184 protein-coding genes, 1 other RNA gene and 1 pseudogene (1 of these 186 cut by a window edge) are annotated in these 181,648 nt (G+C 71.3%); 99 read left to right on the forward strand and 87 right to left on the reverse strand.

Going from position 1 to position 181,648, the window contains the following annotated elements:
• Positions 1 to 157, forward strand: partial view of a VOC family protein gene (locus tag EXE50_RS07580; RefSeq protein WP_053771711.1) — the end only. It extends 269 nt beyond the left edge of the window; 157 of the gene's 426 nt are visible here — the last part of the coding sequence; its start codon lies off the left edge, out of view; it ends in the stop codon at positions 155 to 157.
• 30 nt (positions 158 to 187) lie between these two features.
• Here EXE50_RS07580 and EXE50_RS07585 read toward each other — a convergent pair whose 3' ends face one another.
• From EXE50_RS07585 to pyk, 9 genes are all read right to left on the reverse strand, one after another.
• Positions 188 to 394, reverse strand: a complete 207-nt coding sequence (locus EXE50_RS07585; RefSeq protein ID WP_121599233.1) for a hypothetical protein — start codon at positions 392 to 394, stop codon at positions 188 to 190.
• 67 nt (positions 395 to 461) lie between these two features.
• Positions 462 to 2,585, reverse strand: coding sequence for a methionine--tRNA ligase (gene metG, locus EXE50_RS07590; protein WP_053771709.1), 2,124 nt, complete (start codon positions 2,583 to 2,585; stop codon positions 462 to 464).
• A 328-nt stretch (positions 2,586 to 2,913) separates the two neighbouring features.
• Entirely contained in the window at positions 2,914 to 3,366 is a 453-nt protein-coding gene (locus tag EXE50_RS07595) for a pyridoxamine 5'-phosphate oxidase family protein (RefSeq protein ID WP_053771708.1), read from the reverse strand.
• Positions 3,367 to 3,452: 86 nt separating this feature from the next.
• Positions 3,453 to 4,367: a thiamine-phosphate synthase family protein gene (locus tag EXE50_RS07600; protein ID WP_137704761.1), complete on the reverse strand. Its 915-nt coding sequence runs from the start codon at positions 4,365 to 4,367 to the stop codon at positions 3,453 to 3,455.
• The gene (dcd, locus tag EXE50_RS07605; protein WP_121599229.1) at positions 4,364 to 5,005 is read right to left on the reverse strand and encodes a dCTP deaminase; all 642 of its coding nucleotides are present in this window, start codon (positions 5,003 to 5,005) and stop codon (positions 4,364 to 4,366) included. The genes EXE50_RS07600 and dcd overlap by 4 nt, the downstream gene beginning before the upstream one ends.
• A gap of 93 nt (positions 5,006 to 5,098) precedes the next feature.
• Entirely contained in the window at positions 5,099 to 5,842 is a 744-nt protein-coding gene (locus EXE50_RS07610) for a YIP1 family protein (protein WP_053771705.1), read from the reverse strand.
• Between the two features lie 72 nt (positions 5,843 to 5,914).
• Complete coding sequence (locus tag EXE50_RS07615; RefSeq protein WP_137704762.1) at positions 5,915 to 6,541, reverse strand: NfeD family protein; 627 nt, start codon at positions 6,539 to 6,541, stop codon at positions 5,915 to 5,917.
• 101 nt (positions 6,542 to 6,642) lie between these two features.
• Positions 6,643 to 6,930: a hypothetical protein gene (locus EXE50_RS07620; RefSeq protein ID WP_053771703.1), complete on the reverse strand. Its 288-nt coding sequence runs from the start codon at positions 6,928 to 6,930 to the stop codon at positions 6,643 to 6,645.
• 117 nt (positions 6,931 to 7,047) lie between these two features.
• Entirely contained in the window at positions 7,048 to 8,805 is a 1,758-nt protein-coding gene (pyk, locus tag EXE50_RS07625) for a pyruvate kinase (RefSeq protein ID WP_137704763.1), read from the reverse strand.
• 322 nt (positions 8,806 to 9,127) lie between these two features.
• Here pyk and EXE50_RS07630 point away from each other — a divergent pair, with 322 nt between their 5' ends.
• The 7 genes from EXE50_RS07630 (at position 9,128) to EXE50_RS07660 (ending at position 12,506) form a co-directional block, all read left to right on the forward strand.
• On the forward strand, positions 9,128 to 10,063 hold the full coding sequence (locus EXE50_RS07630; protein ID WP_137704764.1) for a sulfide-dependent adenosine diphosphate thiazole synthase: 936 nt from the start codon (positions 9,128 to 9,130) through the stop codon (positions 10,061 to 10,063).
• A 456-nt stretch (positions 10,064 to 10,519) separates the two neighbouring features.
• Complete coding sequence (locus EXE50_RS07635) at positions 10,520 to 10,786, forward strand: 50S ribosomal protein L37ae (protein WP_006114269.1); 267 nt, start codon at positions 10,520 to 10,522, stop codon at positions 10,784 to 10,786.
• A gap of 4 nt (positions 10,787 to 10,790) precedes the next feature.
• The gene (locus EXE50_RS07640; RefSeq protein ID WP_006114270.1) at positions 10,791 to 10,925 is read left to right on the forward strand and encodes a DNA-directed RNA polymerase subunit P; all 135 of its coding nucleotides are present in this window, start codon (positions 10,791 to 10,793) and stop codon (positions 10,923 to 10,925) included.
• Positions 10,926 to 10,948: 23 nt separating this feature from the next.
• The gene (locus tag EXE50_RS07645; protein ID WP_053771699.1) at positions 10,949 to 11,200 is read left to right on the forward strand and encodes a KEOPS complex subunit Pcc1; all 252 of its coding nucleotides are present in this window, start codon (positions 10,949 to 10,951) and stop codon (positions 11,198 to 11,200) included.
• 108 nt (positions 11,201 to 11,308) lie between these two features.
• Positions 11,309 to 11,695, forward strand: a complete 387-nt coding sequence (locus EXE50_RS07650; RefSeq protein WP_053771965.1) for a prefoldin subunit beta — start codon at positions 11,309 to 11,311, stop codon at positions 11,693 to 11,695.
• A gap of 4 nt (positions 11,696 to 11,699) precedes the next feature.
• On the forward strand, positions 11,700 to 11,966 hold the full coding sequence (locus tag EXE50_RS07655; RefSeq protein WP_137704765.1) for a DUF3194 domain-containing protein: 267 nt from the start codon (positions 11,700 to 11,702) through the stop codon (positions 11,964 to 11,966).
• 114 nt (positions 11,967 to 12,080) lie between these two features.
• Positions 12,081 to 12,506: a universal stress protein gene (locus tag EXE50_RS07660; RefSeq protein ID WP_053771697.1), complete on the forward strand. Its 426-nt coding sequence runs from the start codon at positions 12,081 to 12,083 to the stop codon at positions 12,504 to 12,506.
• 32 nt (positions 12,507 to 12,538) lie between these two features.
• On the opposite strand, the gene EXE50_RS07665 is transcribed toward EXE50_RS07660, so the two are convergent.
• The 5 genes from EXE50_RS07665 to EXE50_RS07685 form a co-directional block, all read right to left on the reverse strand.
• A complete protein-coding gene (locus tag EXE50_RS07665) occupies positions 12,539 to 13,093 on the reverse strand; it encodes a GMP synthase subunit A (protein ID WP_053771696.1) in 555 nt (184 codons plus the stop codon).
• A 104-nt stretch (positions 13,094 to 13,197) separates the two neighbouring features.
• Positions 13,198 to 14,682 (reverse strand): tRNA pseudouridine(13) synthase TruD, encoded by a 1,485-nt coding sequence (gene truD / locus EXE50_RS07670; RefSeq protein ID WP_137704766.1) that lies wholly within the window; start codon positions 14,680 to 14,682, stop codon positions 13,198 to 13,200.
• Positions 14,683 to 15,021, reverse strand: a complete 339-nt coding sequence (pth2, locus tag EXE50_RS07675; RefSeq protein WP_053771694.1) for a peptidyl-tRNA hydrolase Pth2 — start codon at positions 15,019 to 15,021, stop codon at positions 14,683 to 14,685.
• 99 nt (positions 15,022 to 15,120) lie between these two features.
• Positions 15,121 to 15,939 carry a bacteriorhodopsin gene (locus EXE50_RS07680; protein ID WP_053771964.1) on the reverse strand — a complete coding sequence of 273 codons (819 nt, stop codon included), beginning with the start codon at positions 15,937 to 15,939 and terminating at the stop codon, positions 15,121 to 15,123.
• Between the two features lie 203 nt (positions 15,940 to 16,142).
• Positions 16,143 to 17,675 (reverse strand): NAD(P)/FAD-dependent oxidoreductase, encoded by a 1,533-nt coding sequence (locus EXE50_RS07685; protein WP_137704767.1) that lies wholly within the window; start codon positions 17,673 to 17,675, stop codon positions 16,143 to 16,145.
• A 134-nt stretch (positions 17,676 to 17,809) separates the two neighbouring features.
• Here EXE50_RS07685 and EXE50_RS07690 point away from each other — a divergent pair, with 134 nt between their 5' ends.
• The 5 genes from EXE50_RS07690 (at position 17,810) to EXE50_RS07710 (ending at position 23,589) form a co-directional block, all read left to right on the forward strand.
• On the forward strand, positions 17,810 to 18,604 hold the full coding sequence (locus EXE50_RS07690; protein ID WP_137704768.1) for a helix-turn-helix domain-containing protein: 795 nt from the start codon (positions 17,810 to 17,812) through the stop codon (positions 18,602 to 18,604).
• 107 nt (positions 18,605 to 18,711) lie between these two features.
• Positions 18,712 to 19,137, forward strand: coding sequence for a plastocyanin/azurin family copper-binding protein (locus EXE50_RS07695; RefSeq protein WP_053771691.1), 426 nt, complete (start codon positions 18,712 to 18,714; stop codon positions 19,135 to 19,137).
• A 139-nt stretch (positions 19,138 to 19,276) separates the two neighbouring features.
• Positions 19,277 to 20,113, forward strand: coding sequence for a sulfite exporter TauE/SafE family protein (locus EXE50_RS07700; protein ID WP_053771690.1), 837 nt, complete (start codon positions 19,277 to 19,279; stop codon positions 20,111 to 20,113).
• Position 20,114: 1 nt separating this feature from the next.
• The gene (locus EXE50_RS07705) at positions 20,115 to 22,661 is read left to right on the forward strand and encodes a cation-translocating P-type ATPase (protein ID WP_137704769.1); all 2,547 of its coding nucleotides are present in this window, start codon (positions 20,115 to 20,117) and stop codon (positions 22,659 to 22,661) included.
• Between the two features lie 142 nt (positions 22,662 to 22,803).
• On the forward strand, positions 22,804 to 23,589 hold the full coding sequence (locus EXE50_RS07710) for an aldo/keto reductase (protein ID WP_053771963.1): 786 nt from the start codon (positions 22,804 to 22,806) through the stop codon (positions 23,587 to 23,589).
• Between the two features lie 30 nt (positions 23,590 to 23,619).
• Here EXE50_RS07710 and EXE50_RS07715 read toward each other — a convergent pair whose 3' ends face one another.
• Positions 23,620 to 25,065, reverse strand: a complete 1,446-nt coding sequence (locus EXE50_RS07715; RefSeq protein ID WP_137704770.1) for a PAS domain-containing sensor histidine kinase — start codon at positions 25,063 to 25,065, stop codon at positions 23,620 to 23,622.
• Positions 25,066 to 25,152: 87 nt separating this feature from the next.
• On the reverse strand, positions 25,153 to 26,958 hold the full coding sequence (locus EXE50_RS07720) for a S9 family peptidase (protein ID WP_053771687.1): 1,806 nt from the start codon (positions 26,956 to 26,958) through the stop codon (positions 25,153 to 25,155).
• Positions 26,959 to 27,100: 142 nt separating this feature from the next.
• On the opposite strand from EXE50_RS07720, the gene EXE50_RS07725 reads away from it, so the two are divergent.
• Complete coding sequence (locus EXE50_RS07725; RefSeq protein ID WP_053771686.1) at positions 27,101 to 28,150, forward strand: glycosyltransferase; 1,050 nt, start codon at positions 27,101 to 27,103, stop codon at positions 28,148 to 28,150.
• Between the two features lie 39 nt (positions 28,151 to 28,189).
• On the opposite strand, the gene EXE50_RS07730 is transcribed toward EXE50_RS07725, so the two are convergent.
• The 7 genes from EXE50_RS07730 to EXE50_RS07760 form a co-directional block, all read right to left on the reverse strand.
• Positions 28,190 to 28,828 (reverse strand): halocyanin domain-containing protein, encoded by a 639-nt coding sequence (locus EXE50_RS07730; RefSeq protein ID WP_053771685.1) that lies wholly within the window; start codon positions 28,826 to 28,828, stop codon positions 28,190 to 28,192.
• Between the two features lie 96 nt (positions 28,829 to 28,924).
• Positions 28,925 to 30,019 carry a tyrosine decarboxylase MfnA gene (gene mfnA, locus EXE50_RS07735; RefSeq protein ID WP_053771684.1) on the reverse strand — a complete coding sequence of 365 codons (1,095 nt, stop codon included), beginning with the start codon at positions 30,017 to 30,019 and terminating at the stop codon, positions 28,925 to 28,927.
• A gap of 76 nt (positions 30,020 to 30,095) precedes the next feature.
• Positions 30,096 to 32,441, reverse strand: a complete 2,346-nt coding sequence (gene ppsA / locus EXE50_RS07740) for a phosphoenolpyruvate synthase (protein ID WP_137704771.1) — start codon at positions 32,439 to 32,441, stop codon at positions 30,096 to 30,098.
• A 560-nt stretch (positions 32,442 to 33,001) separates the two neighbouring features.
• The gene (locus EXE50_RS07745) at positions 33,002 to 33,631 is read right to left on the reverse strand and encodes a hypothetical protein (protein WP_053771682.1); all 630 of its coding nucleotides are present in this window, start codon (positions 33,629 to 33,631) and stop codon (positions 33,002 to 33,004) included.
• Positions 33,632 to 33,764: 133 nt separating this feature from the next.
• Positions 33,765 to 34,532 carry a hypothetical protein gene (locus tag EXE50_RS07750; protein WP_121599210.1) on the reverse strand — a complete coding sequence of 256 codons (768 nt, stop codon included), beginning with the start codon at positions 34,530 to 34,532 and terminating at the stop codon, positions 33,765 to 33,767.
• Positions 34,533 to 34,608: 76 nt separating this feature from the next.
• Positions 34,609 to 35,346, reverse strand: coding sequence for a hypothetical protein (locus EXE50_RS07755; RefSeq protein WP_240471140.1), 738 nt, complete (start codon positions 35,344 to 35,346; stop codon positions 34,609 to 34,611).
• Complete coding sequence (locus EXE50_RS07760) at positions 35,343 to 36,110, reverse strand: AAA family ATPase (RefSeq protein ID WP_053771680.1); 768 nt, start codon at positions 36,108 to 36,110, stop codon at positions 35,343 to 35,345. Before EXE50_RS07760 ends, EXE50_RS07755 begins: the two co-directional genes overlap by 4 nt.
• A 150-nt stretch (positions 36,111 to 36,260) precedes the next feature.
• On the opposite strand from EXE50_RS07760, the gene EXE50_RS07765 reads away from it, so the two are divergent.
• Positions 36,261 to 37,568: a rhodanese-like domain-containing protein gene (locus EXE50_RS07765; RefSeq protein WP_053771679.1), complete on the forward strand. Its 1,308-nt coding sequence runs from the start codon at positions 36,261 to 36,263 to the stop codon at positions 37,566 to 37,568.
• Positions 37,569 to 37,601: 33 nt separating this feature from the next.
• Here EXE50_RS07765 and EXE50_RS07770 read toward each other — a convergent pair whose 3' ends face one another.
• From EXE50_RS07770 to EXE50_RS07795, 6 genes are all read right to left on the reverse strand, one after another.
• Positions 37,602 to 37,871 (reverse strand): hypothetical protein, encoded by a 270-nt coding sequence (locus EXE50_RS07770; RefSeq protein WP_053771678.1) that lies wholly within the window; start codon positions 37,869 to 37,871, stop codon positions 37,602 to 37,604.
• Positions 37,872 to 37,957: 86 nt separating this feature from the next.
• Positions 37,958 to 38,833, reverse strand: coding sequence for an endonuclease V (locus EXE50_RS07775; RefSeq protein WP_053771677.1), 876 nt, complete (start codon positions 38,831 to 38,833; stop codon positions 37,958 to 37,960).
• Positions 38,833 to 39,816, reverse strand: coding sequence for a rhomboid family intramembrane serine protease (locus EXE50_RS07780; protein ID WP_053771676.1), 984 nt, complete (start codon positions 39,814 to 39,816; stop codon positions 38,833 to 38,835). The genes EXE50_RS07775 and EXE50_RS07780 overlap by 1 nt, the downstream gene beginning before the upstream one ends.
• 136 nt (positions 39,817 to 39,952) lie before the next feature.
• Positions 39,953 to 40,150: a hypothetical protein gene (locus EXE50_RS07785; RefSeq protein ID WP_053771675.1), complete on the reverse strand. Its 198-nt coding sequence runs from the start codon at positions 40,148 to 40,150 to the stop codon at positions 39,953 to 39,955.
• A gap of 56 nt (positions 40,151 to 40,206) precedes the next feature.
• A complete protein-coding gene (locus tag EXE50_RS07790) occupies positions 40,207 to 40,914 on the reverse strand; it encodes a type I 3-dehydroquinate dehydratase (RefSeq protein ID WP_137704772.1) in 708 nt (235 codons plus the stop codon).
• Between the two features lie 84 nt (positions 40,915 to 40,998).
• Positions 40,999 to 41,973, reverse strand: a complete 975-nt coding sequence (locus EXE50_RS07795) for a transcription initiation factor IIB family protein (RefSeq protein WP_004596489.1) — start codon at positions 41,971 to 41,973, stop codon at positions 40,999 to 41,001.
• Between the two features lie 238 nt (positions 41,974 to 42,211).
• On the opposite strand from EXE50_RS07795, the gene EXE50_RS07800 reads away from it, so the two are divergent.
• From EXE50_RS07800 to EXE50_RS07810, 3 genes are all read left to right on the forward strand, one after another.
• Positions 42,212 to 43,009: a cobalamin-binding protein gene (locus EXE50_RS07800; protein ID WP_137704773.1), complete on the forward strand. Its 798-nt coding sequence runs from the start codon at positions 42,212 to 42,214 to the stop codon at positions 43,007 to 43,009.
• The gene (locus EXE50_RS07805) at positions 43,006 to 43,578 is read left to right on the forward strand and encodes a DUF84 family protein (protein WP_121599202.1); all 573 of its coding nucleotides are present in this window, start codon (positions 43,006 to 43,008) and stop codon (positions 43,576 to 43,578) included. Before EXE50_RS07800 ends, EXE50_RS07805 begins: the two co-directional genes overlap by 4 nt.
• A gap of 165 nt (positions 43,579 to 43,743) precedes the next feature.
• Positions 43,744 to 43,998 carry a hypothetical protein gene (locus EXE50_RS07810; protein ID WP_053771671.1) on the forward strand — a complete coding sequence of 85 codons (255 nt, stop codon included), beginning with the start codon at positions 43,744 to 43,746 and terminating at the stop codon, positions 43,996 to 43,998.
• Between the two features lie 16 nt (positions 43,999 to 44,014).
• On the opposite strand, the gene EXE50_RS07815 is transcribed toward EXE50_RS07810, so the two are convergent.
• The 4 genes from EXE50_RS07815 to EXE50_RS07830 form a co-directional block, all read right to left on the reverse strand.
• On the reverse strand, positions 44,015 to 44,626 hold the full coding sequence (locus tag EXE50_RS07815; RefSeq protein ID WP_121599201.1) for a MarR family transcriptional regulator: 612 nt from the start codon (positions 44,624 to 44,626) through the stop codon (positions 44,015 to 44,017).
• Between the two features lie 90 nt (positions 44,627 to 44,716).
• Positions 44,717 to 45,853 (reverse strand): SPFH domain-containing protein, encoded by a 1,137-nt coding sequence (locus EXE50_RS07820; RefSeq protein WP_053771669.1) that lies wholly within the window; start codon positions 45,851 to 45,853, stop codon positions 44,717 to 44,719.
• A 98-nt stretch (positions 45,854 to 45,951) separates the two neighbouring features.
• Positions 45,952 to 46,440, reverse strand: a complete 489-nt coding sequence (locus EXE50_RS07825) for an SRPBCC family protein (RefSeq protein ID WP_137704774.1) — start codon at positions 46,438 to 46,440, stop codon at positions 45,952 to 45,954.
• Positions 46,441 to 46,471: 31 nt separating this feature from the next.
• On the reverse strand, positions 46,472 to 48,475 hold the full coding sequence (locus EXE50_RS07830; protein WP_121599199.1) for a bacterio-opsin activator domain-containing protein: 2,004 nt from the start codon (positions 48,473 to 48,475) through the stop codon (positions 46,472 to 46,474).
• Between the two features lie 294 nt (positions 48,476 to 48,769).
• On the opposite strand from EXE50_RS07830, the gene EXE50_RS07835 reads away from it, so the two are divergent.
• Positions 48,770 to 50,854, forward strand: coding sequence for an AAA family ATPase (locus EXE50_RS07835; protein ID WP_137704775.1), 2,085 nt, complete (start codon positions 48,770 to 48,772; stop codon positions 50,852 to 50,854).
• A 40-nt stretch (positions 50,855 to 50,894) separates the two neighbouring features.
• Here the strand turns inward: EXE50_RS07835 and EXE50_RS07840 are convergent, their stop codons facing one another.
• Both EXE50_RS07840 and EXE50_RS07845 read right to left on the reverse strand, forming a co-directional pair.
• Positions 50,895 to 51,119: a hypothetical protein gene (locus EXE50_RS07840; RefSeq protein ID WP_053771665.1), complete on the reverse strand. Its 225-nt coding sequence runs from the start codon at positions 51,117 to 51,119 to the stop codon at positions 50,895 to 50,897.
• A 65-nt stretch (positions 51,120 to 51,184) separates the two neighbouring features.
• Complete coding sequence (locus tag EXE50_RS07845; RefSeq protein WP_077152273.1) at positions 51,185 to 51,967, reverse strand: bacteriorhodopsin; 783 nt, start codon at positions 51,965 to 51,967, stop codon at positions 51,185 to 51,187.
• Positions 51,968 to 52,145: 178 nt separating this feature from the next.
• On the opposite strand from EXE50_RS07845, the gene EXE50_RS07850 reads away from it, so the two are divergent.
• The 3 genes from EXE50_RS07850 to EXE50_RS07860 all read left to right on the forward strand — a co-directional run bounded on the left by EXE50_RS07850 (position 52,146) and on the right by EXE50_RS07860 (position 54,508).
• Positions 52,146 to 52,520: a SlyX family protein gene (locus tag EXE50_RS07850; protein WP_053771663.1), complete on the forward strand. Its 375-nt coding sequence runs from the start codon at positions 52,146 to 52,148 to the stop codon at positions 52,518 to 52,520.
• Between the two features lie 104 nt (positions 52,521 to 52,624).
• Positions 52,625 to 53,677: a Brp/Blh family beta-carotene 15,15'-dioxygenase gene (locus EXE50_RS07855; RefSeq protein WP_137704776.1), complete on the forward strand. Its 1,053-nt coding sequence runs from the start codon at positions 52,625 to 52,627 to the stop codon at positions 53,675 to 53,677.
• Positions 53,678 to 53,767: 90 nt separating this feature from the next.
• Positions 53,768 to 54,508: a protein sorting system archaetidylserine synthase gene (locus EXE50_RS07860; RefSeq protein ID WP_121599197.1), complete on the forward strand. Its 741-nt coding sequence runs from the start codon at positions 53,768 to 53,770 to the stop codon at positions 54,506 to 54,508.
• 159 nt (positions 54,509 to 54,667) lie between these two features.
• On the opposite strand, the gene psmB is transcribed toward EXE50_RS07860, so the two are convergent.
• Positions 54,668 to 55,399 carry an archaeal proteasome endopeptidase complex subunit beta gene (gene psmB, locus EXE50_RS07865; RefSeq protein ID WP_137704777.1) on the reverse strand — a complete coding sequence of 244 codons (732 nt, stop codon included), beginning with the start codon at positions 55,397 to 55,399 and terminating at the stop codon, positions 54,668 to 54,670.
• Between the two features lie 215 nt (positions 55,400 to 55,614).
• Positions 55,615 to 55,791 carry a hypothetical protein gene (locus tag EXE50_RS17405; protein ID WP_167551900.1) on the reverse strand — a complete coding sequence of 59 codons (177 nt, stop codon included), beginning with the start codon at positions 55,789 to 55,791 and terminating at the stop codon, positions 55,615 to 55,617.
• A 324-nt stretch (positions 55,792 to 56,115) separates the two neighbouring features.
• Between EXE50_RS17405 and EXE50_RS07870 the strand changes: the two genes are divergently transcribed.
• Entirely contained in the window at positions 56,116 to 56,796 is a 681-nt protein-coding gene (locus EXE50_RS07870; RefSeq protein ID WP_137704778.1) for a uracil-DNA glycosylase family protein, read from the forward strand.
• Between the two features lie 259 nt (positions 56,797 to 57,055).
• On the opposite strand, the gene EXE50_RS07875 is transcribed toward EXE50_RS07870, so the two are convergent.
• From EXE50_RS07875 to EXE50_RS07890, 4 genes are all read right to left on the reverse strand, one after another.
• Entirely contained in the window at positions 57,056 to 58,270 is a 1,215-nt protein-coding gene (locus EXE50_RS07875) for an asparagine synthase C-terminal domain-containing protein (RefSeq protein ID WP_137704779.1), read from the reverse strand.
• Positions 58,271 to 58,275: 5 nt separating this feature from the next.
• On the reverse strand, positions 58,276 to 58,959 hold the full coding sequence (locus tag EXE50_RS07880) for a PHP domain-containing protein (protein ID WP_121599194.1): 684 nt from the start codon (positions 58,957 to 58,959) through the stop codon (positions 58,276 to 58,278).
• 546 nt (positions 58,960 to 59,505) lie between these two features.
• On the reverse strand, positions 59,506 to 59,787 hold the full coding sequence (locus EXE50_RS07885) for a hypothetical protein (protein ID WP_121599193.1): 282 nt from the start codon (positions 59,785 to 59,787) through the stop codon (positions 59,506 to 59,508).
• A complete protein-coding gene (locus tag EXE50_RS07890) occupies positions 59,784 to 61,343 on the reverse strand; it encodes a Na+/H+ antiporter NhaC family protein (RefSeq protein ID WP_053771656.1) in 1,560 nt (519 codons plus the stop codon). Before EXE50_RS07890 ends, EXE50_RS07885 begins: the two co-directional genes overlap by 4 nt.
• Before the next feature lie 403 nt (positions 61,344 to 61,746).
• Between EXE50_RS07890 and EXE50_RS07895 the strand changes: the two genes are divergently transcribed.
• Genes EXE50_RS07895 through EXE50_RS07910 form a run of 4 tightly spaced genes read left to right on the forward strand, consistent with a single transcriptional unit; the run spans position 61,747 to position 64,501 of the window.
• Positions 61,747 to 62,214 (forward strand): 30S ribosomal protein S15, encoded by a 468-nt coding sequence (locus tag EXE50_RS07895; protein ID WP_053771655.1) that lies wholly within the window; start codon positions 61,747 to 61,749, stop codon positions 62,212 to 62,214.
• Between the two features lie 40 nt (positions 62,215 to 62,254).
• Complete coding sequence (locus tag EXE50_RS07900; RefSeq protein WP_137704780.1) at positions 62,255 to 63,496, forward strand: exonuclease RecJ; 1,242 nt, start codon at positions 62,255 to 62,257, stop codon at positions 63,494 to 63,496.
• A 1-nt stretch (position 63,497) separates the two neighbouring features.
• Complete coding sequence (locus tag EXE50_RS07905; protein WP_137704781.1) at positions 63,498 to 63,857, forward strand: KEOPS complex subunit Pcc1; 360 nt, start codon at positions 63,498 to 63,500, stop codon at positions 63,855 to 63,857.
• Positions 63,854 to 64,501 carry a 30S ribosomal protein S3ae gene (locus EXE50_RS07910; RefSeq protein ID WP_121561797.1) on the forward strand — a complete coding sequence of 216 codons (648 nt, stop codon included), beginning with the start codon at positions 63,854 to 63,856 and terminating at the stop codon, positions 64,499 to 64,501. The genes EXE50_RS07905 and EXE50_RS07910 overlap by 4 nt, the downstream gene beginning before the upstream one ends.
• A gap of 150 nt (positions 64,502 to 64,651) precedes the next feature.
• Here EXE50_RS07910 and EXE50_RS07915 read toward each other — a convergent pair whose 3' ends face one another.
• Together EXE50_RS07915 and EXE50_RS07920 are read right to left on the reverse strand one after the other, a co-directional pair.
• Positions 64,652 to 65,215, reverse strand: a complete 564-nt coding sequence (locus EXE50_RS07915) for a GNAT family N-acetyltransferase (RefSeq protein ID WP_121599190.1) — start codon at positions 65,213 to 65,215, stop codon at positions 64,652 to 64,654.
• Positions 65,212 to 65,805 (reverse strand): N-acetyltransferase, encoded by a 594-nt coding sequence (locus tag EXE50_RS07920; RefSeq protein WP_137704782.1) that lies wholly within the window; start codon positions 65,803 to 65,805, stop codon positions 65,212 to 65,214. Before EXE50_RS07920 ends, EXE50_RS07915 begins: the two co-directional genes overlap by 4 nt.
• A 113-nt stretch (positions 65,806 to 65,918) precedes the next feature.
• Here EXE50_RS07920 and EXE50_RS07925 point away from each other — a divergent pair, with 113 nt between their 5' ends.
• Together EXE50_RS07925 and EXE50_RS07930 are read left to right on the forward strand one after the other, a co-directional pair.
• Positions 65,919 to 66,197, forward strand: a complete 279-nt coding sequence (locus EXE50_RS07925; RefSeq protein ID WP_004596453.1) for a DNA-directed RNA polymerase subunit L — start codon at positions 65,919 to 65,921, stop codon at positions 66,195 to 66,197.
• A gap of 126 nt (positions 66,198 to 66,323) precedes the next feature.
• Positions 66,324 to 67,352 (forward strand): glycosyltransferase family 4 protein, encoded by a 1,029-nt coding sequence (locus tag EXE50_RS07930; protein ID WP_053771961.1) that lies wholly within the window; start codon positions 66,324 to 66,326, stop codon positions 67,350 to 67,352.
• A 42-nt stretch (positions 67,353 to 67,394) separates the two neighbouring features.
• Here the strand turns inward: EXE50_RS07930 and EXE50_RS07935 are convergent, their stop codons facing one another.
• Positions 67,395 to 67,712, reverse strand: coding sequence for a hypothetical protein (locus EXE50_RS07935; protein ID WP_053771649.1), 318 nt, complete (start codon positions 67,710 to 67,712; stop codon positions 67,395 to 67,397).
• 121 nt (positions 67,713 to 67,833) lie between these two features.
• On the opposite strand from EXE50_RS07935, the gene EXE50_RS07940 reads away from it, so the two are divergent.
• The 4 genes from EXE50_RS07940 to EXE50_RS07955 all read left to right on the forward strand — a co-directional run bounded on the left by EXE50_RS07940 (position 67,834) and on the right by EXE50_RS07955 (position 72,159).
• Positions 67,834 to 69,108 (forward strand): Single-stranded DNA binding protein, encoded by a 1,275-nt coding sequence (locus tag EXE50_RS07940; RefSeq protein WP_137704826.1) that lies wholly within the window; start codon positions 67,834 to 67,836, stop codon positions 69,106 to 69,108.
• The gene (locus tag EXE50_RS07945; RefSeq protein ID WP_137704783.1) at positions 69,105 to 70,742 is read left to right on the forward strand and encodes a hypothetical protein; all 1,638 of its coding nucleotides are present in this window, start codon (positions 69,105 to 69,107) and stop codon (positions 70,740 to 70,742) included. The genes EXE50_RS07940 and EXE50_RS07945 overlap by 4 nt, the downstream gene beginning before the upstream one ends.
• Positions 70,742 to 71,512 carry a metallophosphoesterase gene (locus tag EXE50_RS07950; protein WP_137704784.1) on the forward strand — a complete coding sequence of 257 codons (771 nt, stop codon included), beginning with the start codon at positions 70,742 to 70,744 and terminating at the stop codon, positions 71,510 to 71,512. The genes EXE50_RS07945 and EXE50_RS07950 overlap by 1 nt, the downstream gene beginning before the upstream one ends.
• A 68-nt stretch (positions 71,513 to 71,580) precedes the next feature.
• Positions 71,581 to 72,159, forward strand: coding sequence for a putative phosphothreonine lyase domain-containg protein (locus tag EXE50_RS07955; protein ID WP_137704785.1), 579 nt, complete (start codon positions 71,581 to 71,583; stop codon positions 72,157 to 72,159).
• Between the two features lie 27 nt (positions 72,160 to 72,186).
• Here EXE50_RS07955 and EXE50_RS07960 read toward each other — a convergent pair whose 3' ends face one another.
• From EXE50_RS07960 to EXE50_RS07985, 6 genes are all read right to left on the reverse strand, one after another.
• The gene (locus EXE50_RS07960; RefSeq protein ID WP_121599184.1) at positions 72,187 to 72,657 is read right to left on the reverse strand and encodes a hypothetical protein; all 471 of its coding nucleotides are present in this window, start codon (positions 72,655 to 72,657) and stop codon (positions 72,187 to 72,189) included.
• Positions 72,654 to 73,814 (reverse strand): 3-ketoacyl-CoA thiolase, encoded by a 1,161-nt coding sequence (locus EXE50_RS07965; protein WP_053771643.1) that lies wholly within the window; start codon positions 73,812 to 73,814, stop codon positions 72,654 to 72,656. The genes EXE50_RS07960 and EXE50_RS07965 overlap by 4 nt, the downstream gene beginning before the upstream one ends.
• 69 nt (positions 73,815 to 73,883) lie before the next feature.
• Positions 73,884 to 74,624 carry a bacteriorhodopsin gene (locus EXE50_RS07970; RefSeq protein WP_137704786.1) on the reverse strand — a complete coding sequence of 247 codons (741 nt, stop codon included), beginning with the start codon at positions 74,622 to 74,624 and terminating at the stop codon, positions 73,884 to 73,886.
• The gene (locus EXE50_RS07975; RefSeq protein WP_241982644.1) at positions 74,621 to 76,168 is read right to left on the reverse strand and encodes a methyl-accepting chemotaxis protein; all 1,548 of its coding nucleotides are present in this window, start codon (positions 76,166 to 76,168) and stop codon (positions 74,621 to 74,623) included. The genes EXE50_RS07970 and EXE50_RS07975 overlap by 4 nt, the downstream gene beginning before the upstream one ends.
• A gap of 121 nt (positions 76,169 to 76,289) precedes the next feature.
• The gene (gene mutL, locus EXE50_RS07980; protein WP_137704787.1) at positions 76,290 to 78,599 is read right to left on the reverse strand and encodes a DNA mismatch repair endonuclease MutL; all 2,310 of its coding nucleotides are present in this window, start codon (positions 78,597 to 78,599) and stop codon (positions 76,290 to 76,292) included.
• 305 nt (positions 78,600 to 78,904) lie between these two features.
• Positions 78,905 to 80,038, reverse strand: coding sequence for an ABC transporter ATP-binding protein (locus EXE50_RS07985; protein WP_137704788.1), 1,134 nt, complete (start codon positions 80,036 to 80,038; stop codon positions 78,905 to 78,907).
• 272 nt (positions 80,039 to 80,310) lie between these two features.
• On the opposite strand from EXE50_RS07985, the gene EXE50_RS07990 reads away from it, so the two are divergent.
• Genes EXE50_RS07990 through EXE50_RS08000 form a run of 3 tightly spaced genes read left to right on the forward strand, consistent with a single transcriptional unit; the run spans position 80,311 to position 83,669 of the window.
• Entirely contained in the window at positions 80,311 to 81,579 is a 1,269-nt protein-coding gene (locus tag EXE50_RS07990; protein WP_241982645.1) for an extracellular solute-binding protein, read from the forward strand.
• Positions 81,580 to 81,594: 15 nt separating this feature from the next.
• Positions 81,595 to 82,590, forward strand: coding sequence for a carbohydrate ABC transporter permease (locus tag EXE50_RS07995; RefSeq protein ID WP_053771638.1), 996 nt, complete (start codon positions 81,595 to 81,597; stop codon positions 82,588 to 82,590).
• Positions 82,587 to 83,669 (forward strand): sugar ABC transporter permease, encoded by a 1,083-nt coding sequence (locus tag EXE50_RS08000; RefSeq protein WP_137704789.1) that lies wholly within the window; start codon positions 82,587 to 82,589, stop codon positions 83,667 to 83,669. Before EXE50_RS07995 ends, EXE50_RS08000 begins: the two co-directional genes overlap by 4 nt.
• Positions 83,670 to 83,723: 54 nt before the next feature.
• On the opposite strand, the gene EXE50_RS08005 is transcribed toward EXE50_RS08000, so the two are convergent.
• A complete protein-coding gene (locus EXE50_RS08005) occupies positions 83,724 to 84,755 on the reverse strand; it encodes a glutathione S-transferase family protein (RefSeq protein ID WP_137704790.1) in 1,032 nt (343 codons plus the stop codon).
• A gap of 520 nt (positions 84,756 to 85,275) precedes the next feature.
• Between EXE50_RS08005 and EXE50_RS08015 the strand changes: the two genes are divergently transcribed.
• Entirely contained in the window at positions 85,276 to 86,544 is a 1,269-nt protein-coding gene (locus tag EXE50_RS08015; protein WP_137704792.1) for an FAD-binding oxidoreductase, read from the forward strand.
• Positions 86,545 to 86,574: 30 nt separating this feature from the next.
• Here the strand turns inward: EXE50_RS08015 and EXE50_RS08020 are convergent, their stop codons facing one another.
• From EXE50_RS08020 to EXE50_RS08025, 3 genes are all read right to left on the reverse strand, one after another.
• Positions 86,575 to 86,991 (reverse strand): Hsp20/alpha crystallin family protein, encoded by a 417-nt coding sequence (locus EXE50_RS08020; protein WP_053771634.1) that lies wholly within the window; start codon positions 86,989 to 86,991, stop codon positions 86,575 to 86,577.
• A 3-nt stretch (positions 86,992 to 86,994) separates the two neighbouring features.
• On the reverse strand, positions 86,995 to 87,150 hold the full coding sequence (locus tag EXE50_RS17410; protein ID WP_199236331.1) for a hypothetical protein: 156 nt from the start codon (positions 87,148 to 87,150) through the stop codon (positions 86,995 to 86,997).
• 79 nt (positions 87,151 to 87,229) lie between these two features.
• On the reverse strand, positions 87,230 to 87,625 hold the full coding sequence (locus tag EXE50_RS08025) for a hypothetical protein (protein ID WP_137704793.1): 396 nt from the start codon (positions 87,623 to 87,625) through the stop codon (positions 87,230 to 87,232).
• A 104-nt stretch (positions 87,626 to 87,729) separates the two neighbouring features.
• Here EXE50_RS08025 and EXE50_RS08030 point away from each other — a divergent pair, with 104 nt between their 5' ends.
• Entirely contained in the window at positions 87,730 to 89,592 is a 1,863-nt protein-coding gene (locus EXE50_RS08030; RefSeq protein ID WP_121599174.1) for a radical SAM protein, read from the forward strand.
• 3 nt (positions 89,593 to 89,595) lie between these two features.
• Positions 89,596 to 90,447, forward strand: a complete 852-nt coding sequence (locus tag EXE50_RS08035) for an MBL fold metallo-hydrolase (RefSeq protein WP_137704794.1) — start codon at positions 89,596 to 89,598, stop codon at positions 90,445 to 90,447.
• Positions 90,448 to 90,475: 28 nt separating this feature from the next.
• On the opposite strand, the gene EXE50_RS08040 is transcribed toward EXE50_RS08035, so the two are convergent.
• On the reverse strand, positions 90,476 to 91,096 hold the full coding sequence (locus EXE50_RS08040; RefSeq protein ID WP_137704795.1) for an HAD family hydrolase: 621 nt from the start codon (positions 91,094 to 91,096) through the stop codon (positions 90,476 to 90,478).
• 55 nt (positions 91,097 to 91,151) lie between these two features.
• Positions 91,152 to 91,634, reverse strand: coding sequence for a hypothetical protein (locus tag EXE50_RS08045; protein WP_053771629.1), 483 nt, complete (start codon positions 91,632 to 91,634; stop codon positions 91,152 to 91,154).
• Between the two features lie 132 nt (positions 91,635 to 91,766).
• Here EXE50_RS08045 and EXE50_RS08050 point away from each other — a divergent pair, with 132 nt between their 5' ends.
• The 10 genes from EXE50_RS08050 to EXE50_RS08095 all read left to right on the forward strand — a co-directional run bounded on the left by EXE50_RS08050 (position 91,767) and on the right by EXE50_RS08095 (position 98,176).
• Positions 91,767 to 92,648: a hypothetical protein gene (locus tag EXE50_RS08050; RefSeq protein WP_137704796.1), complete on the forward strand. Its 882-nt coding sequence runs from the start codon at positions 91,767 to 91,769 to the stop codon at positions 92,646 to 92,648.
• Between the two features lie 96 nt (positions 92,649 to 92,744).
• Entirely contained in the window at positions 92,745 to 93,392 is a 648-nt protein-coding gene (locus EXE50_RS08055) for a halocyanin domain-containing protein (RefSeq protein WP_137704797.1), read from the forward strand.
• Positions 93,389 to 93,778, forward strand: a complete 390-nt coding sequence (locus EXE50_RS08060; protein ID WP_053771626.1) for a hypothetical protein — start codon at positions 93,389 to 93,391, stop codon at positions 93,776 to 93,778. Before EXE50_RS08055 ends, EXE50_RS08060 begins: the two co-directional genes overlap by 4 nt.
• A gap of 7 nt (positions 93,779 to 93,785) precedes the next feature.
• Positions 93,786 to 94,595 carry a cytochrome bc complex cytochrome b subunit gene (locus EXE50_RS08065; RefSeq protein ID WP_053771625.1) on the forward strand — a complete coding sequence of 270 codons (810 nt, stop codon included), beginning with the start codon at positions 93,786 to 93,788 and terminating at the stop codon, positions 94,593 to 94,595.
• Between the two features lie 4 nt (positions 94,596 to 94,599).
• A complete protein-coding gene (locus EXE50_RS08070) occupies positions 94,600 to 95,388 on the forward strand; it encodes a cytochrome b (protein ID WP_053771624.1) in 789 nt (262 codons plus the stop codon).
• 76 nt (positions 95,389 to 95,464) lie between these two features.
• Positions 95,465 to 95,896: a hypothetical protein gene (locus EXE50_RS08075; RefSeq protein ID WP_053771623.1), complete on the forward strand. Its 432-nt coding sequence runs from the start codon at positions 95,465 to 95,467 to the stop codon at positions 95,894 to 95,896.
• A gap of 4 nt (positions 95,897 to 95,900) precedes the next feature.
• Entirely contained in the window at positions 95,901 to 96,185 is a 285-nt protein-coding gene (locus EXE50_RS08080) for a hypothetical protein (RefSeq protein ID WP_053771622.1), read from the forward strand.
• A 113-nt stretch (positions 96,186 to 96,298) separates the two neighbouring features.
• Positions 96,299 to 97,039 (forward strand): NAD(+)/NADH kinase, encoded by a 741-nt coding sequence (locus EXE50_RS08085; protein WP_053771621.1) that lies wholly within the window; start codon positions 96,299 to 96,301, stop codon positions 97,037 to 97,039.
• Between the two features lie 97 nt (positions 97,040 to 97,136).
• Positions 97,137 to 97,580 (forward strand): hypothetical protein, encoded by a 444-nt coding sequence (locus EXE50_RS08090; RefSeq protein WP_053771620.1) that lies wholly within the window; start codon positions 97,137 to 97,139, stop codon positions 97,578 to 97,580.
• Positions 97,581 to 97,765: 185 nt separating this feature from the next.
• Entirely contained in the window at positions 97,766 to 98,176 is a 411-nt protein-coding gene (locus EXE50_RS08095) for a hypothetical protein (RefSeq protein WP_053771619.1), read from the forward strand.
• Between the two features lie 171 nt (positions 98,177 to 98,347).
• Here EXE50_RS08095 and EXE50_RS08100 read toward each other — a convergent pair whose 3' ends face one another.
• The 5 genes from EXE50_RS08100 to EXE50_RS08120 form a co-directional block, all read right to left on the reverse strand.
• Entirely contained in the window at positions 98,348 to 99,670 is a 1,323-nt protein-coding gene (locus EXE50_RS08100) for a M28 family peptidase (protein ID WP_053771618.1), read from the reverse strand.
• A gap of 84 nt (positions 99,671 to 99,754) precedes the next feature.
• Positions 99,755 to 100,414 carry a DUF420 domain-containing protein gene (locus tag EXE50_RS08105; protein ID WP_137704798.1) on the reverse strand — a complete coding sequence of 220 codons (660 nt, stop codon included), beginning with the start codon at positions 100,412 to 100,414 and terminating at the stop codon, positions 99,755 to 99,757.
• Between the two features lie 81 nt (positions 100,415 to 100,495).
• Complete coding sequence (locus EXE50_RS08110; protein ID WP_121599170.1) at positions 100,496 to 101,548, reverse strand: NAD(P)-dependent glycerol-1-phosphate dehydrogenase; 1,053 nt, start codon at positions 101,546 to 101,548, stop codon at positions 100,496 to 100,498.
• A gap of 103 nt (positions 101,549 to 101,651) precedes the next feature.
• Entirely contained in the window at positions 101,652 to 102,350 is a 699-nt protein-coding gene (locus EXE50_RS08115; RefSeq protein WP_053771615.1) for a LysE family translocator, read from the reverse strand.
• A gap of 160 nt (positions 102,351 to 102,510) precedes the next feature.
• Positions 102,511 to 103,302, reverse strand: coding sequence for a DUF2103 domain-containing protein (locus EXE50_RS08120; protein WP_137704799.1), 792 nt, complete (start codon positions 103,300 to 103,302; stop codon positions 102,511 to 102,513).
• Between the two features lie 130 nt (positions 103,303 to 103,432).
• Between EXE50_RS08120 and EXE50_RS08125 the strand changes: the two genes are divergently transcribed.
• Together EXE50_RS08125 and EXE50_RS08130 are read left to right on the forward strand one after the other, a co-directional pair.
• On the forward strand, positions 103,433 to 104,092 hold the full coding sequence (locus tag EXE50_RS08125; RefSeq protein WP_053771613.1) for a hypothetical protein: 660 nt from the start codon (positions 103,433 to 103,435) through the stop codon (positions 104,090 to 104,092).
• Positions 104,089 to 104,724 (forward strand): hypothetical protein, encoded by a 636-nt coding sequence (locus EXE50_RS08130; protein WP_121599167.1) that lies wholly within the window; start codon positions 104,089 to 104,091, stop codon positions 104,722 to 104,724. Before EXE50_RS08125 ends, EXE50_RS08130 begins: the two co-directional genes overlap by 4 nt.
• Before the next feature lie 31 nt (positions 104,725 to 104,755).
• Here EXE50_RS08130 and EXE50_RS08135 read toward each other — a convergent pair whose 3' ends face one another.
• Entirely contained in the window at positions 104,756 to 105,931 is a 1,176-nt protein-coding gene (locus EXE50_RS08135; RefSeq protein ID WP_137704800.1) for a TRC40/GET3/ArsA family transport-energizing ATPase, read from the reverse strand.
• A gap of 312 nt (positions 105,932 to 106,243) precedes the next feature.
• Positions 106,244 to 107,626 (reverse strand): 3-phosphoshikimate 1-carboxyvinyltransferase, encoded by a 1,383-nt coding sequence (gene aroA / locus EXE50_RS08140; protein ID WP_137704801.1) that lies wholly within the window; start codon positions 107,624 to 107,626, stop codon positions 106,244 to 106,246.
• 144 nt (positions 107,627 to 107,770) lie between these two features.
• Here aroA and EXE50_RS08145 point away from each other — a divergent pair, with 144 nt between their 5' ends.
• Positions 107,771 to 108,298: a multiprotein bridging factor aMBF1 gene (locus EXE50_RS08145; RefSeq protein ID WP_053771608.1), complete on the forward strand. Its 528-nt coding sequence runs from the start codon at positions 107,771 to 107,773 to the stop codon at positions 108,296 to 108,298.
• A 49-nt stretch (positions 108,299 to 108,347) separates the two neighbouring features.
• On the opposite strand, the pseudogene EXE50_RS08150 reads toward EXE50_RS08145, so the two are convergent.
• Together EXE50_RS08150 and EXE50_RS08155 are read right to left on the reverse strand one after the other, a co-directional pair.
• Positions 108,348 to 108,757: pseudogene (locus EXE50_RS08150) on the reverse strand (disulfide bond formation protein B).
• Positions 108,754 to 109,554 (reverse strand): DICT sensory domain-containing protein, encoded by an 801-nt coding sequence (locus tag EXE50_RS08155; RefSeq protein ID WP_053771606.1) that lies wholly within the window; start codon positions 109,552 to 109,554, stop codon positions 108,754 to 108,756. The pseudogene EXE50_RS08150 and the gene EXE50_RS08155 overlap by 4 nt, the downstream one beginning before the upstream one ends.
• A 165-nt stretch (positions 109,555 to 109,719) precedes the next feature.
• Between EXE50_RS08155 and tpiA the strand changes: the two genes are divergently transcribed.
• The 5 genes from tpiA to EXE50_RS08180 all read left to right on the forward strand — a co-directional run bounded on the left by tpiA (position 109,720) and on the right by EXE50_RS08180 (position 115,068).
• Positions 109,720 to 110,364 (forward strand): triose-phosphate isomerase, encoded by a 645-nt coding sequence (tpiA, locus tag EXE50_RS08160; protein ID WP_053771605.1) that lies wholly within the window; start codon positions 109,720 to 109,722, stop codon positions 110,362 to 110,364.
• A 211-nt stretch (positions 110,365 to 110,575) separates the two neighbouring features.
• Positions 110,576 to 112,507, forward strand: coding sequence for a molecular chaperone DnaK (dnaK, locus tag EXE50_RS08165; RefSeq protein ID WP_121599161.1), 1,932 nt, complete (start codon positions 110,576 to 110,578; stop codon positions 112,505 to 112,507).
• A gap of 82 nt (positions 112,508 to 112,589) precedes the next feature.
• Complete coding sequence (gene dnaJ / locus EXE50_RS08170) at positions 112,590 to 113,759, forward strand: molecular chaperone DnaJ (RefSeq protein ID WP_137704802.1); 1,170 nt, start codon at positions 112,590 to 112,592, stop codon at positions 113,757 to 113,759.
• A gap of 85 nt (positions 113,760 to 113,844) precedes the next feature.
• Entirely contained in the window at positions 113,845 to 114,165 is a 321-nt protein-coding gene (locus EXE50_RS08175) for a cupin domain-containing protein (protein ID WP_053771602.1), read from the forward strand.
• A 150-nt stretch (positions 114,166 to 114,315) separates the two neighbouring features.
• Positions 114,316 to 115,068: a hypothetical protein gene (locus EXE50_RS08180; RefSeq protein ID WP_137704803.1), complete on the forward strand. Its 753-nt coding sequence runs from the start codon at positions 114,316 to 114,318 to the stop codon at positions 115,066 to 115,068.
• A gap of 27 nt (positions 115,069 to 115,095) precedes the next feature.
• Here the strand turns inward: EXE50_RS08180 and EXE50_RS08185 are convergent, their stop codons facing one another.
• From EXE50_RS08185 to aglJ, 6 genes are all read right to left on the reverse strand, one after another.
• Complete coding sequence (locus EXE50_RS08185) at positions 115,096 to 116,430, reverse strand: ABC transporter ATP-binding protein (RefSeq protein ID WP_053771600.1); 1,335 nt, start codon at positions 116,428 to 116,430, stop codon at positions 115,096 to 115,098.
• Positions 116,423 to 117,478 carry an ABC transporter ATP-binding protein gene (locus tag EXE50_RS08190; RefSeq protein WP_053771599.1) on the reverse strand — a complete coding sequence of 352 codons (1,056 nt, stop codon included), beginning with the start codon at positions 117,476 to 117,478 and terminating at the stop codon, positions 116,423 to 116,425. Before EXE50_RS08190 ends, EXE50_RS08185 begins: the two co-directional genes overlap by 8 nt.
• Complete coding sequence (locus EXE50_RS08195; protein WP_053771598.1) at positions 117,478 to 118,662, reverse strand: ABC transporter permease; 1,185 nt, start codon at positions 118,660 to 118,662, stop codon at positions 117,478 to 117,480. The genes EXE50_RS08190 and EXE50_RS08195 overlap by 1 nt, the downstream gene beginning before the upstream one ends.
• 14 nt (positions 118,663 to 118,676) lie before the next feature.
• Entirely contained in the window at positions 118,677 to 119,651 is a 975-nt protein-coding gene (locus EXE50_RS08200; RefSeq protein WP_053771597.1) for an ABC transporter permease, read from the reverse strand.
• Positions 119,652 to 119,690: 39 nt separating this feature from the next.
• The gene (locus EXE50_RS08205; RefSeq protein WP_137704804.1) at positions 119,691 to 121,601 is read right to left on the reverse strand and encodes an ABC transporter substrate-binding protein; all 1,911 of its coding nucleotides are present in this window, start codon (positions 121,599 to 121,601) and stop codon (positions 119,691 to 119,693) included.
• Between the two features lie 319 nt (positions 121,602 to 121,920).
• Positions 121,921 to 122,979, reverse strand: coding sequence for an S-layer glycoprotein N-glycosyltransferase AglJ (gene aglJ / locus EXE50_RS08210; protein ID WP_053771595.1), 1,059 nt, complete (start codon positions 122,977 to 122,979; stop codon positions 121,921 to 121,923).
• Between the two features lie 105 nt (positions 122,980 to 123,084).
• Here aglJ and EXE50_RS08215 point away from each other — a divergent pair, with 105 nt between their 5' ends.
• Positions 123,085 to 123,465 carry a hypothetical protein gene (locus EXE50_RS08215; protein WP_053771594.1) on the forward strand — a complete coding sequence of 127 codons (381 nt, stop codon included), beginning with the start codon at positions 123,085 to 123,087 and terminating at the stop codon, positions 123,463 to 123,465.
• 24 nt (positions 123,466 to 123,489) lie between these two features.
• Here the strand turns inward: EXE50_RS08215 and EXE50_RS08220 are convergent, their stop codons facing one another.
• Positions 123,490 to 123,849, reverse strand: a complete 360-nt coding sequence (locus EXE50_RS08220; protein ID WP_053771593.1) for a response regulator — start codon at positions 123,847 to 123,849, stop codon at positions 123,490 to 123,492.
• A 213-nt stretch (positions 123,850 to 124,062) separates the two neighbouring features.
• Here EXE50_RS08220 and EXE50_RS08225 point away from each other — a divergent pair, with 213 nt between their 5' ends.
• From EXE50_RS08225 to EXE50_RS08250, 6 genes are all read left to right on the forward strand, one after another.
• Complete coding sequence (locus EXE50_RS08225) at positions 124,063 to 125,094, forward strand: phosphate uptake regulator PhoU (RefSeq protein ID WP_053771592.1); 1,032 nt, start codon at positions 124,063 to 124,065, stop codon at positions 125,092 to 125,094.
• A 93-nt stretch (positions 125,095 to 125,187) separates the two neighbouring features.
• On the forward strand, positions 125,188 to 125,370 hold the full coding sequence (locus EXE50_RS08230; protein ID WP_053771591.1) for a hypothetical protein: 183 nt from the start codon (positions 125,188 to 125,190) through the stop codon (positions 125,368 to 125,370).
• A gap of 78 nt (positions 125,371 to 125,448) precedes the next feature.
• Positions 125,449 to 125,676, forward strand: a complete 228-nt coding sequence (locus EXE50_RS08235; RefSeq protein WP_053771590.1) for a hypothetical protein — start codon at positions 125,449 to 125,451, stop codon at positions 125,674 to 125,676.
• 79 nt (positions 125,677 to 125,755) lie between these two features.
• Complete coding sequence (locus tag EXE50_RS08240; protein WP_053771589.1) at positions 125,756 to 126,184, forward strand: CoxG family protein; 429 nt, start codon at positions 125,756 to 125,758, stop codon at positions 126,182 to 126,184.
• A complete protein-coding gene (locus EXE50_RS08245) occupies positions 126,181 to 126,987 on the forward strand; it encodes a nitrilase-related carbon-nitrogen hydrolase (protein WP_053771588.1) in 807 nt (268 codons plus the stop codon). Before EXE50_RS08240 ends, EXE50_RS08245 begins: the two co-directional genes overlap by 4 nt.
• A gap of 674 nt (positions 126,988 to 127,661) precedes the next feature.
• On the forward strand, positions 127,662 to 128,696 hold the full coding sequence (locus EXE50_RS08250; protein WP_137704805.1) for a presenilin family intramembrane aspartyl protease PSH: 1,035 nt from the start codon (positions 127,662 to 127,664) through the stop codon (positions 128,694 to 128,696).
• 314 nt (positions 128,697 to 129,010) lie between these two features.
• On the opposite strand, the gene EXE50_RS08255 is transcribed toward EXE50_RS08250, so the two are convergent.
• Both EXE50_RS08255 and EXE50_RS08260 read right to left on the reverse strand, forming a co-directional pair.
• A complete protein-coding gene (locus EXE50_RS08255; protein WP_137704806.1) occupies positions 129,011 to 129,520 on the reverse strand; it encodes a PUA domain-containing protein in 510 nt (169 codons plus the stop codon).
• Between the two features lie 50 nt (positions 129,521 to 129,570).
• Positions 129,571 to 133,392, reverse strand: a complete 3,822-nt coding sequence (locus EXE50_RS08260) for a MarR family transcriptional regulator (protein WP_137704807.1) — start codon at positions 133,390 to 133,392, stop codon at positions 129,571 to 129,573.
• 116 nt (positions 133,393 to 133,508) lie between these two features.
• Between EXE50_RS08260 and EXE50_RS08265 the strand changes: the two genes are divergently transcribed.
• A complete protein-coding gene (locus tag EXE50_RS08265) occupies positions 133,509 to 135,086 on the forward strand; it encodes an aldehyde dehydrogenase family protein (RefSeq protein ID WP_137704808.1) in 1,578 nt (525 codons plus the stop codon).
• Between the two features lie 33 nt (positions 135,087 to 135,119).
• Here the strand turns inward: EXE50_RS08265 and EXE50_RS08270 are convergent, their stop codons facing one another.
• Positions 135,120 to 136,034 carry an HD domain-containing protein gene (locus EXE50_RS08270; RefSeq protein WP_053771583.1) on the reverse strand — a complete coding sequence of 305 codons (915 nt, stop codon included), beginning with the start codon at positions 136,032 to 136,034 and terminating at the stop codon, positions 135,120 to 135,122.
• Positions 136,035 to 136,147: 113 nt separating this feature from the next.
• Here EXE50_RS08270 and EXE50_RS17860 point away from each other — a divergent pair, with 113 nt between their 5' ends.
• From EXE50_RS17860 to EXE50_RS08300, 7 genes are all read left to right on the forward strand, one after another.
• On the forward strand, positions 136,148 to 136,276 hold the full coding sequence (locus EXE50_RS17860; RefSeq protein WP_255410336.1) for a hypothetical protein: 129 nt from the start codon (positions 136,148 to 136,150) through the stop codon (positions 136,274 to 136,276).
• A gap of 234 nt (positions 136,277 to 136,510) precedes the next feature.
• On the forward strand, positions 136,511 to 137,512 hold the full coding sequence (gene dapA / locus EXE50_RS08275) for a 4-hydroxy-tetrahydrodipicolinate synthase (protein WP_137704809.1): 1,002 nt from the start codon (positions 136,511 to 136,513) through the stop codon (positions 137,510 to 137,512).
• Positions 137,509 to 138,327: a 4-hydroxy-tetrahydrodipicolinate reductase gene (gene dapB, locus EXE50_RS08280; RefSeq protein WP_053771581.1), complete on the forward strand. Its 819-nt coding sequence runs from the start codon at positions 137,509 to 137,511 to the stop codon at positions 138,325 to 138,327. The genes dapA and dapB overlap by 4 nt, the downstream gene beginning before the upstream one ends.
• A gap of 57 nt (positions 138,328 to 138,384) precedes the next feature.
• Positions 138,385 to 139,224 (forward strand): 2,3,4,5-tetrahydropyridine-2,6-dicarboxylate N-succinyltransferase, encoded by an 840-nt coding sequence (locus tag EXE50_RS08285; RefSeq protein ID WP_053771580.1) that lies wholly within the window; start codon positions 138,385 to 138,387, stop codon positions 139,222 to 139,224.
• Positions 139,221 to 140,588 (forward strand): diaminopimelate decarboxylase, encoded by a 1,368-nt coding sequence (gene lysA, locus EXE50_RS08290; RefSeq protein ID WP_137704810.1) that lies wholly within the window; start codon positions 139,221 to 139,223, stop codon positions 140,586 to 140,588. Before EXE50_RS08285 ends, lysA begins: the two co-directional genes overlap by 4 nt.
• Positions 140,585 to 141,532: a diaminopimelate epimerase gene (gene dapF, locus EXE50_RS08295; RefSeq protein ID WP_121599148.1), complete on the forward strand. Its 948-nt coding sequence runs from the start codon at positions 140,585 to 140,587 to the stop codon at positions 141,530 to 141,532. Before lysA ends, dapF begins: the two co-directional genes overlap by 4 nt.
• The gene (locus tag EXE50_RS08300) at positions 141,529 to 142,773 is read left to right on the forward strand and encodes a M20/M25/M40 family metallo-hydrolase (protein WP_137704811.1); all 1,245 of its coding nucleotides are present in this window, start codon (positions 141,529 to 141,531) and stop codon (positions 142,771 to 142,773) included. Before dapF ends, EXE50_RS08300 begins: the two co-directional genes overlap by 4 nt.
• Positions 142,774 to 142,825: 52 nt before the next feature.
• On the opposite strand, the gene EXE50_RS08305 is transcribed toward EXE50_RS08300, so the two are convergent.
• Entirely contained in the window at positions 142,826 to 143,323 is a 498-nt protein-coding gene (locus tag EXE50_RS08305) for an NYN domain-containing protein (RefSeq protein ID WP_053771576.1), read from the reverse strand.
• 118 nt (positions 143,324 to 143,441) lie between these two features.
• Here EXE50_RS08305 and EXE50_RS08310 point away from each other — a divergent pair, with 118 nt between their 5' ends.
• From EXE50_RS08310 to EXE50_RS08320, 3 genes are all read left to right on the forward strand, one after another.
• A complete protein-coding gene (locus tag EXE50_RS08310; RefSeq protein WP_137704812.1) occupies positions 143,442 to 144,545 on the forward strand; it encodes an AI-2E family transporter in 1,104 nt (367 codons plus the stop codon).
• A gap of 81 nt (positions 144,546 to 144,626) precedes the next feature.
• Positions 144,627 to 145,814 (forward strand): cell division protein FtsZ, encoded by a 1,188-nt coding sequence (locus EXE50_RS08315; RefSeq protein WP_053771574.1) that lies wholly within the window; start codon positions 144,627 to 144,629, stop codon positions 145,812 to 145,814.
• A gap of 78 nt (positions 145,815 to 145,892) precedes the next feature.
• Positions 145,893 to 146,627 carry a hypothetical protein gene (locus tag EXE50_RS08320; protein ID WP_137704813.1) on the forward strand — a complete coding sequence of 245 codons (735 nt, stop codon included), beginning with the start codon at positions 145,893 to 145,895 and terminating at the stop codon, positions 146,625 to 146,627.
• Positions 146,628 to 146,665: 38 nt separating this feature from the next.
• Here EXE50_RS08320 and EXE50_RS08325 read toward each other — a convergent pair whose 3' ends face one another.
• Positions 146,666 to 147,403, reverse strand: coding sequence for a hypothetical protein (locus EXE50_RS08325; RefSeq protein ID WP_053771572.1), 738 nt, complete (start codon positions 147,401 to 147,403; stop codon positions 146,666 to 146,668).
• A 334-nt stretch (positions 147,404 to 147,737) separates the two neighbouring features.
• Here EXE50_RS08325 and EXE50_RS08330 point away from each other — a divergent pair, with 334 nt between their 5' ends.
• Complete coding sequence (locus tag EXE50_RS08330; RefSeq protein ID WP_053771571.1) at positions 147,738 to 149,255, forward strand: PGF-pre-PGF domain-containing protein; 1,518 nt, start codon at positions 147,738 to 147,740, stop codon at positions 149,253 to 149,255.
• A gap of 127 nt (positions 149,256 to 149,382) precedes the next feature.
• Positions 149,383 to 150,609 (forward strand): 5-(carboxyamino)imidazole ribonucleotide synthase, encoded by a 1,227-nt coding sequence (locus EXE50_RS08335; RefSeq protein ID WP_137704814.1) that lies wholly within the window; start codon positions 149,383 to 149,385, stop codon positions 150,607 to 150,609.
• Between the two features lie 18 nt (positions 150,610 to 150,627).
• Here EXE50_RS08335 and EXE50_RS08340 read toward each other — a convergent pair whose 3' ends face one another.
• The gene (locus EXE50_RS08340) at positions 150,628 to 150,879 is read right to left on the reverse strand and encodes a type II toxin-antitoxin system HicA family toxin (RefSeq protein WP_053771569.1); all 252 of its coding nucleotides are present in this window, start codon (positions 150,877 to 150,879) and stop codon (positions 150,628 to 150,630) included.
• 1 nt (position 150,880) lies between these two features.
• On the reverse strand, positions 150,881 to 151,150 hold the full coding sequence (locus tag EXE50_RS08345) for a type II toxin-antitoxin system HicB family antitoxin (RefSeq protein ID WP_121561868.1): 270 nt from the start codon (positions 151,148 to 151,150) through the stop codon (positions 150,881 to 150,883).
• Positions 151,151 to 151,233: 83 nt separating this feature from the next.
• On the opposite strand from EXE50_RS08345, the gene EXE50_RS08350 reads away from it, so the two are divergent.
• The 14 genes from EXE50_RS08350 to EXE50_RS08415 all read left to right on the forward strand — a co-directional run bounded on the left by EXE50_RS08350 (position 151,234) and on the right by EXE50_RS08415 (position 163,420).
• Positions 151,234 to 151,725 carry an NUDIX hydrolase gene (locus tag EXE50_RS08350; RefSeq protein ID WP_121599140.1) on the forward strand — a complete coding sequence of 164 codons (492 nt, stop codon included), beginning with the start codon at positions 151,234 to 151,236 and terminating at the stop codon, positions 151,723 to 151,725.
• 76 nt (positions 151,726 to 151,801) lie between these two features.
• Complete coding sequence (purE, locus tag EXE50_RS08355; RefSeq protein WP_053771567.1) at positions 151,802 to 152,410, forward strand: 5-(carboxyamino)imidazole ribonucleotide mutase; 609 nt, start codon at positions 151,802 to 151,804, stop codon at positions 152,408 to 152,410.
• A 198-nt stretch (positions 152,411 to 152,608) separates the two neighbouring features.
• Positions 152,609 to 153,025: an NADH-quinone oxidoreductase subunit A gene (locus EXE50_RS08360; protein ID WP_053771959.1), complete on the forward strand. Its 417-nt coding sequence runs from the start codon at positions 152,609 to 152,611 to the stop codon at positions 153,023 to 153,025.
• On the forward strand, positions 153,025 to 153,723 hold the full coding sequence (locus tag EXE50_RS08365) for an NADH-quinone oxidoreductase subunit B (RefSeq protein ID WP_053771566.1): 699 nt from the start codon (positions 153,025 to 153,027) through the stop codon (positions 153,721 to 153,723). The genes EXE50_RS08360 and EXE50_RS08365 overlap by 1 nt, the downstream gene beginning before the upstream one ends.
• Entirely contained in the window at positions 153,720 to 155,384 is a 1,665-nt protein-coding gene (locus tag EXE50_RS08370) for an NADH-quinone oxidoreductase subunit D (RefSeq protein WP_137704815.1), read from the forward strand. Before EXE50_RS08365 ends, EXE50_RS08370 begins: the two co-directional genes overlap by 4 nt.
• Positions 155,384 to 156,457: a complex I subunit 1 family protein gene (locus EXE50_RS08375; protein WP_053771564.1), complete on the forward strand. Its 1,074-nt coding sequence runs from the start codon at positions 155,384 to 155,386 to the stop codon at positions 156,455 to 156,457. The genes EXE50_RS08370 and EXE50_RS08375 overlap by 1 nt, the downstream gene beginning before the upstream one ends.
• Before the next feature lies 1 nt (position 156,458).
• On the forward strand, positions 156,459 to 156,920 hold the full coding sequence (locus EXE50_RS08380; RefSeq protein ID WP_004596401.1) for an NADH-quinone oxidoreductase subunit I: 462 nt from the start codon (positions 156,459 to 156,461) through the stop codon (positions 156,918 to 156,920).
• A 49-nt stretch (positions 156,921 to 156,969) separates the two neighbouring features.
• The gene (locus EXE50_RS08385) at positions 156,970 to 157,236 is read left to right on the forward strand and encodes an NADH-quinone oxidoreductase subunit J (RefSeq protein WP_017342604.1); all 267 of its coding nucleotides are present in this window, start codon (positions 156,970 to 156,972) and stop codon (positions 157,234 to 157,236) included.
• Complete coding sequence (locus tag EXE50_RS08390) at positions 157,233 to 157,592, forward strand: hypothetical protein (protein ID WP_053771563.1); 360 nt, start codon at positions 157,233 to 157,235, stop codon at positions 157,590 to 157,592. Before EXE50_RS08385 ends, EXE50_RS08390 begins: the two co-directional genes overlap by 4 nt.
• A complete protein-coding gene (gene nuoK / locus EXE50_RS08395; protein ID WP_053771562.1) occupies positions 157,589 to 157,909 on the forward strand; it encodes an NADH-quinone oxidoreductase subunit NuoK in 321 nt (106 codons plus the stop codon). Before EXE50_RS08390 ends, nuoK begins: the two co-directional genes overlap by 4 nt.
• A gap of 1 nt (position 157,910) precedes the next feature.
• Positions 157,911 to 159,959 (forward strand): NADH-quinone oxidoreductase subunit L, encoded by a 2,049-nt coding sequence (gene nuoL / locus EXE50_RS08400; protein WP_121599138.1) that lies wholly within the window; start codon positions 157,911 to 157,913, stop codon positions 159,957 to 159,959.
• A gap of 14 nt (positions 159,960 to 159,973) precedes the next feature.
• A complete protein-coding gene (locus tag EXE50_RS08405) occupies positions 159,974 to 161,488 on the forward strand; it encodes a NuoM family protein (protein ID WP_121599304.1) in 1,515 nt (504 codons plus the stop codon).
• Positions 161,481 to 162,983, forward strand: coding sequence for an NADH-quinone oxidoreductase subunit N (locus EXE50_RS08410; protein ID WP_053771560.1), 1,503 nt, complete (start codon positions 161,481 to 161,483; stop codon positions 162,981 to 162,983). Before EXE50_RS08405 ends, EXE50_RS08410 begins: the two co-directional genes overlap by 8 nt.
• Before the next feature lie 152 nt (positions 162,984 to 163,135).
• Positions 163,136 to 163,420 (forward strand): hypothetical protein, encoded by a 285-nt coding sequence (locus EXE50_RS08415; protein WP_137704816.1) that lies wholly within the window; start codon positions 163,136 to 163,138, stop codon positions 163,418 to 163,420.
• Positions 163,421 to 163,433: 13 nt separating this feature from the next.
• Here EXE50_RS08415 and EXE50_RS08420 read toward each other — a convergent pair whose 3' ends face one another.
• The 3 genes from EXE50_RS08420 to EXE50_RS08430 are packed head-to-tail and all read right to left on the reverse strand — an operon-like array spanning position 163,434 to position 165,927.
• Positions 163,434 to 163,664: an H/ACA ribonucleoprotein complex subunit GAR1 gene (locus EXE50_RS08420; protein WP_053771558.1), complete on the reverse strand. Its 231-nt coding sequence runs from the start codon at positions 163,662 to 163,664 to the stop codon at positions 163,434 to 163,436.
• Between the two features lie 2 nt (positions 163,665 to 163,666).
• On the reverse strand, positions 163,667 to 163,945 hold the full coding sequence (gene srp19 / locus EXE50_RS08425) for a signal recognition particle subunit SRP19 (protein ID WP_053771557.1): 279 nt from the start codon (positions 163,943 to 163,945) through the stop codon (positions 163,667 to 163,669).
• A gap of 59 nt (positions 163,946 to 164,004) precedes the next feature.
• Positions 164,005 to 165,927 (reverse strand): PAS domain-containing sensor histidine kinase, encoded by a 1,923-nt coding sequence (locus EXE50_RS08430; RefSeq protein WP_137704817.1) that lies wholly within the window; start codon positions 165,925 to 165,927, stop codon positions 164,005 to 164,007.
• A gap of 201 nt (positions 165,928 to 166,128) precedes the next feature.
• On the opposite strand from EXE50_RS08430, the gene alaS reads away from it, so the two are divergent.
• From alaS to citZ, 5 genes are all read left to right on the forward strand, one after another.
• Complete coding sequence (gene alaS, locus EXE50_RS08435) at positions 166,129 to 168,909, forward strand: alanine--tRNA ligase (RefSeq protein ID WP_137704818.1); 2,781 nt, start codon at positions 166,129 to 166,131, stop codon at positions 168,907 to 168,909.
• A 21-nt stretch (positions 168,910 to 168,930) separates the two neighbouring features.
• Positions 168,931 to 169,734 (forward strand): alpha/beta fold hydrolase, encoded by an 804-nt coding sequence (locus tag EXE50_RS08440; protein ID WP_121599132.1) that lies wholly within the window; start codon positions 168,931 to 168,933, stop codon positions 169,732 to 169,734.
• A 95-nt stretch (positions 169,735 to 169,829) separates the two neighbouring features.
• Positions 169,830 to 170,546: a type 1 glutamine amidotransferase gene (locus EXE50_RS08445; protein WP_137704819.1), complete on the forward strand. Its 717-nt coding sequence runs from the start codon at positions 169,830 to 169,832 to the stop codon at positions 170,544 to 170,546.
• 94 nt (positions 170,547 to 170,640) lie between these two features.
• A complete protein-coding gene (locus EXE50_RS08450; RefSeq protein WP_137704820.1) occupies positions 170,641 to 172,521 on the forward strand; it encodes a PINc/VapC family ATPase in 1,881 nt (626 codons plus the stop codon).
• A 147-nt stretch (positions 172,522 to 172,668) separates the two neighbouring features.
• Complete coding sequence (citZ, locus tag EXE50_RS08455) at positions 172,669 to 173,814, forward strand: citrate synthase (protein WP_137704821.1); 1,146 nt, start codon at positions 172,669 to 172,671, stop codon at positions 173,812 to 173,814.
• Positions 173,815 to 173,907: 93 nt separating this feature from the next.
• Here the strand turns inward: citZ and EXE50_RS08460 are convergent, their stop codons facing one another.
• The 3 genes from EXE50_RS08460 to EXE50_RS08470 all read right to left on the reverse strand — a co-directional run bounded on the left by EXE50_RS08460 (position 173,908) and on the right by EXE50_RS08470 (position 177,985).
• On the reverse strand, positions 173,908 to 175,143 hold the full coding sequence (locus EXE50_RS08460; RefSeq protein WP_121599130.1) for a digeranylgeranylglycerophospholipid reductase: 1,236 nt from the start codon (positions 175,141 to 175,143) through the stop codon (positions 173,908 to 173,910).
• Positions 175,144 to 175,360: 217 nt separating this feature from the next.
• Positions 175,361 to 176,224 (reverse strand): 2-oxoacid:ferredoxin oxidoreductase subunit beta, encoded by an 864-nt coding sequence (locus tag EXE50_RS08465; protein ID WP_137704822.1) that lies wholly within the window; start codon positions 176,222 to 176,224, stop codon positions 175,361 to 175,363.
• Between the two features lie 3 nt (positions 176,225 to 176,227).
• Positions 176,228 to 177,985, reverse strand: coding sequence for a 2-oxoacid:acceptor oxidoreductase subunit alpha (locus EXE50_RS08470; protein ID WP_137704823.1), 1,758 nt, complete (start codon positions 177,983 to 177,985; stop codon positions 176,228 to 176,230).
• 426 nt (positions 177,986 to 178,411) lie between these two features.
• Here EXE50_RS08470 and EXE50_RS08475 point away from each other — a divergent pair, with 426 nt between their 5' ends.
• Positions 178,412 to 179,056, forward strand: coding sequence for a ferredoxin--NADP reductase (locus tag EXE50_RS08475; RefSeq protein WP_053771547.1), 645 nt, complete (start codon positions 178,412 to 178,414; stop codon positions 179,054 to 179,056).
• A gap of 82 nt (positions 179,057 to 179,138) precedes the next feature.
• Here the strand turns inward: EXE50_RS08475 and EXE50_RS08480 are convergent, their stop codons facing one another.
• Entirely contained in the window at positions 179,139 to 179,597 is a 459-nt protein-coding gene (locus EXE50_RS08480; protein ID WP_137704824.1) for a hypothetical protein, read from the reverse strand.
• Between the two features lie 148 nt (positions 179,598 to 179,745).
• Here EXE50_RS08480 and EXE50_RS08485 point away from each other — a divergent pair, with 148 nt between their 5' ends.
• Entirely contained in the window at positions 179,746 to 180,159 is a 414-nt protein-coding gene (locus EXE50_RS08485; protein WP_053771545.1) for a hypothetical protein, read from the forward strand.
• A 100-nt stretch (positions 180,160 to 180,259) separates the two neighbouring features.
• An RNA gene (gene ffs / locus EXE50_RS08490) (signal recognition particle sRNA) lies at positions 180,260 to 180,571 on the forward strand.
• 322 nt (positions 180,572 to 180,893) lie between these two features.
• Here ffs and EXE50_RS08495 read toward each other — a convergent pair.
• A complete protein-coding gene (locus tag EXE50_RS08495; RefSeq protein WP_053771544.1) occupies positions 180,894 to 181,478 on the reverse strand; it encodes a GNAT family N-acetyltransferase in 585 nt (194 codons plus the stop codon).
• Between the last annotated feature and the right edge of the window lie 170 nt (positions 181,479 to 181,648).

Genomic DNA, 181,648 nt, shown 5'->3' on the forward strand with positions numbered 1-181,648 from the left:
TCACCTCGGGCTCGCGGTCGACGACGTCGAGGCGTTTCACGCGGGGCTCGCCGACGACGTCGAGACGCTGAGCCCGCCGCGGACGACGGAGAGCGGGACGACCGTCCTGTTCGTCCGGGACCCGGAGGGGAACCTGATCGAGGTGCTCGACGCCTGACGGGGCTCGCTCGCGCGAGCCGTGTGTTGCCTATCCCGACATCGACTCGCGGAGCACGAGCAGCGACAGCGGGACGCTCGCGGCCACGAGCCCGTAGACGCCGCCGAGGATGGGCTCAACGCCGAACTCGGGCGCGAGGAGGTAGCCGGCGGCGAACCCGATCGGGTCGCAGACGACCGCGACGGCGATCAGCTGTGCGGAAAACGACATGGCTTCGAACCGCGCCAGGAGGGCCATACCCCGTCGTCGCACGTCAGTCAAATAAAACTTCGAGAACGGTCGCCGTCCGCGGGGCGCCGCGGCCTCACTTCACCTTCGTGCCGGGCGCGGCGTCCTCGTAGGTGGTGAGGAGGTCGGCGTCCTCGCCGGCGGCCAGCACCATGCCGTTGGACTCGACGCCGAACAGCTCCGCCTTCTCCATGTTCGCGAGCACGATCACCTTCGTGTCCGGCAGCTCGTCGACCTCGTGGAGCTGTTTGAGCCCCGCGACGATCGTCCGGGTCTCCGCGCCGAGGTCGACGGTGAGCTCAACGAGGTCGTCGGCCCCCTCGATCCCCTCGGCCGCCTCGATGCGGCCGACGCGGATGTCCAGCTCCTGGAACTGTTCGAAGCCGATGCGGTCGTCGCTGATGGGTTCGATGTCGCTCATGTCGGTGTCGTCGGTGGTCTCGGTCTCGTCGCCCTCGTCGTCAGCGCCGCTCTCGTCGTCAGCGTCGTCGCTCTCCGCCTCGGCGACGCGCGCTTCGAGCTTCTCGTTCAGGTCCTCGACGCGCTCGTCTTCCACCTGCTCGAACAGCTCGGTCGGCTCGCTCAGGTCGCCGGCGGGGCCCTCGCGGGCGGCCTCGACGGTCGCCTCGTGGACGGAGCCGGGCTCGCCGAGCTGGGCCCAGAGCCGCTCGCTCTTCTCGGGCGCCAGCGGCTCGAAGAGCACGGCGATCGCCTTCGCGAGCGCGACGCAGTCGTAGATGACGCGCTCGGCCTCGGCAGGCTCCTCGTCGACGAGCTTCCAGGGCTCGTTGCGCTGGATGTACTCGTTGCCGTACCGCGCGAGGCCGGTGACGGCGTCGCCGAGCGCGCGGACGGAGTAGTCGTTGACCGCGGCCGCGAACTCGTCGACGGCCTCGTCGATCCGCGCCGCCACGTCGTCGCTCGGCGCGTCGGCGTCGGGGCCGTCCTCGTAGTTGCGGTGGGCGAAGAGGAGCGAGCGGTAGAGGAAGTTGCCGACCGTGCCCACCAGCTCGGTGTTGACGCGCTCGGCGAACTTCTCCCACGAGAAGTCCACGTCCTGCTGGAACCCGCCGTTGGTCGCGAGGTAGTAGCGCAGCGGGTCGGGGTGGAACCCCTCGTCTAAGTACTCGTCGGCCCAGACGGCGCGGTCGCGGCTCGTGGAGAACCCCTTGCCGTCGAGGGTGACGAACCCGCTCGCCATCACCGCGCGCGGCTCCGCGTGGTCGGTCGCCTCTAACATTGCGGGCCAGAAGATCGTGTGGTGCTGGATGATGTCGCGGCCGATCACGTGGACGATCTCGCCGCCCTCCGGGTGCTCGTCGCTCGCGCCCTCCTTCCAGGCGGCCTCCCAGTCGAAGGCGTCGGCGCCGACGCGCTCGGAGTACTGCTTCGTCGAGGCGATGTACTCGATCGGGGCGTCGACCCAGACGTACAAGACGAGGTCCTGCGGATTCTCGTCGGGCAGGTCGATCCCCCAGTCCATGTCGCGGGTGATACACCAGTCCTGGAGCCCCTGCTCGATCCACTCGCGGGGCTGGTTCCGGGCGTTCGAGGTGCCTTCGAGGCGGTCGAGGAAGCCGGAGAGGTAGTCGGCGAACTCCGAGACCGCGAAGAACTGGTGGGTTCGCTCGCGGTACTCCGCGGGGTTGCCGGTGATCGTCGACTCGGGGTCCTCGACCTCCCCCGGTTCGAGGTGGCGCTGGCACCCCTCGTCGCACTCGTCGCCGCGGGCGTGGGCGCCGCAGTACGGGCACGTCCCCTCGACGTAGCGGTCCGGGAGGTACTGGTCGTCGACGGGGTCGTACGCGACCATGATCTCCTTCTCGTAGAGGTGGCCCGCCTCGTCGAGGTCGCGGACGAGGTCCTGGGTCAACTCCGTGTTCGTCTCGTCGTGGGTGTGGCCGTAGTTGTCGAACTCGACGTTGAACTTCGGGAACGTCTCGGCGTAGCGCTCGTGCCAGTCGAGCGCGAACTCCTCGGGCGAGACGCCCTCCTGTTCGGCGTTGACCGCGACGGGCGTGCCGTGCATGTCCGAGCCGGAGACGAACGCGGTCTCCTGGCCGAGTCGGTCGAGCGCGCGGCTGTACACGTCGCCGCCGACGTAGGTGCGGAGGTGGCCGATGTGGAGGTCGCCGTTCGCGTACGGCAGTCCACAGGTCACCACCGCGGGCCGGTCGGTGGGGTAATCGTCGTGGCTCATGTGGTGCGTGTGTGTCGTGTGTCGGTCGATCGGGTCTAAAGCCCGCTGGTTCGAGGCCGGCGACCGCGGGGAGACCGGCGCTCGCGCGGTCGTCGGTGTCGGCGCCGGCGAGGCAGTCGAGGGTCCGGGCGCTGCGGGAAGGCGACGGGATTCGCCGCCGCGTCGCCGCCGACCGCGTTACGGGCCGGCGGCGACGCGGCGGGTCCGCCCGCCGCTAGAAGGAGCGCATCCGCATCCCGAACCGTCGACGCCGTGTCACGCCTCACGCTTCGGGCGGTTCCGTCTAAAAAGCGTCGCCCGGGGTCGGCGGCGCCCTCGGCCGGGGTCTTCAGGGCTCCATCGCCTGCTCGGCGCGCCCCGTGAGCCGCTCCGGATCGAGCCGGTAGTACTCGAACGTCACCTCGCTCGTCGGCTCGCCGAAGGCGTCGACGATGGGGATCTCCGCCGTCCGCTCGAGGCCGGCGAGCGACTCGGTCGCGCTGGCGTCGTCGCTGGTCGACACCAGTCGGCCGCTCGCCACCACGCTCTTCCACCGCTCGTCGTCCCGCCCGTAGACGACGAACGTGACGCCGCGGTCGGCGGCGTTCGCCTTTCCGCTGTCCGCTCCGACGGCGAGCCGGAAGTAGAACGTCCCCTCGACCGGATCGTACCCGTACGACACCGGGACCGAGTGCGGCGGCCCGTCGCCGTCCGTCGACAGCGAGAGGACGCCGGTCCCCGACCGCCCGAGGAACTCGTCCCGCTCGTCGTCCGTCATCCGAACCGCGTCCGCGTCTGTCATACGGGACCTACGCCCTGTATGTTAATGAATACCTCTCATGTATCGCGCGGCGTGCGGACCGTCGCGGGCCACGGCGACCGCCCCACCTACAGGATGTCGCGGACGATCGCGGCCGCCTCGGACGCCGTCGGAGCGAGCACGTACGCGATCGGCTCGATGCCGACCGCGCCGGTCTGGTACAGGACGAGCGTTCCCCCGTCCCCGTCCGTCGGGGAGCCGGCGGCCGCGACCGCGTCCGCGACCGCCTCGCGCGTCGGGCGTTCGGCGTCGAACTCGACGGTCGGGTGCGACTGGGCGAGCGCCTCGACGGTGTCGGGGTCGTACCGGACGTTCACCGCGCCGCGGGCGGTCGCCCCGCCCTCGCGGGCGGCGAGCAACACCGTCGCGACGTGTTCGCTCACGCCGAACTCGGGCTCGCCGGGGACCATCGCCCGCCCCTTCACGTCGACGAGTCGGCCGGGGACCGCCGCCACGTCGTCGATCGCTCGGGCGTCGCCGAGACACTCCGCCACGTTCGCCCCGACGTTCGGGATGAGCCCGGCGAAGCCCGAGGCGTTCGTCAGGGTGCGGAGCCCGCGGCGGACCGAGGTGAGGACCCGCTCGCGCTCCCGGAGCCCGCTGTCGGGGTCGTGGACGGAGAACTCGACGTCGGCGTCGGCGAGCGCGGGCATCGCCGTCTCGTGGAGGTCGGCGAGCAGGTCCCCCTCCTCCAACTGCCGGATCAGCACCTCTATCTCCACGAGCGCGGCCACCGGCGTGAGGTCGCCGCTCGCGAGCCCCTCGCCGACCCGCTCGACGAGGTCGCGCACGCGCTCGTCGGCGACGATCCGCTCGTGTCTCGCCACGTCGCCGGCGGCGTACTTCGACACGGCCGACTGCGAGATGCCGAGCGCCGACGCGACCTCTGACTGCGTGAACCCGCGGTCGCGGAGGTCCTCCGCGAGCATCGATCGGACGGTCGGCAGGAACTCGTCGACGACGACCTCCTCGATGAACCTCATTCGCGATCACCGCCCGACGGCGTCGCCCCTCCGCTACCCTCGCGTCCGTCGCCCGCCTCGCCCGCGAACTCGGGATCGTCGCCGATCCGCGACGCCTGCGGCCCGTCCTGTCCCTGGTACTTCGAGCCCCGCTCGGCACCGTACGGTCGCTCCGCGGGCCGTTTCAGCTCCGTGAAGGTGAGCTGCGACACGCGCATGCCCGGCGAGAGCGCCACGGGCGCGGTGCCGAGGTTCGAGAGTTCGAGCGTGATCTGCCCCTCGTAGCCGGGGTCGCACAGCCCCGCGGTCGCGTGGACGACGATCGCGAGCCGGCCGAGCGACGAGCGGCCCTCGACGTGGGCGACGAGGTCGTCCGGGATCGCGACGCGCTCGGCTGTCGTCCCGAGGACGAAGTCACCGGGGTGGAGGATGAACTCGTCGCCCTCGTCGACGGTCGTCTCGGTGACGTACTCGCTCACCTCGCCCGCGTCGGTCGGGTGGATACAGGGGATGTTGGTGCGCTGGAACTCCAGGAACCGCTCGCCGAGCCGCAGGTCCACGCTCGCGGGCTGGACCTGCTGGTCGACGTCGTCGAGCGGCTCGATCGCGAGGTCGCCCTCGGCGAGCCGGTCGAGGATGTCGGCGTCGGACAGGATCATACCGGGAGGGGGAGCGCCGGCGGCTTAAAAACTCCCGAAACCGCGGTCGCGGGCGGTCCGACCGGCGTCCCCGACCGATCGATCCGGCGTGACTCAGACCGCTGCCAGCGCCAGCGCGCTCGCGGCGAAGAACGTCGCCACGCCCGCCGCGGCGCCGCGACCGAGGTCGTGCCGAGATTCCAGCCCGGCGACGACGATGACCCACTGGATAGCGATCGCGACCGCCGAGGCGACCAGCAGCGGGCCCGTCAGACCCGTGACCGCCGCGACGAGGTCCGTCGTGAGCGCCTCGAACGACGACCCTGCGGGGTCCGCGTTCGAGAGCGTGTACCAGATCCCGACGATCCCGGCCCCGAGCCGGAGCAGTTCCGCGCCGACCGCCCAGCCGGCGATCACGAACGAGTCGCCGGCGGAGCCGGAGCCGCCCGCGACGAGCGCCCCGACGTGGAGCGCGAGCGCGAACACGACCCACCAGAGGGGGACGCCCAACAGGCCGTAGTGGATGAACCCGGTCGCGGCGTCGCGCAGTTCCTCCCCCGCGTCGACCTCGATCCGTTCCGGTTCGTCGCACTCCTCGGCGAACATCGACCCCGGCTCGTCGCCGAACGTCTCGCAGGTCGACTCCGACGGCCGGTCGGGGTTGTCGACGGTGATCCGCTGGTCGACCGTCGCGTCGAAGACGCCGCCGAGCGCGACGATTCCGAGGCTGGTACCGATCGTCGCCACGACCAGCATCGCGACCGCGACGGTCCCGGCGTGAGGGGAGTCGAACCCGTCGCGGACGCGGTCGAGCACGCTGCCGGGCAGGCTCGCGAGGGCGGCGAACGGGGAGGGCATCGTCGGGTGGTCCCCGCCGACGGACAAGTGCTTTTCCGCTCACAGCTCCGGGGCCGTGCCCGGCCGCCCGCGTCACTCCCGGTCGAGTTCGGTCTCCCGCCCGACCTCCTCTGTGTCGGCGTCGTCCGCCTCCGCCGCCTCGTTCGCGGCGGCCTTACGGGCGCGGTCGGCCGCCAGCTCGCGGTCGATGTCGTCCTCGACGTACCCCATCGACTCGACGGTGACGACGTTGCCGCCGCCCGGGTCGACCACCATCACCTCCTCGCCCTCGTCGATCGTTCCCTCCATCGACCGGGCGGAGTAGTGGGGGTTGAAGCCGCCGCCGGCGAGCTTCACCTCGCCGCCCGTGGGGGTCACTCGCTCCGTGACCGTCCCCGTCTTCCCCTTCAGCGAGTCGCTGTCGCTGGTCTGTTGCTGCCCTTTCCCGCCGTAGAGGTCGAACTCGTGGTAGCCGTAGAAGGCGGCGGCGCCGAACGCGAGCGTCAGCAGCGCCATGAGCAGCGTGAGGGGCGCGCCGGCGACGCCGAACGACGCCAGGAGCAGGCCGCCGAGCCCCGCGCCGATGAGCGCGATGCCGACGACGATGAAGTTCGCCCCCGGCGCGAGCGCCTCCGCCATCGAGAGCAGCAGCCCCGCGGTCAGGAGTAGGAGCGGGAGGGTGTCCGGGGAGAGGAGCCCGGACTGTGCGAGCGCGTTCATAATCGGTCCTACGGCCGCGGCCTGATAAGTGGTGGTACGCGCGACCGCGGCGCCGTCGGTCGGCGGCGTCCTCTGCGGTCCGGGTCGTCGACCGCGCGCGTTTAGAAGCCGACCAGCAGGGTCCCGACGGTGAGCGCGACGCCGAGGACGACGAAGACCGCGTGTTCGAGGTCCACGTCGCCCGGCTCTATCGGCTCGTCCGCCGGGGTGGCGGTGTCCTCGGTGACGCCGTTCGGCCCCACGTCGTCGACCGAGAAGCGCCACTCGCCGCCGCCGTCCGGCTCCTCATCGCCGGCATCGTTGGCCCGGCTGCGGTCGCCGAACTCCGTCGACTCCGCGGCGTCGGACACGCGCTCGTCGCGGGCGTCGTCGCCGGATTCGTCGCTCATGATCGGGCCTACGCGACTCCGTAATAAATGGCTGGCGGGCGCAAGCGGCGCGGGGCCGGGGCGGTCACGCGATGGCGGCGCGTCGGGTGACGCTGCGTCGGCGGGATCGGGCGCGGCCTACCGCTCGCGGGCCGCCCGGAGGACGTCGCCGTCGTAGACGACGCCGCGCTCGCCGTCGAGGGTCACGGTCGTTCCGTCCGCGACCGAGTCGGGGAGGCCGGCGCCGGAGACCATCGGGACGCCGAGTTCGCGGGCGACGACGGCGGGGTAGCCGGTCATCCCCTCGCGGGCGTCGATGATGCCGGCGATCCGGTCGAGGTCGCCGGAGAACTCCCCGTCGAAGCCGGCGTCGAGCGCGACGACGGAGCCCGCCGGCAGCGCGTCGAGGTCGCCGTCAGCGGTCCGGTGGACCGGGGCGGCGACGCGGCCGGCGACGACCGCCTTCCCCGTCACGAGCGTCTCGGCGGCGACGTGGACCTTCAGCGTGTTCGTCGTGTTCGTCCCCTCGAACTCGGTGAGCATGCCGGAGAGGACCACGAGGGTGTCGCCGGACGCGGCCCCCCCGCGGTCGAGCGCGGCGTCGACCGCGTTGTCGAGAATCGCCTCCATGTCCTTGGCGTACCCGGTCAGCACGGGGCGGACGCCCCACGAGAGCGCGAGCTGGCGGCGGACGCGGTCGTCCGGCGTCGTGGCGACGACCGGGACGCCCGGCCGGAACATGGCGGTCTTGCGCGCGGTGAAGCCGGACTCGGAGACGGCGACGACCGTCGACGCGCCGATGTCGCGCGCGAGGTAGCGCGCCGAGCGCGCCAGCGCCTCCGTGCGGGAGCCCTCCTCCGCGGTCGGGACGCGCTGCTCGCGCGTCTCCGCGTACTCGTCGCTGGCCTCGACCTCCCGGACGATCCGGTCCATCGTCTCGACGACGTTGACGGGGTCGTCGCCGACCGCGGTCTCGCCCGAGAGCATGACCGCGTCGGTGCCGTCGAGGACGGCGTTGGCCACGTCGGAGGCCTCGGCGCGGGTCGGGCGCCGCGAGGAGACCATCGAGTCGAGCATCTCCGTCGCCGTGATGACGGGGACGCCCTCGTTGACGCAGGTCCGGATGATCCGCTTTTGGATCACGGGCACGTCCTCCAGCGGGCACTCGACCCCGAGGTCGCCGCGGGCGACCATCACGCCGTCGGCGGCGTCGACGATCCCCTCCAAGTTCTCGACGGCGCCGGCGCGCTCGATCTTCGCGACGATCGGGATGTCGCCGCCGCCGCGGGCCTCAAGTTCGTCGGCGATCCGGTAGACGTCGTCGGCGTCGCGCACGAACGAGGCCGCGACGAAGTCGGCGTCGGTGCGCGCGGCGAGGTCGAGTTCGGTCTCGTCCTCCGGCGTGATCAGGTCCACGTCGATGGCGACGCCCGGAAGGTTCACGCCCTTCCGGGAGCCGAGCTTCCCGCCGGAGACGACCGTGGCGACCACGGACTCGCCGTCGACGCGCTCGACGCGGCACTCGATCCGGCCGTCGTCGAGGAGGATCGTGTCGCCCGGCCCGGCGGCCCCGATCGAGTGGGTGAGGCCGACGCGCTCGGGCGTCGCGTCGTCGGCTTCGAGGAAGGTGACCTCCGAGTCGGTCGCGAGTTCGATCGGCTCGTCGATCTCGGCCGTGCGGACCTCCGGGCCCTTCAGGTCGACCATCACCGCGAGCGGGTCGTCGATCTCGTCGTCGACGGCGCGGGCGCGCTCGATCACCGTCTCCCGGTGGTCGGTGGTCCCGTGGCTGGCGTTGAGTCGGACGACGGACATCCCCGCGTCGGCGAGGCCGCGGATCGTGTCCCGGTCGTCCGAGGCGGGACCGATCGTACAGACGATCTTGGCGTTTCGCATACCGCCGGGTTCGACGTAGCGCCGGAAAAAGGCACCCGGTTGAGTCGCTCCCGAGTGAACGTTCGTGACGGACGGGCGCGCCGCGGGTTCAGTCCGGTGCCCGGCGTGGATGAGTCGCAGTCCGAACTGCGGCGGCGCGTGCCTGCGAGGCAAGCACCGCAACGAGGGAGCGGAGCGACCGAGTGCGGAGCGCAGCGAGCGCACCGAGCCCTCTCGGCTGGGACTCCGGTGATGTTCGTGTCGGTGGTGCCGACAGCATTTATACGTACAACTCCGTGTCGACCGCAACGCATTTCAAAACCAAGTAATACTACCAAGTTGTATGAACGGATTCGACGGCTTCAGCGACGTGAGCGAGACGGACGTGACGAAGGCCATCGGTACCGAGTGGACCGACGGGTTCCTCGATTTCACCGACTCCGAGGTGATCGTCCTCGGCGGCGGCCCGTCGGGGCTGATGGCCGCGAAGGAGCTGGCCGAGCGCGGCGTGAAGGTGATGATCGTCGAGAAGAACAACTACCTCGGCGGCGGCTTCTGGCTCGGCGGGTTCCTGATGAACACCGTCACGGTCCGGGACCCCGCCCAGGAGATCCTCGGCGACCTCGACGTGGACTACAAGCCGGTCGCGGACGTGGACGGGCTCTACACCGCCGCGGGCCCGGAGGCCTGCTCCGGGCTGATCAAGGCCGCCTGCGACGCCGGCGCGCGCGTCCAGAACATGACCGAGTTCACCGACCTCGTCGTCCGCGACGACCACCGGGTCGGCGGCATCGTGATGAACTGGACGCCGGTCCACGCGCTCCCCCGGGAGATCACCTGCGTCGACCCCATCGCGGTGGAGTCCGACCTCGTCATCGACGCGACCGGCCACGACGCCGTCGCGATCAGCAAGCTCGACGAGCGCGGCGTCCTCTCGGCGCCCGGCATCGAGCACGCGAAAGAGCACAACACCGGGATGGACCAGACGGGCGACGACCAGTACGGCGCCCCTGGCCACGACTCGCCCGGCCACGACTCGATGTGGGTCGGCGAGAGCGAGGACGCCGTCGTCGAGCACACCGGCGTCGTCCACGACGGCCTGATCGCCTCCGGGATGGCGGTCGCCACCGCGCACGGCCTCCCGCGGATGGGTCCGACGTTCGGCGCGATGCTCGTCTCCGGGAAGCGCGCCGCGCAGGCCGCCCTCGACGAGCTGGAGGTCGACGCGCCCGAAGTCACGCTGTCGACCGGCGGCGCGCCCGCGCCCGCCGACGACTGATACATCGCCGCTGACGCTCCGGGAACGCACCCCTCCAAATCCTCAGGCGTCTACTCGTGAATCGCCCGTAGGGATCCGTAGCGAACACCGCCAACGCCCCGGCCGGGAGGGCTCGGTGCGCTCGCTGCGCTCCGCACTCGGTCGCTCCGCTCCCTCGCTGCGGTGCTTGCGTCGCGCGCCGTCGCCCTCCCGGCTGCCCCTTTGAGTCCCGCCCCGCGCCGCACGGCACAGCAGCCTCACACCTCCCCAGCCTCGCCGTTCGTTCCGGGCTCCCTGCGGTCGCCCGTCACTCACGGCGTCCCTCGCGCGTGCTGCCTCGCGGCCTCCGCTTCGCTCCGGCCGCTCGCAGGCACGCGCCGCCGCGCTCGCTCACCCGTCTTTCGTCGTCGCCGTCGGCGGCTCCGACCGCCGCAACTCGCAGCCTTTTTACCTGCGCTGGCGGTAGGAGTGGCTACTATGGCTGAGGACAAGGCTCGAAGCACCGGCAGCGCGGGCCGATTCGGCGCCCGTTACGGCCGGGTCTCCCGCAAGCGGGTCCAGGACATCGAAGAGGAGATGCGCAACGCGACCGTCGACGGCGACGACGTGAAGCGCGTGGGTACCGGCATCTGGGTCAACGAGGAGACCGGCGAGACGTTCACGGGCGGCGCGTACCGCCCCGAGACGCCCGGCGGTCGCACCGTCCGCCGCTCCATCCGCGCCGCGCTCGCCGACGAGGAGTAGGACGATGAGCTACAAGTGCTCCCGCTGTAAGCGCGACGTCACCCTCGACGAGTACGGCGGCGTGCGCTGCCCGTACTGCGGCCACCGCGTCCTCCTGAAGGAGCGCGGCGGCGGCATCAAGGAAGTCGACGTCGAGTAACGCCGTCTCTCCCTCCACGGACCGTGACGCGCACACACGAGACGGTCCTCTCGTTCACCTACCCCTCCGAGCGGCGCGCACGCGTCGTGGCCGACGCGCTCGGTCCCGAGGTCGGCGAGATCGACGACGCCCGCTCGGCCGCGACCGTCGACCGCGAGGGCGACGCGGTCCGCGTCCGCGTCCTCGCCGACGACCTCGTGGCGCTGCGCGCCGGCGTCAACAGCTGGTCCCGGGTCGTCGCGGTCGCCGAGCGCGTCGGCGGGCTCGACGCCTAAACCGACGCGAGCGTTTCCGAGACCCGTCGTATTGCCGACTTGTCGGGGCGGGAGAGATGTAGTGGGTTTTTCCGTCCGGGCCGCCTCGGTCCGCCCATGCAAGGGAACATGCCGCCCGAGGCACAGGAGAAGATCGAGGAGCTACAGGACCTTCAGGAGACCGCACAGCAGGTCGCCGAGCAGAAGGAGCAGGCCCAGTCCGCGCTCAACGAGTCCAAGACCGCCCTCGACGCCCTCGAAGACGTCGACGAGGACGCGGGGATGTACCGCGAGATCGGCGAGGTCCTCGTCGAGACGGACTACGAGTCCGCCTACGACGACCTCGAGGACAAGGTCGACTCGCTCGAAGTCCGCGTCGAGCAGCTCGAAAAGCAGGAGGAGCGCGTCGAGGAGCAGTTCGACGACCTCCAGAGCGAGCTCCAGCAGATGCTCCAGGGCGGCGCGGGCGGCGGCGGCCCGATGGGACCGGGCGGTCCGGGCGCCGGCGGCGCGTAAGGCCGTGCCCGACGACGCCGACGCCGCCGCGGAGCCGAGCGACGACGAGGTCGTTCGCACCGCTGCCGAGGCGGCCGAGGGGATCGTGTTCAAACACTACGACCAGTCGACGGTCACCGACCTCGACATCACCGTCACGTTCGAGGCGGACGTCCTCGACGTCGACGTCTACCTCAACGCCCCGGAGGACGCCGGGCCGGACCCGGACGCGGTCGCGCAGGAGGCGGTCGAGACCGCGGGCGAGGCCGTCGACGAGCTGTTCGAGGCGTAGGCGCCGGCCGTCTTTTCCGACCGATGTGCCCCCGAGACGACGAGCGGCGCGACCGCGTCCGGCGCCCGCGTATCGGATACTGTTAACGTCTCGCACGTCGTGGGTCGGGCCGACATGTACGACGCGATACTGTGTCCGACCGACGGGAGCGCCGGGAGCGCCGCCGCGACCGAGCAGGCCTGCGGCCTCGCCGCCCTGACGGGCGCTCGGGTCCACGCGCTGTTCGTCGTCGACGAGGGCATCGCCGGCGCCGACGAGTGGGACGTGGTCGTCGAGCGCGAGGAGGCGCGCGGCGAGCGCGTGCTCGACGCGGTCGCCGAGGCGGCCGCGACGCGCGACGTCGAGTGCGAACGCCGCCTCCGCCGCGGCCGCCCGCACGAGGAGATCCTCGACGCGGCGGCGGACTACGGCGTCGACCTGATCGTGATGGGCACGCACGGCCGCACCGGGATCGGGCGCTTCATCGCGGCGGGGTCGGTCGCCGAGCGGGTCGTGCGATACAGCGAACTCCCGGTGTTGACGGCGCGCGTCAGCGAATAGCCCGCGGCGCACGTCGACGAATCGCTCGCGGTCTACGCCGACTCGCAGATCGCGACGAAGTTCTCGAAGACCTCCTCGCCGCGCTCCGTGTGCGCGACCTCGGGGTGCCACTGGACGCCGTACAGGTTCGCGTCCGCGTCGGCCATCGCCTCGATGCCGCAGACGTCGGAGGTGGCGGTGCGGGAGAACCCGTCCGGCAGCTCGGTCACCTCGTCGGCGTGGGAGGCCCAGACGCGCGTCTCGGGGGCCAGCGAGCCGACGAGCGGGTCCTCGTCGTCGGTTATCTCGACGTCGACGTCGGCGTAGCCGCCGTAGTCGCCCTCGCCGACCGCGCCGTCGAGCTCCGCGGCGATCAGCTGCATCCCCAGGCAGATCCCGAGAACGGGGAGGTCGCGGTCGAGGTAGTCGGGCGCGTTGCCGACGCGGTCCATGTCCGGGCCGCCCGAGAGGACGACCCCGTCCGCCTCGACCTCGTCGGCCGGCGTCTCCGCCGAGATTATCTCGGTGTCGACGCCGAGGTCGCGGAGCGCCCGGCGTTCGAGGTGGGTGAACTGGCCGTGGAGGTCGATGACGACGATCCGAGTCATGGCGTCGATTGACGGCTGTCGCACAAAAACGGCTCGGAACGGAACACAGTCCCGTGGTGGTTTCGACCCCGCGAACCCCGAAGTGATCCACGAATACGGATCGATCAGAGGTCGAGCGGGCCGCGCTTCGTGAACTCCCGCAGGAGCGCGGTCGCGTACGACCCGCTCGGGAGCGCGAAGGCGAACCGCGGGTCGCCGCCCTCGAACGTCACGTCGAGGTCCGTGCGTAGGAGGACCGCGCGCCGCGTCCCGTTCGAGTCGAACTCGCCGGGGAGCGCGAAGTCGCCCGGCTCGACGCCGGCGTCCGCGAGGACCTCGCGCTCTATCTCGCCCGGTTCGCCGTCGCCGAGCGCCGTCTCGGTGCCGACGAGCGGCGCGGTGACGAAGGCCCGCCCGCGCTCGCAGTGCCGCGAGACCACGTCGACCCGGTCGGCGTCGACGCGCTGGAGGCGGTCGGCGTCCGGCGCGTACAGCCCCTCGGGCGCGTCGCCGTCGGCGAAACAGACCACGTCGCCGGCGACGGGGCGGGCGAACGGGAGCCCGCGGCGCAGCCGCTCGCTCACGATCCGGTTGAAGAGGAACGACTGCGCGGCGTTGACGAACAGCCGCTGGAGGTTCGAGGGCACCGCCTCCAGCGCGTGCCACCAGTCCTCGTCGTCCGGCGGCGCGTCGGGGCCGACGCCGCGGTCGGCGAGCCGGTGGACCATCGAGCGCTCGAACCGGAGCTTGCCGGGAATCGCGTCGAGGCAGGCGGCCCAGTCGCCGTCGCCCGTGCCGTCGGCGGCGGGCCCGCCGTCGGGTCCGGAGTCGCCGCTCACGCCGAACGCCGCGTCGACTCGGTCGCGCGCGGCCCGGGTATCGTCGGGCTCCGCCGCGGCGGGGTTCCCGGCGTACAGCCGGACCGCCTCCCGGGGGTCGTTCCGCGCGATCGCCAGCCCGACGACGTGAGTGACGGGGCGCCGGCTGCCGAACCGCTGCTGGCCGAAGTAGTTCGGGACGCCGACGGTCGCCTCGATCGACCCGTCCCCGCCGGGGCCGCTGCTCCCGTCCGCGTCTACTCCGTTGACGTCGCCCGCGAACGCCCGGAGGTCCCGCACCGCCTCGGCGACGCGCTCGGGGGCGCCGTCGACCGCGTCCGCGACGCGGATCTCGAAGGCGTTGCCCGCGAGGTCGCCGAACGAGAGGCTCCGGCCCGCCCGGCCGAGCGGCTCTATCTCGGCGCCGCGGATCTCCGGGAGGTCGTCGGCGTCGGCGCCGCGGACGGTGAACAGCTGCGTCGTGACGGCGCGCTTGTCCTTCGTCCCCGCCCACGAGACGCGCTCGCGGCTGACGCCGAGCGCGTCCGAGAGCCGGCGCGCGAAGTCGTTGGTGTCCCAGTCGCGGAGCGTCGCCCGGACGACGAGGTCGGGGTAGCTGCCGGGGTCGGCGTCGAGCGGCTCCGCGTCGAACGCCTCCAGCTCCCGGACCCGGAAGTCCTCGGGCGACTCGCGCAGCCGCCCGCCGATCCCGTCGGCGCGGCTGGCGTAGTACTCGATACCGACCGCGCGCTCCGTCGGGTGCGCCTCGCGGAGGGAATCGCCGTCGGCCATTCAGAACAGCGGGAGGTCGCCGGTCACGCGGTCGACGCTGTCGTCGCGGGCGGGGCCGACCGCGAGCGCGGTGACGGTCCCCGGTTCGAGCTGGGTGTGGCCGGCGTCCCGGACGACGGCGTACGGAAGCCCCTCCTTGTCGGCCTTGTCGGCCAGTTCGAAGAGCTGGCTCTCGGAGCTCCCCTTCAGCACGACCTTCTTCTGCCCCTCGCCCTGCCACTTCTTCCGCGCCCGGTCGCTCGCGTCCTGGTACGCCGACAGCGACGCGTGCGCGACCTGCGCGGCGAGCTTCCCCTCGCCCATGCCGACGTCCGTCCGGGCGACGATGGCCTGTTTCATACCGTCACCACCGCCGCCGCGGGTTTAGCGCTTTTCTCTCCGACGCCGGGCCGCGGCGCTCGTCGACGGTGAAAATAGCGGGGGACCGACCGCGACCGATCAGTCGTCGGCGGGCGCCGCGCCGCCGCGGGAGGCCGCGCCGAGACCGGCGGCCATGTCGGCGACGGTCCGCTCGTTGTCGACGACCCAGCGCAGCAGGAGGAACGCGAAGAGGTACTTCGCGATGATGTCCATCCCGCTGTACGCCCACGAGGTGATCGCCACGTCGAGCACGGCGAACCCCTCGGCGCCGAGGGCCCAGAAGATGGGGTAGCCGAGCCAGAGGACGACGGTGAGCACCTTCAGCGTATTGAAGATGTCGGCGGTGCCGGCGACCTCGGCGTCCTTCGCCCACTCCGCGAGCAGGATGTAGAGGACGACGACGAAGAACGCGCAGCTGATGCCGTACCAGACCCAGCGCAGCAGGAGCGAGGACGTGGTCAGCGCGGCGGCCAGCCCGGTGACGCACATCCCGACGTCGGCCACCACGGCGGTGAACAGCTTGCTCAGGTTCGAGCCGGCGAGCAGGCCGAGCGCGACGAGGATCATCGGCGTCGAGAACGCCCACGTGAGGTACCGACCCCACGGAGTGAACACCCCGCCCTCGGGGCCGGCGCCCGCGCCGGCCAGCGCGTGGCCGGCCGGCATCTCGAGGAAGCTGACGGTGAGTCCGGAGACGAGCCCCGTGTAGCTGGAGATGGACACCAGCGGTACCATCAGCGTGGCGACGAAGATCAGTTGGGCGCGCGGGTCCTCCACGTTCCGTCCCATGTAGACGAACAGGAGGATCGACAGCCCCGCGAGGGCGATGTTGATCCAGAGCGACGAGGCCAGGAGGGTGTTGCTCTGAATGAACTGGAATACCTCGGTCTGCGTCATTTCGAGCGGAACGGTACTCTGCGCCAGGAGGTCGGCCGCTGCTGTTTCTATCATGCGACGTTCTATTACACGTGGCGTGTTTATTAAATGTACTAACCTGACTGGTAAGGTTTTTCTGACAGTCTCCCGCCTCTCCCCGTATTTTTTGATATATTACCGTTCCAGAACGCGTATTTGGACGCGCGTTTCGACTCTTTCCGTGCTCAACGTCCGACCAGCGGCAGCCGGTCGAGCGGGCCGCCGGCGACGTCCGCCTCGACCGCGGCCGCGCAGTGTTCCCCGCCGAGCAGGCACATCGGCACGCCGATCCCCGGATTGCTGCTCCCGCCGACGTAGTAGAGGCGGTCGGTCCCGCGGACGCGCGGTCCGGGGCGGAGCGGTCCGGTCTGTCGCATCGTGTGCGCGAGCCCGAGCGCGCTCCCGCCGGGCTGGTCGAACCGCGCCGCGAACTCCGAGACGCACGCCGACTCCTCGGCGACGATCCGGTCGCGGAGGTCGACGCCGGCCCGCGAGTCCACCGCGTCGAGGACGCGCTCCCTGAGCGCCGCCCGCCGGTCCGGCGTGTCGTCGAGCCCGGGCGCGAGCGGCACGAGCGTCACGACCGCCTCGTGGCCGTCGGGGGCGACCGAGGGGTCCGTCCGCGACGGGACGTTCACGTACACGACCGGCTCCGTCTCGCCGGTCGGCCACGCGGGGTCGTCGAAGATGGCCGCGAAGTGCGGGTCCCAGTCCGTCGGGAGCGCGAGCGTGTGGTGCGCCAGCTCCGGTAGCTCGCCCTCGACGCCGAGGTACAGCAGGTGCGCCGAGGGGCCGTACGTCCGCCGCTCCCAGTAGTCGCCGAGCCGCGAGACGGTGCCCTCGGGGAGCAGCTCGCGCTCCACGTGGGCGGGCGGCGCGTTACAGACCACGCGGTCGTGGACGTAGCGGTCGCCGCCGAGCTCGACCTCGACGCCGCCGTCGACCGGTTCGAGGCCCGTCACCTCGACGCCGGTGTGAACGTCGGCGCCGGCGTCGCGGGCGACCGCCGCGACGGCCTCGACCACCTCGTACATCCCGCCCATCGGGTAGTAGACGCCGAGCCCGTAGTCGACGTGGCTCATCAGCTGGTACAGCGCCGGCGTGTTGTGGGGCGACCCCCCGAGGAAGACGAGCGTGTACTCCAGCAGCTGCCTGAGCTTCGGATGGTCGACGTACGACCGCACCCGTTCGTCGAGGCTGGAGAGCAGGTCGAGTTCGCGGCCGCCCGCGAGCACGTCGAGCGAGAGGTAGTCGCGGAACCGCGACCGCCCGGGGAGGACGAACCGCTCCATCCCGGCGTCGTACGCCCGCTCGGCGTCGTCGAGGTACCGCTCAAACGCCTCGCCGGCGCCCTGCTCGTAGGACTCAAAGAGGTCTGCGGCGGCGGCCGGGTCGGCGGGCACGTCGGCGCGGTCGCCGTCGTCCCAGAACACCCGGTAGTGCGGGTCGAGCCGACGCAGGTCGTAGAACTCGTCGGGCGACCGGCCGAAGTCCTCGAAGAACCGCTCGAACAGGTCCGGGAGCAGGTACCACGAGGGGCCGGTGTCGAACCGGAACCCGTCCAGCTCCAACCGACCGGCGACTCCCCCGACGCGCTCTGCGCGCTCGTACAGCGTCACCTCCGCGCCTCCGGCCGCGAGGTAGGCGGCGGCGGAGAGCCCGCCGACGCCGCCGCCGACCACTCCCACCGAGGCTCCGCGCAGCGGCTCGTCGCTCATGGGGTCGGTAGGGGCTCGCGCCCTGTGTGTGATTGCCAACTCTCGACGGCTCTTTATTCGGCGCTCCGACGAGCTGCCGCGACGCGTACTCGTTCGGCTTCCTTTTTTTCCGGCTTCGGGCGCAGGATCGATACATGGAACGGCGGTCGCGGTCGTCGGACGGCGGCTCCGCCGACAGCCCAGATACCGCCGACAGCCCCGGTACCGCCGGCCACCCCGGTTCCGACGGTCTCGCGCGCTCTGGGGCCGCGCGGAGCGGGTCCGACGCGTCCCGAGCCGCCGACCGGTCCGGGGCCGGCGGTCGCGACGGCGCCGGCGTCCGCGTCGAGGTGGTCGTTCACGACCCGAGCCCCGCGCCGGTGGCGGCGGCGCTCCCGCCGGGCGCGGTCGCGGAGGACGTCGACCGCGTCCGGGTCGACGGGGCGGTCGTCTCGCAGTTCCGCGCCGACCGCGCGGTCGACGCGGAGCTCGTCTTCGACGGCGGCGACGAGTTCGTCTACCGCTGCCGCAGCCGCGCGGCGGGCCAGTTCCCGTCCGACGCCGTCGAGTCGCTCGGCTACCCCGTCTCGTCGGTCACGGTCCGCACGGCGCCGGACCGCGTCCGCCTCCGGCTGTCGCTGCCCGCGGCCGACCCGCTCGGCGACGTGATCGACGCGCTGGAGGCGACCGGCGGCTCGGTCCGGCTCGAACGGCTCACCAGCTCCGGCGGCGCCGACACCCGGTCCGACCCCGTCGTGGTCGACCTGGGGCGGCTCACGGAGCGCCAGCGCGAGGTGGTCCGGACCGCCCAGCGGCTCGGCTACTTCGAACACCCCCGCGAGGCGAGCGCGACGGAGGTGGCCGACGCCATCGGCATCGCTCGCGCGACGTTCTCGGAGCACCTCGCGGCGGCGCAGCGCCGCGTCTTCGACGACCTCGTCGGCGGGTGAGCCCCGCCGCGAACGGCTCCGCGGGGACGGGCTCCCCGGGGACGGATCCGTTCCCACGCGGCGGGGTCGACCGCGGTATTGAAACCCCTCAGGCGCTCAGGTAAGGTATGTATCGCAGACGGTTCCTTCGACGGACCGGCGGCGTCGCGAGCGCCGCGGCCGCCGTGGGCCTCGCCGGGTGCGCCGGCGTCGGCGGCGAGCCGGACTACGACGTCGGAATGCTCGCCGCCGCGTACCAGCCGCGAGAGGTCACGGTCTCGGTCGGCGACACCGTCGTCTGGAAGAACACGAGCGCGCGGGCCCACACCGTCACCGCGACGGACGGCGGGATCCCGGACGACGCCGAGTTCTTCGCCTCGGGCGGCTTCGACGACTACGACGCCGCGCTGTCGGCGTGGCAGTCCGACTTCGGCGGGCGACTGGAGAACGGCGACCGGTACGAGCACACGTTCACCGTCCCCGGGACCTACGAGTACGTCTGTATCCCCCACCGCGAGGGCGGCATGTTCGGCACCGTCGTCGTGGAGGAGTGATCGGCGTGATCAGCGTCGACGCCGCCCGCCGACCGTCGCTCCGTCCCGCCGCCGACCGCCGCACCGCGCCCCGCTCGGCCGACCCCCGGCAGCGAAACCCATTCACGCCCGCGCACCGAACGGGAGGTGACTGACTCGCATGGCCCTCTCGCCGCTCCTCGGGACCGACGTGCTGCTGTTCGCCGCCATCGGACTGCTCGGCGGAGCCCACTGTATCGGCATGTGCGGCCCGCTCGTCACCGTCTACGCGAGCCGGATGGACGCCGACGGCGGGCGGACGGACGGCGGCGAGCCGAGCGCGGCCGGCGTCGCCGGCGCGGAGGCCGGCCGCGAGGGGCACCTGACGACCTACGAGGTGCGCCAGCACGCGCTGTTCAACCTCGGGCGGGCCGCGAGCTACGCGGCGATCGGAACCCTCCTCGGCGCGCTCGGCGGCGCGGTCCTCGTCACGACGGCGACGCTGACCGGCGCCGCGACGGCGGTCCGCGGCGGGGTCGGGCTCCTCGTCGGCGCGGCCGTGATCGCCGTCGGCGTCCGGTACCTCCTCGGCGGCGCGACCGGCGGCGTCCACCTCCCCGGGCTCGAACGCGTCACGGGCTGGCTCACGGGGCACGTCGACCGCCTCGCGAACGGGCCGGGGATCGTCGCGCTCGGCGCGGTCCACGGGCTGCTCCCCTGTCCGATCCTCTATCCCGCGTACCTGTACGCCCTCGCGAGCGGCTCCGCGGTCGCGGGCGGGGTCGCGCTCGGCGCCCTCGGGCTCGGGACGATCCCCGCCGTCTTCGCCTACGGGACGCTGATCGAGAGCGTCGACCCGGCCCACCGCCGCCGGATCCACCGGCTGTTGGGCCTCGCGTTCGTCGCGCTCGGCTACGTGCTGTTCGCGCACGGGCTGATGTCGGTCGGGATCCACGTGCCCCACCCGCGGCTCCCGTTCTGGAACCCGCTCGACGCCGGGATGATGGGAGGGATGTGAGATGAGCGCGACCGAGGGCGCCGCGGGCGCGCGCGACGACCCCGCCGCCTGTACCCTCTGCGAGCTCCCGACCGAGGGTGTCGACGTGACCGACGACGAGGAGAACCGCTTCTGCTGTACCGGCTGCCGGGACGTGTACGGCGCCCTCGGGGACGCCGACGTGGACGCCGACGCGGTCCGAGAGCGGCGACGGGCGCGGGACGGTGCCGCGGGCGACGAGACGGACGCCGACGGCGACCGCGACGTGCCCGACGGCCACGAGGCGGCGTTCCTCGAGGTGGACGGGATGCACTGCGCGACCTGCGAGGCGTTCATCGAGACGGTCGCGACCGACGCCGACGGCGTCAGCGGCGCGAGCGCGAGCTACGTCACCGACACGGTGCGGATCGACCACGACCCGGACGCCGTCACGATCGACGACCTCACCGAGACGGTGAGCGGGCTCGGGTACAGCGCGTACGCCCGCGACGACGCCTTCTCCAGGCGGCAGGCGAGCAACATGGCGACGGCGCGGCTCGCGGCGGGCGTCCTCGTCGGGATGGCGGTGATGCTGCAGTACATCGTCCTCATCTACCCGACGTACTTCGCGTTCCCGTTCTACGACGAGCGCACGCTGACGTACCTCGACGAGGCGATGGCCTCGACCTCGGGCACGTACTTCTTCATCGTCATCGGCGTCCTCACCACCATCGTCCTCTTCTTCACCGGGAAGCCGATCCTCCGCGGCGCGTACGTCAGCGCGAAGACGCGCTCGCCGAACATGGACCTCCTGGTCGCCATCGCCGCGGTGAGCGCGTACCTCTACAGCACGCTCGCGGTGATCTTCGTCGAGTCGCCCTCGATATACTACGACGTGACCGTCGCGATCGTCGTCATCGTCACGGTCGGGAACCACTACGAGGACTCGGTGAAGGACCGGGCGACGGCGCTCCTCTCCGAGGTCACCGCGGTCCAGGTCGACGACGCGCGGCGGCTGACCGGCGACGGCGAGACGGAGTCCGTCGCCGTCGACGCGCTCGAACCGGGCGACCGGCTCCTCGTCCGGGCCGGCGAGCGGGTCCCCGTGGACGGCGAGGCGGTCGACGGCGACGCCGCGGTCGACGAGTCCGTCGTCACCGGCGAGTCGCTGGCGGTCCGGAAGGTCGCCGGCGACCCGGTCGTCGGCGGCTCCGTCGTCGCGGACGGCTCGCTCACGGTCGCGGTCGGGCCGGACGCGGCCTCCAGCCTCGACCGCGTCGCCGAGCTCGTCTACGACCTCCAGAGCGGGAACCACGGCGTCCAGAAGCTCGCGGACCGGCTCGCGACCGTGTTCGTCCCGGCGGTCCTCGTCATCGCCGCGGTCGCCGCCGGGGCGTCGCTCGCGCTCGGCGGCGCCCCCACCGACGCGATGCTCGTCGGACTGACGGTGCTGATCGTCTCGTGTCCCTGCGCGCTCGGGCTGGCGACCCCGCTCGCCGTCGCCGCCGGGATCCGCGACGCGCTCGAACGTAACGTCGTCGTCTTCGACGACACCGTCTTCGAGCGGATCCGCGACGCGGACACGGTCGTCTTCGACAAGACCGGCACGCTGACGACCGGCGAGATGCGGCCGATCGAGCGGCAGGTCGACGACGACCTGCTCCGGCTCGCGGCCGCCCTCGAATCGCGGTCCGCGCACCCGGTCGGGCAGGCCATCGCGGCGGCGCGGTCCGCGGCGGACGCGGCCGAGGCCGGTCCCGGCGAGGCGGGCGACGAGGGCGCGACGCCGGCGGTCGCCGACGGCGGGGCCGCGGCGGCGGTGGGCGAGTCCGGAGACGGGGGCGACGCTCCCGCGGTCGAGTCCTTCGAGAGCCACGCCCGCGGCGTCTCCGGCGTCGTCGACGGCGTCGAGGTCGTCGTCGGCCATCCGGCCCTGTTCGACGAGCGGGGCTGGACCGTCCCCGACGAGGTCCGCGAGGCGGTCGCGGCCGCGCGCGACGTGGGGCGCGTCCCCGTCGCCGTCGGCTGCGACGGCGCGGCCGAGGGGTTTGTCGTGGTCGGCGACGAGCTGCGCGACGGCTGGGAGGAGACGGTGACCGCGCTCGACGAGTCGGGCGTCGAGGTGATCGTCCTCACCGGCGACGACGAGCGCGCCGCGACCGTCTTCGCGGAGCACGACGCCGTCTCGTCGGTGTTCGCCGGCGTGCCGCCGGAGGGGAAGGCCGAGGCCGTCGGGCGGCTGAAGCGGCGCGGCGTCACCGTGATGGTCGGCGACGGCACGAACGACGCGCCGGCGCTCGCGGCGGCCGACCTCGGGATCGCGCTCGGCGGCGGCACCGCGATGGCGGCCGACGCCGCCGACGTGGCGATCGTCGACGACGAACTCGGCTCCGTGGCGACCGTCTTCGAGCTCGCGCGGGCGGCGGGCCGGCGCGTGAAGGGGAACATCGGCTGGGCGTTCTGCTACAACGCGGTCGCCATCCCGCTGGCGGCGACCGGGCTCCTGAACCCCCTCTTCGCCGCCGTCGCGATGGGCGCGTCGAGCCTGCTCGTGGTGACGAACTCCTCGCGGGCGCTGCTCGACGACTGACCCGCCGACACGACTCGCGGCGGCGCCTCGCGCCGCGACCCGGCCGCGCCCGCCCCTACCGCAAGCGACTTTCGGCTCACGCGAGTAGTCGGGTGCGATGACCGATCAACAGCAGCAGCCCGCGGTCCCGACCCGGAACGGCATGCCCGTCCTCGGGCTCGGCACGTGGGAGAACGACGAGCCAGCCCAGTGCACCGAGTCGGTCGCGAACGCGCTCGACGCCGGCTACCGCCACGTCGACACCGCCCAGATCTACGGCAACGAGGCGGCCGTCGGCGAGGGGATCGCGGAGAGCGACGTCGACCGCGAGGACGTCTTCCTCGCGTCGAAGGTGTGGATCGACAACCTCGCGCCCGCCGACGTGGCCGCGTCGACCCGCGAGAGCCTCGACACGCTCGGGGTCGACTCGGTCGACCTCATGTACGTCCACTGGCCGGCCGGGGAGTACGAGCCCGAAGAGACGCTGCCGGCGTTCGCCGAGCTGCGCGACGACGGCCTCATCGACCGCATCGGCGTCTCCAACTTCGAGCCGGAACACCTCGACGCCGCGGCGGACGCGCTCGGCGAGGCGCCGTTCGCGAACCAGGTCGAGATGCACCCGCTGCTCCGCCAGGAGGAGCTCCGCGAGTACGCCGACGCCAACGGCGTCGAGCTGGTCGCCTACTCGCCGCTCGCGCGCGGCGAGGTCCTCGACGACCCGGCGATCGTCGACATCGCGGAGAAGCACGGCGTCAGCGCTGCGCAGGTGAGCCTCGCGTGGCTCCGCGAGTCCGGCGTCACGGCCATCCCGAAGGCGACCGGGATCGACCACATCCGCGACAACCTCGCCAGCGTCGACCTCGACCTCGACGACGAGGACGTCGCGGCGATCGACGACCTCGGCCGCACCGACCGCCAGCTCAACCCCGACTTCGGGCCGGACTGGTAACCGCCGGCCCGCGTTCGCGCGGACCGCCGCTCACTCCGCCGCGCGCGGCAGCGACACCGTGATCCGGTTGCCGCGGTCGTCGCCCGCAGAGCCGCGTTCACCGGGTTCGCCGGCCTCCGTATCGACCTCCGTGCCGACCGCGACCGACACGCTCCCGTTCGACAGCTCCACGCTCCAGTAGACGAGCCAGAAGCCGAGCCCGCTGCTGTGGTACACGTGGCTCATGTCGTGGTCGCCGGTGAGCACGTCGGCCTCGATGGCCGGGATCGGTCGGAGGTCGTCCTCGACGACGAGCTCGGCGCCCCCCTCGGTGCGGCGGAGCCGCACCGTCACCGTCGGACTCCCGTCGTCCGCGTGCTGGAACGGGTTCTCTAAGAGCTCGATCACCGCCGAGCGGAGCTCGCAGCGCCCGTCGACGACGACCGCGTCGAGCTCCCCGACCGCGATCGACCCCTCCGGATACCGCTCGCGGACGGTCTCGACGGCCTCCTCGACCACGCTCCGGAGGTCGACCGCGTCGGTCTCCCGCTGGTCGGTGATGAGCTCGATCACCTCCCGCTCCTTCCGTGCGGTGTCGAGGAGGCTCTCGCCGACCCGCCGGATCACCGCCGTGTGCGCCGCCGACTCGGGGACCTCGTCTTCGAGCTCCTCGACCGTCCCGAGGACGATGTTGAGGTCGTTCCGGAGGTTGTGGCGCAGGAGGTTGTCCATCACGACGAGCTGGCGCTCGCGCCGCCGCCGGTCCGTGACGTCCTTCGCGAACCCCGTGATCCGGACGACCTCGCCGTCCTCGACGATCGGCTCGCCCTGGACCCAGACCCACCGCTTGTAGTTCTCCGCGGCGTTTACTCGGTACTCCATGTCGACCGATTCGCCCGCGGAGAGCCGTTCCATCGACTCCCTCACGGCGGGGCGGTCCTCGGGGTGGACCGCGTCGAGGAACGTCGCGGGGTCGCCGCGGAGCTCGTCGAGCGAGGCCCCGTACATCTCCTCGTACGCCGGGTTCGCGAAGAGCAGCTCCGACCACTCGGCGTCGAACATCCAGAGCACGTCGCTTGAGACCGCGGCGATCTCCCGGAGGTGCGCGGTCGCCTCCTCGCGCTCGCGCTCGGCCGCCACGCGGTCGGTGATGTCCCGCGAGCTGACGACGAACCCGTCGAGCTCCCCGTCTGTGAGGTTCGACATGCGGCTCTCCAGCCACACCCACGAGCCGTCCTCGGCCCGGTGGCGGTACTCCGCCGTGACTTCCGTGAACTCGTCGGTCCGGATCGCCCCCTCGAAGGTGCGCCGAACGGCTTCTCGCTCGTCGGGGTGAATGTACTCAAAGGCGTTCGTCCCGACGAGCTCGTCAGGCTCGAACCCGAGGATCTCCTCCGCGGCCGCGTTGACGTACGTGTACTCGCCGTCGACGCTCAACAGGGCGACCTTGTCCTGCGCCTGGTCGAGCAGTAGCTCGTACGGCTCGGAGGCACTCATTCTCCCCATGTTCGTCGGCGAGCCCGTATAACCGTCACGGCCGTTCGACGACCGTGAAGACGCGGGGAGAGCGACCGCGCGGTCCGGTCAGACGTGTTCGGCGAGGAAGTCGACGATCTCGCGGTACGCCTCGATCCGGTTGTCGAGCTTCGCGAACCCGTGCCCCTCGTCCTCGAAGATCAGCTTCCGGACCGGCACGCCCTGCTCGCGGGCCTCCTCGACGATCTGTTCGGCCTCGCCGACGGGCACCCGCGGGTCGTTCTCGCCGTGGAGGACGAAGAGGGGGGCCTCGATCCGCTCGATGTTGTTGATCGGCGAGACGGACTCGAGGAACTCGCGGTCCCCGTCGAGCGAGCCGTACTCGGCCTCGCGCAGCGAGCGGCGCCAGTCGCCGGTGTTCTCGAGGAACGTGACGAAGTTCGCGATGCCGACGATGTCGACGCCCGCGGCCCACAGCTCCGGGTACTCCGTCAGCGACGCGAGCACCATGAAGCCGCCGTAGGAGCCGCCCATCGCGACGACGCGGTCCGGGTCGACCTCGGGGTGGTCGTGGAGCCACCCGACGCCCTCGCGGACGTCCTTCACCGAGTCCATCCGGTTCTCCACGTCGTCGAGCCCGGAGTACGCCTTCCCGTACCCCGAGGAGCCGCGGACGTTCGGCTCGAAGACCGCGTACCCGTTGTTCAGCAGGTACTGGGTGACCGAGGCGAAGGAGGGCCGCCGCTGCGACTCCGGCCCGCCGTGGATGTCGACGACGACCGGGTAGCCCGACTCCGGCGGCTCCGTCTCGGGCACGGAGAAGAACGCGGGGATCTCCCGCCCGTCGAAGGTGGGGTAGTGGACCAGCTCGCGCTCGACGAACGTGTCCGCGGGGATGCCGGCGGTCGAGGCGCGCGTCCACCGCTCCGCCTCGCCGGTGGTCGCCTCGACGACGAAGACGTTCGCGTTGTGCGTGCTGCCCGTCGACGTGACGGCGAACCGATCGCCGTCGGGCCCGAAGCTCACGCCGCCCGCGACGCCCCTCGGGAGCTCCGGCGTCGGGAACTCGTCGATCCGGTCGGGCGCGACGAGCTCGCCGGCGGTGAGCTCGGTGTAGCCGTCGACGTTCCGGGAGTAGACGAGCCGGCGGGTGTCCTCGTCTATCGCGACGCCGTCGACGTTCCACTCGCCGCCGTCCGCGACGACGGCGAACTCGTCGGTCTCCAAGTCGAGCCGCTCCAAGCGGAGCGTGTCGGTCTCGCGGTCGGTGACGAGGTACACGCCCTCGCCGCCGGGCCCCCACTCCGGGCTGCTGTACCGCACGTCGCCCTCGTGGGGCGTGTGGTGGGTCAGGTCGCCGGTCGACAGGTCGAGGGTGTACACGTCGTGGTCGAACGACGAGTGCGCCTCGTGGACGATCAGCCGGTCGTCGCTCGGCGACCACCCGGCGACGGAGAGCCAGCCGTCGCCCTCGTACACCAGCTCGGCGTCGTCGCCCGTCTCGTCGCGCCCCTGGACGTACACGTCGAAGACGGCCTCGTCGCGGCGGTTCGAAGCGAACGCGAACCGGTCGCCGGCCGAGTCCCAGCCGCCCCACCGGTGCTTCGCCTCCGGCATGTCGGTGAGGTTCTCGATCGCGCCGGACTCGTAGTCGAGCCGGTACAGCTGCGCGCGCTCGTTGCCGCCCTCGTCCATGCCGAAGACGGCCTCGGAGCGCTCCGGGGAGGAGTCGACGAAGGAGACGGACTCCTCGAAGAAGGTGTGCTGTTCGGGCCACGACTCCGGCTCGCGGAGCGACCACACCTGCCCCGTGCCGGTCGTGTTGAGGAGGAAGGACAGCCGTCCGTCGGGGCCGAGGTCCGCGCCGCCCGCGTTCCGCACGTTGAGGTAGCGCTCGATGTCGTACTGTCGCATGCGGACCCGTACCGCGCGCGGCGTGAAACCGCTTCGGGTGACGGAACCCCGGGCGAGGGGAGGCCGGTCCGGTCGCCGTCAGCGCGTCGTCTCCCGACCGGATGCCGTGTCTTTTTACCGGCGCCCCCCGTGCGGTCGGCGTATGCGCGTCGCGTTCGCCTCGCTCTTCGCTCCCGGACACGGGGAGACTCCGCCGCGAACGCGGACCCTGCGGACCGCCCGCGGCCTCGCCGCCCGCGGCCACGAGGTCGTCTGGCTCTGCGCCCGGTGGTGGGGCGGCGACGTCGACGCCTTCGACGAGGACGGGATCGAGTACCGGTCGGTCACCGCGGAGCCCGCGCCCGGGGCCTTCGCCGCGCGGCTGCCGGGCGCGGTCCGCCGCGTCGACCCCGACGTGGTCCACGCGGTCAACAGCCCGCCGACGCCGGCGCTCGCCGCCACGGTGGCCGGGTCGCTCTCGCGGGTCCCGGTCGTCGTCGACTGGTGGCGCGACCACCCCGCCGACGCCCGCCGCTGGTACCGGCCGCTCGCCCGGCGCGCCGACGCGGTGACGACGCCCTCGCGGACGACCAAGACGCGCGTCCGCGAACACGGCGCCGACGGCGACGACGTGCGAGTGCTCCCGGAGAGCATCGACTTCGACGCCGTCGAGTCCGCGGGCGTTGACGACCGGTTCGACGCGGTGTACTCGCGGCGGCTCGACCGCCACGCCAACGTCGAGACGTTCCTCCTCGGGCTCGCCGAGCTGCGCGGCCGCGACTGGACGGCGGCGGTGATCGGCGACGGGCCCGAGCGCGGCCGGATCGAGGCGACCGCGAGCGACCTCCGGATCGACGACCGGGTCGAGTTCCTCGGCGACCTCCCGACCGAGGAGCGGGTCCCGATATTCAAGGGGACGCACGTCGCCGTCGCGACCGCGACGTGGGAGACGTTCGCGACCGACCTGCTGTGGGCGGTCGCCTGCGGCTGCGTCGCCCTCGTCGAGTACCAGGCCGACTCCAGCGCCCACGAGCTCGTCGAGGGGCGCGAGCGCGGGCGGCTCGTGACGAGCCCGGCCGAGCTGGCCGACGAGTTCGTCGCGGTCGGGGACCTCGACCGCCGCGCCGTCGACCGCGAGTTCGCCTCGTTCGACCACGACGCCGTGGTCGACCGCTACGTGGCGCTGTACGAGGACGTCGTCGACGGGGAGTGAGTCGCCGCGAGGGCGGCGCAAAGGGTCTGTCGCCGGCCGCTACGCCTGCTCGCGGCCGGTGATCGTGCCGCCGTACTTCATGAAGACGAACGCCAGGCCAAGCGTGCTCACCATCGCGATGAACGTCGCGATGCCGAGCGCGCGCGCGGCGTCCGGGACGAACACCGCGTTCGAGCCGCTGTCACCGCCCACCTCGACGGTGGCGACGTCCTCGCCGACGGCGAGGCCGGCGTGCATGCCGACCGCGGTGTGGGGGACGCAGTGGTAGTGGGTGATGCCGGCGTCCTCGCTCGACGTCTCGTACTCGTAGGTGGCACCTTCCTCGCCGACGGGGTCGCCGCTGTCGAGGCTGGCCGGGCCGCCGCCGTCGACCGTCTTGACGTTGTGCGAGCCCCCGGCGCCCGTCCACTCCCAGGTGATCGTCGTCCCCTCGTCGACCCACACGAGGGTCGGGTCGAACGCGAGGCCCTGGTCGCCGGCGCCGACCGAGATGGTCACCGAGTCCTGGCCGCGGGCGTCGGTGTACGAGCCCACGTTCCCGACGGCGGCGCTCGGCCAGTCGGGTTCCACTTCCTGTGCCGCCGCCGTCCCCGCCGTCGCCGTCGCCGCGCCGGCGGCGGCCGTCGCACCGGCGGCCGTCCGCATGAACGCGCGCCGAGAGACGTCGTCCGAACTCATACGAGGCGGTTCGTGGTGGCCCGTAGTGAATATGTTGATCCGAACGCGGCGCGAGCGATCGCCCCGGACCGGTCGCTCGACCGGTCGCTCGGCCGGTTACCGGCGAATCCGGTCGAGGTCGTCGAGGAACGCCCGCAGCGTCGACCGCGTCACGTGCGGCATACACACCACGCGGAGCTCGCCCGCCCCGGTCCGCGACACCTTCCAGCCGGCGTCGCGGAGCGCGGCGAACGTCGGTTCGGGCACGTCGGCCGCGACGAGCGGGAGCTCGGGCTCGACCACGTCGTACCCGCGGTCGGCGAGCCCCTCCGCGAGCCAGTCGGCGTTGTCGGCCGCGCGCTCGGCCGCCTCGCGGTAGCCGTCGGGCCACAGCGCGTCCATCGCGGCGACGGCGCCGGCGACGCCCGCGCCGCTCCGCGTCCCGGTCAGCGTCGCCTGCGACCGCGTCTCTAAGTAGGGCGTGTCGACCGCGAGCGCGTCGAGCGCGGCGTCCTCGCGGGCCAGCAACCCCCCCGACGGGACCGGCGCCTGCCCGAACTTGTGGGGGTCGATCGTCAGCGTGTCGACCGGCGCGTCGGCGAACGACCAGTCGCGGTCGGTGAACGGGAGGACGAACCCACCCCACGCCGCGTCGACGTGAAGCCGCGCCCCCGCCTCGTCAGCGATCGCTGCCAGCTCCGGGATCGGATCGACGCGGCCGTACTCCGTGCTGCCTGCGACGCCGACGACGAGCGCGGTGGTGTCGTCGACCGCGGCCGCGACGGCGTCGGTGTCCGCGCGGTAGCCGTCGTCGAGGGGGACCGTCCGCAGCTCCACGTCGAGCAGCGCCGCCGCCTTCGTGAACGAGAAGTGCGCGCTCTCGGGCGCGACGACGTTGACCGCTGCCGCGTCGCGTCCGCCCTCGCTCCCGCGGTGCCGGTTCCGCGCGGACCGCACCGCCTGGATGTTCGCCTCGGTGCCGCCGGAGGTGACGTACCCCGCGGCGTCGGCCGGCGCCGGGTGGTCCGCGAGCCTCGCGAGCCCCTCGACCGCCCGCGCCTCCAGCTCCGCGACCGACTCGTAGGTGGCGGGGTCGCCGGGGTTCGTCGCGAGGAACCGCTCGGCGGCCGCGCTGGCGTCCGGGTGCGGCTCGGTACACATCGAGGAGAGCACCCGGTCGAACGACTGCGGCTCCGGTTCCGGCTGTCGCATCTGCCTTCCCGTTGCCGGGGGCGGCTCTTACCCGTTCCGCTCTCGGATGCGTCCGAGGGAATCCCCGCTGGCGGCCTCAGCGGACCGAATCCAGCAGGAGCCGCTGTTCGGTCCGCTTCACCTCGTGTTGGACGTCCCGGACCGCGTCGATGTTCGCCGAGATGGAGGAGACCCCCTTCTCGACGAGGAACTCGACCATCTCGGGCTTCGAGCCGGCCTGCCCGCAGATGCTGGTGTCGACGCCGAGCTCCCGGCACGCCTCGACGGTGTCGCCGATGAGCCGCAACACGGCCGGGTGGAGCTCGTCGAACCGGTCGGCGACGTGCTCGTTGTTGCGGTCGACCGCGAGCGTGTACTGCGTGAGGTCGTTGGTGCCGAAGGAGGCGAAGTCGATGCCGGCGTTCGCCAGCTCCTCGATCTGGAGCGCGCTGGCGGGCGTCTCGACCATCACGCCCCAGCGGTGCGTCTCGGGGTCGATCCCGGCCTCGCGCATGTGTGCCGTGATCCCCTCCACGTCGGCCGCGTCGTTGACGAGGGGGAACATCACCTCCAGGTTGTCGTACCCCATGTCGTAGAGGCGCGCGAACGCGGCCAGCTCCTGGCGGAACGGCTCCGACTTGTCGAGGCTCCGCCGGATCCCCCGCCAGCCGAGCATCGGGTTGTGTTCGGCCGGCTCGCCCTCGCCGCCCTCCAGTTCGCGGAACTCGTCGGTCGGCGCGTCGATGGTGCGCACGCGGACCGGGCGGGGGTAGAACTCGTCGGCGACGCGCCGGACGCCCTCGATGAGCTCGTCCTGGTACGCGCGGGCGCCGCGGTCGGCGATGTACCGCTCGGGCGTCTTCCCGAGCGAGAGCACCATGTGTTCGATCCGGAGCAGGCCGACGCCGTCGGCGCCCGTCGCCGCGGCGCGCTCGGCCGCCTCCGGGATCGAGACGTTCACCTTCACCTCCGTCGCCGTCATCGGTTTGACGGGCGTCTCGGGACGCGCGGCCTCCACCGGCTCGAACTCCTCGCCGGGCTCGGCCGACTCGGACTCGCCGGCCCGGATCGTCCCCTTGTCGCCGTCGAGGGTGACCTGCCGGCCGTCCTCGAGGACCCGCGTCCCGTTGCCGGTACCGACGACCGCGGGGACGCCGAGCTCGCGGGAGATGATCGCCGCGTGGCTCGTCATCCCGCCCTCGTCGGTGACGATGCCGGCGGCGCGTTTCATCGCGGGCACCATGTCCGGCATCGTCATCTCCGTCACCATCACGTCGCCCTCCTGGACCTGATCGAGGTGGTCGAGCTTGTGGACGATCCGGACGGCGCCGGAGACGACCCCCGGGCTCGCGCCGAGCCCGTCGACGAGCACGTCCGCGTCGTCGTCGCCGTTCGAGGCGGTCCCGCGGTCGGGGCCGTCGTCCGTCACCCTCCCGTCGCCGTCCGCGGTTGCCGCGCCGGCCTCGTCCGCGCCCGCTTCGCCGCCGGCGTCCTCGCGGATCGTCGTGATCGGGCGCGACTGGAGCATGTATATCTCGCCGTCGTAGATCGCCCACTCGACGTCCTGGGGAGCGCCGTAGTGGGACTCGACGCGCTCGCCGAGCTCGACGAGGTCACCGATCTCCGCGTCGGAGAGGACCCGCTCGTGTCGGCGCTCCTCCTCGACGTCGAGCTGGACCGTCTCGCCGGTCTCCGCGTCCTTCACCATCTCGACCTTCTTGTCCGCGACGGTTACCTTGTCGACCGCGCCGCGCTCGCGGTCGTACACGTAGTTGTCGGGCGAGACGGTGCCGGAGACGACCGCCTCCCCGAGCCCCCACGCCGCCTCGATGGTGACCTGCGGCTCGCCCGTCGAGGGGTGGCTGGTGAACATCACGCCGGACTTCTCGGCGTCGACCATCCGCTGGACGACGACCGCGATGTCGACCTCCGAGTGCGGGAACCCGCGCTGCTGTCGGTAGTAGATAGCGCGCTGCGTGAAAAGCGAGGCCCAACACTCTTTCACGCGCCGCAGGAGGTCCTCCTCGCGGACGTTGAGGAACGTCTCCTGCTGTCCGGCGAACGAGGAGTCGGGCAGGTCCTCGGCGGTGGCCGAGGAGCGCACGGCGACGAACGCCTCCTCGCCGTCCTCGCCCATCGCCCGGTACCGGTCGAGGATCTCCTCGCGCACCGGCTCGGGGAACGGCGTGCCGAGGATCAGCTCCTCCGCGCGCTCCTCCGCCTCGCGGAGCGCCGCGGAGTCCTCGGGGTCGACGTCGACCGCCTCGAACAGCTCGTCGTCGATCCCGGCCTCCTCGATGAACGTGCGGTACGTCCCCGCGGTGACGGCGAACCCCGGCGGAACCGGGAGCCCCGCACCGATGAGTTCCCCGAGCGACGCGGCCTTCCCGCCGACGGTCCCGACGTCGTCGGCATCGACGTCCTCCAGCAAGCGTACTGCCATTCGTGTGTCCGGAGGATCCGCGAGCCGACGTATGAAGCTTCCGGCAGCCGCACCGATGAATAAAAGATTACTCGCCGCCGAGTTATCACCGCGAGTCGGAGTGGACACCCCGAATCGCTGAGCAGCGGCTTCAGTTCGGAACTCCTTCGGCGGTGACTGCGGCAATCCCGGTCACAGCCTCCCAGATCCGGACATGGATACTTCGCTGCTCACACGTTACCTCCGGTCCTTCTATCCCCCTGTCCGCACTCGTTGGGCGACCACGTGAACGGACGAGCGCTACACGGGAGTCCGACGGGACGACAATGTCTGTCGGGGTCCAGAGCAGGGCCGCGACGAGACCGCCGCGGCCGCGAGCGAAAACAAGGGCCGAAGGTCGGGGACAGCGAACCGACACGCGGTTCGTACCACTCGGTAACGGTCGGACTTGTCTATACTTACCTTCGGTTTTGCGATCGGATCCTGTAACTTGTTACAGCGTATGTAACAGCTGTTCCCGCAAGCGTCCGGCGTGACTCGGTCGATCGGTCGCCGACCCCGACCGGCGCCGCTCGCTCCGATCAGTCGCCGCCGAGCCGCCGACGCTCGTCGCGGAGGAGCCGCTCCCAGAGCCCGAACAGCGCGCTGTCGAGGCCGTACGCCTCGTCGACCCGGCGGACCCAGCGGTCGTCGCCGAACAGGTGTCGCTGGAACCGCCGGACCTCCGGGGAGAGCCGGTCGCGCTCGCCGCCGTAGTAGGACAGCGACTCCTCGCGGGTCCGCGCGACGAGGCCGTCCGGCACCTCGACCCCGTCGGCGGCGGCGACGCGGTCGAACCACTCGAGGTGGAGCAGCGAGTCGGCGAGGAGGAACCGCTCGCGGAAGCCGTCGACCCGCGACAGCGCCGGCGCGCCGTCGATCCGCACGTCGGTCGGCCGCGAGAACCGCGGCGCGGTCGCGGTCACGGACGCGCGCTCGGCGACCGCCCCGGCGACCCGCCGCAACCGCCAGTCGGCGTACCGGACCGGCGCGATCAGGGCGAGCTCGTACCACGTCGGCAGCCACTCGCAGTACGGCTCCGAGAACGCGCCGTCCGCGAGCAGCGTCGTCGCGACAGAGCGCGCCTCGGCCGGGGTCAGCTCGTCCGGGGCCGCCCGGAGGCGACGGACGGTCCGGTCGCCGTCGAGCGCGTCGACGCCGGGGAAGCCCATTCCCTCGGCGACGGCGGTCGTGTACGCGCGGCCGGCCGCGTACCAGGCGGCGAAGTCGGTGGGCGCCGTCAGCCGCAGGAGTCGAAGGACGGTGATACTGATCGGAGGGGCCCCGCCGAAATAACTCGGTCGGTCAGCCGTCGACGCGGGCCAGCGCGTCGCCGAGCGAGACGCCGTGGTCGGAGCGAACGGCCACGGCGTACACCACGCCCGCGGCGACGGCGGCGAAGGCGACGGCGAACGCGACCCCGGCGAACGAGAGCGGACCGAACACCGGGAGCCCGGCGGCCCACGCACCGAGGACGACGCCGGTCGCGAGCGCGAGCGCGCCGAGGGCGGTCCGCCTGACGTTCGCCGTGTCCGGTTCGATCTCGATCACGAGTTCGTCCGGCAGGTCCGAGGTCAACCGCACGGTCCCGTCACGGTCGTCGAACTCGACGAGCCCGGCGTCGGCCATCTTCGGGCAGTGGAACTGCCGGAGCGACGTGTACACGCTCTTCCGCTGGTCGTAGTCGACGTCCGCGGGGTCGACGCCGTTCTCCCACGCCGCGATCCGTCGGGAGGCGTCCGACAGCGCCGCCGCCTCCTCCGCGCGGAGGTGTCGCCACAGGAGGCGTCGCCGGCGGTTCCCGAGCAGTTCCAGGAGCTCGTTCGCGCAGACGCGATCGCCGTCGGCCGGCGCGTCGGGATCGCGGTCGGGCTCGCCGCCGCCGTCCACGGCGCCGTCGTCCGCGCCGCCCGTTCGCCGCGCCGTCCGCCCTTCGGCGTCGGCCGCGCTCCCGCTCCCGGCGTCCGTCACGCCGGCCGACCCGGCGCGGTCCGTCGGGTCCCGCGCCTCGGGCGACCCCTCGACCCCTCCGGCCGGTCGTGCTCCCGCGTCCACTCGTCCACCGAATGACATGTTATATCTTCACACGACCTGCGTTCAAAAAATTACCGGCGAGACGGTCGTTTTGAACGCGCGTCTGATCTCCGTGTCACGCGCCTCGACCGTCTGAACGCGGGTCGGGCGGCGGGGCGCGGTCCGCCGGATGGCCGGACTCGTCGGTCCGGCGCGTCTCCCGCTCGGCGCCGGCGGCGGTCCCCGTCTCGTCGCCGGTTTCCGCCGGGTCGTCCGATCCGTCGAGCGCGTCGTCGAGCCCCCACTCGGCGGCGCGGTCGCGGGCCTCGGCCCGCGCCTGCTCGCGGATGGCGTCGATCCGCTCGTCGTCGGCGAGGAAGGCGGCGACGGCGTCGTCCTCGTCGGCGCCGTCGCGCAGGCGCTCATCGGGTGCCGCCTCGCGGGTCCGCTCGGCGAGGGCGGCGTCGTCGGCCAGCTCGGTCGCGGCCGCGTCGGGCGCGACGCGCAGCGCGCCCTCCTCGTGGGCCGCCGCCAGCCCGCTCGCGTCGACGGCGTACAGTTCGACGCGGTAGGGGCCGGGGACCGCGAGCTCGGCGAGCGCGTCCGGGCCGCCGCTGTCGGTCACGGTGTTGTACGCCAGCACGGGCACGCCGTCCTCGAAGGTGATCACCCCGCGAGCCTCGCCCGACAGCAGCAGCGTCTCTTGGGGCACGAGCGTCGCGTAGCCGGTGAGCCCGCGGTCGAGCGCGCGCGAGAGCGTCGTTCCCACGTCGGAGACCACCCGCGAGCGCAGCAGCGTCCCCCGCGGGATGGTGAGCGCGGGCGGCTCCGAGCCGTCGCCTTCCGAACCGTCGCCGTCCCGGCGCCCGCTCATGGCGTGTCGGGGACGACCGCGCTGCGGAACCGGTCGGCGACCGCGTCGCCGTCGCCGTCGCGCACGTCGAGCCGGTCGGCGGCGCGCCGGTAGCGCGCCGCGGCCTCGCTCTCAGGGGCGTGCGCGAGCAGGGGCTCGCCGGCCCGGCGCGCCGCCCGAACGGCGTCGCTCTCGGGGACGTTCGCGAGGACGGGACCGCCGAAGTGGCGCTCCGCCTGCGCGGCCACGTCGTCGGCCTCGTCCCGGACCTTGTTGAACAGGACGCCGGCCGTCTCGGTACCGTACGACCGCGCGTACTCCTGGACCTTCAGCCCGTCCGAGAGCGCGGGGATCGTCGGCTCGACGACGACCACGACGCGGTCCGCGAGCACGACCGGCAGGACGGCCGACTTCGAGCCCAGCGCGGCCGGCGAGTCGAGTAAGAGCACGTCGGTGTCGCGCGCCAGCTCCGCCACCACGTCGCGGAGCCGCGCCGGCTCCGCGGCCTCGAAGCCGGCCAGCGAGGTGCCGCAGGGGACAACCGAGAGCCCGAACCGCTCGTACATCGCCTCGCTCACGTCCGTCGCGGTCCCCTCGACGAGCAGGTCGTGGAGGGTGACCGCCGCGTCGTCGAGCCCGGCGTGGAAGAGGAGGTTCGCCATCCCGGTGTCGGCGTCCACGACGGTCACGTCGTGGTCGGCCGCGAGCGCCATCCCGAGCGCGAGCGTGCTCGTCGTCTTCCCCGTGCCGCCCTTCCCGCTGGCGACCGCGAACGCCTCGACCATACGCCCGCTCGCCGGGCGCTCCGAATAAATCCTCTCCATCGCGGCCGCGGTGGCGCCCCCTGCCGAGCGGCCGCCGCAGTCCGTCCGTCGACGGTCGTCTCCGCCTTCCGTCCACCGAGCGTTTTTGCTCGCTCGGCACGCCACCTCGGTATGGTCGAGACGATCTCCGCCGACGAGTTCCGCGACAGGATCGACGCGCGCCGGCGCGGCGACCGGTCGTTCACCGTGGTCGACACGCGACCCGAGGAGAGCTTCGAGGGGTGGCGCGTGGCGGACGCCGTCCACTACTTCTACAAGCCGTTCCACGAGTTCGACCTCGCCGACTTCGAGCGCGAGACCGGCCTCTCGCCCGACGACAGCGTCGTCACGCTCTGCGCGAAGGGGAAGGCCTCGGACGACTTCGCCGCCGAACTCGCCGCGGCGGGGTACGAGGACGTGACCGTCGTCGCCGACGGGATGCGCGGGTGGTCCGCGGTGTACGACCGGACCGACGTCCCGCTCCCCGACGCGCTCGACGACGCCCCGCCGCTCGACCTCGTCCAGGTCCAGCGCCGCGCGAAGGGGTGTCTGGGCTACCTCGCCGTCGGCGGACGCGAGCCGGGCGAGGCCGACCACGTCCCAGCGGGCGCACCCGCTGACGACGCCGACGGCGCCGACCGCGTCGCCGTCGCTATCGACGTCTCCAGACACGGCGACGAGTGGGTCGCGGCGGCCGCGGAGCGCGACGCCTCGATAGCGGCCGTCCTCGACACGCACGTCCACGCCGACCACCTCTCCGGCGGCCGCGCGCTCGCCGACGACCTCGGCGTCCCGTACTACCTCCCGGCCGCGGCCGCCGACCGCGACGTGGCGCACGCCTTCGAACCGATCGGGCGCAACGAGACGCTCGACGTCGGCGGCGTCGACCTGAAGGCGCTCGCGACGCCCGGCCACACCGACGACGGCGCGAGCTACCTGATCGGCGGCGCCGCGGTCCTCACGGGCGACACGCTGTTCACCGAGGGCGTCGGCCGCACGGAGCTCCAGTTCTCGGCGGGCGGTGGCGACGAGTCGGCCGCCGGCGGAGACGGCGACGAGGGCGCCGCCGGCGCGGCTCGTCGGCTGTACGACTCGCTCCACGGGACGCTGCTCGCCGAGCCGGACGACGTCGCCGTCTGCCCCGGTCACTTCGCCGTCGCGAACGACGGGACGACCGGCGGCGCCGAGCCCGGCGACCCCGTGTTCACGACGGTCGGCGACGCGCGCCGGGGGATCGAAGTCCTCGACCTCGACCGCGACGATTTCGTCGACCGGATCACCCGGACGCTGCCGGAGAAGCCGCCGAACTACGAGTCGGTGATCGCGGCCAACCGCGGCGTCGAGTCGCCGCCGGACGAGACCGCGGCGATCGAACTCGAACTCGGCCCGAACCGCTGCGCGGCCGAGCCCGACGCCGCGCCCGCCGCTGACGACGACTGAGAGGCGGCGCGGCCGCCCCGCAGGGCGGCCCGCCTACTCGTCGTGGATGAAGACGAGCCGCTTCGACTCCGTGTTGACTAAACAGAGGTCGATCCCGTCCCGGGTCGCGCCGATCTGCTGCCAGCCGTGGTCGCTGACGAACAGCGTTTGGAAGACGCCGCGGTCGCAGTCGGGGTTCGGACAGCCGACCCCTGCCGCGTTCTTGTAGACGGTCGTTCCGCCGCCCGAACTCTGTCGCACCAACCCGTCGGTCAGCGACCGGAACTCCTCCGCGGACATCGGACTCTTCCCGTCGTCTGTCATGTCTCCGCGTTCGCGGCCGACCGCCTAAAAACCGCCTACCGTGGCAACTGCTGACATACATCTCGGCGCGGGAGGCGGTCCGGCGCTCACTCCGCGTCCCGCTTCGCCCGCTCCGCGTGGGCGTCCGCGAGCCGCGTCGGCTCCGGGAGCTTGTACCCCGCGCACAGGGCCGCAACGAGGGCGACCGCGGTCTCCGACGAGACGCGGTGCCCCGGGCTCACGTACAGGGGGTTCACGCGCCTGCTGTTCGGGTACTGTCGCGACTGGAACGCGTGGCCGATGACGGTGCCCGGCTCCGCCGTCTCCACCGCGTGGTCCGCCCTGATCGGCGTGCGCCAGCCCTCGGGCCGCTCGTCGGTCCGCTCGTCGGGCTCGCCACAGAGGAGGCTCTTGGCGACGCCGACGCTGGGCACGTCGCGGAGGACGCCGACGTGCGTCGCGAGCCCCGCCTCCCGGTAGTGGATCCGGCCCGAGCCGTCACAGACCAGCAGGTCGGGGTCGGCGTCGAGCGCGTCGAGCGCGGCCAGTATCGGCTCTCCCTCGCGGAAGGCGAGCAGCCCGGGAATATACGGGACCGACAGCGGCGTCGTCGCGCTCGCGTACTGGACCACCCTCCCGCCTCGGAGCGCGACCGCGGCGGAGACGGCGGCGTCCGGGCGACCCTCGCCCCGGCCGGTGAGGAACGCCTGATCGACGCCGACGACGGTGGGTGCGTCCTCGCCGCCTCCTTGGGGTTCGGCGTCCGCCGGCCCCGCACCGGCCCCTAGCCGCTCCTGCGCGTCGCTGCGCGCCGGGGGGAGCCCGTCCGCGAGCGAGGCGCCTTCGTCGACCGCGACGGCGACCGGGTCGGGCGCGCCGTCGTCCGCGAAGACCGCGGCGGCCGCGATGTCGCGCTGGAGGGCCTCCATCTCCCCGCGCGACAGCGACGGGTCCGGACGTAACTCGGGCCGCGCGAGGTCCATCAGAAGCGCCCGCCGGGACCGCCCGGACCGCCGGGGCCGCGCGGGCCGCGGGCGCCGCCCATCGAGACGCCGCCCATGCCGCCCGCGGAGCGCGCGAGCCCCTCGTTGCGCTTGCCGAACGCGAGGCCGATGGCGAAGCCGATCAGGTGCGCGAGGTGCGCGATGCCGCCGGCGGCGCCGCCGCCGCCGGCTTGGAGGCTCTGGACCACGAGCACCGCGGAGATCAGCGCGATTCCCCACGTGAGGTACTTGATCTTCATCGGAACCACGAAGAAGAGGAGCACCTGCATGTTCGGCCGCCAGACGGTGAGCACGCCGAGAATCGCGAACCCGGCGCCGCTGGCCCCGAGGATCCCGGCGAGGGGGGCGTTCGTCGCGATCGCGAAGAGGACGTGGCCGAGCCCGGCGACGATCCCGGACGCGAAGAAGAACGCGACGAACTTCTTCGACCCCACCGCCCGCTCGACGAGCGGGCCGAAAAACAGGATCACGACGCTGTTCCCGATGATGTGATAGAGGCTCACCGGCGAGTGTGAGAGCACGGAAGTGATCACCGTCCAGACGTTTCCGAGCGCGTCGGGCTGGAGGACGAACAGGGTGTCGTGGAGCCCTCGGGCGCCGAGGCCCCAGAACACGATCAGCTGTGCGGCGAAGGTGACCCAGATCGCCGCGAGGATCGCGTACGTCGCGTTGTTACGGAAGTAGCTGATCAGCCCGCCGGTGCTGGTCTCGTGGTCGATCCGCCGTTTGACCTGATCGACGACCCCCGCGGACGCGCCGCCCGAGCGGGAGCCGCCGCCCGACCCGCCCTCGACGCTCTCGTCGAACCCGCTGTCGAAGACGCCGCCGGGGTCGTCCCACTCGGCGAGGCCCGGGCAGTCGTGGTTCTCCGGGAGCCGGTGCTCGGCGCAGAACGTCTGGCCGCACCGCTTACACTGGTACGGGAGGTTCTCGTACTCCCCGCACTCGTCGCACGTCGCCATTGCCCGCACTTACGGGGGCGGTCGTAAAGCGGTTTGGCTCCGCGCCGGCCCTGACGGACGCCCGACCGCGACGGACGCCTGACCGCGCGACGAGCCGGCGGCTGGCGGGCGCTCGAACCTGTCGGCGGCGCGTCGCTCAGTCCAGCAGCCGCGCGGCGACGACCGCGACGGCGACCCCGGCGACGGCGACGCCGACGAGGGTCGGGACGAGCCGGCCGGACCCCCACTCCCAGCCGAGGAAGCGGGTTCCGACGACCGCGACGAGGGCGATCAGGAGGCCGAACGCGGAGACCAGCGGCGACTGATTCGATCGGAGGAGGGCCGTCTCACCCATCAGGTTCGACGGCGCCGGTGAAAAATATTCGTCCCGTTCGACCGAGCGACGACTCCCTACGCCTCCGAGTCGACCGCTCGCAGCCCGTCGACGAGGTCCCTGAGCGTCGCGAGCGGGTACTGTCCGGGCGCGGTCGCGTCCGCGGCGTCGACGGGCGCGTAGCCGATCTTCGACCCGTACAGCGGGGTGACCGCGCGAGTGTGCCGGCCCGGCTCGCCCATGCACATCGTCGCGACGCGGTGGCCCGCCGCGGTCGCCTCGTGGGTCGCCTCGATCATCGCGAGCGCGTCGCCCGGCGCCGTCGCCGTCGTCGCCAGCTTCCCCACGTCGCCCTCGCTCGCGGCCTCGGCGAGGAGGTCGACCAGCGCGGCGGGCTCGGGCGTCGACTCGAAGTCGTGGACGGACGCGACGACCGCGACGCCGGCCTCGCGGGCCGCCTCGCGCAGCGCGGTCGCGTGCGACGCCTCGGCCGGGTCCGGGTGCGTCCCGCGCAGTGCGGCGAGCTCGACGTCGACCGCCGCGACGGCGTCGCGACCGATCGCGTCCGAGAGCGCGTCGTAGCGGCCGAGCCCCTCCGCCTCCCCGCCCTCCCACGACGCCCGGTTCGTGACGAGCAGCGGGAGCTCGCCGTCGTAGCCCGTCAGCTGGTCGAGCGGGTCGCTCGCGAGGTCCATCCGGAACTCGACGGCGTCGGCGTGCTCGCGGGCGGCCGGCTCCGCCGAGAGGTCCGCCGTGCTCGCGGCGAGAACGTACTCCTCGAACATAGGCGGGCGTTCCGCGGGCGGGGACTTAGCTGGTCGGGTTGGCGGGAGCCCGCGGGAGCGGGGAATCGAGGAAGAGCGCGCGAGTTACGCGACGAGGCCGTCCTCGGCCTCCAGCAGCTCGTGGTAGCGGTTCCGGATGGTGACCTCGGAGATGTCGGCGACCTCCGAGACGGCCGCCTGCGTCGTCTTCTCGTTCGTGAGCAGCGCGGCGGCGTAGACGGCGGCCGCGGCGAGGCCGACCGGCGACTTGCCCGAGTGGACGCCCTTCTCCTTGGCGTTGCGCAGGAGGCTCTTCGCGCGCATCTCGGACTCCTCGGAGAGCTCTAGGTCGGAGGCGAACCGGGGGACGTACTGCTCGGGGTCGGCCGGCTTCACTTCGAGCTTGAGCTCGCGGACGACGTATCGGTACGTCCGGGCGATCTCCGCCTTCTCGACGCGCGACACGTCGGCGATCTCGTCGAGCGAGCGCGGGACGCCGGCCATCCGGGCGGCGGCGTACACGCAGGAGGTGGAGACGCCCTCGATGGAGCGGCCGGGGAGGAGGTCCTCGTCGAGCGCGCGGCGGTAGATGACCGACGCGGTCTCGCGGACGTTGTCCGGGAGGCCCTGCGCCGAGGCCATGCGGTCGATCTCGCCGAGCGCCTGCTTGAGGTTGCGCTCCTTGGAGTCGCGGGTGCGGAAGCGCTCGTTCCACTTGCGGAGCCGCTGCATCTTCTGCCGCTGGCGCGCGCCGAGCGAGCGGCCGTACGCGTCCTTGTCGCGCCAGTCGATGTTCGTCGAGAGCCCCTTGTCGTGCATCGTGTTCGTGGTCGGGGCGCCGACGCGGCTCTTCTCGTCCTTCTCGCGGGAGTCGAACGCGCGCCACTCCGGGCCGCGGTCGACCGAGTCCGCCTCGACGACGAGGCCGCAGTCGCTACAGACCGTCTCGCCGTGCTCCTCGTCGTTGATGACGTGGCCGCCGCACTCCGGGCAGCTCAGCGTCTCGTCGGTGCTCTCCGATTCCTCCTCGTTCGTCTCCGTTCGGGAGCGACTCCCCCGTGTGTGTAGTCGTTCACTCATAGCTCGGTTGCCCCCGGAAACTGAAACTGCCCGAGAGCGATCTTGGTTTACCGTCGGCAGAACACAACTTAAAACGACCGGAACGTGTCGCTCGAATCCCGGCGAAAAGACACGATCTATCACGCGTTTTCGCCGCTCTCGCAGTCGACGGCGACGCGCCGTCACGCGCCCTCGAACCCCGCCTCCCGCGGCCCCCGGGACCGAAACCGTTGACACGGTCGCGCCCGGAGCGTTTCCTATGTCCGCGCCCCGCGTCGTCTCGCTCGCGCCGAGCGCGACCGCGACGGTCGCCGCGCTCGGCGGGGCCGACCGCCTCGTCGGCGTCACCGCCCACTGCGACCTCTCCGAGGCCCCGAACGCCGGGTTCGCGCACGGCGCCGACGCTCCGACCGCCGTCGGCGGCTGGCTGAACCCAGACCTCGACCGCGTCGTCGACCTCGACCCCGACGTCGTCCTCACGAGCGACGGGCTCCAGGCCGACCTCGCCGACGACTGTCGCGAGCGCGGCCTCGACGTCGCGCACCGCGAGCCGGCGACCCTCGACGACGCCCTCGACGGGTTCGCCGCCCGGGGGAGCGACGTCGGCCGCCCCGAGGCCGGGGAGCGACTCGCCGCCGACGCTCGCGAGCGCCTCGACCGGATCGCCGAGGCCGTCGCCGACCGCCCCCGCCCGACCGCGTACTGCGAGGAGTGGTCCGACCCGCCGATGGCGGCCGGCAACTGGGTCCCCGACGCCGTCCGCGCCGCGGGCGGGCGCTACCCGTTCGTCGACCCCGGCGAGCGCTCCCGCGAGGTCGACCCCGCCGCCGTCTCGCGCGCCGACCCGGACCACGTCGTCGTCCACGTCTGCGGGCGCGGCGACCGCGTCGACCCCGCGGCCGTCGCGGCGCGCGACTGGATCGACGCCCCCGTTCACGTCGTCGACGACTCCCTGCTCAACCAGCCGAGCCCCGCCCTCGTCGACGGCGTCGAGCGCCTGGCGCGGCTGCTCCATCCCGACGCGTTTTCGACCCCGGGCGACGACGGCCGACCATGACGACCCTGCGAGTCGGCGTCGGCAGCGGCAACCCGGTGAAGCGGCGCGCGGTCGAACTGGCCCTCGGATCGGCGGCGGACGCCGATCTCCCCGGCGCCCCGACGGGTGTCGCCATCGAGTCGGTCCCCGTCGACTCCGACGTGAGCGAACAGCCTCGGGGCCACGCGGAGACGATCGCCGGCGCCGAGAACCGGGCCGCGGCCGTCCTCGAAGCGGCGCCGAGCGACGGCGAGGCCGCGGCGTTCGACCTCGGCGTCGGCGTCGAGGGCGGCGTCGCGGGGTTCGACGGGACCGACGACCGCTACCTGATCATGTGGGCGGCGGTGACCGACGGCGACCGCGTCGGCCGCGGGGCCGGCCCGAGCCTCGCGCTCCCGGCGAGCGTCGCCGCCCGCCTCGCCGACGGGGCCGAGCTCGGCCCCGTGATGGACGACCTCCTCGACACCGAGGGCGTCGCGGAGCGGGGCGGCGCCGCGGGCGCGCTCACCGCCGGCCGCGTCGACCGAGCCGAGGCGCTCGCCGCCGGCGTGAGCGGCGCGCTCGGCCCGTTCGTCTCGGACCTGTACTGAGCGGCTCGCGGCGCCGCCGCCGGCGGTCGGCGCGGTTCGAACACTGTACCCAAACGCGGTCGCGGAGCGGCGCTCTCGCTCCGGTTCCGGGACGAAACCGCACGACAGCGGCGTGTTAACCCCGTCTACCAACCGGCTTATGTCGGACGCCGGCGTGGGTCGGGTATGAGCACTGCCCAGTTGGACGCGGTCGCAGTCGAATCGAGCGGCCTCTCCGCGAAACAGTCGCGGATCCTGCGGTACCTCCGCGAGAACGCGGGCGACCGGACGTACTTCAAGTCGCGGCTGATCGCCGACGACCTCGGTCTCTCCGCGAAGGAGGTCGGCGCGAACATGAGCGCCGTCGCCGACGCGGCCACCGACATCGACGTCGAGAAGTGGGGCTACTCGTCGGGGACGACGTGGATGGTGACGGCCTGACGGCCGGCCGCGCGGATCAGGGGTCGTACGAGACCAGCGACGCCGCGTCGTCGGCGACGGCGACCGCGGCGGCGTCGAAGGAGTCGGCGTACCGGACGACGAGCGTGAGCAGCCGCTCCGGCTCGGTCAGCGCGTAGCCGTCGGTCCGGTCGAGGAGGCCGGCGCGCTCCAAGTCGGCCGCCGCCGCGCTTATCGCCGGCCGCGAGACGCCGAGGGCGCTCGCGAGGTCGGCGCCCGTCGCGTCGGGGTCGCGCAACAGCGCGAGGATCATCCCCCGCGGCGTCTCGCGGCGGAGGTAGCCGAGCGCCCGCTTGTCCGTCTCGTCGAACCGGCCGGCGGGGAAGAACCGCCGGTAGTCGTCGTCTTTCACCGACTCTATCGCGCCAGCCTCCTCCAGCTTCCGGAGGTGGTACTGCGCCTCGCCGGTGCCGAGTCTGAGGTCGTCGCGGAGCTTCGAGAAGTGCGCGCCGGGGGTCGTCGGCACGTAGCCGCGGATCGCTTCCCGCGTCTCGTTCCCGTCGCCCCCCTCGTCGTCGGCGCTCGCGGTCCCGACGAACGGCGCGGCCGCTCCGACCGCGGCGAACCGTCGGAGCGTCTCGCGCTTCTGCCCGTCGAACCCCTCTGTCACAGTCCCAGTAGCCTACGCCGCGACAAAAGCACTTCGCTCGTGACAGGACCCCGGCGGAAAACGCGGTCTTCGGCGGCGGTTCGCGGCGATCTACTCCTCTTTCTCGACCTCGGCGGGCGCCTCCTCGTCGTCCATCTCCTGGATGACCTCGTCGGCGGACCGGATGTTCGCGCCGGCGTCGCCCGCCTTCACGGCCTCCGCCTCCTTCTCTAACTCCTCGACGTTCATCTCCGCGGACTCCTCGATCTGGCCGAGGATCTCGTCGATGTCGTCGAGCCCGAGCATCTTCCGGGTGTCGGCGTCGAACTCCTTGCCGTCGAGCCCCTCCATCTGCTGGACGTCGGAGCCGGAGAGGGCCTTGCCGTAGCGGCCGACGAGGCTGGTGAGCTCCTGCGGGAGGACGAACGTGGTGGACTCGCCTTTCCCGATCTCTTCGAGCGTCTCCATGCCGCGCTCGATGATGGCGCGCTCGCCCATCGACTCGGCCGAGCGGGCGCGGAGGACGGTCGAGATGGCGTCCCCCTGCGCCTCCAGGATCTGGCTCTGCTTCTCCCCCTGCGCGCGGATGATGTTCGACTGCTTGTCACCCTCCGCCTGCTCGACGGCGGAGCGGCGTTCCCCCTGCGCTTCGAGGATCATCGCGCGCCGGCGGCGCTCGGCGGAGGTCTGCTGCTCCATCGCCTGCTGGACGTCCTTCGAGGGGTTGACCTCGCGGACCTCGACGCTCTCGACGCGGATCCCCCACTCGTCGGTGGGCTCGTCGAGTTCCTTGCGGATCTTCGCGTTGATCTCCTGGCGCTTGTTCAGCGTGTCGTCGAGCTCCATGTCGCCGAGGACGGCCCGCAGGGTGGTCTGCGCGAGGTTCGAGACGGCCTTCTTGTAGTCGTCGACCTCGAGGAACGCCTTCTTGGCGTCCATCACCTTGATGTAGACGACCGCGTCGGCGGTCACGGGGGAGTTGTCCCGCGTGATCGCTTCCTGCCGCGGCACGTCCAGCGTCTGGGTGCGCATGTCGAACGGGTACGTCCGCGAGACGAACGGCGGGATGAGGTTGATACCGGGTTCGAGCAGCTTGCGGTACTCGCCGAAGACGGTGAGCGTCTTCTTCTCGTACGCGTCGACGATCTCGAACGACTGCCAGAGCGTGACGACGACGAGCAGCAGCGCCAGCAGACCGACGCCGACGAGCCCGAGACCGAGTCCGGCTTGGAGGGTGATCGGATCCATACCGCCACTTAGACCATCGAACGGTTAATAGTTCGCCCGCCGGCACCCCGATCGCAACGCCGTCCCCCGGTCCGCTCCCGGCGCCCCCGTCGATCCCCTCACTCGTCCGCCTCGAACTCCGCGGCGACATTTCGCAGGGCCGCGCGGAGCTGCCGCTCGTTGAACCGGCGGATCACGGGCGCGCCGACCCTCGTGAGCGCGTTCTCCGGCAGGCCGTACGTCGCGGCGTACGTCAGCTCCGTCCCGCCCTCGACGGGGACGAGCCGGAGGTCGATGGTGCCGGTGAGGCGCCCGCGGAGTTCGAAGCGATGACGCTCGGGAGGATCGTGGACGGTCTGGACGATCTCGCCGTCGATCCCGACGCCCGCCATCCGATAGGTGTACGCCAGCCGCTTCCCGCCGTTCTCCAGCGGCTCGACGTCCCGCACGTCCGCGAGCCCGGGCGTGATCGCCGCGTGGTTCTCGGGGTCGTCGAGGAACGCGAACACCGCCCCCGGGTCGGCCGCGACGGTGACCGCGTCGCTCGCGGCGAACGGGTCGTCGCTCGCCACGGACGGGCCGCCGCCCGCGTCGCCCCCGTCGGTCATGCGCCGTCGCGATCGGCCGCCGACGCTCGGGTCATCCGTCCGACCGGGGGTCGACGTACGCCTCGACCAGCTTCCGCTCGGCCGCGCGGAGGTGCTGGTGGAACGTCTGTCGGGTGATCCCCATCCGATCGGCGATCTCGGAGCCGTCGACCGGGCGCGGCCACTCGAAGTAGCCGTTCAGCTCGGCGGTCTTCAGCGCGTCGCGCTGCCGGTCGGTGAGCCGCTCGTCGACCGCGGCGGCGAACTCGGCGACGGTGCGGTCGCGGCTCTCGCGCTCGACGCGCGACCGGAGCTCGACGCCCTCGTACTCGTCGCGGAACACGTCGAGGATCGACCGCACGTCGTGCTCTGGCGGCGCCTCGATCGTGAGGGTCGCCTCGTCGCCCGTGGCCGTCGCCTCGGTGACGACGCCGCCGTGAGCGGCCAGCTGGGTGAGCGGCGGCGAGTCGGTGACGGTGACGGCGAAGCTGACGCCGTCGTTCGTCTCCGAGACGGTCCGCATCGACTCGACGAGCGGGAGCGACGCGAGCTCATCGAGGTCCAGGCCTTCGCCGTCGGCGCGGAAGTACAGCTCGCACTCGTCGTCTTCGAGCCGCGTCGTCCCGAGGTGTACTACCTCCCCGCCGACCGCGTCCGCGATCCGCGCGAGCGCCGCGGTCTCGTCACGGATCCCGACCACGAGCTCCACCACCCGGTCGGTGGTGAGGATCTCCGTCGTCTCGATGGAGTGGAGGCCGTTCGCGATCATCTTCCCGACCGACTCACACACCCGCCGCTCCCGGCGGGCTAGGACATCCGCCCCGTTGCCGTAGATCCCCAGCAGGCCGTACTGCCGGTCGCCGTACGTGAGCGGCACGACGAGGAGCCGGCGGCCGCCAGCGGACTTGGGTTCGAGCGGCCCGTCGGCGGCGTCGTCTATCGACCCGCTGTGGAGCTCCTCGGTCTCGATCGCCTCCTGTACCTCCGCCGGCGTCTCGGCGACGTCGTACGACGCGCCCGGCTCGACCGACACGCCGCTCGCCGCGCGGATCTCGAGCCGGCCGGTCGCCGACGAGACCTCGCCGATCCAGCCGCCGGCGTACCCCGGCTCGCCGGCGATGACCTCGCAGACGCGCTCGGAGATGACCCCCGAGTCGCGGTTCTCGACGAGGATGCGGCTGATGTCGCTGAGGAGGCCGTTCACCCGGCCGAGAACCCTGTCGAGCGAGCGCCGCTCGGTCGCCAGCTTCTCGGCGCGCTCCTCGGCGAGCCGCTCCGCCTCCTTCCGGTCGCTGATGTCGTTCTGGAAGCCGACGTAGTGGGCGAGGTCGCCGTCCTCGTCGTAGACGGGCGCGACGGTCAGCTCGTTCCAGAACGGGGTGCCGTCGCGTCGGTAGTTCCGGATCTCGACGGTCACCTCCTCCTCGTTGCCGATCGCCTCCGCGATCTCGTCGACGGTCTCCGGGTCCGTCCCCGGCCCCTGAAGGAACCGCGGGTTGCGACCGAGCGCCTCCTCGACCGGGTAGCCGGTGTGTTCCTCCCAGGCGTCGTTGACGTACACGAGCGGGTAGTCCGGGAGGTCCGGGTCGCTGATGCTGATCCCGATCGGCGCGTCCTCGACGGCCCGCGTCACCTCCGACGCGGTCGGTTCGTGGTCCGACACGTCCTGGCGGGTCTCCGAGGCGGAGACGCCGGAACAGACGGTCGACACGTCGGAGACGAGCCGGTCGATCGACGCCGACCCGTTCTTCTGGAGGAACCTGTCGACCCCGTTCTCGAAGGCGGCCTCCGGCACGCCCTCCTCGTCGGTCGCCGTGAACATCACGACGGGTACGCCGGCGTCGGACTCCTCGATCGCGGTCGCGAGGGCCACGCCGTCGTCGCCGGCCAGCGCGTACTCGCTGACGACGCAGTCGTACTCGCCCGTCGTCGCCTTCGCGACCGCGGACGCCGCGGTGTCCGTGCGCGTCACGTCGAACCCCGCGGCGCCGAGCGCAGTCTCGATTCGATCGCTCCCCTCCTCCGGGTGGACGAGGAGCGCCCGAGCATTCGCCATGAGCAGCAGTTCGCACCCGTACGGGTTAATGCTTACCTGTCTTCCGAGGACCTGAATCGCCGCCGGCTGCGCGGTCGGTGTCCCGAATAGATCGTACATTGGCGGTTTTGCGTCCGAAATAAATCTATTCGATCGCTTACTTGCGAGTATCCCTTACATATGATCTAACGACTGCCTGTCACCGTCGGTCCGCGACTGTCCAGTTAGGCCGTGGGTACTTTGTGGTCGCTGGGCGTGAGATCGACGTATGGTGTCGACCACCGCCGCAGAGTCCCGCGAACGAACTCACGGAGCATGAGCGTGCGCGTCCCCGTCAGAGAACCGCCAACGTCGGTCCCCGGAGACCGGATCGGGCTCCCCCGGGCCGTGCTCGACGACCTCGGGGTCGGCCGCGGCGACACGGTGACCGTCGCGGGCGCGCACCGCGTCGCCGCCCCGGTCGTCGCGGTCGACGACGGGACGCGGGCGGTGTTCCTCCCCGAGCGGCTCCGCCGGACGGGCGGGGTCGAGCCGGGCGACACCGCGACGGTGGCGGTCTCGGACCTCCCGGTCGCGTCGTCGGTCACGCTGCGGCTCCGCCAGTCGGTCGACGTGGAGCGGAGCGAGGACGCCATCCGCCGGCGGCTCGCCCGGCGCGTGGTCGCCGTCGGCGACGAGGTCGAGGTCACGCGCCTCGGCGGCGCCCTCACCCTCCGGTTCGACGTGCGGGACGTGGCGCCCGCCTCGCCGGCGGTCGTCGACGACGCGACCGAGATAACCGTCGCGGACGACGATGCGGACGCCGCGGTCGTCTCCGAACGCCCCGGGGAGACCGGCCCCGGCGACGGGTTCGTCGCCACGGCGACGTTCGAGCGCCTCCGCGACGCCGTCGCGACCCGGTTCGACGCGGCCGAGGCGTTCGCGTCCGCCGGGCATCCGACCCTCGGGCTGCTCCTCCACGGACCGCGCGGGTCGGGGAAGACGACACTCGTCGAGGCCGTCGCGGCCGCGACCGACGCGTCGCTCGTCCGCACCTCCGCGGCCCGGCTCCGGGGCGAGCGCGCGAGCGACCAGTCGGACGGGCTCGACCGCGTCGTCGACGCCGTCTCCGCGGGGGAGCCGACCGTGGTCCTCCTCGACGACCTGGAGGCGCTCGGGGCCGACGACGGCGGGGGCTCCGCGCTCGCCGACCGCCTCCGGTCGACCGTCGACGAGCTCCGCGACGGGGACCGGACGGTCGTGATCGGCGCGACGACGGACCCGAGCGCCGTGCCGTCGGCGCTGCGCCGCGGCGGGCGATTCGACCGCGAGATCGGGGTCGAGCCCCTGACGACCGCCGAGCGGCGCGACGCGCTCGAAGCGCTCTGCGAGGGCGCGCCCCTCGCGATGGACGTCGACTTCGAGGGCGTCGCCGCGCGGCTCAACGGCTACGTGTTCGCCGACCTGGCCGTCCTCGTGGACGCGGCCTTGGAGCGGGCGGTCCGCCGCGACGGTCGGACCGCGATCCGGCTGGCCGACTTCGAGGCCGCGCTCGACGACGTCGAGCCCACCGGGCTCCGCGAGGTCACCGTCGAGTTTCCCGCGGTCGGCTGGAACGAGGTCGGCGGCCTCGACGACGCCAAACGCGAGCTGGTGCGCGCGGTGTACTGGCCCCTGGAGTACGCCGACCGCTTCGCGGAGATGGGGATCGACCCGCCCTCCGGCGTGCTGCTGTACGGGCCGCCCGGCACCGGGAAGACGCTGCTCGCCCGGGCCGCGGCCAGTCTCAGCGACGCGAACTTCATCCCGGTGAACGGGCCCGAGCTGCTCGACAAGTACGTCGGCGCGAGCGAGCAGGCGGTCCGCGACCTCTTCGCCACGGCGCGCGAGAACGCGCCGGCGGTGATCTTCTTCGACGAGGTCGACGCCATCTCGCCGAAGCGCCGCGGCGACGACACCGGCGCCGGCGAGCGCGTGGTGTCGCAGCTGCTGACCGAGCTCGACGGGCTGGAGCCGCTCACCGACGTGGTGGTGATCGCGGCGACGAACCGCCCGGACAACATCGACGAGGCGCTGTTGCGCCCCGGTCGCATCGAGAAGGCGGTCGAGACGCCGCTCCCGGACCGCGAGGCGCGCCGCGAGATCCTCCGGATACACGCGCGAGAGATGCCGGTGGCGTCGGGCGTCGACCTCGACTCCCTCGCCGACCGCACGGCCGGGTACAGCGGCGGCGACCTCGCCGCCTTGGTCCGCGAGGCCGGGCTGCTCGCCATCGAGGACGCCATCGTCGACGACGGGCCGCCGGCCGACCCGACCGTCGGGCGCGACCACTTCGAGCGCGCGCTCCGCGAGACGTCGCCGTCGACGAGCGACGGGCGCGCGGACGCCGAGCGAGTGGGACGCGACTCGCCGGCGGAGTGAGGGGTCGGCGAGCTGCCTTCGCCGGCCCCCGGACCTCGTCTTACTCCGGCTCCTCGTGGAGGTTCAGGACGAAGTAGACGACCCCGACCATGGCGAGCAGTTCCAAGGCGACCATCGTCCAGAATCGAACGTTCAGTCCGCCGCTCGGCTCCTGTAGCGTCGGGATCAGGAAGATTCCGACGAGCGCGATCACGGCGCACGCGGCCAGCCCGACCACGGATCGGGTATTCGTCACTGGCGGCTGTTCGGTGGGAGTGTCAGTCATGTCGAAAAATGAACGCTGGAAACGGTTGAACCGTGCTGTTCGGTCGCGTCGGAGCGACCTGCCGATCAGTCCGCGGCCTGCGCGTCGGCACCGGCCGACGGCTCGGGAGCCTCGGTGTCGCCGAGGATGGCGCGGCTGCGGAGCAGGACGAAGCCGAAGCCGACCTTCGCCGTCACGTCGAGCACCATGAACGCCAGGGTCTCGACGCCGAGACCGACGACGCCGGCGCCCTCGGTCCCGACGATCCACAGGATCGGGTATGCCGTCCAGAGGACGGCGACGAGGGCGGTCAGCGTGTTGAACGTCGACTGCACCTCTTCGGAGCGCTGCTTCGCCGCGCTACGCAGGCTCGTCAGGAGGTAGTACAGCACGAACAGGAACGCGATCGTGCTGAACAGCCACCAAGTGTAACGCGCGAGCGGCGTGTGCGAGAGCGCGCCGATGAGGCCGGTGACGATCATCAGCGCGTCGACGCCGATGAGCGTCCCGATGGTCACGCGGTCGACCTTCGCGAGCAGCGCGAGGTCGAGCAGCAGCAGCGGCGTCGTGAACAGCCAGTCCGCGTACCGGGCGTAGTAGATCTCGAGCGGCTCCGCCATCCCGGCGACCTCGACCGTCGTCAGCCCGATGCCGAAGAACATCGACAGGTACGCCGCCGATGCGATCCCCGGCACGAGGATCGTGATCGCGTAGTACTCACGGGCCTCCTTGTCCGTCACGCCCCAACCGCGGGCGATGAAGTAGAAGGTCCCGATGAGCATTAGTAGTGTGCCGATTCCCAACCAGAGTGTCTCGGGGCGACCGTCCCCGAGCAGGTCGTATCCCGCCTGTAGCGCTATCGGGTCCATACCCACATCTTGATACAGTATATACTCTATTGAGACCGATGCCAACCCAGTTAGGTATCGCGGGCCGCGGGCGGTGCGTCGCGGGAGCGGATCTGCCCCCGCCATCGTCCCCGAACCCTGACCGCATGGAGACGTTGTCGGCCCGAAAGTAATGACCCTGGGGCCCCACTGGTGTCGTATGGCAGACGAAGAGACCGAGGCGGAAGCGGAATCGACCACGGAAACCACCGCGGAGCGCGAGGCGGAGGCGACCGACGACGTCACCATCGACGTCGAGGCGATCGACGAGTACGAGCAGCGCATCGACGAGCTGTCCACCGCGGTCGAGGAGCGCGACGAGACCATCGAGGAGCTCCGGTCGGTCGTCGAAGAGCAGTCGGAGCAGATCGACAAGCTGGAGAACCAGTTCCTCGACCTGTCCGCGCGCGTGGCCGACGGCCGGAACCTCGGCGTCTGCCCCGAGTGTAACGGACCGACCGAGAAGAAGGAGCGGCTGTTCCGCGCGGACACGATCGAGTGCACGCGCTGCGGCGAAGTGATCCACACGTACTGAAGCGCCGTTTCGGATCTCCGTCCCGCGCTGCGCCGCGTGACGGTATATAAAAGACCCAATAATGGCGACGAGGCCCTAACCCCGTAACGCCCCTACGTACGTCCATGTCGACGTCGACGGCGAGTCCGGTGCGGCGACTCATCGGTGAACCGGAACGGACGGCTATCGGTGCCTCTCGCGCGGCGTTGCTCCTGCTCGCGGTCGGGTTCGGAGCCCTGTCCGCGGTCGGCACCGACGTGTCGCTCCGGACGCAGATGATCGCGTACCTCGTCGGGATGGTCGCGCTGAACCTCCCGCACGGCGGGTACGAACACTTCTCGAACCTCCGACGGCGGGGGCTCCCGTTCGGCGCCCAGTACGTGGCGCTGTACCTCGGGTTCGTCGCCTCCTTCGTGGCGCTATTCGTGTTCGCGCCCCTGCCCGCGCTCGCGCTCGCGTTCGGGACGGCCGTCGCGAAGGGCGGGCACGGCGACCTCCGCGTGATGGACGCGCTGGTCGGGACCGAGCACCTTCCGACCAAGCCGCAGCGGGCGCTCGCCGCCCTGATCCGGGGCGGCGCCGTGATGATCGTTCCCGCCGTCTTCTGGACTGAGACGTTCTACGGGTTCACCGGCATCATGCTGGGCGTCTTCGACGGCCAGTTGGCCGGACCGGCCGCCTCGAACCCAGAGACGGTCACCACGGCGCTGGGCGCGGTCTTCGGGCTCGGCGTGGTCGCCCACCTCGGCGGCGGGCTGGTGACCAGCCTGCGCGCGACCGGCGGCGTGAGCCGCTCGTGGCTCCTCGACGCCGCGGAGACGCTGCTGCTCGTCGCGTACTTCGCCCTGGTGCCCGTGGTCGTCGCCATCGGGCTCTACTTCCCGCTGTGGTACTCGATGCGGCAGTCGGCGCGGAGCATGGTCGTCGAACGCGAGCAGCCGGACCGGACGGAGGGCGTCTCGCTCGTCGTCGCGTGGGGGGTCCTCGTCGTCGGCGCGCTGGTCACGGCGAGCGTCGCCACCGCCCTGTGGACCGTCGCCCCGAACCCGCTGGCCGGCGGCTCGCTCCTCTCCGGCGCCGTCGCCTTCTACACCATCTTCGTCTGCGTCATCGCGATGCCGCACGTCGTGGTCGGCGAGTGGCTCGACTTCGGGCGCGGCATCTGGTACGTGCCCTGAGCCCGGGCGCCGGTCCCTGTGCGCGGGCCGACCGTGCCCGCGGTCGACGAGATAACAAGCCCTAAAACCCGGCTCGTCGACCGATACGGTATGCCTCTGCGGTTCGCTCGGCGGCTGGGGCTCGCGGACGCGGTCACCGTGGCCAACGCCGCCGTCGGCTTCCTCGCCGTCGTCGCCGCGACGGTCGACGTCGCGCTCGCGGCCCGGCTCGTGCTCCTCGCGGCGGTCGCCGACGGGCTCGACGGGGTCGTCGCCCGTCACCGCGGGTCGACGCCCGCCGGCCCGTACCTCGACTCGCTGGCCGACGTCGCCTCCTTCGGCGTGGCGCCCGCCGCCCTCGTGGCCGCGGTCGTTCGCGACGGGCGGTCGTTCGCCGCCGACCCTGCCCTCGTCGCGGCCGGCGTCGGCGCGGGCGCGCTGTTCGTCGCAGCCGCGGTCGCCCGGCTCGGGCTCTACACCGTCGACGAGGACGGCGCCCGCGAGACGGTCGGCGTCCCGACGACGCTGGCGGCGACCGTGCTCGCGGCCGCCGTCATCGCCGGCTACACCGCCCCGCTCCTCCTCGTCGCGGCGACGGCGGCGTTCGCGCTGCTGATGGGGTCGACGGTGACGTACCCCGACCTCCACGCGCAGGACGCGCTCGTGATGGGCGTGGTCCAGGCCGCCGTGATCCTCACCCCCGCCGGTCACATGGCGACGGACGCGCTCCCGACGTGGATCGGCGAGGGGTTCGCGTTCGCGCTGCTGTTCCTCTCGGCCGGCTACCTCCTGCTCGGCCCGCGCTTCTACTGGGGCGACGGGATCCGCGCGCCGCCGGGGCTCCGGCGGTGAGTCCGGTAGGTCAGTGATCCGGTAGGTCGGTGAGTTTGGCACGGTCGGGCGTCGGACTCGCGTGCGAACGGACGGCGACGCGATAGAGCGGTAGCTCGGGCGTTCGCGGACGGTCGAAAATCGCAGTGAGGAGCGGTCGCCGGGGCCGCCGCGTCGGCCTTACAGGAGGTCGTCGAAGTCCTTGTACCGGGTGATGTCGACGCCGTCGTCGGTGACGACCGCGACGTTGATCCCGTTGCCGGAGGCGAGGTCGCGCTCGACGGCGGACTGGATCGCCTTCGCGGCGATGGTCTCCGCCTCGTCGATCGTGACCTCGTCGTCGTACTCCTGCTCTAAGACACCGAGCGCGTACTGCGACCCGGAGCCGGTGACGGTGTACTCCTCCTCGGTCGTGCCGCCGAGGGCGTCGATGGAGTAGATGTGCGCGCCCTCGTCGTCGACGCCGCCCAGGATCGGCTGGACGACGAAGAACGCCCCGGAGCGGAGGAGGTTACCGGTCAGCGTCGACAGCGCCTCCATCGACATGTCCTTGCCGCGACGGGCCTCGTAGAGGCTCGTCTCGGCGCGGAGCGTCGAGATGAGGTTCTGCGCCGCCGAGACCGAGCCCGCGATGGTCAGGGCGCCGCGCGGGTGGATCTCTTCGACCTTCTGGACGTCCTTCGAGGAGACCATGCCGCCGAGGGAGGCGCGCATGTCGGTCGCCATCACGACGCCGTCGTCCGCCTTGATGCCGACGGTCGTGGTCCCGGTCTTCATCTCGCCTTCGCCCTCCGCCTTCGCGGCGCGGCGGTCGCTGTGTTCGAACTCGCCGAGCTCCGGTCCGAAGACGGGCTGGTCACGGCCTAGGTCGGCGGCCGGCCCGTCGGAGAGGTCGCCAGTCGGTGGTCGCATTACACGCTCGTTGGCCCGGCGCGCTGATAAAGGCAACCCTTCGGGGGCCGCCGACCGGTTCCGACGGGCCTATCCGTCGCCGGGTCGGGACCGCCCGACGGCGGCCTAACGAGCGTCTCGGCGACGACGGCGACGCGGCGAGGGCCCGCGGGGCGCGACGGCGCCGTCGCTCGGCGTCGGGTCGACGTCGCAAAACGGGGGCTACGGCCGGCCGATCACTCCTCGGCGGCGGTCTCGCACGCCTCGGTTGTGGTCTCGACGAGCCGGCCGACGGGGACGTTGACGCCGAGGTGTCGGCGCGCGAAGACGGCCACCGGAAACAGCGAGATTCCGACGGCGACGGTCGCTTGGTGCAGCCCGAAGAGGGCCGCGGTTCGGATGCGGTCGAACATTGGACTTCTGCCCCAGCCCAACCGGGGGATGTATAAATATCTTCCGTGGCCGGCGCCGAGACGATCCGGACGCAGTCTCGCGTTTTCGGTCGTAAATTAACGATTCTGAAATTTCTCCCGTTTCGCGCGGATCGTCGCGTATCCCAAGCCGGTCCGACCGAAGTTATTCTCGTAACTTATGCGAATCCACGCCGGCTCGTGCGCCTCGCATCGGCGCCCTTCGCGCGGGTCCGTCGCCGCCTCGCCGATCGCGTCGCCCCACCAGCCACGCCGCCCCGCGCCGGACCGAACGGAATTTAACTCCGTGCGCGCTTACCCGGTCGCGTGCAGAACGTCACGGACCGGATCCGGAACCCCTTCGGGATGCGCCCCGACTGCCCCTCGTTCGTCCCCGGCTACGGCGACGCCAACGCCGACTTCCACGTCGTCGGCGACCGCCCCGGCGTCCACGGCGGGACCGCCGCCGCGGTCCCGTTCACCGGCGAGCCGTGGTCGCCCGCGTTCCTGTCGACGCTCCAGTCGGCCGGACTGATCGCCGGGCTCGCCGAGGGCGTCGCCCCCGACGGCGTCGCGACAGACGGCGACCCCACCGCGGTCGACCCCGTCTCGACCGACCGGACGTTCCTCTCGTACCTCCACATGTGCGAGAGCGACGGGCCGCCGGACGACGACGCCTACGACGACATGGAGCGGTTCTTCGACGCGGAGCTCCGCGCCATCGCGGCCCACGTGCTGCTCCCGGTCGGCGCGCGCGCGACCGAACACGTCCTTGAGACCTACACCGCCCGGGCCTGGAAGACCGAGGTCGACATGGACGCGCTCCACGGCGAGGAGCTGCTCGGCGCCGGGTGGCTCGTCGTCCCGGTCAAGGACCCGTCGGACTGGGCGGACGGCGACGCCGACCGGCTCGTCGACGCGCTCGGGGAGCTCCGGTCGACCGACTTCCGCCGCGAGAGCGACCTCGGACGGTTCATCGCCGGCAGCGACCCGTACCTCGTCCGCTGACGGAACGAGTGCCCGCCGGGCGCGCGACCCCGTCGGTCACCCGCCGCATGGACGTGAACTTTCCCCGGCAAAGCGCGTCCCCGTCGGTTCGATTCGGCAGTAATCGCCTCCGTCCGCGGACGATCGTTTTCTACCCGCGCTCGGGAGTGTCATATTTGTCGCTACTGTCTGGATTTTATACTTGTCCCGTAGATCTGTTTCTAGACGCCCGATCGATCGGGCGTCGGCCGCAGGACTGGTACTCCCCGCGGCGACTTGGTCAGTTCCGGCCCTCACCGGCCGGTTTTTCGTCGGCGCACAGCGACTCGACGTACTTCCCGACGTGGTCGTCCAGCCGCCGCTTGAAGCCCGCTTGCCGCGCGAGCCGGTCGAGCTCGCGGGAGACGTACGTCCCGTACTGGACCGCCTTCTTGTCCGCGGCGTGGACCGACGCCGGGACGCGCTCGGCCGCGACCCGACGCAGCGCGACCTTCCGCTCCTCGCCGTCGACGAGCAGATCGTCGGGGAGCGCCAGCGCGGCGGCGACCACCCGGTCGTCGAGCAGCGGCGTCGCGGGCTCGACGCCGGCGGCCCGGAGCGCGAGAACGTCCCGCTCCAGCTGTGCGGGGAGCGTGCGGACGGTCTCGGTCCGCGCCCCGCGGACGGTGTCGGCCTCGACGCGGGGGTCTTCGGCGGGGTCGACGACCTTGCTGTAGCCGCCGAACAGCTCGTCGGCGCCCTGCCCGACCGCGAGCCGGTCGACCCCGTCCGCGGCGGCCGCCTCGGCGGTCAGGAACAGCGGGACCGCGATGGCGACGTCCATCGGGTTCCGGCGGCCGGTCGCGGCCGCGACCGCGCGGACGGCGCGCGTGAGGTCGTCGTGCGTGACCTCGACCACTCGCAGGTCGCGGCCCATGGCCGCCGCGGCGTCGCGCGCGGCGGCGACGTCGTGGCTCCCCTCGAAGCCGGCCACGTAGCAGGAGGCCTCGGGCACGGCGGCCGCGACGAGCCCGGAGTCGACGCCGCCGGAGAAGGCGACCGCGAGGTCGCCGCCGCTCTCGGCGCCGTCCGCGGATCGAGCGGCATCGAGGTCGTCGAGCGCCGCGCTCACCGCGTCGTCGACCGCCGCCAGCGCGGCGTCGCGGTCCGCGGTCGGACTCGCGTCGGGCAGCCGCCAGACGCGCTCCGTCCCGGCCGCCGAGGCGACGCTCCCGGCCGGAACCGGCTCGGGGTCGTCGAGGTCGGCCCGGTCGAACGCCCACGCGCCGGGCTCCGTCGGCCGGCGGTCGGACTCAGGATCGAGCGCCGCGGCCTCGGCGAACAGCGGCTGCCGACCGAGGGCGTCGCGGACCAGAACCGGCCCCTCGCGGTCCGGCGGGTCGGCCAGCAGGCCGGCGAAGCCGCGCCCGCCCGGGAGGGGGTCGGCGTCGCGGAGCGCGGCCCGGACGCGGTCCGGGTCGGTGCCGCGGAGGTCGGAGGCGGGTGAGCCCGGCATCGCGGTCACCGGAGGGCGTCGAGCGCGCGGAGCGCGCGGCGCTTCGCGCCCCCGCCGAACTGGCGGAGCGAGACGCGCCACGGGGTGCGCTTCCCGACGACGCTGGTCCGGCCGTCGGCGATGCCGTCGAGGATCGCCGCGGCGGAGCGCTCGTCGGCGCCGACCTCGGTCACCGCCTGCCCCACCATCTCGGAGATGTGCGCGTCGCTCCCGGCGGTCATCGGCAGGCCGTGGCGGACGGCGAACTTCTCGGCCTGGCGGTTCGAGCGCCCGGTGAACAGCCGGGAGTTGTACACTTCGAGGGCGTCGGCGCTCGCCAGCTGCTCGTCGCTGATGTGCGCGGCGACGCCGTGGCGGGACTTCTGGAAGGGGTGGGGGACGACCGCGATCCCGCCCTGGTCGCGGATCCGGTCGAGCGTCTCGTCGAAGGGGAGGCCGCTCTCGACGCGCTCCTCGATGCCGAACGCGAGGACGTGGCCGACCGCCGAGGTCACCTCCATGCCGACGATGCCGACGAGCCCGTAGTCGGGGGCCTTCTTGGCCGCCTCGATGCTGGCGTCGATCTCGTCGTGGTCGGTGACGGCGAGCGCGTCGAGCCCGACCGCGGCCGCCTGCTCCAAGAGGAGGTCGACCGGGTCGCGCCCGTCGTACGACAGCGCGGAGTGCGCGTGGAGCTCGACCGATAGCACACCCGATGGTTCGAGCGTGGTCATAAAAAGCGCCCCGGTCCGGGCCCGGTTCCCGCGGATTCGCGGCGGCTGAACCCCGTTCTAACGATCTGCTATATAAAAAACACAACCGCGGTGGCGCGTGCCTGCGAGCGGCCGCCCCCGGCGGCCGCGAGGAGCACGCGCGAGGGAGTCGGCCGACCGAAGGGAGGCCGACGAGGCTGGGGAGGTGTGAGGCTGCGGTTGCGGTGCTGTAGGTGGACTCGAAGGGGCAGTCACCGGCGACGAAGTCGCCGGTTGCCCGTGGCGCTACGCGCCACGCTGCCGCGAGGGCGAAGACGCGCGACGTAAGGACCGCAGGCGCGAACGGAGTGAGCGCCGAGGACCACAGCGAGCGCATCGAGTCCTCGCGGCTGGGGCTTCGGAGATGTTCGTCGGCGCTCCGCAGTCGACTAGTTATAGGCGAGCGGCTGAGAGATCAAAAGGGTTCGCCGCAGATTCGGAAGCAGCGATGTACGGGCGACTTGCCGGAGCGATGGCCTCGAAAAAATACGTCCTCGCTACCGATTAGAACGCGCTCTCGCCCACCGTCTTCCGGTAGGTCGCCCGGCCGCTGTGAGTCGCGTCGTCCCACGACTCCACGTCGACGATCACGCGGGTGTTCACCGCGTCCGGCGGCGCGCCCTCGATACGGAGCGTCGAGTCGCCGATGCGGGCGACGTGGTCGCCGTCCTCGCCGGGGCCGCCCCCCTCGCCGGTCACCATCACTTCGAGAACGTCGCCGGCCGCGTAGTCCGGCGTCGGGCCGCGGGCCGACCAGCCCGCGAGGAACTTGTCGAAGACGCTCATGCGCGGGACACCTCCTCGGAGACGCGGTCGGGGATGTACTCCCGCCCGAAGCCGGTGATCGCGGCGAGGACGAATATCGCCACGAGGAACCAGCCGTGGAAGACGTACGGGACGACCTCGATGGGGTTGACGACCATCTCGGGGCCGTACTCGGCGCCGAGGCCGTCGGGCCCGACCATCACCTGGTAGCCCACTAGCACGCCGCCCGCCCACGGGAAGATGTAGCCGAGCGCGGAGGTGTTGGCGTCGAGGATGTTCGCGCGGCGGTAGCCGTTGATGTTGAACTTCTCGCCGATCCGCGCGATATACGGGGCGATCGCGATCTCGGCCGCGGTGTTGATCGTGATCATCCCGTTGATGGTCGCGGTGCCGAGGACCATCGTCAGCTCCGCGCGGCGGACCGTCGTCGCGACGGAATTCAACAATAACTCCAGGATCGCCTCGAAGCCGCCGCCGCGGATCATGATCTGCGCCATCGACACGATCAAAAGCGTCAACACGATGAGCGGGAAGAAGCCGGTCGCGCCCGTGTAGAGGCTTCCGCTAACGCCCGTGGTCTCGCCGACCGCGACGAACGGGAGCGAGGTGAACGTCCCGGCCTCGCTCACGGTGAACACGAGGATGTCGCTCACCGACGAGAGCCCGAACACGAGGTTGGACGCGACGGCGACGACGATCCCCCACGAGATCGCCTCGACGATGTGGCGGCCCGCGACCGCCGTGACGATCACGACGCCCATCGAGCCCAGGTGGACCAACCCCGCCGCGGCCGCGTCGAGTTCGGCCGCGCCCTCGAGGGTCGCGCCCGGCAGCACCGAACCCATGATCAGGTAGGCGACGAACGCCGGCACCGCAGCGAGGATCGCGTACTTGAACCGCGAGGCGACGACGCCGCCGATGTCGGCGTCCTGCGTCACCGCGCTCACGATCGTCGTGTCGCTGACGGGCGCGAGGTTGTCGCCGAAGACGGCGCCCGAGAGGATGGCGGCGAACAGCAGCACCGGGTTCGCGCCGAGGAGCACGCCGGCCGGGAAGAACAGGGTCACGAACGCGATGGTCGCGCCGTACCCCGTCCCGATCCCGGTCGCGAGCAGCCCGCAGAGGACGAACGCGGCCGCCGGGAACGTCGCTCCGCTGACGTTCAACGCCTCGGCGGCGAAGATGAGTCCGTTGACGAATCCGCCGGCTTGGAGCGTGTCGGCGAACATCCCGGCCCACAGCCACGCGACGATCGCCGTGGCGGCGACGCGCTGGGTCATCCCCTCGAATATGGTGTCCGCGTACGTCTTCCAGCTCCCGCGAACGAAGAACATCCCGAGGATCGTCCCGATCAGCGCACCGATCACCAGTCCATCCGAGCCGCCGACTCTGAGAACACCGCTCTGGAAGATGGCCCAGAGGATGAAGAAGGCGAGCGGGATCGTGCTCGCCCACTTGCCTCCGCGGAACTCGATCCGCGGGCCGTCGCCGTCCTGGTCGCCGACGCCGAACTCGCTACCGTCGGGCGGGTCCCCGCCGTCGGTCGCCGGCGGAGCCCCGTCGCTGGTCTCGGTCATCTGTCGGTCACATCGCCCCGAACACCGACGACTCACCTAAATCCTCCTTTCGGCGGAGAACTCGCGCGGAACAGAATCCCGAGCGGTGCGGACCGAGGGCGGCCGGGAGCGCGACCCCGCCCGCCGCTTCGCTCCGCGAGAACGCTCCGCCCCACAAGAACACGCTTAAGAACCCCGACGGCGACCCCTCACACGGGAACAGCACAGCTGCAGATCCGACTCGCCGGGGCCCTTTCGCCCGCGGCTTGGGAATGTAGCAGTGCGCCGACGCCTCCGGCGTCGCGGTCGGGCGGCCCGCTCGCGCGGGCCGTCCGGTCGGATCGCTCGGTCCGCGAGCGATCCGTAGCCGCGCCGCGCGGAGTCGCGGTCACGTTGCGGTTGTGCCGTTCCAACCAGACAGACAATGGCACGAATGCACACGCGCCGTCGCGGTTCGTCCGGTTCGGACAAGCCGGCGACGGACGAGACCCCGGAGTGGAGCGACGTCGACGCCGAGGACATCGAGTCCCGCGTCGTCGAACTGGCGGAGCAGGGCCACGACCCCAGCGTCATCGGCCTCAAGCTGCGCGACGAGGGCGTCAAGGGCGTCCCGATCCCGGACGTGAAGCTGGCGACCGGGAAGAAGGTCACCGAGATCCTCGAGGAGCACGACGCCGACGCCGACCTCCCGGAGGACCTCCGTAACCTCATGCGGCAGGCGATCCGCCTGCGCGAGCACATGGAGGAGAACGGGCAGGACCACCAGAACAAGCGCGCGCTCCAGAACACGGAGTCGAAGATCCGCCGCCTCGCGAACTACTACCGCGGCGACGAGCTCGACGAGGAGTTCACGTACACCTACGAGAACGCCGTCGAGCTCTTAGCGGAGTAACGCGGCGAGACGCGGCGACGACACCCCACGAGACCCACCCATGACCGAAGCGACGTCCGCCACGCCCGCCCCCGACGCGCTCGCCGGCGTCCTCGCAGACGCGCCGTTCGTCCGGCTCGTCGCGACCGACGACGGCGACGCGCTGGCAGCCGCGGGGCTGCTCGCGCGAGCGCTCCGAGCGACGGGCACGCCGTTCCAGGCGCGGGTGGCCGCCGACCCGGTCCCAGCCGACCCCGACGACGGCGTCGCGGTGACCGTCGGCGTCGACCGCGGGCCGCACGCGATCCCCGGCACGGGGCGCCCGGCCAGCACGGCGGCCTTCGCGGTCGCGCGCGCGCTCGGCGGCGACCCCGACCCCGTGGTCGCGCTCGCCGGCGTCGTCGCGGCCGGGTCGATCCCCGGCGCCGACGGCTCGGGCGACGCGCTCGACGCCGCGGAGCGGGCCGGCCGCGTCGAGCGGCGTCCCGGCGTCGCGCTCCCGGTCTCGGGCGGCGCGACGGGCGACCAGGAGGCGAGCGCCGCACCCTCGCGGGCAGAGGCCCTCGCGGCCTCGACGCTCGCGGCGACGCGGTACTCCGGCGACCCCGAGGCGGCGCGCGACGCGCTCGCCCCGCTGGGGCTGCCGGCCGACCCCGACGCGGACGACCGCCGCCGGCTCGCCTCGCTGGTCGCGGTCGACGCCGTCGACGACGACGCGAGCGAGCGCGCCGCCTCGGCGGTCGAGCGCGCGCTCCGCCCGTACGCGACGGACGGTCCGTTCGAAACGGTCGGCGGCTACGCCGACGTGCTCGACGCGCTCGCCCGGGAGGCGCCCGGGACGGGCGTCGCGCTCGCGCTCGCGAGCGACCCGGACGACTCGCTCCGAAAGAGCGCGCTCGACGCGTGGCGCCGCCACGGCCTGGCGGCCCACCGCGCGCTCGACGCCGCGACGGTCGGCCGGTACGACGGCTGCGTCGTCGCCCGCGTCGACGCCTCGGAGGCGGTCCTCCCGACGGTCGCCCGGCTCGTTCGGGACTTCCGGTCGCCGGAGCCCGTCGCGGTCGCGCTCGACGAGGGCGCGGGCCGCCTGGCCGTGGCCGCCACCGGCGGTGGCCACGCGTCGGGCGACGCGGCCGGCGAGCCGACCGACGTCGGCGACGCCTGCCGGACCGCCGCCGGCGAGGTCGGCGGCGACGGCTGGGGCACCCCCGAACGCGGCGGCGTCTCGGTCGCAACGGACGCGAACGACGCCGTCGACGCCGACGTCACGGCGGCGCTGGCCGCGCTCCGGGAGGCGATCTGAGATGGCGGGCGACGCCTCGCCGCGCGCCGACGCGGCACGGAGCGCGACGGTCCGGACCGAGCACGCCGACGCCGCGACGGTCGCGGCCGCGCTCGCCCCGGACGAGACCGACTCGATGCGCACGCGCGTCGACGGCGACGTCGTCGCCTGCGCGGTCGAGCGGCCGACAACCGGCGGGCTCCAGTCGACGCTGGACGACCACCTCGTGAACCTGCGGGTCGCCGACCGCGTGATCGACCGCGCACGCGACCACGCCGCCGCGACTCCCGACGCCGCGGACGCAGACGCCGCGCACGCCGACTCCCTCGACTCCGCAGACGAACCGCAGACGACCGACACCGACACACAACCCGACACATGAGCGAACGATCCGTATCCAAGAGCAGAGAACAGAAGCGCTGGTACACCGTGCTGGCGCCCGAACAGTTCGACCGGCAGGAGCTCGGCGAGACCCTCGCCGAGGAGCCCCAGCAGGTCGTCGGCCGCACGATCACGACGACGCTCGACGAGCTAACGGGCGACTCCAACGCGAACAACACGAAGCTGACCTTCAAGATCACCGACGTGGGCAGCGACTCGGCGTACACCGAGTTCATCAAGTACGAGCTGACGCGCGACTACCTGCGCTCGCTCGTCCGCCGGGGCGCCTCGAAGGTCGAGGCGTCGATCACGGTGCTGACGACGGACGACTACCGCATCCGCGTCCAGCCCGTCGCGCTGACGACGAAGAAGGCGGACCGCTCCCAGGAGAAGGCGATCCGCCGCGTGATGATCGACAAGGTCCACGCCGCCGCCGAGGAGCGCACCTTCGAGGCGTTCGTCGATGCCATCGTCGACGGGAACCTCTCGTCGGCCATCTACGGCGACGCCAAGGAGATCTACCCGCTCCGCCGCGTCGAGGTCCAGAAGCTGACCCTCGAAGCGCGCCCGAGCGAGGTCGCCGCCGAGGAGGAGGCGTCCGTGGACGTCGACGCCGACGAAGTGGCGGTCGACGCCGACGAGTAACCCTTCGGCCGACCGACGCCGACTTCTCCGTTTATCGCCCGCCCAGCGGCCGCGCCGCCCGTTCCGTCGGCGGTTCCCGACTCGTGCGCGCCCGCTTCTCGCCGCCCGGCGCACCGTGCGCGACCGTTCCGCCCCGCGTCGGAGCGGTCCTCACTCCGCGTCGGGGGCGGTCGCCATGCGAAGCCGAGCCGGCTCGAAGCCGACCGCCTCGTAGAATTCGCGGGCGTCGCGGTTCTCGGCGTCCACGTCGAGCGTGACGTGTTCGCAGCCGCGCTCGGCGGCCGCCGTCCGGACGCGGTCGAGCAGCCGGCGCCCGAGCCCCTCGCCGCGGCGCGGCGGCCGGACGTACAGCTCGGTCACGTGGAGGCGGTCGCCGGCGGCGAACACCGGCGCCGAGGACTCGACCTCGGCCGCGGCGTACCCGACGAGACGGCCGTCGGCGACCGCGCGGTCGGCGGCCGCCGCTTCCGCGTCGGTGTCCCCCGACTCGTCGTCCTCGGCGCCCGACTCGTCGTCCACGGCGACCCACGTACAGACGGCCTCGTCATCGAGCCGGTCCCGGCGGTGCCCGACGCCCGCCGCGACGAGGTCCACGTCGTCGGCGAGCGCGTTCCGGTCGGCGAGGGCCGCCATCTCCCGGGCGAAGGGGAGCCACAGCCCCGTCACGAGCGGGCGGACGTCGGACGCGCGGAGCCGCCGGACCGTCGCGGTCACGGCCCGGACACCTCGCGCGTCAGCTGTCGGCGGTGCGGCTCGAAGCCGACCTTCTCGTAGAACGCGGCCGCCCGCGCGTTGCCGGCGTCGACGTCGAGCCGGAGCTCGCCGCAGTCCTGCTCGCGCGCGTCTACCCCTGCTCGCTCCATCAACCGCTCCGCCAACCCGGTCCCGCGGTAGGACTCGTCCACGTAGATGTCGCCGACCACGAGCCGGTCCGGCCGGTCGAACACCTCTGGACACTCGTCGGCGCTCGTCGAGGCGAACGCCACGAGGTCTCGGTCGGGATCGGGAACGCCGACCGGCGCGGGCTCCTCGGGGTCGAGCGCCTCGGGATCGAGCGCCCCGGAACCGACGTCGCCCGGAGCGACTTCCGGATCGACCGCGACCACCCACAGGCGACGGTCGGCGTTCTCGCGGAGCAGGCGGAGCCGGAACGCGGCCTCGGCGGCGATCAGCTCCTCGTCGGGGCGGTCGGCGAGCGCGTGCCCGTCCGCCGCGGCCGCGAGGTCGCGGTGGTAGGGGAGCCACAGCTCCGCCGCGTACCGCTCCGCGGCGGCCGCCGTGGCCGGCAGGCGTCGAATCTCCATACGGCGGCCACCGGAGCCGGCGGCATACGCTTTCGGGTCGCGTGCGATCCGTCCGCATCCGCCGATATTCGGGAGACGAAAGCTTGAAACGCCGCTCGCCCGACCTCTCGGACATGGAACTGCGGGTCATCGAGAAGACCGACACGGAACTCCACATCGAGATCGCGGGCGAGGACCACACGTTCATGAACGTCCTGAAGGGCGCCCTGCTGGAGTCGGACGACGTCGCGGCCGCGACCTACGACATGAACCCCGAGCAGTCCGGGGGGCAGACCGAGCCCGTCCTCACGGTCAAGGCCGAGGAGGGCGACCCGCTCGACGTGCTCGCGGACGCCGCCGGCTCGATCACCGAGCGCACCGACGCGCTGCGCGACGCGGTCCGCGCGGCCTGAACGCGGTCCGACAGCGTCTCCCGCCGACTCCTTTCCCCGCCCTCTGTCTCTCCGTTCTCCCACGCCACGAGGGGCATACCTAAGTGGTGACTCCAGAAACGGGGGTGTATGCCGCCGAGCGTACTCATGCTGGGGTGGGGGTTCCCGCCGAACATCACCGGCGGGCTCGACGTCCACGTGGGGGAACTGTTCACCGGGCTCCGCGACGACCTCGGGGTCGAGGTCACCCTGGTGTTGCCCGCGGAGTTCGCCCCCGACGACGAGCCGGGACTCGAACCCGTCGAGACCGGCGAGGGCGACGTCGCGGCGCGCGTCGGTGAGCTCTCCGACCGCTTCGCCGAGCTCGCGCCCGACCACGACGTGGTCCACACGCACGACTGGTTCGGGTACGGTCCCGGCCGCGCCGCCGCCCGCGCGTCCGACGCCACCTGGGTCTCCTCGTTCCACTCGCTGGCGAGCGACCGCAACATCGACCCGCCGAGCCGCGAGGTCGAGACCGAGCGCCGCCTCGCGAACGCCGCCGACACGAACATCGCGGTCAGCGAGATCGTCCGCTCGGACATCCGGGAGCTGTACGACGCCGACTCGCGGGTCGTGTACAACGGCTTCTCGACGCCGACGTTCTCCGGGAAGGACGTGCGCGAGGACCTCGGCATCGACGGCGAGATGCTGTTCTTCGTCGGGCGCCACACCGACCAGAAGGGGATCTCCCACCTCCTGTACGCGGTCAAGAAGCTGCGCGGCCGCGACGCGACGCTCGTCGTCGGCGGATCCGGCCACCAGACCGACCAGCTCAAGCGGTTCGCGGAGCTGCTCGGTATCGAGGACCGCGTCGAGTTCGTCGGCTACGTCCCCGAGGCGGAGCTCGGCGACTACTACGCCGCCTCGGACGCGTTCGTCTCGCCGTCGTACGCGGAGCCGTTCGGGATCACGATCACGGAGGCGCTGGAGGCCGGGACGCAGGTCGTCGCGACCCCGTCCGGCGTCGCGGAGGTGCTCCCCGACGGCTGCCTCGTCGAGGTCGCGACGGACTCGGAGTCGATCGTCCACGGGCTCATCGAGGCGCTCGACCGCGAGGAGCCGCCGGAGTACGAGCGCCGCGAGTGGCTGGACGTGGCCGAGGACACGCTCGCCGTGTACGAGGACGTCGCCTGAACCCCCGGTCTAGTCCCCGCCCGTCCGCCGCCCGCGGCGGGCTCAGCTCTCGTCGCCCCGATACACGTCGAACTCCGTCACCGGCTGCGGGTGCGTGACCCGGAAGCCGTCCGCGGTCTCCATCACGCCGCGCGTGCTGCCGGTCGTCCCGCCGTACGGGCTCTCCTCGCCGCCGGCGCCGGCGCCCTGATACGGCGAGGTGTACGGCGACCCGCCGACCGGGTCGTCGAACCCCTCGGGCGGGAGGTAGATCCGCTCGCCGTTCGCCGACCGCACGACGACGGCGACGTCCCTCGTGCCCGTCACGTCGATGACGGTGCGGTCGTCGGTTATCCGCGCGTCGACGTCGATCTCGTCCATGCCCCACGATGCGGACGGGGACGGTTTAGCCCTACCGGCCGTCGCGGGCGCCGCGCTCCCGCCCGCGGCCGGCTCGAACGGTGGTGAATCCTTTTGTGCGGCCGCGCCGAACCTCGCTTCGATGGACGTCAACAGCCATGCCGAGGAGCTCGCCTCCGACCTCGGCGTCGACAAAGAGGAGGTCAAAGCCGACCTACAGAACCTACTGGAGTACAGCGTCCCCATCGACGAGGCGAAACAGAGCGTCCGCCGGAAGCACGGCGGGGGCGGCGGCGGGTCGTCGCCGACCCCGGACGCCGTCGACGTGGGCGAGATCACCACCGAGAACGACGGCGTGACGGTCACCGTCCGCGTGCTGACGCAGGGGACGCGCACCATCCGATACCAGGGCGACGACCTCACGATCCGGGAGGGGGAGGTCGCCGACGAGACCGGCGTCATCTCCTACACCGCGTGGCAGGACTTCGGCTTCGAGCCGGGCGACTCGCTGACGATCGGCAACGCCGGCGTCCGCGAGTGGGAGGGGGCGCCGGAGCTCAACCTCAACGACTCGACGACGGTCGCCATCGCCGACGAGCCCGTCGAGGTCGACCGCGAGGTCGGCGGCGACCGGAGCCTCGTCGACATCGCGGCCGGCGACCGCGGCCGCAACGTCGAGGTCCGGGTGCTGGAGGTCGACGAGAAGACAATCTCCGGCCGCGACGGCGAGACGGAGATCCTGGAGGGCGTCGTCGGCGACGAGACGGCGAAGCTCCCCTTCACCGACTGGCAGCCCCGATCCGAGATCGCGGTCGGCGCGGACCTCCGGATCGAGGACGTGTACGTCCGGGAGTTCCGCGGCGTCCCCTCGATCAACCTCACGGAGTTCTCGACGGTCACCCCGCTCCCCGACCCGGTCGAGGTCGCCGAGGACGCCCCCCGCCTCTCGGTCGCCGACGCGGTCGGCTCCGGCGGGATGTTCGACGTCGAGGTCGTCGGGAACGTCTTGGAGGTCCGGGACGGCTCCGGACTCATCGAACGCTGTCCGGAGTGCGGCCGCGTCGTCCAGAACGGCCAGTGCCGGAGCCACGGCGACGTGGACGGCGAGGACGACCTGCGCGTGAAGGCCATCCTCGACGACGGCACGGACACCGTCACCGTCGTCCTCGACGACGAGCTCACCGCGGAGGTGTACGGCGGCGGGCTCGACGACGCCCTCACCGCCGCGAAAGACGCGATGGACAAGCAGGTCGTCGCCGACGACATCGCCGACGCGCTCGTGGGGCGCGCCTACCGCGTCCGCGGGAACCTCTCGGTCGACGACTACGGCGCCACCCTCGACGCGACCGAGTTCGCGCTCGCCGCCGACGACCCCGCCGAGCACGCCCGCGCCGCGCTCGCGGAGGTGGGCGAATGAGCGACGACGGGCCCGGCACGCGCGAGGTCGCCTACAGGGTGTTCGCCGCCGAGTTCGACGACGCCTCGCTGTCGTACTCCGAGAGCGACGAGGAGCGCGCCCCGAACTACGTCGTCACCCCGACCGGCGCGCGGGTGAACCGCCTGTTCACCGCCGGCGTGCTCACCGAGGTCGAGCGCGTCAACGACGAGACGCGGCGCGGCCGCGTCGTCGACCCCTCCGGCGCGTTCGTCACCTACGCGGGCCAGTACCAGCCGGAGGCGCAGACCTTCTTAGAGCGCGCCGACCCGCCGGCGTTCGTCGCGCTCACGGGCAAGGCGCGCACCTTCGAGCCCGAGGACTCCGACCGCGTGTTCACCTCCGTCCGCCCGGAGAGCCTCAACGAGGTCGACGCCGACACCCGCGACCGCTGGGTCGTCTCCGCCGCGGAGGCGACGCTCGACCGCCTCGCGGTGTTCGCGCGGGCGCTCGACTCCGACCTCCGGGGCGACGACCTCCGCGCGGCGCTGGAGGCGGGCGGCGCCCCCGCCCCCCTGGCCGCGGGGATCCCGAAGGCGCTCGACCACTACGGCACCACCGCGGCCTACGCCGAGGCGGTCCGCCGCCTCGCGGTCGACGCCCTGGAGATGATCGCGGGCGACCGCGACGAGGTCCGCGCCCTCGACCTCGACCCCGACGAGGGCGGCGAGACCGCGCTCGGTCCGCTCCCGGAGACCGACGTGACGGTCGTCGAGCCGGCGGCGACGACCGAGGCCGACCGAACCCCGAGCGAGGCCGGCGCCTCCGAGGCGGAACCGTCTCCCGCCGCGAGCGACGCCGATCCGGCCGCGGAGTCGGACTCGGCCGCTGAGTCGGACTCGGCCGCCGACTCCGGGGCAACCGTCGACGACGACTCGTCGTCCCCCGAGACCGACTCGTCGCTCGGCGACTCGACCGAGGCGTCGACCGACGACGCCGGGTCACAGACGGACGACACGGCCGAACCGGCGTCCGCTCCGACCGCCGAACCCGAATCGCTCGGCGACACTGGCGACTCAACCGAGGCGGCAGCCGACGACGGCGGGCTCGGCGACTTCGACGCCGGCGGCGACGCGGACGCGACGTTCGACGACGGGAGCGAGGCGGACGCGACCGCGGACATCGACCCGGACGCCGACGCCGACGACATGTACCAGCTCGACGACGAGGAGCGCGAGGAGATCGAGTCCGAGTTCGGCACCGACTTCTCGACCGGCACCGAGGTCGACGACCCGGGCGAGGCCGACATCGACGTGCCGGACCCCGAGGACCTCGCCGAGGAGCCGGTCGACGACCCCGCGGCGGCCGCGGACGAGGCGTCCGGCGCCGCGACCGAGGAGAGCGAGCCGGCCGACCCGGCGACCGAGGCCGCCGAACCGACCGAAGACGACGAGTCCGACGCGACCGAGGCCGCCGAGGACGTCGACCTCGAAGCCGCCGCGGTCGCGGCGATGGGCGACCTCGACGACGGCGACGGCGCGCCCCGCGAGGCGGTCGTCGAGCGCGTCGCCGACGACCACGGCGTCGATCCCGGCGCGGTCGAGGACGCCATCCAGGACGCGCTGATGAGCGGGCAGTGTTACGAGCCCGGCGACGGGCTGCTCAAGCCGATCTGATGGCGCGGGTGGAGCCGGTCGTCGGCGAGCCGGCCGCCGTGGCCGACCTCGACGGCGAGCGCGCGGTGCTCGTCGCCGACGTTCACGCCGGCATCGAGGTCGGCCTGCGCTACGAGCGCGGCGTCGAACTGGACTCCCGCACCGGCGAGCGCCGCGAGCGCCTCTGCGACCTGATCGCCGAGACCGACGCCGACCGGCTCGTGGTCCTCGGCGACCTCGCGCACCGAATCGGCGCGCCGGACGGCGACGAGCGCGAGGAACTGGAGACGCTGGTCCGCGCCGTCACGGACCGCGTCCCGATGACGCTCGTCGAGGGGAACCACGACGCGGGCGTCGCGGAGGCGTTCGCCGACGACCTCGACGTGATAGGTCCCGAGGGCGGGCTGATCGGCGACTCCCCGGGAGCCGTCGGCGTCTGTCACGGCCACACCTGGCCGGACCCGGGGCTCCTCGACGCCGACGTCGTGTGTACCGGCCACGAACACCCGCAGGTGCGGCTGGAGGACGCGGTCGGCGGCTCGCGCGTCGAGCGCGCGTGGCTCCGCGGGGAGCTCGATTCCGCGGCGTTCACCGAGTCGGGCGACGAGAGTGACCGCGCGGCCGACGCACCCGAACTCGTCGTCTTCCCCGCGTTCAACGAACGCTCGGGCGGGACGTGGGTGAACGTCGAGGGCCAGTCGTTCCTCGCGCCGTACCTCCCCGCGGCGCTGCCCGCCGCCGACGCCTACCTGCTCGACGGGACGCGGCTCGGCGACTACCGACGGGTCTGAGCGCCGCGAGCCAACGTCCGCGTCGCGACGGACGAGACCGTTTTCACCCGCGGCGACGAACCGACGCCATGGTCACCGACCGGTCGCCGACCGCGATCGACGAGGCCGGGTGGCACTGGCTCCGCGTGAAGCACGTGACCGGGTTCCCGCGACAGGCCCGCGACGCCTACTTCCCGACCCACGACGTGACGCGCCCGGCGGCGACGACCGAGGCGGACCTACCGGAGATCGACCGATCGCGGGCGGACGCGCTCCCGGTCGCCCCCGAGACAGTCCGCGACGCCGACCGCCTCGCGCTGGAGACGACGTACCTGAGCGGGAAGTGGCTCGTCGAGCGCTCCGCGGCGGCGGTCGACGACCTCTGGGAGGGCGTGGTCGAGGACGTCGCGGCCGGGCGGTTCTGGGACGCGAAGGTCACGACCCGCGCCGGCCGCGAGGCCTTCGGCGAGACGGCCCACGCGGTGCTGGTGTTCACGCCGAACTACTTCGACCGGGCGGACGTCGACCGGGTGCGGCGTCGGCTCAGGGAGGTCCACGGCGTGACCGAGGAGATCAGGTACCGCCCCGACGTCTACACGCTCGACGGGGTTCACGAGGACCGGCTCGGTGCGCTCACCGATTCCGCCGCGTCGCGGTTCCGGGCCTGAGGCCCCCGGCCGCGGGGCGCTCTCGAACTACTCGACGGGGCGGAACCGGAACCCGTCCCAGTCCTGGCTCTCCGGCTCGCGGATGCCGGCGCCCGGCTCGCGCAGTTCGCCGGCGTGGACGGGCTCGACGCGGTCGCCGATGGCGACGTCGAACTGCCCGCCGTCTCCGTCGTCGCCCGCTTCCGAGTCGCCCCGCTCGGCCACCTGTCCGAGCGCGCGGACCGGCGGCCCGTCGTAGTCGTCGCCCATCTCGAACTCGACGATGGCGAGGGTGTTCGGCTCGCGGACCCCCGGCGGCGTCGCGGTCGAGGTCGTCCACGTGACGACCCGGCCCTCGTACTCGCGGAGGTCGACCGTCCCGACGCGCTCGGCGCCGTCCGGGCTCACGGTGTGGGGCGGGTAGGTGACCGTCCCGTCCGCGTACTCCGCCGCCTCGAAGGTCGGTTCCTCGCCGGGCGCTGCCCCGTCTTCGCCGTCGGTCGTCTCGTTGTCGCTCATTGGCTTCCCTCCAGGATAGTGGTGGTCACGCAGTTCCCGAACCCGCCGACGTTGCAGGCGAGGCCCGTGTCGGCCTCGACCTGTCGCGGGCCGGCGTCGCCCGTCACCTGCTTGAATATCTCGTACACCTGCGCGACGCCGCTCGCCCCGAGCGGATGGCCCTTCGACTTGAGGCCGCCCGAGGTGTTGATCGGCAGGTCGCCGTCGCGGTCGGTGACGCCCTCCTCGACCGCCTTCCACCCCTCGCCCTTCTCGAAGAAGCCGAGGTCCTCGCTCTGGAGGAACTCCAGGATGGTGAACATGTCGTGGAGCTCCGCCACGTCGACGTCGTCCGGACCGATGCCGGCCATCTCGTAGGCGATGTCCGAGGAGTCCGCGACCCCGCCCATCGTCGTCGGGTCCGCGCGCTCGTGGACGACGTGGGTGTCGGTCGCGCCGCCGATCCCGCTGATCACGGCGTAGCTCCCGTCGGGCGCGTACTCCTCAGCGACGGACTCGGGGCAGAACACGAGTGCCGCCGAGCCGTCCGTGATCGGGCAGAAGTCGTACAGCCGGAGGGGATCGGCGACGACCGGCGAGTCGAGGACGGTGTCGAGGTCGACCTCCTTCCGAAACTGCGCGTGCGGGTTGTCGACCCCGTTCCTGTGATTCTTCACCGCGACCTTCCCGAGGCTCTCGCGTGGCGCGTCGTACTCGTCGAGATAGAGCCGCGCGGTGAGCCCCGCGAACGAGGGGAGCGTCACGCCGTGTTTGTACTCGACCGGGTGGGTGAGCGACGCGATCACGTCGGTCGCCTCCGCGGTCGTCCGGTGGGTCATCTTCTCGCCGCCGACCAGCATGGTGAGGTCGCTCGCGCCGGACGCGACCGACTGCCACGCGGCGTACACGCCCGCCCCGCCCGACGAGGAGGTCTGGTCGATCCGCGCGGTATAGGCCGGCTGGGCCGCCAGATCGTGGGCCAGCGCGTTCGGGACGCCGGTCTGCCCCTCGAACTCGCCGCTGGCCATGTTCGAGACGTACAGGTGATCGAGGTCGTCGCCGTCGACGCCGGCGTCGTCGAGCGCGGCCGCGCCCGCCTCCGCCAGCAGCTCCCGCACCCAGGCGTCGCGCTGCCCGAACGGGGTCATCGACGCGCCGACGATCGCTACGCGTTCCATACCGCCGGGTCCGTCGCAGTCGCCTAAAACGTACCTCTCTGCGGTCGCCGGGATCGCCCCCGGCCCGACTCAGTCGGCGGCGGTCGGGGCGTCGTCGCCGACCGCGGCGGCCGCCTCGCGCTCCGCGGCCGCCGCGGACACCACGTCGGTGAACGCCTGCCGCCGCGCGTAGAAGAAGTAGACGTACGGCACCTTCGCCAGCACGTCGAGGAAGGCGTACGTCAGCGCGGCGCCGACCGCGCCGGTGAATCCGATCCCCGACGGGCCCATCAGCCAGACGAACGGGTACGCGAGCCACAGCAGCCCGACGTGATTCTTCAGCAGGCTGAACAGCCCCCGCTGCATCGGGTCGTCGGGGACCGACCGCGGGAATATCAGGTACAGATACGCGAACAGCGTGACGTGGAACAGCGCCGAGACGCCGAACAGCACCCACCTGAGCGTCCCGTCGGCGACGACCGCACCGGCGCCGAACGCGATCATCAGCGCGTCGGCGACCATCACGCCCGCGATTGCGCGGCGCGACGCGCCGGCGACGTAGCCGATGAACCCGACGAGCAGCGGCGTGGTGACGATCCAGTCGACGTATCGGAGCCCGACCAGCTCGTTCCCGTTCACCGTCACGGTCCCGATTCCGAGCGCCATCCCGACGTACGCGAGCCCGGCGAACCCGGGGATCGCCGCCAGCGCCGCCAGTCGGCCGCGGTGCTCCGACCCGTTGAGCTTCGCGTACAGCGCCGCGGTGATCCCCAGCCCGACGAGGAAGCCGACGGCCGCGATCCAGTACGCGGCGGTGACGGGACCGGTCATCGCGCACCCCCGTCGGTCGTCGCCCGCGAGCGGCCGGCACCGCCCTCGGCGGCCGGGCCGCCGGTCCCGGCGTCGCTCCCCTCGACGGTGAAGGCCGCGACGCGGTCCTGGAGCGTCGTCACGGCGTCGGTCTGGAACTCGCGCAGCGAGTCGGACACGTCCTCGACGACCGACTGTCCCTCCTGTATCTCCGCCGCCGTCTCCTCTGCCGTCTCAGCGGTCTCCGTGCTGAGCTCCGTGATCTCGTCGACGGACTCCGCGGTGTCCTGTACCGTGTCCGCCTGGTCAGCCGTCGTCCGGCGGATCTCCCCGAGCGACCCGCTGATCTCGTCGACTGAGTCGGCGATCGACTCGATGTCGGAGAGCGTCGACTCCACCGTGTCCGTCCCGGTCTGGACGCGTTCCTGCGTCGAGCGGATCGACACCGTCACCTCCTCGGTCTGGTCCGCGATCTCGTCTATCATCTCGTCGATCTCGTTCGCGCGCGACTGCGTCTCCTCGGCGAGCCCCTTCACCTCCTCGGCGACCACGCTGAACCCGTCGCCCGAGCCGTCCGCGCGGGCCGCCTCGATCGAGGCGTTCAGCGCGAGCATGTCGGTCTGCTCGGCGATCTCGCCGATGATGTCGACGATCTCGGTGATCTCGTCCATCCCCTCCTGGAGCCGCTCGACCCGGTCGACGGCGCGTTCGGCCTCCGACTCGACCTCGGCCATCTCGTCGAGCGCGCTCTGGGAGGAGCTGCGCGCGTCGTCGCTCGTCGCGGCGACCGCCTCGCTCCGGTCCGACAGGTCGTCGACGGTCGCCGCGATCTCCTCGGCCGAGGCGCTGATGTTCTCGACGTCGGCGGCGATCGACTCCAGCTCCGCGCGCTGGTCGCTCGCCTGTCCCCGGATCGTCGTCGCGCTCTCGGTCGCGCTGGCGACGCGCTGTTCAACCTCGTTGCTCATCTCCGCCATCTCGCCGGCGTCGGCCTCGATCCGATCGGCCATCTCCCGGACCGTCTCCACGGTCGCCTGGAGGTCGTCCATCATCTGGTTGAACGACTCCCCGACGGTCGCGAGGCTCTCGTCGCTCGCGTCGACGTCGACCCGGCGCGTGAGGTCGCCGGTCGCCGCCTCCTCCATCACCTCGGCGTAGCGGTCGGCCGTCCGGCGATACCGTTCGGCCATCTCCGTCGCCTCCGCCCGCGCGCCCTCGAGCTCGTCCTGCGTCCGCTCCATCTCCGCGAGGCGGTCCTTCAGCGAGACCCGCATCTCCTCGATGGAGCCCGCCAGTTCGCCGAACTCGTCGGTCCGCGTGGACCGGACCTCCCGGTCGATGTCGCCGTTCGCGACGCGTCGCGTCTGCGCGCCGATCTCCGTGACGCTGGCGATCGTCTCGGCCGCGTTGATCGACCCCAGCGTCAGCAGTCCGGCGACCGCCGCGACGACCGTCGCGTTCGCGTCGTTCGTGACCACGCCGACTGAGACGATGAACGCCCCCGTCGCGACGTACCCGACCCCCAGTTTCGCCCCGTAGCTGTCTTTCACCGCTGCGATCGGCATACGATCTAACAGGCGAACCAACGTGTTAAACGGCGGCCCGCTGCTATCATACGTGATATTCGAAATCGGCGGCGGGCCTGAATCCGCGTCCCCGTGTCGCCGGGCGCGCTCTCGGCGGACGCTACTCCGCGCGTCGCCCGCCGTGGCCCGGGTAGTCGCGCTCGAAGCGCGACCCGATCTCCTCGCGGTCGAGCCGGATCACGACCGGGCGCCCGTGCGGGCAGGCGTAGGGGTTCTCGCAGGCGTCGAGCCGGTCGAGGAGGTCGACGACGCGCCCCTCGGTGAGCGAGGTGTTCCCCGTCACCGAGGGGTAACAGGCGAGGTCGGCGAGCAGCTCGTCGACCGCGTCGGCGACCGGCTCGTCGCCCGCGGCCGCGTCGTCGACCAGCGCGGACAGCGCGTCCCGCAGGAGGTCGGGGTCGAGCGCGGCGTCGAAGACGGCCGGGACCGCCGTCACCGCGACCTCGCGGTCGCCCGCGCGCTCGGCCCGGAACCCGATCCCCGCGAGGTCGTCGACGAACTCCTCGAACAGCGCCGCCTCGCGCGCCGTCAGCTCGATGCGGACCGGCTCCGCGAGCGCCTGCGCGTCCGCGCCGTCCGCGAACGCCGCCTTCAGCCGCTCGTAGTTCACCCGCTCGTCGGCCGCGTGCTGGTCGATCAGCACGAGCCCGTCCGGCGCCTCGGCGACGACGTACGTCTCGTGGAGCTGTCCCAGCACCCGCAGCGAGGGCAGCGAGTCGAACTCGCGCTCGCGCTCGGTCCCCTCGCCGCCGAGGGTCCGCTGCCGCGTCGCGGGGCGCGCCCGCGACGACTCTTCCGCGGGGGTTCGGTCCTCCTCACCGGCCGCCGCCGCGCCGCGGTCGGGTCTGTCGCCGACCGAGCGGGCGCCGGTCGGCGACCCGCCGTCCGGCGAATCGGGGCCCCGGTCGGCCGCGTCGGTCAGCGTCTCCGCGGCGTCACCGGTCGCCCCCGCGACCTCGTCGGTCTCCGTCGTCGACTCGTCGTCGCGGTCCGCGGGGTCCGACTGCCAGTCCCGCGGGGACGGGCGCGCGTCGCCGCCCGCGTCGGTGCGCCCGGGATCCGCCTGTTCGCCGGCCGATCCGTCCGTCGACGCGCCCTCGCCGCCCAGCCCGTCGACCGACCACGCCGCGTCGTCCGCAGGGTCCAGCTCTGTCGGCGCCGACGAGTCGTCGCGAGCGTCCTCCGAGCCGCCTCCGGCCTCCGCCGGGTCGCCCGACGCCGCGGACTCGGCCGCAGGCTCGCGCCCCTCGCGCGCGGCGCGCTCGTGGTCGGTGTCCGCGCCGCCGACGGCCTCGATGTCGGGCGTCTCCGGGGCGACCGCGGTCTCGTCGGGCGCCGACTGCCCGCGGGGCGCCGTCGAGCGGATCAGCCCGTGGTCGAGGAGGGCGTCCTCGACGGCCGTCTCGACCGCCGAGCGGACCGCCGGCTCCTCGTCGAACCGGACCTCCAGCTTTCGGGGGTGGACGTTCACGTCCACGTCGCCGGCCGGGACCTCGACGAAGAGGACCGCGAACGGGTAGCGGTCGGGCGCCAGCTGGCCGCCGTAGGCGTCGAGGGTCGCCTCCCGGAGCGCGCTCGCGGTGACGTACCGCCCGTTGACGTACGTCGAGAGGTAGTCGCGCGTCGAGCGCGCCGTCTCGGGGTGCGAGACGAGTCCCGTCACGCGCTCGACCGGGGCGTCGTCGGTGTCGGCCGTACCGCCCGCTTCTCCCGCCTCGGGCGTCCAGTCCACGTCGATCATCGACTCGGCGACCTCGCGGCCGTAGACCGCGAGGACGGCCGACCGGAGGTCGCCGTTCCCCTCGGTCGCGAACGTCTCCCGCCCGTCGTGTTCTAAGGAGACCGCCACGTCGGGGTTCGCGAGCGCGTAGCTCGTCACGACCGTGTTCACGTGGTCGAACTCCGTCGCCGTCCGCTTGAGGAACTTCTCGCGGGCGGGCGTGTTGAAGAAGAGGTCGTCGACCTCGACGGTCGTGCCCGCGGGGCAGCCGGCCGGCCGGACCTCGCCCACGTCGCCGCCCTCGACGGTGATCTCCGCGCCGGCCTCGGCGTCCGGGGGGCGCGACCGCACCGTCAGCCGGGAGACGGCGCCGACGGTGTACAGGGCCTCGCCGCGGAAGCCGAGGGTGCCGACGCCGCGGTCGAGGTCCTCGATATCGCCGATCTTCGAGGTGGCGTGCTCCGCGACGGCCGCCTCCAGCTGGTCTTCGGGAATCCCCACGCCGTCGTCGCGGACGCGGATCCCCTCCGTCCCGCCGGACTCGACCGACACCGCCACGCGGCTCGCGCCCGCGTCGAGGCTGTTCTCGACCAGCTCCTTCACGACGCTCGCGGGGCGCTCAACGACCTCGCCGGCCGCGATCCGCTGGACGGTCCGCTCGTCCAACCGCTCGATGTCTGGCGGCTCCATGCGTACGGACCGTCCGACGAGCGCGCACTTCAAGCCGTTGTCGGCGGCGACGCGAGACGGAGGACTCGCCGCGACGCGGCTCGATCTATATACAAACCTGCGGTGGCGCGCGCCTCCGAGCGGTCGGCAGGCGGTCAAGGAGCGCACCGAGCGCATCGAGTCGTCGCGGCCGGGGTTCGGCGGTGTTCTGCCGAAACGGCGGGTTCATACCGAGCAGCGGAGCTAACAGCGTCCGTCTCCGATTCGGCGAGAAAGTACGAACGATCGGTTCATACGCCGCCGCGATCGCCGAACATCGACCGTCCCTAAGCGACCGCGGCCGCGATCTCCTCCTCGGTCAGGAACACGTCCTCGCCGGTCTCGGGGTCGAACAGGTGGAGGTCCGCCTCGTCGAAGGTGACGCCGACCTCGTCGCCGGCCTCGGGCTGAACGTCCGCGGGCGACCGCGCGAGGAAGTCCTCGCTCACGTCGAGGTGGACGTAGTTGTCGGAGCCGATGGGCTCGACGACCTCGACGGTCGCCGTGAGGGTCTCCTCGCCCGTCGGCCGCTCGACGACCCCGATGTTCTCGGGGCGGACGCCGAGGGTGTACGGGCCGCTCTCGAGGTCGTGGCCCGCGACGTAGTCGCGGCTGAGCGGGAACGCGAACCCGGACGCCTCGTCCCGGATCGTCGCCGTCGTCCCGTCGGTTTCCACGTCGACGTCGAGGAAGTTCATCGACGGCGAGCCGATGAAGCCGGCGACGAACTCGTTGACCGGGTTCTGGTACACCTCGGTCGGCTCGCCGACCTGCTGGAGCTTCCCGTCGTTCAGGATGGCGAGGCGGTCGCCCATCGTCATCGCCTCCTCCTGGTCGTGGGTGACGTACATCGCGGTGACGCCGAACTCCTTCTGGAGCTTCTGGATCTCCGCGCGCATCTCCGTGCGGAGCTTCGCGTCGAGGTTCGAGAGCGGCTCGTCGAAGAGGAACACCTCCGGCTCGCGGGCGATGGCGCGGCCGAGCGCGACGCGCTGCTTCTGGCCGCCGGAGAGCTCGTCGGGCTTGTCGTCGAGCAGGTCCTCGATGCCCATCATCTCGGCCATCTCGCGGACGCGCTCGTGGCGCTCCTCCGTCGTCATATCGGTGCTCATCTTGAGCCCGAACGCCATGTTCTCGCGGACCGTCTTGTGGGGGTACAGCGCGTAGTTCTGGAACACCATCGCGACCGGGCGCTCCTTCGCGTGGATGTCGGTGACGTCCTCGTCGTCGAAGCTGACGGTGCCGGAGGTCGGCTCTTCGAGCCCCGCGACCATCCGGAGCGTGGTCGTCTTCCCGCACCCCGACGGCCCGACGACGGTCACGAACTCGCCGTCGTCGATCTCTAGGTCCAGGTCGTCGACGGCGACGATGGTTCCTCGGTCGAACTCCTTCCGGAGCGTGTCGAGCGTGACGCGTGCCATTTCCCTGAAGACCGGTCCGCTTGCATATGAGTTCTTTGCTGTTTCCCTGATATATGGTGAACAATCTCTTCTCAAATATCCGCATTTCCTCGTCCGGATCGGTCGTTCCGGCAGAATCGGGCGGAGACAGCCCTCACGAGCGGAAACGGCGCTCCCGACTCGGTCGAGTCGATCGTCGAACGACTCGGTCGACGCGGATCGATCCCGATCGATCGGAACGTACCCCAAACACTAAATGTATGAAAATATAATTCATCATTTGTTCTGGACTCATGAACGAGAAACGTAGAACGCTGCTCAAGGCGATGGGGGGAACGACTGCGCTCGCGGGGCTCGCGGGCTGTATCAGCACCGGCGGCGACGGCGGTGACGGCGGCGACGGGTCCGACGAGTCGGACGGATCCGACGGCGGAAACACCGGGTCCGCGCGGCTGTGGACGGACCTCTCCGACGCCGAGGACGAGGCGATGACCGACTACATCGACCAGTACGAGTCGGAGACGGGCAACACCATCAACAAGGAGGCGCCCGGCGGCGAGCTCGACCAGCAGCTCGAAACCGCGATCCCGGCCGGTGACGGCCCCGACTCGTGGGTCTGGGCGCACGACTGGGTCGGCCGCTTCGCTGTCCGCGAGGACCCGCCGTTCCTCTACGACGCGAGCGACGACGTCGACGTCTCGCTCGACAGCTACACGCAGGCGGCGCGCGAGGCGGCGCAGTTCAACGACGGGCTCTACGGGCTCCCGTTCGCGTCGGAGACCGCCGCGTTGTACTACAACGCCGATATGGTCGACGAGCCGCCGGAGACGTTAGAGGAGATGGTTGCGGTCATGGAGGAGCACCACGATCCCGAAAACGGCCAGTATGGGCTCTCCTTCCCGGGCGTTGACCCGTATCAGGCGAGCGGGTTCATTCAGGCGTACGGCGGGAACATCTTCGACGAGCAGAACCTCGAGGTCGGCGTCGACAGCGACGCGTGTAAGCGCGGGATGGACGCACTCGAAACGCTCTACAAGTACATGCCTGCTGATCCGGGATACGAGTCACAGATCGTCGCGTTCTCGGACGGGCTCGCGCCGTTCGCGATCAACGGGCCGTGGGAGCTCGGCAACCTCAGCGGCGAGGTCGAGAACCTCGGCGTCACGACGCTGCCGACCGTCGACGGGAACCACCCGCGCTCGTACTCGGGCATCCAGCTGTTCTACTTCAGCTCGATGCTTGCCGACGCCGACCAGTCCACGATCGACGCGGCGACCGGCCTCGCCGAGTGGTACACCACGAACGAGGAGATCATCCAGACCAACGCCGCGGAACAGGGGTATATCCCCGTCCTGACCGACGTCGTTGGCAACGGCGACCTCTCCTCGGAGGTCCAGGCGTTCGCCCAGCAGGTCGACTACGGCGTCCCGATGCCGAGTCACCCGAGCATGAACAGCGTCTGGACGCCCGTGACGGAGGCGTTGGAGCGCGTCTTCAACGACGAACAGGACAGCGACGCCGCGCTCGACCAAGCAGCCTCCGAGATCCGGGAGGCGCTGTAGGCACCGCTCGGAGCGATGGCCTCTTCGCAACCCGGAACCGGCGTGAGCGCACTGGCGCGCCTGCGGTCGGCGCTGCCGTTCTCCAGTCGCGACTGGGGGCTGCTCCTCGTCGCGCCCGGCGTGCTGCTCTTCTCGAGTTTCATGCTGTACCCCATCTTCTACCTCTTCTACATCTCGCTCACCGACGCGACGTTCGCCGGGTCGGTGATCGGCGGCGGCGCCGAGCTGATCGGGCTAGCGAACTACGTCCAGCTGATCGGCGACTCGCAGTTCTGGACGTCGATGACGACGACGTGGCTGTTCGTCGCCGTCTCGCTCGTGATCAAGGTGATCCTCGCGGTCGGGATCGCGCTCCTCTTGAACCACGTCCGGGTCGCGGGCAAGCGCTACATGCGCGCGGCGGTGATCGTCCCGCTGGGGTTCCCCGGCATCTTCACGATCACCGTCTGGCGCGGGATGTTCAGCGACGCGCGCTTCGGCGTGTTCAACACCATCCTGGGCCGGTACAACGACGTGATGTCGTCGCTGTCGGCCCCGCAGGCCCTGCTGTTCGACGTGCCCGTCGGGTTCCTCAGCGGTCGCTGGGAGGCGTTCTTCGCGTACGTCACCACCGAGGTGTGGCTGGCGTACCCGTTCATGGTGATCATCATCGTGAGCGCCCTTCAGGACGTGCCGAAGTCGCTCCACGAGGCCGCGATGGTCGACGGCGCGGGAGCGCTCCAGCGGTTCCGGACCGTGACGCTGCCCGCGATCAAGGGGCCGGTCCTGTTCGCGTCGATCCTCACGGCCGCGACGTCGTTCCAGCAGTTCCTGATCCCGTGGGTGTTCAACCAGGGCGGGCCGTCGAGACAGAACGAGCTGATCATCGTGTACGGCTACCGCGAGGCGATCACGTTCAACCAGTTCGGCCTGTCGGCCGCGATCCTGATCGTCGGGATCGGGTTCGTCGGGCTGTTCATGTACGTCGCCGTGCGCTACGGCGGCCTCGCCGAGGGGGTGGGTGACGAATGAACCCCCTCGAGTCCGCGGCCGCGCTGGTCGCCGGCGCGATCGGGCTGGTCCGCTCGAAGCTGATCGGCCTCGCGACCGCGCCGAAGCGGTTCGTCGTGGTGATCCAGCGGGCGGTATACGACGTCCGCACGGGGAAACGCAGCGCCTGGGACGTGGCCAAGAGCGTCCTGATGACGCTGTTCGGCCTCGCGATGGTGCTCGTGCTACTGTTCCCGCTGTTCTGGATCACGACCGCGTCGCTCGCGGAGGGGTCGCGGCTGTTCAACACGAGCGGCATCTTCCCGGACCCGTCGACGTACAACCTCGGCGCGTACCGGTGGGTGATCTTCGAGTCCGACTTCTTCTTCGTCGACGGCGACTGGGGGTACCCCCAGCTGGTCCTTGGCGGCGGGGACGGGCTCGTGAGCTTCCGGTGGGCCGGCACGGAGACCGGTCCCGGGGCCGTGTTCAACAGCCTCTACATCGTCAGCGTGACGCTCGCGGCCGGCTTCGGGATGATCGTCCCGGCGGCGTACGCGTTCTCGCGCCGCAAGTTCGTCGGCCGCAAGCGCATCCTCTACGGCTACGTCCTCTTCACGCAGATCGGCGCCGGCCTGTCTATCGCGACGCTTGTGGCGCTGTACTCGCTGTTCAGCACCTACGGGCTCACGAACAACCTGTTCGTCCTCGGGCTCTTCTACGCCGCGTCGGCGATCCCGTTCAACACGTGGCTGCTGAAGACGTACATGGACAACATTCCCGTCTCCTACGAGGAGGCGGCGATGGTCGACGGCGCGAGCTTCCTCGACACGATCCGGGAAGTGATCCTCCCGCTGACGAAGCCGGGGCTCGCCGTCGTCCTGATCTTCGTCTGGCTGGCCGGCTGGAACGAGTTCATCATCGCGCAGACGCTCCTGCGCCCCGAGAACTACCCGCTCTCGGTGGAGCTGTACAACATCGCGACCGAGGGCCGGTTCTCGACGCCGTGGACGCGGTTCGCGGCGTTCGCGAACCTGTTCGCGCTCCCGGTGGCGATCGTCTACTTCGCCGCCCAGCGCTCCGTCGAGGACGGCCTCTCGTTCGGCGGGATGGAAGGGTAGCGGACCTGACCGTCCCGTCTCGATTTCTTCGATTTCTTCGGCGACGCGGCCGACTCAGTCGTCCGCGGCCGGCGTCGGCGCCTCGCCGCCGAGCCGCTCGCGGTCGTGCGACGCCTCGAAGTCGAGGTCGGGCCCGCGAGCGACGATGCCCGAGGGGGTCACGTCGGGGTGCGTGGTGTAGTAGTGCTCCTTGATGTGGGCCATGTCCACCGTCTCGGCGACGCCCGGCGTCTGGTAGAGGTCGCGCAGGTACGGCCAGAGGTTGTCGTACTGGTGGACGAACTTCCGGTTGCACATGAAGTGGGTGTGGTACACCTGATCGAAGCGGACCAGGGTGGTGAACAGACAGATGTCCGCCTCCGTCAGGGAGTCGCCCACGAGGTACCGCTGGTCGGCGAGCCGCTCGTCGTAGCGGTCGAGCGCCTCGAAGAGGTCGTCGATGGCCTCGTCGTACGCCTCCTGCGAGGTGGCGAACCCGGCGCGGTAGACGCCGTTGTTGATCGGCTCGTAGATGTCCGTGATCGCCTCGTCGACGTCCGCGACGGCCGCGTCGTCGTCGGCGTCGGGCAGCAGCGAGGCGCCGTTGCCGAGGTCTGCGAACGCGGTCGAGAGCATCCGCAGGATCTCGCGCGATTCGTTGTTGACGATGGTCTCCTCCTCTTCGTCCCACAGCACGGGGACGGTCACCCGACAGGTGGCGTCGGGGTCGGCCTCGACGTACAGCTCGCGGAGGTAGTCGCTGCCGCGGAGGTGGTCTCGCGTACAGCCGTCCTTCTCCGGGCTGAACTGCCACCCGTCCTCGCCGCGCCACGGGTCGACGACGGAGACGCTGATCGCGTCTTCGAGGCCCAGGAGGGAGCGGGCGAGCAGGGTCCGGTGCGCCCACGGGCAGGCGTACGAGACGTACAGGTGGTACCGGCCGGCCGCCGGCTGGAAGCGCTCGTCCGGCTCCGCGTCGACGTGTTCCGGAACGTCGCTGCCGGCGATCCAGTTCCGGAAAGTGGTCTCGCCGCGCTGGAACGCGCCCTCCTCGTCGGTCGCCTCGTAGGTGTCCGTGCGCCACTCGCCGTTCACGAGCTGATTCATGTTCGGAAGGTGGGGTTCGACGCGTATAACGTGGGCGGGGACACGCGTGTCACCGGCCGAACGCACGGCAAGGGGCTGAGCTTCGATCCGGATTCGCGTCACCGTGGGGCTACGGGTCGAGAGGCCACACCTCCAAAGCTCCGGCCGCTCGGCTGTACGCAGTTGAGGACAGATCGGCGGTGAACACCGCCAAAGCCCCAGTCGCGAGGGCTCGATGGGCTCGCTGCGGTCCTCGTCGCCCGCACCGCGCGCTCCTGCGGTCCTTGCGTCGCCCGTCTTCACCCTCGCGACTGCCCCTTTGAGTCCCACCCCACCCGCACCGCACAGCAGCCTCATACCTCCCCAGCCTCGCCGTTCGTTCCGGGCTCCCTGCTGTCGCCCGTCACTCACGGCATCCCTCGCGCGTGCTGTCTCGCGGCCTCCGCTTCGCTCCGGCCGCTCGCAGGCACGCGCCACCGCAGTAGTGTATACGCAATCGTCGTCCCGGTGGCTTTTCGTCGTCGCTCGCGTGTCACGGAGTATGACCGAAGCAGACGAGCCCGCCCCGTCGGTTGCGGTCGTCGGCGGCGGCGCGGTCGGCGTCACCGCCGCGCACGACCTCGCGGCCCGCGGCGCCGACGTGACGCTGTTCGAGCGCGGCGAGCTCGCGGCCGGGAGCTCCGGGCGCGCGGCCGGGCTCCTCTACGACGCCTACGCCGAGGACGTCGACGCCGCGGTCGGCGCCCGCGCGCTGGAACGGTTCCGCGCGTTCGACCGCTCGCTGCCCGGCTTCTCCTTCGCCGCGTGCCCGTACGTCATCGCGGTCTGCGAGGGCGACCCGGACGCCGACGCCGTCCCGGCGATGGTCGACCGCATGCGCGAGCACGGCCGCGAGGTGTCGCTCGTCGACCCCGACGCGCTCGGCGAGCGATTCCCGTCGCTCCGGACCGACGACCTCGCAGTCGCGGCGGTCGCGGCGGGCGCGGGGTGGACGGACCCCCCGAGCTACGTCCGCGCGCTCGGCGAGCGGGCCGCTCGCGAGGGCGTCGCGATCGAGACGGATACCCCGGTCGCGGTCGGTTCCCGGACCGACGCGGGACGCGAGATACGGGTCCGCGACGACGCGGGCGGCGGGAGCCCGGCGGCCGGGCGGCGCGCGTTCGACGCGGTCGTCGTCGCGGCCGGGGCGCACACGCGCTCGCTGCTCGCCGACGCCGGCGTCTCGGTCCCGGTCGTCCCCTACCGCGTTCAGGCGCTCGTGGCCCGGGACGCCTACGACGGTCCGATGGTCTACGACGCCACCGCGGACGCGTACTTCCGCCCGCATCCGGACGGGCTGCTCGCGGGCGACGGCACCGAACCGGTCCCGGCCGACCCGGACGACTACCGCCGCGAGGCGGACGACTGGTTCCGCGAGGACGTCGTGGCCGTCCTCGACGAGCGGCTCGCCCGCGGCGACGCCCCCGGTCGCTCGGCGCGGACCGGCCGCGACCTCGACGACGCGCGCGCCTGGGCCGGGCTCTGTACCGCGACGCCCGACGGCGACCCGCTCGTCGGTCCGGTCGACCGGAGCGAGGAGGCCGGCCCGACCCTGTTCGTCGCCGCCGGCTGGCAGGGACACGGGTTCATGCGCGCGCCGGCGATCGGCGAGACGGTCGCCGAGGGCGTGCTCGCGTCGCTCGCGGGCGTCGCGGTCGACGCGCCGGACTCGCCGTGGATCGGCGCGTTCGACCCCGAGCGGTTCGACGGCGACGAGTCCTTCGAGGTCACGGAGGGGATGTCGCTGTCGAACCGGACGGACGGGGAGTAGCCCGGCCGAGCGGGGCCGGAACAGGCGGAGTCAGTCGCTCTCTTCGACGACGTCGACGTCCCTCGACCCGCCGCGTTTGGGTATCTCGACGTGGAGCGTCCCGTTCCGCGTGAGCGTCGCGTTCGCGCCCTCGGGCGTCACGTCGGCGTCGCGCGGGAGGTCGACGCGCCCGGACAGCGAGACGCCGCGGCCCGGGAACACGAGGTCGTAGCCGTCGTAGAAGTCGCGGAAGCGTTCGAGGTTCACCTCGACGGTGCGGTCGAGGAAGGTGACGTCGACGTCCTCGCCGCGGACGCCGGGGGCGTCGAAGACGACGAGGTAGGCGTCGTCGCTCTCGAGGAGGTCGGTGGAGAGCGGGCGCCGCTCCTGGACGCGCCCCAATCCGCGACCGACGCGTTCGAGGGCGCTCCTGAGCGCGGACCGACCGGTTTCGACGAGTCGCCCCACGGCTTACACCTCGATTTCCACGAGGTCGTTCCCGCCGCAGTACGGACACGAGAGGTCCCCGACGGCGTGGTCCTCCGGCACGTCGTACGTGTAGTGGTTCTCGAACATGTCGAGCTCGCAGTCGTCGCTCTCGCACTTGACCTCCATCGTCGATGGCATATACGCGCCAGTTGTGTCGGCGAGGGCTTAAACGGCGTGGCGGCGGCGTCCCGTGGACGCGAGACGTGCGGCGCGGGACTCAGACTCCGGCGCCGCGCATGCGCTCCGGAACGACGGTTCGCTCGGCGAGCAACGCGACGAGGACCCCGAGCGTGGTTCCCGCCCAGACGCCCGGGCCGTACGGGAAAAGCGCCGGAGCGAACGCGAGCGACACGCCCAGCCAGACGGACGCGGTGAGGATTCCCACGCCCGCGGCGACGTACGTCAGCGTCTCGCGGCGCTCCTCCGGGACTCGGGCGCGGGCTAGCCACGCGACCGGCCCGAAGACGAGGGCGGTTCCGACCGCCCACGCGGCCGCGGCGCCCCACGGACGCGGCTCGGCGGCGTAGAACTGTCCGGTGGCGAGGAGGCTGACACCGCCGAACGCGACGTATCGCGCGACGCGCAGTCTGGCCGAGACCGTCTCAGAGGGCATACCGCATCGTTCCGTCCAATCTGACATAAACAATTCCCCGCGCCGCGCGCCCCGCCCCAGCGTTCCGCACGCTTTTCCCCTCTCGGCCGACTACGGGAGGTAACATGACCGATTCGCCGGCGTCGGCCCGGGGGTCGCTCCCGGCCGACCCGAACGACCTCGCCGTCACCATCGTCGACGGGTACGTCGACGAGCCGGCCCACTTCGGCGTCCCGCCGTACCTCTCGACGTACCCGCGGTACACGGCCGGCGCGCTCGTCGACGCGGGCGTCCCGGAGTCGCAGATCACGTATCACACCATCGACGAACTCCGCGAGGACCGCTCGAAGCACGCCGACGTGGCGGACGCGGACCTGATGGTGTACGTCGGCGGGATGACGGTGCCCGGCAAGTACGTCGGCGGCACCCCCGCGGAGCCGGACGAGGTCCGCGAACTCGGCTGGACAGCGGACGGCGTGACGCTCCTGGGGGGTCCCGTACGGTTCGGGGTCGGCGAGGAGAACGCGGGCGCACAGGAGACGCGGCGCGACGACCTCGACTACGACTTCGTCGCGATGGGCGACGTCGAGGCCGCGGCCCACGACCTCGTCCGCGAGGGGTTAGAGGGATACGGAAACCGGATGCGGACGAACGAGGAGGTCGACCGCTGGGCGCGTCGGGGGGCGTTCGTCGTCGAACAACATCCGAACCACCCAGACTACCTCATCTGCGAGATGGAGACCTCCCGGGGCTGCGCGTACCGCTGTTCCTTCTGTACGGAGCCGCTGTACGGCGACCCGGCGTTCCGCGCGGCGCGGTCGGTCGTCGACGAGGTCGACGCGCTCTCGGACCGCGGGGTCAGGCACTTCCGGCTCGGGCGGCAGGCCGACATCCTCGCGTTCGGCGGCGACGGCGAGGCGCCGAACCCCGACGCGCTCCGCGAGCTGTACGGCGGGATCCGCGAGGTCGCGCCCGACCTCCGCACGCTCCACCTCGACAACATGAACCCGGTGACGATCACCGACTACCCCGAGGCGTCCCGCGAGGCGATCCGCGTCATCGCCGAGCACAACACGCCCGGCGACACGGCCGCGTTCGGGCTCGAATCGGCCGACCCGGTCGTCCAGGAGGAGAACAACCTGCTCGTCACCGCCGAGGAGTGTCTGGAGGCCGTCCGGGTCGTCAACGAGGAGGGCGGCTGGCGCCCCGGCGACGACCCGGCGACGACGCCGGGCGACGCCTCCCGCGTAACCGGTCCCTCCACCGGTCCGGACGCGTCGCCGCGGCTGCCGAAGCTGCTCCCCGGGATCAACCTCGTTCACGGGCTGACCGGCGAGCGGCCGGAGACCTACGAGCACAACAAGCGCTTCCTCCAGACCGTCTACGACGAGGGGCTGATGCTCCGCCGGATCAACATCCGGCAGGTGATGGCGTTCGCCGGCACGGAGATGGCCGAGACGGGCGCCGAGGTCGCGCAGGAGCACAAAGACCAGTTCCAGGCGTACAAGCGGGAGGTGCGCGAGACCATCGACAACCCGATGCTCGACCGCGTGGTCCCGCCGGGGACCGTCCTCCCGGACGTCCACCTGGAGTACCACCAAGACGGCAAGACGTTCGGGCGCCAGCTCGGCACCTACGCGCTGCTGGTCGCGGTCCCCGGCGAGCGCGAGTTAGGCACCAGCATCGACGTGGCGATCACCGACCACGGCTACCGCTCCGTGACGGGCGTCCCGTACCCGCTCGACGTGAACGCGGCGTCGATGGACGAGCTGACGGCGATCCCCGGGATCAACCGGAGCACGGCCGGCGACGTCGTGGTCGGTCGCCCGTACGACTCCGTCGACGCCGTCGACGCGGTCGCCCCGGGGACCGTCGACCTCGCCGCCTACGCGGTCGCGGGCGACACCGACGTGCCGATCCCGGGCCGCGACCGACGCGGATCCGGCCCCGGCCCGGCCGCGCGGTCGTCGCTCGGACGCGGGGACTGAGCGATGGCGCCAGACGACCCCGGCGACGCGGAGCGGTCCCGCGACCCCGCGGTCACCCGTGTCGAGGTCCCGGTCGACACGCGCGCCCCCGGCGGGACCACCAACGCGTACCTCCTCGACGGGCTCCTCGTGGACCCGGCCGCCCGGACCGACGCCCTCGACGCCGCGATCGCCCGGGCCGCGCGCCGCGATCGCGGCGTCGAGGCGATCGCGGTCACACACGCCCACCCGGACCACGTCGGCGCGGTCGCCGACTACGCCGCCGCCACGGGCGCGACCGTCGTCGCCCGGGAGGGACACGCGGACCGGTTCGCCGCGGCGACCGGGACCGAGCCTGACGAGACGGTCGCGCCGGGCGAGCGTGTCGCGGACACCGCCGTCCGCGCCGTCGACACGCCGGGGCACGCGCCGGACCACCTCGCGTTCGCGGCCGGCGACCCGGACGCCCCCGGGCGCGCGGTGCTGTGCTGCGGCGACCTCGCCGTCGCCGAGGGGAGCGTCGCGGTCGTCGCGCCCGAGGGCGACCTGTCCGCGTACCTCGCGAGCCTCGAACGGGTCCGCGACGCCGGCTACGGCCGCTTGCTCCCCGGGCACGGGCCGCCGATCGGCGATCCCCAGGCGACCTGTCAGCGGCTGATCGACCACCGGCTGGCGCGCGAGCGCGACGTGACCGCGGCCATCGACCGCGGCGCCGCCGACCTCGACGCGGTCGTCGACGGCGCCTACGAGAAGGACCTCTCCGGCGTGCGGGACCTCGCGCTGGCGACGGTCGCCGCGCACGTCGAGAAGCTGGTCGCGGAGGGGCGGGTCGACGGGGCGTGGCGCGCGCGGCTGGCGGACCGCGGCTTCGACTGACGGGGCCGCTCGGCGCCGTCGGCCCCGCCTACGGCTCGGCCTCGAGTTCGCCGACGACCTCGGACAGCGGCGTCTCCGTCACGTCGACGAAGCGGCCGCCCGCGGCGACGACGCCGCCGTCGGTCTCGGCGTCGTCGCCGACGTGGACGAGCCCGGTGGTGGCGGTCCCGAGCGCCTCGGCCGCGGCCTCGAACGCGGAGGGATGCGGTTTCCGCCAGCCGCAGCCGACGCTCGTCGTGACCGCGTCGAACTCGCCGCGGAGCCCCGCGCGGATCAGCGTCCGCGGGACGAGCTCGGGGACCGCGCAGTTCGAGAGGAGGCCGACCGGGCCGCGCTCGGCGGCGCCCCTGACCGCGTCGAGCGCGTCGTCGCGCCGGGTCACGTCGGGGTCGAACGCCGCGATCACGGCGTGCCTGGCGACGTTCTGGGGCGCGTCGACGCCGCGCGAGTCGAGCGCGCGGGCGACGTGGGCGGGGAGGGGGACCTCCGCGCCGGCCGGCGCCTCGACGTGCTGTTCGCCGTACGCGACGTGCCAGTCGTCGGGGACCGTCACGTCGCGGGACTCCAGTTCGCGTGCGACCGCTTCCGCCGGGTCTGACGGGTACTCGACGTCGACGAGGGTCCCGAAGAGGTCGAAGGTGACTGCCACGATACCACCGTTAGGGCCAAACCCGGATTGAACCTGTCGGTCGGGGAGACCGGGCCTAGAACGCCGACCCGAAGTGGAGCGTGACCAGCCGGTAGAGACCGGTCACCCACGCGCACAGCCACAGCAGCATGAACCCCGCGACGCCGGCCCTGAGGCGTTTCCGCCAGTGGCCCATGTCCTCGTGGAGCTCGTCGATGTCCACGCTGGGGTCCTCGTAGGCGTCCGCGTTCCGCTTCGCCTGGAAGATCCGCACGATGCCGGTGAGCGCGAACGCCAGCAGGGCGTACGCCTGAACGCCGAAGAACGCGTGGAGGATCGCCATCCCGCTCACCTGGTCGAGGACGCGCGGGATCATCCAGGTGACGATGGGGACCGTCGTGAGCACCAGCCCGACGAGGATGTACCGGAGGTGCCGCATCAGCACGTTCCACGACACCGTTTCCGCGTCGATCATGATCCAGGCACCGTACAGGAGGAACGGGAGGCTCGTCGTCACGGACACCCCGGCGAGCGCCGCGATGACCGACTCGTCGACCATGTCGACGGGTACGTGCTCCGGCGCGTAAAGCCCCGCGATCCGCGTCCGGCGACGCGGTCGCCGACTCGCGACGCCCCGGCGGCCGGGCGCGGACGAAAACAGTTAGCGTCAGGAGCACGTACCGTCGGGGTGATGGAGGACACCTCGACGCGGTCGGAGTCGGAGTCGCCGCCGGAGGAGCCGGTCGATCCGGCCCCCGACGGCCCGGACGACCCCGGGCCGACGGGCGAGGACGGAGGGCGCTCGGCGGCCGACGAGGAGACTCGGGACGACGAGACCGACATCGAGGCCCTCCGCGAGCGGGTCGAGTCGGAGTACGACTTCGACGACTTCGGCCCGTCCGACATGGCCCAGATGAGCGCGGAGGAGTGGGACGCCGCGTTCGACCCCGACACGTGGATCACCGGCGACCGGCTCTTAGACCGCGTCGACGCCGAGCTGAAGTCCCGGATCGCGACCCGGGACGTGTTCGGCGTCTTGGAGCGCGTCCGCGAGGACGGCGAGGAACGCATCCTCGTCTACTCCGACGAGGGATACGCGATCATCCGCCCCACGGGCGAGGTCCGCGGCGAGGGGACGGTGCTCCGGGACATCGAGCCGGTCGTCGCGCTCGCGGCGATGGACTCGTACGAGGTGCCCGAGCCGCCGGAGGACTGGTCGCTCCCGCACCCGGACAGCGTCCCCGAGGGCTCCGGCGAGTTCGGGAACCTCGTGGTACAGGCCGTCGCCGCGATCCAGGTGCTCGCCGGCGCCGCGCTCCTCGTCGCGAGCGCCGTGGCCGACCTCGGGACCATCGTCGCTCCGGTGATGGGGATCGTCTTCCTGCTGGTGGGCGTGTTCCTGTTCGCGATGGTGGCGAACGCGCGGCTCTCCGACCGGTTCCGTTCGGAGGAGTACCGGGAGCGGCTCCGGGCGCTCCGCCAGGCGAAGGAGCGGCCCGAATTCGTGCCCGTCGAGGACGGCGTCGTGACCGACGGCGACGCCGCCGCGACCGACCGCGACCGAGACGAGTAATTACGCCGATTTCGACGGTCTCAGCCCCTCCAACCTCCTCCACGTCGGCGGTTTCAGTCGGAGGGTTTAAGCGGCGCCCGTCCTGAGTGAAACCGTATGAAAAGGCGGGACTTCGTGCGGACGGCCGGCGGCGCGACCGCCGCCGTCGCGGCCTCCGCCGGGGCGACCGGAACGGCGGCTGCACAGGAGGTACAGCCCGATTGGCCCAGCGGGGCGGCCAGCGGAAACGTCGGGTCGTACACCGACGCCCGCGGCCAGGACTCGGTGACCATCTCGGTCGGCGCCGGGAGCAACGGCCTCGCGTTCGACCCGACCCTCGTCTGGGTCGACGAGGGGACGACGATCACCTGGGAGTGGACGGGCGCGGGCGGCGACCACAACGTCAAGACGGTCGACGACGGCGGCCCGGCCAGCCTCGACAGCGGCGACCCCGTCGGCGAGGAGGGGTACACCTACGAGTACGAGACGTCGAGCGAGGACGCCGGCATCACCCACTACCACTGCGTCCCCCACACCGCGGTCGGCATGCACGGCGGCATCGCCGTCGGCGAGGACGTCGCCACCGTCGAGACCGGCGGGGCGAACACCGGGTGGCCCGAGGACATCGCCAAGGTCGGCGTCCCCCTCCACGCCCACTGGGTCGGCATCTCGGCGATACTCGGAATCGGAATGACGTTCGTGTTCACGTTCTACATGCTCAAGTACGGCGAGTCGGCCCACACCGGCCACGGGGGTGCGAGATGAGCTCCGGAAACTCCTCGTACGGGGACATCCATCGGTACGAGCCGGCCCGCGAGAGCACCGCCGCGGCGATCGCGATCGTCCTCCTCACGGTCATCGAGGTCGTCTTCGTCTCGCTTTTCACCTACGGGCTGATGTCCGCGTGGGCGTCGACGGAGGCGGGGAACATGTACGTCGGCGCGCTCCTGGCCTTCATCTTTATTGATCTCGCGTTCATCCTCCTCCTGTACCGGAAAGAGTTCCTTCCGGACGTGATGATCGTGAAGAAGCGCCGCCGCAAGTGGGAGGACCTGTACGTCCGCGAAGAGGACAAAGACGGCAAGGGCATCGACACCGGCGGGCTGACGGAGACGCTGAAACGCGCGGTGTACCCGTACTACAAGAAGTGATCTGACAATGAGTCTGAAAAAACAAGACGACATGGACCACAACGCGTGGCTCAAGAGCCAGGACCTCACCGCCATCGAGACGGCGTTCCTGACGACGCTCATCTGGCTGGACAAGCGGCTCCGCATCGTCGACTACCTCGAACTGCTGGAGACGATGTACTACCGCGCGAACCTCCAGATGCCGAAGAGCCACACCGAACAGTACGACCTCGACAACAAGTTCTGGTACTGGTACCCGCTGTACTCGCTCGGGTCCCTCTCCATCATCGCGTACCTGCTCGCGGCGGTGTCCGGCGCCATGCTCGGGTTCTACTATGCGCCGTCGACCGCGGGGGCGGCGGCGCAGGGCGACCCGACCGCCGCGTACGACTCGATGGTGATGATCATGCAGGACGTCCAGTTCGGCTTCATGCTCCGGTCGATCCACCGCTGGGCGGCGCAGTTCATGGTGGCGGCAGTGTTCCTCCACATGCTGCGCGTCTACTTCACCGGCGCGTACAAGGAGCCGCGCGAGGTCAACTGGATCCTCGGCGTCGTGCTCATCGCCCTGACGCTGCTGTTCGGGTTCTCCGGGTACGTCCTCCCGTGGAAGCAGCTGTCCTTCTGGGCGGCGCAGATCGGCGTCGAACTGGCGCTCGCGACCCCCATCGTGGGCGAGTGGGCGGCCCAGCTGCTGTTCGGCGGGTTCACCCTCGGACAGGCGACGCTCGTGAGAATGTACATCCTGCACGTGTTCGTGCTGCCGTTCGTGGTCACCGCGCTCATCGCGATCCACGTCGGCATCGTCTGGGTGCAGGGCATCGCGGAGCCGCACTAATCCAATGACCGACGACACCACCCCAATGACGGACGGAGGCACCGACGACGAGGCGCGGACCGACGGCGGGCCGCCGGCGACGGTCCCGCCGGACGACGAGACGCCGACCTGGTCCGAGCGGAAGGAGCGCAGCCAGGGGCTCGCCCAGCTCACCTACCAGTACTTCGAGCGCTCCCGGCGCGAGGACGAGGACCTGCGCACGGAGTCGACGTACGTCGAGCGCGACGTGCTCGGCTTCCCGACGTGGCCCCACGAGACGATCCGTAACCTCGCTATCACCTCGTTCTTCCTCGGGATCATCCTGCTCGTGGCCTCGATCCTCCCCTCGCACTTCGGGGACCCGGCGAACCCCGGGTCGACGCCGGCGATCATCCTGCCCGACTGGTACCTCTACTGGTCGTTCGGCCTGCTGAAGCTCAGCCCGATCAACCCCGAGCTCGCCGTGCTGGGCGGGAACATCATCATGTCCAACGAGCTGTACGGGCTCGTGGCCCACGGCGCCATCTTCGGCGTCATCACGCTCGTCCCCTTCCTCAACAAGGGGAACGCGCGCCGCCCCGTCGAGGAGCCCGGTTGGGCCGCGCTCGGCGTGACCGGGGTCATCCTGGCGTTCACGCTCGCGGTGCTGGCCATCCAGAACTTCTTCTCGGTCCCGCTCGAGCTGCTGTTCTCGCTCGTGTTCATGTTGCCGATAGCGGGCGGCGTTATCACCTACGCGGTGCTGAAGACGATGCGCGAGGGGTACATGTACGACCTCAACCGCCGGTACTACATGCTGCGCCCGCCGAAGTAAGCGGCCGAGACCCGCCCGCCGCGACCCCGTGACCGACGCGCGGTCGCGGTCACCGTTCCGCCTTCCCGTGTCACACATGTCATCCTCAACAGACGGCGACGCCTCGCAGGCGTTCGACGAGACCGGCGACCCGATCGCGGCCGACGACGACGCCGACCCGCGCAACGAGCCGACCGGCCCGCGGGACGGACCGAGCGGCCGAGAGGTCGTCGTCCCGTTCCGGCTGTACAAGGCCGTCACCGTCTTCTCGACGCTCGCCGCGGTCGTCACGTACTTCATCGGGTTCACGCTCATCGACGCCGCGACGCTCCAGATCAGCTTCGTCCGGACGACCATCGTCTACCTGCTCGACAACGCCGGGATCCTCCCGCCGGAGGACGTGCTCGTCGCGATCATGGCCATCACCGGCGTGGGCTTCATCGTCCTCGGGACCGCCGTGTACGTGCTCGGGACCCGGTTCCGCGGACAAGGGATGGGAAAGTCTCAAGACGACTCCAGCGAAACGTGAGATAATGGCAGACGAGTTCATGAAGGGCTTCGCCCTGTTCACGATCGGCGGTCTCGGGTGGATCACCTTCGGCGGCTGGTACCGGACGCCGTCGTACTACCAGATCTCGCAGCTCGTGAACCCGGCAGAGGGCGTGAACACGGCGTACGGCGAGATCGGCCTGCTCGCCGGCGACGTGCTGTTCTGGCTCATGATCCTCGGCGCGCTGACGTTTTGGGTCCTCATTCCCGCCAGCCGCCAGCTCCGCGACGCCCTCAACGACGGCGAGGACGACGCGGCCGCGAACTGAACCGGACACCGCTCGTCTCCGTTTCTCCCCTCGTTTCCCTCCCCCGCGAGCGACGCGACGGCGCCCGCCGACGAACCGAGAGCTTTTCACCGCCGCTCGCCCCAGCCTCGCGCATGAGTGAGCCGACGCGCGGCCTCGCGGTTCTCGGCGACGGCGACCCGGCGGCGGCGATCCGATCGGCGGCGACCGCCGCGGGCGCCCGCCTCGTCGACCGCCCAGCGGCGGACGCGGTCGTCGCGGTCGGGGACGCCGCGCTTCGGGAGGCGATGCGCGCGGCGGCGAGCGACGCGCGGCCGGCGCCGATCCTCCCGGTCGGCGGCGGCCGTCACGCGGTCGACCTCGACCGTGCGACCGAGCGGGTCGCGGCCGCGGTCGACGGGCTCGACGACGCTTCGGACGCGGTCGAGGGGTTCTCCCGCGTCGGGCACCCGCTCTTGGCGGTCGACGCCGGCGACGGCGAGCGACGGGTCGCGGTCGCGGACGTCGCGTTCGTCACGGCAGCGCCGGCCCGGATCTCCGAGTTCGAGATCGCGCTCGACGACGGGGAGTCGGCGTCGGTGCGCGCGGACGGCGCCGTGGTCGCGACGCCGTTCGGCAGCGACGGGTACGCGGCGGCGGCCGGCGGGCCGGTGGTGTCGCCGGGCGGCGGCCTCGCGGTCGTCCCGGTCTCGCCGTTCACCACGCGACCCGACACCTGGGTCGTGAGCGGCGGCGTCAGGGTCACGGTCGAGCGCGAGGAGGAGCCGGTCGCGCTGGTCGTCGACGGGACGCGGCGCGGGACCGTCGAGCCGCACCGCGCGGTGGCTGTCGAGGTCGCGGCGCGGGTCGATCTCCTCGCGCCGACGGCGGAGTGAGCGGCGGCCCGTCCCGCGTCCGCGGCGGCGACACCCGCCCCGCGGGCGGCGCGCCGATCGGAAACACTCTAATACGTCGTGAACGGAAATGGTGGATATGGACCCACTGCAGTTCCTCGTACCCCTCGGCTGGCTGTCGGCCGTCGGGCCGGCGCTGCCGTACGCGATATTCGTGATGACAGTCGCGAACCTTGCGACCCGGCACCTCGCGCACAGGCGGCACGTCGAACAGGGTCAGGACGCCGACAGCGTGGAGGCGTACACGCCCCACGTCTTCACGAACGTCGGGCTCGTCCTCCTGACGTTCCTGTACATCCTCACCGCGCCCGTTCGGGGGACGATCCTGATCGTGCTCGTGCTCGCGATGTTCATCGCCGACCTCTTCGAGCTGGAGGCCCGGAACGTCGAGGCCCGCAACGACATGGAGATCGAGGCGCCGAAGAGCTCGATCGCCGCCTCGCTCGTCGTGCTGATCTGGTCGTCGTACTACGCGCTGTTCTTCCTCGTCGAGGGGATCTGGAACCAGTTCGTCGTCGCCTGACGGGCGCGCTCCGGATTGAGCGAATTTGCGCTCGGCGCGTGACGTTCTCGCTCCCCTTTTCCACCGCTCCGACGCTCCCCATATCTCCCCCCTCGCCCGATTCTTTCGTCACGCTCCATCTACCCCTCTCCACTCTCCCTTCTCCTCACAGCGATTTATATGCGTTCGTCCAGATATTTGGGGTAGTGGAAGAAAACGCCAGTACGCGTCGCGGCGCACTGAGATCAATCGCCACGCTGGTAACTAGCGGAACGATCCTCGCGACCGCCGGGTGTCTTGACGGCGGGTCCGGTCCCAGTCTTGACGGTGAGATGGTTGTCGAGGGGCCGATGGTGAGCGTTTCCGCGTCAACCGATCTTTCTGCCACTGATACTGGATACGAACTGGCGATCACCGTCAGCAACAACTCAGAGAGGACCGCTGACACGGATGCCGAGGTCATCTGGGAGGTCAGCAATGACGAGAACGCGGTCGTGACACAAACCGAAACAAAAACCGTTGATCCTGGCGGTGAGACCACGCTTGTCGTAACTGCTGAAGACCCGAACGATTCGGTCACCGCCTATTCGGCGACTGTTCTTGCTGTACCGGCCTAACGGCCGCGTAGTCTCTCTCGGTAGTTGTTCCCGGTCTCCGAGCACATCGTCTACATTTCCGTCAGTTCTTAATTAACACTTCCAGACAAACCAAGTTGCTGTTAGTTAGGACCGAGAAGGCGGCGGGTTTCCGGCGTCCTGCTCGATCGCCCTGTCCCGACGTTTCCTTCGTCAAAACGTCCAGTCGCCGGTGAGCTTCATCCCGGTCGCCTTGCCCTCCGCTTCGAGCGCCGCCGCGATCTCGTCGGTGTCCCGACGCGGGATCGACGCGCTCGCCTCGGCGAGGTCGACGACCAGTTCGGTCAGCAGGATCGCCTGCTCCCGGAGGTTCCGCGACTCCAGCTTGTCGAGCGTGTCCGCGTGGGTGTGGCCCCAGCCGCGGCCGCGGCCCTCGGTCTCGCCCGAGATCATGTACCCCGGGATCCCCCGTTTCACGAACGGCCAGTGGTCGCTGTGGGGGACCAGCTCTCCGCCCGTCGACACCGGGTGATCGAAGCGGTCGCTCACGCGCTCGGCGGCGGCCGCCAGCGCGTCGAAGTCGTGGTGGTCGACGCGGAGCGTCCGCCCGAACACGTTGCTGTCGACGTTGACGACGGCGCGGACCGCCTCTCGGTCCGCCGCCTCGGCGGCCACCGACGAGCCGACGAGCCCGACCTCCTCTGCGCCGAACGCGGCGAACCGCACCCGCACGCCGAGTTCGTCCTCGCGTGCCGCCAGCGCCCGCGCGACCTCGACTATCGTCGCCGTGCCCGCGCCGTTGTCCATGGCGCCCTCCGCGAGGTCGTGCGCGTCGACGTGCGAGGAGACGATCAGGTGCTCGTCGGTGTCGGGGCCGAGCTCGGCGACGGCGTTCCCGCTCGTCGCGGTCGGGGTCCCGCAGTCGACCGCGACGGTGAGCTCGTCGCCCTCGTTCCGGCGCGCGAGGCGGGCGCCGGTCTCCTTCGAGACGCCGACCGCCGGGACCGCCCCGATCGGCGCGTCCGCGGTCCCGACGCTGCCGGTCGGCGGGAGCGTCCCTTCGACGTGGTTGGCGAAGACGAAGGCGGCGGCGCCCGCGTCGACCGCGCGGTAGTACTTCTCGCGGCGGTGAATGAAGCGGTCGACGGAGTCGGGGGTGTCCGACGACGCCATGACGACTTTCCCCTCCAGGTCGGCCTCGAAGTCCTCGGGGACGCCGTGGCCGAGGTCGACGAACTCGCCGGTCGCCTCGCCGCTCGGACTCCGGGGCAGCGCGATACAGGCGTTCGGGCCGACCGCGACCGGGTCGCCGCTCGCGGCGTCCCGGACCGCGCTGTCGCCGCGCTCCCAGCCCTGGATCTCGAACTCCTCGACCGCGGCGTTTCGTGCGCCGGCGTCGGCGAACGCGTCGCGGGTCAGCTCGAGCGCCTCGCGCTCGCCCGGGGACCCGGCCATCCGGTCGCCGACGTCGACGAGGTCGGTGAGGTGGTTCCAGCCCGCGTCGCTCGTGAACGTCTCGCCGATCCAGTCGGTCATGGGTAGCGGTGTCGCGGGCGCCGCTCAAGCGTTTCGGTGGCGGCGGGGGCGGCCGGGACCGGATTCGACGGGGTCGCCGTCGGCTCAGACGGGGAGCGCCGGGAGGAGCACCGCCGCGGCCTCCGCGGCCTCGAACGTCGACCCGTACAGGTGATTCAACAGGAGGTATGTGACGACCCCGAGCACGAGCGAGAGGATCCACGCGCTCGCGGCGATGCGGCCGACCCGGCGGTGCGGCGTCTCCGTGCGGAGCTCCTGCTCCGTGTGCGTGAGCCCGAGCACGATGGCGTACAGGACGACGGGTACGGAGATCACCGAGAGGACGATGTGGACCGCGAGCATGACCAGGTACGCCGGGTACACCCAGTCCCAGAGGGGTACCCACGCGTACGACGACTCCAGGACGAACTCCTTGGTGCCGCCGCCGGCGACCTTCGGGAGGTACATGCCGAGGAACACGAGGATGAGGACGAACGAGGTCGTCATCGCCGCGGCGTGTTTCTTCACCTCGTCGTTGCGGATCCAGTACCACCCGAGCGAGAGGCTGATCACGGCCATCGTGTTGACGACGGCGATGGCGTGCGCGAGGAGGTCGACGGTGCCCTTCGTGAGCGTCGGGAACAGCGCCTGGAACTCGGGGACGAGGAAGACGCCGCCGACCGCGCCGTAGCCGACGAGCGTGAGGAGTACGGTGATCGCGCGGGCCCGGTCTTTGGCCCGGTCGCGGACGCTGGCGGTGGCCATACGACCGGTTGTCGCGGCACGGTTATTTCGCTTTCGAGGTCGGGCGCCGCAGCCGGGGGCGGTCCCGACGACGATCCGGGGTCACCGGTCGATGACGCCCGTCGCGGTCGCCACCTCGACGGCGGCCTCCTCGTTGATCCCGCCCTGGAGGATGGTGTAGCGGTCGCGGATCTCGTGGGCGCTCGTCAGGGCGGCGATCAGTTCGGCGTCGTCGATCCCCAGCTCGTCGGCGGTCGTCGGGGCGTCGAGCTCGGCGAGCGCGTCGCGGATCGCCGCCCACCGCCCGTTCTCGCCGCTGTGGAGGTACTCCGTCATGATCGAGGCGACGCCGACCTGGTGGCCGTGGAGCGCCTTGCCGGGCGCGATGCGGTCGAGTTGGTGGGAGATGAGGTGCTCCGCGCCGGAGGCGGGCCGCGAGGAGCCCGCGATGGACATCGCGACGCCGGACGAGACGAGCGCCTTCACGACCACCCACGCCGACTCCTCTAACCCCGGGCGGATCATGTCGGCGTTCTCGACGAGCAGCTCCGCGGTCATCTCCGAGAGCGCCCCCGCGTACTCGCTGTACTCGACGTTGCGGAGGCGGCGGGCGAGCCGCCAGTCCTTCACGGCGGTGTAGTTGGAGATGATGTCGGCACAGCCCGCGGTCGTGAGCCGCCAGGGCGCCTCCGCGAGCAGCGTCGTGTCCGCGACGACGGCGAGCGGCGGGTCGGCGGCGACCGAGTGGCGCGTGTCGCCCTCGGGGATCGATGAGCGTCCGGAGACGATGCCGTCGTGGGAGGCGACGGTCGGGACGGAGACGAAGCCGACGTCGAGGTGGTCGGCGGCCATCTTCGCGATGTCGATCGGCTTCCCGCCGCCGAGTGCGATCAGGTAGCCGGGGTCGACCGCCTCGGCGGTCGCCTTCAGCTCCTCGACCGCGTCGAAGGAGGCGTCCTCGACGACGGCGGTCGCGGGGTCGTCGAACTGTGCCCGGACGCGGTCGCCGGCGATCTCGTTCGGCGTCGGGCTCGTCACGATCAGCGGCCGCCCCGTCAGGTAGAGCTCGCCGACCGCCTCGCCGAGGTCGTCGATGACGTCGTGTCCCACGAGGACGTTCCGCGGGAGCTTGATCCACGTCGTCTTCTCGAACATATCGGGCGGTCGCGCCGACGGGTCAAAGCCGTTGTCCATGCGCGTCGCGGGCCGCGCGGACGCGGCCGGGCGGCGGGCGCGAGCGGTCGGGGGCGGTCGCCCGCTACGCGCCGAGGGCGGCCAGCGTCGTCGCCGCGTCGTAGAGGAAGTACACGCCGAACCCGGCGAGCACGACCGCGGACAGCACCGCGACGATCGGCGCGAACGTCTCGATCCGGCGCTCGGCGGCGACGAGCCCGGTCGGGAAGCCGACGATCCAGGTCAGCACGCCGAGGAAGAACCCGCCGATGAGCGCCGGCGAGCCGGTCGCGACCACGAGCGTCCCCGCCAGGTCGCTCCCGACCACGGGGAGCCGCGCGAGCACGTCGAGCTCGCCCGGCCGGAGCAGCCCGACGCCGATCGTCAGCCAGAACAGCACCTGGTACGGGTTCGTCAGGGCGAGCACCAGCGCCTTGCGGAACCCCTTCCCCTCCGCGACCATCGGCTCCTCGCCGGCGGTCGGCCGGAACGACTCCCGGGCCCCCCGGGCGGCGCCGGCGGCGAAGTACAGCATCAGCACGCCGCCGACCGCGACCATCAGGCCCTGTAACAGCGGGAGCGACTCGACGACCGCGACGACGCCGACGTACGCGAGGACGAAGAAGATCGCGTCGGCGGTCGCCGCGCCGAGCCCGGCCCGGAAGCCGGCGAGGCGGCCGCGGAGGACTGACTCCTCGGCGATCACCGCGTTCATCGGTCCGGGCGGCGCCGCGAGCGCCAGGCCGAAGACGACGCCCGCACCGAGCGTGACGAGGGTACTCACGTCGCTCGAAACGGCCGATTTCGTGAAAAAGCCCGCGAAGAAGGGGCGGACAGCAGCGGACGGCACCGGCCGTCACGCCCGGGATCGGGACATCGACGGACGGATCCGAACGTCGGTGCGCACCGCGGACGACAAACCCCGGCCGGCGGCGACCCCGCGCCTACGCGTCCTGGAGTTCGGCGTCGCGGAGCGCCTCGTTGAGGTCCTCGCGGACCCGCTCGCCGGTCTCGCGGTCCATCGCCGTGGTGACGATCCGGTTCTCCTGGACGCTGGAGCCGTCGCGCAAGAGCAGCCGGACGTTGCCGTTCGTCCCCGCGCGCGTCGCCTTCGCGCGGAGGCCGGTCCGCGACCCCGTCCCGCCGGCGTCGATGGGGCCGGGAACGATCTTCTTGACGTGCGGGTGCTCCGCGACGGTCTGGACGGCCTTCCGCCCCTTGCGGCCGCCGATGAGCGTCGAGTGCGAGCCGCCGATCTTCTCCCGCGGCGGCGTCTCGACCACCGCCAGCGACCGGTCGCCCCGGCGGTCGAGCACCCAGCGGACGACCGGGCTCACGTCCGGCTCGCGGTCGTCGTCCGAGGGGTCGCCCGCGGCTCCGGCGTCGTCGCTCGCGCCGCCGTCCGGCACGCGGTAGAACTCGTGGTGGAGCTGCGCGCGGGTCTCGCGGAGCGGCTCGCGCTCCCCGGCTGCGTAGACGGTCTCGGGGCGCTTCCGACGGATCTCGTCGGCGACGCGGCCCGCGAAGTTCCGCAGTTGGACCTCGCTCAGCCGCTCCCGGTCCTCCGGCCGTGTGGTGACGGTCGTCTCGCCCACGACGTCGTCCTCGTCGAGCAGCGTCAGGCGCGCCCGGTCGGGCTCGAACTCGGCGACGACGGCGTCGGCGTTGGCGGTGTTACAGGTCAGACAGTAGTCCCCGGGCTTCTCCAACGGGGTCCCGCACCGCCGGCAGTTCATACCGATCGGACGGTCGTGTGCGGTAAAAGGCCGTCCGTTCGCCGTGCGACCGGCCCGTCGGGCCTCGATCCGGAATCGCCGCCCGGTCCGGAGCAACAGGTTATAACTCTCGCCGGTCTCCCTCCTGGGTATGGACGGAGACCGACGCCCTCGGGGCGGTGACGGCCCCGAGCGGGACGCCGGGGAGCCGGAGACCGTCGAGGACCGGCTGGCGCGGCTGGTCCGCGACGGGCGGTTCAACGCGCTCGCGGCGTGGACGATGATCGCGGTCCTGACGGGGGTGCTCGTCGAGAGCGCGCTCGACTACGACCTCCTCTCGGCGGTCATCGTCGTCGGCCTCGGGGCGGTCGTCCTCGCGCCGACGGTCGCGGCGCGGGACTGGCGGGCGATGCTCCCCGCGGAGCTGGTCGGCCTCGCGCTGCTGCCGGTCCTCGTGCGCGCGGTGTTCGGCGGCGAGTTGGGGACGTTCGCCACCTACGTCGCCATCGCGGCGCTGGCGCTCGTGGTCACCGTGGACCTCCACATGTTCACGTCGCTGCGGGTGACCCACTGGTTCGCGGTCGTCTTCGTCGTGATGGCGACGCTGGCGACGGCGGCGGTGTGGACGGTACTGCGCTGGAACCTCGACCAGCGCGGCGGGACGGCGTACCTCACGACGAACGACGCGCTGATGATCGAGTGGCTGTACGTCACGCTGGCGGGGCTCGCGGCGGGGCTCCTCTTCGACGGCTACTTCCGCGGACGCGGGCGCCGCCTCCGCCGCGCCATCCGGCGGGTGGTGCGGCGATGAGGCTGCTCCCGCGCCCCTCCATCCGGTCGCAGCGGCGCCTCACCGGCGCGATGCAGGTCCTCCTGATCGCCATCGTGGCTTACGGCTTCCTCGCCGGCGAGCAGAAGGCGATAAGCAACGGGATCATCGCCTTCCTCGTCACGCTAGTCCCGGCGGCGCTGGAACGCCGGTACGACCTCCCCTTGGACCCGTGGCTCGCCCTGTGGATCACGATGGCGGTGTTCCTCCACACCGTCGGGTCCGCTGGGTTCTACGCCCGGGTCGAGTGGTGGGACCACATGACCCACGCGCTGTCGGCCTCGCTGGTCGCCGCGGTCGGGTACACGACGCTCCGGGCGGTCGACCTCCACAGCGACGGCATCCGCATCCCGCCGCGGTTCGCGTTCGTCTTCATCGTCGTCGTCGTGCTCGCGTTCGGCGTGCTCTGGGAGCTGTTCGAGTTCGGGCTCGACATCGTCGCGACGGAGACGGGCATCGACATGCCGCTCGCGCAGCACGGGCTCGAAGACACGGTCAAAGACCTCACCTACAACACCATCGGCGCGGTGCTGGTGGGCCTGTTCGGACAGGCGCACCTCACCGGGGTCGCCGAGTTAGTCCGGGACCGGGTCCTCGGGAGCGCGGCCGAGTAACGCCGACCCGACGCCGGGCCGGCCGCGGCGGTCAGTTCAGGCAGGCGGCAACGACCCGCAGCGCGGCCTCGCCGCGCACCTCGTTCGCGAGCAGGGGCACGCGCTTCACCTCGCGGCCGCGGAACAGGTCGGTGGCCTCGCGGAGCGCGTTCTGCTGGACCTCCCAGCGGCGCGCGCAGAACTCGCAGGTCTCCGGGTTCGGCTCGACCACCCAGTCGGGGTCGACGCCGGCGCCGCTCCCCCCGGTCACGTCGTCGACGCCCTCCATCACCCGGTTAACGACGAGCGTGTCCACCGGAATCTCGAACTCGTCGAGGCGCGCGACCAGCCGCTCGGACTCGACGACGCTCATCTCCTCGGGGATCATCACGACGCGGAAGTCGGTCTTCGCCGGGTCGCGGAGGACGGCCCGCAGGCGCTCGATGCGCTCGCGGAGCTCGTCGAGGTCGGCCGACGGGTCGGGCTCGTCGTCGCTCCCGCCGAACATTCCTTTGAGTCCGTCCATCATCCCGGAGAAGCGCTGGCGGAGCTTCATCACGCGCCCCAGCATCGAGTCCATGATCTCGGGCAGTTGGAGCAGCCGGAGCGTGTGGCCGGTCGGGGCGGTGTCGACGACGACGCGGTCGAAGCGCGGGTCGTCGAGGTACTCCAGCAGCTGGCGCATCGCCGCGGCCTCGTCGGCGCCCGGCATCGTCCCGCCGAGGAGGCCGCCGAGCCCCTCGTCCTCGCCGACTTCGTCGCCCATGTCGCCGCCGGGGCCCATCCCGCCCATCGCGTCGCCCATCTCGCCGAGCCCGCCGAGCGGGTCGGCGTCGGCGCCGAACATCCCCTCCTCCATCGCGGCGTCGGGGTCGATCTCGGCGGCGTACAGCGGCAGGTCCTCACGGATGCGCGCGGGTTCGGCCGGTATCTCCGTCTCGTAGGTGTCCGACAGCGAGTGCGCGGGGTCGGTGGAGACGACGAGCGTCCGGACGCCGCCCGCGGCCGAGGCGAGCCCCGTCGCGGCCGCCATCGTCGTCTTCCCCACGCCGCCTTTCCCGCCGTACAGCACGTAGTCGGGCGCGTCGACGCCCGCCGGGAGGTCGGCGAGGTCGTCGTCGACGGTCAGCGCCTCGTCCGCGTCCGCCGGTTCGACGGCGGCCTCGTCGGGCTCCTCGCCTTCGGGCTCGTCGACCCGGTCGACGGGTTCGACGTCGATGTCGTCCATACCGACGTGTCGTTCCGGCGGATACCTGTACCCGTCGGTCCCGATACGTTTTCGATGTCGTTCCTACTGCGAAGGGTCTCGAAGTTCTCGCAGATCATTTATAAATAGCCGATCACGAAGTGGCGGTGACTGCCTCCGAAGCCACAGTCGTCTATTTATAAACGGCCGCGTGTGGGTCGGCGGTGAACTCCTCCAAAGCCCCAGCCGCGCGGCTCCCTCCGCTCCGCTTCGGTCGCCGCGTCCCTCGCGCGTGCGACTCGCACCCTGACGGGCGCTCGTCGGCACGCGCCACCGCCGTTTATTATAAATGGGTTATTCGACCGCGCCGTCGCACTCGACGTCCGTCCCGAGGTCGGCCATCGCGTCGAAGAAGCCGGGGAAGGAGACGTCGACGTGTTCGGCGCCGCGGACCGTCGTCGTCCCCTCGGCCGCGAGCGCGGCGACGGACAGCGCCATGACGATCCGGTGGTCGCCGCGGCCGTCGACCGCCGCGCCCCGGAGGTCGCTCTCGGAGCCGTGGACGGTGAGCACGTCCGGTTCCTCGGTCGTCTCCGCGCCCATCTTTTCGAGCTCCTCGGCCATCGCCGAGACGCGGTCCGTCTCCTTGTAGCGGACGTGCTCGCAGTTCTCGATCCGGGTGTCGCCGTCCGCGACCGCGCCGAGCGCGGCGATCGTCGGGAGGAGGTCGGGCGTGTCGCCCACGTCGACGGCGACGCCGGCGAGGTCGGCGCGCTCGACCGCGATCTCGCCGGCCTCGCGGTCCCAGTCGACCGGCGCCCCCATCTCTTCGACGATGTCGACGATCGCGGCGTCGCCCTGCGCGCTCGGTCGCGCGCCCTCGATCCGGACCGCCCCGCCGGGGTCGGCCGCGACCGCGCCCGCGCCGAGCAGGTACGAGATCGACGAGAAGTCGCCGGGCACCGCGTACGTCCCGCCGCTCGGCGCATACGTCTGGCCGCCGGGGACCGAGAAGCCGGCCGCGCCCGCGGCGCCGTCGAGCGGGTCGCCGCCGGCGTCGACGGGGGTCGCCTCGACGCCGAAGTCGCCGAGCAGTTCGAGCGTGATGTCGACGTACGGCGCCGACTTGAGCTCGGTCGTGAGCTCGACCTCAATCCCCTCGTCGGTGACCGCGCCGGCCATCAGCAGCGCGGTGACGTACTGCGAGGAGACGTCGCCGGGGATCGCGACCTCGCCGCCCGCGAGCGGGCCGGCGACCACGAGCGGGGCCTGCCCGTTCGACCGGGTCGACTCCGCGCGGACGCCGAGGTCGCCGAGCGCGTCGAGGAGCGGTCCCTGGGGCCGCGAGCGCAGCGACCCGTCGCCGGTGAGAACGGTCGTGCCCTCGGCGAGGGCGGCCGCGGCGGTGACGAGCCGCATCGTCGTCCCCGAGTTCGCGCAGTCGATCACGTCGTCCGGGACGGCGGGGCGGCCGCCGAACCCCTCGACGGCGAGCGCGTCGGCGTCGGTGAGGTCCGGCTCGACCTCGGCCCCGCCGTCGGCCCCCGCGGGCTCGACCGCCCCGCCGAACGCGGTGACCGCGCGGGCGGTGGCCCGCGTGTCGGCGGATATCAGCGGCGACTCGACGGTCGCGCCGTCGCTGTACCCCGCGGCGAGGAGCGCGCGGTGCGTGTAGCTCTTCGACGGCGGCGCGCGGGCGGTCCCCCGGAGGGTCGAGCGCGTGATGTGGACGTCCATACCCACTCTGCCGCCCCCGGCGACAAGTCGGTACCGGCCGCGGCACGATTGCGGCCGCGCCGTCGGCGGCGGGCGACCCGCCGCGGACACTCGCCGCGACGCCGCGGCACACCCTTTATACCACCGGGAGCGTTAGCGTCGCGTATGCCCCAGTGTGAGATGTGCGGCGCCGAGGAGGCCTCGCTGACGACGACGAAGGTCGAAGGCGCCGAACTGGAGCTCTGTAGCTCGTGTACGGACTTCGGCACCGAGGTCCGCGACGAGTCGACGAGCTCCGGCGGCGGCAAGTACTCCACCAGCTCCAGCACCGGGAAGTCGTCCTCGTCGTCCGGCTCCTCCGGCTCCGGTGGCTCCCCGGGGAGCTCGACCCGCCGCCGCGACATGTTCGACGACATGGACGAGATCGCTACCGATTACGACGAGCGGATCCGCGAGGCGCGGGAGTCGCGCGGGCTGAGCCAGGAGGAGCTGGCCGACCAGCTCAACGAGAAGGCGAGCCTCATCCGCAAGCTGGAGCGCGGCGACACGCTCCCGACCGACGAGGTCCAGCGGAAGCTCGAACGCGCGCTCGACATCTCGCTGGTCGAGGGCCAGTCGGCCGACGACGCCGACTGGGAGACCGACGACGCGGGCACGATGACGCTCGGCGATGTCGTCAAGCGGAAGGACTGACCGACCCGCTCGCCCCGACCGACCTTTTCGTCCCCCGTCGACCGCGCGCTCAGACGCGTCGCCGGAGCCCGATCAGCGCGACCGCGAGCAGCCCGAACGCGACGAGCGACAGGTTCGGGACCGCGAGGCCGAGCAGCGGGCTCCGCCACTGAACGGTCGCACAGGGGCCACCGACCGCACACTGCGTCATCGTCGCCTGGAGGTACGAGTGGTACGCGGCGAGCGGGAGGCCGACGGCCACGAGCGGCAGCGCGGTCCGCCAGACCGCCGGGCGACGCTCGACGGTCGCGACCCCGAGGACCGCGACGAGCGGGTACATGAGGATCCGCTGATACCAGCACAGGTTGCAGGCGCGAGCCCGAGTCCGAGGCTGAACCAGAGGCTCCCCGCGGTCGCGACCGCCGTGACGACTGTCGCGGCCGACAGCCACGCGGTCGCCGGGGACGGGCGGGCGGTCACACCGTCGCGCCGCCGTCGTCCGTCTGCTCCGAGCCGCCGTACCGCTCCGTGAGGTAGTCGATGATGTACTCGACGGTCTCGGGGTCGTAGCTCCAGAAGCCGAAGAACTCGCCCGGCGCGCGCTCCTCCGCGAGCAGCGCGCACTTCGCCTCGTCGTAGCCGCCCCCGTCGTAGGCGACGAACCACGTCTCGCGGATCTCGGCGGCCTCGCCGACGTGGACGGTGTAGTGTTCCACGTCGGGTGCCTCGCCCTCGTCGGCCGCGTACGCGTGGACGTCGAGCCGCTCCTTCTCGCCGAGCAGGGCGTACGTGTCCGCCTCGCCGGTGAGCACGTCAAGCGTCTGGAACCCCGCGTGGAGCTCGCCGTCGCCCACCCGCCAGGCGCGGTCCTCGATCTCCCTGGACGCGGCGACCATGTCGTCGCGGGAGTAGGAGGTGAACATCGTCTCGTCGAGGTGGTCCAACACCGGCCGCCCGACGCGGTCACCCGTGCCGCCTCGTTCCCCCGATCCGCCGCTTCCCGTCTCGGACTCGGCGGCCTCCACGCCGGTGCCCGCCGTCTCCCCCTCGTCCGGCCGCGACAGCAGCTCGTCGACGGTCACGGCCGTGACGAACTCCCCGTCCCGCGCCAGGACGGCGAACTCCTCCGGGCCCGAGGCGGTCTGGTCGTCGACGATCCGGACGTTGCGGTCGGCGAAGTGCTCCCGGAGTTCGTCGGTCACCGCCGGATCGGCGTTGAACACGGTCAGCGTGGCCTCGTGCGCCTCCACGCCCGCGATGAGCTCGATGAGGGACATCCCTTGTCCGACCCACAACAGCGGGGTATAAGGACGTTTCTGCTCCCGGGACCGCGACCGTCCCCGGAAACCGGGATTCGAGGGGGACCGGCGAACCGGGCCGCCGCCGGGCGCGGTGCGGCGCGAAGCACGAACCTATTTGCGCCGCGCTCCCCCAGCGTGGGTATGTTCATCCTGGTGAACCTCAAGGCGTACCCGTGCGATCCGATCGAGGTAGCGACCGCGGCCCGCGACGTCGCCGAGGCGTCCGGCGCGCGAATCGCCGTCTCGCCGCAGGCCGCGGACGTCGCCCGCGTCGCCGAGACCGGCGTCGAGACGTGGGCGCAGCACGTCTCGCCGACCGGGCACGGCTCGCACACGGGCTCGACGCTCGCCGAGGCCGTCGCCGACAACGGCGCCGAGGGGACGCTGATCAACCACTCCGAGAACCGGCTGAAGCTCGCGGACGTCGACGGCTCCGTGCGGGCGGCCGAGCGGGCCGACCTGGAGACGATCGTCTGCGCGAACAACCCCGCGCAGGTCGGCGCTGCGGCCGCGCTCGGCCCCGACGCGGTCGCGGTCGAGCCCCCGGCGCTCATCGGCGGCGACGTCTCCGTCGCCACCGCCGACCCGGGGATCGTCGAGGACGCGGTCGCGGCCGCCGAGGCGGTCGACCCCGCGGTCGACGTGTTCTGCGGCGCCGGCGTCTCGACCGGCGAGGACGTGTCGACCGCCGGCGACCTCGGCGCGGCCGGCGTCCTGCTGGCCTCCGGCGTCGCGAAGGCCGACGACCCAGAGGCCGTGCTCGAAGACCTCGTGAGCGGGATCTGAGCCGCTGCGGGGCTAGACCCCGCGATCTCAGCGGTCCGGTCGCGGCGGGCGACCCTCCCCCTCTGTCCCGGAGCCGCTGCGTTTGCGGATCTGTATAAATACATCGATGTGAGCGACTCACACGATCGAGAAATCGCACGACGGCAGCGGGTTCGTTTCCGCGGCCGTATGGCAGCATCTAGTAACCTTTAACCGAAACAAGCCGCTAGCTATGACCAAGATGGCGAGCAACAAGATTCTCGGTATCGACCTCGGTACCACCAACTCCGCGTTCGCGGTGATGGAGGGCGACGAGCCCGAGATCATCGCCAACGCGGAAGGCGACCGGACCACCCCGTCGGTCGTCGCCTTCGCCGACGACGGCGAGCGCCTCGTCGGCAAGCCGGCGAAGAACCAGGCCGTCCAGAACCCCGACCGCACGATCCAGTCGATCAAGCGGCACATGGGCGACGACGACTACACCGTCGAGATCGGCGACGACGACTACACGCCGGAGCAGGTCTCGGCGATGATCCTCCAGAAGATCAAACGCGACGCCGAGGAGTACCTCGGCGACGACGTCGAGAAGGCGGTCATCACCGTCCCCGCCTACTTCAACGACAAGCAGCGCCAGGCGACGAAGGACGCCGGCGAGATCGCCGGCTTCGAGGTCGAACGCATCGTCAACGAGCCGACCGCGGCCTCCATGGCGTACGGCCTCGACGACGAGTCCGACCAGACCGTCCTCGTGTACGACCTCGGGGGCGGCACGTTCGACGTGTCGGTCCTCGACCTCGGCGGCGGCGTCTACGAGGTCGTCGCCACGAACGGCGACAACGACCTCGGCGGCGACGACTGGGACGAGGCGCTCATCGACCACCTCGCCGACGAGTTCCAGAACGACCACGGGATCGACCTCCGCGACGACCGGCAGGCGCTCCAGCGGCTGAAAGACGCCGCCGAGGAGGCGAAGATCGAGCTGTCGAACAAGAAGGAGACCACGGTCAACCTCCCGTTCATCACCGCGACCGACAGCGGCCCGGTCCACCTCGAACAGTCCGTCACCCGCGCGACCTTCGAGAACCTCACCTCGGACCTCATCGAGCGCACCGTCGAGCCGACCGAGCAGGCGCTCGCCGACGCCGACTACTCGAAGTCCGACATCGACGAGGTCATCCTCGTCGGCGGCTCCACGCGGATGCCGCAGGTCCAAGAGCAGGTCGAGGAGCTCGTCGGTCAGGAGCCGAAGAAGAACGTCAACCCCGACGAGGCGGTCGCGCTCGGCGCGGCGGTCCAGGGCGGCGTGCTCTCCGGCGACGTCGACGACATCGTCCTGCTGGACGTCACCCCGCTCTCGCTCGGGATCGAGGTGAAGGGCGGCCTCTTCGAGCGGCTCATCGAGAAGAACACCACGATCCCCACCGAGGAGTCGAAGGTGTTCACCACGGCCGCTGACAACCAGACCTCCGTCAACGTCCGCGTCTTCCAGGGCGAACGCGAGATCGCCGAGGAGAACGAGCTGCTCGGCGCGTTCCAGCTGTCCGGCATCCCGCCGGCGCCCGCGGGCACCCCCCAGATCGAGGTCTCGTTCAACATCGACGAGAACGGGATCGTCAACGTCGAGGCCGAAGACCAGGGCTCGGGCAACGCCGAGTCGATCACCATCGAGGGCGGCGTCGGCCTCTCCGACGAGGAGATCGAGGAGATGCAAGAGGAGGCGGAGAAGCACGCCGAAGAGGACGAGGCCCGCCGCGAGCGGATCGAGGCCCGCAACGAGGCCGAGACGACGATTCAGCGCGCCGAGACCCTGCTCGAAGAGAACGAGGAGGATCTCGACGAGGGCCTCGTCGGCGACATCGAAGACGCCGTCGAGGACGTCGAGGACGTGCTCGAAGACGAGGACGCCGACACCGACGAGATAGAGTCCGCCACCGAGGCGCTCACCGAGGAGCTCCAGGAGATCGGCAAGCAGATGTACGAAGGCCAGGCCGCGCAGGCCGGTCCGGGCGGCGCGGGCGGCGCCGGTCCCGGCGGCATGGGCGGCATGGGCGGCGCCGCCGGTCCGGGCGGCGCGGCGGGCCCCGGCGGCGCCGGGCCCGACGGCGACGACGAGGAGTACGTCGACGCCGACTTCGAGGACGTGGACGACGACGACGAGGAGTAAGCCGCTCCGACCCGATTCTCGACGCCGCGACCCCGCCGTTTAAATCGACCCGTCGATCAACACCAACCAACGAACGCAACGCATGAGCGAAGATTTCTACGACGTCCTCGGCGTGTCGCGGGACGCCAGCGAGGAGGAGATAAAGAAGGCGTACCGCAAACAGGCCGCAGAACATCATCCCGACGTCAGCGACGCCGAGAACGCCGAGGAGCGGTTCAAGAAGATCCAGAAGGCCAAGGAGGTGCTCACCGACGAGCAGAAGCGACAGCAGTACGACCAGATGGGCCACGACCGGTTCACCGAGGCCGACAAGCGCGGCGCGACCGGCGGCGGTGGCCCGGGCGGCGCCGGCGGGCCCTTCGGCGGCGCGGGCGGCGCCGGGGGCGCCGGCGGCTTCGAGGACATCTTCAACCAGTTCTTCGGTGGCGGCGGCGGTCGCGGCCGCGGCGGCGGTGGCGGCGGCGACCGGCCGCGGCAGGGACGCGACCTCAAGACCGGGCTGACCATCGACCTCGAAGAGGCGTTCGAGGGCGCGACTAAGGAGGTCACGCTCACGCGACCCACCACCTGCGCCACCTGCGACGGCGCGGGCCACCCCCCGGGCGCGGACGTGGAGACGTGTCCGCAGTGTAACGGCCGCGGGCAGGTCCAGCAGGTCCAGCAGACGCCGCTCGGGCGCGTCCAGCAGACCTCGACGTGCCCCCGCTGTGAGGGCGAGGGCGAACTGTACAGCGAGGACTGCCCGGACTGCGGCGGCGACGGCGTCGTCCGCGAGGAGGCGACGCTCTCGGTCGAGATCCCGGCCGGGATCCGCTCCGGACAGAGCCTCCGGATGGAGCGCGAGGGCGCGCCCGGCGAGAACGGCGGCCCGAAGGGGGACCTCCTCATCGAGGTCGACGTCGACGTCGGCGACCGGTTCGAGCGCGACGGCGACGACCTCCGCGTCAACGAGGCCATCTCCTTCCCGCAGGCCGTCTTCGGCGACACCGTCGAGGTGGAGACGGTCGACGGCAGCGTCGAGATGGACGTCCCCGCGGGGACGCAGAGCGGCGAGACGTTCCGCCTCCAGGGGAAGGGGATGCCCCGGCTCCGGCGCCGCGGACGGGGGGACCTCTACGTGCAGGTCGCCGTCGTCGTCCCCGAGTCGCTCAACGACGAGCAGCGCGAGGCACTGGAGGCGTTCGCCGAGGCCGGCGGCGAGGACATCGACGTCGGCGGCGGGTTCTTCGAGAAGCTGAAGAGCTCGTTCTGAGCGGAGCGGGGCCCTCGTCCGGCGCTCGGACCGCTCTCATTTCGCGGCCCATAGCTTTTCGTCCCTCCGAGTCGTCCGTCGGCGCATGGGCTACGACACGACCGCCTACGACGACGTCGAACCGCGCGCGCCCGGCATGTACTTCCTCCGCGACGCGCTCGACTGCGAGCGCCTCGGGGTGACCGTCGTCGAGGCCGACGCCGGCTGGGAGGGCATGGAACACGACCACGCCGACGGCGATCACGAGGAGGTGTACGTGCTGCTCCACGGCGAGGCGACGCTCACGGTGGACGGGGACGCCGTCGACCTCGCTCCCGGCGACGCGGTCCGCGTCGACCCCGGGTCCACCCGGGACCTCGCCTTCTCGGCCGACGGCTCGAAGATGGTCATCGCCGGCGCCCCGTGACGCCGGCTTGACGATGGTCACCTCCGGCGCCCCGTGACGCCGCCGCGAGAGCGCGTTCTCCCGCCTCTCCCCCCGCCCGCAGCGCGGTTGACCACGGACCCGTTTCGTCGGCGCCGCAGCGTTAAGGCTCGGGCGCCCCGAACGTCGCGTATGGACCTCGTCGGGGATCTGCTCGCGCGCGATCGACGCACTCGCGAGACGGCGCTCGTCACGGCTGACGGCCGGGAGCGGAGCTACCACGACCTGATCACGAACGGGTACAAGGCGGCGAACGTGCTCCGGTACCTCGGCGTCCGCACGGGCGCGACCGTCGCCGTCGACCCGACGCCGGGCTTTCACACGACGCTCGCGTTCCTCGGCGCCGGCGCCGTCGGCGCACCGGTCCGGTTCGACCCAGTGGCGGGGATCGAGGCCGGCGACCGCGTCGTGCTCGCGCCGGTCGCGACCGCCGCCGCCTTCGACCCGGCGCCGGGCACGAACCTCGCCGCGTTCGGCGGGTCGCCGGAGCGCCCCGAGACCACGCACTGGGAACAGGAACTGTGGAGCGAGAATCCGGGAACGCCGCCGAGCGACGTCGCCCCCGCCGATGACGCGGTCGTCGGGCCGGACCGGGCGTTCAGCCACCGCGAGTTGTGTTCGACCGCGGCGGCGGCCGTCGAGGCCGGCGCGATCGACGAGGGGACGCGCGTCGTCTTCCGTCTCCCCTTCTCCGATCCGCCGGCGCTCGCGGCCGGGCTCGTCGCGCCGCTCTCGGTCAGTGCGACGGCAGTACTCGCGCCGCCGGCCGGCGACGGCGAGCCGGACGGAGAATCGCGCGGCGACGTGGCGGTGGCCCCGCCGGACGCGGACGTTCCGGAACCGCGACGGGTCGATCCGTCGTCGGTCGGTTCGGCGGCCGAGTAAATATCGCCAACTCGGGTCGCGCCCGGATCAGTCGTCCGCGGGGTTCGGCTCCGCGGGTGTCCGCTCCCCGTGGAGGAGGCAGGCGGACTCGTGGTCGGGTCCGTGAACCGTCTGTTCGGGCGCGGTCTCGGCGCACGGCGTCGTGATCTTGTTCGAGAGCAACTCGTCGGCCATCTCGGCGTTGTCCCCCAATAGCAGGTTCATCGCCTCCGAAAGTGTCTCCTCCAGATCGGCGTCATCGACCGTCTCGCTGATGTCGAACTCACGTCGGATCTCTGCTCGGACTTCCGAGTCGGTCGGTTGGGTCCCGCTAGCAGCAACATTCTCACGGACCTGTTCGATGTCAATCTCGCCGGTTGCGACCTTGTCGCGCAGGTTCAATAGACCCCGCCAGTCCTCTTGGTCGATGTCGACGCCGTCGGGCTGGATCACCTTGTGACACCGCGTGTGGAACCGACAGCCGCTCGGCGGGTTCGTCGGGCTCGGGACGGTGCCCTTCAGCTCGATGCCGCCGACGCTCGCGCGCGGGTCCGGCGTCGGGATCGAGGAGAGCAGCGCCTCGGTATAGGGATGCTGTGGGTTGGTGAAGATCTCCTCGACCGGGCCGATCTCGACGATCTCGCCGAGGTACATCACGGCGACGCGGTCGCAGATCTGGCGGATAACGGACATGTCGTGGCTGATGAATAGCAGCGACAGCCCGAATTCGTCCTGAAGATCGTTGATCAGCGAGAGGATCTCCGCCTGGATGGAGACGTCGAGCGCGCTCACCGGTTCGTCGGCGATGATGAGGTCCGGGTTCAACACGAGCGCCCGGGCGAGCGCGATCCGCTGTTTCTGCCCGCCGGAGAACTCGTGCGGATACCGGTCGAAGTCGTTCGCCGAGAGCCCGACGCGTTCGAGCAGGTCCTCGACGATGGCGCGGCGCCGGTGGCGGTCGCTCATCCCGTGGACCTTCAGGAGTTCACCGACCCCGTTGCCGACGGACATCCGTGGGTCGAAGCTCGACGACGGGTCTTGAAAGATCATTTGCGCGCCCCGGCGGAATGTCTTCAATTCGTCGTCGCCGAACTCCGTCACGTCGTTCGGGTGAGTCCCATCTGGGTTCCGGCTCGCGCTGCCGCGTCCGTTGCCGTTGAAGATGACTTCGCCAGCCGTCGGTTCCTCCAGACGGATGACCGAACTGGCCGCGGTTGACTTCCCGCAGCCTGACTCGCCGACAAGCCCCAGCGTTTCGCCTTCCTCGATGTCGAAACTGATCCCGTCGACGGCGCGCGCGGCACCGACCTGCCGGTTGAACACTCCCTTCCGGATCGGGTAGTGCTTCTTCAGGTCGCGGACCGAAAGTAGCGGCTCAGTCATCGGCGGGACCCACCTCGCTGTCGCCGTCCGCCGCGCCGGCGATTCCGAACTCCCCTCCGCTGATCACTGAGGGATCGCCGCCCGGATCGTAGTGGACGCAGGAGACCCACTGGCCGGGTTCGACCTCGACTTCCTCCGGCTGCTCACCGGTTCGGCACGCCTCTTCGGCATACTCACAGCGCGGCGCGAACCGACAGCCGTCCGGTGGATTGTGCGGGTCCGGGAGCGTCCCCGGTATTCCGCCTCCTGTGCCGCCGAACTCCGGCAGGCACTCCAGCAACTGCTGAGTGTACGGGTGTGCGGGATTGTCGAAGATGTCGAGCACACTGCCGCGTTCCATGACCTTCCCAGCGTACATCACCACGATCCGGTCGGCGATCTGTGCGACGACACCGAGGTCGTGCGTGACGAACAGGATCCCCATCTCGAACTCGTCTTGTAGGTCGTCGAGTAGTTCCAGGATCTGCGCTTGGACCGTCACGTCAAGCGCCGTTGTCGGCTCGTCCGCGATGAGCAGGTCGGGGTCGCCGACGAGGGCCATCGCGATCATTATCCGCTGCTTCTGTCCGCCGGAGAACTCGTGTGGATAGTCGTCGAACCGCGAACTCGCGTTCGCAATCCCGACGCGGTCCATCAGGTCGACCGCCTTTGTACGCGCCTCCTCGTCGGAGACGTCTTGGTGGATCTGGAGCGCCTCGGTGATCTGCCACCCGACGGTGTAACAGTGGTTCATCGCCTCCTGCGGGTTCTGGAAGATATGCGCGATGTCGTTGCCCCGGATCTGTCGGATTTCAGACTCGGGCATCGACTGCAGGTCGCGGCCCTTGTATCCGACGGACCCTTCGATCTCTCCCGGTGGGGTGTTGATGATCTTGGTGATCGACTCCGTCGCGACCGTTTTTCCGGATCCAGATTCGCCGACGATACATACCGTCTCGCCGGTGTCGACGCTGAAGTCGACCCCGTCCACTGCGGTGAGCGTTCCGTCGTCGGTGCTGAACGTCGTCGTGAGGTCTTCGACCTCGAGTAGTGGCTGATCGTCGGACATTATTCGTTCTCTGCCTCCGCTTCGGGGTTCAGCGCGTCCAACAGCGCGTCGCCGAGGAAGTTGAACGCGAGGATTGTCAAGAACAGTACGATACCGGGCGCCAACACGATCCATGGAGCGTACGAGAGGTCACTCCGTCCAGCCGAGATGAGCTGTCCCCACGAGGGCACCGTCGAGTCGCCGACGCCGAGGAACGCCAACTGCGCCTCGAACAGCAGGAAGCCGGGGATGAGAAGCGTGAGCTGGGTGATGATGCTGCTCGCTACGTTCGGCACCACGTGGCCGCGGATCACCTGATACGTGCTCGCGCCACTGATCCGGCTCGCCTTAATGAACTCCTCTTCGGAGATTGACAGCGATTTGCTGCGGACGTATCTGGCGGTTCCCCCCCACGCGAACAGAGAGAACACGACGATGAACATGCCCAAACCGCCGCCGTAGATGTATAAGATGAGCAGGAACATCAGGAACGTCGGGAACGAGAGGATGATGTCGACGAAGCGCATCATGATCTCGTCGACCCACCCGCCAGAGTACGCGCTCAGCGTACCGAACGTGATACCGATCGTCGCGACGATGGTCGTCGTGATGAACGCGATCTGCATGCTGATCGTCATCCCGTAGACGATCATCGTGAACACGTCCCGGCCCGCGTTCGTCGTTCCGAGCGGGTACTGCCAGGTCCCGTAACAACGCCCGTTCATGACTTCGCCGACGCAGGTCGCCGGCGTTGACTGGACGACAGAGGTGAACACCGGTGGCTGGTAGGCGACGAGCAGTTCCTGTTGCGGTGCGCTCATTACCAGCGGCCCGATGATCCCGCCCACGAACACGATCCCGAGCCAGATCATGCTCACGACCGCCGGCCGGTTGCGCTTGAACTCCTTCCAGTAGTACCGCGTCATCCGCGGGTTCTGGTACAGCGGCAAGACGAGGTACCAGAACGCCAAGAACAGCGTGAAAATAAAGAAGAAGTCGACTGTCTCCAGCGTCCGGTCGAGCCCGATGAACCCGAAAGTCGGTGTCCGCTGACCGATGAACTGCCAGTCGTACACGGCGAGCAACACGAGCGGGAAGGTCGTCACCAGCATCCCGATCGAATTGACCGACAGGTCAAATCGCCCGGACCGTGAGAGGTTGCTCCAGTCGACTTGATCGAACCGTTCCGAGCCTTCAGTTGCCATTGTTTTCTGTTGAGTTACCTATCATCGTAGCTGATACGCGGGTCAAGCACGGTAAACACGAGGTCCTCGATAAGGTTCCCCACGACGGCGACGAACGTGAAGAACAGCGTCGTTCCCAGCACAAGGTTCGTGTCCTGTGAGAGCAGTGCTTCGAAGGTGAGCCGGCCGAGTCCGGGTATTCCGAACACGACCTCGACGAGCAGCGACGACCCGAGGAACAGCGCGAGGAGCTGTCCGACGAGCGTCGTCGAGAGGGGGACGAGCGTCGGCCGCATGACGTGGTACGCGTACGCGCGAAGCGGTGACATCCCCTTGGCCTTCGCCGTCTTCATGAAGTCCGCGTTCTGGAACTCGGCCGACTCGTTCCGAGAGACGCGCATGACCGCGCCGATCGAACCGGTCACCAATACGAACACCGGAATCGCCAGTTGAACCGCGTTTTCGACGCTGAAGACCGAAACATCCGTGTTGTACACAATCGGAATCACCTCTAGCCACACACCGAAGACCAGTAGAAGGATGATGCCGAAGAAGAAATTCGGGATGGCGTAACCGAAGAAGGCGAACCCGGTCGCCGCGTGGTCCCGCCAACTGTACATGTTTGCGGCGGAGTACACGCCCACGAGGGGCCCGAGGATGACCGTGAGGATCGTCCACGGAATCGAGTACTGCGCGGTGTAGTACAGCGCGTTCCCGACCGCCTCGATGACCGGCTGACTCCGACTGCTCGACCATCCCCAGTCGAGGGTGTACACGCCCTGAATGAAGTCGAAGTACCTGACGTAGAGCGGTTCGTCGAGCCCTCGGAGCTCCCTGGCCCGCTCTACGGCCTCCGCTGGGTCGCCTCCCTGTAGAGCCGCCTGCGTTGCGGCCCGCTGTACGTCCGGGTTCGGCGCGGCCGACAGGAGCAGAAACGTGATCGTAGTGATGATGAGCGATACGACTCCTGCCCAGAGGACACGAGCGGTAACGTACCTTCCAAATCCCATGTTGATATCGTGAGAAACGTGTGGTGAAGGTGAGCCGCTCTACCCCTCGTATCTCCACGCCGGGAGGTTCCAGCCGTTGGAGAAGTTCTCGATGGGACCTTCGAGCCCCTCACGGTATCCGACCGTGCTGTCGGGGAACGCGAGCATGATGTACGGCTGCTCCTCCGCGAGGTTGGCGAACAGTTCCACGAGCGCGTTCGCCAGCTCCTCCTCGGACGTCGCCTGCCGCGCGTTCTCGAACAGCTGCTCCGCGTCGAATCCCGGGTAGTAACCGACAGGGTTGTAGAGCGGATTCGCGCCCTCGAAGAAGACGCTGTTTGCAAGCGGATTCCGCGGGTACGTGTTCAGGCCGAACACGACTTCCATGTCCCACGACTCGTTCGACGTGATGTTGCGCGGGCCGGGGTTGGTGGAGGCAGGTTGAGTCCACTCTACTCTCTCGCCGTTCACCGTGTCGACGAGCTCCTCCGGCACGCTGACGACCTCGCCGTCATCGTTCGTCTCCGGAGTGGGGAAGTCGGTCTGAGTCCAGTACTCGTTGTTGAATCTGGTCCCGTCGATCGCCTCAACGTTCACGCTTATGCCGAGGTTCTCACCGAGCTCCTGTGCGATGAAGTCGGCCATTAGTTGCTCGGTGTTCTGTCCGGCGCTGTGGTAGAGGCTAAGCTGGACCTGGTTCCCGTCGGGGTCGACCATCGTCTCACCGTCGAACCGGTAGTCGTACTCGGACTGCTCGAACGCGTCCTCTGCCAGCCCGCGGGCCACTTCGCTCCCGTAGCTATCACCGACGCCGAACTGAGGGATGTCGCTCTCGGGCGGATAGAAGTTACTGAACCTCGGCTGCCAGGTGAAGTGCGTCTCCGCGAAGTCGCGGAACACGCCTTCAATAAGCCCCTGCTTGTCGATCGCAGCGGCCATCGCCTGTCGGAACGGCACGTGCCGGAACATGTTCCCCGGCCCGGTCGTCCAACCGTTGTCCCGCATGTTGACCGATATCTTCTCGTTGTACGGCTGCGGGATCTGGTTGACGTATATTTCGTCATTGTTCTGATACGACTTGACCTGGTTCGGCGGGATCGACGCCGTGTCGACCTCCCCGGTCTCCAGCGCACCGAGTCGCGAGGCTTGCTCACCGATCACACGGATTTCGGCCTTCTCGAAGTACGGGGCTTCGTTGAACACGTCCGGGAGATCGTCCGCATCTTGGAGGTAGTAGTCGTCGTTTCGGCTGTAGCGGGTCCCGCCGTCCCGCTGCCACTCGTCAAGGACGTACGGACCGAGATTCCCTGAGAACTGGAGTTCTAGCAGTTCCTCGTCCTGTCGAAGCCCTTCTGCGTCCTCCTCCTCGACGTACGGCTCAAGGAGGCCCTGCGGAATCGGGTACAGCTGGGGGTCAAAACTCTCGGGCCAGAGGAGCTGTGGCGTGTTCAGCGTGGCCTGGAACTCGTATTCGCCGGTCTCTTCGACTGTGACCCCGTCCCAACTCGCTGACGCGACCGAACTGGCCCAGGTGCTCTGATGAACCTCTTGGATGAGGTAGATAAAGTCACTCGCGGTCACTTCACCGTACGGATCGCTGAATTCGAGTCCCTCACGAATCTTGAACGTCCACACCTCGCCGTCCTCGGTGGACATGTCATAGAGGAGTGGAACGTACTCGTTCTCCTCGTCAAACGTGTACCCTAAGTCAAGGGCGCGGGCGATCGCATTCCCGGCGCCGTTTTCGTCGTTGTATATCGGGTTGAGTGTTGAGAAGGAGGATGCCGCGGCCGTCGCGTATATTTCTTCCTGACTGATATCATCCGAACCGGAGCCGCTGTCGGAGTTGGTTTCGCCGTTTCCGGAACAACCGGCGAGCGTCACTGCGCCGGCCATACCGAGCGCGGAGAGCCATTGTCGCCGGCTGATATGCCGAGAATCATCACGATCCTCAATGTTTCGCCGTGGCATACAATCCGATACGAGCGTGTGTATAAAAAACTTCAGACTTCGGGACAGTTGTCGGGGACGATCACCTTACATCCGTTTCGATAATCGGCGTATCCGGGCGGGAAAACCGGTCTGTCGGGGTCCGTTTCAACACGGCTGTGGCAGTTTGAAACAATATACGTCGCGAAATTTACCCCAACTAACCGCTCAGTGACCTCGGACGCGGAGTCGGCGTCTCCGGAATAATCTCCGGACGCCTCCCGGAGCAGGCTCCGGGAGTTCCGGCGAGGCCGTGTTCCACTTCGCACGGTCCCGGTCAGACCGGCCTCGCGCACGCCCTTCAGTCGCCGCGACCGTCCTGACCGGCAACGTTGTCGGTTCCGGCGTCCCGCCCTTCGTTCGTGCGGCCCGAGGCGGCGACCTCCTCCGTTCCGATCGCTCGGCCGTCGCCGCCGTCGGCCGACGACCTCCCCGTCGATCCGTCGCCGGCCGCCCGCTCGTACCGCGCGATCTGCTCGCGGTGGAGGGAGTGAATCATGTCGGCGAGGACGCCGAACACGAGCAGCTGGATCCCGAGGATCGTCGCGCCGACCGCGCCGACGGCGACGATCTCGTGGCTGATCCCGAACGCGAGGTACCGGTAGAGGACGAACGCGCCCATCGCCAGCCCCGCCGCGGTCGCGGCCGCGCCGGCGCTTCCGAAGTAGAACAGCGGGTTGTTCGTCTTCGCCTTCCGGTACAGCTCCAGGAAGATCACGCCGCCGTCCCGGACCGGGTGGAGGTTCGTCGCGGAGCCGCCGGGCCGCTCCCGGTACGTGATCGGGACCACGGCGACCGGGACGCGGTTCTTCACGCATTCGACGGCCATCTCCGTCTCGATACCGAACCCGTCGGCGGTGAGGTGGAGCCGCAGGAACGACTCGCGGGTGAACGCGCGGTACCCGGAGAGGATGTCGCGGTAGCTCTCGCGGTGGATCGCCCGGAACGCGAGGTTGATGAGGCGGTTTCCGATCCGGTTGAGCCGGGTCATCGCGCCCGGGCGCATGTCCGCGAACCGGTTCCCGATGACGTGGTCGGCCTCGCCGTCGCGCAGGGGATCGAGCATCGCCGCCGCGTCGCTCGCGTCGTAGGTGGCGTCCGCGTCCGCCATCAGGACGTACGGCGCCCGGACGTGGTCCCTGACCGCCTCCCTGACCGCCTGCCCCTTGCCGCGCCCCGACTGCTCCACGACGCGCGCGCCGGCCTCGCGGGCGATCGGCTGCGTCCCGTCGGTCGAGCCGCCGTCGATCACGAGGAGGTTCTCGAAGCCGGCGTCCCGGAAGTCCTTGACGACGCGTGCGACCGTCTCGGCCTCGTTCATCGTCGGCAGCAGGACGCAGACGTCGTCGTGGTCGCTCATCAGACGAGCGATCACGGGGGAGTCGGTAAACTCTGTCCCTCCCGGTCGCCGGCCGGGGCTGCGGCCACCCACACGCTCATGTATGTGAACATTGATCGTGAGTGTATGCCCCACCCACCGGACCAACGCGCAGAGGAACTGCTCAGCGCCGCCCGCACCGCGACGGGAGACGAGCTGCGGAGCCTGACGTACTTCACGGAAGAGGACGTCGACCAGCTGTACCTCCGCAGCGACCTGAGCCGGACCGCCGACCTGGTCGGCTTCGCCGAGAACGAGCGTCAGGGGTTCCACGCGCAGTCGATGTACGCCAACACCCAGCTCGGCGACTACCAGTTCACGGTCCGCGTGTTCGAGAACGGATACCTCACGCGCGTCATCGCCAACGACCACGGCGTGTGGGTGACGACCGACTCGATGGAGATGGACCGGTTCGAGGAGCTGGCGAGCGCGCTCGCGTCGATCCTCCGCTCGTTCGATCCCGCCTGATCCCGCGTCGGTTCCCGAGCGCCGCTACCCGAGGTGGCTCTCGAACTCGCCGACCAGCTCCTCGGCGTCGACGGGCTTCGTCACGTAGCCGTCGGCGCCCGCCTTCACCGCCTCCATCATCTTCTCCTGCTGGTCGACGCTCGTACACATCACGATCACCGCGTCGGGCCAGCGGTCCTTGATGGCCGCCGTGGCCTCGATCCCGGTCATCTCCGGCATCACGACGTCCATCGACACCGCGTCCGGCTCGTACGCCTCGAAGAGTTCGACCGCCTCTGCGCCGTTCTCCGCCTCGTCGACGACCTCGAACCGCTCCGCCAGCGCGTCCCGAACGACGGTCCGCTGGAAGGAGGAGTCGTCGACGACGAGTACCCGCTCGGTCATACCCGTTCTCTCACCCTGACCGACATAAGCGCGCGGATCGGTCCCCGCTCCGACCATCCGTCGTGAATCCGATCTCGGCCTCGATCCGCCTCGTCGTCGCGGCGGCGGCGTCCGACCTCCCACCGCGGTGCGCCAAGTATCCCTTGTATATTCGGCTCGGCGTATAATGAACATGGGAACAAGGTTAAGGTCTATCCGGCGGTACGGTCGGGCATGGAAACGCGGAAGGTCCAGCGGCTGGGGCCGTCGACGCTGGCGATGACTCTCCCGGCAGAGTGGGCGCAGGAACACGGCGTGAACAAGGGCGACGAGGTGTCGCTGCGGATGGGCGGGAAAGGGACGCTCACGGTGCTTCCCGAGTCGGTGAGCACCGAGGAGTCGGAGGCGGTGATCAACGCCGACGGGCTCGACGCGCGCTCGCTCGAACGCGCCATCGTCGCACAGTACGTGTTGGGGCGGCGCGTGATCCACGTCCGCAGCGAGGGGGCGCTCGACAGCGAGCACATCAACGCGGTGTACAAGGCCGAGACCCAGCTGATGGGGCTCGGCGTCATCGAGGAGACCCCGGAGGACATCTCGATCCGCTGTTCGGTCGACCCAGAGGACTTCACCCTCGACAACCTGCTCGAACGCCTGGAGAACACGGGGTCGACGATGCGCGGCGAGGGCGTGAAGGCGCTCGCCCACGGCAACCCCGACCTCGCGCAACGCGCGCTCAACCGCGAGCGGCAGGCGAACAAGATATTCGTCCTCCTGCTCCGGCTCATCTTCACCGCCTATCAAAACCCCAACCTCGCGCGTGCGGTGGGCCTCGAAGAGGGGTTCCCGCTGATCGGCTACCGCTCCGTGGCGAAGAACCTCGAACTCACCGCCGACAACGCGGAGGACATCGCCGAGATCGTGATGGAGGCGGACGGGCATACCCTCGACGTCGACAGCGCGACGATGCGGCAGATCCGCGAGTTCACCGACCAGGTTGACGAGCTGACGGCGCTCGCGGTCCGGGCGGTCGTCGAGCGCGACTACGACCTCACGGTCGAGTGCCGCGACCTGTTCTCGCGGTTGGAGGACCGCGAACAGGAGATTCTCGACGAGCTCCCGAACGACCTGGACAACGAGACGCTGCTCATGACCCGGGAGGTGCTCGTCAGCCTCCAGCACACCGCGGAGTACGCCATGCGAAACGCCGAGATCGCGGCGAACCTCGCGCTCAACGAGGCGTCGGACCACGTCGAGATCATCTGATCGCGGCGTCCGGCCCGCAGTCTTCCCTTCCGTCTCCCCGACGCGTGTCGCGCGGTTCGCATGAACTAAGTGGTCCCCCGCGAAGCGATTCGTATGAGCGAGGGTTCCATCGAGTCGGACAAGGAGGTCGGCGTCGCGCTCGCGCTCGGCGCCATCGCGGTCGTCGGCGCCGTCGTGATGGCAGCGTACCCGGGTCAGCTCGGGAAAGCGTGGGGGTTCGCGGGCGCGTTCCTCTTCGCGACGCTCGCCGTCGGCGCGGTCCAGCTGTTCGACTGACCGGTCCGCGCCCCGGACCGGTCGGCCGACCGCGAAAGACGAGAAACCGTTAAGGACGTCAGACGCGTAGGTCTGATAATGAGCGAGTACACCGAGGAGGAACAGCGGATCCTCGCGTACCTCACGGACAGCGTCACCCGTGGTGAGCGGTACGTTCGCTCGAAGACGATCGCCGACGCGATCGGCCTCACCGCGAAGCAGGTGGGCTCCCGGCTCCCGCGGCTCGCCGAGAAGTCGGAGGACGTAGACATCGAGAAGTGGGGCCGTGCGAAGTCGACCACCTGGCGCGTGACCCCGGAGGGTTGAGGTCGTCGGGCGACCGCGTCCCCCGCACCCGACACCGTCGACGCGCATTTTTAACCCCCGTAGTCCCAAACGAGTACGTATGACCGTTCGAGTCTCCCGGACGTTCGAGTTCGACGCGCCGCCGGCCGACGTGTGGGCGTTCATCTCGGACGCGGAGCAGCGCGCGGGCGCCATCAGCGTGGTCGACTCCTTCGAGGTACACGACGACGGCAGCGCGACCTGGCACGTCGCGCTCCCCATCCCGATGATCCGCTCGACGATCGACGTCGAGACGAAGGACATCGCCCGCGACCCCCCGAACCGAGTGAAGTTCGTCGGGAAGTCGCGGGCCTTCCGCGTCACCGGCGAACACGAGATCACCGAGACCGACGGCGGCTGCCGGCTCGCCAACGAGTTCGTCGTCGACGGGAAGCTCCCCGGCGTCGAGTCCTTCTTCAAGCGGAACTTCGACGCCGAGCTGGACAACTTGGAGGACGCGCTCCGCGCTTCGCTCGCCTCGCCGGCATGAGGCTCGCCGGCGTCCAACTGGCGGTCGAGGGCGGCGCGGTCGCGGCGAACGTCGACCGGGCGCTCGACCGGGTGCGGGCGGCCGCCGACGAGGGAGCTGACCTCGTCGTGCTCCCCGAGCTGTTCGACGTGGGCTACTTCGCGTTCGACGCGTACGGCCGGGCCGCTGAGAGCCTCGCCGGCGACCGGCTCGCCCGGTTCGCGGCCGCGGCCGACGACCACGACGTGGCGGTGCTGGCCGGCACGGTCGTCGAGGACCTGTCCGCGTCGGCCGCGGACGGCCTCGACGTGCCGGCCGAGTCCGGGCTCGCAAACGCCGCGGTGCTGTTCGACGCCGACGGCGAACGGCGCCTCGTCTACCGGAAGCGCCACCTCTTCGGGTACGGCTCCGAGGAGACGGACCGGATGGTCCCCGGCGAGCGGGCACCCGTGGTCGACCTCGGGGGCGTCACGATCGGGGTGACGACCTGCTACGACCTCCGATTCCCGGAGCAGTTCCGCGGGATGGTCGATCGGGGCGTCGAGTGCGTGCTGGTGCCGAGCGCGTGGCCCTACCCGCGGATCGAACACTGGCGGACGCTCGGCCGCGCGCGGGCCATCGAGAACCTCGCGTACGTCGCCGCGGTCAACGGGAGCGGTCGGTTCGGCGACGACGCGCTCTGCGGCCGGAGCGCGGTGTACGACCCCTGGGGGACCGCGCTCGCGTCGGTCGGCGACGAACCGGGCGTCGTGACCGCGACGGTGGACCCCGACCGGGTCGCGGCGGTCCGCGAGGAGTTCCCGGCGCTGCGCGACCGCCGGTGAGCCGACCCGCGCGTGCCTCGCGTGGGGCGTCGGATCCGGCGTGCCTCAACCCCGCCTCGCCGGATCCCACGTGCCCGGATCCCGTCTCGCCGGATCGCGCCGTTCCGGATCTCACACATTTATACGCCTGAGGGACATAGCGCCTTTTGCCGAAGACCGACGCTTTTCTCGTTGGAATTCGGCGTTAATCGATCCGCGCGCCCGTCCCGACCGCCCGGGCGGCGACGCCGACGACAGCCTGGGGGTCCGCTGTCCGGCCGTCGCCCGCCGCCTCTCGCCGCCGCTTCGCCTTTCGCCCGCCTCCCACCTCTCCCACCCCTTTTCCTCGTTCCCTCGACGGCCAACGTCGTCTTCGTTCCGTCCGGTTTTGTCTCTTTCACACTCCGAGTATCTCTCCTGATAACTCGGGCGGTAGGTTCTTAGGTCGCTCGGGATAGGAAGTAAACGCCGCGGACGAATCCGACAGGCCCCATCCCGTTTCGGGCGGGCCGGTCGGCCACTCGCTTCCACCGTCCGTCGTCCGTCGGCTTGGGTTCGGGTCCACCCGCTCCCACACCGAGCCCGAACCCGCTTCTGTTCGCGCTCCGCTCCGCTTCTCGAACAGTGACCGCCGTCGCCGCCGCGCGTGGCCGAAGCGCAAGGACGAAACCCTCGGCCGACGAACCGGCGGTCGAATGTTCCCCCGCGAGTACCGCGGCGTCGCCTTCGTCGTCGGGCTGTTCCTGATCGTCCAGGTGGGCGCGCTGGCGCTCGTCCCCGAGTTCGCCGAGAGCGGGTACCAGGCGGTCGAGAACCCGGACAACCCCGTGAACAGCGTGGTGTACGTCGCGGCCATCGTCGTGATGACCGGACTGATGCTGGCGGCGTTCCGGTACGACTTCGACGGGGCGATCCGGCTGCTGATCGTCGGCGTGTCGGCGTGGCTCTCGTGGTACGTGTTCTCCGCGCTCGTCCCGCCGCTCGCGGCCGCCGTCCCGGCGGTCGCGGTCGCGGTCGGCCTGCTCGTCCACCCCGAGTGGTACGTCATCGACACCGCCGGTGTGTTGATGGGCGCCGGCGCCGCCGGGCTGTTCGGCATCTCCTTCGGCCTCCTGCCCGCGCTGATCCTGCTCGCCGTCCTCGCCGTTTACGACGCGGTCTCCGTGTACGGCACCGAACACATGTTGTCGCTCGCGGAGGGCGTGATGGACCTGAACATCCCCGTCGTGCTGGTGATCCCGCTGTCGCTGTCGTACTCGCTGCTCGACGACGGGTCGGCCAGCGACGAGGCCGCGGGGGTCGGCGACGAGTCGGCGTCGGACGCGGAAGGCGGCGAGACGACGGGCTCCGACGCGGACGCCGACGACGCCGTCGCGGACGCGAATGACGCCGAGGACGTGGCCGCCGACCCCGCCGACACCGGTGACCGCGACGCGTTCTTCATCGGCCTCGGCGACGCCGTCATCCCGACGGTGCTGATCGCGAGCGCGGCGACGTTCTCGCCGGCGAGGGACCTCGCGGTCCCGCTCCTCGGCGTCAACCTCCCCGCGCTGTTGGCGATGGTCGGGACCCTCGCGGGGCTGCTCGTCCTCATGCGGTGGGTGATACAGGGGCGGCCGCACGCGGGGCTTCCCCTCCTGAACGGCGGCGCCATCGGCGGCTACCTGATCGGCTCGGTCGTCGCCGGGGTCCCGCTGATCGAGGCGCTCGGACTGGCGGGATTCTTATAAGTCGATTCGGCGCACGATGAGTTCGTCCACGGACCACCGACCGACACGAACACCCCCGAAGCCCCAGCCGCGAGGCGACCAGACGCTCGCTGCGCTCCTCGTCGCTCGCGTTGCTCGCTTCTGCGGTGCTTACGTCGCCTCTGGTCGCCTCGCGGCTGCCCCTTCGAGTCCCGCCCGACCGCAACCGCACCTCACGCCTCCCCAGCCTCGCGGTTCGCGCTCTCCGAGCGCTCACCGCGTCCCTCGCGCGTGCCGCCTCGCGGCCTCCGCTTCGCGTCGGCCGCTCGCGGGCACGCGCCACCGCAAAAAATTCGCTATTCGCCGTCTGCGGGGTTCCCGTCGCGCGTCTTCACGGCGACGCCCGAGCCGAGTTGTTCGGCCTCCGCGCCGGAGAGCTCGGCGCGCCCGACCCCGAATATCGCGTCGGACTCGTCGACGACGAGCACCTCGTCGCCCGGCCGGATCCCGCCGTCGGCCGCGGTGACGAACTTCGCGAACGCGTTGCGCCCCTCGCGCACGAACGGCTCGCTCTCCTCGCCGACGACCATCCGGTGTCGGGGCGGTGCGAACGCCCTGTGGATTCTTCTCCCGCCCGCGAGCCCGAGCGTGAACCGGCCGTCGGTGCCGTACGAGACGAGCCGGTCGCCCTCGCTGCTGCCGGGCGTGTCGTCGACGTCGCCGTCGATCACCTGTCGCGGGCGGCCGCCGCTCGACCGGCGCACGGTGAGCGGGTCGCCCGGCGGGAACAGCGCGTCGCCCGCGCCGGCCCCGAACTGGTAGTCTGCCGCCGTCCGCAGGTCCGCGAGCGTGTCGGCGTCGGTCATGGCCGCGGTTCTCCGCGCGCGCCCAAAGTGGTTGCGACACCGCCCGCGGCTCACCCGAGCGGCGGGTACGTCGCGGCGCCGTCGCCGTCGACGCGCCAGCGGTCGGCGAGCGCCCGGTACGCTCCCGGGTCGGCGGCCGACTCGGCCGCGACCCTCTCTGGCGGCGACTCCCGCAGCGCCTCGGCCACCGCCTCGCGGTCCGTCGCGGTCGGGCCGCCGGGACTCTCGCCGAGGAGACCGGCCAGCTCGTCGGCGGCCGCGACGACCGCCCGAACCGCCTCGATCCGGTGGCCGAGGTCGAGCGCCGCGGTCAGCCGGGACGCCGCCGCCTCGCCGTCCCCGCGCCGGGCCGCCGCGGCGCCCAGCGTCGCGAGCGCCTGCGCCTCGACCTGCGTGAACCCGCCGGCGCGGGCCGACTCGACGGCGGACTCCAGCGCGGCCGCCGCGGCGTCGCCGTCCCCCCGAGCCAGCGCCAGCCGGCCCCGGACCCGGTCTAACTCCGCCAGCCGCTTGTGCCCCGCGTGGTCGTCGAGCAGCGACGCGGTCCGGTCGACCCGCCGCTCGGCCGCGCCGAGGTCGCCGCGGTCGATGGCGACCTCCGCCAAGATGGCGGTCACCATCGCGCAGCGCGTGTCGGCGCCGAGCGCGTCGAGGCGGTCCAACGCGTCGGTGAGGTACCGCTCCGCCCGGTCGAGGTCGCCGGCGACGTGGGCCGCGCTGCCGAGGTGGCTCAGCGCGAACGCCTCGTACAGCTCCGAGCCGACCCGCTCGGCGATGGCCCGCGCCTCCGCCGCGCGGGCTACCGCCTCGCCGACGGCGCCGCGCTGCTCGGCGACCGCCGCGAGGTTCAAAAGCGAAATGGCCTCGCGGTGTTCGTCGCCGACCGTCCGGTAGCCGTCGAGCGAGCGCCGCGCCGTCCGCTCGGCCGCGTCGAGGTCGCCGCGACGGCGCAGCGCCACCGCCTGGTTCGCGCGCACGTTCGCCGCCCCGTGCGTGTCGTCGTAGGCGCGGAACAGGTCGCCGGCCACCCGGTAGTGGGCGAGGACGGCGTCGGTCCCGTCGAGCCCGTCGAGCGCGTTGCCGACGTCCATCAGCGCCTTCGCCTCCGCGATGGGGTCGCCGACCTCGACGGCGATGGCGTACGCCCGCGAGGCCGCCTCGTAGGCCTCCTCGAAGTCCCCGTCGAAGTGAGCCGCCTGGGCGCGACCGCGGACGGCCGCCGCGAGCCCGCCGCGGTCGCCCGCGGCCCCGAACAGCTCCTCGGCCCGCTCGTACCGCTCGCGCGCCGCGTCGTACTCGCCGCGCCGCCGCGCCACGTCGCCGTACCCGCGCTGGCGCTCGGCGGCGCCCGCCTCGTCGGCGGGCCGCCACGCGTCGAGCGCCGCAGTCGCCCCGTCGAGGTCGCCGGCGTCGACGTACATCCGGGCCACCCACTCCGGCGGCCGGTCGCGCAGGCCGTCCGGGCACGCGTCCGGGAGGTCGATCCAGGCGTAGCGAACGCGCCCGTACAGCGGCGCGAGCCGGGGGTAGCGACGGCCCACGCCGTACACCGCCCGGACGGTCTCCGCCGCCCACGCGCCCGGGTCGCGCTCGATCCGATCGACCGTCGGCGCGTCGCCGCCAACGGCGCGCCGGACGCGGGCGCGCCGCGTCGGGTCGTCCGCGAGCGCGAGCACCCGCGAGACGGCCCGCCCCACGCGCCTGGCGACGATCGGCGCCGGCTCCCGCTCGACGAGCCGCTCCAGGAACAGCACCGACCACTCGTCGTGGACCGCGCGGTACCCCTCGTCCCCGGAGCAGACGAGGGCGGTCCCGACGAGGCGGTCGAGCGCGCGCCGCACCCCGTCGACGGTCGGCGACGGGTCGCCGTCGCCCCCCTCGGGGTCGCCTCCCGAACTCCCCGCCGGCCCGTCGACGAGCGCGTACGCCAGGGTCCCGACGTCGCCCACGCCGGCGACGTTGAGGAGGTTCACGAGCGCCGCCACGTCCGCCGTCGGCGGCGGCCGGTTCCGGACCTCCCGGACCGCCTCCGCGACCGCCGCCTCCAGTCCCGACTCGGGGCCGGCGTCTCCGCTGCGTCCGGCCGTCCCGTCGCTTGTCTCGCGTTCTCCCGAGGCGCCGGCCGCGCTCTCCCCCGGGTCGGCGCCGGCGACCGACCCGGTCGCGCCCTCGCCGCTCGCGCGGACGAGGCGGTGGACGAGCGCGAGCAGCTCCCCGACGCGCTCGTCGTCCGCGCGCCGCACGTCGTCGAGCAGCGCGTTCGGGTCGGCCGCCGGCGCCGACCCGGTACAGTCGGCGACGTGGGCGACGAACCGCTCCACCTCGCGCGCGTCGAGCCGGGGCATCCGCACGGTCGCCATCTCCCGGCGGTAGCGCAGGTCGGCCGGGGACAGCGGGAGCCCGTCGGGGTCGTCGTACGGCTCCTCGCGGGCGTCGAACAGGAAGGACACGTCGTCGCGGTCGGCCAGTTCGCGGGCGAGACCGACCGCCTCCGCGGCCCCGGGGTCGACCGCGTCCTCGACGACCACGAGGTGGTGGCCGTCCCCCGCGGTCACGCGCTCGCGGAGCCGCTCCGTCGCGGCGAACGGGTCGCCGCCGTCGCTCGGCCGGTACGTCACCGGACCGCGTCCCGACCGGTACCACTCGACCGCGACGCTCCGGCACACCGTGCTCTTGCCGCTGCCCGGCGGGCCGACGAGCGCGTGGTCGGTGCCCTCAGTGAGCCCGTCGACGAGCACCCCGGCGATCGACCGCCGCTCGCCGTCGCGCACCGCGGTCCTGTCGAGGACGTACCCCGCGTCGACCTCCGGGAACGACGCCGTCGCGCGGAGCGGTCCGTACGGGTCCGGCTCGCCGGAGAGCCGGTCCTCGTCGACCGCGTGGAACCCCTGCGCCGAGAGCGGGCTCTGCCCGGTGTCGTCGGACCCGGTCCCCCCGAAGAGCCGACCGCCGGTGTGCCCTGTCTTCCCGTCCGCCCCGGCGGATCGCTCCCGGCCGTCGGTCGCGTCGGGGTCGCCGCCCGCCGACGAGTCGCCGGCCTCCCCCTCGGATCGGTCGCCACCGCGCGCGTCGCGCCCGGTCTCTCCCGTCTCGGCGTCGTCCATCGCCGCGAGCGCGTCGCCCGTGTCGTGCCCGCGGTCGATCAGTCCCCGCACCTTCCGTTCCGCCCACTCGACGGCCTCCGGCTCGGTCGACGCCGCCGCCCCGTGGAGCGTCCCGCCGTCGTCGAAGGTGAGAAGCAGCGCGGTCCCGTCGGCCGCGACCACCCCCGCGTCGACGGCGTCGACCGCGGCGACGCGGGACCCCTCCCGCCGCGCGACGGCGCCGAGGTCGTCCGCGAAGCGCTCGGCGGCGTGTCGGTACGCCCGGTCCGCGAGCGCCAGGTCGACCGTCCCGCCGCCCGCGGCCGTGCGCCGGAGCCGCGCCGCGACCCGCGGGTAGGGGAACGCGGGCAGCGCGGCCGCGACCGCGTCCGCGTCGGCGAGCGCTCCGTCGAGCACCTCCAGCGGCCGGTAGGGGTCCGGGGCCGCGGCCCGGTACGTCTCCGCCTCGCGGAGGACCGCGGGGTCGACGTCGACGTCCGCGCCGAGCGGGTCCAGCACGTCGCCCGCGGCCGCGAGGTCGTCGGCGGCCGTCAGGAACTCGCAGTACTCGGTGGCGAGGAGGCGGCCGGACAGCGTCGTCCGATAGCCGTCGGTCTCGCTCGCGACGAGTCCGGCCGCCTCGAGCTCGTCTATCGCCCGGTTCACCGTCGACCGGGAGTGGCCGAGCGCGTCGACGAGCTCGTGTTTGCGCAGCGGCTCCGCGGCGAGCCGTTCGAGGAAGTCGAGCCGGCGCTCGACGGCGCCAACGAGCTCCGACGCCTCCGTCATACGTGCTTCCGCACCACACCCACCGGTATAACTGTTTCTTCGGTGACGACTCTCGCGCGCGGTGGCACAGTGTTTCACTGGGTGAGAATAAGGGCGTCACCGCCACACTCGCTCCCATGAACGAGGACCGTGGGGGCGGGAGCGACGAGGCGGAGGCGTCGGCCCGGCTCGACGAGGCGGAACCGAGCGGCCGGGACGACGCCAAGCCGGTCGAGTCCGCCGGGCCGGCGCCGGACGGGGCCGACGCGCCCGACGACGACGCCGACACCGACTCCGACGCGGCGGGCGACGGCGGCTCGACGTCAGGCGGGTCCGGGACAGGCGCCGCGGACCTGCCGAGCCGCGCGTCGCGGACCGTCGCGGCGTCGCGGGCGGCCGCCGACGACCTGGCGGCGTGGGACCCCGGCGACGTCGACGCGCTCGTGCGGTCGGTCGGCGAGCGCTTGGCCGACAGGGAGACGGTCAGCCGGCTCGCGCGGTCGGCGGCCAACGAGACCGGGCGCGGCCACCCGGGGACGAAGGCCGAGAAGATAGCGACCGCGCTCGACGCCGCCCGGCGGACGCTGCGGGACGCGCCGACCGCCGGCGTGGTCGACCGCGACGGCGCGCGCGGGACCGTGACCGTCGCCGGGCCGGTCGGCGTCGTCGGCGCGGCGGTCCCCGCGACCCACCCGGTCGTGATCCCCGCGGTCCTCTCGCTGTACGCGCTCGCCGCCCGGAACGCGGTCGTCTTCGCGCCCTCGCCGTCGACCGTCGAGACGTGCGACGTGGTCGTCGAGACCGTCCGCCGCGCGCTCGCCGACGCGGGGGCGCCGACCGGCGCGGTCTCGATGCTGCCGGCGCCCGCCGCGAAGCCCGAGACGGACGCGCTGTTCGAGCGCGCCGACCTCGTCGTCGCGGCCGGCTCCGAGGCGACGGTCGCGGCGGGGCAGCGCTGCGGGACGCCGAACCTCGCCGCCGGCGCCGACGGCGTCGTCGCCGTCGCGGACGGGTCGGTCCCGGCCGAGGCCGTGGCGACGCGCGTCGCGGTCGGCGCGACGTACGACTTCGGCGCGCACCCCGCGGGCGACGCCGCGGTCGTCACGGTGTCGCCGGCGGTCGACTCCTTGTGTTCCGCGCTCGAATCGGAGGGGGGCTACGTCCTCGACGCGGCCGAGCGCGACCGGCTTCGGTCGCTCCTCGGCGACGCCGACGACGGGGCGACGGACCCCCGCGGGAACTCGCCGCGGTGGCTGGCGGCCGAACTCGACCTCCCGAGCGCGGCCCGCGAGGCGGCGTTCCTCGTCGCCGAGCCCGACGGCGTCGACGACCGGCTCGCGGCGCTGCCCGGGATCCCCGCGGTCGCGGTCCACGGTCGGAGCGGGTTCGACGGCGCGCTCGCGCTCGCCGCGGAGATCGGGTCCCCGCACGCCGCGGCGGTCCACACCACCCAGCAGCGCCGCGCGCGACGCGCCGCGGAGCGGCTCGCGCCCGGGCGCCTCGTCGTCAACCAGCCGGGGATCGCGGCGACCGGCGCGCGCTCCAACGGGTTCGAGGCGGCGCCCGTGCTGGGGGGCGGCGCCGCCGAGGGGAGCCAGCTCCGCGGCGGGCTCACGCCCGACCGCCTCGCGCAGACGGCGACCGTCGCGGCGACGAGCGTCGCGGACGAGGCGTCCCACCGGAACGGGGCCGGCGACACGCTCCGCGGTCCCTGAGCCGCGTCGTCGGGATCGGGCGGGTCGGCCGGCTCAGAGCTCGATCCGGTCGACGATCGAGCCGTTCCCGTCCCGCCCGTCGCTGTGGGTGTTGATCGCGACGGTCCGGATCCGGTCTTCGAGCAGCGAGCCCTCGATCTTCGCCTTGAGCAGGGAGTCGACCTGGTAGACGCCGGCGGCGTTGTTCATCCGGATCACGACCTGAACGGGGGTCTCGTCGCCCTCGCGGAGCGAGACGCGCTCGATCGCCTGCGAGGAGACGGTGTTGATCCCGCGCCCGCCCTCCTCGTAGGGGACCCGCGAGCGCCCGCGTTCCATGTCGAGGCCGTCGGCGATCCGGACCACGCCGGCCTCCAGCGTGAGCGGCTGCTCCTCCGTGTGGTGACACAGGATCGCGTGGAGCACCTCCGCCTTCACGCGCACCCGGTCCGCCACGCCGTAGAACGCCGGGAGCAGGTCGTCCAGCAGGTCCGCCGCCAGCGGGATCGAGTAGTATGGGTGGTCGTGGCGGTGGACGACGTGGCCGATGTCGTGGAGCGTCGCCGCCAGCGCGACGATCACGGGCTCGTCCGCCTCGTCGAGCCCCTGCTGGCGGGCGCCGTTGAACTCGACGCCGCCGGACTTGAGCAGGTCGTACAGCCGGAGCGCTCGGTCGCGGACGATCCCGACGTGCTTGGCGCCGTGGTCGTTGTACCCCTTCCGCGCGACCGGGTTGACGTTCTGCGCCTCCAAGTAGGCGACGATCTCCTCGTCCGATTCGAGCCGCGCGAGGACCTCGTTGAGGCGCTCGTCGGGGAACGCGTGCTCGGCGTCCGGGTCGTACTCGTGGCGGGCGGCGTCGGTGTCGGCGCTGATCTCGTCGGCCGCCGTCGGTTCGTCCGGTGGGGCTGGGTCGGGGACGTCGTCGCCGTCGATCGGGTCGCGGGCGTCGTCGGACGGGTCGTTCATGCGTCTCCCAGAGTCGCCCGGCCGGCATAAATGTGCGAGCCCTCGGTCCCCGTCCGGACCGCCGAGGCGGCGCTCGCGAACCGCGTCGCCGACCGCGAGCCGGTGTCGCGGCTGTGGCGGTCGAGGCGGTGGCCGGGTTCGACAGGCCGACGTTCCGGCTGAACCTCGCGACCGCGGTCGCGGCGGTCGCGCTCGCGACGCGGCCCGCCGTCCGCGGCGACGGCATCGGAGCGGGTCCGTGAGCGACCGCCGCGGCAGTTTCGACCCGAGACACAACGTATAAGCGCGCGACCGATCAATATGGCAATGTGACCCGACCCGCGTCCGCACGCGGCCCGCAGTCGACGCCAGCGGCGCGGCTCTTCTCGAAAAAACGCGCGTGAGCCGTCCGCCGGCGGGAGTGGCGACCCCGTCCCGGACGACCCCCGGCTCGCGCGCATCGACCCGTTCACCGACCCGGACTCACCGCAGCACCCATGACAGACACGACCACCACGACACCCTACGCGACGCACGACGCGACGGACGGCGAACCGACCGACGCGCCCTTCGAGGGCGTGTACCCCGCGATGACGACCCCCTTCACCGACGGCGACGCGGTCGACCACGACCAGCTCGCCGCGAACGCTCGGTTCCTCGAACGCGCGGGCGTCGACGGCGTCGTCCCCGTCGGCTCGACCGGCGAGTCGGCGACGATGAGCCACGACGAGCACGTCGCGGTGATCGAGACGGTCCGCGACGCCCTCGACGACATCCCCGTCATCGCCGGCACCGGCTCGAACAACACCGCGGAGGCGCTCTCGCTGTCGCGGCGCGCGGCCGACGCGGGCGCCGACGGCCTCCTCCTGATCTCGCCGTACTACAACAAGCCCGAGCCGCAGGGGTTCCTCGACCACTACCGCACCATCGCCGACGAGGTGGACCTCCCGCAGATCGTCTACAACGTGCCGAGCCGGACGGGCCAGTCGATCCCGGTCGACGTGACCGCCGAGCTCGCCGAACACCCGAACGTCCGCGGGTACAAGGCCGCCTCGGGCGACCTCAACCTCATCAGCGAGGTGATCGAGCGCACCCGCGACGAGGCGTTCGCCGTGCTGTCGGGCGACGACGGCCTCACGCTGCCGGTCCTCTCTATCGGGGGCACGGGGACGATCAGCGTGGTCGCCAACGTCGAGCCCGAGCGGACCTGCGCGATGGTCGGCGCCGCGCTCTCGGGCGACTACGACCGCGCGCGGACGCTCCACCACGAGCTGTCGCCGCTCGTCCGCGAGCTGTTCGCCGAGACGAACCCGATCCCGGTGAAGGAGGCCATGCACATCCGGGGCCGGGGCGGCCCCCGCGTCCGCTCGCCGCTCTCGCGGCTCTCGGCCGAGCGACGCGAGTCGCTCCGCGACCTGCTGGCCGCGTACGAGGAGCAGGCGCCGGGAGCGATCGACCCGACGGACGTCGACCCCGCGGCGACGGAGGGCGCGGAATGAGCGCGGACGCGCTCTCGCTCGCCGTCACCGGCGCGGGCGGCCGCATGGGCCGCGAGGTGATCGAGGCGGCCGCCGACCGCGAGGGCGTCGCGGTCGCGGTCGCGGTCAACCGCACCGAGACCGAGCCGGTCGCGGGCGTCCCGGTCGCCGACGCCGCCGACCTCGACGACCTGCTCGCGAGGGAGGCGCCCGACGCCCTGATCGACTTCACCGGCCCCGACTCCGCGGTCGCGTACGCCGAGACCTGCGCCGACGCGGGCGTCCCGCTCGTCACCGGTACGACGGGGTTCGCCGACGCCCAGGTCGCCGACCTCCGAGCCGCGAGCGAGGCGGTGCCCGTGCTCAAGGCGTCGAACTTCGCCCGGGGCGTGGCCGCGCTCCGCCGCGCGGTCCGCGAGGCCGCCGCGGCGCTGCCCGGCTACGACGCGGAGCTGACCGAGACGCACCACAACGCGAAGCGCGACGCCCCCTCGGGGACCGCGAAGTCGATCCTCGACGACGTGGCGGCCGTGCGCGGCGACCTCGACGAGCGCGTCCACGGCCGCGAGGGCGACGCGCCCCGAAGCCCGGGCGAGGTCGGCGTCCACGCCCGCCGGGCGGGCGACGTGACCGGCGAACACGAGGTCCTGCTGGCCGGCAACCGCGAGACGCTGGAACTCACGCACCGCGCCGGCGACCGCGGGGTGTTCGCCGAGGGCGCGCTCGACGCCGCCGCGTGGCTCGCCGGCCGCGACCCGGGCTGGTACGGGTTCGACGACGTGCTCGACGCGGCCGACGACGGGACCGACCGCACCGACGGGGGCGCCGATGAATAACCTCAGAACATCTGAATATCGACGAGTAAATACCGACACTCATCCATACTCCAGCCAATGAGCCTCGAAGCCGACGTCGCCGACCTGTGGAACCGCTATCAGGACGGGCTGACCGCGGCGGACGCGACCGACGCGGACGCGGCCGTGATAGACGAGTTCCTCGCCGCCCTGGAGGCCGGCGAGGTCCGCGCCGCCGAGAAGACCGGCGACGACGTGACCTCGTGGGAGGCCAACGAGTGGGTCAAGCGGGGGATCCTGCTGAACTTCGGCCTGCGCGAGACGGAGCCGCGAGAGTACGGCGGCGTCACCTACCACGACGTGCTCCCGCTGCGCGACACCGACGACCTCGCCGAGCGCGGCACGCGGAACACCCCGGACGGGACGACGATCCGCCGCGGCGCGTACCTCGGCAGCGACTGTATCATGATGAGCCCCTCGTTCGTCAACGTGGGCGCGTACGTCGGCGACGGCACCCTCGTCGACTCCTGTGACACGGTCGGCTCCTGCGCGCAGCTGGGCGAGAACGTCAAGCTCGGCGCCAACACGCTGATCGGCGGCGTCCTCGAACCGGTCGAGGACGCGCCGGTGATCATCGAGGACGGCGTCTCGCTGGGCGCGGGCTGTCGCGTCACCAGCGGGTTCCGCGTCGGCGAGGACTCGATCGTCGGGGAGAACACGCTTCTCACGCCCCGGATCCCCGTCTACGACCTCGTCGAGGAGGAGGTCGTCTACGGCCACCTCCCGGCAGAGCGCCGCGCGTTCACCCGGATGGTGGAGTCGTCCGTCGGCGACCACGACCTCTTCGAGGGCGGCGCGTACAAGCCCGCGGTCGTCGCGACGCACGTCGAGGAGGAGACGCTGGAGGCGACGCGGCGGGAGGACGCGCTCCGGGAATGAGCGACGCGGACGCGAGCGCGGCGCCGACCGCCCCCGACGAGAACCCCCCGGTCCGCCGCGTGAGCGACTGGGACGCCGACCGCCTCCGCGACCTCGCGGCCGCGCACGAGACGCCGCTGTACGTCCAAGACCTCGACCGCGTCCGCGAGAACTGCGAGCGGCTGCTCGCGGCGTTCCCCGACGCCGACGTACGGTACGCCGTCAAGGCGCACACCGGCCGCGCAGTCCTGGAGGCGGTCCGCGACGCGGGCCTCGACGCCGAGTGCGCCTCGGCGGGCGAGGTCGCTCGCGCGCTCGCCGCCGGCTTCGACGGCTCGCGGCTCCACTACACCGCGGTCAACCCGCCGGCCCGCGACCTCGACTACGTCGCCGGCGTCGCCGCGGCGGAGCCGGACCTCACCGTCACCGTCGGCGCCGTCGACACGCTCGACCGCCTCCTGGAGCGGGGCTACGACGGCCGCGTCTGCGTCCGCGTGAACCCCGGCGTGGGCGCGGGCCACCACGAGAAGGTCACCACCGGCGGCGCCGCGAAGTTCGGGATCCCGTACGACCGGGCCGCGGACGCGGCGCGAGACGCGGCCGAGCGCTTCGACGTGGTCGGGGTCCACGCCCACGCCGGCTCGGGGATCGACCCGGAGCAGCTGGACAGCCACCGCGAACTGGTCGCGCGGATGGGCGACCTGGCGCGCGAGCTGGCCGACCCGGACGGCGACGCGGCCCCCGTCGACCTCGACTACGTCGACGTGGGCGGCGGGTTCGGCGTCCCCTACGAGGAGGACGCCCCGCCGCTCGACCTGCCGGCGGTCGCCGAGGCCACCCGCGAGGCGGTCGCGCCGCTGCCCGACGGCATCGACCTCGCCGTCGAGCCCGGGCGCTACGTCGTCGCGGACGCCGGCGTCCTCCTGACGCGGGTGAACACGGTGAAGCCGACGCCGGACGAGACGGTCGTCGGCGCCGACGCGGGGATGACCGACCTGCTCCGCCCGGCGATGTACGACGCCTACCACCCGATCCGCAACCTGGGCGGCGGGCGGGACCGCGACGGGGGCGACGCGCCCCCCGTCGCCGAGCGGGAGGCAACCCCTGTCACGGTCGCCGGACCTATCTGTGAGACCGGCGATACGCTGGGTACGAACCGCGCGCTCGCCGACCCGCACCGGGGGGACCTCCTCGCGGTCGGGACCGCGGGCGCGTACGGGTACGAGATGGCGAGCCAATACAACTCACGACCGCGGCCGGCGGAGGTCGCGCTCGACGGCGGGACCGCGGCGGTCGTCCGGCGCCGAGAGGCGCTCGACGATCTGACGACGGTCGAGCGAGAGGCGGCGCGTGACCGCGCCGACCGGACGGAGGGCGGCCGATGAGCACCCACGCCGTCCCGGTCGAGAAGTACCACGGCACGGGCAACGACTTCCTCGTCGTCGACGCGGCCGACGAGAACGTCGGCGACCGCGCGGCGTTCGCGCGGGCGCACTGCGACCGCGAGACGGGCGTCGACGGCGGCGACTTCACCGCTGCGGACGACCGCGGCGCGCCGTCGGGCCGACGCGGCGCGGACGGCGTCCTCTTCCTGTCGATCGAGGAGCGGTTCGACCCGACCCGCGTCGTGATGACGCTGGTCCAGCCGGACGGCTCCACCGCGACGATGTGCGGCAACGGCGCCCGCGTCGTCGCGCGCTGGGCTCACGACCGGACTGGCGACCGCGAGTTCATGATCGACACGCAGGCGGGCACCCGCCGCGCCACGGTGACCGCGGACGGGAGCGCCGCCACCATCGAGATGGGCGAGCCGACGTTCGACCCCCGCCGCGTCCCGGTCGCCCGCGAGGGCGCGCTCGCTGACGAGCCGCTGGTCGACGAGCCGGTCGCGGGGCTGCCCGTCACCGCCGTCCACACCGGCGTCCCGCACGCGGTCGCGTTCGTCGACGGCGGCCGCGACGACCCCGACGGGATCGACGCGGTCGACCTCGACGCGGTCGCGCCGCCGGTCCGACACGCCGACGTCTTCCCCGAGGGCGCGAACGTCAACCTCGCCGCCGTCGTCGACGACGGCGCCGGCGACGGACCGGCGGTCCTCGACCAGCGCACCTTCGAGCGCGGCGTCGAGGGCGAGACGCGCTCCTGCGGCACCGGCGCGGTCGCGGTCGTCGCGGCCGCCCGCCGCCTGGGCCTGATCGAGGGCGAGTCGGCCGTGAGCCGGCCGCCGGGCGGCGAACTGCGGATAACGGTACCGGACCGCGGCCACGCCACGCTCGCCGGCCCCGTCGCCCACGAGTTCTCGGGGGCGCTCCCCGCCGACCCCAGATGAGCGGCGACGGCGATGCCGGCTCGGGTTCGGACGCGGGGCCCGACTTCGACCCGGTCTCGTTCCTCGAAGAGGCGGTCCGGATCCCCTCCCACGAGTCGCCCGACGAGATGCGCGAGTCCGTCGTCGACCTCCTCGACCGACGGGGCGCCGACCCCGCGGTCGTCGCGGACGGCTGCGTCCTCGCGGAGAAGCGCTCGCCGGCGCCCGGGGCGGGGCCGCACCTCGTGTTGAACACGCACCTCGACACGGTGACGCCGCACGTCGCGTTCGAGCGCGGGCCGACGCGCGACGGCGAGCGCGGCGCTCAGACGGGGGCCGGGGACGACCCGGACGAGGTGATCCGCGGCCGGGGCGCCTGCGACGCGAAGGGGCCGCTCGCGGCGCTGCTCGCCGGCTTCCTCGCCGCCGACCCCGACCGCGGGCGGCTCACGCTCGCGCTCACCCCCGACGAGGAGGCGCTGTCGCTCGGCGCCGCGGCCCTGGCCGGCCGGCTGCCGGGGACCGACGACCGGCTTGACGGGGACCTGTACCTCGTCGGCGAGCCCACGGGGCTCGACGCCTGCACCGCCGCGAAGGGGCGGTTCCAGGCGACCGTCGAGCTGTCCGGGGTCGCCGCGCACGCCGCCGAGTTCGCGGGCGCGAACGCGGTCGCGGCGGCCGAGGACGCGCTCGCAGCGGTCCGGACGTTCGACGCGGACGCGACCGCCCACCCGCAGTTGGGGCCGCCGAAGCTCACTCCCACGGTCGTCGAGGGCGGCGCGGCGACGAACCAGGTGCCGGCGGACTGCGAGATAACGGTCGACCGGCGGAGCGTCCCGCCGGAGACCGCCGAGGAGTTCCGGTCGTCGCTCGCGGACGCGGTGCGGGAGTCGCTCGCGAGCGGCCCGGCCGGCGACCGGGGCGTCGACGCCGCCGTCGCGCTCACCGACCGCGAGTCGCCGTTCCTGGAGGCGTTCGCGACGGACCCGGACCACGACCTCGTCCGAACCGTCGCCGACGCGGCGCGCGACGCGAGCGACGCGGTCGGCCTTTCGGACGAGCGCGGGGGCGGCGTCCGGCCGTTCGGCGCGGCGACGGAGGCCTCCTACTTCGCGCCGGCGCCGACGGTCGTGTTCGGGCCCGGAGACCTCGCCGACGAGGCAGGCGCGGTCGCGCACGCCGAGCGGGAGTACGTCCGGGTGCGCGAGGTCGAGGCGGCGGCGGCGGCGGTCGAGGAGACGGTCGCCGCGCTGCTCGGGTGAGCGCGGCCGCGCTCGGGCGTCCGCTCGCAACGCCGGACTGGACGCTCGCCGGCTACAGCAGGAACGTCTCCTCCTTCTCCGCGAGGTCGACGAAGTCGTCGGCGGCCGCGATCAGCTCGTCGGCGGCCGAGTTGCCGAACCCCATCGCCTCCACGCGGACGCCCTCGTGGCGGAGGTGCGAGCAGAGCCGGGCGAAGTCACCGTCGCCGGTACAGAGGACGACCGTGTCGACGTGGCTGGCTAAGGAGACGGCGTCGAGGCTCATCCCGAGGTCCCAGTCGGCCTTCTTCGACCCGTCGGCGAACGTCTTGATCTCCTTGATCTTCGTCTCGAAGCCGATGTCGCGGAGCGCCTCGAAGAAGCTCTCCTCCTCGGGCGAGTCGGCGCGGATGACGTACGCGATGGCGCGCACGAGCGACCGGTCCGCGACGGCCTCTTCGAGGAGGCCGGAGTAGTCGATGTTCCGCGAGTAGACGCTCTGTGCGGAGTGGTACAGGTTCTGCGAGTCCGCCAACACCGCGACGCGCTGGTCCGGGTGAATGTCGTTCATAGGCCCTCCTTCACCGCCCGCCGTTAGGGGCTTTGGGATCCGCGCGGCGGCGAGTCCCGGGCGCGGGCGAGCCGCGGCGACCACCATGGTTTATGTCAGACGATGGCGACCGTGGCCCATGGACGAAAAGCGGTTCGTCGTCGCCCTCTTCGGCCTCGCGGTCGCGTTCGTCGCCGGCTACGTGGCCTACCGGTTCGTCGCCCCGCTCACGGTCGCCGTCTTCCTCTACTACTCGACGCGGCGGTTCTACCACCGGCTCGAACGCTTCCGACTGCCGGCTCGGGTGCGCGCCGTGATGTCGCTGTCGCTCATCGGCGTGCCGCTCATCGGCCTGGTGAGCTACACCCTAGTGCTGCTGATCTTGGAGGCGCGCCGGTTCATCAAGACGTACCCGGTGGCCGACACCATCGGCGCGGAGAACTCGGTGATCGGCGACCTCGCGGAGCTGTCGAACCCGACGGCCGACGAGCTGCTCGCGGCGTACCGGTCGGGGCAGTTCGACCCCCTCATCGACCTCGTTTCCGAACAGGCGTCGCTGCTGGCGAGCACCCTCTCGGGGCTCGCCCTGAACCTCCTCATCACCATCGTCGTGACCTACTACCTGCTCATCGACGGGTCCCGGTTCCACAGCTGGCTCCTCTCGTTCGACGACGACGCGGTCGTCCGCGAGTACCTCGAGACCGCCGACGACGAGCTGGAGGCGGTGCTGTACGGGAACCTGCTCAACGTCATCGCCATCGGCATCATCGCCGTCGTCACCTACCTCGGGTACAACGCGGTCGCCCCGGCCGCCGTCGAGATCCCGTACCCCACGCTCGCCGGCGCGCTCACCGGCGTCGCCAGCCTGATCCCCGTGATCGGGATGAAGATCGTCTACATCCCGATCGCGGCGGCGATGTCGGTCCCGCTCGCGCTCGACGGCGACCTCTCGCTGCTCGTGTACGTCGCGGGGTTCCTCGCGGTCGCGGTCGTGGTCGTCGACACCATCCCCGACATCGTCCTGCGGCCGTACTTCAGCGGCAAGACGACCCACGTCGGGCTGCTGATGCTCGCGTACATCTTCGGCCCGGTCGTGTTCGGCTTCCACGGGCTGTTCCTCGCGCCGATCATCCTCGTGCTGGCGCTGACGTTCGCGGACACCGCGCTGTTGCGCCTGCTCGGCGTCGAGCCGGACTCGGGGCCCGAGATCTCCGCCGGACAGCGTCAGCTCGACGAGTTCTGAGCCGTCGCGGGCGCAGGGCGGTTCGGTAACGGTTCGCGGCGAGCCGAAGTCATATATCCCCGGTCGACGACCGGGCCACGTATGCGACTCCACGTCATCGGACTCGGCGGGGCCGGCGGGCGGGTCGCCGACCGGCTCGCCGCGGCGCACGGCGACGACCCGTTCCTCGGGGGCGTCAACGCCTTCGACACCGACATGGACGCGCTCGGGGCGCTGGACGCGCTCGGCGAGGAGCGTCGGTACCGGTTCGGCGACGCCGCGGGCGGGGACGGGCTCCAGGGCGACCTCCACGCCGGGCGTCGCCTCGGCGACGCGCACGCGAGCGAGCTCGGGCGGGCCATGGACGACCAGCGGCCGTCGCTCGCGGAGGCGTTCCTGCTCGTCGTCGGCCTCGGCGGCGCGGCCGGCGCGGGCGCGGCGCCCGCGCTCGCCGCGGAGCTCTCGCGGCTCTACGACGCCCCAGTCTACGCCTTCGGCTTCCTCCCCACCCGCGACGAGACAGAGGAACCGGACGACGACGCCCCGCGAAGCGCGTCCGCCGGCGGGGCGAGCGGCGCGGGGGCGGGCGCGGGAGCCGGTGACGGGCCCGCGCCGCCGACCCCGCACCGCCCGCTCGCCGAGCGGAACGCGGCCCGGACGCTCGACGCGCTCTCCGAGGAGTGCGCGGCGGTCTTCCCCTTCGACAACGCGGCGTGGCTCCGTCCGAGCGAGACGCTCGGCGGGGCGCGAGACCGGCTCAACGGGGTCGCGGCCGAGCGGATCGCGGCGCTGTTCGGCGCGGGCGAGACGCCGGAGGGCACGGAGACGCCCCAGCAGGTGCTCGACGCGAGCGACGTCGCCCGCGCGGCGGGCGGTGACGGCGAAATCGCGGCGATCGGGCACGCGACGCAGGCGGTCGACGCGCCCGACTCGGGCTCGAAGTTCGGGCTCGGGCTGTTCGGCTCCTCGGAGCCGGCCGAGGTCGACACGAGCGCCGCGGTGTCGGCAATCGAGACGGTGATCCGGAAGGCGACCCGCGGGAAGAACACGGTCGAGGTCCCCGACGGGCGCGCCGACCGGACCCTGCTCGTGGTCGGCGGCCCGCCGGCGTGGCTCAACCGCGAGGCGATCGCCGACGGGCGGCGCTGGCTCGCCGAGGAGACCGGCTCGGACGCGATCCTGAGCGGCGACGCGCCGGTCCCGGAGGGCGACGAGGTGTTCGCCGTCGTGATCCGGTCGGGGATCGACGAGCCGGACCGGGTCCGGGAGATCCGCGAGACGATCGAGTGACCGCGCCGGCGCGGGGCGGCGGCCGACGCCCGGCGGGCGACCCGAACCGGTTAACCGGGTGGCGCGCCCAGTGACCCCGTGACGACGCAGGCAGACCTCGGGATCGACCTCGACGTGCGCGACGCCGCGGCCGTCGCGGAGCGGCGCGACGAGCTCGTCGCCGCCGTGCGCGACCACGCCGGGGCGATCGCCTACCAGCTCGCGCGGCTCCAGGGCGGCGACTACGGCCGGGAGACGCTGTCGACGCGCGGCGGCGAGTGGACGGTGAAACACGAGGCGGGCGAGCTGGAGTTCCTCCTGTTCTCGCCGAAGTCGGGCTCGGACACGTACGTCATCTCGACGAAGCAGCCGCCGGACCCCGCCGACCTCGCGGTCGCGCTCGACGACTACGCGGCGTTCGTGGCGGCGTGGAACGACCACGTCGACTCGCTGTCCGGCGTCCTCGACGGCGTGAGCGCCGAGTTCCCGGAGCCGGCGACCACCGAGGGCGTGGTGGCGGAGCGCGACCGCGTCCTCGACGCGATCCGCGAGACCTGCGCGGTCATCGCGGGGGAGATCCACCGGTACGAGGGCGACGACTACGGGACGTTCACGGCGCGCGTGGAGGGCGACCGCTGGGAACTGAAGTACGACGAGGGGAGCGTCTCGTACCTCCGGATCGGCGGGTCGGGCGGCCTCTACCTCCTCTCGCAGTACGGCGCGCCCTCCGCGGCCGACGTCCGGGAGTGCGCGGACGGGTTCCGCGGCTTCGTCGCGGCGTACAACGAGTTCGTCGACGGCCTCGAAAGCGACCTCGAACGGATTTCCGTCTGAGGCTCCGTCTCGACCGACCGGCCGGCCTCTTCGCGCACTCACCGCTCCGTCCCGTCCGCGGCGCTCAGGAGGTCGCCGAGCAGAACCGGGTACCGCCGCGAGACGACCGCCGCGTACACGGCGGCCGAGACCCCGGCGCTCACCGCGACGGCGACCCCGAACCCGACCGGGGAGAGGGAGGCGAGCCCCGGCGCGTTCAGGGCCCACCCGACGCCGACGAGCCCCGCGGCGGCGGCGAGCGCGCCCGCGACCGCTCGGGCGACGGCCCGCGAGTCGATCTCGAGGTCGAGGAACCGCTGTCGCTCGGCGGCGGGGACCGCCGCGACGGTCGAGGCCTCCCGGTCGAACTCGATGGCCCCGGCCTCGGCCATCACCGGGCAGTGGTGCTGGTACAGCGACGCGTACACGCTCTTCCGCTCCTCGCTCGCGACGGCCGCCGGATCGATCCCCCGTTCGCGGGCGGCGACCCGGCGAGAGGCCTCCGCGAGGCTCACGGGGCCGTCGCGGCGGTGGAGCAGTGCCCACAGGAGCCGGCGCCGGCGGTTCCCCAGGATCCCGAGCAGGTCGTCCCGGTCGACGACCGACTCCGAGTCCGCCGGGCCGAGCGGTCTCCGCCCGTCGTCGCCACTCTCGGAGTCGGCGGATCCGACGCCGTCGTCTCCGGTCGCGTCCCCACGGCGGCCACGTCCGTCGTCTCCCACGGACGCACCGCCGTCGGCGCGCAATCCGCGTCTCCCACCTCGTTCCCCGTCGCGTCTCGTGTCTGTTGGTAACATACCACTTTCTACGGCGACGGCCGACTAATGTATTGGCCGATATGATCACGAACATGAGTGATTGCCTCAGTCGGTCGCGTCACGCCGGCCGGGAACGCTGCGCGGGTCCGCCGGTCCGTCGCCGCCGCCCGGAGCGGATCCGGGTCCCGCCGACGGCGCGACGCCGTCGGCCGGCGAAACGACTCGTTACCGCCGGCGCCGCCGCGGTAATCCGTCGTAGCAATCGGTTAATACCTACTTATCCTCGGTGGCGTGGTGTCTCACGTCCCTCCCCCCGCGACGCTCGGACGCCCCACAGGGGCGCTCCGTTCGGACCGGCGTGGGACGATCCCTCATGTCACGAACTCCCTCGAAATCGCTCACGGTCGTCATCGCCTCGCTGCTGGTCGTCTCCGCGGTCGCCGGCGCCCCGGCGGCCGTCGCGCAGGACGGGCCGCCTCCGACGCCGGCCGCCTACTTCGGCGAGATAACCGTCGACGGCGAGCCTGCCCCCGAGGGCGTCGAGGTCACGGCGTACGTCGACGGCGAACTGCGCGGGAGCCTCACCACGACCCAGATCGGCGCGTACGGCGGTTCCTCGGCGTTCGACCGGAAGCTCGTCGTCGAGGGGACCGACGCCGACGCGGGCGCGACCGTCGAGTTCCGGGTCAACGGCGAGGTCGCCTCGACCGACGACGCGATCGAGTGGGAGCCGGGCGAGGTCCGCCGCGTCGACCTCGCGGTCGGCGATGGCGCCGACGGCGGCGACGGTTCGGACGGGTCGGACGGCGGCGACGGATCAGACGGTGCCGACGGCAGCGACGGTTCGGACGGGTCGGACGGCGGTGACGGTTCGGGCGGCGGAGACGGGTCGGACGGCGCCGACACCGATGGCGGCGGTGGCGGCGGCGCCGTCGCGCCTCCGCCGAGCGGCGACGCCGTCGAGACGACCGCGGCCTCGGTCGAGATGGCGAACGGCACCGCGACCCTCTCCGCGGGCAGCGTCGGGACCGACGAGGTCGTCGAGGCCGACCTGCCGAACGGGACGGCGACGCCGAACGCGACGCTCGCCGCGCTCTCGGTCGCCCCCTCCTCGGAGATCCTCTCGTTCGGCGTCGAGGCGACGGCGATGGCCCCCTCGGAGCTGCCCGACGGCGTGCGCGACCACGAGGGTGCGGAGACGGTGTCGGTCTTCGAGATCGAGCCGACCACCTTCGACTCCGGCGCCGTCGAGTCCGCCGAGATCCGCTTCGAGACGGAGATGTCGGCGTTCTCCGACGCGGAGTCGCCCGAGGGCGTCGCCCTGTACCGCTACGTCAACAACCGGTGGCGCGAGCTCCCGACGACGTACGAGGGCGACGGCGTCTACGTCGCCGAGACGCCCGGGTTCTCCTACTTCGCGGTCGGCGGCCCGCAGTCCGACGTGACGGTCGCCGAGGCCTCGCTCGGCGCGGCCGAGGTGTCCCCCGAGAGCGAGACGGAGGTGGCGGTCAGGCTGCGGAACGCGGGCGACGCCGAGGGGACGACGAACGTCGGCCTGCGGATCAACGGCGAGCTCGTCGCCGACCGGACGATCACGGTCCCCGCCGACGCGACGCGGCGCGTCACGTTCACGCCGCGGTTCCCCGAGGTCGGCGAGTACGACGTGGCCGTGGGCTCGACCGAGGTCGGAACCGTCTCGGTCGTCGAGTCCACCGACGACGCCGACTCCGGGAACGGCGGCGGCGCCGGCGCGACCGGCGACGGGAGCGGGGACGCTTCGGACGACGGCGCGCCGCTCGAAGGGTTCGGCGTCGGCCTCACGCAGGTCGTCGGGCTCGTGAGCCTGCTGCTGGTCGTGGCCGGCGGGTTCCTCCTGTTGCGCCGGGAGTGACCGACCGGTCGCCTCGGCTCTCGGCGACGTCGTCGGGCGCTCCTCCCGCTCGATCGATGCGCGTTCGTGCCTATCTCGATCGTGTTTTGGCAATACTTATTCATCTCTGTTGGGTACCGACTCGCACATGTCGATCACCCTTCCGGGGCCGACGCTCGGCGTCGTCGGCGGCGGACAACTGGGCCGGATGCTGGCCGAAGCCGCGGCGCCGCTCGGCGTCGACCTCGTCGTGTTGGACCCGACGCCCGACTGTCCGGCGGCGCCGGTCGCGACCGACCAGATCGTCGGCGACTTCGACGACGCGGACGCACTCGATGAGCTCGCGGCCCGCGTCGACGCCCTGACCTTCGAGATCGAGCTCGCGGACCCGGACCGCCTCGCGGCCGCGAGCGAGGAGCACGGCGTGCCGGTCCACCCGGACCCCGGCACCCTGGAGACAATACAGGACAAGCTGGTCCAGAAGGAGGCGCTCGCGGACGCCGGGATCCCCGTCCCGGAGTTCGTCGCGGTCGCGACCGCCGAGGGGCTCGAACGCGTCGTCGAGGAGTTCGGCGGCGTCATGCTGAAGGCCCGCCAGGGCGGCTACGACGGCCGCGGCAACGTCTCGGTGGAGACGCCCGACGAGGCGGCCGACGCGCTCGATCAGATCGGCGGCGCCGCGATGGCCGAGGAGTTCCTCGACTTCGAGCGCGAGGTCGCCGTGATGGGTCTGAAGGGCGCGGACGGCGAGACGCGGACCTACCCGGTCACGGAGACGGTCCACCGCGAGGAGATCCTCCGCGAGAGCGTCAGTCCGGCCCGGGCCGACGACGCGGTCGTCGCCGAGGCCGAGTCGGTCGCGCGCGACGTGCTCGACGTGCTCGACGGCCGGGGAGTCTACGGCATCGAACTGTTCGAGACGCGCGAGGGCGAGGTGTTAGTCAACGAGATCGCGCCGCGCCCGCACAACTCCGGCCACTGGACGATCGAGGGCGCGCGCACCTCGCAGTTCGAGAACCACGTCCGGGCCGTCCTCGGCTGGCCGCTCGGCCCGACCGGCCTCGTCGCGCCCGCGGTCACGGCGAACCTCCTCGGCGACGTTCACGAGAGCAGAGCTCTCGTGAGCCAACCGGAATCACGCTGTGATTCCGGTGACGTGGACGAGCGGGGGGCGGCGACGCTCCGGAACGTCGAGTCCGTCCTCGACGCGCCCGACGCCGACCTCCACTGGTACGGCAAAGACGACGTGTACCCGCTTCGGAAGATGGGCCACCTGACGGTGACGGACCGGGGCGCGACCGACGAAGTCGACCGCGACGCGCTGTTCTCTCGGGCGCGAGAGCTCCGCGACGGGCTGACCTTCCGAGACGCGTAGCCGTGGACCGTCCGGTCTTCAGGAGTTTCGGTCGATCCACGCGCAGAAGGCGTCGAAGTCACGCGCGCCGGCGTCGTCCGCGATACCGCTGAGGGTTCCCTCCCGAAGCTCGTCGTGTAGCGGAACCGTGACGTGCCGTCTGTCCCTCTCGTTCGCCGGATGCTCGTAGTACAGCTGCGCGTGGTCGCCGGTCGTTCGTCGCCACTCGAAACCGCCGCGGTTGACGAGGACCTTCACGACTTCCCGCCCAGAGAACGTGCGCCTCGCCACGCTATTCGAGGACGTCGGGCGGTTCCGCGTCTCCGGTCGCGTTCTCCTCGGGGTCGATCCCGAGTTCCCGAAGCTCCTCGTCGGTCGGCTCGCGACCGATCTCTCCTCGGTGGAGCGCGACGGCCTCGTCGAGGTTCTCCAGCGCGTCGGACCGGGACTCTCCCTGCGTCGTGACGCCCGTCCCGACGTCTCGGGCGATCCACCACCCCTCGTCTCGCCAGAGGCGGATCTCCCCGTCGCGGTCCGCTCCGTCTTCCGTCGAGCTCGCCATTATCGTATCGTTCGTCCGATTTCGTTGATAAGGGTTGGGCAGACGAACGACCGATACCGGTGCGCCGACCAAGTGACGACTCGATGCCGGACGGTCTCGCACCCGACGCGCCACGCGAACGCCAGTCGATCCGGCTCCCGCCGGACCGGATCGAGGCGCTCCGCCAGTGGGCGGAGGAGGGAACCGCCCTGACGGCTGCGGTCCGCGTCTGCGACCCCGACGGTCGGCTCGCGCTCGTGAGGACCTCGTGGTCGGACGGCTGGGTGCTCCCGGGCGGCGCGGTCGAACCGGGGGAGTCGCCGGCGGCCGCGGCGGCGCGGGAGGTCCGCGAGGAGACCGGACTCGACGCGGCGATCGGCGACCCGGTCGTCGTCTTCGAGCAGTCGTACGTCGACGCCGAGCGCGACGTGTTCGCGTTCGAGGCCGAGTACGTCGTCTTCGCGGCGCGCGCCGAGGGGTGGATTCCCGACACGGCCGATCTCGGAGTCGATCCGGACGAGATCCGCGCCGCGAGGTGGTTCGACGAAGTCCCGGCGAACCTCCACGACGGGGATCTGCTCCGGGGGCTCCTCTGACCGCGCTTCGAGGGGAAGTTCCCTCCGGCTCGCCGCATCCGGCACTTCCTTACCGGCCTCCGCCGAATCCCTGCCCATGACCACGGTGGACGACCTGATCGACCGGCTCGAAGCGGAGGCGGCGGCCGACGCCGACCCGGCGACTACCCCGGACGTGGGGATCATCATGGGCTCGGACTCGGACCTCCCCGTCATGGAGGACGCCTACGAGGCGCTCGACGACCTCGGCTTCGCGGAACAGACCGACTTCGACGAGCCGCCGGACGCCCGGTTCACCTACGAGAGCTACGTCGTCTCCGCGCACCGCACGCCGGAGCTGATGTACGCGTACGGGGAGACGGCGTCCGCCCGCGGGCTCGACGTGATCATCGCCGGGGCCGGGGGGAAGTCCGCGGACCTGCCGAACATGACCGCGTCGATCGCGTACCCGGTACCCGTCATCGGCGTGCCGGTTCAGGAGAAGTCGGTCGACTCCGTCATCGGGATGCCGACCGGCGCGCCGATCGTCGCCGTCGACGCCGGGAAGTCGTACAACGCCGCGCTGTCGGCCGCGCAGGTGCTCGCGCGCGAACACGAGGCGGTCGAGGAACGACTGGTCGAACTCCACGACGAGCAGCGGGCGGACGTCGCGGACGTCTCCGCGGCCCTCCACGACCGCGGACTCGACGGGTTCCGCGAGCGGTAGCGGGAACGCGTCGCGTTCGGCCGGCTTGCCCCGGACGCGTCGCCCTTTCATTCCGCGACGAACCCGTTCGGCGGCTCTCGGTGACATTTCCGGCGCTTCGACCGCGAACGGCCGGTACCGGCCCGCACGCACGCGGACGCACAAGACTCAACGCTTATGAGGGGGCGGTCCAAACCCCAGCACGTTACGGAGACCTATATGAGCGATTGGATAGCGATTGGCGCCTTGGCGGTCGTCGGCCTGCTCATCCCGGTAGCGATGATGTCAGTGTCGGCGCTGCTCCGCCCGAGCGTGCCTGAGACCGGTAAAAGTACCACCTACGAGTCCGGCGAGACCCCGACGGGCGGGACGCGGATCCGGTTCAACATCCAGTACTACATGGTCGCGTTGTTGTTCGTCGTGTTCGACATCGAGACCGTGTTGCTGTTCCCGTGGGCGGTCATCTACCGTCCGGCCGTCCAGGCCGGCGTGCCGATGGCCGACCTGCTGTGGCCGATGTTGGCGTTCGTCGGGATCCTGGCCGTCGGGCTCGTCTGGGCGTGGCGGTCGGGGGCGATCAGCTGGGCCCGCAGCCCCCGCGCGACCAGCAGAAAGACGACGGAGGACCTCAACTAATGAGCAGCGATCAACCGTTTATCACCGACGATTCGCAAGTCGTAACCGAGACCCGAGACGCCCGGATGACCGGGCAGGGAGACCGGTTCAACTCCCGCCTGCGTGAGGCGTTCGGCTCCTCGCCGTTCATCCTCACCAAGTTCGACAAGTTCCTGAACTGGTGTCGGGGATCCTCGATGTTCATGCTGCAGTTCGGCATCGCCTGCTGCAGCATCGAGATGATGCACACCTACGCGGTGAAACACGACCTCGACCGCTTCGGGTCGGGCGTCCCCCGCGCCTCGCCGCGGCAGGCCGACGTGATGATCGTCCCCGGGACGATCGTCTCCAAGTTCGCCCCGCGGATGAAGCGCGTCTACGACCAGATGCCCGAGCCGAAGTTCGTCGTCGGCATGGGCTCGTGTACCATCTCCGGCGGCCCGTTCCAGGAGGGGTACAACGTGATCAAAGGCGCCGAGGAAGTCATCCCGATCGACATCCACGTCCCCGGCTGCCCGCCTCGCCCCGAGGCGCTCGTGTACGGCGTCGTGAAGCTACAGGAGCGCGTCGCCAACGGCGAGGCCGCGCCCGTCACGGTCAAGCCGTACGAGCTGGAGGAGTTCTCGGACCTCGAACGCGACGAACTCGTCGACAAGCTGGCCGACCAGATCGACGACGACGAGCTCGTCATGCGGTACAACTTCGCTGATTCGCCATGAGCCTCGAACGACCAGACACCGTCGACGACGGCACCGTCGAGCAGACGCCCGACGAGATTGAGGCGCTGCTCGGTGACCTCGTCGTCGACCGCGACGACCACCTGAACGCGCCCGGCTTCGTCATCCGCCCGGACACCGTTCAGGAGACGCTTCGGACCCTGAAAGAGCAGGCGGGGTACGACCACCTCTCCGTCGTCTCCGCACAGGAGTACGAGAACCGATACGAGTCGATCTACCACCTGAAGAAGTACGACGACCCGACCCAGGAGGTCAGCGTCGTCGTCCCCGCCGACAAGGACGACCCCGTCTCCGAGTCGGGCGAGCCCGTCTTCCGCACCGCCGACTGGCACGAGCGGGAGGCGTACGACCTCATCGGGATCGAGTACGACGACCACCCCGACCTGCGCCGGATCCTCCTGCCGGAGACCTGGCAGGGCCACCCCCTGTCGATGGACTACGACAAGGACCGGCCGCAGATCGCCACGCTCCCGGAGCACGCGAACCCGTTGGAGGACCACCACAAGGACTCCGAGTCCGACACGATGTTCCTCAACATCGGGCCGCACCACCCGGCGACCCACGGGGTGCTCCACCTGAAGACGGTCCTCGACGGCGAGCAGGTCGCCGACGTCGAGCCGGACATCGGCTACCTCCACCGCAGCGAGGAGCAGATGGCGCAGTCCGGGACGTACCGCCACCAGATCATGCCGTACCCGGACCGCTGGGACTACATCTCGGCGGGGCTGCTCAACGAGTGGGCGTACGCCCGCGCGGCCGAGGACCTCGCGGACATCGAGGTGCCCGAGTACGCGCAGGTCATCCGCACGATGGGCGCCGAGATGTGTCGGATCGCCGCGCACATGCTCGCCTTGGCGACGTTCGCGCTCGACATCAACGGCGACTTTACGGCGACGTTCATGTACGCCATCAACGACCGCGAGCGCGTCCAGAACCTCTTGGAGGATCTGACTGGCCAGCGGCTGATGTTCAACTACTTCCGGCTCGGCGGCGTCGTCTGGGACCTGCCGGAGCCGCGCGAGGAGTTCTTCTCGAAGACGCGGGACTTCCTCGACCAGCTCCCCGAGTCCGTCGAGGAGTACCACAACCTCATCACCTCGAACGAGATCTTCCAGATGCGGACGATCGACACGGGGATCCTCCCGCCGGACGTCGCGAAGAACTACGGCGCCACCGGCCCGGTCGCCCGCGGCTCCGGGGTCGACTACGACCTGCGCCGCGACGACCCGTACGGCTACTACGACGAACTCGACTGGGACGTGGTGACCGAGGACGGCTGCGACAACTTCAGCCGCCTGCTCGTCCGGATGCGCGAGGTCGAGGAGTCCGCGAAGATCATCGAGCAGTGCGTCGACCTGCTCGAAGACTGGCCCGAAGACGAGCGGAACATTCAGGCGAACGTGCCGCGCACGCTGCGCCCGGACGACGACACCGAGATCTACCGCGCCGTCGAGGGCGCCAAGGGCGAACTCGGCATCTACATCCGGTCGGACGGGACGGACAAGCCCGCCCGGTTCAAGATCCGGTCGCCGTGCTTCTCGAACCTCCAGACGCTGCCGGAAATGGCGAACGGGGAGTACATCCCCGACGTGATCGCCGCGCTCGGTAGCCTCGACGTCGTTCTCGGGGAGGTGGACCGCTGATGGGCACGGCGCCCGCGCAGCTGTTCCCCGAGTTCATCGTCGACACGCTCGGCCTCGACAGCGTCATCGGCGAGGTGGCGGCGTCGCTCGTCGCCGCCTTCGTCGTCGGCAACATCATCCTGGCGTTCACGGGCGTCGCGGGCCCGTGGGCGAAACGGAAGATCACGGCCGCGTTCACCGACCGGATCGCGGTCGACCGGATCGGTCCCTTCGGGCTCCTCATCATCCCGGCGGCGGCGGTCCAGCTCCTCGCGAAGGAGCTCATCATCCCCGAGGGCGTCGACCGCCCCTCGTGGGACATCGCGCCGATCCTGCTGCCCGCGTCGGCGCTCCTCGGCTTCTCCGTCATCCCGATGGGCCACCTCGGCCCGATCAACCTGCATCTCGCGGACCCCGAGGTCGGGTTCGCGCTGGTGTTCGCGTTCGCCTCCATCGCCTCCGTCTCGCTGGTGATGGCCGGCTACGCGTCGAACAACAAGTACTCGCTCCTCGGCGGGCTGCGGGCCGTCGCGCAGAACCTCGCGTACGAGATCCCGCTCATCGTCACCGCGATGTCGGTCGTCATCTTCGCCGGCACGCTCCAGATGAGCGGCGTGGTCGGCGCGCAGACGCAGACGCTCGTGACGATCGGCGGGCTCGCGATCCCGTCGTGGTACGCGTTCGTCAACCCGTTCGCGTTCGTGCTGTTCCTCACCGCGAACATGGCCGAGATCGGTCGGAACCCGTTCGACATCCCCGAGGCGCCGACGGAGATCGTCGCGGGGTACCAGACGGAGTACTCCTCGGCCTACTTCGTCCTGTTCTACCTCGGGGAGTTCGTCCACATCTTCCTGGGCGGCGCGATCCTGGCCGTGACGTTCCTCGGCGGGGCGTCCGGCCCGGGCCCGGAGAGCATCGGCTTCATCTGGTTCGTGGTGAAGATCTGGGGCTTCTTCCTGTTCACGCAGTGGGCCCGCTCGGCGCTGCCGCGCGTCCGCATCGACCAGCTGATCGAGATCGGCTGGAAGGGAATGCTGGTGCTGTCGTTCGCGAACCTGGTTCTCACGGCCGTAATCGTGGGGGTGATCGCTTGATATGATCGGACTGATGAAATCCATGGCGACGACGATGAAACACGCGCTGGACGGGTCGACGTTCACGGTGGAATACCCGGAGGACGCGCCCGAGGTGAGCCCGCGGTTCCGCGGGGTCCACAAGTTCAGCCAAGAGCGGTGCATCTGGTGTCGGCAGTGCGAGAACGTCTGTCCGAACGACACGATCCAGATCGTTCAGGACGACCAGCGCAACGGCGAGCAGTACAACCTCCATATCGGGCAGTGCATCTACTGCCGGCTCTGCGAGGAGGTCTGTCCCGTCGACGCCATCCTGCTGACCCAGAACTTCGAGTTCACCGCGGACACGAAGGACGACTTCGTGTTCAACAAAGAACAGCTCAAGAACGTCCCGTGGTACAAGGGCATCGACCCGCTGGAGTCCCGCAACCCCGATCGCGGCGCGTGGATCGGGGAGGGCGACGGCGAGGTCGACTACCAGTAGCGGGCACGTCTCGAAATCTTCAAAGGGGTTCTCATAGGAGACAAACACAATGGTTTATGCTACTATCGCGTTCGGGCTGTTCGCCGCGGTCACGCTGGCGTTCGCCCTCGGGGTCGTCCTGGCGCGCGACGTGTTCCACGCCGCGCTGCTTCTGGGCGGAGCCCTCACGAGCGTCGCGGTGCACTACGTGATGCTGCGGGCGGAGTTCATCGCCGCCATGCAGATCCTCGTCTACGTCGGCGGGGTCCTCATCTTGGTCACGTTCGCCGTGATGCTCACGCGATCGGATTCGGAAACGGAGGTGAGTAGCGCGTGAGCAGCGACGAGAGCCGCGGCTCCCGGATCGCGCCCGCGATCGCCGTGGGCGGACTGTTCGCGGTGTTGGCCGCGACCGTCAACGGGGCGACGTTCGGCTTCGAGGAGGTCGGCTTCCCGGCCGACGCCTCGGTCGTCCACAACATCGGGTACGCCCTCTTCAACCTCGCCGAGTACGACCTCGGCGCGGTTCCGTCCGAGGGGTTCCTCGCGGCGTTCCTGATCGCCGCGGTCGCACTCGACGTGGCGGTCGACGGCGCCGTCTACCTGGCCAAACGCGAGGAGGACGGCTCCGTCGTCGCGGCGGTCGGACAGGCGTTCACCGACGGCGGACGCGACGGGGGTGACCGTCGATGACGGCGCTCGCGTCCTCGATCCCGCCGTCGTGGTACCTGCTGTTGGCGTCGGCCATCTTCTGTATCGGCCTGTTCGGCGTGTTGACGCGGCGGAGCGCGCTGTACTTCCTCATGAGCGTCGAGCTCATGATGAACGCGGCCAACATCAACTTCGTCGCGTTCGCGCTGTACTACGGCGACCTCACGGGGCAGGTGTTCGCGCTGTTCGTCATCGCGCTCGCCGCCGCCGAGGTCGCGATCGGTATCGGCATCATACTCGTGTTATACCGCAACTTCGGCACGACCGACGTGACTGTTCCCGCGGAGATGAGGTGGTAAGATGGTGAACGCATTCGCATACGTTCCGGCGATCGTACTCCTCCCGTTCTTCTCGTTCCTGGTCGCGCTCGGCGCGGGCAGGTACCTCCCGAAGGGCGGCGCCTTCGGCGGCATCGCGGCGACGGCCGGCTCGTTCCTGCTGTCGATCTGGGTCGCCGCGACCGTCGCGGGCGGACGGGCGTACAACGAGACGCTGTACCACTGGGCGAGCGAGGGCGGCGCGGGCATCGGTCCGACGGACATCGAACTCACGTTCGGCGTCCTGATCGACCCGCTGTCGGCGCTCATGCTGGTCATCGTGACCCTCGTGGCGCTGCTCGTCCACGTGTTCTCGCTCGGCTACATGAACGACGAGGGCGAGACCGGGCTGCCGCGCTACTACGCCGGGCTCGGCCTCTTCACGGCGTCGATGCTCGGCTTCGTCGTCGCCGACAACCTGCTGATGGCGTTCATGTTCTTCGAGCTGGTCGGGCTCTGCTCGTACCTGCTCATCGGCTTCCACTTCCGGGAGCCGGGTCCGCCGTCGGCCGCGAAGAAGGCGTTCCTCGTCACCCGCTTCGGTGACTACTTCTTCCTCGTCGGCGTCGTCGCGGTGTTCGCCACCTTCGGCACGGCGCAGTTCGCCGGTCCCGACTCGTTCCCGGCGCTGGCCGACGCGGCGCTCAACGGCTCCGGGTCGGTCGCGTGGACTCCCGGCGGCCTCGACCTCGGCACATGGCTGACCGTCGTCGGCCTGCTCGTCCTGGGCGGCGTCGTCGGCAAGTCCGCGCAGTTCCCGCTCCACACGTGGCTCCCCGACGCGATGGAGGGCCCGACGCCCGTCTCCGCGCTCATCCACGCCGCGACGATGGTCGCGGCCGGCGTCTACCTCGTCGCGCGGATGTACGGGTTCTACGTGCTGACGCCGACGACGATGGCGGTCATCGCCTTCGTCGGCGGCTTCACGGCCTTGTTCGCGGCGACGATGGGGCTCGTGAAAGACGAGCTGAAGCAGGTGCTCGCGTACTCGACCATCTCGCAGTACGGCTACATGATGCTCGCGCTCGGCGCGGGCGGGTACGTGGCCGCCGTCTTCCACCTGACCACCCACGCCTTCTTCAAGGCGTTGCTGTTCCTCGGCGCCGGGTCGGTAATCATCGCGATGCACCACAACGAGGACATGTGGGACATGGGCGGGCTGAAGTCGAAGCTCCCCGTCACCTACTACACGTTCCTCGCCGGCTCGCTGGCGCTAGCGGGAATCTTCCCGTTCGCCGGCTTCTGGTCGAAAGACGAGATCCTCTACGAGGCGCTCGTCCACGGGCTCAACGACCCGCTGCTGCTCGGCGGCTACCTGATGGGGCTGCTCGCGGTGCCGGTCACCGCGTTCTACACCTTCCGGATGGTGTTCCTGACGTTCCACGGCGAGCCCCGCAGCGACACCGCCCGCGACCCCGAGTCCGTCCGCTGGAACGTGAAGGGCCCGCTGACGGTCCTCGGCTCGCTCGCGGTCGTCACCGGCTTCATCAACATGGTCCCCGTGAAGAAGGTGCTCGGGATTAAGGGGATCGACGTGCTTCACCGCTGGCTCGACAACGAGTGGGGCGGCATCGAGGGGCTCTCCTCGCACCACTACGCCGACATCGGTCCGTACAGCAGCGCGTACCTCGTCGGCGGTGAGGCCGGGACCGTCCTCGTCGGCGCGGCCGTCTCGCTCGGCCTCGCGCTGCTCGGACTCGGACTCGCCTGGCGGCTGTACAACGTGCCGTCGCCGACGGAACACACCGCCAAACTCGGCGGGATCAAAGACGTGCTGTACAACAACTACTACCTCGACGAACTGCAGGTCTGGCTCGCGTATCGGACGGAAGACGTCGCGGGCGGCGCGAACACCTTCGACCAGGGAATCATCGACGGCGTCGTGAACGGCGTCTCCTCGGTGAGCCTGACCGGCGGCGGCCGGATCCGCAAGCTCCAGTCGGGAGTCGTCTCGCAGTACGCCGCGCTGCTCACCTTCGGACTCGTCGCGCTGTTGCTCGTGCTCGGCGCGACCGGGGGGTGGTTCCTGTGATACTCGAAGCGCTCATGGCGGCCGCGTTCGTCGGCGCACTGACGGTGTTCCTCGCGCCCGACGAGTGGGCCGGTCGGCTGGCGTTCGCGATCAGCCTGATCCCGTTCGTCGGCAGCCTCTACCTCTGGTCCGGCTTCGAAGCCGGCGGCAACGCGCTGCTCGGCGGCGAGATAGCGTACGCGACCCGGATGGAATGGCTCGAAGTGGGCGGCCGGAGCGTCTCGTGGTTCGTCGGGCTCGACGGGATCAGCCTCCCGCTGTTCGTGCTCACGACGTTCCTCGTACCGCTGGCGATCCTCAGCGCGTGGACGCCCGTCGACACGCGACAGAGCCAGTTCTACGGGCTCATGCTGTTCATGGAGGCGAACCTGCTCGGCGTGTTCGCCGCGCTCGACTTCTTCCTGTGGTTCGTCTTCTGGGAGGCTGTGCTGGTCCCGATGTACTTCCTCATCGGGATCTGGGGCGGTCCGCGCCGCAAGTACGCCGCGATCAAGTTCTTCGTCTACACGAACGCGGCGTCGCTGCTGATGTTCATCGGCTTCATGAGCCTCGTGTTCGCGCTCGGCGACTCGGTGTCGTCGTTCGCCCTGCCGGAGATCGCGCAGGCGATCGCCGCGGGCGACCTGAGCGCGTGGTTCGGCATCCCGGCGGACCGCATCGCGATGGCCGCGTTCCTCGCGATGTTCCTCGGGTTCGCGGTGAAGGTCCCGATCGTGCCGTTCCACACGTGGCTGCCGGACGCCCACGTTCAGGCGCCGACCCCGGCGTCGGTGCTCCTGGCGGGCGTCCTCCTGAAGATGGGAACGTACGCGCTGCTCCGGTTCAACTTCACGATGCTCCCCGAGCAGGCGTCGATGCTCGCGGTCCCGATCGCGGCCATTGCCGTCATCAGCGTCATCTACGGCGCGATGCTGGCGCTCGCACAGAAGGACCTCAAGCGGATCGTCGCCTACTCGTCCGTCTCGTCGATGGGCTATGTCATCCTCGGGCTCATCGTGTTCACCGAGTACGGGATCGGCGGGGCGACGTTCCAGATGGTCGCGCACGGCCTCATCTCGGGGCTCATGTTCATGGCGGTCGGCGTCATCTACAACGCGACCCACACCCGGATGGTCGGCGACATGGCCGGCATGGCCGACCGGATGCCGGTCACCGTCGGCATCCTCGTCGCCGGCGCCTTCGGCTACATGGGGCTGCCGCTGATGGCCGGCTTCGCCGGCGAGTTCTTCATCTTCGTCGGCTCCCTGTCCGCGCCGGCGCTCCCGTACGCACCGGTGTTCACGGCGCTGGCGATGTTCGGTATCGTCATCGTCGCCGGCTACCTGCTGTCGGCGATGCAGAGCACGCTGTTCGGTCCCTTCGAACTGGAGACCGACTACGACGTCGGGCCCGCGGCGTTCCACGACGTCGCCCCGCTCGCGGTGCTTCTGGTGGCGATCATCGTGCTGGGCGTCGCGCCCGACATCTTCTTCGAGATGATCCGTGACGCTGCCCTGCCGGTCGTCGAGGGGGTGACGATCGATGGTTAACGGACTGCCCGCCGTGACGGCGCTGCTGCCGGCGCTGCTGTTGGCCGTCACCGGACTCGCGCTGCTGTTGGTCGACACGGTGCGGCCGGACGCGCGCTCGAACACGTCGATGGCGGTCGTCGGTGCGGTCGGGTCGCTCGCCGCGCTGACGGCCACCGTCTGGCTCACCGCCAGCGGCGGCGTGAGCCCCGACGGCGGCGCGGTGCTGCTGTTCGCCGACGCGGTGAAGGTTGACACCCTGGCGCTGTTCTTCACCGCCATCTTCGCGTCGGTGACCGCGCTGGTGTTAGTCGCCGCGCACGACTACTTCCACGACCACGCCAACCCGGCGGCGTTCTACTCGCTCGTGACGTTCGCGGCGACCGGGATGGCGCTGCTCGCGGTCGCGAACTCGCTCGCGGTCGTGTTCGTCGCCCTGGAGATGGTGTCGCTGCCGTCGTACGTGCTCGTCGCGTACCTCAAGGAGGACCGGGGCAGCGTCGAGGCGGGGATGAAGTACTTCCTCGTCGGAGCGCTCTCGTCCGCGGTCTTCCTGTTCGGCATCTCGCTCGTGTACGCCGCGACCGGGTCGCTCATCCTCGCCGACATCGCGTCGGCGTCGATCGAGGGCCTGGCCGGCGTGCTCGGCGTCGGCGTCGTGATGATGATCGGCGGCGTCGCCTTCAAGACCGCCTCCGTCCCGTTCCACTTCTGGGCGCCGGAGGCGTACGAGGGCGCGCCCGCGCCGGTGAGCGCGTTCCTCTCGTCGGCCTCGAAGGCCGCCGGGTTCGTCGTCGCGTTCCGCGTGTTCACCGAGGCGTTCCCGCTGGAGATGGCGGTGTCCGCGAACGTCGACTGGATGCTCGCCTTCGCGGTCCTCGCGGCCGTCACGATGACGCTCGGCAACTTCGCGGCCGCGGTCCAAGAGGAGGTCAAGCGGATGCTCGCGTACTCCTCCATCGGGCACGCCGGGTACGCGCTCATCGGCGTCGCCGCGCTCACGGTCGACGGCCCCGCCAACGGCACGGTCATGGGCGCCGCGATGGCGCACCTGCTCGTCTACGGGTTCATGAACACCGGCGCGTTCCTCTTCGTCGCGATGGCGGAGCGGTGGGGCGTCGGCCGGACCTTCGCTGACTACGCGGGGCTCTGGCGGCGCGCGCCGGTCGCCTCCGTCGCGATGGCCGTGTTCATGTTCTCGCTGGCCGGGCTCCCGCCGTTCGCCGGGTTCTTCTCGAAGTACTTCCTGTTTCAGGCGGCCATCGACAACGGCTTCCTGTGGCTGGCCGGCCTCGGCGCGGTGAACAGCGTCGTGTCGCTGTACTACTACAGCCGGGTCGTGAAGGCGCTGTTCCTCGACGACCCCGAGTCGCCGAGCGCGCTCGACGCGATCGACGTGCGACCGACGGCGCTGTACGCCGCGGTCGTCTTCGCGGCGGTCGCGACGGTGCTGCTCCTGCCCGGCTTCGGCCCCGTCATCGAGACGGCCGAGGCGGCGGCCTCCGCGCTGTTTTAGAGCGGCCGCGGAACCGCTCTTCTTTCCACGCGTCTCACGCCCGCAGCGACGGCGCCGACCGTCGCGGCGTCGGACCGACGCGGCGCCTTTCGGTCGGCGACCCGCGCGCCGGCGCCCACAGATATTCGTCCGTTCAGCCCCTCGGTACGGTCGTGTCCCGGACTCGCACCTACCGGTGTCTGAACTGCCTCGACGAGACCGTCACGCGCTCGTTCGACACCTCTCACCTCTCGATGACCTGTCCGAACTGCGAGTCGTTCGAGCGGTTCGCGAACGAGGCGGTGATCGAGCAGTTCGAGTCGCTCGAGGCGTCGCCGCCGTCGGAGTTCGACTGGGACCGGCTGGAACGCCGGGAGAAGCTGCTGGTCGCGGAGCGGATCGCTCGCACGGACAAGACGCTCGCGGACTTCGACGTGACCGACGCGACGGAGGCGTAGCGCCGCTCGGGCGCTACCGCGCGTACAATTTGCCGCCGACGAGGTCCGCGAGCCCGACGCCGTCGCCGGGCGTGACGGCCACGTAGGGGCGATCGACCGGCCCGAACACGTCGACGACGCGGCCGACCGTCGAGAGCGACTCGTCGACGACGCTCGCGCCGATCCGCGGGGGCTCGGCGCCCGGATCGCCGCGGGCGATCGCGAGCCCGCCGGCGGTGCGGACGACGGTACCGACGCGCCGCACGGTTACTCCCGGAGCACGCCGAGGTAGGCGGCGATCGCCTGGACGAGGTCGTTCTTCGCGGTGTCGTCGGTGCCCTGGACCGCCACGTACCCGCGGGCCTCGAACTCCCGGGAGTACGTCGCGTCGCGCTCGACGACCGCGTCGTAGCCGACCTGCTGGACGGCCTTCGCTATCTCGTCGACGGTCGGCGCTTCGACCGCCAGATCCGTCGGGACGCGGCGCCCCTCCGAGCGGGACAGCTCGGCGTCGAAGTAGGCGGGGTAGACGACGTTCTCGACCATACCGGATCCCCTCGCGCGCGGCGTAAGGTCGTTTCGGACCGCCGCGCGCTCGGCGCCGCTCAGTCGGTTCGGAACTCGAACCGGGCGCCGCCGTCCTCGCCGGTCGTCGCCTCGACGGTCCAGCCGTGCGCCTCGGCGATGCGCTCGCTGATTGCGAGCCCGAGTCCCGTGCCCGACTCGTCGGTCGTGAACCCGCTCTCGAACACGCGCTCGCGGTCCGCCTCCGGGAGCCCGACGCCGTCGTCCTCGACGTAGAAGCCGCTCGCGGGGCTCCCGTCGTCCCCCTCGAAGGTACCCGCCCCGACCCGGACCGAGAGCGGCTCGTCGGGGGCGTCGCGACCGTGTTCGACGCTGTCGTCGGGCTCTGCCCGACTGCTCGCGGACCCGTGTTCCACACTGTTCCGGAAGACGTTCTCGAACAGTTCGCGCAGCCGCGTGCGGTTCGCCTTCAGGGTCGCGTCGGACTCGACCGTCAGCGTCGCGACGTCCGTGTCGACGCCCTCCCACGCCTCGCGCGCGACCGCGGCCAGCGAGACCGGCTCCGTCTCGCCCACCGACCGCCCCTCCCTGGCCAGCGACAGGAGGTCCTCGACGAGCTCGTCCATGCGCCCGATGGCGTCGGCGACCCTGTCGAGGTGGTCAACGTCGCCCGTCTCGCGGGCGAGGTCGACGTACCCGTCCGCGACCGACAGCGGGTTCCGGAGGTCGTGGGAGACGATGGAGGCGAACTCGTCGAGCCGCTCGTTCTGTCGCCGCAGCGTCTCCTCGCGCTCGCGCCGGTCGGTGACGTCGGTGTAGATGGCGTACCCGGCCGCGTTCGCGGCGTCGAGGTGGATCGGGATGACGTGAAGGATGAAGTGTCGCGGCCCGTCGGCGGTGACCCGCGTGACCTCCCGTCGGACGTTCTCGCCGCGCTGGAGCTGCTCGTTGAGCTCTTCCGCCTCCGCGTCGGCCTCCGGGGGAACGATGTAGTCGTCGATGGACTCGCCCATCACCGTCTCCGGGTCGTACCCGAACGTCGCCTCGAACGCCTCGTTCACCTGTCGGACGACCGGGTCGCCGTCGGTGTAGTCGTAAGCGATGGCGGGGTCAGGCACGTTCGCGAACAGCGCGAGCAGGCGGTCTCGCTCGGCCCTGAGCGTCTCGGTGACGTCGATCCGGTCGAGGGTCTCTTCGAGGTGGGAGCCGAGCAGCTCCGCCAGCCGGCGGTCGGCGTCGTCGAACGCGTCGGCGTCGTCGCTCGCGTCGGCCGCGAGCTGGAAGACCACGTCCTCGCCCACGGGGACGGTGAGCAGCGTGTCGTACCGGCTCTCGGGGGTCGGGTTCGGCGCGACGGAGACGTCGCCGGTCTGGACCGCCTGCCCCGCCACGCCGGTCCCCACCCGGACCCGGTTACAGTCCTCGACGGGCGTCCCGCTGGAGGTGACCACGGGCTCGACCCACTCGCCGTCGCGAACCGCGACCACGGCCCGGTACTCCGGGAACACCACCTCGGCGACGGCGATGGCGGCCCGGTACGCCTCGTCGACCGACCTGACGGCCGCGAGCTCCGTCATCCCGGCGTTGAGCTGTTCGATCCGCGACGGGGTCCGCGTCGGGTCCGTCCGGACGACGGACCGCCGCTCCCGGGCGAGCAGCCACGACACCGTCTCCGAGAGCGACTCCGGCGTCCGCGCGACCGCGTCCACGAGCGGGTCGGTCGCGACTCGGCCGGCCGGGTCGTCGACGAAGGCGACCACGGAACCGACGCGGTCGGCGGACCGGACCCGTCCGAGCCCCGCCTCGTCGGCGACGACCGTCACGTCGGCCCCGGCGAGGCGCGAACCGTCGGTGGCGGCCGCGTCGGCGGCGTGCGTCTCGACCGCCTCACCGTCCTCGCCGCCGGGGGCGTCGGCGCCGAGGCGGGCCTCGAGGTCGTCGGCGAGCCCAGAGCCACCGCCGAGGACGAGAACCGACGCGCGCTCGCCCAGCGCAGAAGTCACAATTGTACGTGATACGCACCGCCGAGAGTATAAATCTTCTTACCGATCGACGAATCCCGACGCGGTCGGCCATTTCCGACCGGTCAGCGGCGTTCCCTCTGAGGACCGTCGGTCGGCGCCGGCTCGCGGCGGCGAACGGCGCGTCGCGGCCGACGAGCGACCCCGGAACCCTTTTGGAGCAACACGGGCCACGTTCGTGTAATGAGCGATCTCGAAGCGGAGTACCGTCTCGATTACTTCGAGGAGGAGGGGTTCGAGCGCAAGGAGTGTCCCTCTTGTGGCGCGCACTTCTGGACCCGCGACGCGGAGCGAGAACTCTGCGGCGAGCCGCCCTGTGAGGACTACAGCTTCATCGACGATCCCGGCTTCCCGGAGGCCCGGTCGCTGTCGGAGATGCGCGAGGCGTTCCTCTCCTTCTTCGAGGAGCACGGCCACGAGCGGATCGACCCGTACCCGGTCGCCGCCAACCGCTGGCGCGACGACGTCCTCCTGACCCAGGCGTCCATCTACGACTTCCAGCCGCTCGTCACCTCCGGGCAGACGCCGCCGCCGGCGAACCCCCTCACCATCTCACAGCCCTGTATCCGGATGCAGGACATCGACAACGTCGGCAAGACGGGCCGGCACACGATGGCGTTCGAGATGATGGCCCACCACGCGTTCAACACGCGCGAGGAGGTCGAGGAGGACGAGTACGCCTACCACGGCGAGGTGTACTGGAAAGACGAGACGGTCCGGTACTGCGACGAGCTATTCGAGAGCCTCGGCGCCGACCTCTCGGAGATCACCTACATCGAGGACCCGTGGGTCGGCGGCGGCAACGCCGGTCCCGCCATCGAGGTCATCTACAAGGGCGCCGAGCTGGCGACGCTCGTCTTCATGTGTATGGAACAGGACCCCGAGGGCGACTACGAGATGAAAGACGGGAACTCGTACTCGTTCATGGACACCTACATCGTCGACACCGGGTACGGGTTAGAGCGGTGGACCTGGATGAGCCAGGGGACCGCGACGGTGTACGAGGCGGTGTACCCCGACGCCATCGACTTTTTGAAGGACAACGCCGGGATCGAACACACCGAGGCGGAGCGAGAGATCGTCCACCGCGCCGCGAAGCTCTCCGGGCGGCTCGACATCGACGACGTCGACGACGTGGAGGCCGCCCGCGGCGAGATCGCCGACCGGCTCGACGTCGACGTCGACCGGCTGCGCGAGCTGGTGGAGCCGCTCGAATCGATCTACGCCCTCGCCGACCACTCGCGGACGCTCGCGTACATGTTCGGCGACGAGATCGTCCCCTCGAACGTCGGCACTGGCTACCTCGCCCGCATGGTGTTGCGGCGGATGAAGCGGCTCGTCGACGAGGTGGGCGTCGACGCGCCCCTCGACGAGCTGGTCGACATGCAGGCCGACCGCCTCGGCTACGAGAACCGCGACACCATCCGCGAGATCGTCCGCAGCGAGGAGCGGAAGTACGAGCGGACCTTGGAGCGCGGCGCCCGGAAGGTCGAGCAGCTCGCCGACGAGTACGCCGGCACCGGCGAGCCGATCCCGACCGAGGAGCTGCTGGAGCTGTACGACTCCCACGGGATCCAGCCCGACATGGTCGCCGACATCGCCGACGAGCGCGGCGCGACCGTCGACGTGCCCGACGACTTCTACGCCCTCGTCGCCGACCGGCACGAGGAGGGCGACGCCGCGGCGGCGGCCGACGAGCGCGACGAGCGGCTCGCCGACCTCCCCGAGACGGAAAAGCTGTTCTACGACGACCAGGGCCGCACCGAGTTCGAGGCGGTCGTCCTCGACGTGCTCGACGCCGAGGACGGGTACGACGTGGTCTTGGACCAGACGATGTTCTACCCCGAGGGCGGCGGCCAGCCGGCCGACAGGGGCCAGCTGACGGTCGGCGAGACCACCGTCGACGTCACCGACGTCCAGGAGGTCGACGGGGTCGTCCTCCACCGCGCGGACGCGGACCCCGGCAAGGGCGAGTTCGTCACGGGGCAGGTCGACGGCGACCGCCGCGAGCGGCTCCGCGCGCACCACACCGCGACGCACCTCATCGGCCACGCCGCCCGGCAGGTGCTCGGCGACCACGTCCGACAGGCGGGCGCCCAGAAGGGCACGGACTCCGCTCGGCTCGACGTGCGCCACTTCGAGCGCGTCACCCGCGAGGACGTGAAGGCGATCGAGCGCGTCGCGAACGAGCTGATCCGGGACGACGTGCCCGTCCGGCAGGAGTGGCCCGACCGCAACGAGGCGGAGGCCGAGCACGGCTTCGACCTGTACCAAGGCGGCGTCCCGCCGGGAACGAACGTCCGCCTGATCCACGTCGGCGACGCGGACGTCCAGGCCTGCGCCGGCACCCACGTCGACCGGACCGGCGAGATCGGCGCCGTGAAGGTGCTGAAGACGGAGCCCGTCCAGGACGGCGTCGAGCGGATCGCCTTCGCGGCCGGCGCCGCGGCGGTCGAGGCGACCCAGCGCACCGAGGACGCGCTGTACGACGCGGCCGAGGTGTTGGACGTCGACCCCCTCGACGTGCCCGACACCGCCGAGCGCTTCTTCGAGGAGTGGAAGGCGCGGGGGAAGGAGATCGAGTCGCTCAAAGAGGAGCTGGCGACCGCGCGCGCGTCGGGCGGCGCCGACGCCGAGGAGGTCGAGGTCGCCGGGACGACGGCGGTGATCCAGCGGCTCGACGGCGACGCCGACGAGCTGCGCGCGACCGCGAACGCCCACGTCGACGACGGGAAGGTCGCGGTGATCGGCAGCGGCGCCGACGGCTCCGCGAGCTTCGTCGTCGGCGTCCCGGACGGCGTCGACGTGAACGCCGGGCAGGTCGTCTCGGAGCTCGCCGGCCGCGTGGGCGGCGGGGGCGGCGGCCCGCCGGACTTCGCGCAGGGCGGCGGTCCGGACGCGGACGCGCTGGACGACGCGCTCGACGCGGCGCCGGACGTCCTCCGCAACCTCCAGGAGGCCTGACGGCCCCACACGGACTCCGCCATGCCCCACGCGACCAACGCCGGCGTCGAGATCCGCTACGAGGTCGACGCGCCCGACGCGGGCGACTCCGGCGAGGCGGTCGTGTTCTGCGGCGACGTCGGCCTCGGCGCGTGGCAGTTCGGCTGGCAACACGCCGCGCTGACGGGCCCGCACACGGTCGTCACGCCGGAGACGCGCGGCGTCGGCCGGTCGGACGCCCCGCCCGCCCCCTACGGGGTCGAGGCGCTCGCGGCCGACCTCGACGCGGTCTGTGCGGCCGAGGGGATCCGCAACGCCCACCTCGTCGGTTACGGCCTCGGCGGGATGGTCGCGCTGACGGCGGCGCTGGCCTCCTCGCGGCCGGCGAGCCTCGCCCTGATCGGGACGCCCCCCGCGGGCGACGCGTACAACCCCGCCGGCGTCTGGGCCGATCCGAGCGACCCGGCCGCGGTCGAGGGGTCGCTCTCCGGGCTGCTCTCGCCCGACTTCCGGGAGGCGCACCCGGACGCGCTCTCGCGGATCGCGGAGTGGCGCCTCGCCGAGGACGCCGACCGCGAGACGTACGCGGCCCACCGCGCCGCGGTCGAGGGGTTCGACCTGACCGACGACCTCTTCGAGGTCACGACCCCGGCCTTGGTCGTCCACGGGACCGACGACACCGCCTGCCCGGTCACGGCCGGCGAGACGCTCGCCGAGGGGCTCCCGCGCGGGGAGTTCCACTCGATCGAGGGCGCCCGACACCTCGTCGGCGTCGAGGCGTCGGCAGCGGTCAACGACCTGCTCGTCGGGTGGCTCGCCGAACACGCGGGCGACCCGTTCGCGTAGGGCCGCGCGTCGACGAGCGAGCGCGGCGTCCGCGTCGGCGGCCGGCACGTCCGGCGCCGCAACCGTTTTGTGACTCTCGGATCTCCGTTCGGTCGATGACCCGCCTCCGGTTCGCCCTGTTGAACGCCGCCCACGACGGCGCGAACACCCGTCGGAACTTCCGCCGCGAGATCGACGCCGACCTCGTCGAGTTCGACGCCGTCGACGGCGACCTCCCCGACCACACCGAGTTCGACGGCGTCGTCGTGACCGGATCGCGCTCGTCGGTCTACTGGGACGAGGCGTGGATCTCCCCGCTCGTCGACTACGTCGCCGAGGCGGCCGACGCCGGCGTCCCGGTCCTCGGCGTCTGCTACGGCCATCAGGTGCTCGCGGAGGCGCTCGGCGGCCGCGTCGCCGGGATGGACGGCTTCGAGATCGGCTACAACGAGATCCGGCAGGTGCGCGACGACCCGCTGTTCGAGGGGATCGGCGAGTCGTTCACGGCCTTCACGACCCACGGCGACGCGGTGGTCGAACTGCCGCCGTCCGCCACGCTGCTGGCCGAGAACGACCGCGGCGTCCACGCGTTCCGCGACGGGCACTGCTGGGGCGTCCAGTTCCACCCCGAGTACGACGTCGAGACCGCCCGCGACGTGACGGACGGCAAGCGGGACCAGATCGGCGACGCCCGCGTGGACGCCGTCCTGGAAGCGATCACCCTCGAGGCGTACGACGCCGCCTGCGAGGCGAAGGCGCTGTTCGAGAACTTCACCGCCTCCGCCGAGCGGCTGGCGGCCGAGCGCGCGGACGCCGCCGCCGCGGACGACTGACCGGGACGGGCGGCCGCGGTCGGTCTCTTCCTCCCCGTCGCCGACGCGGCCCCCGGTCGAACACGCTTATACGGTTCCCGTCCCGAACCTCGGTATGAACGTAGTACCGGACACGAGCGCGGTCGTCGACGGCCGCGTGTCCGAACGCGTCGCGGACGGGACCTACGAGTCGGTCGCCGTGTTCGTCCCGGAGGCGGTCGTCGGCGAGCTCGAGTCGCAGGCGAACGACGGGCTCGAATCGGGCTGGGACGGGCTGAGCGAGCTGAAGCGGCTCGCCGACTACGCCGACGACGGGCGGATCGAGCTGCGGTACGTCGGCGAGCGCGCGAGCGGCGACGCCCGCTCGAACGCCCACGAGGGCGACGTGGACGCGCTGATCCGCGACCTGGCCGCCGACCACGACGCGACGCTGCTGTCGAGCGACGTGGTCCAGGCCGAGGTCGCCCGCGCGAAGGGGCTCGACGTCGAGTACGTCGAGCCGGTCGCCCGCGGCGTCGTCGACGAGCTCCCGATCCAGGACTTCTTCACCGACGAGACGATGTCGGTCCACCTCAAGACGGGCACCGTCCCGAAGGCGAAGCGCGGGAGCCTCGGCGAGATGCGCTACGTCGAGATCGCCGACGAGCCGAGCGAGGAGGCCCAGATGCGCGAGTGTGCCAACTCGATCGTCGACCTGGCCCGCCAGTCGAACGAGGGCTTCATCGAGCTCTCGGACGACGGGATGGACATCGTTCAGTTCCGCAACTACCGGATCGCGGTCGCCCGGCCGCCGTTCGCGGACGGCATCGAGATCACGGCGGTCAGACCGATCGCGAAGACGAGCCTCGACGACTACGAGTTCGCCGACGAGCTCCGCGAGCGGTTCAAAGAGCGCAAGCGCGGCGTGCTCATCTCCGGGTCGCCCGGGGCCGGGAAGTCGACGTTCGCGCAGGCGGTCGCCGAGTTCCTGAACGACAGCGACTACGCGGTGAAGACGATGGAGAAGCCGCGCGACCTCCAGGTCGGCCCGGAGATCACGCAGTACGGCGCGCTCGGCGGCGCGATGGAGAACACCGCCGACTCGCTCCTCTTGGTCCGCCCCGACTACACCATCTACGACGAGGTCCGGAAGACGAACGACTTCGAGGTGTTCTCGGACATGCGGATGGCCGGCGTCGGGATGGTCGGCGTCGTCCACGCCTCCCGCGCCATCGACGCGCTCCAGCGGCTCGTCGGCCGCGTCGAGCTCGGGATGATACCTCAGATCGTCGACACCGTCGTCTACATCGAGGCCGGCGAGGTCCACACCGTCTACGACGTGACCACCGAGGTGAAGGTGCCGGCCGGACTCACGGCCGAGGACCTCGCCCGCCCGGTCATCCAGGTGTCGAACTTCGAGACGGGCCGGCCCGAGTACGAGATCTACACGTTCAACCGCCAGGTCGTCACGGTGCCGCTGAACGAGGACGGCGGCGAGGCGAACGGGGACTCCGGCGTCGGCCGCATCGCGAAAAAGGAGATCGAACGCGAGATCAAGTCGGTCGCGCACGGCCACGTCGACGTGGAGCTCAACGGTGACGACGAGGCGGTCGTCTACGTCACCGAGGGCGACATCGGCACGGTGATCGGGAAGGGGGGCGGCCGCATCGCCGACATCGAGAACCGCCTCGGGATCGACATCGATGTCCGGACGCACGACGAGAAGCCCGGCGGGTCGGGCCCGGGCGGCGCCGCCGACAACGGTCGCGGCGACGGGCAGGTCGGCGCCGAGCGCGGCACGGTGGTCGCGCCTGAGATCACCTCGCGTCACGTCGTCATCGACGTCGACGACGGCGTCGGCGAGACGGTGGAGGTGCGCGCCGACGGCGAGTACCTCTTCACCGCCACCGTCGGCCGCGGCGGCGAGGTCCAGGTCTCCCGCGGCTCCGCCATCGCCGAGGAACTGGAGGACGCGATCGATCGGAACCGCACGGTGACGGTCGTTCCGGCGCGGTAAGCGAGGCCGTCCCCGGTCGGTCGCGCCGCGAGCCGGACGTTTCCGAACGCTGTCACGTCGTCGGACGACGCGGCGGGGTACCACGATCGTCGTATCGTATCCCTCCTGAAAGATAACGCTTTTTTGACGGCCTTGACAACTCGGGGTATGGCAGATGAGTTAAAACGCGGGCTCGAGGGCGTCCTCGTCGCGGAGTCGGATCTGAGCTACGTCGACGGCGAGGTCGGAAAGCTCGTGTATCGGGGGTACGACATCGAGGACCTCGCGCGCGGCGCGAGCTACGAGGAGGTGCTGTACCTGCTGTGGCACGGTTCGCTCCCCGGCGCCGCTGAGCTCGACTCGTTCGCCGCCGACCTCGCGGCCGAGCGCGAGGTCGACGACGACGTCATCGAGACGGTCCGCGCGCTCGCGGACGCCGGCGAGCGACCGATGGCCGCGCTCCGGACCGCCGCGTCGATGCTGTCGGCGTACGACCCCGACGCCGAGGGCGACGACGACGGCGAGGCCACCCTCCGTCAGGGCCGCCGGATCACGGCGAAGATCCCGACGGTCCTCGCCGCGTTCGAGCGCGTCCGTCAGGGCGAGGAGCCGGTCGCCCCCGATCCGGACCTCTCGCACGCCGGGAACTTCCTCTACATGCTCACCGGGACCGAGCCGGACGCCGTGAGCGAGGAGACGTTCGACATGGCGCTCACGCTCCACGCCGACCACGGGCTCAACGCCTCCACGTTCACCGCGATGGTGATCGGCTCGACGATGGCCGACGTCTACTCCGGCGTCACCGGCGGCATCGGCGCGCTCTCCGGTCCCCTCCACGGCGGGGCCAACCAGGACGTGATGGAGGTGCTCCACGAGATCGACGCCTCCGCGAAGGATCCCGTCCAGTGGGTGAAAGACCGGCAGGACGACGGCGGGCGCATTCCCGGGTTCGGGCACCGCGTCTACAAGGTCAAAGACCCCCGCGCGAAGATCCTCGAAGAGAAGCTCCGCGACCTCGCCGAGTCGTCCGGCGACACGAAGTGGCTCGACTACACCACCGCCATCGAGGAGTACCTCACCGACCAGGGGCTCGTCGAGAAGGGGATCGCCCCGAACGTCGACTTCTACTCCGGCTCCGTCTACGACTCGCTCGGCATCCCGCTCGACATGTACACGCCCATCTTCGCGATGAGCCGCGTCGGCGGGTGGATCGCCCACGTCGCCGAGTACCAGGAGGACAACCGCCTCATCCGTCCGCGCGCGCGGTACACCGGCCCCGAGGACGCCGAGTTCGTCCCCATCGACGAGCGATAGCGACCGCGACCGACGCGGTCCGTCTCCCGACGCGCTTTCTCTCTTTCAGCGTCACGGACGCTTCGACGTCGCCGCAGGTTCTTTGACGGCCTCTCAGACGTCGAGTCGCTCGCGGGCGAACTTCGTGAGCAGCGGGATGTCGTCGAGGTGAAGCAGCTTCGCCATCGCGCGCTTGTCGCCCTGGTTCGCCCGTTCGAGGGTGTTCTCCTCCGCCTCCTTGAGGTCGCGCATGAACCGGTCGTAGCGCTCGTTGGGCGCGAGGTACAGCAGCCGCGTGAGCATCAGCCGCGCCTTCATCCGCGGGGCCACGTCGCGGTGCCACAGCCGCTCGTACACCGCGAGGCTCTCGGCGTCGAGGCGACGCTCCGAGTCCGTGAGGCATCGGTCGACGGTGGCCGCCGCGGCGCGGGCGGACTTCATGCCCTTGTGGATCCCCTCGCCCCACAGCGGGTCGATGGTCGGCACGGTGTCGCCGATCGCGAGGAAGCGGTCCGTGTGCATCTCGTCGGGCATCTGGATGTGTGCGGAGCCGCGGTGGACCTTCCCGTCGATGCGCTCGGCGTCGGCGAACCGCGGGTCGCGGCTCACCCAGTCGTCGAGGTAGCCGTCGACGGTCTTGCCCGCCTCGGCGAACTCGCGGTGGCGGTCGTTCTGGATGTAACAGATGCCCACCTTCGCGGTGTCCTCGCCGGTCGCGAAGATCCACGAGTAGCCGCCCGGCGCGATGTCGTGGTCCAGGCGGAGCATCATCGCCCGTCGGAGGTCCGCGTACTCCGGGTGGTTCATCTCGACGCCCTCCATCTCGTACTCGATGCCGATCGCCTGGTTCTCGCGTTCGAGGTCGACGACGTCGAGCGCGCTCGCGAGGGGCGCGGCCGGGCCGGTCGCGTCGATCACCACGTCGGCGTACAGCTCCTCGTCGCCGTTGTACCGCACCCCCTCGATGACGCCGTCGTCGTCGAGGATCGGTCGGGAGACGCGCGCGTCGAATCGGTACTCGGCGCCGTTCTCGCGGCCGTCCTCGACGAGGAACCGCTTGAACTCCGCGAACTCCAACACCGCTCCGGGCTGGTAGCTCTCGTAGTACTCGTTTGGCGACTCCAGCACCACGTCGTCGGTGTAGGACATCACGACGTCGTCGGGGATCCCGAACGAGGACATCATCGACGGGAACGTGCCGGCGGTCGACTTGTTGCTCTGTCGCGGGAACTCGTCTTCCGACTCCGTCTCTAAGACGACGACGTCGTAGTCGCGCGTCGCCAGGTCGCGGGCGCACTGCGCGCCCGCCGGCCCGGCGCCGGCGATAGCGACGTCGTAGCGATCAACCATACACGCCAGTTGCGGACCCTCCTAATTAGGCTTGCTGAAACCCGACGGAAAATACGTGCGAACCCGCTCGTTCGCCTGGTTTTGGCCGTCGAGAGAGGTCGGAATGCGGGCGGGTTCGACGGGCGTTCGAAGTCGGCTCCGACCCTCCGATCGCGGGGGGGGGCGGACCCGTTCGCGAGGGTCGGTCCGTGGCCCGGCGGCGGGCCCGCGACCCGGCTCAGTAGAACTCGCGGACGAGGTCGGTCGCGCCCTCGGGGGCGCCGTCCGGGAGCACGGACATGTCCTCGTCGACGCCGTGCTGCTCGTGGTACGGCACCGACGACTCGTCCCTGTAGATGACGCCCTGGTGTTCCTTCTCGTTGTCGAGGATGACGTCCTTCGCCGCCTCGCGGTCGGTCGGGTCGTGGTCCGCCTCCTTCAGGTCGACCAGCGAGTCGCGGAAGTAGTCGTAGGTGTCGACGTCGTTGAAGGTGACGCACGGCGAGTAGACGTTGACGAAGCCGAACCCGTCGTGCTCGATGGCCTCCTGGATGATCTCCTGGTGGCGGAGCGCGTCCGAGGAGAACGACTGCGCGATGAACGTCGCGCCCGAGGCGAGCGCCAGCGCGTGCGGGTTGACCGGGGGCTGTTTCGGGCCCTCGGGGCTCGTCGACGTCTCGAAGTCCTCGCGGGAGGTCGGGGAGGCCTGCCCCTTCGTCAGCCCGTAGATGCGGTTGTCCATCACGACGTACGTCATGTCGACGTTGCGCCGGACGGCGTGGACGAAGTGGCCCGCGCCGATGGAGTAGCCGTCGCCGTCGCCGCCGGCGACCATCACTTCGATGTCGGGCCGGGCCATCTTGACGCCGGTCCCGACGGGGAGCGCGCGCCCGTGAACGCCGTGGAGCGCGTAGCTGTGCATGTACGTGCCGATCTTCCCGGAACAGCCGATGCCGGCGACGACGAAGGTGTTGTCGGGGTCGTTCCCCGTCTCCGCGAGCGCCTTCATCATCCCGTTCATCGTCCCGAAGTCGCCGCATCCCGGGCACCACGTCGGCTGCTTGTCGGACTTGAAGTCGGTGAATCGAATGTCTGAGCTCATTGGTTACGCCTCCACCCCCGCTTCGAGGGTCGACTTGATCTCCGCTGCGAGTTCGTCGGCCTTGAACCGCACGCCGTTGTACTTGTTCACGCGGTCGACCCGTTCGAGCACGTCGTGCTCGACGAGGTCCGCGAACTGCCCCTGCTCGTTACACTCGACGACGACCGTTGTCTCGGCCGCCGCCACGTCCTCAGAGAGGTCCGGTCGCGGGAAGATGTACGGGACCGAGAGGACCCGCACGTCCTGGCCCTCCTCGTCGAGGATGTCGACCGCCTCGGCGAGCGCGCCTTCGTTCGACCCCCAGGTGATGACGAGGTCGTCGGCGTCCGCGTCGCCGAACTCGCGCGGGCTCCAGTCCTCGCGCTCGCGGGCCGTCTCCACCTTCCGGTTGCGCTTGTCGACCTGCGCGACTCGCATCTCGGTGTCCTCGGTCCGGCGGCCCTGCTCGTCGTGTTCGAGGCCGGTGGACATGTGCGCGCCGTCGGCCGTGCCGGGGAACGCCCGCGGCGAGATCCCGTCGTCGGTGATCTCGTGGGGCTGGAAGCCGCCCGAGTCGCTCATGTGGTCGTCGATCGTCGTCTCGTCGACGACGTTCCCGCGGTTGACCTCCACCTCGTCCATGTCGAAGGTGTCCGGGGAGAACGTCTGCTCGGTGACCGCCATCGAGAGGTCGGCGGTGAGGTAGACGGGGACCTGGTACTTCTCGGCGAGGTTGAACGCCTCGACCGTCTTCCAGAAGCACTCGTCGATGGTGGTCGGCGCGAGGACGAACCGCGGCACCTCGCCGTGGCCGCCGTACAGCATCTGGTTCAGGTCGCCCTGCTCCTGTTTCGTCGGCATCCCCGTCGAGGGGCCCGAGCGCATCACGTTACAGATGACGAGCGGCGTCTCCGAGGTGGCGATGAGCCCGAACGTCTCGGTCATCAGGTCGATCCCCGGCCCGGAGGTCGCCGTCATCGCGCGGGCGCCGCCGCGGGCCGCGCCGAGCGCCATGTTGATCGCCGACAGCTCGTCTTCCGCCTGGACGACGTGGCCGCCGTACCGCTCGATGCGGCCGGTGAGGTACGTCATCACGTCGGTCGCGGGCGTGATCGGGTAGCCGGCGTAGAAGCGGCAGCCGGCCGCGATGGCGCCCATGCCGATCGCCTCGTCGCCGTTGAGGAGGACGTAGTCCTCGTCGGTGGTCTCCAGCGAGTAGTCGAACTCGTGGTCGTACTCCTCGGCGACGTACGACTGCCCCGCGCGGGCGGCCTCCTTGTTGTTGTCGACGAGCTTCTGTCCCTTGTCCTTGAACCGCTTCTCCAGCGCCGAGTCGAGGTTCTCGATGGGGAACTCCGCAACCTCGCAGGCGGCGCCGAGCGCGACGACGTTCCGCATGATCGCCCCGCCGGCCTCCTCGGCCAGGCTCTTGAGCGGCACGTCGAGGCCGATCATCCCCTCGGGGATCTCGACGTCCTGCATCGTCGTCCGCTCGCCGTCGTAGATGATCACCGACCCCTCGTGGAGCTCGTCGAGGTTCTCCTCGATCGTCCGGGGCGTCAACGCGATGAGCACGTCGAGTCGGTCAACGACGCTCTGTACCTTGTCGACGGAGGTCCGCACCTTGTAGGCGGTGTACCCGCCTCGGATCCGCGATGCGAAGTCCTTCGACGTGAACACGTGCCGACCCGCGCGGGAAAGCGCCTGTGCGAAGATCTTCCCCGTCGAGTCGATGCCGTCGCCGGCCTCCCCGCCGACAGCCCAGTTGAAATCCGCAGCCATGTGCTATGAGCAAGGTTCCGGCGGACTCATCAAAAGGCTTCTGGAAGGAGCCACCGAGGCGTTTCTGGACGAACGTGTCCACTCTCGCGAATATTGTCGCCTCTAAGCTGCTATATCGGATTCAACTGGGGTATAATCAAACATACGTTCACCATATTCCTCACGATCGACCCTTCGCGCCGGACCGGTTTTCGACGACCGTCGAATACTCTCGGTCGGGGCCGGCCCCCGCGACGCCGCGACGGGCCGTCGCGTCAGCGAGGTGAGTGCGTCGCGTCGGCGCGGCGAGAACGTCGACTCGGACGGACGAGCGCGTCCGCGCTGCCCCGGACGCGTCGGTTGAGGCGCCCCGCAGGAACCGGTTTCGACACGGGCAGGACCGACGCCGACGGGAAGGCGTTTGTGTCTCCCCCGCCGATCCGAAGTATGGACACGACAGCGACGGTCGAGTCGGTCGAGTCGGTCGGGCCCGACACGTACGCCCTCCGCTTCACCGCGCCCGAGGGGTTCGCAGCCGAACCCGGACAGTTCGTGAAGCTCGGCACCGAGATCGACGGCGAGTCGGTCGCCCGCTTCTACACCCTCTCGTCGCCCCGCGTCGGCGAGGCGTTCGAGGTCACGGTCGGGATCGACCCCGACGAGGGCGGCGACTTCTCGGCGTTCCTCTCGGACGCCGAGGCCGGCACCGAGATGACCCTCTCCGGCCCGTTCGGCGACCAGCACTACGACGGCGAGCCCCGCGCCGTCGTGATCGCGGGGGGGCCCGGGGTCGGCCCCGCGGTCGCCATCGCGGAGCGCGCGCTCGACGAGGGCGCCGAGGCCGCGGTCGTCTACCGCGACGACGACGTCGCCCACGCCGACCGGATCGACGCGCTCCGCGAGCGCGGCGCCGCGGTCCGCCTCCTCGACGCGGACGAGCCCCTGACCGACGCCGTCGCCGACGTGCTCACCGGGACGACCGGGGAGACGGTGTTCGTCTACGGGTTCGCCGACCTCGTCGCGGACGCGGAGACCGCGGTCGACGCGGCCGGCGGCGACGCCGACGCCGCGAAGGTCGAGAACTTCGGGTAGTCGCGGCTGCCCGGACGGCGCCCTCCCGCGTACGCTCCCCGCCGGTGCTGCCGCGCTTTAGCCACCCCGCGCGAGCCGCCGGCTACGTCTCGAAGTCGGGCAGGTCGTCCGGCGCCTCGAAGTCGGCCTCCCAGTCGATGTACTCCTCTTTGAGCGTCTCACAGACGATCTGTCCCAGCTCCGTGAGCCCGGCGTTGATTGCGGAGACGGTGCCCCACGAGTCGAGGTCGGGATGGAGGTCGCGCTCCTTCCAGTCCTCGGGGAGTCCCGGCGCGTGGTAGCCGACGCGGTCGGCGAAGTCGTCCCAGAAGAAGTCGAACCGGGAGACTAGACCGAGGTCGACGGCGATCCGCCAGTCGCCTTCGTCCATGTCGCTGCCGGCGGCCCACTCCCCGAACGCCTCCTCCCACGCGCCCTCGCGCAGGAACGCCTCGAGCTCGTCGCGGCGGTACTCGCCGCCCGCCACCTCGGCGTCCTCGTACTCGTTCGGGTCGACGGCGGCGAGTTCGGGGGGGTCCGGCGGCTCGACGTCGAGTGTCATGCCCTACGATGGGCGCCGATGAGCCAAAACCCTACGGGAACGGGGCGCACCGAGCCGCCCTCCTCTATCGCGCGTCGCGTCGGCCCGCCCCGCCGGCCCGCCGCGACCGATCCGGTCCTTTTACCGCGGCGCCGTCCCGAGGGTCGGTATGGACCTCCGCGCCGTCTCGCGTCGGGTCGGGATCGCCGCCGCCGTGGTCACCGTCGTCGCGCTCGTCGCGCCGTACGCGCTCATCACGGGGCCGGAGTACACGTCGCAGCTGGCGACGTACTACGCCTCCGGCGTCGTCGGCTGGGGCGGGATCGCGCTGTTCGCGCTGCTGTCCGCGGTCGTCATCGCCTCCGTCGAACGCGGGAACGTCGACCCCGGAACGCTCGCGGGCGTGGCGGTCGTCCTCGGCGTCGCCACGACCGCGAGCGCCGCGAGCTGGGCGCTGGCCGTCGAGCCGAGCCCGGTGTTCCGCGACCACCTCTGGCTCGTGTGGCACGCGCGCGCCGTCGTCGCGCTCTCCGTCCCCGTCCCGCTCGCCGCCGCGGCGTACGCTCGTGGCCTGCTGACGTAGTCGCGCCCCCGGCTCCGCGACGGCTCGCCCCGCCCCGCCCTGCCCCATCCCGCCGGCGTCCGCCGAACGAAAGGCCCTTATGCCGCACCCGAATATCGTCGAACGGACTAGGTCGGGCGGTTAGGCCCCGCTCGTCACCCGTGAGGCAGTCTTCAGCGGGGACCGAACAGCGGGCACGTCCGGTCAGACCGGCGCGGGCCCCGAGAGCCAACGTGGAAGCCTCGTCCGCCGGGGACAGCGGTCCGTGGCGCCCGCTCGCAGGAGCGGTCCGTCGCGGTTCGTCGGCGACACCGGGTCAGGCGCGGAAGCGAGCAGCCCACCGCCGGACGCCCGTCGCTCGTCGGGTCGCGGGGTGGAGGAGGCAATCGGGATACCCCGTGACGGAACGTCGGGCTACCCCGCCTGTCCGCCATTCATACTTCGTTTCGTTCGAGGAGTGGCGACGCTGCGGCGTTCCGTTCGTCGGTGTGAGCGCCGATACCACGACCGCGAACATCGCCGAAGCCCCAGTCGCTCGGCGATGCGGACCCGACACTACCGGACCGAACCACTCCGAAGCCCCAGTCGCGACTGCCCCTTCGAGTCCCGCCCCCGCACCGCACGGCACCTCACGCCTCCCCAGCCTCGCGGCTCCCTACGGTCGCCGCGTCCCTCGCGCGTGCTCCTCGCGGCCGCCGAGGGCGGCCGCTCGCCGGCACGCGCCACCGCGACCTCAAAAGCAGTTGTATCGCGACTCAGCGACCGGTGTCGTACTTGTACGTCGCCGAGTCCGGGTCGATGCCGAAGTCCTCGGCGGACTCCTCGGGCTCGTCGTCGCCGGTCGGCTCGGCGTCTTTGAACGCCTTCCGGAGGGCACTCGGCATCTCGAAGGCGTCGACGGCCAGTTCGAGGCCGACGACCCCGCCCCCGAGGAACTCCCGCTTCTCCGTCAGGCGGTCCGAGAGCGCGGGCGGGAGGTCGTCGGTGTCGACGCGCTCGAACCCGAACTGCGCGAGGTAGTCGGGCTGGTCGGTGAGGACGTACACCGTCTCGAACCCGTCCGCGGCCGCGGTGTCGACGAGGCGCTCGACGACGTGTGCCCCGACGCCGCGCCGGCGCCACTCCGGGAGGACGCCGATGCCGGTGAGCTCGATCCGGTTGGCCTCGTCCTCGTCGCCGCGGTGGAGGCGGAGGCGGCCGAACCCCGCCCGGTCGCCGGACTCCTCGTCGACCGCGATCACGTAGTCCCGCGACCGGAAGGCGACGTCGTCGAGCCCCAGCTGCTCGATGGCGTCCAACAACCACGCCTCGTCACGGTTTTTGGCGTCGCGGACGTACATGAACGCCCGTACGAGACCGGAGGTGAAAAGCGGTTCCCCGCCGCCCCCGTCCGTCTCCAGCCGCGCCGTCGCGTAGCCGAGCCACTCCACGGTGAGCTCCTCGAATCGGACCGTCATGTCACGGGGTCCGGCCGCGGGCGCCTTGAGGGTGGCTATCGGTCGCGGTCGCC

Origin of the sequence: Halorubrum sp. ARQ200 (genome assembly GCF_005435115.1) — an archaeon.
GTDB lineage: Archaea > Halobacteriota > Halobacteria > Halobacteriales > Haloferacaceae > Halorubrum > Halorubrum tropicale.

Coding starts and splice junctions, on each gene's coding strand:
- EXE50_RS07585 (WP_121599233.1), bottom strand. CDS start 394: ATGGCCCTCCTGGCGCGGTTCGAAGCCATGTCGTTTTCCGCACAGCTG.
- metG (WP_053771709.1), bottom strand. CDS start 2,585: ATGAGCCACGACGATTACCCCACCGACCGGCCCGCGGTGGTGACCTGT.
- EXE50_RS07595 (WP_053771708.1), bottom strand. CDS start 3,366: ATGACAGACGCGGACGCGGTTCGGATGACGGACGACGAGCGGGACGAG.
- EXE50_RS07600 (WP_137704761.1), bottom strand. CDS start 4,367: ATGAGGTTCATCGAGGAGGTCGTCGTCGACGAGTTCCTGCCGACCGTC.
- dcd (WP_121599229.1), bottom strand. CDS start 5,005: ATGATCCTGTCCGACGCCGACATCCTCGACCGGCTCGCCGAGGGCGAC.
- EXE50_RS07610 (WP_053771705.1), bottom strand. CDS start 5,842: ATGCCCTCCCCGTTCGCCGCCCTCGCGAGCCTGCCCGGCAGCGTGCTC.
- EXE50_RS07615 (WP_137704762.1), bottom strand. CDS start 6,541: ATGAACGCGCTCGCACAGTCCGGGCTCCTCTCCCCGGACACCCTCCCG.
- EXE50_RS07620 (WP_053771703.1), bottom strand. CDS start 6,930: ATGAGCGACGAATCCGGCGACGACGCCCGCGACGAGCGCGTGTCCGAC.
- pyk (WP_137704763.1), bottom strand. CDS start 8,805: ATGCGAAACGCCAAGATCGTCTGTACGATCGGTCCCGCCTCGGACGAC.
- EXE50_RS07630 (WP_137704764.1), top strand. CDS start 9,128: ATGAACGGATTCGACGGCTTCAGCGACGTGAGCGAGACGGACGTGACG.
- EXE50_RS07635 (WP_006114269.1), top strand. CDS start 10,520: ATGGCTGAGGACAAGGCTCGAAGCACCGGCAGCGCGGGCCGATTCGGC.
- EXE50_RS07640 (WP_006114270.1), top strand. CDS start 10,791: ATGAGCTACAAGTGCTCCCGCTGTAAGCGCGACGTCACCCTCGACGAG.
- EXE50_RS07650 (WP_053771965.1), top strand. CDS start 11,309: ATGCCGCCCGAGGCACAGGAGAAGATCGAGGAGCTACAGGACCTTCAG.
- EXE50_RS07660 (WP_053771697.1), top strand. CDS start 12,081: ATGTACGACGCGATACTGTGTCCGACCGACGGGAGCGCCGGGAGCGCC.
- EXE50_RS07665 (WP_053771696.1), bottom strand. CDS start 13,093: ATGACTCGGATCGTCGTCATCGACCTCCACGGCCAGTTCACCCACCTC.
- truD (WP_137704766.1), bottom strand. CDS start 14,682: ATGGCCGACGGCGATTCCCTCCGCGAGGCGCACCCGACGGAGCGCGCG.
- pth2 (WP_053771694.1), bottom strand. CDS start 15,021: ATGAAACAGGCCATCGTCGCCCGGACGGACGTCGGCATGGGCGAGGGG.
- EXE50_RS07680 (WP_053771964.1), bottom strand. CDS start 15,939: ATGACGCAGACCGAGGTATTCCAGTTCATTCAGAGCAACACCCTCCTG.
- EXE50_RS07685 (WP_137704767.1), bottom strand. CDS start 17,675: ATGAGCGACGAGCCGCTGCGCGGAGCCTCGGTGGGAGTGGTCGGCGGC.
- EXE50_RS07690 (WP_137704768.1), top strand. CDS start 17,810: ATGGAACGGCGGTCGCGGTCGTCGGACGGCGGCTCCGCCGACAGCCCA.
- EXE50_RS07695 (WP_053771691.1), top strand. CDS start 18,712: ATGTATCGCAGACGGTTCCTTCGACGGACCGGCGGCGTCGCGAGCGCC.
- EXE50_RS07700 (WP_053771690.1), top strand. CDS start 19,277: ATGGCCCTCTCGCCGCTCCTCGGGACCGACGTGCTGCTGTTCGCCGCC.
- EXE50_RS07705 (WP_137704769.1), top strand. CDS start 20,115: ATGAGCGCGACCGAGGGCGCCGCGGGCGCGCGCGACGACCCCGCCGCC.
- EXE50_RS07710 (WP_053771963.1), top strand. CDS start 22,804: ATGCCCGTCCTCGGGCTCGGCACGTGGGAGAACGACGAGCCAGCCCAG.
- EXE50_RS07715 (WP_137704770.1), bottom strand. CDS start 25,065: ATGAGTGCCTCCGAGCCGTACGAGCTACTGCTCGACCAGGCGCAGGAC.
- EXE50_RS07720 (WP_053771687.1), bottom strand. CDS start 26,958: ATGCGACAGTACGACATCGAGCGCTACCTCAACGTGCGGAACGCGGGC.
- EXE50_RS07725 (WP_053771686.1), top strand. CDS start 27,101: ATGCGCGTCGCGTTCGCCTCGCTCTTCGCTCCCGGACACGGGGAGACT.
- EXE50_RS07730 (WP_053771685.1), bottom strand. CDS start 28,828: ATGAGTTCGGACGACGTCTCTCGGCGCGCGTTCATGCGGACGGCCGCC.
- mfnA (WP_053771684.1), bottom strand. CDS start 30,019: ATGCGACAGCCGGAACCGGAGCCGCAGTCGTTCGACCGGGTGCTCTCC.
- ppsA (WP_137704771.1), bottom strand. CDS start 32,441: ATGGCAGTACGCTTGCTGGAGGACGTCGATGCCGACGACGTCGGGACC.
- EXE50_RS07745 (WP_053771682.1), bottom strand. CDS start 33,631: ATGGGCTTCCCCGGCGTCGACGCGCTCGACGGCGACCGGACCGTCCGT.
- EXE50_RS07750 (WP_121599210.1), bottom strand. CDS start 34,532: ATGTCATTCGGTGGACGAGTGGACGCGGGAGCACGACCGGCCGGAGGG.
- EXE50_RS07755 (WP_240471140.1), bottom strand. CDS start 35,346: ATGAGCGGGCGCCGGGACGGCGACGGTTCGGAAGGCGACGGCTCGGAG.
- EXE50_RS07760 (WP_053771680.1), bottom strand. CDS start 36,110: ATGGTCGAGGCGTTCGCGGTCGCCAGCGGGAAGGGCGGCACGGGGAAG.
- EXE50_RS07765 (WP_053771679.1), top strand. CDS start 36,261: ATGGTCGAGACGATCTCCGCCGACGAGTTCCGCGACAGGATCGACGCG.
- EXE50_RS07770 (WP_053771678.1), bottom strand. CDS start 37,871: ATGACAGACGACGGGAAGAGTCCGATGTCCGCGGAGGAGTTCCGGTCG.
- EXE50_RS07775 (WP_053771677.1), bottom strand. CDS start 38,833: ATGGACCTCGCGCGGCCCGAGTTACGTCCGGACCCGTCGCTGTCGCGC.
- EXE50_RS07780 (WP_053771676.1), bottom strand. CDS start 39,816: ATGGCGACGTGCGACGAGTGCGGGGAGTACGAGAACCTCCCGTACCAG.
- EXE50_RS07785 (WP_053771675.1), bottom strand. CDS start 40,150: ATGGGTGAGACGGCCCTCCTCCGATCGAATCAGTCGCCGCTGGTCTCC.
- EXE50_RS07790 (WP_137704772.1), bottom strand. CDS start 40,914: ATGTTCGAGGAGTACGTTCTCGCCGCGAGCACGGCGGACCTCTCGGCG.
- EXE50_RS07795 (WP_004596489.1), bottom strand. CDS start 41,973: ATGAGTGAACGACTACACACACGGGGGAGTCGCTCCCGAACGGAGACG.
- EXE50_RS07800 (WP_137704773.1), top strand. CDS start 42,212: ATGTCCGCGCCCCGCGTCGTCTCGCTCGCGCCGAGCGCGACCGCGACG.
- EXE50_RS07805 (WP_121599202.1), top strand. CDS start 43,006: ATGACGACCCTGCGAGTCGGCGTCGGCAGCGGCAACCCGGTGAAGCGG.
- EXE50_RS07810 (WP_053771671.1), top strand. CDS start 43,744: ATGAGCACTGCCCAGTTGGACGCGGTCGCAGTCGAATCGAGCGGCCTC.
- EXE50_RS07820 (WP_053771669.1), bottom strand. CDS start 45,853: ATGGATCCGATCACCCTCCAAGCCGGACTCGGTCTCGGGCTCGTCGGC.
- EXE50_RS07825 (WP_137704774.1), bottom strand. CDS start 46,440: ATGACCGACGGGGGCGACGCGGGCGGCGGCCCGTCCGTGGCGAGCGAC.
- EXE50_RS07830 (WP_121599199.1), bottom strand. CDS start 48,475: ATGGCGAATGCTCGGGCGCTCCTCGTCCACCCGGAGGAGGGGAGCGAT.
- EXE50_RS07835 (WP_137704775.1), top strand. CDS start 48,770: ATGAGCGTGCGCGTCCCCGTCAGAGAACCGCCAACGTCGGTCCCCGGA.
- EXE50_RS07840 (WP_053771665.1), bottom strand. CDS start 51,119: ATGACTGACACTCCCACCGAACAGCCGCCAGTGACGAATACCCGATCC.
- EXE50_RS07845 (WP_077152273.1), bottom strand. CDS start 51,967: ATGGACCCGATAGCGCTACAGGCGGGATACGACCTGCTCGGGGACGGT.
- EXE50_RS07850 (WP_053771663.1), top strand. CDS start 52,146: ATGGCAGACGAAGAGACCGAGGCGGAAGCGGAATCGACCACGGAAACC.
- EXE50_RS07855 (WP_137704776.1), top strand. CDS start 52,625: ATGTCGACGTCGACGGCGAGTCCGGTGCGGCGACTCATCGGTGAACCG.
- EXE50_RS07860 (WP_121599197.1), top strand. CDS start 53,768: ATGCCTCTGCGGTTCGCTCGGCGGCTGGGGCTCGCGGACGCGGTCACC.
- psmB (WP_137704777.1), bottom strand. CDS start 55,399: ATGCGACCACCGACTGGCGACCTCTCCGACGGGCCGGCCGCCGACCTA.
- EXE50_RS17405 (WP_167551900.1), bottom strand. CDS start 55,791: ATGTTCGACCGCATCCGAACCGCGGCCCTCTTCGGGCTGCACCAAGCG.
- EXE50_RS07875 (WP_137704779.1), bottom strand. CDS start 58,270: ATGCCGGGCTCACCCGCCTCCGACCTCCGCGGCACCGACCCGGACCGC.
- EXE50_RS07885 (WP_121599193.1), bottom strand. CDS start 59,787: ATGAGCGTCTTCGACAAGTTCCTCGCGGGCTGGTCGGCCCGCGGCCCG.
- EXE50_RS07890 (WP_053771656.1), bottom strand. CDS start 61,343: ATGACCGAGACCAGCGACGGGGCTCCGCCGGCGACCGACGGCGGGGAC.
- EXE50_RS07895 (WP_053771655.1), top strand. CDS start 61,747: ATGGCACGAATGCACACGCGCCGTCGCGGTTCGTCCGGTTCGGACAAG.
- EXE50_RS07900 (WP_137704780.1), top strand. CDS start 62,255: ATGACCGAAGCGACGTCCGCCACGCCCGCCCCCGACGCGCTCGCCGGC.
- EXE50_RS07905 (WP_137704781.1), top strand. CDS start 63,498: ATGGCGGGCGACGCCTCGCCGCGCGCCGACGCGGCACGGAGCGCGACG.
- EXE50_RS07910 (WP_121561797.1), top strand. CDS start 63,854: ATGAGCGAACGATCCGTATCCAAGAGCAGAGAACAGAAGCGCTGGTAC.
- EXE50_RS07920 (WP_137704782.1), bottom strand. CDS start 65,805: ATGGAGATTCGACGCCTGCCGGCCACGGCGGCCGCCGCGGAGCGGTAC.
- EXE50_RS07925 (WP_004596453.1), top strand. CDS start 65,919: ATGGAACTGCGGGTCATCGAGAAGACCGACACGGAACTCCACATCGAG.
- EXE50_RS07930 (WP_053771961.1), top strand. CDS start 66,324: ATGCTGGGGTGGGGGTTCCCGCCGAACATCACCGGCGGGCTCGACGTC.
- EXE50_RS07935 (WP_053771649.1), bottom strand. CDS start 67,712: ATGGACGAGATCGACGTCGACGCGCGGATAACCGACGACCGCACCGTC.
- EXE50_RS07940 (WP_137704826.1), top strand. CDS start 67,834: ATGGACGTCAACAGCCATGCCGAGGAGCTCGCCTCCGACCTCGGCGTC.
- EXE50_RS07945 (WP_137704783.1), top strand. CDS start 69,105: ATGAGCGACGACGGGCCCGGCACGCGCGAGGTCGCCTACAGGGTGTTC.
- EXE50_RS07950 (WP_137704784.1), top strand. CDS start 70,742: ATGGCGCGGGTGGAGCCGGTCGTCGGCGAGCCGGCCGCCGTGGCCGAC.
- EXE50_RS07955 (WP_137704785.1), top strand. CDS start 71,581: ATGGTCACCGACCGGTCGCCGACCGCGATCGACGAGGCCGGGTGGCAC.
- EXE50_RS07960 (WP_121599184.1), bottom strand. CDS start 72,657: ATGAGCGACAACGAGACGACCGACGGCGAAGACGGGGCAGCGCCCGGC.
- EXE50_RS07965 (WP_053771643.1), bottom strand. CDS start 73,814: ATGGAACGCGTAGCGATCGTCGGCGCGTCGATGACCCCGTTCGGGCAG.
- EXE50_RS07970 (WP_137704786.1), bottom strand. CDS start 74,624: ATGACCGGTCCCGTCACCGCCGCGTACTGGATCGCGGCCGTCGGCTTC.
- EXE50_RS07975 (WP_241982644.1), bottom strand. CDS start 76,168: ATGCCGATCGCAGCGGTGAAAGACAGCTACGGGGCGAAACTGGGGGTC.
- mutL (WP_137704787.1), bottom strand. CDS start 78,599: ATGGAGCCGCCAGACATCGAGCGGTTGGACGAGCGGACCGTCCAGCGG.
- EXE50_RS07985 (WP_137704788.1), bottom strand. CDS start 80,038: ATGGCACGCGTCACGCTCGACACGCTCCGGAAGGAGTTCGACCGAGGA.
- EXE50_RS07990 (WP_241982645.1), top strand. CDS start 80,311: ATGAACGAGAAACGTAGAACGCTGCTCAAGGCGATGGGGGGAACGACT.
- EXE50_RS07995 (WP_053771638.1), top strand. CDS start 81,595: ATGGCCTCTTCGCAACCCGGAACCGGCGTGAGCGCACTGGCGCGCCTG.
- EXE50_RS08000 (WP_137704789.1), top strand. CDS start 82,587: ATGAACCCCCTCGAGTCCGCGGCCGCGCTGGTCGCCGGCGCGATCGGG.
- EXE50_RS08005 (WP_137704790.1), bottom strand. CDS start 84,755: ATGAATCAGCTCGTGAACGGCGAGTGGCGCACGGACACCTACGAGGCG.
- EXE50_RS08015 (WP_137704792.1), top strand. CDS start 85,276: ATGACCGAAGCAGACGAGCCCGCCCCGTCGGTTGCGGTCGTCGGCGGC.
- EXE50_RS17410 (WP_199236331.1), bottom strand. CDS start 87,150: ATGCCATCGACGATGGAGGTCAAGTGCGAGAGCGACGACTGCGAGCTC.
- EXE50_RS08025 (WP_137704793.1), bottom strand. CDS start 87,625: ATGCCCTCTGAGACGGTCTCGGCCAGACTGCGCGTCGCGCGATACGTC.
- EXE50_RS08030 (WP_121599174.1), top strand. CDS start 87,730: ATGACCGATTCGCCGGCGTCGGCCCGGGGGTCGCTCCCGGCCGACCCG.
- EXE50_RS08035 (WP_137704794.1), top strand. CDS start 89,596: ATGGCGCCAGACGACCCCGGCGACGCGGAGCGGTCCCGCGACCCCGCG.
- EXE50_RS08045 (WP_053771629.1), bottom strand. CDS start 91,634: ATGGTCGACGAGTCGGTCATCGCGGCGCTCGCCGGGGTGTCCGTGACG.
- EXE50_RS08050 (WP_137704796.1), top strand. CDS start 91,767: ATGGAGGACACCTCGACGCGGTCGGAGTCGGAGTCGCCGCCGGAGGAG.
- EXE50_RS08055 (WP_137704797.1), top strand. CDS start 92,745: ATGAAAAGGCGGGACTTCGTGCGGACGGCCGGCGGCGCGACCGCCGCC.
- EXE50_RS08060 (WP_053771626.1), top strand. CDS start 93,389: ATGAGCTCCGGAAACTCCTCGTACGGGGACATCCATCGGTACGAGCCG.
- EXE50_RS08065 (WP_053771625.1), top strand. CDS start 93,786: ATGAGTCTGAAAAAACAAGACGACATGGACCACAACGCGTGGCTCAAG.
- EXE50_RS08070 (WP_053771624.1), top strand. CDS start 94,600: ATGACCGACGACACCACCCCAATGACGGACGGAGGCACCGACGACGAG.
- EXE50_RS08075 (WP_053771623.1), top strand. CDS start 95,465: ATGTCATCCTCAACAGACGGCGACGCCTCGCAGGCGTTCGACGAGACC.
- EXE50_RS08080 (WP_053771622.1), top strand. CDS start 95,901: ATGGCAGACGAGTTCATGAAGGGCTTCGCCCTGTTCACGATCGGCGGT.
- EXE50_RS08085 (WP_053771621.1), top strand. CDS start 96,299: ATGAGTGAGCCGACGCGCGGCCTCGCGGTTCTCGGCGACGGCGACCCG.
- EXE50_RS08090 (WP_053771620.1), top strand. CDS start 97,137: ATGGACCCACTGCAGTTCCTCGTACCCCTCGGCTGGCTGTCGGCCGTC.
- EXE50_RS08100 (WP_053771618.1), bottom strand. CDS start 99,670: ATGACCGACTGGATCGGCGAGACGTTCACGAGCGACGCGGGCTGGAAC.
- EXE50_RS08105 (WP_137704798.1), bottom strand. CDS start 100,414: ATGGCCACCGCCAGCGTCCGCGACCGGGCCAAAGACCGGGCCCGCGCG.
- EXE50_RS08110 (WP_121599170.1), bottom strand. CDS start 101,548: ATGTTCGAGAAGACGACGTGGATCAAGCTCCCGCGGAACGTCCTCGTG.
- EXE50_RS08120 (WP_137704799.1), bottom strand. CDS start 103,302: ATGAACTGCCGGCGGTGCGGGACCCCGTTGGAGAAGCCCGGGGACTAC.
- EXE50_RS08125 (WP_053771613.1), top strand. CDS start 103,433: ATGGACGGAGACCGACGCCCTCGGGGCGGTGACGGCCCCGAGCGGGAC.
- EXE50_RS08130 (WP_121599167.1), top strand. CDS start 104,089: ATGAGGCTGCTCCCGCGCCCCTCCATCCGGTCGCAGCGGCGCCTCACC.
- EXE50_RS08135 (WP_137704800.1), bottom strand. CDS start 105,931: ATGGACGACATCGACGTCGAACCCGTCGACCGGGTCGACGAGCCCGAA.
- aroA (WP_137704801.1), bottom strand. CDS start 107,626: ATGGACGTCCACATCACGCGCTCGACCCTCCGGGGGACCGCCCGCGCG.
- EXE50_RS08145 (WP_053771608.1), top strand. CDS start 107,771: ATGCCCCAGTGTGAGATGTGCGGCGCCGAGGAGGCCTCGCTGACGACG.
- EXE50_RS08155 (WP_053771606.1), bottom strand. CDS start 109,554: ATGTCCCTCATCGAGCTCATCGCGGGCGTGGAGGCGCACGAGGCCACG.
- tpiA (WP_053771605.1), top strand. CDS start 109,720: ATGTTCATCCTGGTGAACCTCAAGGCGTACCCGTGCGATCCGATCGAG.
- dnaK (WP_121599161.1), top strand. CDS start 110,576: ATGACCAAGATGGCGAGCAACAAGATTCTCGGTATCGACCTCGGTACC.
- dnaJ (WP_137704802.1), top strand. CDS start 112,590: ATGAGCGAAGATTTCTACGACGTCCTCGGCGTGTCGCGGGACGCCAGC.
- EXE50_RS08175 (WP_053771602.1), top strand. CDS start 113,845: ATGGGCTACGACACGACCGCCTACGACGACGTCGAACCGCGCGCGCCC.
- EXE50_RS08180 (WP_137704803.1), top strand. CDS start 114,316: ATGGACCTCGTCGGGGATCTGCTCGCGCGCGATCGACGCACTCGCGAG.
- EXE50_RS08185 (WP_053771600.1), bottom strand. CDS start 116,430: ATGACTGAGCCGCTACTTTCGGTCCGCGACCTGAAGAAGCACTACCCG.
- EXE50_RS08190 (WP_053771599.1), bottom strand. CDS start 117,478: ATGTCCGACGATCAGCCACTACTCGAGGTCGAAGACCTCACGACGACG.
- EXE50_RS08195 (WP_053771598.1), bottom strand. CDS start 118,662: ATGGCAACTGAAGGCTCGGAACGGTTCGATCAAGTCGACTGGAGCAAC.
- EXE50_RS08200 (WP_053771597.1), bottom strand. CDS start 119,651: ATGGGATTTGGAAGGTACGTTACCGCTCGTGTCCTCTGGGCAGGAGTC.
- EXE50_RS08205 (WP_137704804.1), bottom strand. CDS start 121,601: ATGCCACGGCGAAACATTGAGGATCGTGATGATTCTCGGCATATCAGC.
- aglJ (WP_053771595.1), bottom strand. CDS start 122,979: ATGAGCGACCACGACGACGTCTGCGTCCTGCTGCCGACGATGAACGAG.
- EXE50_RS08215 (WP_053771594.1), top strand. CDS start 123,085: ATGCCCCACCCACCGGACCAACGCGCAGAGGAACTGCTCAGCGCCGCC.
- EXE50_RS08220 (WP_053771593.1), bottom strand. CDS start 123,849: ATGACCGAGCGGGTACTCGTCGTCGACGACTCCTCCTTCCAGCGGACC.
- EXE50_RS08225 (WP_053771592.1), top strand. CDS start 124,063: ATGGAAACGCGGAAGGTCCAGCGGCTGGGGCCGTCGACGCTGGCGATG.
- EXE50_RS08230 (WP_053771591.1), top strand. CDS start 125,188: ATGAGCGAGGGTTCCATCGAGTCGGACAAGGAGGTCGGCGTCGCGCTC.
- EXE50_RS08235 (WP_053771590.1), top strand. CDS start 125,449: ATGAGCGAGTACACCGAGGAGGAACAGCGGATCCTCGCGTACCTCACG.
- EXE50_RS08240 (WP_053771589.1), top strand. CDS start 125,756: ATGACCGTTCGAGTCTCCCGGACGTTCGAGTTCGACGCGCCGCCGGCC.
- EXE50_RS08245 (WP_053771588.1), top strand. CDS start 126,181: ATGAGGCTCGCCGGCGTCCAACTGGCGGTCGAGGGCGGCGCGGTCGCG.
- EXE50_RS08250 (WP_137704805.1), top strand. CDS start 127,662: ATGTTCCCCCGCGAGTACCGCGGCGTCGCCTTCGTCGTCGGGCTGTTC.
- EXE50_RS08255 (WP_137704806.1), bottom strand. CDS start 129,520: ATGACCGACGCCGACACGCTCGCGGACCTGCGGACGGCGGCAGACTAC.
- EXE50_RS08260 (WP_137704807.1), bottom strand. CDS start 133,392: ATGACGGAGGCGTCGGAGCTCGTTGGCGCCGTCGAGCGCCGGCTCGAC.
- EXE50_RS08265 (WP_137704808.1), top strand. CDS start 133,509: ATGAACGAGGACCGTGGGGGCGGGAGCGACGAGGCGGAGGCGTCGGCC.
- EXE50_RS08270 (WP_053771583.1), bottom strand. CDS start 136,034: ATGAACGACCCGTCCGACGACGCCCGCGACCCGATCGACGGCGACGAC.
- dapA (WP_137704809.1), top strand. CDS start 136,511: ATGACAGACACGACCACCACGACACCCTACGCGACGCACGACGCGACG.
- dapB (WP_053771581.1), top strand. CDS start 137,509: ATGAGCGCGGACGCGCTCTCGCTCGCCGTCACCGGCGCGGGCGGCCGC.
- EXE50_RS08285 (WP_053771580.1), top strand. CDS start 138,385: ATGAGCCTCGAAGCCGACGTCGCCGACCTGTGGAACCGCTATCAGGAC.
- lysA (WP_137704810.1), top strand. CDS start 139,221: ATGAGCGACGCGGACGCGAGCGCGGCGCCGACCGCCCCCGACGAGAAC.
- dapF (WP_121599148.1), top strand. CDS start 140,585: ATGAGCACCCACGCCGTCCCGGTCGAGAAGTACCACGGCACGGGCAAC.
- EXE50_RS08300 (WP_137704811.1), top strand. CDS start 141,529: ATGAGCGGCGACGGCGATGCCGGCTCGGGTTCGGACGCGGGGCCCGAC.
- EXE50_RS08305 (WP_053771576.1), bottom strand. CDS start 143,323: ATGAACGACATTCACCCGGACCAGCGCGTCGCGGTGTTGGCGGACTCG.
- EXE50_RS08310 (WP_137704812.1), top strand. CDS start 143,442: ATGGACGAAAAGCGGTTCGTCGTCGCCCTCTTCGGCCTCGCGGTCGCG.
- EXE50_RS08315 (WP_053771574.1), top strand. CDS start 144,627: ATGCGACTCCACGTCATCGGACTCGGCGGGGCCGGCGGGCGGGTCGCC.
- EXE50_RS08325 (WP_053771572.1), bottom strand. CDS start 147,403: ATGTTACCAACAGACACGAGACGCGACGGGGAACGAGGTGGGAGACGC.
- EXE50_RS08330 (WP_053771571.1), top strand. CDS start 147,738: ATGTCACGAACTCCCTCGAAATCGCTCACGGTCGTCATCGCCTCGCTG.
- EXE50_RS08335 (WP_137704814.1), top strand. CDS start 149,383: ATGTCGATCACCCTTCCGGGGCCGACGCTCGGCGTCGTCGGCGGCGGA.
- EXE50_RS08345 (WP_121561868.1), bottom strand. CDS start 151,150: ATGGCGAGCTCGACGGAAGACGGAGCGGACCGCGACGGGGAGATCCGC.
- EXE50_RS08350 (WP_121599140.1), top strand. CDS start 151,234: ATGCCGGACGGTCTCGCACCCGACGCGCCACGCGAACGCCAGTCGATC.
- purE (WP_053771567.1), top strand. CDS start 151,802: ATGACCACGGTGGACGACCTGATCGACCGGCTCGAAGCGGAGGCGGCG.
- EXE50_RS08360 (WP_053771959.1), top strand. CDS start 152,609: ATGAGCGATTGGATAGCGATTGGCGCCTTGGCGGTCGTCGGCCTGCTC.
- EXE50_RS08365 (WP_053771566.1), top strand. CDS start 153,025: ATGAGCAGCGATCAACCGTTTATCACCGACGATTCGCAAGTCGTAACC.
- EXE50_RS08370 (WP_137704815.1), top strand. CDS start 153,720: ATGAGCCTCGAACGACCAGACACCGTCGACGACGGCACCGTCGAGCAG.
- EXE50_RS08375 (WP_053771564.1), top strand. CDS start 155,384: ATGGGCACGGCGCCCGCGCAGCTGTTCCCCGAGTTCATCGTCGACACG.
- EXE50_RS08380 (WP_004596401.1), top strand. CDS start 156,459: ATGATCGGACTGATGAAATCCATGGCGACGACGATGAAACACGCGCTG.
- EXE50_RS08385 (WP_017342604.1), top strand. CDS start 156,970: ATGGTTTATGCTACTATCGCGTTCGGGCTGTTCGCCGCGGTCACGCTG.
- nuoK (WP_053771562.1), top strand. CDS start 157,589: ATGACGGCGCTCGCGTCCTCGATCCCGCCGTCGTGGTACCTGCTGTTG.
- nuoL (WP_121599138.1), top strand. CDS start 157,911: ATGGTGAACGCATTCGCATACGTTCCGGCGATCGTACTCCTCCCGTTC.
- EXE50_RS08405 (WP_121599304.1), top strand. CDS start 159,974: ATGGCGGCCGCGTTCGTCGGCGCACTGACGGTGTTCCTCGCGCCCGAC.
- EXE50_RS08410 (WP_053771560.1), top strand. CDS start 161,481: ATGGTTAACGGACTGCCCGCCGTGACGGCGCTGCTGCCGGCGCTGCTG.
- srp19 (WP_053771557.1), bottom strand. CDS start 163,945: ATGGTCGAGAACGTCGTCTACCCCGCCTACTTCGACGCCGAGCTGTCC.
- alaS (WP_137704818.1), top strand. CDS start 166,129: ATGAGCGATCTCGAAGCGGAGTACCGTCTCGATTACTTCGAGGAGGAG.
- EXE50_RS08440 (WP_121599132.1), top strand. CDS start 168,931: ATGCCCCACGCGACCAACGCCGGCGTCGAGATCCGCTACGAGGTCGAC.
- EXE50_RS08445 (WP_137704819.1), top strand. CDS start 169,830: ATGACCCGCCTCCGGTTCGCCCTGTTGAACGCCGCCCACGACGGCGCG.
- EXE50_RS08450 (WP_137704820.1), top strand. CDS start 170,641: ATGAACGTAGTACCGGACACGAGCGCGGTCGTCGACGGCCGCGTGTCC.
- citZ (WP_137704821.1), top strand. CDS start 172,669: ATGGCAGATGAGTTAAAACGCGGGCTCGAGGGCGTCCTCGTCGCGGAG.
- EXE50_RS08460 (WP_121599130.1), bottom strand. CDS start 175,143: ATGGTTGATCGCTACGACGTCGCTATCGCCGGCGCCGGGCCGGCGGGC.
- EXE50_RS08465 (WP_137704822.1), bottom strand. CDS start 176,224: ATGAGCTCAGACATTCGATTCACCGACTTCAAGTCCGACAAGCAGCCG.
- EXE50_RS08470 (WP_137704823.1), bottom strand. CDS start 177,985: ATGGCTGCGGATTTCAACTGGGCTGTCGGCGGGGAGGCCGGCGACGGC.
- EXE50_RS08475 (WP_053771547.1), top strand. CDS start 178,412: ATGGACACGACAGCGACGGTCGAGTCGGTCGAGTCGGTCGGGCCCGAC.
- EXE50_RS08480 (WP_137704824.1), bottom strand. CDS start 179,597: ATGACACTCGACGTCGAGCCGCCGGACCCCCCCGAACTCGCCGCCGTC.
- EXE50_RS08485 (WP_053771545.1), top strand. CDS start 179,746: ATGGACCTCCGCGCCGTCTCGCGTCGGGTCGGGATCGCCGCCGCCGTG.
- EXE50_RS08495 (WP_053771544.1), bottom strand. CDS start 181,478: ATGTACGTCCGCGACGCCAAAAACCGTGACGAGGCGTGGTTGTTGGAC.